General features: G+C 64.9%; 184 protein-coding genes, 1 tRNA gene and 2 riboswitches (2 of these 187 cut by a window edge). Of the genes, 95 read left to right on the top strand and 90 right to left on the bottom strand.

What is annotated here, in order from left to right; all coding sequences use genetic code 11:
- Both AC1RL5_RS01275 and AC1RL5_RS01270 read right to left on the bottom strand, forming a co-directional pair.
- Positions 1-642, bottom strand: the 5' portion of a protein-coding gene (locus AC1RL5_RS01275) for a polyamine ABC transporter substrate-binding protein (RefSeq protein ID WP_065364312.1). 447 nt of this gene lie to the left of the window's left edge; the window shows 642 of its 1,089 coding nt (coding positions 1-642); it begins with the start codon at positions 640-642; the stop codon falls past the left edge of the window.
- A 51-nt stretch (positions 643-693) separates the two neighbouring features.
- Complete coding sequence (locus tag AC1RL5_RS01270; RefSeq protein WP_492589025.1) at positions 694-1,995, bottom strand: NAD(P)/FAD-dependent oxidoreductase; 1,302 nt, start codon at positions 1,993-1,995, stop codon at positions 694-696.
- Between the two features lie 136 nt (positions 1,996-2,131).
- Here AC1RL5_RS01270 and AC1RL5_RS01265 point away from each other — a divergent pair, with 136 nt between their 5' ends.
- The 3 genes from AC1RL5_RS01265 to AC1RL5_RS01255 all read left to right on the top strand — a co-directional run bounded on the left by AC1RL5_RS01265 (position 2,132) and on the right by AC1RL5_RS01255 (position 6,173).
- A complete protein-coding gene (locus AC1RL5_RS01265; protein WP_011061871.1) occupies positions 2,132-3,106 on the top strand; it encodes a LysR substrate-binding domain-containing protein in 975 nt (324 codons plus the stop codon).
- A gap of 574 nt (positions 3,107-3,680) precedes the next feature.
- Entirely contained in the window at positions 3,681-4,832 is a 1,152-nt protein-coding gene (wecB, locus tag AC1RL5_RS01260) for a non-hydrolyzing UDP-N-acetylglucosamine 2-epimerase (RefSeq protein WP_041774311.1), read from the top strand.
- Between the two features lie 240 nt (positions 4,833-5,072).
- Positions 5,073-6,173 (top strand): GGDEF domain-containing protein, encoded by a 1,101-nt coding sequence (locus AC1RL5_RS01255; protein ID WP_011061873.1) that lies wholly within the window; start codon positions 5,073-5,075, stop codon positions 6,171-6,173.
- Positions 6,174-6,204: 31 nt separating this feature from the next.
- Here AC1RL5_RS01255 and AC1RL5_RS01250 read toward each other — a convergent pair whose 3' ends face one another.
- The 3 genes from AC1RL5_RS01250 to AC1RL5_RS01240 all read right to left on the bottom strand — a co-directional run bounded on the left by AC1RL5_RS01250 (position 6,205) and on the right by AC1RL5_RS01240 (position 9,458).
- Positions 6,205-7,767, bottom strand: a complete 1,563-nt coding sequence (locus AC1RL5_RS01250) for a TerC family protein (protein WP_011061874.1) — start codon at positions 7,765-7,767, stop codon at positions 6,205-6,207.
- Between the two features lie 356 nt (positions 7,768-8,123).
- Positions 8,124-8,501, bottom strand: a complete 378-nt coding sequence (locus AC1RL5_RS01245; protein WP_072450013.1) for a VOC family protein — start codon at positions 8,499-8,501, stop codon at positions 8,124-8,126.
- 75 nt (positions 8,502-8,576) lie between these two features.
- On the bottom strand, positions 8,577-9,458 hold the full coding sequence (locus tag AC1RL5_RS01240; protein ID WP_011061876.1) for a LysR family transcriptional regulator: 882 nt from the start codon (positions 9,456-9,458) through the stop codon (positions 8,577-8,579).
- Between the two features lie 104 nt (positions 9,459-9,562).
- Between AC1RL5_RS01240 and AC1RL5_RS01235 the strand changes: the two genes are divergently transcribed.
- The 18 genes from AC1RL5_RS01235 (at position 9,563) to AC1RL5_RS01150 (ending at position 35,680) form a co-directional block, all read left to right on the top strand.
- Positions 9,563-10,060, top strand: a complete 498-nt coding sequence (locus AC1RL5_RS01235) for a GlcG/HbpS family heme-binding protein (protein WP_207239358.1) — start codon at positions 9,563-9,565, stop codon at positions 10,058-10,060.
- Positions 10,057-11,598 carry an MFS transporter gene (locus AC1RL5_RS01230; RefSeq protein WP_011061878.1) on the top strand — a complete coding sequence of 514 codons (1,542 nt, stop codon included), beginning with the start codon at positions 10,057-10,059 and terminating at the stop codon, positions 11,596-11,598. Before AC1RL5_RS01235 ends, AC1RL5_RS01230 begins: the two co-directional genes overlap by 4 nt.
- A 152-nt stretch (positions 11,599-11,750) precedes the next feature.
- Positions 11,751-12,815: an NAD(P)/FAD-dependent oxidoreductase gene (locus tag AC1RL5_RS01225; RefSeq protein ID WP_492589026.1), complete on the top strand. Its 1,065-nt coding sequence runs from the start codon at positions 11,751-11,753 to the stop codon at positions 12,813-12,815.
- Between the two features lie 118 nt (positions 12,816-12,933).
- Positions 12,934-14,679 carry a ubiquinone-dependent pyruvate dehydrogenase gene (poxB, locus tag AC1RL5_RS01220; protein WP_072450010.1) on the top strand — a complete coding sequence of 582 codons (1,746 nt, stop codon included), beginning with the start codon at positions 12,934-12,936 and terminating at the stop codon, positions 14,677-14,679.
- Positions 14,680-15,194: 515 nt separating this feature from the next.
- Positions 15,195-16,808 (top strand): tryptophan 7-halogenase PrnA, encoded by a 1,614-nt coding sequence (gene prnA / locus AC1RL5_RS01215; RefSeq protein ID WP_207239360.1) that lies wholly within the window; start codon positions 15,195-15,197, stop codon positions 16,806-16,808.
- Positions 16,808-17,893 carry a monodechloroaminopyrrolnitrin synthase PrnB gene (gene prnB, locus AC1RL5_RS01210; RefSeq protein WP_492589027.1) on the top strand — a complete coding sequence of 362 codons (1,086 nt, stop codon included), beginning with the start codon at positions 16,808-16,810 and terminating at the stop codon, positions 17,891-17,893. The genes prnA and prnB overlap by 1 nt, the downstream gene beginning before the upstream one ends.
- A 42-nt stretch (positions 17,894-17,935) precedes the next feature.
- Positions 17,936-19,639: a monodechloroaminopyrrolnitrin halogenase PrnC gene (gene prnC / locus AC1RL5_RS01205; protein ID WP_011061883.1), complete on the top strand. Its 1,704-nt coding sequence runs from the start codon at positions 17,936-17,938 to the stop codon at positions 19,637-19,639.
- 24 nt (positions 19,640-19,663) lie between these two features.
- A complete protein-coding gene (gene prnD, locus AC1RL5_RS01200; RefSeq protein ID WP_019094365.1) occupies positions 19,664-20,755 on the top strand; it encodes an aminopyrrolnitrin oxygenase PrnD in 1,092 nt (363 codons plus the stop codon).
- A gap of 154 nt (positions 20,756-20,909) precedes the next feature.
- Positions 20,910-22,145, top strand: coding sequence for a cation:proton antiporter (locus AC1RL5_RS01195; RefSeq protein ID WP_019094363.1), 1,236 nt, complete (start codon positions 20,910-20,912; stop codon positions 22,143-22,145).
- A gap of 24 nt (positions 22,146-22,169) precedes the next feature.
- Complete coding sequence (locus AC1RL5_RS01190) at positions 22,170-22,730, top strand: flavin reductase family protein (RefSeq protein WP_053152433.1); 561 nt, start codon at positions 22,170-22,172, stop codon at positions 22,728-22,730.
- A gap of 434 nt (positions 22,731-23,164) precedes the next feature.
- Positions 23,165-23,683, top strand: coding sequence for a sigma-70 family RNA polymerase sigma factor (locus tag AC1RL5_RS01185; RefSeq protein ID WP_093403934.1), 519 nt, complete (start codon positions 23,165-23,167; stop codon positions 23,681-23,683).
- The gene (locus tag AC1RL5_RS01180) at positions 23,676-24,674 is read left to right on the top strand and encodes a FecR family protein (RefSeq protein ID WP_219737435.1); all 999 of its coding nucleotides are present in this window, start codon (positions 23,676-23,678) and stop codon (positions 24,672-24,674) included. The genes AC1RL5_RS01185 and AC1RL5_RS01180 overlap by 8 nt, the downstream gene beginning before the upstream one ends.
- A 119-nt stretch (positions 24,675-24,793) precedes the next feature.
- The gene (locus tag AC1RL5_RS01175) at positions 24,794-27,589 is read left to right on the top strand and encodes a TonB-dependent receptor (RefSeq protein ID WP_207239361.1); all 2,796 of its coding nucleotides are present in this window, start codon (positions 24,794-24,796) and stop codon (positions 27,587-27,589) included.
- Between the two features lies 1 nt (position 27,590).
- Entirely contained in the window at positions 27,591-28,691 is a 1,101-nt protein-coding gene (locus AC1RL5_RS01170; RefSeq protein WP_065364326.1) for a cytochrome-c peroxidase, read from the top strand.
- A 249-nt stretch (positions 28,692-28,940) separates the two neighbouring features.
- The gene (locus tag AC1RL5_RS01165; RefSeq protein WP_015636047.1) at positions 28,941-29,390 is read left to right on the top strand and encodes a PTS sugar transporter subunit IIA; all 450 of its coding nucleotides are present in this window, start codon (positions 28,941-28,943) and stop codon (positions 29,388-29,390) included.
- Positions 29,391-29,636: 246 nt separating this feature from the next.
- Positions 29,637-31,385, top strand: coding sequence for an efflux transporter outer membrane subunit (locus AC1RL5_RS01160; protein WP_143031402.1), 1,749 nt, complete (start codon positions 29,637-29,639; stop codon positions 31,383-31,385).
- Between the two features lie 96 nt (positions 31,386-31,481).
- Positions 31,482-32,594 carry an efflux RND transporter periplasmic adaptor subunit gene (locus tag AC1RL5_RS01155; protein WP_011061893.1) on the top strand — a complete coding sequence of 371 codons (1,113 nt, stop codon included), beginning with the start codon at positions 31,482-31,484 and terminating at the stop codon, positions 32,592-32,594.
- Positions 32,595-32,602: 8 nt separating this feature from the next.
- On the top strand, positions 32,603-35,680 hold the full coding sequence (locus AC1RL5_RS01150; protein ID WP_492589029.1) for an efflux RND transporter permease subunit: 3,078 nt from the start codon (positions 32,603-32,605) through the stop codon (positions 35,678-35,680).
- Between the two features lie 28 nt (positions 35,681-35,708).
- Here AC1RL5_RS01150 and AC1RL5_RS01145 read toward each other — a convergent pair whose 3' ends face one another.
- The 3 genes from AC1RL5_RS01145 to AC1RL5_RS01135 form a co-directional block, all read right to left on the bottom strand.
- A complete protein-coding gene (locus AC1RL5_RS01145) occupies positions 35,709-36,137 on the bottom strand; it encodes a TOBE domain-containing protein (RefSeq protein ID WP_015636050.1) in 429 nt (142 codons plus the stop codon).
- 119 nt (positions 36,138-36,256) lie between these two features.
- Complete coding sequence (locus AC1RL5_RS01140; protein WP_053152445.1) at positions 36,257-37,567, bottom strand: NtaA/DmoA family FMN-dependent monooxygenase; 1,311 nt, start codon at positions 37,565-37,567, stop codon at positions 36,257-36,259.
- A gap of 76 nt (positions 37,568-37,643) precedes the next feature.
- Complete coding sequence (locus AC1RL5_RS01135) at positions 37,644-39,737, bottom strand: TonB-dependent receptor (protein WP_092214704.1); 2,094 nt, start codon at positions 39,735-39,737, stop codon at positions 37,644-37,646.
- Positions 39,738-40,007: 270 nt separating this feature from the next.
- On the opposite strand from AC1RL5_RS01135, the gene AC1RL5_RS01130 reads away from it, so the two are divergent.
- A complete protein-coding gene (locus AC1RL5_RS01130) occupies positions 40,008-40,793 on the top strand; it encodes an IclR family transcriptional regulator (RefSeq protein ID WP_169893601.1) in 786 nt (261 codons plus the stop codon).
- Between the two features lie 9 nt (positions 40,794-40,802).
- On the opposite strand, the gene AC1RL5_RS01125 is transcribed toward AC1RL5_RS01130, so the two are convergent.
- Positions 40,803-41,594 carry an ABC transporter ATP-binding protein gene (locus AC1RL5_RS01125; RefSeq protein ID WP_011061899.1) on the bottom strand — a complete coding sequence of 264 codons (792 nt, stop codon included), beginning with the start codon at positions 41,592-41,594 and terminating at the stop codon, positions 40,803-40,805.
- Between the two features lie 147 nt (positions 41,595-41,741).
- On the opposite strand from AC1RL5_RS01125, the gene fepB reads away from it, so the two are divergent.
- Genes fepB through AC1RL5_RS01110 form a run of 3 tightly spaced genes read left to right on the top strand, consistent with a single transcriptional unit; the run spans position 41,742 to position 44,719 of the window.
- Positions 41,742-42,647, top strand: a complete 906-nt coding sequence (fepB, locus tag AC1RL5_RS01120) for a Fe2+-enterobactin ABC transporter substrate-binding protein (RefSeq protein WP_011061900.1) — start codon at positions 41,742-41,744, stop codon at positions 42,645-42,647.
- 3 nt (positions 42,648-42,650) lie between these two features.
- Positions 42,651-43,691: a FecCD family ABC transporter permease gene (locus AC1RL5_RS01115; protein ID WP_492589030.1), complete on the top strand. Its 1,041-nt coding sequence runs from the start codon at positions 42,651-42,653 to the stop codon at positions 43,689-43,691.
- Complete coding sequence (locus tag AC1RL5_RS01110; protein WP_492589031.1) at positions 43,688-44,719, top strand: FecCD family ABC transporter permease; 1,032 nt, start codon at positions 43,688-43,690, stop codon at positions 44,717-44,719. The genes AC1RL5_RS01115 and AC1RL5_RS01110 overlap by 4 nt, the downstream gene beginning before the upstream one ends.
- A 25-nt stretch (positions 44,720-44,744) precedes the next feature.
- On the opposite strand, the gene AC1RL5_RS01105 is transcribed toward AC1RL5_RS01110, so the two are convergent.
- From AC1RL5_RS01105 to AC1RL5_RS01090, 4 genes are all read right to left on the bottom strand, one after another.
- Positions 44,745-46,361, bottom strand: coding sequence for a serine hydrolase domain-containing protein (locus AC1RL5_RS01105; protein ID WP_093403959.1), 1,617 nt, complete (start codon positions 46,359-46,361; stop codon positions 44,745-44,747).
- A gap of 239 nt (positions 46,362-46,600) precedes the next feature.
- Positions 46,601-47,143, bottom strand: a complete 543-nt coding sequence (locus AC1RL5_RS01100; protein ID WP_072449982.1) for a TetR/AcrR family transcriptional regulator — start codon at positions 47,141-47,143, stop codon at positions 46,601-46,603.
- Complete coding sequence (locus AC1RL5_RS01095; RefSeq protein ID WP_072449978.1) at positions 47,136-47,684, bottom strand: dihydrofolate reductase family protein; 549 nt, start codon at positions 47,682-47,684, stop codon at positions 47,136-47,138. Before AC1RL5_RS01095 ends, AC1RL5_RS01100 begins: the two co-directional genes overlap by 8 nt.
- An 87-nt stretch (positions 47,685-47,771) precedes the next feature.
- Entirely contained in the window at positions 47,772-48,677 is a 906-nt protein-coding gene (locus tag AC1RL5_RS01090) for a LysR family transcriptional regulator (RefSeq protein ID WP_145711766.1), read from the bottom strand.
- Positions 48,678-48,770: 93 nt separating this feature from the next.
- Between AC1RL5_RS01090 and AC1RL5_RS01085 the strand changes: the two genes are divergently transcribed.
- On the top strand, positions 48,771-49,733 hold the full coding sequence (locus AC1RL5_RS01085) for an SDR family oxidoreductase (protein WP_072449975.1): 963 nt from the start codon (positions 48,771-48,773) through the stop codon (positions 49,731-49,733).
- Here the strand turns inward: AC1RL5_RS01085 and AC1RL5_RS01080 are convergent.
- Positions 49,715-52,732 (bottom strand): autotransporter outer membrane beta-barrel domain-containing protein, encoded by a 3,018-nt coding sequence (locus AC1RL5_RS01080; RefSeq protein WP_072449973.1) that lies wholly within the window; start codon positions 52,730-52,732, stop codon positions 49,715-49,717. The genes AC1RL5_RS01085 and AC1RL5_RS01080 overlap by 19 nt on opposite strands.
- 249 nt (positions 52,733-52,981) lie before the next feature.
- On the opposite strand from AC1RL5_RS01080, the gene AC1RL5_RS01075 reads away from it, so the two are divergent.
- The 4 genes from AC1RL5_RS01075 to AC1RL5_RS01060 are packed head-to-tail and all read left to right on the top strand — an operon-like array spanning position 52,982 to position 60,965.
- Positions 52,982-55,819 (top strand): ATP-binding protein, encoded by a 2,838-nt coding sequence (locus tag AC1RL5_RS01075; protein ID WP_492589032.1) that lies wholly within the window; start codon positions 52,982-52,984, stop codon positions 55,817-55,819.
- Positions 55,820-55,821: 2 nt separating this feature from the next.
- Positions 55,822-57,096 carry an EAL domain-containing response regulator gene (locus tag AC1RL5_RS01070; RefSeq protein WP_072449967.1) on the top strand — a complete coding sequence of 425 codons (1,275 nt, stop codon included), beginning with the start codon at positions 55,822-55,824 and terminating at the stop codon, positions 57,094-57,096.
- 5 nt (positions 57,097-57,101) lie between these two features.
- Positions 57,102-60,254 carry a hybrid sensor histidine kinase/response regulator gene (locus AC1RL5_RS01065; protein WP_258028824.1) on the top strand — a complete coding sequence of 1,051 codons (3,153 nt, stop codon included), beginning with the start codon at positions 57,102-57,104 and terminating at the stop codon, positions 60,252-60,254.
- A gap of 57 nt (positions 60,255-60,311) precedes the next feature.
- On the top strand, positions 60,312-60,965 hold the full coding sequence (locus AC1RL5_RS01060; RefSeq protein WP_072449965.1) for a response regulator: 654 nt from the start codon (positions 60,312-60,314) through the stop codon (positions 60,963-60,965).
- A gap of 172 nt (positions 60,966-61,137) precedes the next feature.
- On the opposite strand, the gene AC1RL5_RS01055 is transcribed toward AC1RL5_RS01060, so the two are convergent.
- Positions 61,138-61,635 carry an Lrp/AsnC family transcriptional regulator gene (locus AC1RL5_RS01055; protein WP_011061915.1) on the bottom strand — a complete coding sequence of 166 codons (498 nt, stop codon included), beginning with the start codon at positions 61,633-61,635 and terminating at the stop codon, positions 61,138-61,140.
- Positions 61,636-61,759: 124 nt separating this feature from the next.
- On the opposite strand from AC1RL5_RS01055, the gene AC1RL5_RS01050 reads away from it, so the two are divergent.
- From AC1RL5_RS01050 to AC1RL5_RS01035, 4 genes are all read left to right on the top strand, one after another.
- On the top strand, positions 61,760-62,788 hold the full coding sequence (locus AC1RL5_RS01050; protein ID WP_492589033.1) for a histone deacetylase family protein: 1,029 nt from the start codon (positions 61,760-61,762) through the stop codon (positions 62,786-62,788).
- 58 nt (positions 62,789-62,846) lie between these two features.
- Entirely contained in the window at positions 62,847-63,908 is a 1,062-nt protein-coding gene (gene ocd, locus AC1RL5_RS01045) for an ornithine cyclodeaminase (RefSeq protein WP_492589034.1), read from the top strand.
- Between the two features lie 158 nt (positions 63,909-64,066).
- Complete coding sequence (locus tag AC1RL5_RS01040) at positions 64,067-65,479, top strand: amino acid permease (RefSeq protein WP_072449959.1); 1,413 nt, start codon at positions 64,067-64,069, stop codon at positions 65,477-65,479.
- A gap of 117 nt (positions 65,480-65,596) precedes the next feature.
- Complete coding sequence (locus AC1RL5_RS01035; protein WP_065364338.1) at positions 65,597-66,757, top strand: hypothetical protein; 1,161 nt, start codon at positions 65,597-65,599, stop codon at positions 66,755-66,757.
- A 3-nt stretch (positions 66,758-66,760) separates the two neighbouring features.
- On the opposite strand, the gene AC1RL5_RS01030 is transcribed toward AC1RL5_RS01035, so the two are convergent.
- The 12 genes from AC1RL5_RS01030 to cobW all read right to left on the bottom strand — a co-directional run bounded on the left by AC1RL5_RS01030 (position 66,761) and on the right by cobW (position 82,792).
- Positions 66,761-67,936 carry an acetyl-CoA acetyltransferase gene (locus AC1RL5_RS01030; RefSeq protein ID WP_015636069.1) on the bottom strand — a complete coding sequence of 392 codons (1,176 nt, stop codon included), beginning with the start codon at positions 67,934-67,936 and terminating at the stop codon, positions 66,761-66,763.
- A gap of 109 nt (positions 67,937-68,045) precedes the next feature.
- Positions 68,046-68,558 carry a hypothetical protein gene (locus tag AC1RL5_RS01025; RefSeq protein WP_072449957.1) on the bottom strand — a complete coding sequence of 171 codons (513 nt, stop codon included), beginning with the start codon at positions 68,556-68,558 and terminating at the stop codon, positions 68,046-68,048.
- Between the two features lie 81 nt (positions 68,559-68,639).
- Complete coding sequence (locus tag AC1RL5_RS01020; RefSeq protein WP_053159283.1) at positions 68,640-69,614, bottom strand: cyclase family protein; 975 nt, start codon at positions 69,612-69,614, stop codon at positions 68,640-68,642.
- Between the two features lie 194 nt (positions 69,615-69,808).
- Positions 69,809-70,567, bottom strand: coding sequence for an SDR family oxidoreductase (locus AC1RL5_RS01015; protein ID WP_011061923.1), 759 nt, complete (start codon positions 70,565-70,567; stop codon positions 69,809-69,811).
- Between the two features lie 48 nt (positions 70,568-70,615).
- The gene (locus tag AC1RL5_RS01010; protein ID WP_093403975.1) at positions 70,616-72,064 is read right to left on the bottom strand and encodes an aldehyde dehydrogenase family protein; all 1,449 of its coding nucleotides are present in this window, start codon (positions 72,062-72,064) and stop codon (positions 70,616-70,618) included.
- A gap of 4 nt (positions 72,065-72,068) precedes the next feature.
- Positions 72,069-73,181 carry a tartrate dehydrogenase gene (locus AC1RL5_RS01005; protein WP_041118883.1) on the bottom strand — a complete coding sequence of 371 codons (1,113 nt, stop codon included), beginning with the start codon at positions 73,179-73,181 and terminating at the stop codon, positions 72,069-72,071.
- A 161-nt stretch (positions 73,182-73,342) separates the two neighbouring features.
- Entirely contained in the window at positions 73,343-74,245 is a 903-nt protein-coding gene (locus AC1RL5_RS01000) for a LysR family transcriptional regulator (protein WP_065364340.1), read from the bottom strand.
- Positions 74,246-74,329: 84 nt separating this feature from the next.
- On the bottom strand, positions 74,330-75,976 hold the full coding sequence (locus AC1RL5_RS00995; RefSeq protein ID WP_093403978.1) for a phospholipase D-like domain-containing protein: 1,647 nt from the start codon (positions 75,974-75,976) through the stop codon (positions 74,330-74,332).
- A gap of 182 nt (positions 75,977-76,158) precedes the next feature.
- A complete protein-coding gene (locus AC1RL5_RS00990) occupies positions 76,159-76,755 on the bottom strand; it encodes a vWA domain-containing protein (protein WP_077934426.1) in 597 nt (198 codons plus the stop codon).
- A gap of 53 nt (positions 76,756-76,808) precedes the next feature.
- The gene (locus AC1RL5_RS00985; protein ID WP_072449947.1) at positions 76,809-77,816 is read right to left on the bottom strand and encodes a magnesium chelatase ATPase subunit I; all 1,008 of its coding nucleotides are present in this window, start codon (positions 77,814-77,816) and stop codon (positions 76,809-76,811) included.
- Positions 77,817-77,944: 128 nt separating this feature from the next.
- Positions 77,945-81,718 carry a cobaltochelatase subunit CobN gene (gene cobN, locus AC1RL5_RS00980; protein WP_093403981.1) on the bottom strand — a complete coding sequence of 1,258 codons (3,774 nt, stop codon included), beginning with the start codon at positions 81,716-81,718 and terminating at the stop codon, positions 77,945-77,947.
- Positions 81,719-81,721: 3 nt separating this feature from the next.
- Complete coding sequence (gene cobW, locus AC1RL5_RS00975) at positions 81,722-82,792, bottom strand: cobalamin biosynthesis protein CobW (protein ID WP_492589035.1); 1,071 nt, start codon at positions 82,790-82,792, stop codon at positions 81,722-81,724.
- A 98-nt stretch (positions 82,793-82,890) separates the two neighbouring features.
- Positions 82,891-83,102: riboswitch (cobalamin riboswitch) on the bottom strand.
- Between the two features lie 141 nt (positions 83,103-83,243).
- Positions 83,244-83,469, top strand: a riboswitch (cobalamin riboswitch).
- A gap of 96 nt (positions 83,470-83,565) precedes the next feature.
- On the opposite strand from cobW, the gene AC1RL5_RS00970 reads away from it, so the two are divergent.
- From AC1RL5_RS00970 to cobM, 4 genes are all read left to right on the top strand, one after another.
- A complete protein-coding gene (locus AC1RL5_RS00970) occupies positions 83,566-83,754 on the top strand; it encodes a CbtB domain-containing protein (RefSeq protein ID WP_011061932.1) in 189 nt (62 codons plus the stop codon).
- A gap of 11 nt (positions 83,755-83,765) precedes the next feature.
- Positions 83,766-84,467 carry a CbtA family protein gene (locus AC1RL5_RS00965; protein WP_103289999.1) on the top strand — a complete coding sequence of 234 codons (702 nt, stop codon included), beginning with the start codon at positions 83,766-83,768 and terminating at the stop codon, positions 84,465-84,467.
- Positions 84,464-84,877, top strand: coding sequence for a cobalamin biosynthesis protein (locus AC1RL5_RS00960; protein ID WP_093403987.1), 414 nt, complete (start codon positions 84,464-84,466; stop codon positions 84,875-84,877). Before AC1RL5_RS00965 ends, AC1RL5_RS00960 begins: the two co-directional genes overlap by 4 nt.
- Before the next feature lie 82 nt (positions 84,878-84,959).
- Positions 84,960-85,706 (top strand): precorrin-4 C(11)-methyltransferase, encoded by a 747-nt coding sequence (gene cobM / locus AC1RL5_RS00955; RefSeq protein WP_093403989.1) that lies wholly within the window; start codon positions 84,960-84,962, stop codon positions 85,704-85,706.
- Between the two features lie 173 nt (positions 85,707-85,879).
- Here cobM and nfuA read toward each other — a convergent pair whose 3' ends face one another.
- Positions 85,880-86,464: a Fe-S biogenesis protein NfuA gene (nfuA, locus tag AC1RL5_RS00950; RefSeq protein ID WP_011061936.1), complete on the bottom strand. Its 585-nt coding sequence runs from the start codon at positions 86,462-86,464 to the stop codon at positions 85,880-85,882.
- A 142-nt stretch (positions 86,465-86,606) separates the two neighbouring features.
- The gene (locus AC1RL5_RS00945) at positions 86,607-88,898 is read right to left on the bottom strand and encodes a fatty acid cis/trans isomerase (RefSeq protein WP_123577981.1); all 2,292 of its coding nucleotides are present in this window, start codon (positions 88,896-88,898) and stop codon (positions 86,607-86,609) included.
- A gap of 154 nt (positions 88,899-89,052) precedes the next feature.
- On the opposite strand from AC1RL5_RS00945, the gene metH reads away from it, so the two are divergent.
- Positions 89,053-92,763 carry a methionine synthase gene (gene metH / locus AC1RL5_RS00940; RefSeq protein WP_072449944.1) on the top strand — a complete coding sequence of 1,237 codons (3,711 nt, stop codon included), beginning with the start codon at positions 89,053-89,055 and terminating at the stop codon, positions 92,761-92,763.
- 139 nt (positions 92,764-92,902) lie between these two features.
- The gene (locus tag AC1RL5_RS00935) at positions 92,903-93,124 is read left to right on the top strand and encodes a DUF2970 domain-containing protein (RefSeq protein ID WP_015636084.1); all 222 of its coding nucleotides are present in this window, start codon (positions 92,903-92,905) and stop codon (positions 93,122-93,124) included.
- Positions 93,125-93,131: 7 nt separating this feature from the next.
- Here the strand turns inward: AC1RL5_RS00935 and AC1RL5_RS00930 are convergent, their stop codons facing one another.
- Positions 93,132-94,217 (bottom strand): ABC transporter substrate-binding protein, encoded by a 1,086-nt coding sequence (locus AC1RL5_RS00930; RefSeq protein ID WP_072449943.1) that lies wholly within the window; start codon positions 94,215-94,217, stop codon positions 93,132-93,134.
- 596 nt (positions 94,218-94,813) lie between these two features.
- On the opposite strand from AC1RL5_RS00930, the gene AC1RL5_RS00925 reads away from it, so the two are divergent.
- Together AC1RL5_RS00925 and AC1RL5_RS00920 are read left to right on the top strand one after the other, a co-directional pair.
- On the top strand, positions 94,814-96,472 hold the full coding sequence (locus AC1RL5_RS00925; protein WP_072449942.1) for a nitrite/sulfite reductase: 1,659 nt from the start codon (positions 94,814-94,816) through the stop codon (positions 96,470-96,472).
- Complete coding sequence (locus AC1RL5_RS00920; RefSeq protein ID WP_072449941.1) at positions 96,456-96,950, top strand: DUF934 domain-containing protein; 495 nt, start codon at positions 96,456-96,458, stop codon at positions 96,948-96,950. The genes AC1RL5_RS00925 and AC1RL5_RS00920 overlap by 17 nt, the downstream gene beginning before the upstream one ends.
- 295 nt (positions 96,951-97,245) lie before the next feature.
- Here AC1RL5_RS00920 and sohB read toward each other — a convergent pair whose 3' ends face one another.
- Positions 97,246-98,280: a protease SohB gene (gene sohB, locus AC1RL5_RS00915; RefSeq protein ID WP_019094331.1), complete on the bottom strand. Its 1,035-nt coding sequence runs from the start codon at positions 98,278-98,280 to the stop codon at positions 97,246-97,248.
- Between the two features lie 203 nt (positions 98,281-98,483).
- Here sohB and AC1RL5_RS00910 point away from each other — a divergent pair, with 203 nt between their 5' ends.
- The 3 genes from AC1RL5_RS00910 (at position 98,484) to AC1RL5_RS00900 (ending at position 101,540) form a co-directional block, all read left to right on the top strand.
- Positions 98,484-99,194, top strand: coding sequence for a histidine phosphatase family protein (locus AC1RL5_RS00910; RefSeq protein WP_019094330.1), 711 nt, complete (start codon positions 98,484-98,486; stop codon positions 99,192-99,194).
- Positions 99,195-99,245: 51 nt separating this feature from the next.
- Positions 99,246-99,560, top strand: a complete 315-nt coding sequence (locus AC1RL5_RS00905; protein WP_011061945.1) for an SCP2 sterol-binding domain-containing protein — start codon at positions 99,246-99,248, stop codon at positions 99,558-99,560.
- A gap of 261 nt (positions 99,561-99,821) precedes the next feature.
- Positions 99,822-101,540 (top strand): hydrogenase maturation protein, encoded by a 1,719-nt coding sequence (locus AC1RL5_RS00900; protein ID WP_492589036.1) that lies wholly within the window; start codon positions 99,822-99,824, stop codon positions 101,538-101,540.
- Positions 101,541-101,590: 50 nt separating this feature from the next.
- Here the strand turns inward: AC1RL5_RS00900 and AC1RL5_RS00895 are convergent, their stop codons facing one another.
- Entirely contained in the window at positions 101,591-104,224 is a 2,634-nt protein-coding gene (locus AC1RL5_RS00895) for an MGH1-like glycoside hydrolase domain-containing protein (RefSeq protein WP_492589037.1), read from the bottom strand.
- Between the two features lie 200 nt (positions 104,225-104,424).
- Here AC1RL5_RS00895 and AC1RL5_RS00890 point away from each other — a divergent pair, with 200 nt between their 5' ends.
- The 12 genes from AC1RL5_RS00890 to AC1RL5_RS00835 all read left to right on the top strand — a co-directional run bounded on the left by AC1RL5_RS00890 (position 104,425) and on the right by AC1RL5_RS00835 (position 117,832).
- Positions 104,425-104,697, top strand: a complete 273-nt coding sequence (locus AC1RL5_RS00890; protein ID WP_181003051.1) for a hypothetical protein — start codon at positions 104,425-104,427, stop codon at positions 104,695-104,697.
- A gap of 384 nt (positions 104,698-105,081) precedes the next feature.
- Positions 105,082-105,849: a FadR/GntR family transcriptional regulator gene (locus AC1RL5_RS00885; RefSeq protein WP_093403998.1), complete on the top strand. Its 768-nt coding sequence runs from the start codon at positions 105,082-105,084 to the stop codon at positions 105,847-105,849.
- 105 nt (positions 105,850-105,954) lie between these two features.
- A complete protein-coding gene (locus tag AC1RL5_RS00880; protein WP_015636094.1) occupies positions 105,955-107,157 on the top strand; it encodes an ABC transporter substrate-binding protein in 1,203 nt (400 codons plus the stop codon).
- Positions 107,158-107,227: 70 nt separating this feature from the next.
- Positions 107,228-108,088 (top strand): branched-chain amino acid ABC transporter permease, encoded by an 861-nt coding sequence (locus AC1RL5_RS00875; protein WP_072449935.1) that lies wholly within the window; start codon positions 107,228-107,230, stop codon positions 108,086-108,088.
- Between the two features lie 2 nt (positions 108,089-108,090).
- Positions 108,091-109,101 (top strand): branched-chain amino acid ABC transporter permease, encoded by a 1,011-nt coding sequence (locus tag AC1RL5_RS00870; RefSeq protein ID WP_093404000.1) that lies wholly within the window; start codon positions 108,091-108,093, stop codon positions 109,099-109,101.
- Positions 109,098-109,859, top strand: a complete 762-nt coding sequence (locus tag AC1RL5_RS00865; RefSeq protein WP_492589038.1) for an ABC transporter ATP-binding protein — start codon at positions 109,098-109,100, stop codon at positions 109,857-109,859. Before AC1RL5_RS00870 ends, AC1RL5_RS00865 begins: the two co-directional genes overlap by 4 nt.
- Entirely contained in the window at positions 109,859-110,554 is a 696-nt protein-coding gene (locus tag AC1RL5_RS00860; protein WP_123577984.1) for an ABC transporter ATP-binding protein, read from the top strand. The genes AC1RL5_RS00865 and AC1RL5_RS00860 overlap by 1 nt, the downstream gene beginning before the upstream one ends.
- 13 nt (positions 110,555-110,567) lie before the next feature.
- Positions 110,568-111,848, top strand: a complete 1,281-nt coding sequence (locus AC1RL5_RS00855; protein ID WP_145711727.1) for a Zn-dependent hydrolase — start codon at positions 110,568-110,570, stop codon at positions 111,846-111,848.
- The gene (locus tag AC1RL5_RS00850) at positions 111,845-113,257 is read left to right on the top strand and encodes an amidase (protein ID WP_145711724.1); all 1,413 of its coding nucleotides are present in this window, start codon (positions 111,845-111,847) and stop codon (positions 113,255-113,257) included. Before AC1RL5_RS00855 ends, AC1RL5_RS00850 begins: the two co-directional genes overlap by 4 nt.
- Positions 113,258-113,525: 268 nt before the next feature.
- Positions 113,526-114,920: an amidase gene (locus AC1RL5_RS00845; protein WP_492589039.1), complete on the top strand. Its 1,395-nt coding sequence runs from the start codon at positions 113,526-113,528 to the stop codon at positions 114,918-114,920.
- Positions 114,921-115,007: 87 nt separating this feature from the next.
- Positions 115,008-116,357 carry a citrate-proton symporter gene (locus AC1RL5_RS00840; protein WP_072449931.1) on the top strand — a complete coding sequence of 450 codons (1,350 nt, stop codon included), beginning with the start codon at positions 115,008-115,010 and terminating at the stop codon, positions 116,355-116,357.
- 116 nt (positions 116,358-116,473) lie between these two features.
- Positions 116,474-117,832 (top strand): OprD family outer membrane porin, encoded by a 1,359-nt coding sequence (locus AC1RL5_RS00835; protein WP_093404010.1) that lies wholly within the window; start codon positions 116,474-116,476, stop codon positions 117,830-117,832.
- Positions 117,833-117,927: 95 nt separating this feature from the next.
- Here AC1RL5_RS00835 and AC1RL5_RS00830 read toward each other — a convergent pair whose 3' ends face one another.
- Positions 117,928-118,830 carry a LysR family transcriptional regulator gene (locus AC1RL5_RS00830; RefSeq protein ID WP_015636103.1) on the bottom strand — a complete coding sequence of 301 codons (903 nt, stop codon included), beginning with the start codon at positions 118,828-118,830 and terminating at the stop codon, positions 117,928-117,930.
- A 201-nt stretch (positions 118,831-119,031) separates the two neighbouring features.
- Between AC1RL5_RS00830 and AC1RL5_RS00825 the strand changes: the two genes are divergently transcribed.
- Positions 119,032-119,505, top strand: coding sequence for a hypothetical protein (locus tag AC1RL5_RS00825; RefSeq protein WP_015636104.1), 474 nt, complete (start codon positions 119,032-119,034; stop codon positions 119,503-119,505).
- 12 nt (positions 119,506-119,517) lie between these two features.
- On the opposite strand, the gene AC1RL5_RS00820 is transcribed toward AC1RL5_RS00825, so the two are convergent.
- From AC1RL5_RS00820 to AC1RL5_RS00805, 4 genes are all read right to left on the bottom strand, one after another.
- Positions 119,518-120,663 (bottom strand): EAL domain-containing protein, encoded by a 1,146-nt coding sequence (locus tag AC1RL5_RS00820; RefSeq protein ID WP_492589040.1) that lies wholly within the window; start codon positions 120,661-120,663, stop codon positions 119,518-119,520.
- Positions 120,664-120,945: 282 nt separating this feature from the next.
- The gene (bsrA, locus tag AC1RL5_RS00815; protein ID WP_103408252.1) at positions 120,946-121,857 is read right to left on the bottom strand and encodes a LysR family transcriptional regulator BsrA; all 912 of its coding nucleotides are present in this window, start codon (positions 121,855-121,857) and stop codon (positions 120,946-120,948) included.
- Positions 121,858-121,942: 85 nt separating this feature from the next.
- Positions 121,943-122,422 (bottom strand): hypothetical protein, encoded by a 480-nt coding sequence (locus tag AC1RL5_RS00810; protein ID WP_227454146.1) that lies wholly within the window; start codon positions 122,420-122,422, stop codon positions 121,943-121,945.
- On the bottom strand, positions 122,419-133,518 hold the full coding sequence (locus tag AC1RL5_RS00805) for a two-partner secretion domain-containing protein (protein WP_492589041.1): 11,100 nt from the start codon (positions 133,516-133,518) through the stop codon (positions 122,419-122,421). The genes AC1RL5_RS00810 and AC1RL5_RS00805 overlap by 4 nt, the downstream gene beginning before the upstream one ends.
- A gap of 355 nt (positions 133,519-133,873) precedes the next feature.
- On the opposite strand from AC1RL5_RS00805, the gene AC1RL5_RS00800 reads away from it, so the two are divergent.
- Both AC1RL5_RS00800 and AC1RL5_RS00795 read left to right on the top strand, forming a co-directional pair.
- Positions 133,874-135,049, top strand: coding sequence for an SRPBCC family protein (locus AC1RL5_RS00800; protein ID WP_072449926.1), 1,176 nt, complete (start codon positions 133,874-133,876; stop codon positions 135,047-135,049).
- A 25-nt stretch (positions 135,050-135,074) separates the two neighbouring features.
- Complete coding sequence (locus AC1RL5_RS00795) at positions 135,075-136,178, top strand: SMP-30/gluconolactonase/LRE family protein (RefSeq protein WP_072449925.1); 1,104 nt, start codon at positions 135,075-135,077, stop codon at positions 136,176-136,178.
- A gap of 129 nt (positions 136,179-136,307) precedes the next feature.
- On the opposite strand, the gene AC1RL5_RS00790 is transcribed toward AC1RL5_RS00795, so the two are convergent.
- The 12 genes from AC1RL5_RS00790 to AC1RL5_RS00735 all read right to left on the bottom strand — a co-directional run bounded on the left by AC1RL5_RS00790 (position 136,308) and on the right by AC1RL5_RS00735 (position 151,202).
- The gene (locus tag AC1RL5_RS00790; RefSeq protein WP_015636110.1) at positions 136,308-136,541 is read right to left on the bottom strand and encodes a DUF465 domain-containing protein; all 234 of its coding nucleotides are present in this window, start codon (positions 136,539-136,541) and stop codon (positions 136,308-136,310) included.
- A gap of 135 nt (positions 136,542-136,676) precedes the next feature.
- The gene (locus AC1RL5_RS00785; RefSeq protein ID WP_492589042.1) at positions 136,677-139,343 is read right to left on the bottom strand and encodes an ATP-binding cassette domain-containing protein; all 2,667 of its coding nucleotides are present in this window, start codon (positions 139,341-139,343) and stop codon (positions 136,677-136,679) included.
- A gap of 141 nt (positions 139,344-139,484) precedes the next feature.
- The gene (locus AC1RL5_RS00780; RefSeq protein ID WP_011061967.1) at positions 139,485-139,751 is read right to left on the bottom strand and encodes a DUF1652 domain-containing protein; all 267 of its coding nucleotides are present in this window, start codon (positions 139,749-139,751) and stop codon (positions 139,485-139,487) included.
- Positions 139,752-139,959: 208 nt separating this feature from the next.
- Positions 139,960-142,071, bottom strand: coding sequence for a hybrid sensor histidine kinase/response regulator (locus AC1RL5_RS00775; RefSeq protein WP_123577991.1), 2,112 nt, complete (start codon positions 142,069-142,071; stop codon positions 139,960-139,962).
- Between the two features lie 249 nt (positions 142,072-142,320).
- A complete protein-coding gene (locus AC1RL5_RS00770; RefSeq protein ID WP_169893267.1) occupies positions 142,321-142,971 on the bottom strand; it encodes a DUF799 domain-containing protein in 651 nt (216 codons plus the stop codon).
- A gap of 5 nt (positions 142,972-142,976) precedes the next feature.
- Positions 142,977-143,348, bottom strand: coding sequence for a DUF4810 domain-containing protein (locus AC1RL5_RS00765; protein ID WP_492589043.1), 372 nt, complete (start codon positions 143,346-143,348; stop codon positions 142,977-142,979).
- Between the two features lie 29 nt (positions 143,349-143,377).
- On the bottom strand, positions 143,378-144,037 hold the full coding sequence (locus tag AC1RL5_RS00760) for a CsgG/HfaB family protein (protein ID WP_015636114.1): 660 nt from the start codon (positions 144,035-144,037) through the stop codon (positions 143,378-143,380).
- A 450-nt stretch (positions 144,038-144,487) separates the two neighbouring features.
- Positions 144,488-147,592, bottom strand: a complete 3,105-nt coding sequence (locus AC1RL5_RS00755) for an error-prone DNA polymerase (RefSeq protein ID WP_492589044.1) — start codon at positions 147,590-147,592, stop codon at positions 144,488-144,490.
- On the bottom strand, positions 147,589-149,004 hold the full coding sequence (locus AC1RL5_RS00750) for a Y-family DNA polymerase (protein ID WP_072449921.1): 1,416 nt from the start codon (positions 149,002-149,004) through the stop codon (positions 147,589-147,591). Before AC1RL5_RS00750 ends, AC1RL5_RS00755 begins: the two co-directional genes overlap by 4 nt.
- Before the next feature lie 7 nt (positions 149,005-149,011).
- Positions 149,012-149,629 (bottom strand): translesion DNA synthesis-associated protein ImuA, encoded by a 618-nt coding sequence (gene imuA / locus AC1RL5_RS00745; RefSeq protein ID WP_011061974.1) that lies wholly within the window; start codon positions 149,627-149,629, stop codon positions 149,012-149,014.
- A complete protein-coding gene (gene lexA, locus AC1RL5_RS00740) occupies positions 149,629-150,246 on the bottom strand; it encodes a transcriptional repressor LexA (protein ID WP_072449920.1) in 618 nt (205 codons plus the stop codon). The genes imuA and lexA overlap by 1 nt, the downstream gene beginning before the upstream one ends.
- A 38-nt stretch (positions 150,247-150,284) precedes the next feature.
- The gene (locus AC1RL5_RS00735; protein WP_041118939.1) at positions 150,285-151,202 is read right to left on the bottom strand and encodes a LysR family transcriptional regulator; all 918 of its coding nucleotides are present in this window, start codon (positions 151,200-151,202) and stop codon (positions 150,285-150,287) included.
- Positions 151,203-151,305: 103 nt separating this feature from the next.
- Here AC1RL5_RS00735 and AC1RL5_RS00730 point away from each other — a divergent pair, with 103 nt between their 5' ends.
- Together AC1RL5_RS00730 and AC1RL5_RS00725 are read left to right on the top strand one after the other, a co-directional pair.
- Complete coding sequence (locus AC1RL5_RS00730; RefSeq protein WP_072449919.1) at positions 151,306-153,048, top strand: amidohydrolase; 1,743 nt, start codon at positions 151,306-151,308, stop codon at positions 153,046-153,048.
- A gap of 101 nt (positions 153,049-153,149) precedes the next feature.
- Entirely contained in the window at positions 153,150-153,887 is a 738-nt protein-coding gene (locus AC1RL5_RS00725) for a TorF family putative porin (RefSeq protein WP_019093757.1), read from the top strand.
- Between the two features lie 70 nt (positions 153,888-153,957).
- Here the strand turns inward: AC1RL5_RS00725 and AC1RL5_RS00720 are convergent, their stop codons facing one another.
- The 3 genes from AC1RL5_RS00720 to AC1RL5_RS00710 all read right to left on the bottom strand — a co-directional run bounded on the left by AC1RL5_RS00720 (position 153,958) and on the right by AC1RL5_RS00710 (position 157,159).
- On the bottom strand, positions 153,958-154,926 hold the full coding sequence (locus AC1RL5_RS00720; protein ID WP_492589123.1) for a Gfo/Idh/MocA family protein: 969 nt from the start codon (positions 154,924-154,926) through the stop codon (positions 153,958-153,960).
- Between the two features lie 17 nt (positions 154,927-154,943).
- A complete protein-coding gene (locus AC1RL5_RS00715) occupies positions 154,944-155,831 on the bottom strand; it encodes a Dyp-type peroxidase (RefSeq protein ID WP_072449917.1) in 888 nt (295 codons plus the stop codon).
- Between the two features lie 290 nt (positions 155,832-156,121).
- A complete protein-coding gene (locus AC1RL5_RS00710; RefSeq protein WP_011061981.1) occupies positions 156,122-157,159 on the bottom strand; it encodes an AraC family transcriptional regulator in 1,038 nt (345 codons plus the stop codon).
- A 260-nt stretch (positions 157,160-157,419) separates the two neighbouring features.
- Between AC1RL5_RS00710 and AC1RL5_RS00705 the strand changes: the two genes are divergently transcribed.
- Entirely contained in the window at positions 157,420-158,364 is a 945-nt protein-coding gene (locus tag AC1RL5_RS00705) for a SphA family protein (protein WP_072449915.1), read from the top strand.
- Positions 158,365-158,590: 226 nt separating this feature from the next.
- Here AC1RL5_RS00705 and AC1RL5_RS00700 read toward each other — a convergent pair whose 3' ends face one another.
- From AC1RL5_RS00700 to AC1RL5_RS00665, 8 genes are all read right to left on the bottom strand, one after another.
- Positions 158,591-159,796, bottom strand: coding sequence for a DSD1 family PLP-dependent enzyme (locus tag AC1RL5_RS00700; protein ID WP_492589124.1), 1,206 nt, complete (start codon positions 159,794-159,796; stop codon positions 158,591-158,593).
- Between the two features lie 85 nt (positions 159,797-159,881).
- Entirely contained in the window at positions 159,882-161,210 is a 1,329-nt protein-coding gene (locus tag AC1RL5_RS00695) for a D-arabinono-1,4-lactone oxidase (protein ID WP_492589125.1), read from the bottom strand.
- An 86-nt stretch (positions 161,211-161,296) separates the two neighbouring features.
- Positions 161,297-161,704 carry a c-type cytochrome gene (locus AC1RL5_RS00690; protein WP_258028925.1) on the bottom strand — a complete coding sequence of 136 codons (408 nt, stop codon included), beginning with the start codon at positions 161,702-161,704 and terminating at the stop codon, positions 161,297-161,299.
- A gap of 197 nt (positions 161,705-161,901) precedes the next feature.
- Positions 161,902-162,723 carry an energy transducer TonB gene (locus AC1RL5_RS00685; RefSeq protein WP_103407998.1) on the bottom strand — a complete coding sequence of 274 codons (822 nt, stop codon included), beginning with the start codon at positions 162,721-162,723 and terminating at the stop codon, positions 161,902-161,904.
- Complete coding sequence (gene tolR, locus AC1RL5_RS00680; RefSeq protein WP_103407999.1) at positions 162,720-163,166, bottom strand: protein TolR; 447 nt, start codon at positions 163,164-163,166, stop codon at positions 162,720-162,722. Before tolR ends, AC1RL5_RS00685 begins: the two co-directional genes overlap by 4 nt.
- Positions 163,167-163,182: 16 nt before the next feature.
- Positions 163,183-163,893: a protein TolQ gene (gene tolQ, locus AC1RL5_RS00675; RefSeq protein WP_011061988.1), complete on the bottom strand. Its 711-nt coding sequence runs from the start codon at positions 163,891-163,893 to the stop codon at positions 163,183-163,185.
- A gap of 81 nt (positions 163,894-163,974) precedes the next feature.
- A complete protein-coding gene (locus tag AC1RL5_RS00670; protein WP_492589046.1) occupies positions 163,975-165,897 on the bottom strand; it encodes a phytase in 1,923 nt (640 codons plus the stop codon).
- Between the two features lie 39 nt (positions 165,898-165,936).
- Complete coding sequence (locus AC1RL5_RS00665) at positions 165,937-168,459, bottom strand: TonB-dependent receptor (protein ID WP_401260326.1); 2,523 nt, start codon at positions 168,457-168,459, stop codon at positions 165,937-165,939.
- A gap of 562 nt (positions 168,460-169,021) precedes the next feature.
- On the opposite strand from AC1RL5_RS00665, the gene AC1RL5_RS00660 reads away from it, so the two are divergent.
- The 4 genes from AC1RL5_RS00660 (at position 169,022) to AC1RL5_RS00645 (ending at position 173,943) form a co-directional block, all read left to right on the top strand.
- Positions 169,022-169,936: a GGDEF domain-containing protein gene (locus AC1RL5_RS00660; RefSeq protein WP_011061991.1), complete on the top strand. Its 915-nt coding sequence runs from the start codon at positions 169,022-169,024 to the stop codon at positions 169,934-169,936.
- Between the two features lie 9 nt (positions 169,937-169,945).
- Entirely contained in the window at positions 169,946-170,983 is a 1,038-nt protein-coding gene (locus AC1RL5_RS00655; protein ID WP_093409914.1) for an AraC family transcriptional regulator, read from the top strand.
- Positions 170,984-171,166: 183 nt separating this feature from the next.
- A complete protein-coding gene (locus tag AC1RL5_RS00650) occupies positions 171,167-172,792 on the top strand; it encodes an NADP-dependent glyceraldehyde-3-phosphate dehydrogenase (protein ID WP_492589047.1) in 1,626 nt (541 codons plus the stop codon).
- Between the two features lie 107 nt (positions 172,793-172,899).
- Entirely contained in the window at positions 172,900-173,943 is a 1,044-nt protein-coding gene (locus AC1RL5_RS00645; RefSeq protein ID WP_065363310.1) for an FUSC family protein, read from the top strand.
- Here AC1RL5_RS00645 and AC1RL5_RS00640 read toward each other — a convergent pair.
- A complete protein-coding gene (locus AC1RL5_RS00640) occupies positions 173,940-175,145 on the bottom strand; it encodes a molybdopterin molybdotransferase MoeA (protein WP_492589048.1) in 1,206 nt (401 codons plus the stop codon). The genes AC1RL5_RS00645 and AC1RL5_RS00640 overlap by 4 nt on opposite strands.
- Positions 175,142-175,681 carry a molybdenum cofactor biosynthesis protein B gene (gene moaB, locus AC1RL5_RS00635; RefSeq protein WP_053159346.1) on the bottom strand — a complete coding sequence of 180 codons (540 nt, stop codon included), beginning with the start codon at positions 175,679-175,681 and terminating at the stop codon, positions 175,142-175,144. Before moaB ends, AC1RL5_RS00640 begins: the two co-directional genes overlap by 4 nt.
- A 225-nt stretch (positions 175,682-175,906) precedes the next feature.
- On the opposite strand from moaB, the gene mobA reads away from it, so the two are divergent.
- The 3 genes from mobA to fdhD all read left to right on the top strand — a co-directional run bounded on the left by mobA (position 175,907) and on the right by fdhD (position 178,407).
- Positions 175,907-176,521, top strand: a complete 615-nt coding sequence (gene mobA, locus AC1RL5_RS00630; RefSeq protein WP_176707089.1) for a molybdenum cofactor guanylyltransferase MobA — start codon at positions 175,907-175,909, stop codon at positions 176,519-176,521.
- A gap of 109 nt (positions 176,522-176,630) precedes the next feature.
- A complete protein-coding gene (locus tag AC1RL5_RS00625; RefSeq protein WP_011061998.1) occupies positions 176,631-177,521 on the top strand; it encodes a LysR family transcriptional regulator in 891 nt (296 codons plus the stop codon).
- Positions 177,522-177,579: 58 nt separating this feature from the next.
- Complete coding sequence (gene fdhD / locus AC1RL5_RS00620) at positions 177,580-178,407, top strand: formate dehydrogenase accessory sulfurtransferase FdhD (protein ID WP_123578003.1); 828 nt, start codon at positions 177,580-177,582, stop codon at positions 178,405-178,407.
- A gap of 72 nt (positions 178,408-178,479) precedes the next feature.
- Here fdhD and moaE read toward each other — a convergent pair whose 3' ends face one another.
- Genes moaE through moaA form a run of 5 tightly spaced genes read right to left on the bottom strand, consistent with a single transcriptional unit; the run spans position 178,480 to position 181,641 of the window.
- The gene (gene moaE / locus AC1RL5_RS00615) at positions 178,480-178,938 is read right to left on the bottom strand and encodes a molybdopterin synthase catalytic subunit MoaE (protein ID WP_123578004.1); all 459 of its coding nucleotides are present in this window, start codon (positions 178,936-178,938) and stop codon (positions 178,480-178,482) included.
- A gap of 2 nt (positions 178,939-178,940) precedes the next feature.
- On the bottom strand, positions 178,941-179,192 hold the full coding sequence (gene moaD, locus AC1RL5_RS00610) for a molybdopterin converting factor subunit 1 (protein WP_011062001.1): 252 nt from the start codon (positions 179,190-179,192) through the stop codon (positions 178,941-178,943).
- Complete coding sequence (moaC, locus tag AC1RL5_RS00605; protein ID WP_036996513.1) at positions 179,189-179,671, bottom strand: cyclic pyranopterin monophosphate synthase MoaC; 483 nt, start codon at positions 179,669-179,671, stop codon at positions 179,189-179,191. The genes moaD and moaC overlap by 4 nt, the downstream gene beginning before the upstream one ends.
- Before the next feature lie 26 nt (positions 179,672-179,697).
- Entirely contained in the window at positions 179,698-180,597 is a 900-nt protein-coding gene (locus tag AC1RL5_RS00600) for a bestrophin family protein (RefSeq protein WP_072449906.1), read from the bottom strand.
- Between the two features lie 45 nt (positions 180,598-180,642).
- Positions 180,643-181,641 carry a GTP 3',8-cyclase MoaA gene (moaA, locus tag AC1RL5_RS00595; RefSeq protein ID WP_041118959.1) on the bottom strand — a complete coding sequence of 333 codons (999 nt, stop codon included), beginning with the start codon at positions 181,639-181,641 and terminating at the stop codon, positions 180,643-180,645.
- 456 nt (positions 181,642-182,097) lie between these two features.
- Here moaA and AC1RL5_RS00590 point away from each other — a divergent pair, with 456 nt between their 5' ends.
- The 5 genes from AC1RL5_RS00590 to AC1RL5_RS00570 all read left to right on the top strand — a co-directional run bounded on the left by AC1RL5_RS00590 (position 182,098) and on the right by AC1RL5_RS00570 (position 187,271).
- Positions 182,098-184,422: an FdhF/YdeP family oxidoreductase gene (locus AC1RL5_RS00590; protein ID WP_492589050.1), complete on the top strand. Its 2,325-nt coding sequence runs from the start codon at positions 182,098-182,100 to the stop codon at positions 184,420-184,422.
- A 128-nt stretch (positions 184,423-184,550) separates the two neighbouring features.
- The gene (locus AC1RL5_RS00585) at positions 184,551-185,972 is read left to right on the top strand and encodes a cytochrome ubiquinol oxidase subunit I (RefSeq protein ID WP_093409911.1); all 1,422 of its coding nucleotides are present in this window, start codon (positions 184,551-184,553) and stop codon (positions 185,970-185,972) included.
- 16 nt (positions 185,973-185,988) lie between these two features.
- The gene (gene cydB / locus AC1RL5_RS00580) at positions 185,989-187,005 is read left to right on the top strand and encodes a cytochrome d ubiquinol oxidase subunit II (RefSeq protein ID WP_011062007.1); all 1,017 of its coding nucleotides are present in this window, start codon (positions 185,989-185,991) and stop codon (positions 187,003-187,005) included.
- On the top strand, positions 186,992-187,123 hold the full coding sequence (locus tag AC1RL5_RS00575) for a hypothetical protein (protein WP_015636146.1): 132 nt from the start codon (positions 186,992-186,994) through the stop codon (positions 187,121-187,123). Before cydB ends, AC1RL5_RS00575 begins: the two co-directional genes overlap by 14 nt.
- Positions 187,116-187,271: a DUF2474 domain-containing protein gene (locus tag AC1RL5_RS00570; protein WP_093409902.1), complete on the top strand. Its 156-nt coding sequence runs from the start codon at positions 187,116-187,118 to the stop codon at positions 187,269-187,271. The genes AC1RL5_RS00575 and AC1RL5_RS00570 overlap by 8 nt, the downstream gene beginning before the upstream one ends.
- Before the next feature lie 58 nt (positions 187,272-187,329).
- Here AC1RL5_RS00570 and AC1RL5_RS00565 read toward each other — a convergent pair whose 3' ends face one another.
- From AC1RL5_RS00565 to AC1RL5_RS00555, 3 genes are all read right to left on the bottom strand, one after another.
- Entirely contained in the window at positions 187,330-188,304 is a 975-nt protein-coding gene (locus tag AC1RL5_RS00565; RefSeq protein WP_015636148.1) for a Dyp-type peroxidase, read from the bottom strand.
- A 318-nt stretch (positions 188,305-188,622) separates the two neighbouring features.
- The gene (locus AC1RL5_RS00560; RefSeq protein ID WP_492589051.1) at positions 188,623-190,896 is read right to left on the bottom strand and encodes an FdhF/YdeP family oxidoreductase; all 2,274 of its coding nucleotides are present in this window, start codon (positions 190,894-190,896) and stop codon (positions 188,623-188,625) included.
- 251 nt (positions 190,897-191,147) lie between these two features.
- Entirely contained in the window at positions 191,148-192,041 is an 894-nt protein-coding gene (locus AC1RL5_RS00555) for a DMT family transporter (RefSeq protein ID WP_072449901.1), read from the bottom strand.
- Between the two features lie 132 nt (positions 192,042-192,173).
- Between AC1RL5_RS00555 and AC1RL5_RS00550 the strand changes: the two genes are divergently transcribed.
- From AC1RL5_RS00550 to AC1RL5_RS00470, 17 genes are all read left to right on the top strand, one after another.
- Entirely contained in the window at positions 192,174-192,611 is a 438-nt protein-coding gene (locus tag AC1RL5_RS00550; protein ID WP_011062012.1) for an Lrp/AsnC family transcriptional regulator, read from the top strand.
- Between the two features lie 304 nt (positions 192,612-192,915).
- Positions 192,916-193,557: a response regulator gene (locus AC1RL5_RS00545; protein WP_072449900.1), complete on the top strand. Its 642-nt coding sequence runs from the start codon at positions 192,916-192,918 to the stop codon at positions 193,555-193,557.
- A 35-nt stretch (positions 193,558-193,592) separates the two neighbouring features.
- Positions 193,593-197,249: an ATP-binding protein gene (locus tag AC1RL5_RS00540; protein ID WP_093409890.1), complete on the top strand. Its 3,657-nt coding sequence runs from the start codon at positions 193,593-193,595 to the stop codon at positions 197,247-197,249.
- A gap of 123 nt (positions 197,250-197,372) precedes the next feature.
- Positions 197,373-198,902 (top strand): N-acetylglucosamine-binding protein GbpA, encoded by a 1,530-nt coding sequence (gbpA, locus tag AC1RL5_RS00535; RefSeq protein ID WP_072449898.1) that lies wholly within the window; start codon positions 197,373-197,375, stop codon positions 198,900-198,902.
- Between the two features lie 309 nt (positions 198,903-199,211).
- Positions 199,212-200,732 carry an N-acetylglucosamine-binding protein GbpA gene (gene gbpA / locus AC1RL5_RS00530; protein ID WP_492589052.1) on the top strand — a complete coding sequence of 507 codons (1,521 nt, stop codon included), beginning with the start codon at positions 199,212-199,214 and terminating at the stop codon, positions 200,730-200,732.
- Between the two features lie 66 nt (positions 200,733-200,798).
- Complete coding sequence (locus AC1RL5_RS00525) at positions 200,799-201,305, top strand: cytochrome b (protein ID WP_072449896.1); 507 nt, start codon at positions 200,799-200,801, stop codon at positions 201,303-201,305.
- Positions 201,302-201,835, top strand: a complete 534-nt coding sequence (locus AC1RL5_RS00520) for a type II secretion system protein N (RefSeq protein ID WP_065363300.1) — start codon at positions 201,302-201,304, stop codon at positions 201,833-201,835. Before AC1RL5_RS00525 ends, AC1RL5_RS00520 begins: the two co-directional genes overlap by 4 nt.
- A 14-nt stretch (positions 201,836-201,849) precedes the next feature.
- The gene (gspD, locus tag AC1RL5_RS00515; protein ID WP_065364685.1) at positions 201,850-203,769 is read left to right on the top strand and encodes a type II secretion system secretin GspD; all 1,920 of its coding nucleotides are present in this window, start codon (positions 201,850-201,852) and stop codon (positions 203,767-203,769) included.
- Entirely contained in the window at positions 203,766-205,259 is a 1,494-nt protein-coding gene (gspE, locus tag AC1RL5_RS00510) for a type II secretion system ATPase GspE (protein WP_492589053.1), read from the top strand. Before gspD ends, gspE begins: the two co-directional genes overlap by 4 nt.
- Positions 205,260-205,261: 2 nt before the next feature.
- Positions 205,262-206,479, top strand: coding sequence for a type II secretion system inner membrane protein GspF (gene gspF, locus AC1RL5_RS00505; protein WP_072449894.1), 1,218 nt, complete (start codon positions 205,262-205,264; stop codon positions 206,477-206,479).
- A gap of 17 nt (positions 206,480-206,496) precedes the next feature.
- Positions 206,497-206,931 carry a type II secretion system major pseudopilin GspG gene (gene gspG, locus AC1RL5_RS00500; RefSeq protein ID WP_072450556.1) on the top strand — a complete coding sequence of 145 codons (435 nt, stop codon included), beginning with the start codon at positions 206,497-206,499 and terminating at the stop codon, positions 206,929-206,931.
- A gap of 3 nt (positions 206,932-206,934) precedes the next feature.
- Positions 206,935-207,429 (top strand): type II secretion system minor pseudopilin GspH, encoded by a 495-nt coding sequence (gspH, locus tag AC1RL5_RS00495; protein ID WP_123578008.1) that lies wholly within the window; start codon positions 206,935-206,937, stop codon positions 207,427-207,429.
- A complete protein-coding gene (gene gspI / locus AC1RL5_RS00490; protein ID WP_065363296.1) occupies positions 207,404-207,799 on the top strand; it encodes a type II secretion system minor pseudopilin GspI in 396 nt (131 codons plus the stop codon). Before gspH ends, gspI begins: the two co-directional genes overlap by 26 nt.
- Entirely contained in the window at positions 207,796-208,440 is a 645-nt protein-coding gene (gene gspJ, locus AC1RL5_RS00485; protein ID WP_065363295.1) for a type II secretion system minor pseudopilin GspJ, read from the top strand. Before gspI ends, gspJ begins: the two co-directional genes overlap by 4 nt.
- Positions 208,433-209,317, top strand: a complete 885-nt coding sequence (gspK, locus tag AC1RL5_RS00480) for a type II secretion system minor pseudopilin GspK (RefSeq protein ID WP_072449892.1) — start codon at positions 208,433-208,435, stop codon at positions 209,315-209,317. Before gspJ ends, gspK begins: the two co-directional genes overlap by 8 nt.
- Positions 209,318-209,323: 6 nt before the next feature.
- The gene (gene gspL, locus AC1RL5_RS00475) at positions 209,324-210,463 is read left to right on the top strand and encodes a type II secretion system protein GspL (RefSeq protein ID WP_123578009.1); all 1,140 of its coding nucleotides are present in this window, start codon (positions 209,324-209,326) and stop codon (positions 210,461-210,463) included.
- Positions 210,464-210,466: 3 nt separating this feature from the next.
- Complete coding sequence (locus AC1RL5_RS00470; protein ID WP_072449890.1) at positions 210,467-210,967, top strand: type II secretion system protein M; 501 nt, start codon at positions 210,467-210,469, stop codon at positions 210,965-210,967.
- 77 nt (positions 210,968-211,044) lie between these two features.
- Here AC1RL5_RS00470 and AC1RL5_RS00465 read toward each other — a convergent pair whose 3' ends face one another.
- Positions 211,045-211,716, bottom strand: coding sequence for a Bax inhibitor-1/YccA family protein (locus AC1RL5_RS00465; protein WP_011062013.1), 672 nt, complete (start codon positions 211,714-211,716; stop codon positions 211,045-211,047).
- A gap of 123 nt (positions 211,717-211,839) precedes the next feature.
- Between AC1RL5_RS00465 and AC1RL5_RS00460 the strand changes: the two genes are divergently transcribed.
- Positions 211,840-211,927 (top strand) — tRNA-Ser (locus tag AC1RL5_RS00460).
- A gap of 218 nt (positions 211,928-212,145) precedes the next feature.
- On the opposite strand, the gene AC1RL5_RS00455 is transcribed toward AC1RL5_RS00460, so the two are convergent.
- Positions 212,146-212,439, bottom strand: a complete 294-nt coding sequence (locus AC1RL5_RS00455) for a hypothetical protein (protein ID WP_041752365.1) — start codon at positions 212,437-212,439, stop codon at positions 212,146-212,148.
- A gap of 113 nt (positions 212,440-212,552) precedes the next feature.
- On the opposite strand from AC1RL5_RS00455, the gene AC1RL5_RS00450 reads away from it, so the two are divergent.
- Positions 212,553-213,236, top strand: a complete 684-nt coding sequence (locus tag AC1RL5_RS00450; RefSeq protein WP_492589054.1) for an SOS response-associated peptidase family protein — start codon at positions 212,553-212,555, stop codon at positions 213,234-213,236.
- 3 nt (positions 213,237-213,239) lie between these two features.
- Entirely contained in the window at positions 213,240-213,767 is a 528-nt protein-coding gene (locus AC1RL5_RS00445) for a hypothetical protein (RefSeq protein ID WP_146043141.1), read from the top strand.
- A gap of 72 nt (positions 213,768-213,839) precedes the next feature.
- Here AC1RL5_RS00445 and AC1RL5_RS00440 read toward each other — a convergent pair whose 3' ends face one another.
- The 18 genes from AC1RL5_RS00440 to AC1RL5_RS00355 form a co-directional block, all read right to left on the bottom strand.
- Entirely contained in the window at positions 213,840-214,334 is a 495-nt protein-coding gene (locus tag AC1RL5_RS00440; protein WP_492589056.1) for a DUF2514 family protein, read from the bottom strand.
- Positions 214,331-214,978, bottom strand: coding sequence for a glycoside hydrolase family 19 protein (locus AC1RL5_RS00435; protein WP_492589057.1), 648 nt, complete (start codon positions 214,976-214,978; stop codon positions 214,331-214,333). Before AC1RL5_RS00435 ends, AC1RL5_RS00440 begins: the two co-directional genes overlap by 4 nt.
- 58 nt (positions 214,979-215,036) lie before the next feature.
- Positions 215,037-215,861, bottom strand: coding sequence for a hypothetical protein (locus tag AC1RL5_RS00430; RefSeq protein ID WP_492589058.1), 825 nt, complete (start codon positions 215,859-215,861; stop codon positions 215,037-215,039).
- Positions 215,861-216,151 (bottom strand): hypothetical protein, encoded by a 291-nt coding sequence (locus tag AC1RL5_RS00425; protein ID WP_492589059.1) that lies wholly within the window; start codon positions 216,149-216,151, stop codon positions 215,861-215,863. The genes AC1RL5_RS00430 and AC1RL5_RS00425 overlap by 1 nt, the downstream gene beginning before the upstream one ends.
- Positions 216,148-219,240 carry a TipJ family phage tail tip protein gene (locus AC1RL5_RS00420; protein WP_492589060.1) on the bottom strand — a complete coding sequence of 1,031 codons (3,093 nt, stop codon included), beginning with the start codon at positions 219,238-219,240 and terminating at the stop codon, positions 216,148-216,150. The genes AC1RL5_RS00425 and AC1RL5_RS00420 overlap by 4 nt, the downstream gene beginning before the upstream one ends.
- 57 nt (positions 219,241-219,297) lie before the next feature.
- Complete coding sequence (locus tag AC1RL5_RS00415) at positions 219,298-219,870, bottom strand: tail assembly protein (RefSeq protein WP_492589061.1); 573 nt, start codon at positions 219,868-219,870, stop codon at positions 219,298-219,300.
- 52 nt (positions 219,871-219,922) lie between these two features.
- On the bottom strand, positions 219,923-220,297 hold the full coding sequence (locus tag AC1RL5_RS00410) for a hypothetical protein (protein WP_492589062.1): 375 nt from the start codon (positions 220,295-220,297) through the stop codon (positions 219,923-219,925).
- Positions 220,294-221,193 (bottom strand): hypothetical protein, encoded by a 900-nt coding sequence (locus AC1RL5_RS00405; protein WP_492589063.1) that lies wholly within the window; start codon positions 221,191-221,193, stop codon positions 220,294-220,296. The genes AC1RL5_RS00410 and AC1RL5_RS00405 overlap by 4 nt, the downstream gene beginning before the upstream one ends.
- Positions 221,194-221,441: 248 nt before the next feature.
- On the bottom strand, positions 221,442-221,888 hold the full coding sequence (locus AC1RL5_RS00400; RefSeq protein ID WP_125062885.1) for a hypothetical protein: 447 nt from the start codon (positions 221,886-221,888) through the stop codon (positions 221,442-221,444).
- Between the two features lie 78 nt (positions 221,889-221,966).
- Positions 221,967-222,758 carry a C40 family peptidase gene (locus AC1RL5_RS00395; protein WP_492589064.1) on the bottom strand — a complete coding sequence of 264 codons (792 nt, stop codon included), beginning with the start codon at positions 222,756-222,758 and terminating at the stop codon, positions 221,967-221,969.
- A 2-nt stretch (positions 222,759-222,760) separates the two neighbouring features.
- Positions 222,761-223,444 (bottom strand): phage minor tail protein L, encoded by a 684-nt coding sequence (locus tag AC1RL5_RS00390; RefSeq protein WP_492589065.1) that lies wholly within the window; start codon positions 223,442-223,444, stop codon positions 222,761-222,763.
- Between the two features lie 420 nt (positions 223,445-223,864).
- A complete protein-coding gene (locus AC1RL5_RS00385) occupies positions 223,865-225,085 on the bottom strand; it encodes a hypothetical protein (RefSeq protein WP_492589067.1) in 1,221 nt (406 codons plus the stop codon).
- A complete protein-coding gene (locus AC1RL5_RS00380; RefSeq protein ID WP_103407604.1) occupies positions 225,082-225,420 on the bottom strand; it encodes a phage tail protein in 339 nt (112 codons plus the stop codon). Before AC1RL5_RS00380 ends, AC1RL5_RS00385 begins: the two co-directional genes overlap by 4 nt.
- Positions 225,421-225,465: 45 nt before the next feature.
- Complete coding sequence (locus AC1RL5_RS00375; RefSeq protein WP_492589068.1) at positions 225,466-228,690, bottom strand: phage tail tape measure protein; 3,225 nt, start codon at positions 228,688-228,690, stop codon at positions 225,466-225,468.
- The gene (locus AC1RL5_RS00370) at positions 228,687-228,935 is read right to left on the bottom strand and encodes a DUF1799 domain-containing protein (protein WP_103407628.1); all 249 of its coding nucleotides are present in this window, start codon (positions 228,933-228,935) and stop codon (positions 228,687-228,689) included. Before AC1RL5_RS00370 ends, AC1RL5_RS00375 begins: the two co-directional genes overlap by 4 nt.
- A gap of 65 nt (positions 228,936-229,000) precedes the next feature.
- Positions 229,001-229,381, bottom strand: coding sequence for a phage tail assembly chaperone (locus tag AC1RL5_RS00365; protein WP_011062036.1), 381 nt, complete (start codon positions 229,379-229,381; stop codon positions 229,001-229,003).
- A gap of 3 nt (positions 229,382-229,384) precedes the next feature.
- Positions 229,385-230,038 (bottom strand): phage tail protein, encoded by a 654-nt coding sequence (locus AC1RL5_RS00360; protein WP_492589069.1) that lies wholly within the window; start codon positions 230,036-230,038, stop codon positions 229,385-229,387.
- 402 nt (positions 230,039-230,440) lie between these two features.
- Positions 230,441-230,686 carry the 3' portion of a phage tail terminator-like protein gene (locus AC1RL5_RS00355; RefSeq protein ID WP_492589070.1) on the bottom strand. Its footprint extends 171 nt past the window's final position, so only the last 246 of its 417 coding nucleotides appear in the window; the start codon falls outside the window, past its right edge; it ends in the stop codon at positions 230,441-230,443.

The raw sequence follows: 230,686 nt of genomic DNA, 5'->3' as shown, positions 1-230,686 counted from the left end.
GAGGATCGAGGGGCGAATCGCCTGCAGCGCCGCTTCGGCCTTTTTCAGGTCCGCCGGCTGTTCACTGTGGGGGTCCAGGCCCAGGGCATTGAGGGTGATGGGCACCATCTGTGTCGGGTTGTCGAGAAAGGCCACGCCGCACTGCTTGAGCTTCTGGATGTTCTCCGGCTTGAACAGCAGTTGCCAGGACTGGGTGACATCGGTGTCGCCGAAGATCGCCTTGATCTTGTCGACGTTGTAGCCGATGCCCACGGTCACCCACATATAGGGAATGCCGTACCTATTGCCCGGGTCGCTGGTTTCCAGCAGCTTCATCAGCTTGGGATCGAGGTTGTTCCAGTTGGGCAGCTTGCTGCGATCCAGGGGCTGGATCGCCCCGGCCTGGATCAGCCGCGGCAGAAAGTGGTTGGACGGGCTGGCCAGGTCATAGCCGCTGCCGCCGGTCATCAGCTTGGCCTCGGTGGTCTCGTTGCTGTCGATCACGTCGTAGGTGGTCTGGATTCCGGTGCGCTGGGTGAACTGGGCCAGGGTGTCCGGAGCGATATAGCCGCTCCAGTTGGCGATGCTCACGGTCTCGGCCGCCTGGACGCTTGCGGCGCACAAGGCCAGGGATAACAGTGCCGTAGTGGTGCGATTGATCATGTTGCCGCCCTCTGTGCTCTTATTATTGCGGCGTTTCATTCGCCGCGACGGTTAACGTTCGTGTCGCGCGCGCTGCACTTCCCAGCCCATGCGCAAGCTTGCTCCAATGTCGAAAAACGGTCGGGGTGGCAGGTAGCCGGGCCGGGCCTGGGACAGCACGTCACGCAGCAGCGAGGAGTCGCAACCGGCGGCCATTTCCACCAGCAGCCGGCCCCACAGGGTGCCCCGCGCCACCCCCGAGCCGTTGCAGCCGGCCACCGCGTGCAGGCCTTCGGCGACCCGGCTGAAGTACGGCTCGCCGGAACGGGTGCCGCTCAGGTGCCCGGTCCAGGTGTATTGCAGGTCGGTATCGGTAATGCCGGGAAAGCGCTTTTGCAGGCCCCGCAGGTGTTCCTGGCGGCGCACCGCCAACTGCGCCGGGCCGAGATCGCGCTGGCGATACTCGACGGTGTTGCGCATCAGCAGGCGGCGCCCGGGCAACAGGCGCACCGTGGCCGCCCCGGGCAAGGTGGAGAGCACGCCCCAGCCCTGCTCATCCAGCAGCCGCTGCCAGTGATCTTCCTGCAGGGGCCGGGTGATGCTGGCGCTCAGTTCCAGGGGGAAGGTGCGACTGTGCCGGACACCGAGCCGGGGCAGGAAGGCACCGACACAGGCCAGCACCTGGGGCGCCTGGATCTCGCCCTCCCCGGTCACCGCCCGCCAGCCCCGGCCCGGCAGAGGCTGCAGGTCCTGCACCGGGCTGTTCTCGAACACCTCCACCCGCTCCGGCAGGCGCTCCAGCAGGCCCTTGACGTATTTGGCCGGCTGCAGCAGCGCGTTGCCACCGGCGCAGTGGATGGCCCGCTGGTAGAAGCCGCTGCCCAGGCGCTGCTGCAAGGCCGCGCCTTCCAGGTACTGGGCCCGGGCGCCCGCGGCATTCAGGGTAGCGACTCGGGCGCCGCTGTCCTGCAAGTGCTGCCCCTGGTGCACGGCGAAGTGATAGCCGCCAGCATCGAACTCGCACTCGATGCCCAACTCGTCAATGCGCCGGCGCACCTCTTCACCGGCAGCGATGCCGATGCCGCAGGCAAGCTGATAGGCCGAGTGGCCGGGCCGGCCCAGCAACTCATCGGCGCCGGGCAATTCATGGCTGACCACAAACCCCGAGTTGCGCGCCGAAGCCCCCTGGGCAGCCCGCTGGCGATCCAGCAGGACGATGCGTTGCTGTGGCAACATCCGCGCCAGGGCATGGGCCGCCGAGAGGCCGGTGATGCCACCGCCAATGATCAGCCAGTCGGCTTTCTGTAGGCCCTTGAGGGTTGGCCGCTGGGAAGCCTGCCCTGCCAGGGCGATCCAGCCACATACATTGTTCAAAGCCTGTCACTCCTGCACAATCCATGCGCCCGGAGCATTCAACAGAACACTCAACCCGGCGCCACATGCCTACAATCTATGGATATGACGGCTTTATTTCGAACGTTATTAATTCATCCATCTATTCGGAAAACGCATGGATAACCCTCTTCGACTGCCCTCGTTGCAGGCCCTGCAGACCCTGGTCAGCGTGGCCCAGACCCACAGCTTCACCGAGTCCGCGGCGCGCCTGCACCTGACCCAGAGCGCGGTGAGCCGGCAGATCCAGCAACTGGAGGAGCACTATGGGGTCAGCCTGTTCGAGCGCAGCAGCCGAAGGGTCTCGCTGACCGAACAGGGGCGCGATGTCTGCACGGTGGCCACTCAAGTCCTGAGGTCCCTCGGCTCCCTGCAGGAACGCCTGGCCCCGGCGCCCCTGGACCGGCCGTTTCGCATCCGCATCTTTGTCTCCCTGGCGGTGCGCTGGTTGCTGCCGCGGCTCAGCGGTTTCTACGCCGCCAACCCCGGGCTGTGCCTGTCGATCGAGACCGTGGGCGGGGCCACGGTAGACCCCGGCGGCGATTGCGACGCCTATGTGCTGTACCTGCCGGAAGGCCTGGACGAGCGGCCGCTGACCCCGCTGTTCGACGAATACCTGGTACCGGTGTGTGCCCCAACGCTCAGTGACGGGCAATTGCCGCCGCGCTCCCTGGAGGAACTGGCCGGGCACGCGCTGATCCACGGTTCTACCAGCCGCCAGGAATGGACCGCCTGGCTGCAGGCCCAGGACGACCAGACGCCCCACAGTTACAAGCATCTGCTGTTCAACCTCGACGACCTGGCCCTGGACGCCGCGGCCCGGGGGCTGGGGGTGGCCATGACGGACCTGATCCTGGCCCAGGACTCGATTGCCCGGGGCAGCCTGCTGATCCCCTTTGGCCAGGCGCTCAAGACCGGCGGGGTCTATGCCCTGTGGCTACGCGACAGCGGCGCCGCGCATCCGGCCTGCGAAACTGTATTGAACTGGTTCCAGGCTCAGGCAGCCGAACGGGATCTGCCCGCGGCACAAGGCCTGGCTGGGACGATTGCAGCAGCCCTGGGCACGCCTGGACGGCAGTCGATCCCAGGCTGAATGACTGGACCAGGCCCTGCTGCTCATGGGCCTGGGCAAACAACATTGAAGGGCCGATGAACACTGCCCGGGAAAGCTCGAGCGCCGCCGGCGCTCAGCTGTAGAGCGTCACCATTGCCCAGGCAAAACACGCCAGCACCAGGGCCATCCCCACTACATACACCGCTAAAGCACGACCCACAGCATCACTCCACGAACCAGGCAGACATCAACACACTCACTCTCGGGGTGAGTCATGGCGCGCATTCTAGCAGCGCGCGACGTCATTTTGACACGAACCTCTAAGCCTGATTAAAAGCCTCCCGACAAATGGTATTGGCGTCAATTTAATGGCTTAAGTCAGCCTGATTCTTCTTACCGGGTAGCCGAACTGCGAAACATCATCTTGCATTGCGCCCAGTGTTTTCTTCCCGCCAAGAAACCTGCTGCCTCCGGGATCAATGCAAGCCCCCTTTTCCCGCTAAACCGCGAACCTGAGCGCTATCAGCGCCTGCACTCCTGGTTGGACAAGAGTGATCCTGACTGCTTTGATCTCAACGCCAGGTCCGGTTTTCACAATCCCAGGGAGGGGTCCATGTCGTTCAAGGTCATGATGGTTTTCGGTACACGTCCTGAGGCGATCAAGATGGCACCACTGGCTCGGGTTCTAAGGCACTGGCCAGGTATCGAGCTGCACATCTGTTCCACCGGCCAGCATCGGGAAATGCTCAAACAGGTACTCGACGCCTTTGAGCTCGAGGTCGATGTGGACCTGCAAGTGATGACCCAGGGCCAGACCCTCAACGGCTTGTCGCAGCAACTGCTGATCCATCTGGACACCAGCTACGAGCGTCTGCAACCGGACATCGTGCTGGTCCATGGCGACACCACCACCAGTTTTATCGCCGCCCTCGCCGCCTTCAACCGGCAGTTGCCCATCGGCCACGTCGAGGCCGGCCTGCGCACTGGCAACCTCCAGGCACCCTGGCCCGAAGAAGCCAACCGGCGCCTGACCGGGGTCATCGCCGACCTGCACTTCACCCCGACCGCCAGGTCCGCAACCAACCTGCTGCGGGAAAACGTGCCCGCTGAAAACATCGAAGTCACCGGCAACACGGTGATCGACGCGCTACTGTGGATGCGCAACCGGCAGAAGCACACCCACTGGCGCCCCGCGGCCAACTCGCCCCTGGCGGTGCTCGACGACAGCCGGCGCATGGTGCTGATCACCGGCCACCGCCGGGAGAACTTCGGTGACGGTTTCCGCGATATCTGCGAAGCCCTGGCAACCCTGGCCGAGCGCTACCCGGACGTGCAGTTCGTGTATCCGGTACACCTCAACCCCCAGGTACAGAACGCGGTGTACGGCCTGCTCTCGAACAAGCCGAACATCTACCTGGTAGCACCCCAGGACTATCAGCATTTTGTCTGGCTGATGGGACGTTCGCACTTCATCCTCAGCGACTCCGGCGGTGTCCAGGAAGAGGCCCCGGCCATCGGCAAGCCCTTGCTGGTGCTGCGCGAGGTCACCGAACGGCCGTCGGTGCTGGAAGGCGGCACCGTGCTGCTGGTGGGCACCGATCGCGAGCGCATCGTGCACCACGCCAGCGAACTGCTGGACGATGCACAGCTGCATGCCCGCATGAGCCGCGTGCACAGCCCCTACGGTGACGGCCGCGCCAGCGAACACATCGCCCGCCGCCTGTGCTCCTGGCTGGAGGCCCAAGCCCCCCGTACTCCGGCATGAGCCCGGGCAGCCCCCGCGGTCCGCAGTCGCAAAACGTCCAGTTGGCCATATGGCTCCACACTCTGTGCGAGAACTGGAAGCTACCGGTTACTGGCAGGTACCTGCCAATTGAACTGGACGACCTACACTTTCAAGCAGCGGATCGTCGCGCCCCCTCCAACACCAGCGCGGTGTTCTCCCTGCGCTATCGCCCCTGGGGCAAGCCGCTGCAGGATCATCAGCTCACATCCAAGGCCCGCGATGTTCAGAACCCTTGAAGAACAAGTGTTCAAACAGGCCGCTCCGGCGGCCCTGAAGCTTGAATTCGCGCAACATGATTTCGAACGCCTGCGCAGTTTCTGCGTCCTGATCTACACCGCCAGCATCCTGATCTGGCTGATCTTCGACCTGATCGTCAGCTTTCCCGGGCAGCAGGGCTTCACCGCCTATTCGATGGTCTTTCTGAGCATTCTGTCCTTCACCACCATCATCCTCGGCTTCACCCGCCAGGGCCGGCACTTCCAGTGGGTCAACCTGCTGTTCGTGCTGACCATCACCATCGGCGTACGCCTGGTGATCGAGGGGCTGCCCATCGACCAGCGCCCGGTCTGGCTGATTCTCGGCGCGTCGAGCATGCTCTACGGCGCCTCGGTGATGCCTCTGCGACGCTGGTCGTTCGTCAGCGCGATCTTCATCACTTGGCTGGTGCTCAATCCGTTCTGGCGCACCAGCACCACCCTGCAGGAACTCAAGGGGCTGCTGGTGCTGGTGTACGCGCTGTTTCTCAGCGCATTGACCCTCTACAGCTTCATCACCCTGCGCCGGGCCCGGCTGCACAACTACATCATGTCCAAGTTGCTGCTGGACCAGGCCTACCTCGACACCCTCACCGAGATCCCCAACCGCCGCTCGTTCATGGCCCGCGCCGGCCAGCGCCTGCAGGCTCTGCCCCGGGAGCACGACCATTACCTGGCGATGGTCGACATCGACAACTTCAAGAAGGTCAACGATGTGTACGGGCATGACATCGGCGACGAAGTGCTCAAGCGCATCGCCGCCGATATCAAGGGAGTGATGAGGGATTTCGACTATGCCCGCCTGGGCGGCGAGGAGTTCGCCATCTACCTGGCCGACGTGCCCCGCGCGGATGTGGAGGCGCTGGCCACGCGACTGTGCCAGGTGGTGCGCGACCAGCCGACCCGGCACCCGGTGACCATCAGCATGGGCCTGGCCCGGGTCGAGCCTGGCGAAACCCTGAACCAGGCCCTGATCAAGGCCGACCAGGCGCTGTACGAATCCAAGCACGGCGGCAAGGATCGCTATACCTTCCATCCAGCCGCCAGGCCCGCACCACCCACGTAGGAGCTGGCTTGCCAGCGAAGAGGCCCCAGTGTCAGTCCACGCTCCTGCGCGACAGCAGCACCTGGGTTACCCGGCGCTCCTCCACTGCCCTGACCTGCAGGCTCCAGCCCGCCCACTCCACCCGATCGCCCTTGACCGGCAGGCGGTCCAGCAGGCTCATCACCAGACCGGCCAGGGTCTGGTAGTCCTCGGTGGGTTCTGCGCCGAAGCCGGTCCGCTGGCGTACCTGAGGCAGGTTCAGCGCACCATTGACCAGGAACCCGCCCTCTTCTTCGATCACATCCGGGCCTTCGATCTCGCTGGCATCCGGCAGCTCGCCGGCAATGGATTCGAGAATGTCGGTCATGGTCAGGATGCCCATGAAGTCACCGAATTCGTTGATCACAAAGGCAATGTGGGTGGACGCCTGGCGCATCTGTTCCAGGGCGTTGAGGATCGAAAAGCTGTCCAGCAGGTTGATGGTCTTGCGCGCCAGATGCTCAAGGTTCGGCTCGCTGCCCGCCAGGTACTCCTTGAGCAGTTCCTTCTTGTGCACGAAGCCCAAAGGCTCATCCACCGCGCCATCGCGAATCAGCGGCAGGCGCGAGTACGAAGAATGCATCAGCTTGGTACGAATACTCTCCGGGCTGTCCGTAAGGTCGATGCAGTCGACCTCGGCACGCACCGTCATCAGGCTGCGGATCGGCCGCTCCGCCAGTTGCAGCACACCACTGATCATCACCCGCTCACGGCGGTCGAACAGCTCGCTGCTGGGGGCCTCATCAGTTTCCAGCAAGTCGGCAATTTCCTCGCCCACTTCTTCCGCCGCCAGCCTGCGCCCACCCAGCAGGCGCATCACCGCATAGGCCGTGCGCTCGCGCATCGGCCGCAGGCCCTGCATGGATTTCTTGCGCCGGGCCCGGGCGATCTGGTTGAACACCTCGATCAGGATCGAGAAGCCGATGGCCGCATACAGGTAGCCCTTGGGAATATGGAAACCCAAGCCTTCGGCGGTCAGGCTGAAGCCGATCATCATCAAGAAGCCCAGGCACAGCATGATCACCGTCGGGTGCGCGTTGACAAAGCGGGTCAGCGGCTTGCTGGCGACGATCATCACGCCGATGGACACCACCACCGCGATCATCATCACCGACAGGTGCTCGACCATGCCCACCGCGGTGATCACCGCGTCCAGGGAGAACACCGCATCGAGCACCACGATCTGCGCCACGATCGGCCAGAACAAGGCGTAAGTGGTACTGCCGGCGCGCTGGCTGACATGGCCCTCCAGGCGCTCATGCAACTCCATGGTGGCCTTGAACAGCAGGAACACACCACCGAACAGCATGATCAGGTCACGCCCCGAGAAGCTGTGCTCGAAGACCTCGAACAGCGGCTGGGTCAGGGTCACCATCCACGAGATGCTGGCCAGCAGGCCCAGGCGCATCAACAACGCCAGGGACAGGCCGATGATCCGTGCACGGTCGCGCTGCTCGGGCGGCAGCTTGTCCGCGAGGATGGCGATAAACACCAGGTTGTCGATGCCCAGCACCAGCTCCAGGACGATCAGGGTCAAAAGGCCAAGCCAGGCCGTGGGGTCTGCGATCCATTCCATAACGACGACTCAAGTGCTCCGGAAAATTCAAACGGCCAGGCGCGACGCAGCGCCAAGGTGCAGGGGCTGCAAAACCTCGGGTACGGGCGGATAAAGGCAGGAAGTGGCAAGTGCCAGGCAAGTGCAACCGGGAGAATGGCTGCCTGAGCGTCTGGGGCTCAGGGCCGCCGGATGGCGCGAGAAGTCATGGGGCAAAGCGAGGAAAGAGCGCCGACTGGGGGGCTCCGAGAGCGTGTTCATGCAAGTCCTGAAGGAAAAAACGGACTTGGAGATTACAGGGAGGGCAAGGCGATTCCCCAGCGGGAAATCATTACAAGATTTTATCCGGCCCGCGTCTCTGACGCAGGCCGGCACCGCTACAACTGCTCGGAAATCTCGATCAGGTTCAGGTCCGGGTCCCGCAGGTACACCGAACGGATCGGGCCGGTGGCGCCGGTGCGCGGCACCGGCCCTTCGATGATCGGCCAGTTGGCCCGTTGCAGATGGGCAATCACCTGTTCCAGGGGCACGCTGGCGATGAAGCACAAATCCAGCGCCCCCGGCACCGGCAGGTGGGCCTTGGGCTCGAACTCCTGGCCGCGCACATGCAGGTTGATCTTCTGGTTGCCGTACTTGAAGGCCTTGCGCCCGCCGGCAAAGGTTTCCAGTTGCATGCCCAGCACGCGGACGTAGAAATCCTCGGCGGCAATCGGGTCGATGGTGGTCAGTACCAGGTGGTCAAGGTGGTCGATCATCGAAGACGCAGCTCCTGAAGCGAAAGGAATGGCCCGGGGATTATGCGACCCGGGCCATCGCTTGAACATGCCCCATCAGGCTTTGCCGCGGTACTCGCGCCGTACCTGCTCGATGTAGCGCACCACCGCCGGTGCCTGCTCGAAACGCCGGTGGATCAGCGACAGCCAGGACGTCGCCGAGCTGCCGCCAATCGGCCGGTACAGCACATGGGGCAGGCTGATGTGGCCCACCACCGACTCCGGCACCACTGCCACGCCCTGCCCCAGGGACACCAGGGCCAGTACCGCCACCAGGCCGCCGGGCTGGGGGCCCAGCTTGGGGGCGTAGGCACCCTGGGCCGCCACCTGCAAGGTGCCGCTGATCTGCTCCGGAAGAATGAAGGTTTCATTGAGCAGGTGTTCGGAGGCGATCTGCGGCAGGCGGCACAGCCAGGATTCATCGGACAGCGCCAGGACAAAGCCCTCGGCGTCCAGGCGAATGGCCTCGACCCCTTCCGGCAATGTCATGGGCGAGCGAATGTAGCCCACGTCCAGGCGACCATCGGCAATCCGCGCCGGCAGCGTCGCCATCGGGCACTCCCGCACGTTGAGGCTGACGTCCGGGCAGTCGCGGCCAAAGCCCTGCACCTGTTTCTGCAACAGCCCGCAATACACCGCCGAGGCCACATAGCCCAGTTCGATATGGCCGATCTCGCCGCGCCCGGCACGCTGGGCATTGCGCTGGGCAAACTCGAACTGGCGCACCGTGGCCTCGGCTTCCAGCAGCAGGGTGGCGCCGGCCTCGGTCAGGCTGACCTCGCGTTGCTGGCGCAGGAACAGCCGGGTGCCAAGGGTGTTCTCCATGTCCTGGATCTGCCGGCTCAGGGTGGGCGGGGCAATCCCCAATTGCTCGGCGGCGCGGGTGAAATTGCGCTGCCGGGCCACCGCCAGGAAGTAGCGAAAGTGACGAATTTCCATGATGGGCATTAGCTCAAAGGTAATGAACTGGTCGCCAGCAGCTAACGAAGACCACGAAAGGCCGGGATAAGCTGAGCGAACCTTCACAGTAGAGAGCCTCTGCCATGCGCGTCAAACCCCTGTTTCTGGCAATGATCACCTGCTGCGTGCTGCAGACTGCGGCAGCCGAGGACAGCCGCCCCGTCGTTGCCCACAAGGCAATCCTTACCCTGGACAACGCCCAGCGCCTGCTCAGGGCCGCCCAGCAAACCGCCCAGGCCAAGGGCTGGCCCTGCGCCGTGGCAATCGTCGACGACGGCGGCTGGCCGATACTGGGCGCGCGCATGGACGGCGCCCCGGTGGTGGCCGGAGTCGAGCTGGCCCAGGGCAAGGCACGCACCTCGGCGCTGTTCAAGCGGCCTTCCGGGGATCTGGAAAACGCCGTCAATGGCGGCCGCCCCGCGGCCCTCAGCGCCGGCCTGGTGATGATGAAAGGCGCCCAGCCGATCATCGTCGACGGCCAGGTGGTCGGCGCCATCGGGGTCAGTGCCGACACCCCGGCCCACGACGATGAAATCGCCCTGGCCGCCCTCGCCACCCTCAGTCGGCAGGCCACGCAATGAACCGCTCCGTCAACCCGCGCCTGACCCTGCTCACCGCCTCCGGGGTCTGTTCGCTGATCGTTCTGGACACCAACATCGTCGCCGTGGCGCTGCCGAGCATCGCCCGTGACCTGGGGGCCAACTTCGCCGATATCGAGTGGGTGGTCAGCGCCTACATGCTGGCCTTCGCCGCCCTGCTGCTGCCCGCCGGCAGCCTGGCCGACCGCTTCGGCCGCAAGCGCACCCTGCTCTGCGGCCTGGGCCTGTTCATCCTCGCCTCCCTGGGCTGCGGCGCGGCGCCCAACGCCCTGCTGCTGGACATCGCCCGGGCGCTCAAGGGGGTGGGCGCGGCGCTGCTGCTGACCTCGGCCCTGGCCTCCATCGGCCATACCTTCCACGACGAAGTGGAGCGGGCCAAGGCCTGGGCCTTCTGGGGCGCCTGCATGGGCATGGCCATGACTGCCGCGCCCACGGTCGGCGGGCTGATCACCGAGTACTTCGGCTGGCGCTGGATCTTCTACTTCAACCTGCCGGTGGGTGCGCTGCTGCTGTGGAGTGTGCTGCGCAACGTGCCGGAATCCCGCGATACCCAGGCGGCGCGCCTCGACCCCTGGGGCAGCCTGGCCTTCAGCGCCAGCCTGCTGTGCCTGATCTGGGGCCTGATCGAGGCCAACCGCATCGGCTGGAGCCATCCGGCCACCACCACCCGCCTGCTGGCAGGCGTGGCGCTGCTGGGGCTGTTCGTGCTGATCGAGCGGCTGCAAAGCCGGCCCATGGTGGACCTGCAACTGTTCCGCCACCCGCGCTTCATCGGCGCCCTGCTGGGCATGTTCGCCTACGCCGGCTGTGCCCAGGTGATGATGACGCTGCTGCCCTTCTACCTGCAGAACGGCCTGGGCTTCTCGGCCATCGCCTCGGGCCTGGGCATGCTGCCCTTCGCCCTGACCATGCTCATCTGCCCGCGGATCGGCGCACGCCTGGCCGGGCGCTATGCGCCGGCCACGCTGATGGCCGCAGGGCTGACCCTGGTGGGCTGCGGCAACCTGCTCAGCGCCTGGGCGGTACACGCCGGGGGCTACCTGAACTTCGCCCTGGCAATCGCCGTGACCGGCGCCGGGGCCGGCTTGCTCAATGGCGACACGCAGAAAAACATCATGGCCTGCGTGCCCCGGGAGCGCACCGGCATGGCCTCGGGCATGAGCACCACCATGCGCTTCAGCGCCATCATGCTGGCCATCGGGGTGTTCGGTGCGCTGCTGGCCAGCCATACCCAGCAGCTCTTGCAGGGCAGCCTGCACGCCGTGCCCGGGCACTGGCTGGAGCAGGCACCGGAGATTGCCTCACGGGTGGTGGCCGGGGACATGCAGGGCGCGATGGCCGGCTTGCCGCCCGATGCACGGGCCTTGGTCGAGCCCCTGGCCCGGCAGGCCTTTGTCGGTGGTTTCGGCCTGGTGCTGACGGTGGCCGGGATGCTCGCCCTGCTCGGCGCCCTGGTGGTGGGCCGGCTGATGCGCAACCCGCTGCCCCAGGCGTCGGGGCTGACGCTGAAGCTGCAATAGCCCAGGCACTGCACAAACCGCTGCCGCGCCTGCGGCAGCGGTCCTGGCCCGCCCGCTTGCAATTTCACAACACTCGTTCAATTGCTGGGGCAATCCGCCACGGTTAAGGTGCGCCCTTCGCAACGCGCCATTAAATGGATAACGAGGTGAGCGTGAGGCCTTCAAGCGTGATCGTGGTGGGCGCCGGGATTGTCGGCGCCGCCATTGCCTACCACCTGGCCCGCCAGGGCGCGCAGGTGACCGTGCTGGAACAGGACAGCCCGGGCTCGGGCGTCACCCGCCATTCCTTTGCCTGGATCAACCCCCACGGCGAGTTCCCGGCAGCCGCCCGCGCCCTGCGGGCCCAGGCGCTGGCAGACTACCGCCGCCTGCAGCACGAACTGCCGGCCTTGCAGATCCGCTGGTCCGGCGCGCTGACCTACGGCGCGGCCGACCAGCAAGCGCCAGATACCGACGAGCCAACCGCCGAGACCTCGACCCAGTGGCTGGACCGGGCCGGGGTTGGCCAACTGGAACCCCACCTGCAAGTGCTGCCGGAGCGTGCCCGCTATGCACCCGGCGAAGGCAGCCTGGACCCGGTGGCCGCCACCCGCACCCTGCTCGATGCGGCCTGCACCCACGGCGCCCGGATGTTCGACCAGACCCGGGTACTTGGCTTGCGGGTCGAAGGCCAGCGGGTACTCGGAGTAAACACCGCCGCCGGGCTCCACCGTGCCGACCAGGTGCTGCTCGCCAGCGGCTGCGCCACCCCGGCCCTGCTCGCGCCCCTGGGTATTCAGTTGCCGGTGCAGGCCTCGCCGTCGATCCTGATCCGCATCAATGCGCCACCGGGCCTGGTCAAGACCCTAGTCTCCAACAGCCAATTGGAAATCCGCGAAGCGGCGGACGGCAGCCTGCTGCTGGCCGAGGACTATATCGATGCCCAGGGTCCACAGGGGCCCGAGGCCATCGCGCAACAGGCCCTGGCCAGCATCCGCCAGCTGTTCCGTGGCGCCCAGGCCATCACCTTGCGCAGCGTGGAAGTCGGCCAGCGGCCGATGCCCGGGGACCAACTGCCGATCATCGGCCCCAGCACCCGCTACCAGGGCCTGTACCTGGCGGTGATGCACGCCGGCGTGACCCTGGCCCCCACGGTGGCACGCCTGATCTGCCAGGAACTGCTGCACGGGCAAACCTGCGCCGAACTGGCCGCCTGCCGACCGGCACGCTTCGCCTGAACACCAGCCCCTGTCGCCACACCACGGCAGGGCCTGCAAGATTTCACGGAATCATCCGCCCTCGCCTGTTGTCCTCTTTTGATTGCACGACTTCTTAAGCGGACCGCAGGAGCTCTTCATGGCGAACATCACCATCGCCCAGCAACTGGCAACCACCCTTGAACAGGCCGGGGTCAAGCGTATCTGGGGGCTGACCGGCGACAGCCTCAACGGCCTCACCGACGCTCTGCACAGCATGCAGACCATCGAGTGGATGCATGTGCGCCACGAAGAGGTGGCCGCCTTTGCCGCCGGCGCCGAAGCCGCCACCACCGGGCAACTGGCGGTGTGCGCCGGCAGCTGCGGGCCGGGCAACCTGCACCTGATCAATGGCCTGTTCGACTGTCACCGCAACCATGTGCCGGTACTGGCCATCGCCGCACAGATCCCCTCCTCGGAGATCGGCCTCGACTATTTTCAGGAAACCCACCCTCAGGAGCTGTTCAAGGAGTGCAGCCACTTCGTCGAACTGGTGAGCAACCCGGCGCAGATGCCCGAGGTGCTCCACCGGGCCATGCGCAGCGCGATCCTCAACCGCGGCGTGGCAGTGGTGGTGATCCCCGGCGACGTGGCCCTGCAACAGGTGCCCGCCGCCAGCAAGCCATGGCCGGCCCTGCACGCACCGCGCACCCTGCCCGCCCCGCACGACCTGGACAAGCTGGTGGAACTGCTGAGCCAGAGCAAGGCCGTGACCCTGCTCTGCGGCAGCGGCTGCGCCGGTGCCCACGATCAGGTGGTGGCCCTGGCCGATGCCCTCGGTGCACCGGTGGTGCACGCGCTGCGCGGCAAGGAGCACGTGGAGTGGGACAACCCCTTCGACGTCGGCATGACCGGCCTGATCGGCTTCAGCTCCGGCTACCACGCCATGCTCAACTGCGACACCCTGGTGATGCTCGGCACCGACTTTCCCTATCGCCAGTTCTACCCCAGCGACGCCTGCGTCATACAGATCGACCGCAACCCCCAGGCCCTGGGCCGGCGAGTGCCACTGGACCTGGGGATCGCCGCCGACGTCGGCGAAACCCTCGCCGCACTGCTGCCGCGCCTGCCCTATAAGGGCGACCGCCGCTTTCTCGAAGAATCCCTCAAGCACTACGCCAAGGCGCGCCAGGGCCTGGACGACCTGGCCCAGCCCTCGCCCGCTGGCCGGCCGATCCACCCGCAGTACCTGACCCGGCTGCTCAGCGAACTGGCAGACCAAGACGCCATCTTCACTGCCGACGTCGGCACCCCCACGGTGTGGGCCGCGCGCTACCTGAAAATGAACGGCCAGCGGCGCCTGCTGGGCTCTTTCAACCACGGCTCCATGGCCAACGCCATGCCCCAGGCCATGGGCGCCCAGGCCGCCTTCCCCCAGCGCCAGGTGATCTCGCTGTCCGGCGATGGCGGCTTCAGCATGCTGATGGGCGACTTCATCTCCCTGGCCCAGCTCAAGCTGCCGGTGAAGATCGTGGTCTACGACAACGCCTCCCTGGGTTTTGTCGCCATGGAAATGAAATCCGCCGGCTACCTGGACACCGGCACCGACCTGCACAACCCGGACTTTGCCGCCATGGCCAACGCCATGGGCATTCTCGGCCTGCGGGTGGAAAACTCCGAAGAACTGGAAGGCGCCCTGCGCACCGCCCTGGCCCATGACGGCCCGGTGCTGGTGGACGTGGTCACCGCCACCCAGGAACTGGCCATGCCGCCGGCCATCAAGCTGGAACAGGCCAAGGGCTTCAGCCTGTACATGCTCAAGGCGGTGATGAGCGGGCGTGGCGACGAGGTGATCGAACTGGCCAGGACCAATTGGCTCAAGGACAGTTGGTTCAAGATCACCTAGAAAGGCTCTACCCCCGGGCATGCCATCGCAGCCTCTAATGCACCCACATTAGAGGCCTGTGTCCATGAAAAGGGTGGCAGTAGCATCCATCGAGGGTGGCGTTGGGAAAACCACCTCCCCGCCTCGCTTCTCATCCATCAAGACGTTTCGACTGCACGCCAACGGATTGGCCGTAAGCACAAGCGGGACAAGAAAACCGTCGCGTTCCTTCAGTGATCCGATCATTTTTGAGCGGCTCGCCTCTCTCAAGATCGGTGGCGGATGAAGGCATGCCCAAACTTCAGCCCCTCCCTCAGCGGCCGACTGATCAGGCGCAAAAAACCTACGCAATATTTTCCTTTAGACCAAATGCCTTTGCTTTTTTGAATGCTAATTCGGAAACGGAAGGTGCATCGCTTTTCCGGCAGGCTAGAGTCTAAAACCGACAAGCACATTGATGTGCCTCTTGCACGGATGCACAGAGACTGGCGGCCTTCCCCTCCTCACAGACAGCCCGCCTCGAAACAGGGAGTGTTATGAACAAGCCAATCAAGAATATCGTCATCGTGGGCGGCGGCACCGCGGGCTGGATGGCCGCTTCGTACCTCGTCCGGGCGCTCCAACAGCAGGTAAACATCACGCTCATCGAGTCTGCGGCGATCCCCCGGATCGGCGTGGGCGAGGCGACCATCCCGAGTTTGCAGAAGGTGTTCTTCGACTTCCTCGGGATACCGGAGCGGGAGTGGATGCCCCAAGTGAACGGCGCCTTCAAGGCCGCGATCAAGTTCGTGAACTGGAGAAAATCTCCCGACCCATCGCGCGAAGATTACTTCTACCATTTGTTCGGCAGCGTGCCGAACTGCGACGGCGTGCCGCTTACCCACTACTGGCTGCGCAAGCGCGAACAGGGCTTCCAGCAGCCGATGGCGTACGCGTGCTATCCGCAGCCCGGGGCCCTCGACGGCAAGCTGGCACCCTGCCTGGCCGACGGCACCCGCCAGATGTCCCACGCGTGGCACTTCGACGCGCACCTGGTGGCCGACTTCTTGAAGCGCTGGGCCGTCGAGCGCGGGGTGAATCGCGTGGTCGACGAGGTCGTGGAGGTTCAACTGAACGACCGCGGCTACATCTCCACCCTGTTAACCAAGGAAGGGCGGACGCTGGAGGCGGACCTGTTCATCGATTGCTCCGGCATGCGGGGGCTCCTGATCAATCAGGCCCTGAAGGAACCCTTCATCGACATGTCCGACTACCTGCTGTGCGACAGCGCGGTCGCCAGCGCCGTGCCCAACGACGACGCGCGCGAGGGGGTCGAGCCTTACACCTCCGCGATTGCCATGAACTCGGGATGGACCTGGAAGATTCCGATGCTGGGCCGGTTCGGCAGCGGCTACGTCTTCTCGAGCAAGTTCACCTCGCGCGACCAGGCCACCGCCGACTTCCTCCAACTCTGGGGCCTCTCGGACAATCAGCCGCTCAACCAGATCAAGTTCCGGGTCGGGCGCAACAAGCGGGCGTGGGTCAACAACTGCGTCTCGATCGGGCTGTCGTCGTGCTTTCTGGAGCCCCTGGAATCGACGGGAATCTACTTCATCTACGCGGCGCTTTACCAACTCGTGAAGCACTTCCCAGACACCTCGTTCGACCCGCGGTTGCGCGACGCATTCAACGCCGAGATCGTCTACATGTTCGACGACTGCCGGGACTTCGTCCAGGCGCACTATTTCACTACGTCGCGCGAAGACACGCCGTTCTGGCTAGCGAACCGGCACGAACTGCGGCTCTCGGACGCCATCCAGGAGAAGGTTGAGCGCTACAAGGCCGGGCTGCCACTGACCACCACCTCGTTCGACGATTCCACGTACTACGAGACCTTCGACTACGAATTCAAGAACTTCTGGTTGAACGGCAACTACTACTGCATCTTTGCCGGCCTGGGCATGCTGCCCGACCGGTCGCTGCCGCTCCTGCAGCACCGACCGGAGTCGATCCAGAAGGCCGAGGCGATGTTCGCCAGCATCCGGCGCGAAGCCGAGCGCCTGCGCACGAGCCTGCCGACGAACTACGACTACCTGCGGTCACTGCGTGACGGCGCGCAGCTGTCGCGCAACCAGCACGGGCCGACGCTCGCGGCTCAGGAACGCCAGTAGTGGAACGCACCTTGAACCGGGTATCCGCATTCGCGGCCACGCACGCTGCCGTGGCGGCCTGCGATCCGCTACAGGCGCGCGCGCTGGTTCTGCAGCTGCCGGCCCTGAACCGTGACAAGGACGTGCCCGGCATCGTCGGCCTGCTGCGCGAGTTCCTCCCGGTGCGCGGCGTGCCCTCCAGCTGGGGCTTCGTCGAAGCCGCCGCCGCGATGCGGGACATCGGTTTCTTCCTGGGGTCGCTCAAGCGGCACGGACATGAGCCCGTGGACCTGGTGCCTGGGCTTGAACGGGTGCTGCTCGACCTGGCACGGGTGACCGACTTGCCGCCGCGCGAGACACTCCTGCATGTGACGGTCTGGAACCCGGCGGCGGCCGATGCGCAGCGGAGCTACACCGGGCTGCCCGACGAAGCGCACCTGCTCGAGAGCGTGCGCATTTCGATGGCGGCCCTCGAGGCGGCCATCGCGTTGACCGTCGAGCTGTCCGATGTATCCCTGCGCTCGCCCGCGTTCGCGCAAGGGTGCGATGAGCTGGAAGCCTACCTGCAGAAAATGGTCGAATCGATCGTCTACGCGTATCGCTTCATCTCGCCCCAGGTCTTCTACGATGAGCTGCGCCCCTTCTACGAACCGATTCGAGTCGGGGGCCAGAGCTACCTCGGCCCCGGTGCCGTAGAAATGCCCCTCTTCGTGCTGGAGCACGTCCTGTGGGGCTCGCAATCGGACGACCCAGCTTATCGAGAATTCAAAGAGACGTACCTGCCCTACGTGCTTCCCGCGTACAGGGCGGTCTACGCTCGGTTCTCCACAAAGCCGGCGCTCATCGACCGCGCGCTCGACGAGGCGCGAGCGGCGGGTACGCAGGGCGAGCACGTCCGGGCTGGGCTGACGGCCCTCGAGCGGGTCTTCAAGGTCCTGCTGCGCTTCCGGGCGCCTCACCTCAAATTGGCGGAGCGGGCATACGAAGCCGGGCGCAGCGGCCCCACAACCGGCAGCGGGGGCTACGCGCCCAGCATGCTCGGCGATCTACTCACGCTCACCTGTGCCGCGCGGTCCCGCATCCGCGCCGCGCTCGATGAATCCTGATGCGCGCGACCCAGTGTTATCTCACAAGGAGAGTTTGCCCCCATGACTCAGAAGAGCCCCGCGAACGGACACGATAGCAACCACTTCGACGTAATCATCCTCGGTTCGGGCATGTCCGGTACCCAGATGGGGGCCATCCTGGCCAAACAACAGTTTCGCGTGCTGATCATCGAGCAGTCGTCGCACCCGCGGTTCACGATCGGCGAATCGTCGATCCCCGAAACGTCTCTCATGAACCGCATCATCGCTGATCGCTACGACATTCCGGAGCTCGGCCACATCACCTCGTTCTACTCGACGCAGCGTTACGTTTCGTCGAGCACGGGCATCAAGCGCAACTTCGGCTTCGTGTTCCACAAACCTGGCCAGGAGCACGACCCGAAGGAGTTCACCCAGTGCGTCATTCCCGAGCTGCCGTGGGGGCCGGAGAGCCATTATTACCGGCAGGACGTCGACGCCTATCTGTTGCAAGCGGCCATCAAATATGGCTGCACGGTCCGCCAGAAGACGAGCGTGACCGAATATCACGCGGACAAGGACGGCGTCGCGGTGACCACCGCCGAGGGCGAGCGGTTCACCGGCCGGTACATGATCGACTGCGGAGGCCCCGGCGCGCCGCTGGCGACCAAGTTCGGGCTCCGCGAAGAACCGTGTCGCTTCAAGACGCACTCGCGCAGCCTCTACACGCACATGCTCGGGGTCAAGCCGTTCGACGACATCTTCAAGGTCAAGGGGCAGCGCTGGCGCTGGCACGAAGGAACCCTGCACCACATGTTCACCGGCGGCTGGCTCTGGGTGATTCCGTTCAACAACCACCCGCGCTCGACCAATAACCTGGTGAGCGTCGGCCTGCAGCTCGACCCGCGTGTCTACCCGAAAACCGACATTCCCGCGCAGCAGGAATTCGACGAGTTCCTCGCGCGGTTCCCGAGCATCGGCGCTCAGTTCCGGGACGCCGTGCCGGTGCGCGACTGGGTCAAGACCGACCGCCTGCAGTTCTCGTCGAACGCCTGCGTCGGCGACCGCTACTGCCTGATGCTGCACGCGAACGGGTTCATCGACCCGCTCTTCTCCCGGGGGCTCGAGAACACCGCGGTGACCATCCACGCGCTCGCGGCGCGCCTCATCAAGGCGCTACGCGACGACGACTTCTCCCCCGAGCGCTTCGAGTACATCGAGCGCCTGCAGCAAAAGCTTTTGGACCACAACGACGACTTCGTCAGCTGCTGCTACACGGCGTTCTCGGACTTCCGCCTATGGGACGCGTTCCACCGGCTGTGGGCGGTCGGCACTATCCTCGGGCAGTTCCGGCTGGTGCAAGCCCACGCGAGGTTTCGCGCGTCGCGCGACGAGGGCGACCTCGATCACCTCGACAACGACCCGCCGTACCTCGGGTACCTGTGCGCGGACATGGAGCAGTACTACCAGTTGTTCAACGACGCCAAAGCCGAGGTCGAGGCCGTGAGCGCCGGGCACAAGTCGGCCGAGGAGGCCGCGTTGCGGATTCACGCCCTCATCGACGAACGAGACTTCGCCAAGCCGATGTTCGGCTTCGGGTACTGCATCACCGGGGACAAGCCGCAGCTCAACAACTCGAAGTACAGCCTGATACCGGCGATGAAGCTGATGTACTGGACGCAAACCCGCGCGCCGGCAGAGGTGAAGAAGTACTTCGACTACAACCCGATGTTCGCGCTGCTCAAGGCGTACATCACCACCCGCATCGGCTTGGCTCTGAAGAAGTAGTCGGCCAAGGACGGCACACACGCGATGAACAACATTCAATTGGATCAAGCGAGCGTCAAGAAGCATCCCCCGGGGGCGTACGACGCGACCACACGCGTGGCCGCGAGCTGGTACGTCGCGATGCGCTCGAACGACCTCAGGGACAAGCCGAAGGAGTTGACGCTCTTTGGCCGTCCGTACGTGGCGTGGCGCGCAGCGACGGGGCAGGCCGTGGTGATGGACCGCCACTGCTCGCACCTGGGCGCGAACCTGGCTGACGGGCGGATCAAGGACGGGTGCATCCAGTGCCCGTTTCACCACTGGCGCTACGACGAGCAAGGCAAGTGCGTTCACATCCCCGGACACAGCGAGGTGGTGCGCCAGCTCGAGCCGGTGCCACGCGCGGCGCGCCAGCCGACGTTGGTCACCACCGAGCGATACGGCTACGTGTGGGTCTGGTACGGCTCCCCGCAGCCGCTGCACCCGCTGCCCGAAATCACCGCAGCCGACGTCGACAACGGCGACTTCATGCACCTGCACTTCGCGTTCGAGACGACGACGGCGGTCTTGCGGATCGTCGAGAACTTCTACGACGCACAGCACGCGACCCCCGTGCACGCGCTTCCGATCTCGGCCTTCGAGCTCAAGCTCTTCGACGACTGGAGCCGGTGGCCGGAGGTTGAGTCGCTGGCCCGGGCGGGCGCCTGGTTCGGTGCCGGGATCGACTTCCACGTGAACCGCTATTTCGGCCCCCTCGGCATGCTGTCGCGCGCGCTCGGCCTGAACATGTCGCAGATGAACCTGCACTTCGATGGCTACCCCGGCGGGTGCGTCATGACCGTTGCCCTGGACGCAGACGTCAAATACAAACTGCTCCAGTGTGTGACACCGGTGAGCGACGGCAAGAACATCATGCACATGCTCATCTCGATCAAGAAGGTGGGCGGCGTCCTGCGCCGTGCGACCGACTTCGTGCTGTTCGGGCTGCAGACCAGACAGGCAGCGGGGTACGACGTCAAAATCTGGAACGGGATGAAGCCCGACGGCGGCGGCGCGTACAGCAAGTACGACAAGCTCGTGCTCAAGTACCGTGCGTTCTACCGCGGCTGGGTCGACCGTGTCGCGAGTGAGCAGTAATGCGTGAGGCCGAGCCGGTAGCGGCCGCGTCGCGCTGCCCGGCGCTTGCGAACCTTTCGAGCTGCGTCACGGAGATCACGGCGTACGGCGCGGCGGGCCCGCTTGGGCTCGCGGCCACCCGCTTGGTGTCGGTGTCGCTCTTTGCGAGGTATCCATGACCATCTGGCTGTTGCAACTCGTGCTGGTGATCGCGCTCTGCAACCTCTGCGGCCGCCTTGCCGAACGGCTCGGCCAGTGCGCGGTGGTCGGCGAGATCGCGGCCGGCCTGCTGTTGGGGCCTTCGCTGTTCGGCGTGATCGCACCGAGTTTCTACGACCTGTTGTTCGGCCCACGTACGCTGTCAGCCATGGCGCAAGTCGGCGAAGTCGGCCTGATACTGCTGATGTTTCAGATCGGTCTGCATATGGAGTTGAGCGAGACGCTGCGCGGCAAGCGCTGGCGCATACCTGTCGCGATCGCGGCGGGCGGGCTCATCGCGCCGGCCGCGATCGGCATGATCGTCGCCATCGTCTCGAAAGATACGCTCGCCAGCGACGTGCCGGCGCTGCCCTACATACTCTTTTGCGGTGTCGCGCTTGCGGTATCAGCGGTGCCGGTGATGGCGCGCATCATCGACGACCTGGCGCTCGGCGCCATGGTCGGCGCACGGCACGCAATGTCTGCCGCGATGCTGACGGATGCGCTCGGCTGGATGCTGCTGGCAACGATTGCCTCGCTATCGAGCGGGCCTGGCTGGGCATTTGCGCACATGCTCGTCAGCCTGCTCGTGTACCTGGTGCTATGCGCGCTCCTGGTGCGCTTCGTGGTGCGACCGGTGCTTGCGCGGCTCGCCTCGACTGCGCATGCGACGCGCGACCGCTTGGCCGTGTTGCTCTGCTTTGTAATAGCCTCGGCACTCGCGACGTCGCTGATCGGATTCCATAGTGCATTTGGCGCACTTGCGGCGGCGCTGTTCGTGCGGCGCGTGCCCGGCGTCGCGAAGGAGTGGCGCGATAACGTCGAAGGTTTCGTCAAGCTTGTACTGATGCCGGTGTTCTTCGCGTGTGCGGGGCTGCATGCGTCGGTCGGCACGATCGACGACGCGGCATCCTGGATGTGGTGCGGGGTATTCCTCGTGGGCGGATTCATCGGCAAGTTCGGCGGCAGCTATCTGGGCGCGCGTGGCACAGGGCTGGCGCCGCACGATGCGATGCTGGTGAGCTCGTTGATGAATACGCGCGGGTTGATGGAGCTGATCGTCCTGTCAATCGGCCTGCAAATGCAGATTCTTCCGCCAAAGGTCTACACGATCCTCGTTGTGTTCGCACTGGTGACGACGGCGCTGACCGCACCGCTGGTTCGATTCACGCTGCGCATGCAAACCCGCGCAATGAGCCAACAGGCCGCCTGAGCCAGCTTGAGGGGAGAGCTCACCATGAATGCTGCCACCGAAACCAAAGTTCACGATTTGCTCGATGCCGAGGGCCGCGATGTCCGCGATGCCCGTGAACTGCGCAACGTGCTGGGGCAGTTTGCTACCGGTGTGACCGTGATCACCACCCGCACCGCTGACGGCCGCAACGTCGGCGTGACGGCCAACTCGTTCTCCTCACTGTCGCTGTCACCGGCGCTGGTGCTCTGGAGCCTGGCACGCACGGCACCGAGCCTGAAGGCCTTTTGCTCGGCGAGCCACTTCGCCATCAACGTACTGGGCGCGCACCAGCACCACCTGTCGGAGCAGTTCGCACGGGCAGCAGCCGACAAGTTCGCCGGTGTAGCTCATTCCTATGGCAAGGCGGGAGCCCCGGTGCTGGACGATGTGGTGGCAGTGCTGGTGTGCCGCAACGTCACCCAGTACGAGGGCGGTGACCACCTGATCTTCATTGGCGAGATCGAACAATACCGCTACAGCGGCGCAGAACCGCTGGTCTTCCATGCAGGCCAGTACCGGGGTCTAGGGAGCAATAGAGCAGAAAGCGTCCTCAAGCACGAATAGCCCGGCTCATGTGATCTTTTGCCGGGAAGGGTCACTGATCCAGGTGCCCCTGGATGTGGTAGCAGCTCGACCTCAGTGGCTCGCTCGCAGCGCCCCAGCGAACAACCAGCCCGACCGGCCAAGCGCCCGCGACAGCTGTTTGTAGTTTCCCTCCTCCTCCTCCTCCTCCTCCTCCTCCTCCTCCTCCTCCTCCTCCTCCTCCTCCTCTGAAGTCGATCCGTCACCCACGCCAGGACATGAATAATCACTATTGGGTTTGTGCCCAATGAGAAAGCCCTTGTAGTACGTTTTTTTCGAATGCCTTAGGCCCTTGAAGCCTGGCCATCCCAGCGCGAGGCTTACCCAGGCGCTGCTGATTGAGGCTCACAAAATGCATTTGATAATCATTTGCAATCAAGGATAGAATCCCGCCCCCTCGTCTGATCCCGCCTTGAATGATCGCCGCCGTGTCTTATCTCAGCGATAAACTCGAGCTCTACCTTTCCCACCGTACCGCGCTGGTCGACTATTCGGCGCCCATTGTCGGTTGTCGGGCTCAAGCCGAAGAAGTGGTCCAGGAGGCCTGGCTGCGCTTCTGCGGCCAGGCCGATAGCGCCGCCCAGCCGAGCAACCCGGTGGGCTACCTGTACCGCATCGTGCGCAACCTGTCCTTTGACCTGCTACGGCGCTCGACCCTGGAAAATCGTCATCCCGATGGCGCCGATCTGCTGAACGAGCTGCCCTCGAGTACGCCATCACCGGAGCATCAGGTGCTGCACAGCGACCAGTTGCGCCTGCTGCAAGATGCGCTGGCACTGCTGCCGGAGCGCACGCGCCGGGCCTTCCACATGCACCGCCTGCAACACCTGACCTTCCAGGAAATTGCCGCTGAGCTGAAGATCTCCTCCAGCTTGGCGCACCAGCTGGTGCGTGACGCACTGACCCACTGTGCGGAGCACCTGGCCGATGACTGATACCCCCTTGCCTCAACCTGTATCCGGTTCACTGAAGGACGACCCCGTGTGGCAGGCGGCGATGGATTGGCTGCTGCAATGCCACGCGGCGCCGGATGACGCCTTGCTGCAACAGGCCCATGCGCGCTGGCTGGCCGCTGATGAGCGCCATGCTGTCGCCTGGCGCAAGGCCGAGAAAGTCTGGTTGCTCAGTGGCGGCCTGGCGCCGCTGGAACCACCCGTGCCCCAGCCTTTGCCCACCCCGCTCCGGGCTCGGCGCAACAGGCCGCGGCGGGCACTGAAGGCGCTTGCACTGGCGGCCTGCCTGCTGTTGCTGGCCGGGCCGACACCACCGACCGCCCATACCAGCCCAGCCGGCGAGCACCGACAAGTGCTCTTGAGTGACGGCAGCCGTATTGAACTGGGCAGCGACAGCGCTATCCGAGTGGACTTCGAACCTAGTACGCGGGCGGTCACCCTGCTCAGGGGGCAGGCGTTCTTCGAGGTCAGCCACGATGCCTCGCGCCCGTTCACGGTGCAAGCTGCGGACGTCAAGGTCAGGGTCATAGGGACCGCGTTCGACGTGGACCTCAGCCGCACCGCCGTGGTGGTAGCCGTACAGAGCGGCGCTGTCCAGGTTCGCGATGGGCGCGGCGAACTCGCGGTGCCGGCCCTGGGCCCGGGCGATAGCCTTCGCCTTGGCCTGGACCAGGGCCCGCCGCAGCGCGGTCGGCTATTGCCTGGCCAGGTTGCCCCCTGGCGCCAGTGGCAATTGCTGGTCAATGACCGGCCACTCTCCGAAGTGGTTGAAGCGCTGCAGGACTATTACCCCGGTGTACTGCTATTGACGGACCCTGCTCTGGGCGAGCGGCGCATCACCGCTTCGCTGAACCTGCGCTCGCCAGTCAGCGCGCTGCAACTGGCGATCGCTCCGTTGGGCGGGCATCTGCGGCAATGGGGCCCCTACCTCACGCTGATCCGCAAAGAGCCGCAAGTGCCGGCAAAACAATAAATTTCAAAATTTTCTGGAAGTTCTCGATCGCCGTTCGTTTATTGCCCCGCTGAGTTAATCATAATTATTCTCATTAGCATGTGCGTATTGTTCGCACTGAACGGGGAGTTCACCAGAGCATGTCCATTTTCCCCCAACAGGGACTACAGGGTTGCCGACGCAGTGCGCGGCTGTTGTGGCTGTCAGTGGGGCTGGCGGTGTCCCTGCCGGCCTTGGCCAGTGACCATCGGACACGGCATAGCATCGACATCGCACGCCAGCCGTTAAGCACGGCGCTAATGGCGCTGGCACAGCAGACCGGCCTGCAGATCAGCGTCGAGAGCCAACTGCTGCTCAACCTGAACGCTCCGGCGGTGCAGGGCGAACTGAGCGCCGAGCAGGCGCTGGCGAAACTGCTCAAGGGCAGCCAGCTGGAGTGGATCTACATCGGTGACGACGCGCTGATGGTGCAACGGGCGACTCGCCCGCGTACCGACCCGGTCCGCCTGGGCAATACCAAGGTGCCTGGCGAGTTGTCGCTGCCCCAGGGTGAAACCCGAGTGGACCGCGCGACGATCGAAGCAATGCCGGCGGGCAATGGCGACATCACCAGCCTGTTGCGCAGCCATCCCAACGTGCAGTTCGACGACGCTCAGCTGAGCAGCAAGACCCCTGGCGAAATCGGCCCGGCCAACATCAGCATCAACGGGGCGCAGTTCTACCAGAATGCCTTCCTGGTCGATGGCATCAACATGAACAATGACATCGATCCGGCCGAATACCGGGTGCAATTGCTGGACGCGGTACCGGGGCGCAGCCAGGGCCTGGCACTGGACACCGACCTGCTGGAGAACATCACGGTCCTGGACAGCAACGTGCCAGCGGCCTATGGCGGCTTCAACGGTGGCGTCATCGATGCACAGACCCGTGCACCGACCCAGGCGCTGCACGGCAAATTCTCGGTGCAGACCACCCGTTCCGCCTGGACCCAATATCACGTCGACGAAAGCGAAGAACAGCGCATGGAAAACTCGGGCTCTCCCGACGAGCAGCCCAAGTTCGACAAGGTCACCGTTCGTGGCACGCTGCAGGGCCACCTGACCGACAATTTCGGCCTGCTTGGCAGCTTCAGCCAGAAGCGCTCGACCATCCCCCTGGGTTTCTACTCCTACAACAATGTCGAGGAGATGGGCTTTCACGAGGAGAAGCAGCAACGGCGCATCGACAACTACTTCCTCAAGTCGGTATGGAAAGCCAGCGATCAACTCACTGTTGAGACCAGCGTGACCCATGCCCCCGAGGAGAGTCACTACTTCCGTGCCAACGTGGCCAACTCGGGTTATGACAACAAGGCCGGCGGCACCCAAGTGAACCTGCGCACCGTCTGGGATGGCGACCTGGCGCGCGTCGAACAGAACCTGGCGTGGAGCGGCCAGGAACAGAGCCGCCAATCGGACTCTGCCGACTACTGGACCTGGCGCAAGTCGGCCACCAAGGACTGGGGCATCGGCAACAAGGCCACCTCCAATACCCTTGAAGGCGGTTGGGGTGATATCGAGCAGCAGCAGCGTACCTGGCAGTACAAGCTCAATGCCGACTGGCGCAGCGTCGACTGGCTGGGCATGACTCACCGCCCGCAGACCGGCCTGGAGTTCTCCCGCCAGTACGTGCGCTACGAGCGCCTGACCGACAGCAGCACCTATGTCTCCCCCGCGGCCACCACTACCTGCACCAACGGCGCCGGGGTTACCGACAGCGTCGCCTGCAACATCGGCCAGACCCTGAACGGCTGGGCGGGCCAGTACATGAAAAGCCGTACCCGCTATGCCACTGGCGAATTCGACTTCACCACCACCTCCTGGGGCAGCTGGCTACAGGACGAGATCACCCTCGGCCAACTGACCTTGCGCCCGGGCGTGCGCGTGGACAGCGACGACTACATGGACAAGACCACCTGGGCGCCGCGCTTCTCCCTGGAATATGACCTGTTCGGTGACCGCACCACCTTGCTCAATGCCGGCGTCAACCGTTACTACGGGCGCAGCGTCAGCAGCTGGCAGCTGCAGGACGGGCGCAACCGCCTGCGCTTCAACGAAACCCGCGACAGCCTGGACAAACCCTGGGTGGTCAAATCCAACGCGGCCAACCAGGTGCGCTTCAATCAGCTGGACATCCCCTACGACGACGAGCTGATGCTGGGCGTGGTGCAGCAATGGGCCGGGGTCGAATATGCCCTCAAGTATGTCAATCGCAAGGGACGCGACCAGGTGGTTCAGGTGTCCGGCAAGACCTTGGGCGAGCCCTCCACGGACCCGACGCTGGCGAGCAACTACACCACCTACACCAACGACGGCAAGAGCGAGACCGACACCTACACCCTGACGGTGACACCGTTGCAGCGCTGGACACTGCTGGGCACCCAGACCGGCGGGCAACTGGCGCTCAACTGGACCGACAGCAAGGCCTCCGCACCGACCTACGTCGCCGCCGAGAACCTGTACTACCAGAACAGCGTCATCCAGTACCAGGGCAGCTTCATCAATTATGACGACCGCCCGGCCAGCAACTTCAACCGGCCCTGGACGGCCCGCCTGACGACCATCACCGAGATCCCCCAGGCCAATCTGCAGTGGAGCAACTTCTGGCGCTACCGCGCCGGCTACAAGCGCATTGGCGACACGGGGCGCAATGTGGATTACATGGGCACCTCGGTGGATGTCTGGGAGGAACAGAAATTCCAGGCGGCTCTGACCTGGGACACGCGCCTGGGCTGGCGTATTCCCACCGCCAGGGACCAGAACGTGTTCATCAATGTCGACGTGTTCAACGTGCTCGACAAGAAGTCGGTCAATGCCAACCAGACGGTCAACAGCAACTCGGTCTCGACCTATGAGGTGGGCCGCCAGTACTGGCTCGAAGTCGGATACGCGTTCTGAAATGCGCCGGTCCCTGAAGAGCCTGCAGGTCATGCTCGGCATGGTGCTGGTGATTGGCCCGCAGCACGTGCTGGCCTGCGCCACGAGCGAACCGTCTTGCCTGCGCGAGTTGTACAGCCGGCCCCCCGCGCAGTGGCCGGCGCCGCAGGTGGATGCCGGCGTGGCCTGGCAAGAGCTGGGCCCCTTGCCCGAGCGGGCGCCGTCCCCGGCGTACAACCCCTACACGCAGCAGAAGGCCGATCTGGGCCGCCGGCTGTTCTTCGACCCGCGCCTGTCGCGTTCGGGGCAGATTGCCTGCGCCTCCTGCCATGAACCGGACCTGGGGTTCGCCGATGGGCGTCGGGTTTCGTTCGGGCATGACCGTGCCGCGGGCCGGCGCAATGCACCGAGCCTGGTGGCCAGCGGCCTGGCCAAGAAGCTGTTCTGGGACGGGCGCGCCGACAGCCTGGAGATGCAGGCCCTGATGCCGGTCGTCGACCCCAAGGAAATGGCCTTCAGTGTCGCGGAACTGGTGGCCCGGCTGCGTGACACCACGGACTACCCGGCACAGTTCGCCCAGGTATTTCCCGGACAGGCGCTGGGTGCCGAGCAGGTGGCGGCGGCATTGGCGACTTATCAGCGTGGCCTGCTGCGGGTTGCCCAACGCACCCCCTTCGAGCGTTTTCTACGGGGGCAGGCGAAGGCGCTCAGCGACCAGCAATTGCAGGGACTGCACCTGTTTCGCACCAAGGCACGCTGCATGAACTGCCACTTCGGCCCGGGGATGCAGGACGACCGCTTCCACAATGCAGGCCTGACCTTCTATGGGCGCCTGCGCGAAGACCTCGGGCGCTATGAAGTCACCGGGCTGGCGCAGGATGTCGGGCGCATGCGCACACCTTCACTGCGGCTGGTGAGCCATACCGGCCCCTGGTTTCACAACGGGCTGGCCAGCAGCCTCGATCAGGTGCTGTTGTTCTACAACGCAGGCATGCCCAGGCCCGTACCCAAGGAGGGGCAGCTGCAAGACCCGCTGTTTCCCGTGACGTCGGCGCAATTGAAGGTATTGGAGCTGGACCGGACCGAACTGAAGGCACTGAAGGCTTTCCTGGAGGCCCTATGAGAGGTTGGCCGCGGCGGCTGCACATCGGTGTGCCCACACAGGGCCAGCGCCAGGGACTTGATCACCTCCTGCCCGCTGCGGATACCGCTGTCGAGCCAGACTTCGAGGCGCTGGGCAACAGGTGCCTGGCGGCGGGCCGGCGGCTGGCGATCTAAAGAGTTCGTAAAGACTGCCCGCCCGCCCCTCCCGGCACCTGGCAAATGCGCTTCAATAGCCTGCAAGCCAAGCCTGAAGCTCCCGGAGAAGCCCATGAGCAAAGTCGCCCGCTATCTGCAGGTCGAAGACATCCTCCTGGCGGTCAATGTCACGAACAAGCAGCGCCTGTTCGAGCAGGTCGGCCAGCACCTGCAAGAGACCCGGCAACTGCCGGCGGATTGGGTGGCCGCCAGCCTGTGGCGCCGGGAGCTGGCCGCCAGTACCGCCATCGGTGAAGGGGTGGCGGTGCCCCACGCGCGGCTCGCCGAGCTCGATCGCATTCATGCGCTGTACCTGCGGCCGCAGACCGCCATGGCCTTTGCCGCCCCGGACCAGCAGCCGGTCAGCGATATCCTGGTGCTGCTGGTGCCCGCTCCCGCCGATCAGCAGCACCTGGACCTGCTGGCCGACACCGCCCGGCTGTTTACCAACCCGCGGTTTCGCCAGGCCCTGCTGCGCTGTACTGCACCGATGCAGGTCAAACAGCTGTTCGATCACTGGTAGCTTGACCCAGACACCTGCTCCAGCACGCAATACCCATTTGCCGCTCCCCCGCGGCAAATGGGATAGCCCAAGCCCCACCGATCACCTTCCGGCACAAGATTTCATCTATTGGCGGTTAGCCGGCTCATCCATTAACGTTCATTACACTTCGCGCAGCCCAGCGCTTGAGGGGGTGCCTGCCCTGCCGCCGCGCCGCTCTCCATATTCCCGTTGAACTCACTCACTGATTGCTCAATTAGAGAGAATATGAACAAGCCACAGCTGCTGCCTGTAGCCACTGGCGGCCGGTGTCCTCACAGGGACGAAGGTACCGGTCGAAAATCCTCTGGGCACCTGTCTCTTCTGTCGCTTGCCCGCTCGTCCCTGAACCTGATCTGCATCGCAGCCCTCGCCAGCTGCGCCGTGGGGCCGGATTTCAGCCGCCCGGAACTGAGCCGGGACGCCGGCTACAGCGCCACGCCCCTGCCGCCCGGCACCGTCACGGCGGGGGTCGCCGCCGGTGGCGCGGCGCAGCGACTGGTGAACGGCATGGACATTCCCGGGCAGTGGTGGAGGCTGTTCCGCTCGCCGCAACTCGATGCCCTGGTGCAGGAAGCGCTGCAGGCCAACCCGGATATCGACGCCGCCCAGGCCGCGCTGCGCCAGGCCAATGAACTGCTGTACGCCGAACAGGCGTCGCTGTTTCCCTCCCTCAGCGCCTCGGCCTCGAAAACCCGCGAGAAGGTGTCCGCCGCCAGCGCCCTGGGCTCCAGCGGCGGTGCGGCAGCGGCCGGGGGCTCTGCGGCGCAGATCTTCACGGTCAACTCGGCGTCCCTGAGTGTGTCCTACGCCCCCGACGTGTTTGGCGGCACCCGCCGGCAGATCGAGGCCAGCGGTGCCCAGGCCGACTACCAGCGCTACCAGCTGGAGGCGACCTACCTGACCCTGACCGCCAACCTGGTGAACACCGCCATCAGCCTGGCCTCGATCCGTGACCAGATCGCCGCCACCGAAACCGTGATTCGCCTGCAGAGCGACCAGCTCGACCTGCTGCAGGCCCAGCGTCGACTGGGTGCCATCGGCGACAGCGATCTGCTGACCCAGCAAGCGACCCTGGCCCAGACCCGCGCCACCCTGCCGCCCTTGCAGAAACAGCTGGCCCAGGCCCGCAACCAGTTGCAGGCCTACCTGGGTCGCTTCCCCAGCCAGGACCGTGGCGAACACTTCCAGCTGGCCTCCCTGCACCTGCCCGAGGAACTGCCCCTGAGCCTGCCTTCGGCCATCGTCGAGCAGCGGCCCGACGTGCGTTCCGCCGAGGCCCAGTTGCATCAGGCCAGCGCCGATATCGGCGTGGCCATCGCCAACCAGTTGCCGCAGTTCAGCATTACCGGTTCCCTGGGCTCCACGGCGCTGGCGGGCACCAAACTGTTTTCCTCCGGCACCGGGGTCTGGAGCCTGGCCGGCTCCATCGCCCAGCCGTTGTTCGACGCCGGCGCCCTGGAGCATCGCAAGCGCGCCGCGGTGGCCGCCTATGACCAGGCCGCAGCGCGCTATCGCGGCACGGTGATCACCGCCTTCCAGGACGTAGCCAATGCCCTGCGTGCCCTGCAGGCCGACGCCGAGGCCCTGCAACAACAAGTGCTGGCCGAGACCGCCGCGCGCCAGAGCCTGGACCTGGCCCAGGCCCAGTACCGCCTGGGCGCGGTGGGCTACCTGAACCTGCTGACTGCGCAGCAGACCTACCAGAACGCGATTGTCAGCCGGGTGCGGGCCCAGGCCGCCCGCTATAGCGACACCACGGCGCTGTTCCAGGCCCTGGGGGGCGGCTGGTGGCAGCGCCAGGATGTCGACCCCGACAGCCTCGGCAGCCCCGATCGTTTCGGCTGGCCGTCGCTCAAGGAGATGTACCCGCCGCCCGCGGCCCAGCACCGCGAACAGGCTCAAGCCGGCCAGCCGGGCCGGCTCCAGGGGCCGGCAGCCGCCGCGCCGTCCACTCGACCTGCACCCTTGCCTTAAGTGAGATCCGCCATGGCCGATGTCCACTCCAGCCCCTCCCCTGCGCACCCCGGCACGGTCCCCCAGGCGCCGCGCAAGCGCCGGCTGCTGCGGCCGATGCTGATCATGCTCGGCGTGGTGCTGCTGATCGTCGCGGTGATCGGCGGGGTCAAGTTCGCGCAGATCTCCAAGCTGATCGCCCAGGCCAAGGTGCCCCTGCCGCCCGCGGTGGTTACCGCCATCAAGGCCCAGTACGAAGAGTGGCAGCCCAGCGTCTCCGCGGTGGGCTCGATGAAGACCGTGCGCGGGGTGGACGTGACCACCGAGGTCGGCGGCATCGTGCGTAGCATCGGCTTCAAGCCCGGCCAGGAAGTAGCCGCCGGCGACCTGCTGGTGCAGTTGAATGCCGACTCCGACATCGCCCAGTTGCATTCCCTGGAAGCCACCGCGGCCCTGGCCGGCACGGTGCTCAAGCGCGACCGGGCGCAACTGAAGGTGAGCGCGGTGTCCCAGGCCCTGGTCGAGGCCGACGAAGCCGACCTCAAGGCCAAACTGGCCGCTGCCGAACAGCAGCGCGCGCTGGTGGCGAAGAAGAGCATCCGCGCGCCCTTTGCCGGGCGCATCGGCATCACCGCGGTCAACCCCGGGCAATACCTCAACCCGGGGGACAAGATCGCCAACCTGCAGACCTTCGACCCGATCTACATCGACTTCAACGTGCCCCAGGCCCAGGTGCAGCAGGTGGCCCTGGGCCAGAGCGTCACGGTCAGCGCCGACGGCCTGCCCAAACAGACGTTCACCGGCCGGGTCAGCTCCATCGACACCCAGTTCGACCCCAACACCCGCAACGTCACAGTGGAAGCCACCATCGACAACCCCAAGCGCAGCCTGGTGCCCGGCATGTTCGCCCGGGCCGTGGTGGCCTCCGGCGGCACCCAGCGTTACCTGACCCTGCCCCAGACCGCGGTCACCTATAACCCCTACGGCACCACGGTGTTCATCGCCAGCCAGAAGAACAACGACCAGGGCGACGCAGTGCTCACCGCGCAGCAGACCTTCATCGAAACCGGCCCCAACCGTGGCGACCAGGTGGCGGTGCTGTCAGGGGTCAAGGAAGGCGACCTGGTGATCACCAGCGGCCAGATGAAACTCAAGAACGGCTCGCCGGTGAAAGTCGACAACAGCCACGCGCCGCGCAACGATCCTTCGCCGACGCCGCAAGAGCACTAGGGCCCGCCATGAACTTCACCGATACCTTTATCAAGCGTCCGGTCTGGGCCGTGGTGGTCTCGCTGTTCATCCTGATCCTGGGCCTGCGCTCGATCTTCGAGCTGCCGGTGAACCAGTGGCCGCGCACGGAAAACACCGTGGTCACCATCAGCACCTATTACTACGGGGCCGACGCCGCCACCGTGGCCGGTTTCATTACCCAGCCCCTGGAGGCCGCCATCGCCCAGGCCCAGGGCATCGACTATCTGTCGTCCACCAGCATCACCGGGCTCTCCACCATTACCGCGACCCTGCGCCTGAACTACGACTCCAGCAAGGCGCTGACCGAGATCAACACCCAGGTCAACTCGGTGAAGAACCAGTTGCCGGCCCAGTCCCAGGAACCGGTGCTGACGGTAGCGGTGGGCCAGACCACCGACGCCATGTACCTGGGGTTCTACAGCGACACCCTGGCCACCAACAACATCACCGACTACCTGGTGCGGGTGGTCAAGCCCAAGCTCGATTCCCTGGAAGGCGTGCAGACCGCAGAGATCCTCGGCGGCCGCCAGTTCGCCCTGCGGGCCTGGCTCGACCCGGACAAGCTGGCGGCCCACAACGTCACCGCCCAGGACGTGGCCACGGCCCTGGGCAACAACAACTACCTGTCCGCCGTGGGCTCCACCAAGGGGCAGATGATCACCGTGGACCTCACCGCCGGCACCGACCTGCACACGGTGGACGAATTCAAGCGCCTGGTGGTCAAGCACAACGGCGACGCCCTGGTGTACCTGGAGGACTTGGGCAACGTCACCCTGGGGGCGGAAAACTACGACAGCAGCGTGGCTTTCTCCGGCAAGCGCTCGGTGTTCATCGGCATCAAGGCAGCGCCCACCGCCAACATCCTCAACGTCGCCGACAACGTGCGCAAAGCCTTCCCCGAACTGCAATCGCAACTGCCGGCCGGGGTGCGCGGCGAGATCGTCTACGACTCCACGGCCTTCATCAACACCTCGATCTTCGAGGTGGTGAAGACCCTGGTGGAAGCCATGATCATCGTCTCGGTGGTGATCTACCTGTTCCTCGGCTCGTTCCGTGCGGTGATCGTGCCGCTGGTGGCGATCCCGCTGTCGCTGGTGGGCACCTTCTTCGTCATGTACCTGCTGGGTTATTCCATCAACCTGCTGACCCTGCTGGCCCTGGTGCTGGCCATCGGTCTTGTGGTGGACGACGCCATCATCGTGGTGGAAAACGTCGACCGGCATATCAAGGAGCAAGGCCGCGGCGTACTGGAGGCGGCGCTGCTGGCGGCCCGCGAGCTGGGCGGCCCGATCATCGCCATGACCGTGGTGCTGATCGCCGCCTACGTGCCCATCGGCCTGCGCAGCGGCCTGACCGGGGCGCTGTTCAAGGAGTTCTGTTTTTCCCTGGCCGGCGCAGTGACGGTGTCGGCGGTGATCGCCCTGACCCTGTCGCCAATGATGACCTCGCGGCTGTTCAAGAGCGGCCAGGAGGAAGGCCGGTTCGCCAAGCGCCTGGACCGCTACTTTGACTGGCTGCGGGGGCACTACCACCGGGTGCTGGCGGCCGGGCTGGATAGCTGGCCGGTGCTGGTGACCTTCGGCTTCCTGCTGTTCGTGCTGGTGGCCGCCAGTGGCCTGACCGCCAAGAGCGAGCTGTCGCCCACCGAGGACCAGGGCCTGGTGTTCATGCAGATCAAGGGCGCGCCCACCGCCTCGCCGCAGCAGATGGAGTGGATTGCCGACCAGGCGTTCCAGATCGCCAACAAGGAGCCCGAGTACCTGCAGATGTTCCAGCTCACCGGCCTGCCCTCGCTGAACCAGGGCCTGGGCGGGGTGCTGCTCAAGTCCTGGGAGGATCGTGACCGCTCCCAGGCGCAGTTGATCCTCGACCTGCAACAGAAGTGGAACCAGGTGCCCGGCGCCACTATCGCCGCCTTCCCCCTGCCCTCGCTGCCCGGCGCCCAGGGCCTGCCGGTGCAGTTCGTGATCAGCACCACCGAGTCGGTGGCCAACCTCAACGAGGTGGCCCAGGCGGTACTGGCCGAGGCCACCAAGCAGCAGCTGTTCTGGTTTTCCGACCTGGACCTCAAGCTCGACAAGCCCCAGGCCAAGCTGGTGGTGGACCGGGAAAAGATCGCCGCCCTGGGCATGACCCAGGCCGACGTCGGCGCCGCGCTCTCGGCGGCCCTGGGGGGCAACTATGTGAACTACTTTTCCACCGCCGGGCGCTCCTACAAGGTGATCCCCCAGGTGCTGCAGGTGGACCGGCTGAACCCCGAACAGATCCTCGACTACTACATCCGTACCCCGTCGGGGGCGATGATTGCAGCGCGCACCGTGGCCCATATCGAAACCTCCACCGAGCCTGAGTCGGTCAACCACTTCCAGCAGCTCAACTCGGCGACCCTGTCCGGGGTCAGCGGCGTGTCCCAGGGCGAGTTGCTGGCCCGGCTCAAGGGCATTCTGGAACAGGTGGCGCCGTCCGGTTACTCCAGCGACTACGCCGGCGAATCACGGCAGTTCATCCAGGAATCGGGGGGGTTCGTCGGCCTGCTGCTGTTCTCGATCCTGATCGTCTACCTGGCCCTGGCGTTCCAGTTCGAGAGCTACCGCGACCCGGTGGTGATCCTGTTCTCGGTGCCGCCGGCGCTGTTCGGCGCCCTGGCCTTCATCACCATGGGGTTCGCCTCGATCAACGTCTACACCCAGGTCGGGCTGGTGACGCTGCTGGGGCTGATCACCAAGCACGGGATCCTCATCGTGCAGTTCGCCAACCAATTGCAGCGCGCCGGACACAATAAGCGCGAAGCCATCGAAGAAGCCGCCGCGGTGCGCCTGCGGCCGATCCTGATGACCACCGCGGCCATGGTCCTGGGGGTGGTGCCGCTGGTCTGGGCTTCCGGCGCCGGCGCGGCGGGCCGCCACGACATGGGCCTGGTGATCTTTGCCGGGCTGTCCATCGGCACCCTGCTGACCCTGTTCATGGTGCCGGCCATGTACCTGTTCATTGGCAGTACGCACTCTGCCGCAAGCATCGAGAACCCGGGGGCGCAGGCGGATGCCGGAGCTTCCGACAGCGCCTGAACCCCTGCTCGATCGAAACCGCCGGGTATCAGGCCGGCACGCCCAGGATGATGTGGGACGCCTTGATCACCGCCGTGGCGCTGACGCCCGGGGCCAGGCCCAGTTCGGTCACCGCATCGCGGGTGACGATGGAATACACCTGGCTGCCGCCGCTGAGCTCCAGCACCACTTCGGCGTTGACCGCACCATCGGTGACGCTGATCACCTTGCCCTGCAGGCAGTTGCGAGCGGACAGGCGGATGCCCTCGGCATCGGTCATGAGCATCACCCAGGGTGCCTTGACCAGGGCCAGGGCCTCTGTGCCCGGGGCAATGCCCAGGCTACGCAGGCTTTGCAGGGTCACCACCGCCACCAGTTGCTCGCCGCCCTCCAGGGACAGCACCACCTCGGCGTTGACCGAACCCTCTTCCACCTGGCTGACCCGGCCTTTGAACACGTTGCGTGCACTGACTTTCATGTTGCATTCCTTTTATTGACTGCGGGGTTAGGATCGCCCGGCATGATCCGGGCGCACGTTGTGGAGAAACAACCATAGCGCCCGCCACTCAAAGCCGGATATTTCTCGCAGGCCCCGGGTCAATCCTGCTCTTGCAGGTGTTCGATAAAGGTCGTGCCGCTATAGCGCTCGCGAAACAGCCCCGCCTCCACCAGCATCGGTATCACCTGTTCCAGGAAAATGTGCATCGAACGAATCGAGCCCCCCGGCGCGGCGATAAAGCCGTCCATGGCGCCGGCCTCGGCCCATTCCACGATCTGTGCAAATGCATCTTCGGCGGTGCCTATCACTTGCCAGTGGGCCGCGCAAATCACTTCCGGGCGCAGCAGCAGTTCGTCCAGGCGCAGGGTTTCGCGCTCGATCAACCGCCGCAGCAGGTTGGTGTGGGTACGGCTGCCGGGGTTGTGCACCGGGGCCGGCAGGTCGGCGGCGCTCACCGGGCGGTCCAGGGGCCAGTCGCTTAAATCGAGGCCGATCATCTGCTGGATCGAGGCGAACTTGCGCGCGTTGTCCGGGCGCCCGTGGGTTTGCATGAACAGCTCGCGGGCCTGTTCCCGGGTCGGCGCCAGGTACAGGCTCAGGCCCGGCAGCAGGCGGATGTCCTCGGGGCGGCGGCCGTGGCGCCGGGCCCGTTGCGAGAGGTCGCGACGCAGTTCCAGGGCCGCATCCTTGTCCGGGGTCGGGGCGAACACCAGGTCGGCCACCGAGGCGGCAAAGTCGCGACCGGTGTCCGAGGCGCCGGCCTGGACCAGGGGAATCCGTGCCTTGCCGAACGCCGGCAGGTTGAGCGGGCCGCGCACCCGGAAGTGCTCGCCGGCATGGTCCACCGGGTGCACCTGGCTGCGATCGGCGTAACGGCCGTTCTCCCGGTCCAGTAGCAGCGCCTGGTTGGGGTAGCTGGCCCACAGGTCGTGCACCAGGCGGGTGAACTCTGCCGCCCGGGCATAGCGCTCATCCGCGCCGGGCATGGCCTCCAGGCCGAAGTTCTCGTGGCCCTGCAAGGCGGTGACGATGTTCCAGCCGGCGCGGCCGTTGCTCACCCAATGCAGCGACTGCAACTGGCGCGCCACCACATAGGGCGGGAAGAAGGTGGTGGAAACGGTGGACACCAGGCCGATGCGGGACGTCTCCCGGGCGATGCACGCCAGCAGCACCGTGGGATCGAGGCTGGCGAAACCCGAGCCGCTTTCCAGGCCGTCCATGTTCAGGCAACTGACGTCGGGGCGGAACACGAAATCCAGGTGCGCGGCCTCGGAACGCTTGGCGATGTCCACGGCGAAGTCGGCGCTGTAGATGCCTTCGATATTGCTGTCGGGCTGGCGCCAGGCATCGCCACTGAGCCAGGTGGGGGCCAGGGACATGCCGATATGCAGGCGTTTGCGGTTACTCATCTGTTGCCAATCTCCTGTGTACGAATGAACGCCGGCAGCGCCTCGGAGGGCGGCCGGCGACGGGTTCCCGGGGGCCTCAGAACGCCCCTTTGACGCCGATGCCCAGGGTCCGTGGCTGGGTCATGCTGGCCTCGATGCCGCCGATGCCGCGGTTCTGCTGCATGTAGGTGGGCGAGCGGTCGTCGAAGACGTTCTTGACGTAGCCGTAGAGCTGCACCTGGTCGTTGAAGCGGTAGCTCATGCGCGCATCGGTCAGGGTGTAGGGCTTGATCGAATAGGCCGAGGTGTTGGCGGTATCCGAGTAGTAGCCGTCCAGGTAGCGCACCTGGGCATTGAGGTTCAGGCGCTCGGTGATGTCCCAGCTGGGGCCGAAGCTCAGGGTGTAGCCCGGCGAGCGGGCAAACTCGTTGTGGGCGTAGTCGGCGTTGCTGGAAATCTTGTCGATGCGGGTGCGCAAGGTACCGGCGCTGGCCTTGAGCCGCAGGTTGTCCAGCAGGCGATAGTCCAGATCCAGCTCCAGGCCATAGGCGTGGGCCTTCTCGGCGTTGATGGTGTAGGACTGTGCCACCCCCGGGGAAATCACCACCGGGATGTTGTACTGGGCGTCCTTGAAATCCATGTAGAACAGGTTGGTGTTGATCAGCAGGCGGTCGTCGAGAAAGCTCGCGCGGCTGAACAGCTCATAGTTCCAGATCGACTCTTCCTTGAAATAGGCCCATTGCCGGGTCGTCAGGTTCAGCGACACACCGCCCGGGTTGTAGCCCCGGCTGACCAGGCCACCGACGGTCCAGTGCGGGGTGGCGGCGTAGGCCAGGGAAACCTTGGGCAGCACGGTGGAGAAGGTCTTGTCGTAGTTCAGCGCGCCGGGAGCCAGCACCGAGTTGCCCGTGCGCTCGATGTGGTCCTGCTGGTAGCGCAGGCCGGTGCTCAGGGTCCACAGGTCGGTGAGCCGGTAGTTGAGCTCGCCGAAGATCCCCAGGTTGGTCTTGGTGTCGTCGAAGGCCGAACGCCCCCGCAGGTTGAGGGTTTCGTCGGTGCGGGTGCGGGCGTAGTAGATCCCGCCCATGCCACTGAGCAGGTCCTCTTTCTCACCGAAGGTCAGGCGCGACTCGTTGGAGGCGTTCTTCTGGTGGATGTCGGCATCGCCCTCGCCCGCCGCCCCGGTCACCCGGTGCACCGACGACAGCGAATACTGCGCCTGGTTGAACAGCTTGAGGCCATTACCCAGCTCATAGGAGACGTCGAGGATGCTGGTGTTGGTGTCCTGTTCCCAGGACGGCATGGTGGTGGAGCTGTGCTCCAGCTTGTGGAACGGCGCCGAGGCGGCTTCCTGGGTCGGGCGGTTGCTGTCGTTGTGGGCGAAGGTGAACTGGCTTTCCAGCCCTGGAATGTCGGTGGGCAACCACAGCAGCTTGGCCCGGGCATTGAGGTTGCGAAAATCCTGGTCGGTCTTGCCGCCCTGGAACTTCGGGTTGTCGTAGTCGATGAAGGTGTCGCGGGCCGAATAGTCCACTGCCAGGCGCCCGGCAAAGTCCTGGGCCAGGGGCCCGGACACCGCCACCGAACTGCGCCGCGAGTGGTAGCTGCCGATCTCCGCCTGGTAGGCCGCCTCGGGGGTGAAGGTCGGGTTCTTGGTGTTGACGATGATCGCCCCGGCAATCGCATTGGCGCCCTGGGAGGTGGTCTGCGGGCCGCGGAACACCTCGATGCTGTCCAGGTCCCAGACCGAGGTCGCGCCGAAGAACATCTCGTTGTAGTTCAGGTAGTGGCCGTCCAGGTTGATGGTGGCCCGCGGCACCGTACCGCCCCAGAACACGTTCTGCCCGTTGTTCGGGCCCTGGGTGTCCTGGCCGCGGATGATCGGCGCGCCCACCGAATCGGTGTAGATCACGTTGGGGCTGCCGTTGATGACCTCCGACACCGACGCATCGCCGGTCTTGTTCTGGTCGATATCGCGGTCGGTGATGATCGACACCGAGGAGGCGGTGTCCTTCAGCTCGCGGTCGAGTTTCTCACCGGTGACCACCAGCGATTCCAGGGCCAGGCTGGCTTTCCCTGGCTTGTCCGGCTGCCTGCTGTCCTCGGCCATCAGCGGCGGGCTCGCCAGCAGGGTGGACAAGGTGAGAACGCCAATACCGTGACTGAATGTGCGGTGCGTAAGGGCCATCAAAACTTCCTTCCAAATGAGAATGATCCTCTTTCACGATTAGGCTATCACGCTGCCATGACATTCCTCAATACGGAATACATTCTGCAAATTGGAATGATCTACACTTTTGGCCCGGGCGCATTCCCCCGTCCCAGGCAGGCGGTGGAACCGGTATCATGGCCGCCGCTAGCGCCAGCGCCGCGCAGGCCGTAGCCTGCGTACCCCACGCGGCCAGACATTGGTGAGGAGACCCAGCCGTTGAACAGTTCGCAGCCCCCGTTGGACGAGACCCTGGATGCACCGCCGGAAAAACGTTCCGGGGTGATCCAGTCGGTGTCGATCGCCGCGCGTTTTCTCAACACCCTGGCCAATGCCGAGGGCGAGTTGGCCCTGGGGGAAGTGGCCAGGCGCACCGGCACGGGTGGCTCCACCGCCCACCGCTACCTGCAAAGCCTGGTCAAGGAAGGGCTGGCCAAGCAGGACCCGCTCAGTGGCCTGTACGACCTGGGCCCGGCAGCCCTGAGCATCGGCATTGGCGCGCTCAAGCGCATCGATGCGGTGGACATCGCCGCCCAGCGCATGAAAGCCCTGGCCCAGCGGCATGCCGCCAGCGGGGGCGTGGCGATCTGGACCGACCGCGGGCCGACCCTGGTGCGCTGGTACCGCAGCGCCTATTTCTCCATCAACCCCCTGGCCCTGGGGGACATCCTGCCCATCGACAACACCGCCTGCGGCCTGGTGTTCCAGGCCTTTCTGCCCAAGGCCGTGATCGACGCGGCGCGCAAGCAGCAGCCGGCGCATTTTCGCGGCACCCCGCCCAGTGCCGCGGTGCTCGACGAGGTGCGACGCCGGCATTGGGCCGAACTCACCAGCCACCTGCTGTCCAACGTCACCGGGCAGGCCGCGCCGGTATTCGACGCCCAGCAGGAGATCGTCTGCGTGATGACCACGGTCACTGACCTGGGGCAATTGCAGGCCCCGCAAGACCGCGATGCGCTGTTCCATGAAGCGGCCCAGGTCAACCAGGCCACCGGTGGCCAGCGCGTGCCCCAGGAAGCGTTGCCGGCGCGCCCCTGAGCCGTGGCTTCAGGCCGGGTCGATCCGGCCCTTGGGCACCATCAACGGCGTGCCGCTGACCGGATCGCGGATGATCACCGAGGCCAGGCCGAACACCTGCTCCACCAGGGCCTCGGTGAAGATCGCCGCCGGCGCGCCCTGGGCGACGATGGCGCCGTCGCGCAGGGCGATCAGGTGGCTGGCATAGCGGCAGGCCTGGTTCAAGTCATGCAGCACCGCGACGATGGTCCGGCCCTGGCGGTTGAGCTCGGCCAAAAGCTCCAGCAGCTCGATCTGATGGACGATATCCAGGTAGGTGGTGGGCTCGTCCAGCAGCAGGATCGGCGTTTCCTGGGCCAGCACCATGGCGATCCAAACCCGCTGGCGCTGGCCGCCGGACAACTCGTCCAGCAAGCGTTCGGCCAGCGCCTCGACCCGGGTCGCGGCCATCGCCCCGCGCACCGCCTGCTCATCCTCCTTCGACCACTGGCGCAGCAACGACTGGTGCGGATAGCGCCCGCGCGCCACCAGTTCGGCAACGCTGATGCCATCCGGCGCCATGGCGCTTTGCGGCAGCAGGCCCAGGCGCCGGGCCACTTCCCGGGCCGGCAGTTGGCGGATGTCCTTGCCATCGAGCACCACCCGCCCTTCAGCCGGTGCCAGTAGCCGGGACAACGCCGCCAGCAAGGTGGATTTGCCACAGGCGTTGGGCCCGACAATGACCGTGAACGAGCCGTCGGGAATGCTCAGGGACAGGCCCTGGGAAATGATTCGCGCGTCGTGGCGCAAGGTCACGGCATCGGCGTGCAAACGGTGAGTCATGGCGGGGTTTTCCTTGGGAGACAAGCGCTTGCAGTATTGCAATTGCGGAATGGATTCTACAATATGGAACGCATTGCATGAGAAGCATTATCATATGGTTCTGCTGTTCAGGCCCCTGCGCCCCACCCTTTACCGTCCGATGGATCGATGATGAACCCACGCCTTTGCGCCCGGCTGCTCAGTGCAGCGGTCCTGGCCCTGAGCTGCCAGCTGGCCCTCGGGGCAAGCACCACCCCCACCCGCATCGTCTCCACCAGCCCCAGCGTCACCGGGATCCTGCTGGCCATGGATGCGCCGCTGGTGGCCAGCGCCGCCACCACCCCCAGCCGCCTCACCGATGAGCGCGGGTTCTTTTCCCAGTGGGCAGAAGTGGCCAGGCAGCGCGGCGTGGCGGTGCTGTACCGCAACCTGCAATTCGATATCGAAGCGGTGATCGCCGCTGACCCGGACCTGCTGGTGGTGTCCGCCACCGGCGCCGACAGCGTGGTCGCACACCGCAGCGAGCTGCAGGCCCAGGGCCTGGAGACCCTGGTGGTGGACTACTCGAACCAGAGCTGGCAAGACATCGCCACCGCCCTGGGCCAGCGCACCGGCCTGGAGCAACAGGCCCGGGCGGCGATCCAGCGCTTCGACCAGTACACCGCGCAAACCGCCGCCCGCATCACCCCGCCCCCGGGGCCGGTGAGCGTGGTGGGCTACAACATTGCCGGCAGCTATTCCATCGGCCGCCTGAACAGCCCCCAGGCCCGGCTGCTCGGCGCTCTTGGCTTCAAGGTCGCGGAGCTGCCCGAGGCGCTGGCGGGCAAGGTCACCCGAGCGTCGGACTTCCAGTTCATCTCCCGGGAAAACCTGCCGGCGGCGATCACCGGTGACAGCGTGTTCCTGCTCAGCGCCACCGACGGCGACGTGCAGGCGTTCCTCGCCGACCCGGTGCTGGCCAACCTGCCAGCGGTGATCAACCGGCGGGTGTATGCCCTGGGCCCGAGTTCGTTTCGCATCGACTATTACTCGGGACGGCAGATGATCGATGCCGTCGCCGCGCACTTTCGCTAAGCCATGAACCTCGTTGCCCAGCCCCTGGCCCGACCGCTGTCGCGCCCTCACCACCGCACCTGGGGCCTGCTGGCCGGGCTGCTGCTGTTGCTGGTGCTGGCCCTGCTGAGCCTGGCCATCGGCTCCCGGACGATCCCCCTGAGCGTGACCTGGCAAGCGTTGCAGGCACCCGACCTGCACAACGACCAGCACCTGATCCTGCGTGAACTGCGCCTGCCCCGGACCCTGATCGCCCTGCTGGCCGGCCTCGCCCTGGGGGTGGCCGGCGCGGTGATGCAGGCGGTGACTCGCAACCCGCTGGCCGAACCGGGCCTGTTGGGCATCAATGCCGGCGCCGCCGTGGCGGTGATCGGCGGCGTGGCGCTGCTGCACTTGACCAGCCTGGCCGAGTACCTGTGGCTGGCGTTCGGCGGCGCCGGGCTGGCGGGAGTGGTGGTGTTCCTGCTGGGGCAGGCCCATGAGACCGGGACCAACCCGGTGCGCCTGGTGCTGGCCGGCGCCGGACTGTCAGTGATGCTGACTTCACTGACCGGGATCATCGTGCTCAACAGCCCGCCCGAGGTCTTCGATCACTTTCGCCACTGGGCCGCGGGCTCGCTGTCCGGCAGCGGCTTCGCCCTGCTGCAGGTTCCGGCCCTGGCCATCGCGCTGGGCCTGGGCCTGGCCCTGGGGATCGCCGCCCAGCTCAACGCCCTGGCCCTGGGCCAGGACCTGGGGCGCGCCCTGGGAGTGAACCTGCGCCTGACCTGGCTACTGGCCTGCCTGGCGGTGATGCTGCTGGCCGGTGCCGCCACCGCCGTGGCCGGGCCGATCGGTTTTGTCGGGCTGGTGGCGCCCCATCTGGCGCGGATGCTGGTGGGCACCGACTACCGCTGGATCCTGCCCTACTCGGCGCTGCTGGCCGCCGGCCTGCTGCTGGGGGCCGACGTGCTCGGCCGGGTGGTGGCAGCGCCGGAAGAAATCGCCGCCGGCATCATCACCCTGCTGCTGGGTGGGCCGTGCTTCATCGTACTGGTCAGGCGCTTTCGCCTGAGCCGCCTGTGAAGGGGCTCAAGGCCCTGCGCCTGGGCTCTCTCTCGCTGCGCTGGCAACCGCGCACGGCCCTGGTCTGCGCCGTGCTGCTGGTGGCGATGCTGCTGCTCTGGGCGCTGCTGTTGGATACCGGCAGCCTGTCACTGGGCCCGGAACAGGTGCTGGCCAACCTGCTGGGCCAGGGCCAGGACCCCACCGCCCAGCGGGTGCTGCAACGCGTGCGCCTGCCCCGGGCCCTGACCGCGACCCTGGTGGGCGCGGCACTGGGCATGGCCGGGGCGATCTTCCAGTCGATCTCGCGCAATGCCCTGGGCTCGCCGGACGTGATCGGCTTCACCACCGGCGCCGCCAGTGGCGCCATCGTGCAGATCATGCTGTTCGATGCCGGCCCCCTGGCCACGTCCCTGGCGGCAGTGGCGGCCGGCCTGGGCACCGCCCTGCTGGTGTTGCTGCTGGCGCGAAACGGCCACAGCAGCGGGGGTTATCGCCTGGTGCTGGTGGGCATCGGCGTGGGCGCCAGCCTGTCCGGCCTGAACAGCATCCTGCTGGTCAGCGGTAACCTCGACCAGGCGATGTTCGCCCAACTGTGGCTGGCCGGCTCGCTGAACACCCGCACCTGGTCCCATGTACTGCCGGCGGCCCTGGGCCTGCTGCTGATCGCCCCGATCGCCCTGTACCACGCCCGGCGCATCAACCTGCTGGAAATGGGCGACGCCACCGCCAGCCAACTGGGGGTCGCGGTGGAGCGCACCCGATTGATCATGGTCCTGGCCGCCGTCGGCCTCACTGCCATCGCCACCGCCGCTGCCGGGCCCATCGCCTTTATCGCCCTGGCCGGCCCGCAACTGGCCCGGCGCCTGACCCGCAGCGCCGAAGTGCCGCTGGGGTCGGGCGCGCTGATGGGCGCGGTATTGCTCCTGGCCGCAGACCTGCTGAGCCAGCGCCTGGCGTTCCACGCCAACCTGCCCATCGGCCTGATGACCGGCCTGCTGGGAGGCTTCTACCTGTTGTGGTTGCTGGGTCGCAGCCGGCGGGTTTGAGGGCTCCACAATTGGGGCCGGGACACTACTGCGCCACCTTGCGAAACCTCAAGTGGCGCGCCACGCTGCTGGTCAGCACCGCGCCTTGCTCGGCAAAGCTGAGCACCCCCAGTTCCCCGGCGCTGAAACGCTCAGCGGTCAGGGGCTGCATCGGGTAGGTGTACAGGCCGATGCGTACATAAAGCTTGCCTTGCCGGGCATGGACCTTGAGCTGTCCGGGGCTGGTTTCTAGGGTATAGAGGCCGACGTAGGGGCGGATATCATCGGGCTTCCAGGGCGGGGCCAGGGCATAGGTCGAGGCCGGGTTGTTGAGCGCGATCCGCCCTCCCGAGGTCGCCGCGAGGTAGATCGGGGTGCCGTCGTTGTCCGCCACCAGCACCTCATCGCTCTGCCGGGTCAGCGGCAGGACGTCGGGGAAGGTTTCCAGGCTCCAACCCTTGCCGCTGCGCCGCAGCTGCAACTGATGGCCGCCATCGTCCAGGTAGGTGCCGGCCACCAGCGTTTTCAGCGAGGCCTTGGGCAGCGCCCGGATGCTCGGGGGTGGCGGCGGAATGTCCGCTTCCCCGGACGGCGCCGGCGAGCCCAGCAGGGTATCGAGCAACTGGCGGCCGCGCTCCGAGGCGCGGCCGTCATCGCTGTTGCACAGCACCACCGTGGCCACATCGAGCTTGGGGTACCAGGCCACGTCGGTGTTGAAACCGGCCCAGCCGCCGCTGTGGGACAGCTCTTGCAGCCCGCGATAGCTGCGGTTGGCAAGGCCCATGCCGTAATAGCCGGGATCACCGTCGTTCAGGGGCTCGGTCTGGCGCATGTTCTCCACCAGCGCCTTGCCCCCGACCCGCCCGGTGGACAGGTTGCGCAACCACCGCATCAGGTCCACCACATTGCTGTGCACCTGGCCGTCGCCGGTCTGCTCCCAGCGCGCATCCACCGCCACCTGGGCCTTGCCCTGCCCGCCCGGTTCATAGCCCCGGGCCAGGTTCGGCAACTGCACCGGGTACTGATCGACGATGCTTGAGTGATCCATGCCCAGGGGCAAAAAGATGTTCGCCCGGGAGTAGTGTTTCAGCGACAGGCCGCTGGCTCGCTCGACGATGCTCGACAGCAGGACGTAGCCGCTGTTGCTGTAGCTGAATTCGCTGCCGGGCGGGAACATCAGGCTGTTCTGGCGCACCAGCAGGTCCAGGGCCTGTTGCTGGGTAAAGCGCTGGCTCAGGGGAATCCCCGCCAGTTCGGCCAGCAGCATGTAGTCCTGCAGCCCTGAGGTGTGGTGCAACAGGTGACGGATCCTGATGCCCTGGGCATAGGCCGGCAGCTCCGGCAGAAAGCGCCGCACCGGGTCCTCCAGGCTCAAGCGCCCCTGGGCTTGCAGTTGGAGGATGGCAAAGCCGGTGAACTGCTTGGACACCGACGCCAGGTTGAACAGGGTATCGGCCTGGATCGCCGCTCCGGTGGCCAGGTCGGCGGCGCCATAGCCTGCGCTCCAGATCACTTTGCCGCCGCGCATCACCCCGGCGGCGCAGCCGGGCTGGTCGGCCGAAATATCCTCGAACACCTTGGAAAATGGCGCTGGTCCATCGGCACGAACCAGAGAGGCCGCCCCCAGGGTCGAGATCAGCACGGCGGTCAACAGTCTACGCATGGGGTTCTCCAGTCACGTCGGTCCTTGGCGCTCCGGCGGAGCAGGCGCCAGTATCCCCAGCAGCGGTGTTGGAATCTGTCGTGGGTCGGTGATTTTCTGTGAACAAAGGTGCAGGGATGTAATGAACGCCCGGGCCGAGAGGATTGCCCTGGAATGGGCAAAGGCCAGGTGTCGGACCGCAAGGAATGGCCAGCCCGGCGCTTTGCCGCGATGCTCGCCGGCGCCCTGTAGCAAGCCGCTTAGCGCAGCAAGCGGCGCAGCCCCGCTTCGAAAGCGCCCTCCAGCGCCTGCGCGCCCTCCCCGGCCAGGGCCAGCGCCAGGGCGTGGCCGTGACTGTAGTCCACCAGCAGGTCGAACAGCGCCGGGTCTGCATCGAAGGCCCGTACTTCCTCGCGCAAGCGCTGGCTGAAGGTGGCCAGGGAGCCGCCGAACAGCTGCGGGTCACCGAGGACGCACAGGGTCAGCGCCGGATGGCGGCGGACCCGGGCCATGTACTCCCCCAACAGCGCCTGGATTCTTGCCTCGGGTGGCAACTGCGCTGCCGGCTCGGCCAGCGGCTCGGCGTGCACCCGCTCCACCAGCAGGCGCATCAGGTTGCGCTGGTCGCCCACGTGGTAGGCCACCGACATCGGGGTAATCCCCAGCTGCCGCGCCAGGGCCCGGCCACCGAACCCCTGGGGCCCCAGCTCTTCCAGCAGCTCCAGGCCCACGTCGAGGACCTGGTCCAGGCTCAGTTCACGCCCTGCGGCAGGGCGGCCGCTGCGCTTGGGCCGATCAGTCATGGACGGCGCCTCGTTCCACCCGGTAGCGGGTGCTCACCAGCCCATCCGGATACCACCGGGAATCGACGCAGCGCAGGTGCAGGTCCCGGGGCAGTGCGCCGAACAGGGGGCGGCCCGTGCCCAGCAGCACCGGCACCCGGGTCAGGGTCATTTCATCGATCAGCCCGGCCAGGAGAAAGGCTTGAATCAGGGTGCCGCCATCGATGTAGGCGGTTCTCCAGCCCTCGGCCCGCAACTGCGCCACCAGCTCCACCGGTTGCAGCGCGCTGATGCGTACTTTGCCCTCCAGGCGCTGCGGCACGTCCTGCGTGCTGAGGGTGCGGCTGAGCACCACCACCGGCTTGTCGAAAGGCCAGGGGGTGAAACCCAGCACGCTGTCGTAGGTAGCACGGCCCATGACAATTCCGTCCACCGACGCCATGAAGGCGCCGTAGCCGTAGTCCTCGCCGGACTCGCCACTGGGCAGCCAGTCGATGGCACCGTCGTTGCGGGCGATGAAACCATCGACCGAGGTGGCGATGAATACCTTGCCGAATGCCATGGGCGTTGCCTCCTGGGGGCTTAAACATACAGTGTATGATAAACCGCTGCCGGGGCCACCTGGCAACCCTTGCCGATACCCTGGCGGTCAACCGCCCCCGGCATAGGCCGTCAGCCCCTGCACCAGCGCGGCGAAGGTCACCGCGCAGCGCGGGCTGTTGCGCAGGTCTTCATGCATCGCCACCCAGGCTTCCAGGCTCGGTGCGAACTGCTCCGCCAGGACCCGCACCAGGCGTGGATCAGCTTCGGCCAGGCGTACCTGGCAGGCACCAATGCCAAACCCCGCACGCAATGCCGCCAACTGCGCCAGGTCACTGTCACTGCGCCAGGCAAAGGCGCCCCGGGCCAGCATCGGGTACTGCTGTTGCAGGCGGCGGATAAACGCGGTTTCACGGTCGAAGCCGATCAGGGCGTGCCCGGCCAACTGCTCCAGCGAGAGCGGCGTGCCCTGCTGCTGCAGATAGTCCCGGTGGGCATGCAGGCCCAGTTCGATGTCGGCGACCCGGCGCACCAGCAGCGCTTCCTGGGTCGGGCGGAACATCCGCACGGCAATATCGGCCTGGCGTTGCAGCAGGTCGTCGGCACGGTTGGACAGCACCAGCTCCACCACCAACTGCGGATGCTGCTGGCGCAAGGTGGCGAGAATCGGCGGCAACACCTCCACCCCGATGATTTCGCTGGCCGAGATCCGCACACTGCCCTGCACCCCGGCGCCATGGCTGCTGGCCACCCGGCGCAAGGCCGCCTCCCCCGCCGCCAGCTGCAGCAGGTAGGGCTTGAGCTCCAGCGCCGCTTCCGTGGCGGCGAATCCGTCGAAGGAACGGGTGAACAGCTTCAGGCCCAGGGCCGCTTCCAACTGGTCGATATGCCGGCCCACCGTGGGCTGGGTCAAACCCATGGCACGGCCGGCGGCAGACAGGGAGCCACTGTCCAGCACTGCGAGAAAGGTGCGGTACCAGTCCCAGTGGGGGGGAGTATCCGTGGGGCTATGCATTTTTTTTATAGAAACCATCGAAGTCTGGGTAATTTCCATTTAGCCGAGGAACTCGCACTCTGCAAGCTCTGTTCATCCACGAGGAACCCCGTCATGCCCCAAGTCGCCTTGTTCGGCGCCGTCGGCGCCATTGGCCAGAGCATTGCCCGGACCCTGCGCAGCCAGGGCCAGCCCTACCGCGTGGTGGGCCGCAGCCAGAGCAGCCTGCTAAAGGCCTATGGCGCCGACCCGTTGGCCGAGCCGGTCACCTGGGACCCCGCCCAGCCCGCCTCGGTCGAGGCTGCCGCAGCCGGCATCGACACCCTGGTCTATCTGGTGGGGGTGGACTATTGGCGCTTCGAACTGCACCCGCAACTGATGCGCCAGACCCTGGACGGCGCCATCGCCGCCGGGGTGCGCCGGATCCTGCTGATCGGCACCGTCTATCCCTACGGCATGGCTCGCAGCAACCCGGTGGCGGAGCAGCATCCGCGCCAGCCCAACAGCTTCAAGGGCCGCATGCGCAAGGCCCAGGAAGACCTGCTATGGAAGGCCCATGCCGCCGGCAAGATCCAGGCCACGGTGCTGCGCCTGCCGGACTTCTACGGGCCCGGGGTCGATAAAAGCCTGCTGCACGGCGCGTTCCAGGCCGCGGTCCAGGGCGGCACGGCGAACCTGGTAGGCCCCCTGGACCGGCCCCATGAGTTTGTCTTCGTTCCCGACGTGGGGCCGGTGGTCTGCCGCTTGATCCAGCAGCCCGAGGCCTTCGGCAAGACCTGGCACCTGGGCGGCGCCGGGGTCACCAGCCAGCGCGAGCTGCTGGAGCTGATCCGGCAGCACGGCGGTGCCCGCTTCAAGCAGCGGGTGATCGGCAAGCCCCTGCTGCGCCTGCTGGGGCTGTTCGACCCGCTGCTGCGCGAGATGGTGGAGATGCATTACCTGATCAGCTCGCCACTGATCCTCGACGACTCGGCCCTGCAAGCTCTGATCGGGCCGATCGCCAAGACGTCCTATACCGAAGGGGTGCGCCAGACGCTCGCGGCGAGCGCCAGTGCCCCTCAGAACGTGAAGCGGTAACCGAGGTTGGCGGCCCAGGGCCGGTCGATGTTCGAGCCTTCGCTGGTCTCGACCTCGGCATACACCTGATGCTGGCGGCTCAGCTCACCGGTCACGCCAACCCCGGCATACCAGCCACCGCCGTTGCCATCGGGACGGCTGGCGATGCCGTTGGTGCGGACCTTGTTCTGCGCCGACAGATCCTCGACCCAGCCAGCCTTGAGGTAGGGCTGCAAGCGTGTGCCATCTTCCAGCTGCAGGTTGCGTCCAGCCCGGGCACCGGTGCGGATCTGGGTCGACAGCCCATCGCCGGGCTGCACCTGCAAGCCGTTGTCCAGGCGGTAGTTGTCGGAGCGGGCATAGAGCATGGAAACCTGCGCCTGGGGCTCGACGAACCAGCGGTTGCCCAGATCGATCTGCTTGCCGGCTTCCACCGACAGGCCCGCGCCCTTGCTGCGTGAATGCCCGGAGACCTTGGCGCCGTCGGTGCCCCATACATCCAGGCGGGTGGACCAGCGGTTCAGGGTCAGCAAGGTGTCGGTGTACCAGCCCGAGTCATCCAGATAAGTGGCATAGCCGCCCAGGTGGTAGCTGTCGAGCTTGCCGCTGCCCTCGCCCTTGAAGTTGCGGTCGGTCTGGCTGTAGCCGGCCAGCGCGCCAAGCACCAGGGTGCCACCGGCGGTGTCGAGCCGGGTGTCCATGCCCAGTTGCGTGCCCTGCACCTGTTGGGAAAACGTCCGGCCGACGCCGTTGTCCAGGGATTGCTGCTGGCCGAAACCACGGATCCACAGACCCTGGCGATCGGCCCCCTGGCGCAGGTCGCCGAGGCGCTGTACCAGGGTCGCCCGCTCGGCATCCCAGGTGGCCCGCAAGGTGGCGATGGCGCTGCTGTTGACCGCCGCGCTGGCGCCGGTGGAAAGGTTGTCCGGCCCCGGCGCCGGCTGGGTACGGCCGACGTTCACCAGGTTCCAGTTGCCCTGGGCATCGGCCGCAAGACCGTAGCGATAGGTCCCCGCATCCACCACCCCGTCGCGGTTGGCCAGGCTGAACGAACCCGCGCCGCCGGCGCTTTGCACCAGGGTCAGGCTCTGGCCCTCGGCCCCCGGCTCGCTGCCGGAGTTGCGCACCAGGATGTCGTTGTTGCCGGTGACCTGGCCACCGACGATCAACCGGTCACCCTGCTGCCGGCCCAGGTCGGTGTTCATGATGTAGTGGCCGTCGCCTTCGAGGTCGCCACTGACCTGCAACTGCTTGAAGGCCCCCGCCAGGCCGGGATCGGCGAACTCCACCACGCCGTTGTTGGCCAGGCGGGTGAGCTGGGAGTCGCCGCGCAGGGTCCAGACGCTGCTGTCGTCCAGGCTCAGTTGGGTATCACGGCTGCCGCCCTTGATCGCCCCGTCCAGGCTGGAGTGGTCGGCCAGGGACAGTTGCAGGCTGCCGCCGTCCACCAGCACATCACCGAACAGGTTCGAGCGCACGGCGTCCAGTTGCACCGCACCGGCCAGCACCCCGTCGGAGCGGTCGGTGATCCACAGCGCGGTGCCTTGCTCGCCACCGCTGCGGCCCACCAGGCTACTGTCGGTAAAGCGCGTGGTCAGGCCACCGCCGTTGACCAGGATGCCGGCGCCGTCTTCAGCCTGGATATGGCTGGACGTGACCTCCACATCGTTCACCACCCCGGCGCCGGTGGCGAAACTGACGATGCCATGGGCGTTGCTGCCGTTGGTGACCACGGTCGAGCCCTGGAAGCGGGTCGTGGCGTTGTTGCTGATGGCCAGGCCGTGAGCCTGCTCGCCGGCGGTCTGCACATCGCTGTCCTGCAGCTCCACGCTGGCACCGCGGCCCGAGGCGAACAGACCATAGCCCTGGTCGCCGTGGGTGACGATGCCGCTGTTGCTCAGGCTGATGCTCGCCCCCCCCATGCGTGCCAGTGCCCCCACGGAGCCCCGGCCGCTGGTTTCGATCAGCACGCGACTGACGTTGAACACCGCACCGGGGCTGTTTGTGGTGTCTGGCGAGGCGTACAGGGCATGGGAATTGTCGCCAAGGGTACTGATGGAACCGCCGTCCATGGTGAACACGCCGCCACGGTTGTCGATGGCCACCGCACTCTGGCCACGGGTTTGCAGAATGCTGTCCTTGACGTCCACCCGAGTGTTGCTGCCCGGCATCCAGATCGCCAAACCATAGTTGCCCAGGGTGGTGATCTGCACGTTGTCCAGGTCGGCGCTGGCCTGCTTGGCGTTGACGTTGATGCCGTAACCGCTCTGCGAGGTGATCTGGCTGTGGCTGACCACCGCCGTGCCGCCCGGTTTCTGATACAGGCTGCTCAAGGTGATGCCGTCGCCCTTGGCAGTGATGCTGCCGTTGCGAAAGGTCAGGGCGGCGCTGGTCACACCAATGCCACGACTGTTCTTGGCGGTGATGTCGACGCCATCGGCGCTGAGGGAGGAGCCGACCCCTTCCACGGCCACCGCGCCAACTAAGCCGCTGGACTGGATGCTGACACGCTGCAGCTCGATGGCCGCTCCATCGGCGACGCGGACCGCATTGACCGAGCCGGTCGAAGTGGCGGTCAGGGTCAAGTCCGAGGCCTGGATGCTGGAGCCCTTGCCGGAGGCGAACAAGACATCGGCCTGGTTGCCCGAGGTGGTGATGGAACCGCCGGCCACCTGCACCTGGCCGCCGGCGCTGGCCACCACACCGCGGCTCTGGTTACCGCTGGTGGTGATCTGCACATCGTTCAGGGTCAACTGGCTGCCGGCGCCAGTGACCTGGGCCCCGGTGGCGAGATCCGAGCCACCGGTACTGATGGTCACGCCGCTCAGTTCGACCTTGCCACCGGCGTCCACCTGCACGCCCACCACCGCGCTGTTGGTGCTTTCCGCCGTGGCCCGGATATCGTAGCCCTGGCCCTGCAACTGGTTCTGAGCGCCGCTGACCCGCACCGCCGGCCCACGGCCGGTGTAATCGACAGACGCATCATCCAGGGTCAGGGATTCACCTTCGGGCGAGGACAAGTCGATTTTTTCATAATCAGCAGCGGTTGCAGACTGAGCAACAAGCGTCATCAACGACAGCGCGGAGCTGACCGCGAGACTTGTCGTTTTCTTAACCAGAACCATAACTTTCAAACCTTTGCGTTAGAGCACAATAGGGCCGAAAGCCTGAAGTCAATAGGCGAACTAAAAAATGAGAATCTTCTTAAAGCCTCTGGCATTAAGAATATTCTGAAGAGGGATATAGATAGTTCTCCTTACTATGGGCCGATGCATAAAAAAGCCCACTTCCCTGCATTTGCCAGCCACTTCTCCGGGTCCTATATCCCGGTGGTCCTGCTGCGCCTTTTCATGTACAGCCTGCTGTCCTGCATCCTGATCATTGCCGGTTTCGTGATTCACTGGTCACTTAATGAAACCCTTTCCAACTACCGCCGGCAAATGAACGCAGCGGCATTTAACGCACAACAATTCTTCAATCAACGGGAAAGCCTGTTGAAGGCCATTTCTTCTTCGGCCGTGCGTACTAGCGACGACCACCTTAGTTCAACGTCGCGCAACTTTCTGGTAAGTAACGAACAACTGCGAGTACTGCCCTTCGGCAGTACTCCCTCCAGGCGCTGGGCCCTGGTCCTGACTGCCCGCGACCTGATGGAAGTGGGCAGCACGCAAAGCCAGCTGCTGTACCTGCTGCCGGAACAGGGCCTGGTCAGCACTCTCTACGAGCCAGCGGCCACCGACACCGGCCAGCCCCCCAGCAGGGCCGTGGACGCGCCCTGGCTGCGCCAGCTCGACCAGCGTGCGGTGCAGGACCTGCTGGCCCGACACCCCGAGGCCCGGACCCTGTGGTACTGGGCCAGCATCGACGGCAACAAGCAGGTGTACCTGTTGCGCCCAGTGGACGATCAGAACGCGTGCGAGGGCTGGCTGGGCCTGGAGCTCACCGAGATCGACCTGGCCCTGGACCCCATGGGCCTGCACCAGGGCAAATACCTGCTGTATGACGCCGACGGCGCACTGGTGCTGCACAGCGCCAACTGGCAAGTGCCCGGCAGCCTGTCGCGCCTGCAGGCCGACGAGGACTCCTTCGGCCTGCACCGCCTGGGCGGGCTGCCCGACTACATCGTGCTCAATAAATCCGTGGGCAACGCCGGCTGGCGCCTGGTGTACTACGCACCGGTCAGCCAACTGCTGCGCGACAGCCGTGGCCCGCTGTACACCACCCTGCTGGTGACCCTGCTTCTATTCGCGGTGATCTTTCTCGGCGCGCGCTACATCCGCCTGCGCCTGGTGGAACCCGCAGTGCGCCACTACAGCGCCCTGGCAGACAGCGTGTCCCTCAACCGGCGCTTCATCGAGGTGGCTCCGGTGGGCCTGTGCCTGATGCGGCGCGACAACGGCCGGCTGATCCTGTGCAATGAATCCGGGCGCCGCTGGCTCGCCTCGGTGCCCGGCCTGCGCGAGCGCATCCTCGGCGAGCCGCCTGCCCGGGTGCATGCCATCGAACATGCCCTGGACGACGGCACCTTCATCCAGCTGACCTGCGCGCCCACCGGCTACAACGGCGTGGCGGCGGTGCTGTGCTGCATCAGCGACGTGACCGACTTCAAGGTGGCCGAGCAGTCGCTGCTGCAGGCCAAGCAGCTGTCGGACCAGGCCAACTGCGAGAAGACCCTGTTCCTCAGCACCCTGAGCCACGAGATCCGCACGCCCATGTACGGCATCCTCGGCTCCTTGGAAATGCTCCGCACCACCGCCCTCAGCGCCCAGCAGGGCGATTACCTGGAAGCTACCCAGCAAGCATCCTCGGTGCTGATGCGAACCATCAACGACACCCTCGACATGTCACTGATCGAGTCCGGCCGCCTGAGCCTCACCAGCGCCCCCTTCTCCCCGGTGCGGCTGGTGGAAGAAGTGGCCTTCAGTTACTCGGCCCGGGCCCGCAGCAAGGGCCTGCGCCTGTACGTGACCCTGGACCCGAATGTCGCCGAGCGAGTGGTGGGCGACGGCGAACGCATTCGCCAGATCCTCAACAACCTGGTGAGCAACGCCATCAAGTTCACCGAGTCCGGCCACGTGGTGCTGCGCCTGCATGCCGAGGCGGACCCGGGCCAGACGCCCCGCCTGCGCTTTCAGGTGGTGGACAGCGGCCCGGGAATCGCCCCGGAGTTCCAGGCCAACCTGTTCGAACCCTATTACCGGGTGCCCAGCTGGCTGGGCCAGAAGGCCTCGGGCACCGGCTTGGGCCTGGCCATCTGCCATCGGCTGGCGACGATGATGCAGGGCCAGTTGAGCGCCATCAGTGAACCGGGCCTGGGCTCCAGCTTCAGTTTCAGCCTGGCCCTGGAGCCCAGCACCGCCGCCCCGGCGCCGGACCTGCCGCGCTTGGGGGTGACCCCGGTGTATGTGCGCGGGGATATCCAGGAAGTGAATCTCAACCTCTGCCACTGGTTGCGTCGCTGGGGCGCCCTGGCCATTCCCTATGTGGCCGAACGTGACCCGCCAACCCGCAAGGCGGTGCTGGTGGAAGCCTTTCTTGGCCCCTCGCGGCCAGTGGCCTGGAGCGGCCCGCGGGTGCTCATGCACGCACCCGGCATGGGCCCGCCGCAGCGCCAGGCCGGCGACAGCTGGGTGGCCCGCACCTTCAGCCTCGACAGCCTGCGCAACGCCGTGGCCCAGGCCCAGTCCGGCATCGTCGCCGAACGGTGCTTCGCCTCTCCCGAAGCCCTGGCCCCGAGCCTGGACCTCAAGCTGCTGGCGGTGGACGACAGCCCCCTGTCGCTGCAGGTGATCTTTCAGCAGGGCCGCTACCTGGGCAACCGGATGGTGGCCTGCGCCAGCGCCGTCGATGCCTTGAAACGCACCGACCTGCTGTCCTTCGACGGCGTGCTGACCGACTTGCAGATGGAACACATGGACGGTCTGTCGTTTGCCCGCACCCTGCGCGAGCGAGGGTATTGCGGCCCCATCATCGGTATCACCGGTGAGCTCTCCCCGGCGCTGCGCAGCCACTGCGAGTCGGCCGGAATCCGTCATTTGCTGATCAAGCCGGTACCCCTGGACGCCTTGAGCGAGGTACTGCAATCCATCAAGAGGAAAGTCATTTGAGCATGCTCAAGCCCCTGCGAGTCCTGATACTGGACGACCATCCGATCCACTGCCTGCAGGCCCGGCACCTGTTGCAGGCGGCCGGGTTCGGCCGGGTGGACAGCGCCCTGGATGCGCGCCAGGCCCTGGCCATGCTGCACCGGCAGGTCTACGACCTGGTGCTGGTGGACCTGCACATGCCGGAAATGGATGGGGTGCAGTTCATCCATGCCCTGACCGGTGTCGACCAGGTGCCGATCCTGGCCATCGTCTCGTCCTGCTCGCGGCGGTTGATGAACAGCGTCAGCCTGATGGCCAAGGAGAAGGGCCTGGCGGTACTCGGCACCTTCCCCAAGCCCCTGGAAGCGATCCACGTCGAGCAGATCAGCGCCATCATCGGCAACAGCCAGGGCTCGGTGCCGGCAGCCCGGCCCGAGCATGAGGCAGTGTTCGACCGCCAGGTCCTGGAGCGGGCCATCGAACGCCGCGAGCTCAAGGCCCGGTTCCAGCCCCGGCGCTCGCTGAGCACTGGCCGGATCGTCGGCGCCGAAGCCCTGGTGCGCTGGAACAGTCCGTCCTTCGGACTGCTGATGCCGGATTCGTTCCTCGCCTCCATCAGCCGCTGCCAGCTGGACCATGCGCTGTTGCTGCTGATGCTCGACGACGCCCTCCAGGCGCAAAAGCACTGGCAACGCCTGGGCCATCGCCTCAGCGTATCGGTGAACCTGCCCACCGGGCTGCTGGACGACCCCTGCCTGCCCGACCAATTGCAGCAGATCACCCTCGCTGCGGGGTTGGCCACCAGCGATATCTGCTTCGAGCTGCTGGAAACCGAGCGGCCACTGTCCCCCGGGCAGTATCATATGGGCGCCAGCCGCCTGCGCCTCAAAGGCTTCGGCCTGGCACAGGACGACTTCGGCATGGGCTACAGTTCCATGTACAGCCTGATCTCCACGCCCTTTACCGAGATGAAGATCGACCGCCACTTCGTGCATGGTGCCGCAGCCGACGATGCCCGCGCCGCAGCCCTGGTGGCGGCGGTGCAACTGGGCCGGCAACTGGGCCTGGAAGTGGTGGCCGAGGGCGTGGAATCGGCCCGTGACCTGGAGTTTCTGCGCCAGATTGGCTGCGACAGTGCCCAGGGGTATCTTATTTCCGCCGCATTGGAGCTGGACGCCTTCACACAACTGCTGGGATGCACCGTTACTCCACCCTTTTCGTCACCTACCCGGCCCGCCTCCTCTCTCCCATGCCAGACATCCCGCTACGCCGCATCGCGAAAAACGTCCGACGATTGAATCTCGTGCTGTTCCTCATTCTGCCGTTGCTGCTGGTCATGGGCGGCGCGCTGTTCTGGGGCGGCCAGCGGATCATCCGCCAGGAACAGGAACGGATTGCCGTGGATTTCCAACTGCTGACCCGCTACATGAGCGAGCAGGAAGCCCTGCTCCAACGGCTGGCCGGCCAGAAGCGCCTGCAATACAAGGACGCGGACCAGGATCCGGCGCAGCTCTTCCACCTCATGGAGCAACAGGAGGCGGCGGGCGCGACCCTGTTCCAGGGCAACCTCTCCTCAGTGGAAACCCCCTTCACCCTGGTCTGCCAGGACCTGGCCCAATGCCCCCACCAGAGCGCCGCAGCAGCCGGCCTGGGGCGCTACCTGGCCGATCTCTACTCCAGCTTCTGGGTACGCTCGAGCTTTCCCGCTTCGGCCCTGCTGGTGGTGGACGCCGGTGCCGGCAGTAGCTTTACCGTGCCCACCATCGGCAGCCGCTGGCCGCGGCTGACCACCCCCCTGGTCCTGGCAGGCCTGCATGCGGTGCGCGCCAGCGCTACCAGCAGCGACAGCGACGCGATCCGCTGGATCCGCCTCAAGGACTTTCCCCAGCACATGATCGCCTTCACCGCCCTGCACAACCTTGCCCCCGGCAGCGGCCTGCAGAGTTCCGGCACCTACGCTGCCTGCCTCACCTACAGGGACCGCATCAACGTCTTCACCACGCCGCAGCGGCGGCACTTCTACGACAAGTTCTGGCTGCAGGGCCGGCCCGACGGCCTGCTGCTGGGGGATGAACCGGCGCCCCTGGCGCTGCACGAGGGGGCCAACGTACGCAGCGACGGCCTGCTGTTCCGGATCAACGACGCCAGTGGCCACTGGAGCGGTTACTACCTGTTGAGCTACCGCACCCTGTTCCTCGGCCACTCCTGGTCCCTGGCGGCGATCTTCCTGCTGCTGTTGCTCAGCCCCCTGGCCGCCAGGGTCTATGCGCGCTGGTACCAGCGCCGGGTCATAGCGCCGGCGCAACAGGCTCACGCCGAGCTGGTGGAAAACCATCAGTTCAGCCGCACCCTGCTGGAGACCACACCAGTGGCGCTGTGCGTACTCAGCCGCGATGACCGGCGGATCGTCTTCGCCAACAACCTGGCCCTCAAATGGTTCGCCACCCAGGTCGGCCAGAGCCTGGACGCCAGCGGTCTGGACCCGGCATTGCTGGAGCGCATCGTGCGCGCCCGGGAACCGGGGGAGATCGAAAACTTCCAGAGCTTCGACGGACGCTCGTTCTACATCGCCTTCGCCCCCACCCGCTACCGCAACCAGGACGTGCTGATCTGCGCCTTTGCCGACCTCAGTGCGCGGGCCCAGATGGAGCAGCAACTGACCCAGGCGAAACAGGCGGCCGACAAGGCCAACGGCGCCAAGTCGGTGTTCCTTGCCACCATGAGCCACGAGATCCGCACGCCACTGTACGGGGTGCTCGGCTCCCTGGAACTGATGGGCCTGACCGACCTGGATCGCGAACAGCGCCAGTTGCTCGAACGCATCCAGGTGTCTTCCGGGCTGCTGCTGCAGATCATCAGCGACATTCTCGACATCACCCGCATCGAGTCCGGCCAGTTGTCCCTGGAGGATCAGCTGTTCGATCCCAGGGCCCTGATCCAGCGCTGCACCGCAAGCTTTGTCGACAGTGCCCGGAACAAGGGCCTGCTGCTGTTTTCCTGGATCGATCCAGAACTGCCTCCAGCGCTGCTCGGCGACCCGGGACGGATCAGCCAGATCCTCACCAACCTGATCAGCAACGCGGTCAAGTTCACCCACTCTGGCCAGGTGATAGTGCGCGCCCGGGCCAAGCCCGGCAGCCAGGGACGGGTGCTGTTAGCGCTGCAGGTGGCGGACACCGGTATCGGTATCGGCAAGGATGAACAGCAGCAGCTGTTCATCCCCTTCTATCAGATCGACGCCCACTCCCACACGGTGCATGGCGCGGGGCTGGGCCTGTCGATCTGCGCCAAGCTGGCGGCGCTGATGGGCAGCCAGATCCACCTCACCAGCGAGCTGGGCCTGGGCAGCAGTTTCTCCATGCAGCTGGAACTGCCGGTGGCCAGCGACCCCGACGCCAAGCGCCAGCCCGACCTGGGCGGCGCGCAGATCTACGTGCAAAGCCCGCACCACGAACTCACCGACAACCTCTGCCAGTGGCTGCAGAAGTGGCACGCCCAGGCCACCCCGGTGGATGCTACGGCCCCGCTTCCCCAGGGCCAGGGCGTTCTCCTGCGACTGTTCGATGACCGCCTCGAAGCGTCCGAGGCCCTGCCCCCCGGGCTGCTGCGCATCGACCTGGGCGGCCCGCAACGCACCCCCGGTGCGGGCCTGGCCGAGGCCGGCGACTACTATGCTATCGGCCGCTTGCTGGAACGCACCCTGGGCGGCGCGCCCGATGCTCCTGCCGAACCGGAACTGCCGGCCCGGGACATAGCCACTCTGGCTCCCCTGGGCCTGAACGTGCTGGTGGCCGAGGACAACCCGATCAACCAGGCGACCCTGAGCCATCAGCTGCAGCAACTGGGCTGCCGCAATACCCTGGCCGCCGATGGCGCGGAAGCCCTGGACCTGTGGCGCATCGGCGACTACGACCTGCTATTGACCGACGTCAACATGCCGCACATGAACGGCTACGAACTCACCTGCATCCTGCGCGCCGCCGGGGACGACCGGCCGATCATCGGCATCACCGCCAATGCCATGTGCGACGAAGAAGCCCGCTGCCAGGCCTGCGGGATGGACGCCTGGCTGGTCAAGCCAGTGCCGTTGCAGACCCTGCGGGCCAGCTTGGCACGGCTCACCAGCCTCGCCCCTGAGCCGCACGCCGAGCCTGCAGCCGCGCCTGGCAGCACGCCAGTTGATGGCCTGCCGCCGAACCTGCGGGAGCTGTTTGCCCGTACCATGGGCCAGGACGTGGAACACTTGCGCCAGGCCCTGGACGCTGAGGATTACGAACGCATCTTCCAGTTGCTGCACCGGGTGCGCGGGTCTCTGGCGGTGGCTGGCCAGGAAGCGCTGATCCTGCAGGTCCACGACTTGGGGCAGAGCTTGCGCCAGAGCGGTTTGACGGCTACCACGCGCGCGCATAGCCTGATGCTGCTGCACGCCTTGCAAGACATCAGCCAGCTCGAATGAACGCTCCTAGTACCCGCATTTCTACGCATTCCCTTTTGAAAATGGATCGTGTCCACCATGAAAAAAATACGCGTTGCCCTGGCCGACGATCATCCCCTGGTGCTCGCTGCCGTCAGCGACCTGTTGAAAAAGACCCGCCAGTACGAGGTGGTGGCGGCTGTCACCACCCCCAGTGCCTTGGTCCAGCAACTCTCGGATGACCCGCGGATCGATGTGGTCATCACCGACTACTTCATGGAGGGCGACCCGACCTTCGGCGATGGCATACGCCTGGTGACCTACCTGATCCGGCACTTCCCCAGGGTCCAGGTGCTGGTGCTGACCATGATGTCCAACCCGATGATCGTGGCCGCGCTGTATGACATCGGCGTGCGCTCGGTACTGCCCAAGCGCCATGACATGAGCGAGCTGCTCAGCGCCCTTGAGAGCGTCCGCCAGGGGCGCATCCACCATCCGCCGAGCCTGGTGCAGAACGAGCTCAACAGCAGTCCGCTGCGCTCCATGGCCGACGGCCTGAGCAGCCTTACGCCCAAGGAATACGAAGTGCTGCGGCATTTCGTGCGCGGCGAATCAATGATGCAGATCGCCGCCAACCTCAAGCGCAGCGTGAAGACCGTCAGTGCGCAGAAGATCTCGGCGATCCGCAAGCTCAACCTGGACAGCGACCAGGCCCTGGTCGCCTTCTGCCTGGAATCCGGCGAATTTCAGTAGGCCCTGGGGCCGGGGCGGCGCCGCAGCCAGGCGCTGCTGCTTCTGCATCCATGGCCTGCTCAACACTGCTGTTGCCTGCCTCGCTGGAACGCGAGCGCACGACCGCGCCGAAAGTACCTGCAGGGCAATCATTGAATAGCCCGGCACAAAAAATCGGAAATCTGATGCCGCCCTACCTGGGTAGCGGCTGGGGAATCGCCAGGCGGCTGGTGGCCTTGACCTCGCGCAGCGCCAGGCTGGACTGGATCGAGGCAATGCCCGGCTGGCGCCTGAGCACGTGCTCGACAAAGTCGCTGTAGCTGTCCAGGTCACGGGCCAGCACCTGCAGCAGGTAGTCGGCGTCGCCGGTGATCTTGTGGCAGGCCTGGACCTCGGGCAGGCGCATGATCACCGTCTCGAAATCGTCCGGGGTCTGGTCGGAGTGAGTGGCGAACCGCACATGGACGAAGGCCAGGATGTCCAGCCCCAGCAGGCGCCGGTCGAGGTTGGCCTGGTAGTCCCTGATCACCCCCTCCTCCTCCAGGCGCTTGCGCCGCCGCCAGCAGGGGGTAAGGCTCAGGGACAGGCGCTCGCTGAGCTCGGCGTTGGAAATGCTCGCGTCCTGCTGCAACAGCGCAAGAATCGCCAGGTCGGTGTCGTCGAGGTTAACGCTGCGAGTCGTTTTTTTCACAATCAGCCACCAACGGGAAAAATATTACCCAAAACTCTAATTGCACCCGAACAAAAAGCAAAGAATTCGCATCCATGCCGGAACAAACTATTTGCACCGGACAATAACAATGGATGCGTTCAGCATGCTTACCGTCTTCAGCGAATCCCACCGCCTGCACCATGGCACCGAATTGAAGGATGGCGTGCTCAAGCCCTCCTTCGAGCAACCCAGCCGCGCCGACACGGTGCGAGACCGGGTGCGCCACGTGGGGCTTGGCGAGATCATCGGCCCGCGGCGCTTCGACCGCGCCTGCTACGTGGCCGCCCACAGCGAACGTTACGTCAGCTTCCTGGAAAACGCCTGGAGCGAATGGACCGCCACCGGCCGCAGCCACGACGCCCTGCCCCTGGTGTGGCCGGTGCGCGACCTGGCCAACCAGCAGGTGCCCGAATTCATCGACGGCAAGCTGGGTTTCTTCGCCATGGACGCCGGCTCGCCGATCACCGCCACCACCTGGGATGCGGTGCGCACCAGCGCCGATATCGCCCTCACCGCCCTGGCCCTGATCGATGAAGGCCAGGACAGCGCCTTCGCCCTGTGCCGCCCGCCGGGGCATCACGCCGCACGGGAATACATGGGCGGCTACTGCTACCTGAACAACGCCGCCATCGCCGCGCAGCACGCCATCACCCGGGGCGCCAGGCGGGTGGCGGTGCTGGACGTAGACTTCCACCACGGCAACGGCACCCAGAACATTTTCTATGACCGTGGCGACGTGCTCTTCGTCTCGCTGCACGGCGACCCGGCCGTGTCCTACCCCTACTTCTCGGGCCATGCCAGCGAGCGCGGCAGCGGGGCCGGCGAAGGCTGCAACCTGAACCTGCCCCTGCCGAAGAACACCACCTGGCAGCACTACCGCCAAGCGCTGGAGCTGGCCTGCAAACAGTTGCGGGCCTTCGCTCCCGAACTGCTGGTGGTGTCCCTGGGCGTGGACACGTTCAAGGACGACCCCATCAGCCACTTCCTCCTGGAAAGCGAAGACTTTCTCGGCATGGGCCAGATCATCGCCTCGGTGGGCACGCCCACCCTGTTCGTGATGGAAGGCGGCTACATGGTGGATGAGATCGGCATCAATGCGGTCAATGTGCTGCACGGCCATGCCAACCTCTAGCGCGCGCCAGGCGCGCTCCCCCGCAGTGTTCAACGTTCCGACCGAGAGGGAAATCACCATGACCTTGTTTATCGATGTGGATCAGGCAGCGGCGCTGTACAAGCGCCTGGGTGTCGCCAGGGCGATCCGTGAAATGGCCGGTTATATCCAGGCCGACTACCTGCGCTGGCAAGCCTTCGAAAAGTCCCCGCGCACCGCCAACCACTCGCCCACCGGAGTCATCGAACTGATGCCCGCCGACGATGGCCAGCAGTACGCCTTCAAGTACGTCAACGGCCACCCTGGCAATCCGGCCCGGCAGTTGCTCACGGTCATGGCCTTCGGCGTGCTGGCCGAGGTGGACAGCGGCTACCCGGTGCTGCTCAGCGAACTGACCCTGACCACCGCGGTACGCACCGCCGCCACCTCGGCCCTGGTGGCCCGTGCCCTGGCGCGCCCGGACAGCCGAACCATGGCGCTGATCGGCAATGGCGCCCAGAGCGAGTTCCAGGCCATCGCCTTCCACGACATGCTCGGCATCGACGAGCTGCGGATCTTCGACATCGACCCGGCCGCCTCCCGCAAGCTCAAGCACAACCTGCAAGCCTGGCCGGGCCTGAAGGTGCGCATCGCCGAGTCGGTGGCCGATGCGGTCAAGGGCGCCGACATCGTCACCACGGTGACCGCGGACAAGGCCTACGCCACCATCCTCACCCCGGAGCTGATCGAGCCCGGCATGCACCTCAATGCGGTGGGCGGTGACTGCCCGGGCAAGACCGAGCTGCACGCAGAGATCCTGCGCAAAGCCCGGGTGATCGTCGAGTTCGAGCCGCAAACGCGCATCGAGGGTGATATCCAGCAGTTGCCGGCGGACTTTGCGGTGACCGAATACTTCCGCATCGCCCAGGGCCTGGAACCGGGCCGCGAGCATGCCCGGCAGGTCACGGTGTTCGACTCGGTGGGCTTTGCCCTGGAGGACTTCTCGTCCCTGCGCTACCTGCACGACCAGGCGCGCGAACACGGTATTGGCGAGCGGATCCAACTGGTGCCGACCCCGGCCAACATCAAGGACCTGTACCAACTGATCGGCCAGGGCCCCGACGCCGCCACAGGCGCCCCGCGCCGCCTGGCCAGCGGCTGAGGCAATACCCCAGGCCGCTGCACGGGAAAACGCCCCGAGCCCCTGTGCAGCGGCCCAACCCGAACCGGTTGCGCCACCCCAACCTACAACCACAGCGCGCAGCCCCAACCACCCTGCACTGCCAAAACTCGACAACTATAAAATCAAGAGGTTTTGTGATGACTCCAGATACCCTCGGGGCCCCTGCGCGCCCTGTGCTGCAACGCACCCTGCATAACCGTCATATCCAGCTCATGGCCATGGGCGGCGCCATCGGCACCGGGCTGTTCATGGGCTCGGGCAAGATCATCGCCATGTCCGGCACTTCGATCATCCTGATCTACATGATCATCGGCCTGTTCGTGTACCTGGTGATGCGCGCCATGGGCGAGCTGCTGCTGTCGAACCTGCAGTTCAAGAGCTTCGCCGACTTTGCCGGCGCCTACCTGGGGCCGCGCGCGGCGTTTTTTCTCGGCTGGTCCTACTGGCTGAGCTGGAGCGTGGCGGTGGTGGGCGACGCCGTGGTGGTGGGCGGTTTCTTCCAGTACTGGTTCCCCGGGGTGCCGGCCTGGATGCCCGCGATCAGCATGATGCTGACGCTGTTCGCCCTCAACGTGCTCACGGTGCGGCTGTTCGGCGAAGTGGAGTTCTGGTTCGCCATCATCAAGATCATCGCCGTGGTCACCCTGATCGGCGTCAGCCTGGTGCTGATCGCCAGTTCGTTCGTCTCGCCCTCGGGCGTGACCGCCTCGCTGGGCCACCTGCTGGACCGGCAAGCGGCCTTTCCCCACGGCCTGCTGGGCTTCTTCGCCGGGTTCCAGATGGCGATCTTCTCCTTCGCCGGCACCGAGCTGATCGGCACCGCCGCCGCGGAAACCCGCGACCCTCACAGCACCCTGCCCAAGGCCATCAATGCCATACCGCTGCGGATCATCCTGTTCTACGTGCTGGCCCTGGCCTGCATCATCGCCGTGACCTCCTGGCAGCAGGTGTCGCCGAACAAGAGCCCGTTCGTCGAGCTGTTCCTGATTGCCGGCTTCCCGGCGGCGGCGGGCATCGTCAACTTCGTGGTGCTGACCTCCGCCGCTTCCTCGGCCAACAGCGGCGTGTTCTCGGCCAGCCGCATGCTCTTCGGCCTCGCCGACCAGGGCAATGCGCCGCGCCTGTTCAAGCGCCTGTCGAGCCAGAGCGTGCCGGTCATCAGCCTGAGCTTCACCACCCTGCTGATGCTGCTGGGGGTGTTGCTGCTGTACGTGGTTCCCGAGGTGATGACCGCCTTCACCCTGGTGTCCACGGTGTCGGCGATCCTGGTGATCTTCACCTGGTCGACCATCCTCGCGTCCTACATCGCCTACCGCAAAAAGCACCCACAACTGCACGCCCGCTCGCGCTACAAGATGCCCGGCGGCGTGCCCATGGCCTGGTTTGCCCTGGCCTTCCTGCTGTTTGTCCTGTGCCTGCTGGCCCTGCGCCCGGACACCCGCCTGGCGCTGTGCGTGATGCCGGCGTGGTTTATCTGGCTGGGAATCGCCTATCGCCTGACGGCGGGGCGCAAGGGGCGAGGTCATGGCCGTGCGGCATACCCGCGCTGAAGCGCAACAGTGCCAGGGATGGCACTCCCGGCTGCGGCTCAAAACGTAAAAACATCGACACACCCCCTACGGTCTTGGTCTACTCGCGCGCCATCAACGTAGCCAGGGAGTGCTCACATGCAAGTCGCAGGCCCCACCTTTGAAGAGGTGTTAAGGAAGAATTTCAAGCGCGTGCTGACCTATTGGAGCCAGATCGGCACGGTCATGGGCTTGAGCGCCGTTGGGTTGGGGTTGATCAGCCTATACATGTACACCCGGGCGATTGGCCGCACCGACCTGTTCATGGCTTCGATCGATGCAAAGTCGGCGCTGATGATCTGGCTGGTCATAGTGCTGGTGCTCATGAGCGCGTTTCTGTTTCTGCTGACCGTCACCACTCTGCTGTTCTGGCTGTCCGCCAGCCTGTTTCACAGAACCCCGGGGCGCCTGAAGGATGTAGTGGTGTGGCTGACACTTCCGTTCCTGGTGGGGTTCCTGGGATATGTCGTTGTCATTTACTACACCTCAGGCTGGCTGCCGGTAGGGCAATCCCTGCTTGGGCTGCTAGTGCTGTTTCTGCTCAGTTGCTGGGGGGTACTGTCACGCCCGGCGTTCAAAAAGGTAATTGAGGAAAACCTGACACCCACCAGGGACAAAATGGACTTTCTGCTTGTGTTGCTGACCTGCCTGCTTGGCACGCTCTGCGCAGCGCTGTTCCCCAGCCTGGTGACACTCAATGCCTATGTGAGTGAAGTGAGCAGCGACTCCCCGCACTATGTGGCGGCATTGAATCTGCTGATCCTGATCCTTACGTTGCTACCGGTCGTGATTTTCTACCACAAGGCCGGAAGCCTCAATAAACGCATCCTGTATTCGATATTGTCGGTGGCACTGTTTGCCCTGGCGTTTCTGTTTGTACTGCCTGGGGCCATGAGCAAGGTCACCTACAAGGCCGCAGGAGGGCTGGATGTACGCCAGGACGAAATCGAACGCTTCGTCCTGCTGGACGATCTTGAACTGCATGACCTGGACCCGCTGATGTGGAATACCCGCCTGACCTCGCAGCGCCACCTGGAGGTCCAGGGTTTTCAGCTGTTCTCTTTCGGTGAAACGCTGTTGATCTGTCCCAAGGGGCTACGCAACTTGCGGCTCAACCAGATGCACACCTATACCCGCCACTGCATCAAGACCCGCAACAGCTCAGTGACCCGTAAACCGCCAGGACCGCTGTACATCTCTCAACCGGCCTGTGCCAGCCTGGCGCCCCCTGCGACATGCTGGAAGCCGCAGGGTTCCTGACGCTTACACCCTGACGGCCTGCAACACCGAGGCGTAGTTGGCCACCGCCATGCCGCCCATGTTGAACAGCAGGCCGAACTCCGGCGAGCGCGCGGCGAGGCCAATGGGCTCGCCGGTCAACTGGCGAAAGCCCAGGGCATGCATCGACACACCGGTGGCGCCCACCGGATGCCCCTTGGCCTTGAGCCCGCCGGAGAGGTTCACCGGCAGGCGTCCGTCGGCATTCACCCAGCCTTCGTCCAGGGCTCGATGGCCTTCGCCCTTGGGCGCCAGGCCCATGGCTTCATAGATCAGCAGTTCGGCGATGGTGAAGCAGTCGTGGACTTCGGCGAACGCCAGGTCGTCCAGGCCCAGGCCGGCCTCGTGCAAGGCGCCCTGGATCGCCAGTTGCGGGCCTTCGAAGGCCAGCACGTCGCGGCGCGCCATGGGCAGGAAGTCGTTCACCTGGCTCAGGGCGCGGATCGCCACTTCACGGCGGAACTCCCGGGCCCGGCGCGGCGACGCGAGGAGGATCGCCGCCGCGCCGTCGCTGATCAGCGAACAGTCGGTCAGGCGCAGGGGCTCGGCGATCAGCGGGTTGCCGGGCGAAACGCTGTTGCAGTGGGCAAAATCCATGGCCCGATGCATCTGCGCCAGGGGGTTGGCCATGGCGTTGGCGTGGTTCTTCACGGCAATCGCCGCCATGGCAGCCAGGGGGCTCTGGTAGCGCTCGGTGTAGCGCTGGGCCACTTGGCCGAACAGTTGGGCAAAGCTCAGGCCGGCCTCTTGCGGGTCGTTCTGGTAGCCGGCCCCGGCCAGGGCCCGGGTGACCTCGGCGGTGCTGTTGCCGGTCATCTTTTCCGCCCCCACCACCAGCACCAGTTCGGCGGCGCCGCTGCGGATCGCGTTGATCCCGGCCTGGATCGCCGCCGAGCCGGAGGCACAAGCGTTTTCGCAGCGGGTGGCCGGCTTGAAGCGCAACTGCGGGTCGGCCTGGAGCATCAGGGACGCGGGAAAACCATCAGGCACCAGCCCGGAGTTGAACTGGCCGAGAAACAGCGCATCGATCGCCCCGGCGTCAATGGCGGCGTCCACCAGCACGTCGCGGGTGACCTGGACAATCAGGTCTTCCAGGCTGCCATCGAGGCGGCCAAAGCGGGTGTGGGCCGCCGCGACGATGCAAACGGATTCATGGTTCATGGGGGTTCTCCTGTACTGAAGGCGGGTGGTCCCGGCCAGCGGCCCGCATACGCAAGGGTTCTCGGCCGGGGTGACTGCCCATCAGTGTAGGTAGTGTTGCGCCAGGTGCTCAGGTCAGCGCGGCCTGGGCATCCAGGCGCAGCAGCTGCAAGGGTTCCAGAGTGGAGCCCTGCAAAGATTCCCCGGCATACAGCGCCTCGTTGGCCATGGCCATTTCAGCGCTGCGGCCAGCCACCATTTCGTAGGTCTTGCGCGGCAGGACCTCGCTCCAGCCGTTTTCAAAGGTGTTGTAGGCCAGGGTCAGCGCGGCGGTGAAATAGTGCTGGCCGGCCACTGGAACCCGGACCTCCTCACCCTTCTCATCCAGGGCGATGAAGTGGTTGGGCAGGTGTTTCACCCCCAGGCGCTTGAGCACGATCCAGGCCAGGGCCGATGGCACGAAGGCGTTGAGTTTTTCCGCGGCGATGGCCGAGTAGCCACGCGCCTGCAGCAGTTGGACGATGTCGTCCTCGCTGGCCTCGGGGTGGTCGGCCATCAACCCCAGGGTATCGAGCACGCCCTGATGGGCATTGGCGTGATCCAGGCAGCAGCTGCAGTCCGGCGAATGTGAATCGTCATGCATGATCGGTCGATGATCCCTATCGGTCTTGGTGAGGGGGCGCAGGATAAACCCTGCGCCTGCCTCGCCACCAGCAAACAGCGGTTACTTGATGACGATGGGGTTCACCGGCGCTCCGCTGCCGCCGACGATCTTCAGCGGCGCGGCGGTGTAGAGGAAGGTCCACTGGCCATCGGCGGCGCAATCCTCGGCCAGTTCTTCAAGCAGCACGATCTCGGTGAAGGCGATCCCCAGGTTGCGCATCAGCGCGCAATGCAGGGGAATCTGCACCCCGGACACCGGGTCGGTGATCACCTCGTTGGCGATGGTGTCGGTGACCAGATTGGGGATCTCCATCTGGTTGAACCAGTCCACCAGTTCCCGGCTGTAGGTCAGCCCGGGTTCCACCAGGTCCTTGAAGAACTCGGTCTTGCCGTACTCGTAGAAGGCGCCCATGGAACCGGTGCGGATGATGAGGATGTCGCGCTTCTCGATGGCCACGCCCTGGGCCTGGGCAGCGGCCAGCAGGTCCAGATGGTTGAAGGTCTCGCCGCGCCCCAGGTACTTCTTGCCGCGGTGCCGGGCCATGTCGATCAGCACCGCACGGCCCACCACGCCGCGCTCGGCAATCGGCAACACACTGGCCTTGGCCATGCCGCCGACAGTGCTGCTGGCGTCGTAGCCGTTCCACAGCTGGTTGTCGTACCAGGCATGGCCCAGGGCGTCGTACTGGGTCGAGCCCTGCAGCTGCATGAAGATCACGTCGTCGCAGTACTCGGCACCACCGGTCATGGAGGGCTGCTTGCCGGCCTGATAGTGGCTGCGGTCCAGGGTATTGAAACGCATCGACGGGTTGCGTGCCGGCCACATCGGGTCGCCGCCGGGATGGCCGATCTGCACTTGCAGGGTGAAGGTCTTGCCCTGGCGCACGGCGGCCACGCCCCGCAGTACCTCGGCCTGTTGCAGGTAGTTGAGGGCACCGACTTCGTCGTCCGGGCCCCACTTGCCCCAGTTCTTTGGCAGGCCTTCAAGCAGTTGCCGGGTATTGGGGTGGTTCTTGTCGTTCTCGATCCCACACATGTCGAATGCACTCCATTGATTGGGTTGAAACGGGCGAAAATGCTCGCGTGGCCTTGCCTGGCGATCAACCGTCAAGCCCCGGCGCCCCTCTGGAACCTTGCGGCCCTGTGGGCCGTTCGCAGCCTGCGGCAGCGGCTACACGAAGCCCGGATCACACGCGCCGGGGGCTCTGGCCTGGAGGGTTTTACAGATCATCAGACGCAACGTCCACCATCCACTTCCAGACAGGTGCCGGTGATGAAGGCCGCCTCGTCAGAGGCCAGGTACAGGCAGGCGTTGGCCACATCCTGGGGGGTGGAGAAGCGCCCCAGGGGAATGGTGGCCATGAACTTCTGGCGGTTTTCCGGGGTGTCCGGCACCCCCATGAATTCACTGAGCAGGGCCGTGGCGCCCACCACCGGGTTGACGCAGTTGACGCGGATGTTGTCCGGCCCCAGCTCGGCGGCCATGGTCTTGCTCATCACCACCACCGCGCCCTTGCTGCCGTTGTACCAGACCAGCCCCGGACGCGGCCGGATCGCCGCCGTGGAGGCGATGTTGATGAACACCCCGCCACCCTGGCCACGAAAATGCGGCACGAAGTGCTTGGCGCTGAGGAAAATGCTTTTGACGTTGACCGCGAACACCCGGTCGAACTCGGCCTCGTCCACTTCCAGCATCGGCCGGTTGCGGTGGGTGGTGCCGGCGTTGTTGACCACGATGTCCAGGCCGCCGTATTGCTCCAGGGTGTTGCGCAGCAGCGCGGCAACGCTGGCGTCCTGGGCCACGTTGACCTCGATGAAGTGGGCCTGGCCGCCGGCATCGCGGATTTCCTGCGCCACCCGCTGGCCGCCCGTGGCGTTCATGTCGGCGATTACGACCCGGGCGCCCTGCTGGGCGAAGGTCTTGGCGATGCCTTCACCAAAGCCGGAACCGGCGCCGGTGACGATGGCAGTTTTATGGGCTAGACGCATGCTAGTGACTCCTTTTTTTGTTGTTATTGGCCGCCGTAGTGGCGGCCCTCAGTCGTGACGAATGGCGATGGTCTTCAAGGCGGTAAAGCCCAGCAGCGCCTCGAAGCCCTTCTCGCGGCCATAACCACTGGCCTTGACCCCGCCGAAGGGCAGTTCGACGCCGCCACCGGCGCCGTAGTTGTTGATGAACACCTGGCCACAGCGCAGCTTGTGGGCCATGCGCAACTGACGCGCGCCGTCCCGGGTCCAGACCCCGGCCACCAGGCCGAAGGCGCTGTCGTTGGCCAGGCGGATGGCGTCGGCCTCGTCCTCGAAGGGCATCACCGCCAGCACCGGGCCGAACACTTCCTCCCGGGCCAGGCGACTGTCTGGCGGCACATCGCGAAACAGCACCGCTTCGTGGAAGTAGCCGCCGCTGCCGGCCTCGGCCACCACCTGCCCACGGGCCGCCACCGGGATGCCGGCGGCCTCGGCCTCGCGGACGAACTCCCGGACCTGGCGCAGCTGTTTCTGGTTGATCAGCGGGCCCATGTCCAGGTCCAGCTCCGAGGGCCCGGCACGCAGTTGGCCAAAGCACTGGGCCAGGCGTTCCAGCAGCGGTTCATACAGGCTGCGCTGCACCAGCAGGCGGCTGCCGGCGGAACAGGTCTGGCCGCAGTTCTGCACGATGGCGTTGATCAGCACGGGCAGCGCCCGCTCCACATCGGCATCGGCGAAGACGATCTGCGGCGACTTGCCGCCCAGCTCCAGGGTTACCGGGCAATGCCGTTCGGCCGCCGCCTTGGCCACCAGGGCGCCGGTGCCGGTGGAGCCGGTGAACGAGATATGCGCGACGCCAGGATGGGCGCACAACGCGGCACCGGCTTCGTGGCCATAGCCGCTGACCACATTCAGGCTGCCCGCCGGGAAGCCGACCTGGGCCGCCAGCTCCGCCAGCCGCAGCAGCGACAGGCTGGCGTCCTCGGCGGGCTTGACCACGCAGGCATTGCCCGCCGCCAAAGCGGCGCCGACGCTGCGGCCGAAGATCTGCATCGGGTAGTTCCAGGGAATGATGTGCCCGGTAACGCCATGGGGCTCGCGCACCGTGAGCACGGTGTAGCCGGCCTGATAGGGCAAGGTCTCGCCGTGGAGCTTGTCGGCGGCCCCGGCGTAGTACTCGAAATAGCGCGCCAGGGCGGTGGCGTCGGCGCGGGCCACCTTGAGTGCCTTGCCGGTGTCCCGGGCTTCGATCTGCGCCAGCTCTTCGTGGTGCTCCAGCACTGCATGACTCAAGCGCGCCAGCAGACGCCCGCGCTCCAGGGCCGAGAGGCTGCCCCAGGGGCCGTCGAAATTGTCCCCCAGGGCCCGTTGCGCGGCCTGCACCGCCAGGTCGATATCGTCGGCGGTGCCCCGGGCGATCCGCGCGTAGCTGATGCCGGTGCTGGGGTCCTGCACCGGAATGTCTTCGGCCCAGGATGAGGCTTGCCATTGGTTGTCGATGTAGTGTTCGAGGGTCATCTGTTCAGCTCCTGTTTCCAGCCAGACACTCGGCAATCGCCCGCCCCACTTCCACGGTACTGGCAGTGCCGCCCATTTCCCGGGTGCGCGGCCCTTCGGCGAGCACCGTCTCGATGCTTTCGACAATCGCCGCAGCGGCCCGCTGGTAAAGTTCATCGCCCTGCCCCAGGTGTTCGATCATCAGGGCCGCCGACCAGATCTGGCCGATGGGGTTGGCCACGCCGAGACCGGCGATATCCGGCGCCGAACCATGCACCGGCTCGAACAGCGAGGGGTACAGGCGCTCCGGGTTGAGGTTGGCCGAGGGCGCAATGCCGATTGTGCCGGTGCAGGCCGGGCCCAGGTCGGAGAGGATGTCGCCGAACAGGTTGGAGGCCACCACCACGTCGAACCAGTCCGGGTGCTGGACGAAGTGCGCGCAGAGAATGTCGATGTGGAACTTGCGGGTCGCGACCTGAGGGTAGGCCTGGGCCAGCGCCTCCACCCGTTCGTCCCAGAACGGCATGGTGATGGCGATGCCGTTGGACTTGGTGGCCGCCACCAGGTTGCGCCGGGGCCGGCGGCTGGCGAGTTCGAAGGCGTAGTTCACCACCCGGTCCACACCATGGCGGGAAAACACCGACTCCTGCAGGGCAATCTCCCGCGGGGTGCCCTCCCACATGCGCCCGCCGACGCTGGAATACTCGCCCTCGGTGTTTTCCCGCACCACGATGAAATCGATGTCCCCCGGCGCCCGCCCGGCCAGCGGGCACGGCACCCCGGGCATCAGCCGCACCGGGCGGATGTTCACGTACTGGTCGAACTGGCGGCGGATCTTCAGCAGCGAATCCCAGACCGCAATATGGTCGGGCACGATGTCCGGCGCGCCCACGGCGCCGAAGAAGATCGCCTCGTGGCCACCGATCTGCTGCGCCCAGTCGTCGGGCATCATGCTGCCATGGGCCTGGTAGTGCTCGCTGCACCAGTTGAAATGATCGAATTGCAAGGCGATGCCGAAGCGCCGGCTGACGGCTTCCAGCACACGCAGGCCTTCGGGGACCACTTCGCGGCCGATGCCATCACCGGCGATCACCGCGATGCGATGGGGAGGTTTTACAGCGGGATTGATCCTGGACAAGCCGTCTCTCCTGGTCTGACGTGTTGTTGTTATGGAGGCAGGTCAAGCGCACGGGCGAGCCCATTCTGGCCACAGCGCGGGGCCAGTGGGAATTGCTCATTATGGAAACCGCCTTCGCAAAATTCGAAGGCACGCGGGAAGAGTCCTGCCATGACCGGCGGCTAGCCCGCGGCTGCCGCGGCCTGCTCGCAACCGGCCAGGTAGTCGAACAGCTCGCGGCTGGCCAGGGACGGCTGTTCCTGGCGCCGGCAGAGGTACATCTGGCGGTCGGCCCAGGGGTCGTCGATTTCGATAAAACGCAAGGCCATCTCCTTGCGAAAGATCTGCACCGCACCCTGGGGCAGCACCCCCACGCCCTGCCCTGCGGCGATCAGCCGGCACACGGCCTCGAAGCTGCGCACCTGCACCCGCAGGCGCAAGGGCATGCTCACCGCCGCGGCCGCCTCGCTGATCAGGGGAGTGATCGCGGCGTTGTCCTCCAGGCCGACGAAGTCATAGCCCAACAGGTCCTGAAAGCGCGCGCGGCTCATCTTGAACGGGTGGTCCTGGGGCACGATCAGGCACAACCGGTCGCGGCAATAAGGGATGAAATGCAGGTCCTGGCCCCGTGGCCGGGTGGTGACGATGCCCACATCGGCCACGCCGTCACGCACCGCCAGGAGGATCTCGCGGCTGCGCTCCTCGCGGATGTCCACGCGAATGCCCGGGTGCAGGTCGCTCCACTGGGTCAATTGCCGGGGCAGTTCCTGGCTCATGGCCGAACTGTTGGCGTACAGGCTGACCCGGCCGGTGGCGCCCTTGGCGAAGTCGGCCAGGTCGGCGTGCATCACATCCACCGCCCGCAACAGCGAGCGGGCGTGCTCGGCCAGGGCCTGCCCCGCCGCCGTCGGCAATACCCCGGTGGAGGTGCGGGTCAGCAGCGCCACCTTGAAATGCTGTTCCAGGAGCGACAGGCGCCGGCTCGCGGCGGACAGCGACAGGTGCGACTGCTCGGCGGCCCGGGACAGGTTGCCCAGGGTCAGGGCCTTGAGAAACAGCTCGATGGAGGTCAGGTCCGGGGCCATGGCAGGGTCCTTGTGCGCGGTCCGTGAAAACTACCCAGTCGGGCGCGCCCTGTCCAACCTTGTGGCGGCTGCTCGCAGCCCCGGTCAGCGCCCGGAAAAACGCAGCCGCGACAGCTGGCGCAGATCCCCTTCCAGGTAGTAGGCGTTGCTCCAGCTGTCGTCCACCGCCAGGGGCTGGACCTGCTTGAGGGCCAGTTGCCTGGCGAAGTAGCGGAAGCGGTAGTGTTCGTAGAACCGCAGCAGCTCCAGGCCGTAGCGGTCCGCCAGGTCGGTGTCGCCGCGGATGATCAGGAAGTTCTCGTCATTGCTCTGGCTCGCGCCGACGCTGAGGTTGTGACTGCCGCTGATGATCACCGGCGCCTCGCTGGTGAAGTCGGTGACGATGGCCTTGGTGTGCACCAGCAGGTTGCCCTTCTGGCCTTTGAGCCCCTCCTTGAGCCAGCCCTCCAGGCCATTGTTGAGCAAGGCGGTGGCGGCGAACTCGGCCGTGCGGTCGGCGTGAAAACCGGTGATGCGGCTGGCGGTGTTCTGCAGGCCGTAGCGCAGCACATCGTCGTGGGGCTGACCGAGCAAGGCATCGAGAATGCTGTCGGGCAAGGCGAAGGCGGTGACGAACAGCAGGTCGCGGCGGGCGCCGTTGATGATATCGACGAACTCCGCGAGGTCGCCCTGGCCGCTGCGCGGGGAAAACCCGGCGAACAGCGGCGCCTGCGGCTGCATGGGGTTGTTCCGGGTCAGCCACGTGCGCGTGGCGCCGACATCCGCCGGCGTCGCCCAGACCTGCTCGAACACCTCCAGGTAGCGCGTGGCGATGTCCACGTGGTCGAGGCTGTGCAACACGTTGGCCTGACGGTAGACACCATTGGCGGTGAAGTTGGTGCTGCCGCACAGCACCGACTGGGGCTGGCGCTGGCCGTTGGCGCCGAGGCGACCGAGGACGATGAACTTGTCGTGGAAGATCGCGTGGGTCACCCGCCCGCGCTTATTGGCCTCGGGCAGGTGCTGCAGGCTGGCCTGGTTCATCGTGGTGTCGGCATCGCCGGGGGCGGCGTGGTACAGCACCCGCACCTGTACGCCGCGGTCGAAGGCCGCGTTGACGGCATCGATGATCGCCTGCAACTGGTACTCGTAGATGGCGATGTCCAGGCTCCAGCTGGCGTCCGTGGCGCGCTGAATGAACCCCAGCAGCGCCTCCAGCAGGCCGTTTTCCAGCCACTGGCGGGGCGCGTCCGGCCATTTTTCGATGGGCAGGTTCTTGTTGGCGCTGAGCAACGCATCGAGTTCGGGAAACTTGCGCGAGAACGCCTGGCTGGCAGCCACCGCACGGTTGAAGATCACCCGCTGGCCAGGAGGCTGGCCGTTGTCGGCAGTGATGCTCAACTGCAGGGACTCGCCCAGTTGCGGCGCGTCCGGGCTGCCATAGGCCAGGTGCACCCGGTAGTTGAGGGTGGCGCCGGGGTTGACTGCGTAGTCGGCCCAGCGGAATTTCTGCAGGGGCGCCTGATCGCTGGGGGTGGCGTTGTATTGGGGGAAGGTATGGGCCTTGCCGGGGAAGGTCAGGCTGTTGAACAGAAACAGCCAGGGCTTGCTGCCGGTCTGTTTTTCGATGGCAAAACCCAACAGGCCCTGGCGCCGCGACGCATCCAGGTCCATGGCCAGCAGCACCCCGTTGGTTCCGGCATAGGCCTTGACCCGGAAATCGTCCTTGTCGTTACGCACCAGTACCCGCATGAAGTCACTCCTGTGAAAGACAGCGCAAAGCCTAGCTGCTTCCCGCCCCGGCATGCCAAGGCAAAACCCTGTAGCAGCCGGCTTGCCGGCGAAGAGGCCCTTGAAGACTTGCACTGCCAGGCCGGACGCTTTCGCTGGCAAGCCAGCTCCTACGGGGGATGTGCGGTGTGTCGGGGAGGTAGTCAGTCGATATGCTGGTAGACAGCGTTGAGCCGAGTCGCCAGTTCGCGGGCGCGGCCCAGGCGGATCGGGCCTCGTTCGATGTCGAGCAGCAAGGTCGGGCAGTTCAGGGGCCTGGGCGGTGGCAGGTTCTTCAGCCGGCCATCGGTGATCAGCAGCACGCGCTGCTGCTCCGCCGGCAGGCGCCGTTGGCGTTGTTCCAGCCACTGGGCCGCTTCGTTCAGGGCTTGGGGCAAGGGCGTGCCGCCGCCGGCACCCAGGCCGTCGAGCCAGTGCCGCAGGTCCCTGGAGGCCTTCAGGCCCTGGACCTGCCAGCTCGGCGCACGGCCGCTGGCAGTGAGCAGGGCCAGGCGTGCACGCTGGCGGTAGGCGTCGTCGAACAGTTGCGCCAGCAGGCCCTTGGCATCGCTCAGGGCGCTGTGCCGGCGGGTCGAGGCCGACGCGTCGACTATCACCAGCCACAGCTCATGGGGCGAGCGGCTGCGCAAGCGAAACAGCAGGTCTGCACGCAACCGTGGACGGCCTTTGAGCAAGGTGCCGGGCCAGTTGACCGAACCGGCGCTGGCCTCGCGGCTTTTGCCTTGCCGGCCGTGATCCAGGTGCCCCGCCCGGGGCTTGGCATCCGCCCCCCGGTCAGTGCGGGGGCGGATGCCTAGGGCTTTTTTGGCCAGCTGGGCACTTCACGACGGGCGCCGGTGGGCAGGGCCTGGGCCGGCATTTCGCCCCATTGGCCCTGGCCTTCGCTGGGGTTGGCGTTGGCTGACGCCGGTGCCTGGGGGCGTTGCCCGGACTGTGGCGCGCTGGGCGGTGTCTCCCGCCGCCGGTGGCGCAAGGCGAACTCGGCCACGGCGTCGATATCCTCCTCGGCAATCGCCGGGGCGCCACGCCAGGCGGCATGGGCGCGGGCCGCGCGCAGCCAGACCAGGTCGGCGCGCAGGCCGTCCACGGCAGCAGCAAAGCAGCGCTCGGTAATCAGCGCCAGGGCCTGGTCGTCCAGCGGGATGCTGGCCAGCGCGGCCCGCGCCCGCTGGCAGCGCTCGCGCAATGCCGCCTGGGGTTCGGCCCACTGGGCACAGAAGCCCTGGGGATCGCTATCGAAATCCAGGCGGCGGCGGATGATCTGCCCGCGCTCCTGAGGCGCGGGCTGGCCGCTGAGGGCGACGTTGAGGCCGAAGCGGTCCAGCAGTTGCGGGCGCAGTTCGCCCTCTTCCGGGTTCATGGTGCCAATCAGCACGAACTTCGCCGAATGGCGATGGGAAATGCCGTCGCGCTCGATCAGGTTGGTGCCGCTGGCGGCCACGTCCAGCAGCAGGTCCACCAGGTGATCGGGCAGCAGGTTGACTTCATCGACGTAGAGCACGCCGCCGTCGGCCTTGGCCAGCACCCCCGGAGAAAACTGCGCCCGGCCCTGGCCCAGGGCGGCGTCCAGGTCCAGGGTGCCCACCAGACGCTCTTCGGTGGCGCCCAGGGGCAAGGTGACGAACTGCCCGCTGGCCAGGAGGTCCGCCAGGCCCCGGGCCAGGGTCGACTTGGCCATGCCCCGTGGGCCTTCGATCAGCACACCGCCGATCTTCGGGTCGATGGCGGTCAGGCACAGGGCCAGTTTCAGTGCTTCGGCGCCGACCACGGCGGACAGTGGGAAATGTGGGGTGTCGCTCATGTCAGGGTCTCGCTTGGGTCGGGGGGTGTCCCACAGGACGCTTTCGCGAGCAAGCTCGCTCCTACAACGGCAATGCCAGCCCTGTAGGAGCGAGCTTGCTGGCGATCGAGTGCGCAGCACTCGCCGCCTCAGGAATCTTCTTCTATATCCAGCAGCAGGTTTTCCAGGGCTTCACGATAATCGCCGGGCTCTTGCCACAGGCCACGCTGCTGAGCTTCCAGCAGGCGCTCGGTCATGTCCCGCAGGGCGTGGGGATTATGCTGGCGGACGAACTCGCGGGTCGAGCCATCGAGCAGATAGGCATCGGCCAGCAAGGCGTACTGGTGATCGTCGATCAGCTCGGTGGTGGCGTCGAAGGCGAACAGGTTGTCCAGGGTCGCGGCCATTTCAAAGGCGCCCTTGTAGCCATGGCGCTTGACCCCTTCGATCCACTTCGGGTTGGCCGCGCGGGAACGGATCACCCGATTCAGTTCTTCCTTGAGCGTGCGGATCTTCGGCAGGTCCGGCTGGCTGTGGTCGCCGTGGTAGCTGGCGGCCTTGGCGCCGCTGAGGCTTTCCACCGCCGCCAGCATGCCGCCCTGGAACTGGTAGTAGTCGTTGGAATCGAGCAGGTCGTGCTCGCGGTTGTCCTGATTCTGCAGCACCGCCTGCACTTGACTCAGGCGGGAGGCGAACTGCTCGCGGGCGGCAGTGCCTTCGTCGCTGCCACCATAGGCGTAGCCGCCCCAGTTCAGGTAGACCTCGGCCAGGTCTTCGCGGCTCTGCCACAGGCGGCCGTCGATGGCGCCCTGGACCCCGGCGCCATAGGCCCCCGGCTTGGCGCCGAAGATCCGCCAGCCGGCCTGGCGCGCGGCGGCGTCGGCATCCAGCCCCGACGCCTCCAGGGCCGCGCGCTCGGCACGCACCCTGGCCGCCAGCGGGTTCAAGTCCTCGGGTTCATCGAGAGCCGCTACCGCCTGCACCGCCGCATCGAACAGGCGGATCAGGTTGGCGAAGGCATCGCGGAAGAACCCGGAAACCCGCAGGGTCACATCGACCCGCGGCCGGTCCAGCAGGCTCAGGGGCAGGATCTCGAAGTCATCGACCCGCTGGCTGCCGGTGGCCCACACCGGGCGTACCCCCATCAGGGCCATGGCCTGGGCGATGTCATCACCGCCGGTGCGCATGGTGGCGGTGCCCCAGACCGACAGGCCCAATTGCAGCAGGTGGTCGCCGTGATCCTGCAAGTGGCGTTCGAGAATCAGGTTGGCCGACTGGAAACCGATGCGCCAGGCGGTGGTGGTGGGCAGGTTGCGCACGTCCACCGAGTAGAAGTTGCGCCCGGTGGGCAGCACGTCCAGGCGCCCGCGGCTAGGCGCGCCACTAGGGCCGGCAGGCACGAAACGCCCGTTCAGGGCGTCCAGCAGGCCGCGCATTTCCTCCGGGCCACAGGCGTCCAGACGCGGTGCTACCACCTCGCGCAGGCCGTCGATGATGCTCTGCACCGGCTCCCAGCCGGGTTCGTCCAGCTGTGGGACGGGCCCTTGCAGCGCCGCTTCGATCAACCCGGCGGCGTAGAGCTCCAGGCGCTCGCGAACGTCACCGGCGGTGCGCCACAGCGCCTCGCTCAACTGTTGCAGCACGGGCGGGCGGCGCCCGGTCCAGGGCTCGGACAGGGCACAGTCCAGGGGGTCGAAGCCCAGGCCGAAAGCCTTGGCCAGGGCCCGTAGCAGGCTGGCATGCGCGCCCTTGCCGTCGCCCCGGGGAATGCGTAGCAGGGCCAGCAGGGTGTCGATGCGCAAGCGCCCCTCGGGGGACTCGCCGAACAGGTGCAGGCCATCGCGGATCTGCGATTCCTTGAGGTCGCACAGGTAGGTGTCCAGGCGCGGCAGCCAGAGCGCGGCGTCGGCGTCGCTGTCGAGCTGTTCGCCCAGTTGCAGCTCGCGGTCGATATGGGTCTCGCGCACCAGTTTGAGGATGTCCCGCTGCAGCTCCCGGGCCCGGCGCGGGTCCAGCAACTGGGCTTCGTAGTATTCGTCCGCCAGCAGTTCCAGGTTGCGCAGCGGGCCATAGGTCTCGGCGCGGGTCAGGGGCGGCATCAGGTGATCGATGATCACCGCCTGGGTGCGGCGCTTGGCCTGGGCGCCCTCCCCCGGGTCGTTGACGATAAAGGGGTAGATGTTCGGCAACGGCCCCAGCAGCGCATCCGGCCAGCATTGCTCGGAAAGCCCCACGCCCTTGCCCGGTAGCCATTCCAGGTTACCGTGCTTGCCGACATGGATCAGCGCGTGGGCGCCGTAGGCCTGGCGCAGCCAGAAGTAGAACGCCAGGTAGCCATGGGGCGGCACCAGGTCCGGGTCGTGGTAGACCGCGCTGGGGTCCACCTGGTAACCCCGGGCCGGCTGGATACCGACGAAGGTCAGGCCAAAGCGCAGGCCGGCGATCATCATCCGCCCGTCGCGGCACATCGGGTCTTGCTGCGGTGTGCCCCAGCGCGCCAGCACCGCTTGGCGGTTGGCTTCGGGCAGGGCCTGGAACAGCGTCAGGTAGTCGGCCATGGCCAGGCTTTGCTGGCAGGGGCGCTGGTCCAGGCTGTCCAGGTCGTTGCTGACCCCGCCCAGCAACTGCTGGATCAACTCGGTGCCGCTGGCGGGCAGTTCGGCCGGCAGCGGATAGCCTTCGGCGTGCAGTGCCTTGAGGATGTTCAGCGCCGCTGCCGGGGTGTCCAGGCCCACGCCGTTGCCGATGCGCCCGTCCCGGGTCGGGTAGTTGGCCAGTACCAGGGCCACGCGCTTGTGGCCGTTGTCCAGGCGCCCCAGTTCGACCCAGCGCCGGGCCAGTTCGGCGACGAAATCCATGCGTTCGGGCTGGCCGCGATAGCAGACCACGTCCGACTGGCTGCGCTCGCTGCGCCAGGCCAGGTCCTTGAAGCTGATGGGCCGGCTGATGATGCGCCCGTCCAATTCCGGCAAGGCGATGTGCATGGCCAGGTCCCGCGGCCCCAGGCCTTGCTCACTGTCACGCCAGCCCGGTTCGTTGTCCTGGGCGCAGATCGCCTGGATCACCGGGATATTGCGGCGGAACGGCCGCAGGTGCGGGGCTTCGGGGCTGGACTGGGCAAAGCCGGTGGTATTGAGGATCACCCCGGCCGCGGTTTCATCCAGCCAGTCTTCCACCTGGCTCAGGCAGCCGGGCTCCTTGAGGCTGGCCACCGCTATCGGCAAGGGGTTGAGGCCCGCCGCCAGCAAGCGCTGGCAGAACAGGTCGATAAATCCGGTGTTGGCCGCCTGCAGGTGGGAGCGGTAGAACAGCAGCGCCGCCACGGCTTGCCCCGGCTGCCAGTCGGCCTGCCAGTCACTGAGGGCAGCCTGGCTTTTGTGCGGGTGGTAGATCGCCGTGCGTGGCAGGGCCTGCGGTTCGCTCCAGGGGTAGTCGCGCCCCAACAGGCCGCTGGCCAGGCAGCGGTAGAAATTCAGCGCGTTGTCGCGCCCGCCCTGGCGCAAAAACTGCCACAGGCGGTCGCGTTCGCCGGCAGCCACCGTGCTCAAGTCGCTGAGTTCCGGGTCCGGGCGGTCGTCCCCCGGCACCAGGATCAACTGCACCCCGCGCCTGGACAGCTCCACCAACTGCTCGACGCCGTAGCGCCAGTAGGCGATGCCACCGTGCAGGGAAATCAGGATGACCTTGGCGTGGCGCAGCACCTGGTCCACATACAGATCCACCGAGGCGTGGTTCTGCACCTGCATCGGATTGGCCAGGCGAAAGCTGGGGTAGTCCTCGGGCAATTGCTCGGCGGCGTCCGCCAGCAGCGCCAGGCTGGAATCGCCGCTGCACAGGATCACCAGCTCGGCGGGGGTTTGTCCCAGGTCGGCAATGTTGTCATCCGACACGAAACCGCCGGGCTGGGTCCTGAGCAGGTGCATGGCTTAGACGCTGAGGGCGGCGCGCAGTTGCGCTTCGAGCTGGGCGGCGTCCAGTTCCTGGCCGATCAGCACCAGACGCGTGGTACGGGCCTCGTCGGCGCCCCACTTGCGGTCGAAGTGCTTGTCGAAGCGCGTGCCCACGCCCTGGATCAGCAAACGCATCGGCTTGTTGGGGATCGCGGCAAAACCCTTGACCCGCAGGATGCCGTGCTTGACCACCAGTTGGGTCAGGGCGTCCAGCAGCAGGCTTTCGTCGGCCTGGGGCAGCTCGATGGAGATGGAATCGAAGGCGTCGTGATCGTGGTCGTCGTGATCGTCATCGCCGTCATGGTGATGGTCGTGGTGGCTGTGGCGGCCGTCGATGTGTTCCTCGGAACCGGCACCCAGGCCCAGCAGCACATCCAGGGGCAGGCGACCGCTGCTGGCTTCGATGACCTTGACCGCCGACGGCAGCTCCTCGGCCACTTCCAGGCGCACCTTGGCCAGGTCTTCGGGGCTGATCAGGTCGGTCTTGTTGAGGATCACCAGGTCGGCGCTGGACAGCTGGTCGGCGAACAGCTCATGCAGCGGCGATTCGTGGTCCAGGTTGGGGTCGAGCTTGCGCTGGGCGTCCACTTGATCGGGGAAGGCGGCGAAGGTGCCGGCGGCCACGGCCGGGCTGTCGACCACGGTGATCACCGCATCGACGGTGCAGGCACTGCGGATTTCCGGCCACTGGAAGGCCTGGACCAGAGGCTTGGGCAGCGCCAGGCCGGAGGTCTCGATGAGGATGTGGTCCAGGTCGCCACGGCGCGCCACCAGTTCGCGCATCACCGGGAAGAACTCCTCCTGCACGGTGCAGCACAGGCAACCGTTGGCCAGCTCGTAGACTCGGCCGCTGGCCTCTTCCTCGGTGCAGCCGATGGCGCATTGCTTGAGGATTTCGCCGTCGATGCCCAGCTCGCCGAATTCGTTGACGATCACCGCAATGCGCCGGCCCTGGGCATTGTCCAGCATGTGCCGCAACAGGGTGGTTTTGCCCGAGCCGAGGAAGCCGGTGACGATGGTGACGGGAAGTTTGGCCAGTGTTTTCATCGGATGCCCTTTGGCAAAAGGAGGCGGGCAAACGGGACGAGAACCACAACGCCGGGCGCGCGGAGATTTCGCCACCGGATCACCCCGCCCGGTTGTAGTGAGAATCTTGGATCGAGGCAGGTCTCCTGGCTGAGGGCTTGCCAGTCGTCGGACCGGCGATTGCTGCGCCTTCCCACCGGCGTCGTCGACGCCCATGCAGTGGCCTTGCAGCAATCGAACCCTTCACAGTTGCGGGGGCAGCCGCGGCATCGACCGCGTTCCCTTCTTAGCTTCGACCCGTGGCCGAAGAACCTCGAAAGCGCAAGGCTACGCAGAGCCAGGGGGACGGTCAATCGACAATGCGCCCGTAGCAGCCGGCTTGCCGGCGAAAGAGCCATTGAACCTTGCACCAGCGCGGCGCACACCTGCGCAGCGGTCACGGCAATTGACGCCCCTGCCCCGCCCATGATCTCCTACACACCTTGTTACGGGTGCCCTTTACAGGGTGAAACGGGAAACCGGTGAATCACGTGCTTAACTAAAAAGCCGTGGCCAGTCCGGTGCTGCCCCCGCAACGGTAAGCGAGCGAAGTGTCAGATCCACTGTGCCAAGGCATGGGAAGGCGACACTTGCCGGTACGGCATGACACAGCCCTGCCCCTCGCAAGCCCGGAGACCGGCCCGCAACACTTACATAACAACCCGCGGTGGGCGGGCGCTGTTGCAAACCCTGCGTGGCCATCACGCGGGGTTTTCCTGCGCCTCTACCCCGCTGACACTCCAGAGGGAAGCGCCATGTCGATCATCAGCAGCACCAGCCACTCCGCCAGCACGACCTCCACCCTGAGCCAGCGCCTGGTGGCCGCCATCGGCGCCTCGATCCTCGGCGCGTGCCTGGTGTACTTCGCCGGCTTCTCCCACATCGAGGCGGTGCACAACGCGGCCCACGACACCCGCCACAGCGCCGCCTTCCCTTGCCATTGAGACCTGCCGACATGATCAAGCGTATCGCGCAAACCGCAGGTTTCACCGGCCTCTTGGCCGCCCTGCTGCTGACCCTGCTGCAAAGCTTCTGGGTCGCCCCGCTGATCCTGCAGGCGGAAACCTATGAAAAGGCCCCCGCGGCCGAAGTCCATGAGCACGCCGAAGGCGCCATGGCCGCCCACAGCCACGATGCCGAAGCCTGGGAGCCGGAAGACGGTTGGCAGCGCGTGCTGTCCACCACCGGAGGCAACCTGGTGGTGGCCGTGGGCTTCGCCCTGATGCTGGCCGGCCTCTACACCCTGCGCGCGCCGAACCGCACGTCCCAGGGCCTGCTCTGGGGCCTGGCCGGCTATGCCACCTTCTGCCTGGCGCCGACCCTGGGCCTGCCGCCGGAACTGCCGGGCACCGCCGCAGCCGACCTGGCACAGCGGCAGATCTGGTGGGTCGGCACCGCCGCCTCCACCGCTGTGGGCATTGCCCTGATCGTGTTCGCCCGCAACTGGCTGCTGAAGGTCCTGGGCGCGGCCATCATCGCCGTACCCCACGTGATCGGCGCGCCGCAGCCGGAAGTGCATTCGATGCTGGCCCCGGAAGAACTGGAAGCGCAATTCAAGATCGCCTCGCAACTGACCAATGCGGCCTTCTGGCTGGCCCTCGGGCTGATCAGCGCCTGGTTGTTCCGGCGCAAGAGCGCGGGCCAGTACTCGGCATGATCGAAGTGAGCGCAGCGCCGACCCTGGTGGTCGGCCTGGGCTGCCAGAAAGGCTGCCCGGTGACCACGCTGCGCGCCTTGCTCGACCAGGTCCTGGCGGCGCACCAGTGGCAGGCCCGGCAGGTCCTGGCCCTGGCCAGCATCGACCTCAAGCGCAACGAACCCGGCCTGCTGCAACTGGCGGAGCAACTGCAACTGCCGCTGACCTGTTTCAGCAGCGGCCAGCTCGCCCCCTTTGCCCTGCGCCTGAGCCACCGTTCACAGATCGCCTTCGAACGTACCGGCTGCTACGGCGTGGCCGAAAGTGCTGCCCTGGCCCTGGCCGAACAGCTGTCACCCGGCCCGGCCACACTGCTTGTTCCCCGGCAAAAATACGCCCAGGCCACCCTGGCATTGGTCGCCGCCCGGTAGAATCCCCGATAATCCCCACCTTCGATCATGAGCAATCTTCATCTGAAGCACGGCTCCCGACCTTTTTTCACAGGACACAGCCATGACTGTCTATTTCATCGGCGCCGGCCCCGGCGACCCGGAACTGATCACCGTCAAGGGCCAGCGCCTGATCCATCGTTGCCCGGTGATCATCTACGCCGGCTCCCTGGTCCCCCAGGCAGTGCTCGACGGGCACCGCGCGGAGCGGGTGATCAATAGCGCCGAACTGCACCTGGAGCAGATCATCGAGGCCATCAAGCAGGCCCATGCCCGGGGCCAGGACGTGGCCCGGGTACATTCCGGCGACCCGAGCCTGTATGGCGCCATCGGCGAGCAGATCCGCTGCCTGCGGGAGCTGGGCATCCCCTTCGAGATCATCCCCGGGGTCACCGCCACCGCCGCCTGCGCTGCCCTGCTGGGGGCCGAACTGACCCTGCCGGACGTCTCCCAGAGCGTGATTCTTACCCGCTACGCGGACAAGACCGCGATGCCTGCCGGCGAGGATTTCGCCAGCCTGGCGGCCCACGGCGCCACCATGGCCATTCACCTGGGGGTCAATAACCTGCCGAAGATCGTTGCCGAGTTGCTGCCCCACTACGGCGCAGACTGCCCGATTGCAGTGGTGCACCGCGCCACCTGGCCGGATCAGGACTGGGCCCTGGGAACCCTGGCGGACATCGTCGACCAGGTGGCGGCCAAGGGTTTTCGGCGCACGGCACTGATCCTGGTGGGCCGGGTGCTGGCCACGGATGCATTCAGCGAATCGTCGCTGTACCGCGCCGGGCACGCCCACCTCTACCGCCCTTGACCCCCTTTGCGGGAGCTGGCTTGCCAGCGAAGGCGATCTGGGAATTGGTGCAAGGCTCTAGGGCCCTTTCGCCGGCAAGCCGGCTCCTACGGAGGCTTTTGGGGGGAGCTGGCTTGGGGGCATAAAAAAACGGCGCTCACGGGGCGCCGTTTTTTCAAGTCGCAGCGAACGCCTTAGTAGTAGGCGTTTTCTTTCTGCGTGTGGTCGGTGACGTCACGTACGCCCTTGAGCTCCGGAATGCGCTCGAGCAGGGTGCGCTCGATGCCTTCCTTCAAGGTCACGTCGGCCTGGCCGCAGCCCTGGCAACCGCCGCCGAACTGCAACACGGCAATGCCGTCCTCGACCACGTCGATCAGGCTGACCTGGCCGCCGTGGCTGGCCAGCCCCGGGTTGATCTCGGTTTGCAGGTAGTAGTTGATGCGCTCGTTGACCGGGCTGTCGGCATTGACCATCGGCACCTTGGCGTTGGGCGCCTTGATGGTCAGCTGGCCGCCCATGCGGTCGGTGGCGTAGTCGACCACCGCATCATCGAGGAAACCTTCGCTGAAGGCGTCGATGTAGGCGGTGAAGCTTTTCAGGCCCAGGGCCTTGTCTTCGGGTTTCTCTTCGCCCGGCTTGCAATAGGCGATGCAGGTCTCGGCGTACTGAGTCCCTGGCTGGGTGATGAAGATGCGGATGCCAATCCCCGGGGTGTTCTGCTTGGATAGCAGATCAGCCAGATAATCGTGGGCGGCGTCGGTAATGGTTATGGCGCTCATGGTGGTTCCTCGCAGACGTGGGCGCAGTTTACGCCAATCCAAGCCGCTGACAAAGTCCTAGTATTTTTGTCGGGATAGACTTTGGTATAGAGCGTCCCCGGGCCGCGCCAAGGCGCAGTCCGGGGGCGATGACAGCTCTATGTCAGAGGTTTTCGTAACGGTTCATGTCCAGGACCCCGGCTTCCACCGGGTCGGTTTCCTGCAGGTAGCGGGTCTGGTCATGGAAGTACTGCCAGAACTGCGGATGGCTGCGGCGGATGCCCCAGCGCTCGACGATCTTCTCGAAGCTGGCGGCGTCCCGGGCCGCCTGCATGGCGTCGACGAACTCCGGCACTTGCCCGGCCGGTACGTTGAACATGAAGTTCGGATAGCTGCTGAGTATCCCCGGGAATATGGTCAGGGTGTCCAGCCCCGGCTGGTAGCGCAGCGACTCGCCGAGCATGAAGGCCACGTTGCTGTGGGCGCGGTTGCGCAGCATGCTGTAGAACTCGCGCTTGCCGCTGGTGGTCTGGACACGCAGCAAGGTCGCCTCCGGCAACTGCTCGATGACCTTGAGGCCCGCCGCCGGGCGCGATGCCAGGCGGCTCAGGGCCTGCTCGGCATCCTGCAGCGCCGGGTCGATGTTCGGGCGTGAGCAGTAGGCGCTGTCACAGCGGTTGATCGGATCCGGCTTGGCGTTGAGGTCGCCATAGCGGGCCAGCAGTTGGTTGGCGAAGTCCTTTTTCGGGTCCTTGAGGTCGAGCTTCAGCGCGCTGCGCTTGTCGTCGTCGATGGACTCGTAATCCAGCCACATCTTGAACTTGCCGCTGTTCTGGTACCAATCGTCGAGGAAATCCTCGCGGGTGCCGGCGGGCATCAGGCGCAGGAAGTTCTGCTCCGCGCCATTGCGGATCAGGTCGAAGTACAACCGGGTCTGGGCCTGGTGGGAGACGTTGCCGAACACGTCGAAGTTCACCGCCAATTGATAGTAGGTGCGCTCCAGCAGCGGGTAGTCGAACAGCCACATCGTCTGTGGCACTTCGCCGATCAGGCCCTTGGTCACCGAGGCGCTGTCGAAGTGGCGGAAGATGCTCAGCAGCGCGTTGTCGTTGCCGGCCCACAGGGTCGACCAGCTGGGCGCCGGCGAATCGGCATAGGAATCGCGGCGCAGGGCCTCGTACTCGTTGCGCTTGTCGCGATAGGCCAGCCACAGGCTGAGCACGCTGCCCACGTCGTCGTTCTGCCCGGGCATGGCCAGCAACGGCGTGGCCTGGCCGCGATAGGCCGGGTCGGTGATGTACAGGTCATGTTCGGGGGCCTGGAACAGCGCCCAGAAGTTGTCGCGGATCACGTCGGTGGCGATCTGCCCGCGGCACACCGGGCCACGGATAAAGGTGCGCACGAAGTATTCGGCGTTATCCAGCATGAACTGGTAGCGGGCCTTGGCCGGAATCGCCTCGAAGGTCTCGAACGGATTGGCCCGGCGCGCCGGCCCGTAGCCCGGCAGGGCCGTGACCTGCCAGTCGCCGCTGTAGAACAGGGTCTTGACCCGGGCCATCTTCGCCGCGCTCAGCGGGTAGGTGATATGGGTCTTGTGCACGATCACCCCTTGCACCGGCCACAGGCGGTAGTACACCTGGGTGCCCGGGTCGTCGTTGGGGCGACGGGTGTTGATCAGGTCGATGGGCTGGCCACTGGGGGTACGGGAACGCACCCACTGGAAGAAATGCCCCGGCTCGCCGCCTTCAAAATAGAGATGGGCGAGGAACAAGTGTTCGTAGAGCCAGCGCGCCACCAGGCTCTCGCGGGCGCCAGGGGCGTTGAGCAGGTTTTCCCACTGAGCCACTTGCAGGCTTTCCCGGGCACTGGGGGCCAGGCCTTGCTCGTCGATGGGCGCGCCCGAGGCCAGCCAGCGTTGCAGGGTCAGGTATTGCTGATCGGTCAGGCCGGTGACCGCCAGGGGCATGCCTTCCTTGGGGTGAGCCCCGGCATAGGCGTCGAACTCCGCCGGCTGCGGGCACATGTTCTCGCGGCTCAGGCCCAGGGCGATCTCGCTGGGCAACTTGGCGTTGGGTTGCAGCGGGGTGCGATGGCCCAGTTCCAGCATGCGGGCCATCAGCGCCGCCTGGCTGCCTTGGGCGTCAAGCACCGAATAGAAGCCCTTCTGCTGCCAGGCACGCTGGCCGGTGGCGTCATAGAACAGCCGCGTAGGCGCTTGGGCCTTGCTGCGCTCGCCGTCGTACACCGGAATCTTCGAAGCACCGCGGCTGGCCCCTTCACCACTGCCCAGGTTGAGCTGACAGGCGGAGTCGTAACAGGCATGACAGGCCACGCATTTCTCGGTAAAGATCGGCTGGATGTCGCGGGTATAGGAAATCGCCGGCGCCGGACCTTGTGCCAGGCACACTGAACTCAGAAGCAGCAGCGCGCTGCTGACGATAAAACGAAACGGCATGTCCCTGGTCCCGAAAGAAAAAAACGCCGCGATTCTACCGGTCTCACCCCTCGACCAACATGAACGATATTCATGCAAAAACCACGCATGCCGCAAAACCATGCAGGTTTGCTATGATCGCCGCCCTTCGCAATGGCCTTACCAGGTAGTTCTCATGTCTGATCGCAGTGCTCGCCTCCACGCCCTCCAGCAAGCCCTCAAAGAGCGCATTCTGATTCTCGATGGCGGCATGGGCACCATGATCCAGAGCTACAAGCTCGAAGAGCATGACTACCGTGGCAAGCGCTTCGCCGACTGGCCCAGCGACGTCAAGGGCAACAACGACCTGTTGGTGCTGACCCGCCCGGACGTGATCGGCGCCATCGAAAAAGCCTACCTGGATGCCGGTGCCGACATCCTCGAGACCAATACCTTCAACGCCACCCAAGTGTCCCAGGCCGACTACGGCATGGAAGAACTGGTCTACGAATTGAACGTAGAAGGCGCCCGCCTGGCGCGCAAGGTGGCGGACGCGAAAACCCTCGAGACCCCGGACAAGCCACGTTTCGTCGCTGGCGTCCTGGGCCCGACCAGCCGCACCTGCTCGCTGTCGCCGGACGTCAACAACCCCGGCTACCGCAACGTCACCTTCGATGAACTGGTGGAAAACTACACCGAGGCCACCAAGGGCCTGATCGAAGGCGGTGCCGACCTGATCCTGATCGAGACCATCTTCGACACCTTGAACGCCAAGGCCGCGATCTTCGCCGTGCAGGGCGTGTTCGAGGAGTTGGGCTTCGAACTGCCGATCATGATTTCCGGGACCATCACCGATGCTTCCGGGCGCACCCTCTCCGGCCAGACCACCGAAGCCTTCTGGAACTCCGTGGCCCACGCCAAGCCGATCTCGGTGGGCCTGAACTGCGCCCTGGGCGCCAGCGAGCTGCGCCCCTATCTGGAAGAGCTGTCGAACAAGGCCAGCACCCACGTCTCGGCGCACCCCAACGCCGGCCTGCCGAACGAGTTCGGCGAGTACGACGAGTTGCCGGAACAAACCGCCAAGGTCATCGAAGAGTTCGCCCAGAGCGGCTTCCTCAACATCGTCGGCGGCTGCTGCGGCACCACCCCGGGGCATATCGGCGCCATCGCCAAGGCCGTGGCCGGTTATGCCCCGCGACAGATCCCGGACATCCCCAAGGCCTGCCGCCTGTCGGGCCTGGAGCCCTTCACCATCGATCGCAACTCGCTGTTCGTGAACGTCGGCGAGCGCACCAACATCACCGGCTCGGCCAAGTTCGCCCGGCTGATCCGCGAGGACAACTACACCGAGGCCCTGGAGGTCGCCCTGCAGCAGGTGGAGGCCGGCGCCCAGGTGATCGACATCAACATGGACGAGGGGATGCTGGATTCGAAGAAGGCCATGGTCACCTTCCTCAATCTGATTGCCGGGGAGCCGGACATCTCCCGCGTGCCGATCATGATCGACTCCTCCAAGTGGGAAGTGATCGAAGCCGGCCTCAAGTGCATCCAGGGCAAGGGCATCGTCAACTCCATCAGCATGAAGGAAGGCGTCGAGCAGTTCATTCACCACGCCAAGCTGTGCAAGCGCTACGGCGCCGCCGTGGTGGTGATGGCCTTCGACGAGGTCGGCCAGGCCGATACCGAGGCGCGCAAGAAGGAAATCTGCAAGCGCTCCTACGACATCCTGGTCAATGAAGTGGGCTTCCCGCCGGAAGACATCATCTTCGACCCGAACATCTTCGCCGTGGCCACCGGCATCGAGGAACACAACAACTACGCCGTTGATTTCATCAACGCCTGCGCCTATATCCGCGACGAGCTGCCCTATGCCCTGAGCTCCGGCGGTGTGTCCAACGTGTCGTTCTCGTTCCGCGGCAACAACCCGGTGCGCGAGGCGATCCACTCGGTGTTCCTGCTGTACGCGATCCGCAACGGCCTGACCATGGGCATCGTCAACGCCGGCCAGCTGGAGATCTACGACCAGATCCCGCAACAGCTGCGCGACGCCGTGGAAGACGTGGTGCTCAACCGCACGCCCAACGGCACCGACGCGCTGCTGGCCATCGCCGACCAGTTCAAGGGCGACGGTAGCGTCAAGGAAGCGGAAACCGAGGAATGGCGTAGCTGGGAAGTCAACAAGCGCCTGGAACACGCGCTGGTCAAGGGCATCACCACCCATATCGTCGAAGACACAGAAGAGTCGCGCCAGAGCTTCAGCCGCCCGATCGAGGTGATCGAAGGCCCGCTGATGTCCGGCATGAACGTGGTCGGCGACCTGTTCGGCGCCGGCAAGATGTTCCTGCCCCAGGTGGTTAAATCCGCCCGGGTCATGAAACAGGCGGTGGCCCACCTGATTCCCTTCATCGAGTTGGAAAAAGGCGACAAGCCGGAAGCCAAGGGCAAGATCCTCATGGCCACGGTCAAGGGCGACGTGCACGACATCGGCAAGAACATCGTCGGCGTGGTCCTGGGCTGCAACGGCTACGACATCGTCGACCTCGGGGTGATGGTGCCGGCGGAGAAGATCCTGCAGGTGGCCAAGGAGCACAAGTGCGACATCATCGGCCTGTCCGGGCTGATCACCCCGTCCCTGGACGAGATGGTCCACGTCGCCCGCGAGATGCAGCGCCAGGATTTCCACCTGCCGCTGATGATCGGTGGCGCCACCACCTCCAAGGCCCACACCGCGGTGAAGATCGAGCCTAAATACAGTAATGACGCGGTGGTCTACGTCACCGACGCCTCGCGCGCGGTGGGCGTGGCCACCCAGCTGCTGTCCAAGGAGCTCAAGGCCGGCTTCGTACAGAAGACCCGCGAGGAATACGTGGAAGTGCGCGAGCGCACCGCCAACCGCAGCGCCCGCACCGAGCGCCTGAGCTACCCGGCGGCCATCGCCAAGAAGCCGCAGTTCGACTGGAGCAGCTACCAGCCGGTCAAACCGACCTTCACCGGCGCCCGGGTGCTGGACAACATCGACCTCAAGGTGCTGGCCGAATACATCGACTGGACGCCGTTCTTCATCTCCTGGGACCTGGCCGGCAAGTTCCCGCGCATCCTCGAAGACGAAGTGGTGGGCGAAGCTGCCACCGCGCTGTACAAGGACGCCCGGGAAATGCTCGACAAGCTGATCAACGAAAAGCTGATCAGCGCCCGCGCCGTGTTCGGCTTCTGGCCGGCCAACCAGGTGCAGGACGACGACCTGGAAGTCTACGGCGATGACGGCCAGCCCCTGGCGCGCCTGCACCACCTGCGCCAGCAGATCATCAAGACCGATGGCAAGCCGAACTTCTCCCTGGCCGACTTCGTGGCGCCCAAGGACAGCGGCGTCACCGACTACGTCGGCGGCTTCATCACCACCGCCGGAATCGGCGCCGAAGAAGTGGCCAAGGCCTACCAGGATGCCGGCGACGACTACAACTCGATCATGGTCAAGGCGCTGGCCGACCGCCTGGCCGAGGCCTGCGCCGAGTGGCTGCACCAGCAGGTGCGCAAGGAGTACTGGGGTTATGCCAAGGACGAACAACTGGACAACGAGGCGCTGATCAAGGAGCAGTACAGCGGTATCCGCCCTGCCCCGGGCTACCCGGCCTGCCCGGACCACACCGAGAAGAGCACTCTGTTCGCCCTGCTCGACCCCGAGGCCAGCGAAGGCCGTGCCGGCCGTAGCGGCGTGTTCCTTACCGAGCACTTCGCCATGTTCCCGGCGGCCGCCGTCAGCGGCTGGTACTTCGCTCACCCGCAGGCGCAGTACTTCGCCGTGGGCAAGATCGACCAGGACCAGGTCCAGAGCTACACCGAACGCAAGGGCCAGGACCTGGCCGTGAGCGAACGCTGGCTGGCACCCAACCTGGGCTACGACAACTGACCCAGGTTGTGCAGGAGCCGGTTTGCCGGCGAAGGCGGTCCCCGGGGCTTCTTCGCTGGCAAGCCCATTCCTGCAGCCGCCCGCCACCCCGGGCGGCATTGTCTATGCTCTGTTGACACCCAACCGTGTCGAGGGATTTATGGACGATCCAAGCAAGGACAATCAGCCTCCGACCTTCCTGCAGATGCTGCAAAGCGTGCTGGCCGCCGCTTTCGGCGTACAGAGCGGGAAGAACCGCGCCCGCGACTTCAGCCACGGCAAGCCCAGCCACTTCATCGTGCTGGGCATTCTGTTCACCACCCTGTTTGTTCTGGTGCTGCTGGGCATCGCCAACCTGGCGATGCACCTGGCGGGGGTCTGAAGCGGCGTCAGCGCAGCAACAGCTGCAAACCGAAGGGATAGCGGTAGCTGTCCGGCTTGCCTTGGGCGGACAGCCCGCGAAAATCGACCCTGGTGCCCACCTGATCCCCCAGGCGCAGCAACTCCCGGGCCTGGGCCGGGGTCAATGCCTGGAACAGCGACAGCTGCCAATCCGGCCCGCCCAGGCGCCGGGCGTCCAGCCCCAGGGCATCATCGTGCAACACCACCAGGGCCCAGCCACCCAGGGTAAAGTGCCCCGCCTCCAGCACCGACAACTTGCCGTCGATCAGGGCCTGCAAGGCCTCGGGCGAACTGTTGACTCCACTGAACAGCAGATCCGCTCCCGGCTTGCGGCCCAGTTCTCGGGCCGCTTGCATGGCCCCCAGGGCCATTTCGTCATTGGCCGACCAGACCAATTGGGTTTTCGGGTAGCGCTTGAGCAACTGTTGCGCCTGGCGGTAGGCGCGCTCCCGGTTCCATTCGCCATAGACCAACTGACGCAAATGCACCTGCGGATGTTCGGCCAGGGCCCGGCGCAAGCCGCGCTCGCGCAACTGCGCCGCAGGTGTGACCTTGAGCCCGGAAAATGCCAGGAGTTCGATGCCGTGCCCTGCCGGGACCGGCCCAAGCTTGTGCAGCAGCTCCTTGAGCATGCGGTAGCCGGCTTCCTCATCGTCGCCCACCATGCTGCCGATCCAGTCCGAATAGTTCTGCCGGCTCTGCCCGATCAGTTCCCGCTGGTCCAGGGTCAAAGGGCTGTTGACGATAAACAGCTTGATCCCGGAGCCCTGGGACAGACGCAGGATCTGCGGAGCCACGTACTGTTCGTTCACCAGCATCAGGTAATCGGGTTTGTCGCGGCCCTGGAACAGCTCCCGGGCCTGCTGCAGAGTGTTCTGCGGATCGCGCTCGGCATAGAGGATGCGCAGGTCAAGCCCCAGGTCCCGGGCCGCGGCCTGCATGAATTGCGAATAACTGACCCAGAAGGTCTCCGTGGAATTGCCGGGATTGAGAAACACCACCGATGTGGCATGAGCGACCGCCCAGAACGGCAGACTCAGGCACAACAGCCACTTGCACAGACGCTTGAACATTACGAGAAGAGCCCCAGAATTTCGCCCAGGCAGTATAACTGGCAAAGTGCTGGCCAACGGCGGCAAATTGTCATGATTGTCCGACAATTCAGGCTCTTTTTTATCGCTCGACTACTGGTGACTGACCCAGAACACGGCCGTACCCACGACCAGTATGATCAGAAAGAGAATGGCCCAAGCATCAACGCTACTGTCACTTTTCCTTACTTTGGTTGGATGGCTCATAGCATCGCCTCTAGTAGATTTTGTCGGTGACTGCTCAAAGACACGTCCACAGTTAAGACCAGGATTGCCCCTACCACAAATGGGGTTACTCTCACGCCCCTACCGTTAGTCGTTTTGGTTCTGTGCATATACTCAAACATCACTTTTGCGCATAACCGCAAACTGGTATCGTTCGGCGGCTCCGTTGGGAGTGCGCGGCCGTGCGCGCAGATTTGCTTACATGGGTGGCGTGAAGCGTGAACGAAGGCAAGACGAGGTGAGACCGGCGAAAACCGCGCTGGACGCCAGTCCGAGCAGCGTACCGAAGCCGTTCACCGCAGTATTTGCCAAGTGCGCTTGAGCGCCGCCTGTAGCCTGAGAACTGGACCTATATGTACGTATACGACGAGTACGATCAGCGGATCATCGAGGACCGCGTCAAGCAGTTCCGTGATCAGACCCGACGCTATCTGGCAGGCGAGCTGAGCGAAGAAGAATTCCGCCCCCTGCGCCTGCAGAATGGCCTTTATATCCAACGTTTTGCCCCGATGCTGCGGGTCGCCGTGCCTTACGGCCAACTGACCTCGCGCCAAGCGCGGATGATGGCCAAGATTGCCCGCGACTACGACAAGGGCTACGCGCACATCAGTACCCGGCAGAACGTGCAGTTCAACTGGCCGGCCCTGGAAGACATCCCGGACATCCTCGCCGAACTGGCCACCGTGCAGATGCACGCGATCCAGACCAGCGGCAACTGCCTGCGCAACGTCACCACCGACCAGTTCGCCGGTGTTGCCGCCGACGAGCTGATCGACCCACGCCCCTGGTGCGAGATCGTCCGCCAGTGGACTACCTTCCACCCGGAATTTGCCTACCTGCCGCGCAAGTTCAAGATCGCCATCAACGGCTCGACCTCTGACCGCGCGGCCATCGAAGTCCATGACATCGGCCTTGAGCCTGTGTACAACGCCGCCGGTGAGCTGGGCTTCCGCGTGCTGGTGGGTGGCGGCCTGGGCCGTACCCCGGTGGTCGGTGCCTTCATCAACGAGTTCCTGCCGTGGCAGGACCTGCTGAGCTACCTCGACGCCATCCTGCGGGTCTACAACCGCTACGGCCGGCGTGACAACAAGTACAAGGCGCGGATCAAGATCCTGGTCAAGGCCCTGACCCCTGAAGTGTTCGCCGAGAAGGTCGAGGCCGAGATGGCCCACCTGCGCGGCGGCCAGACCACCCTGACCGATGCCGAAGTGCATCGCGTGGCCAAGCACTTCGTCGACCCGGACTACAAGACCCTGAGCAACCAGGACACCGAACTGGCCGCCCTGGACCAGCAGCACCCGGGCTTTGCCCGCTGGCGCACGCGCAACACCCTGGCCCACAAGAAGCCGGGCTACGTGGCCGTGACCCTGTCGCTCAAGCCCACCGGCGTAGCGCCGGGAGACGTTACCGACAAGCAGTTCGACGCCATCGCCGACCTGGCCGACCGTTACAGTTTCGGCCAGCTGCGCACCTCCCACGAGCAGAACATCATTCTCGCCGACGTCGAGCAGAGCCAACTGTTCACCCTGTGGGGCGAGTTGCGGGAGAACGGCTTCGCCACGCCGAACATCGGCCTCTTGACCGACATTATCTGCTGCCCGGGCGGCGACTTCTGCTCCCTGGCCAACGCCAAGTCGATCCCGATCGCCGAATCCATCCAGCGCCGTTTCGACGACCTGGACTACCTGTTCGACATCGGCGAACTGGACCTGAACATCTCCGGTTGCATGAACGCCTGCGGCCACCACCACGTGGGCCATATCGGCATCCTCGGGGTGGACAAGAAAGGCGAGGAGTTCTACCAAGTGTCCCTGGGTGGCAGCGCCAGCCGCGACGCCAGCCTGGGCAAGATCCTCGGCCCGTCCTTCGCCCAGGACGACATGCCCGACGTGATCTCGAAGCTGATCGATGTGTACGTGGAACAACGTACCGAAGACGAACGCTTCATCGACACCTATCAACGTATTGGCATCGACCTCTTCAAGGAGCGCGTCTATGCAGCGAATCATTAAGAACAACGAGGTCATCGACGAAACCTGGCACCTGCTGCCCAAGGACGCGACCCTCGACGGCATTTCCAACTGCGACGACCTGATCGTGCCACTGGCCCTGTGGCGCGAGCATGCTCACGCCCTCAAGGCTCGCGACGGCGGCCTGGGCGTGTGGCTGGATGCTGACGAAGAAGCCGAAGAGATCGGTGACGACGTCCAGCATTTTCAGGTGATTGCCCTGAACTTCCCGGCCTTCACCGATGGCCGCAACTACTCCAACGCCCGTTTGCTGCGTGACCGCTACGGCTACAAGGGCGAGTTGCGAGCGATAGGCGACGTGTTGCGCGACCAGCTGTTCTACCTGCACCGCTGCGGCTTCGACGCCTATGCACTGCGGGCCGACAAGGACCCCTACGAAGCCCTGGAAAGCCTCAAGGACTTCTCGGTGACCTACCAGGCCGCCACCGACGAACCGCTACCGCTGTTCCGTCGCCGCTAAGCCCTGGCGCCAACAAAAAGCCCTGAACCGGGAAACCGGTTCAGGGCTTTTTTGTGCAGACCTACCACTCTCACCGTAGGAGCCGGCTTGCCGGCGAAGAGGCCCTCGGGCCTTGTGCAAAGCCTGCGACCGCCTTCGCTGGCAAGCCAGCTCCTACAGCAGACGCCCGCAAACGACGCACTCCCTGTAGGAGCCGGCTTGCCGGCGAAGAGGCCCTCGGGCCTTGTGCAAAGCTTGCAACCGCCTTCGCTGGCAAGCCAGCTCCTACAAAGCCAGCGCCTACAAGGCCGGGGGGTTACCAGAAGCGCTGTTGGGTCAGGCGGCTCCACCAGGTCAGCAGCACGCGGTCGATGGAGCCGCTGGCCGCCAGCCCTACCCGCTCTTGCAGGCTCTTGCGCTCGGCATAGTGCAAGTGGAAGACCTCGGCACTCTTGGCCTTGTCCGCCAGGTATTCGTCACTGGTCTGCAACTCGTCCACCAGCAGTTTTTCCTGCGCCGCCACGCCCAGCCAGACTTCACCAGTGGCCACTTCATCAATGGCCAGTTGCGGGCGATAGCGGGAAACGAAGTTCTTGAACAGTTGATGGGTGACGTCCAGGTCTTCCTGGAATTTTTCCCGGCCCTTCTCGGTATTTTCGCCAAACACCGTCAAGGTGCGCTTGTACTCACCAGCGGTCAGCACTTCGAAATCGATGTCGTGCTTCTTCAGCAGGCGGTTGACGTTGGGCAACTGGGCCACCACGCCAATGGAACCGAGGATGGCGAACGGCGCGCTGATAATCTTTTCACCGATGCAGGCCATCATGTAGCCGCCGCTGGCCGCTACCTTGTCGATGCACACCGTCAGCGGTACGCCAGCCTGGCGGATACGCGCCAGCTGCGACGAAGCCAGCCCGTAGCTGTGGACCATGCCGCCACCGCTCTCCAGGCGCAGCACCACTTCATCCTTGGGCGTTGCCAGGCTCAGCAGGGCAGTGATTTCATGGCGCAGCCCTTCGGTGGCCGAAGCCTTGATGTCGCCATTGAAGTCCAGCACGAAGACCCGGGGCTTGGCCTCGGCCGGCTGTTTCTTGTGCTTCTTCTGGCTCTTTTCGCTCTTGCTCTTGGCCTTGCGCAGGGCCTTGAGCTGATCCTTGTCCAGCAGGCTCTGCTCCAGGCGCTCGCGCAGTTCCTTGTAGAAATCATTCAGCTTGCTGACCTGCAACTGCCCCACACCCTTGCGCCGCCCTTTGCTGCGCAGCGCAGCGGCGGTGATCAGCACCACCAGGATGGCGACCACCAGGGTCACGGTCTTGGCCAGGAAACTGGCGTATTCGGCGATAAACTCCACAGGGACTCCTCAAACATGGACCGCTGCCAACGAGCGGCGTAATGGGCTAAAGCATACCGGCGCGACTGGTCGGCCACCAGTCGGGAAACCTTGTGTAACCAAGCTCCAACAATCATTTCAAACAAGCGTATGTTTTTTCATTGACAGCTCACCGGCATCCTCATAACCTCGCAAAACTTTCAACGTACCGGGATGACGCGGACGTGGGCAGCATCTACTTGATTCGACATGGCCAGGCCTCCTTCGGTGCAGACGACTACGACGTGCTGTCGGCTACCGGCGTGCGCCAGGCGGCGGTGCTCGGTGAACACCTGGCAGCGCTGGGCATCGGTTTCGATCGCTGCCTATCCGGCGATCTGCGGCGCCAGCAGCACACCGCCCAGGCCGCTCTGGAACAGATGAGCGCCGCAGGCTTTGACAGCCCGGCCCTGGAAATAGATTCCGCCTTCAACGAATTCGATGCCGACGCCATCATCCGCGCCCTGCTGCCCGACCTGCTGCCCCAGGAACCCGAAGCCCTGAACATCCTGCGCAACGCCGCGCAGAACCGCGGTGAGTTCCAGCGCATCTTCGCCCTGATCATCCAGCGCTGGCTGGCCGGCACCTACGACCCACCTGGCCTGGAAAGCTGGCTGGGTTTTGTCGAACGGGTCCAGGGCGGCCTGCAACGGATTCTCGAAGCAGCCAACAACCAGCAGAAGATCGCCGTGTTCACCTCCGGCGGCACCATCACCGCCCTGCTCCACCTGATTACCCGGATGCCCGCCCAGCAGGCTTTCGAACTGAATTGGCAAATCGTCAACACCTCGCTCAACCAGCTGAAGTTCCGCGGTCGCGAGGTGTCCCTGGCTTCCTTCAACGGTCATGCCCATCTGCAACTGTTGAAGGCCCCGGAGCTCATCACCTTCCGTTGAGCCCGGCTTACTGTGACCCTTGCTGTAACCACCCCATAAAAGGATCGAACCATGACCTCCGTAGCTGACGCCGTACAAGCCATGCAAGCCAAGTTCAACCCAGCTGCCGCTGCCGGCCTGGACCTGGTTTTCGGTTTCCGCATCGATGACTCCAAGCACTTCTCGCTGGTCGTCAAGGACAGCACCTGCGAACTCAAGGAAGGCGAGAACCCGGACGCCCAGGTCACCCTGGTGATGGACGGCGAAACCCTGGACGGCATCGTCAGCGGCGAGACCGACGGCATGCAAGCCTTCATGGGCGGCAAGCTGCGCGCCGAAGGCGACATGATGCTGGCCATGAAACTGAGCGAGCTGTTCCCAGCCTAAGACCGCGCAAGGTCCGGCTGTACCCGAATCCCGCCCCTGTGGCGGGATTCGTCGTTTCTGGCTGCCGCAACCGCTCTGGCCCGTGCCTTTGCCCTGAATCAATACCGCTGGGCGGCTGGCATTTCAGGCGAGACGCTTGATTGATCTCGGTCAGTTCCCACCCCGCAACGCCCCTCTACTCTTGCGCCTTCCATCGCGGCCAGGGACGGCTCAGCCGGAGCCACCTGCCATACCGCCATCACTCACGGAAGAGTCTGCATTATGCGATCACTGAAGATCATCCTGCTGTCTACCGCCTTCAACGGCCTGACCCAACGCGCCTGGCTCGACCTGCGCCAGGCCGGCCACCGCCCTAGCGTGGTGCTGTTCACCAGCGAAGAAGAGGTCTGCCGGCAGATCGAAGAGGCCGAGGCCGACCTAGTGATCTGCCCGTTCCTCAAGGACCGGGTCCCCCAGCAACTGTGGAGCCATCCCAAGCGCCCGGTGGTGATCATCCACCCGGGTATCGTCGGCGACCGCGGGGCCAGCGCCCTGGACTGGGCCATCAGCAAGGAACTCAAGCGCTGGGGCGTCACCGCGTTGCAGGCGGTGGAAGAAATGGACGCCGGGCCGATCTGGTCGACCCACGAATTCAACCTGCCCGCCGGGCTGCGCAAGTCCGAGCTGTACAACGGCCTGGTGAGCGACGCGGCGATTCACTGTATCCGCGACGTGGTGGAGAAATTCCGCAACGGCTACATCCCCCAGCCCCTGGACTACGACAAACCCTCGGTCCTCGGGCGCCTGCAACCGAACATGAAGCAATCCGACCGCATCTTCAGCTGGCACGACAGCGCCCAGTTCATCAAGCGCAGCATCGATGCCGCCGACGGTCAGCCCGGCGTCCTGGCCAGCCTCGCCGGCGGCCAGTACTACGTGTACGACGCCCACCTGGATTCGCGCACCGGCATGCCCGGGCAACTGCTGGCGGTGCACGACGACGCAGTACTGGTGGCCTGTGGCGATCACAGCCTGTGGATCGGCTCCCTGCGCCAGAAGCCCCAGCCTGGCGAAGAAACCTTCAAGCGCCCCGCCCGCCACGTGCTCGGCGAGCGCCTGGCCGATGTCCCGGTGCTGGACTGGTCGGTGGCCAACAGCCCGTTCAGCACCGAGGCCTACCAACCTATCCGCTACCGCGAAACGGGCAAGGTCGGCGAACTGACCTTCGAGTTCTACAACGGCGCCATGAGCACCGAACAGTGCCAACGCCTGGTCAGCGCCCTGCGCTGGGCCAAGGCTCGGGACACCCAGGTGCTGCTGGTGCGTGGCGGCCGCGGTGCCTTCAGCAACGGCGTGCACCTCAACGTGATCCAGGCCGCCGAAGTACCGGGCCTGGAAGCCTGGGCCAATATCCAGGCCATCGACGACGTCTGCCTGGAACTGCTCACCGCCCGCCAACTGGTGGTCAGTGGCCTGACCGGCAATGCCGGCGCTGGCGGCCTGATGCTGGCCCTGGCCGCGGACGTGGTCCTGGCCCGCGCCGACACCGTGTACAACCCCCACTACAAGAGCATGGGCCTGTACGGCTCCGAGTACTGGACCTACAGCCTGCCCCGCGCCGTCGGCCAGCCCATGGCCAAGCAACTGACCGAAGCCTGCCTGCCCATCAGCGCCCTCCAGGCCCTGCAGATGGGCATGGTGCAGGAGATCGGCCCACGCTGCCCGGACGAGTTCGGCCTGTGGCTGCTGCAACGGGCCAACGGCGTTCTCAACGACCCGCGCTACCAGCACCTGCGCCAGCGCAAGCTGGATGCCGACCCGCAACTGATGCAGCACTGCCGCAACGCTGAACTGGAAGAGATGCACATGGACATGGTGCAGAACCGCAAGGGCTTCGCCGAGAAATGCAGCAACTTCGTCTACAAGCGCAAGACCTGCTGCACCCCGGAGCGGCTGATCGAAGCCTGGGCCAAACCCCAGGACATCGCCCTGGTGGGTTGATCCACGATCGATGCACGATCCATCACCGCCCGGCTAAGCACCGGGCGGTTTCATTTTCCCGGCTGCAACAGCAACGCCACCAGCGCCGTCCAGCCGGTCTGGTGGCTAGCCCCCAGGCCGCGCCCGGTTTCGCCATGGAAGTATTCATGGAATAGCACCAGCTCGCGGTCCTCGGCATCCACCTGCAACTGCGGGTAACCGCTCATGGACGGCCTGCGCCCGTCCTCGTCCAGTAGAAACAGTCGCGTCAGGCGCTGGCTCAAGCCGTCGGCCACTTCCTCCAGGGACGCCAGATACCCGGAGCCCCGCGGGTACTCCACCGAGAAGTTGACGTCGTAATAGCGGTGAAACTCGCGCAGCGACTCGATCAGCATGTAGTTGATCGGCATCCACAGCGGCCCGCGCCAGTTGGAATTGCCACCATACAGCCGTGAATCGGACTCCGCCGGCACATAGCGGGCGCAGAGCTGCTTGCCGTCCACCTGCATGGCGAACGGCTGCTCGAAGGCCTTGGACAGGGAGCGAATGCCGTAGGCAGACAAGAACTCGCTTTCGTCGAGCATGCGCTTGAGCAGGTCCTTGGTGCGTTCGCCGCGCAACAGCGCCAGGAGCATGCGGTTGCCCTTGCCCGGCTCGTACCAGCGCGAGACCAGGCTCGCCAGGTCCGGCCGGTGGTGCAAAAAGCCCAGCAGGCGCTGGGCCAGCCCCGGAAGGTTTTCGTGCTCATGCTGCTCCAGCACCTGCACCGCGAACAGCGGCATCAGGCCGACGATGGAGCGCAGGCGCAGGGGTTCGTTCTGCCCATCAGGGCGGTGCAGCACATCGTAGAAGAACTGGTCCTGTTCGTCCCACAGCCCCTCGGCGCTTTCATCCACGCGGTTGATGGCCCCGGCGATATACAGGAAGTGTTCGAAGAACTTCACCGCGATGTCCACGTACACGCTATTGCGCTTGGCCAGTTCCAGGGCGATGCGCATCAGGTCCAGGGCGTAGGCCGCGACCCAGGCCGTGCCATCGGCCTGATCCAGGGTGAATCCATCAGGCAACGGCGCGGAACGATCGAACAGGGCGATATTGTCCAGGCCGAGGAAGCCGCCCTGGAACAGGTTGCGGCCTTCTGCGTCCTTGCGGTTGACCCACCAGGAAAAATTCAGCAGCAGCTTGTGGAATATGCGTTCGAGAAAATCCAGGTCACCGACGCCAGTCAGGGACTTTTCCTGCTGGTAGACCCGCCAGCAGGCCCAGGCGTGCACCGGCGGATTGGCGTCGTCAAAACGCCACTCGTACGCGGGCAACTGGCCGTTGGGATGCATGAAGCGATCCTTCACCAGCAGCAATAACTGCTGCTTGGCAAAGCCGGGATCGATCAGGGCAAAGGCTACCGCCTGGAAACCCAAGTCCCAGGAGGCATACCAGGGGTACTCCCAGGTGTCGGGCATGGAGACGATGTCGCAGTTGGACAGGTGCCGCCAATGGGTGTTGCGCAGATGCTCGCGTTCACTAGGGGGCACCGGCTGGCCGGGATCACCATCAAGCCACTGGTTGACGTCGAAGTAGTACAGCTGCTTGGACCACAGCAACCCCGCCTGGGCCTGGCGCTGGACATTGCGCGCGTCGCTACTGGCGATGCCTTGCTGCAACGCCCCGTAGAACTCATCGGCCTCGCGCCGGCGCTGCTCGAACAGGCGGCGGGCGCTGACCGGTTCGCTACCAGCCGGGGCAAAGCGCAGGAACAGGCGCTTGCTCTCGCCGCCCGCCAGATCCAGGACGAAGTGCGCCGCCACCCGGGTGCCGCCATCGAAACTCACCGCACTGGCCTGTCCATCCACCAGGTAGTCGTTGAAACCGTCCTTGAACGGCCCGGGTGACGCCAGCCCGTCCAGCTTGGGGAAATTGCTGTCGTTGTTGCAGAACAGCCACTGGCAGGGCTCGGCCCCCCAGGCGGTGATCTGCCGCTCGGGCAGTTGCCCATGCCGCGCCAGCACCTTGTCGCCCTCCAGGCGCAGGCTCGGCCGCGGTGCGTCGCCGCCCCAGCTCCAGGTGTTGCGCGCCCAGACCTGGGGCAGCACCCGCAGCCGCGCCGGCTGGTGGAAACGGTTGTGCACGGTGATGTGCATGAAAATGTCATCGGCCGTGTGCTTGGCGTATTCCACCGTCACGTCGAAGTAGCGGTTGTCCTCGAAGACCCCGGTATCGAGGATCTCGTACTCGGTGTCGCTCAGGCCGCGACGGGCGTTTTCCGCCACCAGGTCGGCATAGGGGAAAGCCGCCTGGGGGTACTTGTAGAGCATGCGCATATAGGCATGGCTGGGCACGCCGTCGAGGTAGAAGTACAGCTCCTTGACGTCCTCGCCGTGGTTGCCCTCGGCATTGTTCAGGCCGAACAGGCGCTCCTTGAGAATGCTGTCGTGTTCATTCCACAGCGCCAGCCCCAGGCACCAGTGCTGGGCCTTGTCGGAGAACCCGGCCAGCCCGTCCTCGCCCCAGCGGTAGGCACGGCTGCGGGCATGTTCGTGGGGGAAGTAGCTCCAGGCATCGCCATAGGCGCTGTAGTCCTCGCGCACCGTGCCCCACTGCCGTTCACTCAGGTACGGCCCCCACTGGCGCCAGAGCTCGGCGTCGCTGCCCTGCAGGCGCCGGCCTTCAACCGTATCGAGGATGCTGCTGGTGGATTTTGCCGGCATGGGGGAGTGTCCTTGGCCATGGAGGTGACTTGCAGTGTAGGAGCAGCCCGTCTCGCTGCCCCGTGACAAATGTTTCACGTTGCGAAGACCTGAGGCCGCGAAAACAGCGCGAAAAGCCTGTGGCAGAGACCGCGCGGTTAAATTTTCCGTCCCTGGCTCGTTATAATCGGCAACCCTTTTATGGCCACGCGGATTCGATGATGTTCAGTTGCAAAGCGTTTTTCCCGGCCCTGTTACTGATGGCCACCTGTTCGGCCCAGGCCGCAGGCCTGGACCTGAGCTACCCGCAACCGCCGTTGCCGGCCACCGCCCAGGCCCCGGCGCCAGAGAGCGACACGCCGAAGCTCAAGTTGCAGTTCAAGCCGGCTATCAGCTACGAGCACAATTGCAGCGGCCAATGCACCTACGAAACCAATATCGACCAGTTGCACGACCGCGAAACCCGCCACAGCGCAAGCGTCGGCTTCGACTGAGCCCGGCCATTAAACCTGCGGCACGCTTGATCCACACTCGCGCTCCTGAGCAGGAAGTCCTGCCCTGCCGGCGAAGAGGCCCGCAGCCTTGTGCAGGCCTTGCGACCGCCTTCGCTGCCAAGCCAGCTCCTACACATGCGTCCAGCATCGCGCAAAATTCCGTAGAAGCCGGCTTGCCGGCGAAGAGGCCCCGAGGCCTTGTGCAAACCTTGAAGCCAGCTCCTGCGGGTTTCGTGAGGGTTGGACGGGGGTGGAAGCCGCTCGGTTGTCCAGCTACGACCCCTCAACACCAAAAACGACACCCCACTCCCTTAGGCGGTTGACGCGCCGCCCTCATCTCTATTTATTACTATTTATCCGCATTAATACGATAAATAGCCGCCCATGCTGAAACGCCCCGTTCGCCGCAAACGCCAGAAGCTTTCCGACGTGATTGTCGAGTCGGTGAAGCGTTCCATCGTCACCGATGCCCTGCGCCCCGGGGATCGCCTGCCCACCGAGAAGGAGTTGATGGAAAGCTTCCAATGCTCCAAGGGCTCGGCCCGGGAGGCGCTCAAGGCGCTGGAGGTGGAAGGCCTGGTCAACACCCGCACCGGGCCCAACGGCGGCGCTTACCTGAACCAGGCCGGCACCGAGCCGGCCAGCCGCGCGCTGCGCAACTACCTGCACTTCCAGCACATGGACGGCGAGCAGGTCTATCAGCTGCGCAAGGTGATCGAGGTGGAGCTGGCGGTGTCGGTGATCGGGCGCCTGAGCGAGGCTGATTTTCAGGCGCTGCAGGACAACATCGACTTCTGCAGCCACCCCGAGGACAGCGAGGCCGGCCAGCGCGAGCAGCGCATCGCCGAGCTGGAGTTCCACAACCTGCTGGGGCGGGCCTGCCCCAACCCGCTACTGAGTTTCATGGCGCAGTTTCTCAACGATCTGCTGCGCGACCTGGTGGTGCTGAAGAAGGCCTACAAGCCCAAGCGCAAGCAGTTCGACGCCGCCAACCTGGATTACCACAAACGCTTGCTGCTGGCCTTGCGCGCCGAAGATGAAAGCGCAGTGCGCCAGTTGATGCACGAACACATGTGCGACGCCGAGCACCACATGACCGCCCTGGAAGGCGAAGTCACCCAGCACTTCCTGCTGGAGTTCGACCACCACTGATCGCGAGCACAGTCCACCGCTTTGCCAATAACAAGCCTGAACACAGGCTGCTACGTCGATTCGCCATTGCCACTCCTGCCAATAACTAAACCAGGGAGTTACCCCATGCAGCGTCGTACGTTGTTGAAAGCCGGTCTGGCCGTTAGCGGTGCCCTCAGCCTCGGGCTGGGGGTGCGCAACGCCTTTGCCGCCGAACCCTTTACCTTTTACGGTTTGAAGTCGATGTCCGGCGCCTTTGCCAGCTACGGCAAGTTCGCCGACATGGGCTCACGACTGGCGGTGGAGCAGTACCCGACCCTGCTGGGGCGACCGCTGCACTACAAGGTGATCGACACCGAGGGCAACGCCGGCAAGGCGGTGCGCCGGGTCCAGGAGGCGATTGCCCAGGACGGCGCGCGGTTCTTCCAGGGCTGCACCCTGTCGTCTTCGGCGCTGGCGGTGGCCAAGGAGGTGGGCAAGGTCGGCGGGGTGTTCATGACCCCGGTGGGCGCCGATGAGGTCACCGGCAAGGACTGCAATGCCTCGACCTTTCGCTGGTCGGTGCCCACCTACGGCGCCATCCGCGAAACCATGGTGCCGCTGATCAAGTTGCTGCCCGAGGCCAAGCGCTGGTACACCATCACCCCGCAATACGTGTTCGGCGAAGCCCTGCTGGAAGGGGCGAAGCAGGTCTGTGCCGAACACGGCATCGAGCACATCGGCAACAGCTACCATTCCTTGCAGGAGCAGGAGTTCTCCGGCTACCTGACCAATGCCATCGCCGCCCGCCCTGATGTGCTGGTGCTGTTGAACTTCGGCAGCCAGTCATCCAACGCCCTGCGCCAGGCGGTGAACTTCGGCATCAAGGAACGCATGAAGGTGCTGCTGGTATGGTCCGCCGGGCTCGACCAGTTCCAGGAGCTGGGCAGCGACGTCTTGGAAGGCGTCTACCTCGGCGCGCAGTACTGGCATCAGGTGGACACCCCGCTCAATCGCGAACTGGTGAAGCTGACCCAGGCCAAATACGGCATCAACCCCACCTACCCGCTGGCCGCCGACTACATCGGCAGCAAGATCATCCTCGACACCATTGCCGCCACCGGCAGCTTTGACGGCGCTACCGTGGCCAAGGCCATGCAGGGCCTGACCTACCAGGGCCCCACCGGCGAGGAGAGCATCCGCGCCGGCGACCATCAGGTGATCAAGGATTACTACCTGCTGGTGGGCAAGGCCGCCGCCACGATGCGCGACAAGGACGACCTGGCCGAAGTGCTCAGCGCCGGTCGCTCGTTCCCGGATGTCAGCGCCACCGGCTGCGCCCTGGCCTGACGCTCGACACTTCTATCGCTGGCTACAGGCAGCGGGCTCCGTCCAAGGGCTCCCTGCCGAGGGTTCCTGCATGCTTAATTTGTACCTGTTCCAGATCCTCAACGGCCTCGGGCTGGGGATGATCTACTTCCTGATCGCGGTGGGCCTGACGATCATTTTCGGCCTGCTGAACTTCGTCAACTTCGCCCATGGCGCGTTCTTCGTGCTCGGCGCCTACATCTGCTACACCGCCGTCAGCCTGACCGGCAACTTCTGGCTGGCCCTGGTGCTCGCGCCCCTGGTGGTGGCGGCCCTGGCCTGGATCATCGAGCGCCTGTTGATCCAGCGCATCTACCACTTGCCGCACATGTTCCAGATCCTGGTGACCCTGGGCATCGCGCTGATCATCCAGGAAGCCAGCGTGATGATCTGGGGCCCGGTGGGCAAGGCCGTGGCGGTGCCGGAACTGCTGCGCGGGGTGCTGGTGATCGGCGACTTCGTCTACCCCTACTACCGCCTGTTCCTGATCCTGTTCTCGGCCCTGGTGGGGCTGGGCCTGTGGCTGCTGCTGGAGTGCACGCGCTTCGGTGCCCTGGTGCGGGCCGGCAGTGAAAGCACCGAGACCGTGTCGCTGCTGGGCACCAATATCTTTCGCCTGTTTTCCATGACCTTCGCCCTCGGCGTGGCCCTGGCCGGGATCGCCGGGGTGCTGTTCGCGCCCTTGCGCGGCGCCCAGCCCTTTGTCGGCCCGGAGATTCTCGGGGTGGCCTTCGTGGTGGTGGTGATTGGCGGCATGGGCTCGTTCGGCGGCGCCCTGGTGGGCGGCCTGCTGGTGGGGGTGGTGCAAAGCCTGATGACCAGCCTCTGGCCCCAGGGCGCCAGCCTGATGATCTACGGCGCCATGGCGGCAGTCATTCTGGTGCGTCCTTACGGCCTGTTCGGGAGAGCATGATCATGAGCGAGAAAAACCCCCTGCCCTTTGCCAAGACTCAATCGCGCGGCCTGCTGTGGCTGGTGATCGCGGTGCTGATCGGCCTGCCTCTGGTGCTGCCGTCGGCGACCCTGGCCAGCGAGATCCTGATCTTCGCCCTCGCCGCACTGGCCTGTAACCTGCTGCTGGGCTACACCGGGCTGCTGTCGTTCGGCCAGGGCATCTTCTTCGGCGCCGGTGCCTACTGCGCCGCCCTGTTGATGATCCATCTGCAGCTGGGGCTGTTCAGTGCCCTGCTCGGCGCGGCGCTGGTGGGAGCCTTGCTGGCACTGCTGGTGGGCGCCCTGGCGATCCGCCGCACCGGCATCTACTTCGTCATGCTGACCCTGGCCTTCAGCCAGATGGCCTACTTCATCGCCTACACCCTCAGCGACTGGACCGGCGGCGACAACGGCCTGCTCAGCGTGCCGCGCCCGGAGATCCGCATCGGTGACACGGTGCTGCTGTCCCTGGCCGACGCCCACTATTTCTACGGCTTTGTCGCGGTGCTGTTCCTGCTGATCTTCATCGGTGCCCGGCGGGTGATCGCCTCGCCGTTCGGCAGCACCCTGATGGCCATCCGCGAGAACGAAACCCGCGCCGCCGCCATCGGCTACGACACCCGGCATTTCAAGATCCTGGTGTTCATGCTCTCCGGCGCAGTCACCGGGATTGCCGGGGCGCTGTACGCCATGCTCCTGCACTTCGTGCCGCTGTCGAACATCGACCTGGCGATGTCGGAAAACATCCTGATCATGACCATCGTCGGCGGCACCGGCTCGCTGTTCGGTTCCCTGCTCGGCGCCGGCGCCATCGTGCTGCTGGGCGAGTTCCTCTCCGAGCTGTGGCCACGCTGGCTGATTCTGCTGGGGGTGATCCTGATCCTGGTGGTGGTGTTCATGCGTGGCGGTTTGTGGGGCGGCTTGTCGAGCCTGGCGGAACGCCTCAAAGGTTCACGCAAGACGGCCTTGCTGGCCGAGGAGAAACGCTCATGAGCAAGCCTTCGCAGTACCTGCTGGAAACCCAGAACCTGGAGCTGGCCTACGGTGCCTTCCACGCGGTCAACGGGGTCAACCTCAAGGTCGAGGCCGGCACCATCCACACCATCATCGGCCCCAACGGCGCCGGCAAGACCAGCCTGTTCCACTGCCTGACCGGCGAACGCCAGGCCACCGCCGGGGCCATCCGTTTCAACGGCAAGAACATCATCAAGAAACCCGCCCATGGCCGGGTCGGCCTGGGCATGGCGCGTTCCTTCCAGCTCACCAGCCTGTTCCAGAACCTCAGCGTGCGGGAGAACCTGCGCCTGGCCGCGCAGGGCCGCGACGGCCTGGGGGCCCTGAACTTCTGGCGCCACGTGGACAGCCGCCGCGAGCACCTGGAGGTGGCCGACCAGGTGCTGGAGCGCCTGCAACTCACGGCCCGGGCCCAGACCCTGGCTGGCGAGCTGTCCCACGGCCAGCAACGGGTGCTGGAAGTGGGCATGTCGATCTGTTCGAAACCGCAATTGCTGATGCTCGACGAGCCCACCTCGGGCATGGGCATCGACGACATTCCGATCATGACCCAACTGATCAGCGACCTGGGCCGCGACCACACGGTGCTGCTGATCGAACACAACATGAGCATCGTCATGTCCATCAGCCAGCGCATCACCGTGATGAGCCACGGCCAGATCCTGGTCGAGGGCACGCCGGATGTGGTGCGCGCCGATGAGCGTGTGCGTGTCGCCTACCTGGGAGAAGCCGCCTGATGCTGACCGTCGAGAACATCCATTCCTACTACGACAAGAGCCACGTGCTCGAAGGTGTCTCGCTCAAGGTGGAGGCCGGTGAACTGGTGACCCTGCTGGGGCGCAACGGCGCGGGCAAGACCACCACCTTGCGCAGCATCCTGGGGATCATCTGCCCGCGCCAGGGCCAGATCCACTTCAACGGCCAGCAACTGGTGGGCCAGAAGATCTTCGAGATCGCCCGCCAGGGCCTGGCCCTGGTGCCGGAACACCGGGGCATCTTTCGCCTGCTCAGCGTCGAGGAAAACCTGCGCATCGCCCAACGCAAGAGCAGCCGCTGGCAACTGGACGACATCTACCGAATGTTTCCGCGGCTCAAGGAACGCCGCAAGAACGCCGGCCACGCCCTGTCCGGCGGCGAACAGCAGATGCTGGCCATCGCCCGTGCCCTGCTCAATGACCCCAAGCTGCTGATCCTCGACGAACCCACCGAGGGCCTGGCGCCGGTGATCGTCGACGAGCTGGTGAAGATCCTGCGCACCCTCAAGGAAGGCGGCCTGCCGGTGCTGCTGGTGGAACAGAACCTGATGGTCTGCGACAAGCTCGCCGACCGTCACTACGTGCTCGAACAGGGCCGCGTGGTCTACCAGGGCAGCGCCGCCGAATTTCGCGCCGACCCGACCATCAAGAACCGCTACCTGGCCCTGAGCGCCTGACGGGAGAAATGCCATGAACAGTCGACTGGACCCACTGCAGTCCTTGCAAAGCAATGCCCCGCTGATCAACCGCGAGCGCCTCTGGCAGTCCTTGATGGACCTGGCCCGACTGGGCGCCACCGCCAAGGGCGGCGTGTGCCGCCTGGCCCTCACCGACCTCGACCGCCAGGCCCGGGACCTGTTCGTGCGCTGGTGCGAAGAGGCCGGCTGCAGCGTCAGCGTGGATGGCATCGGCAATATCTTCGCCCGCCGCGCCGGGCGTGACCCGAACCGAGCACCGGTGATGACCGGCAGCCATATCGACACCCAGCCCACCGGCGGCAAGTTCGACGGTTGCTACGGGGTGATGGCCGGGCTGGAGGTGATCCGCACCCTGAACGACCTGGGCCTGGAAACCCAGGCGCCGATCGAAGTGGTGGTCTGGACCAACGAGGAAGGCTCGCGCTTCCCGCCGTGCATGATGGGTTCGGGGGTGTTCGCCGGCAAGTTCGACCTCGCCGAGACCCTGGCCAAGCAGGATGAACAGGGCCTGTCGGTGGGCGCCGAGCTGCAGCGCATCGGCTATGCCGGTCCGCGTGCGGTACTCGGCCACCCGGTGGGCGCCTATTTCGAAGCGCATATCGAGCAAGGGCCGGTGCTGGAAGACCGCCAGACCACCATTGGCGTGGTCATGGGTTGCCTGGGCCAGAAGTGGTTCGACCTGACCCTGAGCGGGGTCGAGGCCCACGCTGGGCCGACGCCGATGCACCTGCGCAAGGACGCCCTGGTGGGCGCGGCGCAAGTGGTCAGCGCGGTCAATCGCATCGCCCATGCCCATCAGCCCCATGCCTGCGGTACCGTGGGCTGCCTGAGCCTGCACCCGGGCTCGCGCAACGTGATTCCCGGGCAGGTGCAGATGACCCTCGACCTGCGCCACCTGCACGCCGACCGGTTGCAAGCCATGGTCGATGAAGTGCGCCAGGTGATCGAAGACAGCTGCCGCCAGCACGGCCTGAGCTTCGAGCTGACCGCCACCGCCGATTTCCCGCCGCTGGACTTCGACCCCGCCTGCGTGGCCGCCGTGCGCCAGGGCGCCGAGCACCTGGGGCTGAGCCATATGGACATCGTCAGCGGCGCCGGGCATGACGCGATCTTCATCGCCGAGCTGGGCCCGGCAGGGATGATCTTCGTGCCCTGCGAGGGCGGCATCAGCCACAACGAAATTGAAAACGCCGCGCCCCAGGACCTGGCCGACGGCTGCGCAGTCCTGCTGCGGGCCATGGTCAATGCCGCTCAAGGAGCTCAATCGCTATGAAGCAAGCCACTGACATCGCCGCCCTGAGCGGCGTCGAACTGCTGCGTCATTACCGTGACAAGCGCCTGTCACCGGTGGAGGTCACCGAGGATGCCCTGGCGCGTATCGAGCGCTTCAATCCGCTGGTCAACGCCTATTGCCATATCGACCACCAAGGGGCCCTGGACGCGGCACGGGCCTCCGAACAGCGCTGGCTCAAGGGCCAGCCCTGCGGCGCCCTGGACGGCTTGCCGGCGTCGATCAAGGACCTGACCCTGACCCGTGGCATGCCCACCCGCAAGGGCTCGAAAACCACTGCGGCCGCCGGCCCCTGGGAAGTCGACGCGCCCTTCTCCGGCTTCATGCGCGCGGCCGGCGCGGTGCTGCTGGGCAAGACCACCACCCCGGAATTCGGCTGGAAAGGCGTGACCGACAACCCGTTGTACGGCATCACCCGCAACCCCTGGGACACCCGCCTGACGGCCGGCGGTTCCTCCGGCGGCGCAGCGGCGGCGGCCTCGCTGAACCTCGGCGTGTTGCACCAGGGCAGCGATGCCGGCGGATCGATCCGCATTCCCTGCGCCTTCACCGGCACCTTCGGCATCAAGCCGACCTTCGGCTACGTGCCGCAGTGGCCGGCCAGCGCGATGAACATCCTCTCGCACCTGGGGCCGATGACCCGCAGCGTCGATGACGCCGTGCTGATGCTGCAGACCGTGGCCCGTCCGGATGCCCGTGACGGCCTGCTCGGCGCACCGCGCAGCACGCCCTGGTTACCGGAAAATGCCAGCCTCAAGGGCCTGCGCATCGCCTACAGCCCGGACTTCGGCTACGTCAAGGTCGACCCGCAAGTGGCGCGAGTGGTGGCCCGGGCGGTGGAGCGCCTGGCGCAACTGGGGGCACAGATCGAGCAGGTCGATCCCGGTTTCAGTGATCCCCTGGAGCTGTTCAATACCCTGTGGTTCTCCGGAGCGGCGCGCCTGACCGCAGCCCTCAGCCCCGCCCAGCGCGCCTTGCTGGACCCGGGCCTGCTGCGCATCGCCGAACAGGGCGAAGGCATCAGCCTCAGCGACTACAGCGCCGCCCTGGAGGCGCGCGCCGCCCTGGTGGCCCACATGGCCGCCTTCCATGAGCGCTACGACCTGCTGCTCTCGCCCATGCTGCCCCTGACTGCGTTCGCCGCCGGACACAACGTCCCACCGGGCTCGGGCCTGGGGGAATGGATGGAATGGACGCCCTTCAGCTACCCCTTCAACCTGACCCAGCAACCGGCGGCTTCACTGCCCTGCGGCTTTGCCGACGACGGCCTGCCCGTGGGCCTGCACGTAGTGGGCGCACGCTTTGCCGACGAGCAAGTGCTGCGCTTGTGCCGGGCCTATGAGCAAGCGTTCCCCTGCCCCCACCCCCAAGCCCCCGTCCTGCGACACTGACCCGCACAAAATCCCGTGGGAGCCGGCTTGCCGGCGAAGAGGCCCGCGAGCCTTGGGCAAACCCTGAGGCCGCCTTCGCGGGCAAGCCCGCTCCTACAGAACGTCTCGATTGGTGGGGCTGTATTCAATCAGGCCGAGGGACACGCCGCTGCAGTGCTCACAAAAACGCAACACCAGGCTGCGTCCTTTGTGATGGTTGGGCTAGGGTGGAAGCGATACAGTCGGGCCATCAGCAACCCGACTGACGCCCGACACAAGGATGCGTTCGATGACTGATTTGCACGATCTATCCACCTCACAACTGCTGGCGCAATTCGCCAGCCGCCAGCTCTCACCCCTGGACTATCACGAGCATCTGCTGGCCCATATCGGGCGCTGGGAGCCGCATATCCGGGCGCTCTACGCCTTCGATCCGGAGCAGGTGCGCCTGCAGGCCCGGGCCGCCACCGAGCGCTGGAACAAGGGCGCGCCCAACGGCCCGCTGGACGGGATTCCAGTGACGATCAAGGAACTGATCGCCACCCAAGGCACGCCGATTCCGCTGGGCAGCGCGGCCACCACGCTGAAGCCGGCGTTGCAGGATGCACCGCCCGCAGCGCGGATGCGTGAGGCTGGGGCGATCATCCTGGCCAAGACCACGGTGCCGGATTTCGGCATGTTGTCCTCTGGGTTGTCGAGCTTCCACGGCATTACCCGCAACCCCTGGAACACCGCCTGCAATACCGGCGGCTCCAGTTCCGGTGCCGCGGCCGCAGCGGCCGCCGGTTATGGACCGCTGCACATCGGCACCGACATCGGCGGCTCGGTGCGCCTGCCGGCCGCCTGGTGCGCTCTGGTGGGGTTCAAGCCGACCCTGGGGCGGATTCCCATCGACCCGTATTACACCGGACGCTGCGCCGGGCCCATGACCCGCAGCGTCGATGACGCGGTGCTGATGATGCGCTACCTGGCCAGACCCGATGCCCGGGACGCCACCAGCCTGCCGCCCTTGACCGGCGAGTGGAGCGATGCGCCGGTGTCGGTCAACGGCTTGAAGATCGGCCTGATGCTGGAACCCGGCGCGGGGCTGCAACCGGAAGGTTTTGTCTGCGCCGCAGTGGAACAGGCTGCGCGGCTGTTCGAGAGCCACGGCGCCCAGGTCCGTACCCTGGCGCCGATCATGGACCGCGCGCAACTGGACGGCCTGGACCGCTTCTGGCGTGCTCGACAATGGACGGAACTCTCGGCCCTGGGCGCCGAGCAGTTTGCCAAGGTGCTGCCCTATATCCGCGACTGGGCGGCGCCGGGGGCCGACCTGTCCGGGGTCGAGGCGGTGCAGGGCTTCAACCAGACCTTCGAGATGCGCCGGCGTGCCGCCCAGGTGTTCAGCGAGTTCGACCTGGTGTTGTCACCCACCAACCAGATCAACCATTTTCCCGCCCAGTGGCCGTCACCGAGCAATGATCCGCAGCAGCCGTTCGAGCACATCGTCTTCACCCTGCCCTGGAACATGGGCGAACAACCGGCGCTGTCGATCAACTGCGGTTTCGCCGCCGATGGCATGCCCATCGGCCTGCAGATGATCGCCCCGCGCTTTGCCGATCAATGGCTGCTGCAAGTGGCCAAGACTTATGAGAGCTGGCGCGGAGCGATCCACAGCTGGCCGAACCCGCCGTCCCACTGACACACCGAAACTGCCACCTTCACCCCAGCCCCGGGCCTTGCCGCCCGGGGCCTGGGCAACCTATGAATAAAAATTCGAGGGGCCAGTATGCACAGCCAAGCGTCCAATCCATCCGCCACACCCGAGCCCGAAACGCCCAACGCGGCGGGAGGCAAGCGCAGCGTATTCGCGGTGATCCTCGGCAACGCCGTGGAGTTCTTCGATTTCGGGGTCTACGCCACCTTTGCGGTGATGATCGGCCACACCTTCTTTCCCTCCGACAGCGCCTTTGTCAGCCTGATGTTGTCGGTCACCGCCTTCGGAGTGGGTTTTATCGTGCGGCCCCTGGGGGCGGTGCTGATCGGCGCCTACGCCGACCGCGTCGGACGCAAGCCGGCGATGCTCCTGACCCTGGTGATGATGGCCGTGGGCACCGGCAGCATCGCCATCCTGCCCAGCTACGAAAGCATCGGCATCGCCGCACCGATCCTGCTGGTGCTCACTCGGCTGATCCAGGGCCTGGCCTGGGGTGGCGAGGCCGGCCCCGCCACCACCTACATCCTCGAAGCCGCGCCAGCCCACAAGCGCGGCACCTACGCCTGCTGGCAGGTGGTGGCCCAGGGCGTGGCCGCCATGGCCGCCGGCACCGTGGGCTACACCCTGACCCAGGTGCTGTCCCCCGAGGACCTCAACACCTGGGGCTGGCGCGTGCCCTTCGTGTTCGGCCTCTTGGTACTGCCAATCGGCATCTACATCCGCCGCAACCTGGCGGAAACCTTCCATGGCCAGGGCGAAGAAGCCAGCACCGGCAGCCTGGTGCGCCAGGTGTTCGGCGAGCATCGCCGGGCACTGGTGCTGGGGCTGCTGATTCTGTCGGGCAGCACCATCACCCAGTACTTCATCAACTACATGACCACCTTCGCCCTCACAGAACTGAAACTGCCCACCAGCATCTCCATGCTCTCGACCCTGGTGGCCGGCGCGGCCATGGCGGTGTGCGCGATTGCCGGCGGCATGCTCTGCGACCGTTTCGGCCGCCGCACCATCCTCATGGCGCCGCGGGTGGTGCTGTTGCTGGTGCTGTTCCCGGCGTTGCAATTGATGACCGAGCACCCCAGCCCGACGACCTTCCTGCTGACCCTGGCGGTGCTCTCCGGGCTGCACGGCATGAGCGGCGCGGCGCTGATCGTGCTGCTGGTGGAGAGTTTCCCCAAGGCGGTGCGCTCCACCGGTTTCTCCATCGTCTACGCCTTTGGCGTGGCGGCTTTCGGCGGTACGGCGCAGATCATCATCACCTGGCTGATCGGCACCACCGGCAACCCGATGTCGCCAGTGGGCTACCTGCTGGTGGCCAACCTGGTGTGCCTGACCGCCGCCTGGTTCGCCAAGGAAACCCGCCCACAAACACCCGGACGCAGCACCCCCGGCCAACGGCTCGCAGAAGCCCGCGCCCGCTGAGCATTCGCCTCACTGCCCAAAACCCTTTTCCGGCACCGCGTCTTTCTCTACCCTGCCGGCCGCGCATGACCGCGGTCGGGCGGTGGTTCGACGCCTTTGATTTGTGGGGAAGCGACATGAAACAGCTCGTACTTTGCCTCCTGGCCATCAGCGCCAGCAGCCCCCTGCTGGCCCAGGACAACCCGCGCCCAAGCCAGCAGGCCCAGGCCCCGGGCTTTATCGAAGGCAGCAGCCTGGACCTCAACCTGCGCCATTACTACTCCAACCAGCACACCCAACGCGACACCTACCTGACGATCAAGAAACCCGATGGCAACCAGCGCACCCGGGTGCGGGAAACCTGGGTACAGACCGGCATGCTCAAGTACAGCTCCGGCTATACCCAGGGGCTGATCGGCATTGGGGTAGACGCCGGCCTGTTCAGCGCAGTGAACCTGGAGCGCGGCCACGGCCGGGTGGCCAATGGCGGCGACCGGGTGCTGGTGGACAGCGACGGCGACGCCCTGCCCACCTGGAGCCGCCTGGGCATCGGCGATGTGCGCTTGCGCCTGTCCAACACCGAGCTCAAGGCCGGGCGCCTGATGACCGACAACCCGGTGCTGCGCTACAAGGACAACCGCGCCCTGCCCTCCAGCTTCCAGGGCGTGGGCCTGTACAGCAACGAAACCGACTGGCTGTCGCTGCAGGCCGGCAGCTTCGACCGGGCCATCCCGCGCACCGGCACCGGCAGCGAACGCCTGACCACCACCTTCGGCAACCGCGCCTACAGCGGCGAGCGCATCAGCTACCTGGGGGCGACGGTCAAGCCCGGCCTGGGCCTGGAAGGCAGCCTTTATGCCTCGCGCTTCGAGAACATGTGGGACCAGTACTACCTGGGCCTGACCCACCGCGCCGGAGACAAAAGCCGGCTGGCGCTGAAGACCGCGTTCAACTACTACCACACCCGGGACCAGGGCCAGCAGCGCCTGGGCTACATCGACAACGACGCCTTCAGTCTGGCGCTGACCGGCAGCCATCAGGCCCACAGCCTGACCCTGGCCTGGCAGCAAGTGTTCGGCAACGAGTACTTCGACTACGTCTGGGAATCCACCGGCAACTACATGGCCAACTCCCTGTACTCGGACTACAACGGCCCCAATGAAAAGTCCTGGCAGTTGCGCTACGACCTGGATCTTGCCGCCTACGGCGTGCCGGGGCTGAGCGCCAGCCTGTGGCACGCCAAGGGCTGGGGCATCGACGGCACCCAGTACAACGGTGATCGCGATGGCCGCAACCGCGGCTACAACGTGCGCGGCCTGGACGGCGCCAAGCACAACGAAAACGGCCTGATGCTGGCGTATGTGGTGCAGTCCGGGCGGCTCAAGGATGCGGTGCTGCGCACCATCGTCTACAACCACCGCGCCAGCGGTGGGCAGATCGATGGCAGCTACGACGAATTCCGCCTGGTGGGGAATTTCCCGTTCAACCTGTTCTGACCCCATCACCCTCCCCCGTAGGAGCCGGCTTGCCGGCGAAGAGGTCCGTAAGCCGTGCAGCGCTCTTGGAAACGCTTTCGCGGGCAAGCCCACTCCTACGCCAGGCTATGGCGTTGCATCGCCCGGACAAGCATTTCCTGGCACCTGAGGGTCGCCACCGACAAGGGCCGGTTGCGCACCACGCACAGGTCCACCCGGATCCGCTCCAGGTATTGGTCGTCGATCGGCACGGCCACCAGCCCATCCCCCAGGTCCCGGGCCTCGGCATCCACCTGGGGCAGGATCAGCACTGCCGCACGTTGGCGGGCCAGGCTTTTCTGCACCTCCAGGGAGCTGGTGGTGAATACCGGAAGGATGTTCACTCCGCGCTTTTTTGCCGCGCCCTCCAGGGCCTGGCGCACGCCGTAGGCCGAGTCGGGAATCGCCAGGGGCTGGCCCTCCAGATCCTGCAGGCGAATGCTCGGGCACTGGGCAAACGGGTGCTCGGCGCTGACCAGCACCCGGTGCCACAGTTGGCAGTGGGCGGTCACCTCCACTTCGGCCCGTTCCGGCAGGTAGAACGCCAGGCCCAGGTCGGCCTCGCCACTGCACAGGGCATCCAGAGTGGCGCCGGCACTGGCGATGACGATGTTGAAGGTGACTTTCGGATGGGCCCGGTTGAACGCCGCCAGCACCGGCGCCAGCACGCTGGAAACGATACTTTCCGACACATGGATGCTGACGTTACCCGCTACCTGGCTCTGCCGGCTGGCGATCACATCGCGCACCTGGTCGAAGCCGCGCAAGGTGGAGGTGACCTGCTCGGCCAGGCATTCACCTTCCACGGTCAGGCGAATGCCCCGGGGCCCGCGCTCGATCAGCGCGGTGCCGAAGAAGTGCTCCAGTTGCTCGATCTGCCGGCTGACTGCGGTGGGGGTCACGTACAGGCGCTCCGCCGCCTGACGCAGGGAGGCGCACCGGGCCACCTCGTGGAAGTAACGCAACGCTCGTAATTGCATGGCCGCGGGCCCCATCGTTGAACTGAGCCATGAGGCAGGCAATTACTGCGCCAGCCGCAGCGCTCCGGAACCGTTCAACACGCGGTTTTCACACAAAAGATTGATCTGAACGATGCCCCTGCCTACCCTGCCAGGGCGCCGATGCCTCATTCGGCAAGAACCCTCCCCGCCCCCCCTTGCCGTCTGCTTCCAAGGATTTCCATGAGCACTCTGCCCCGCACCGCACCACTTGCCGCAACCCTCACCGCCCTGGCGCTGCTTGGCGCCTGCTCCAGCGTGACCCGGGAGATCAACCCGGAGCCCACCATCACTTCCGCCGGCATCCTGGCCTTTCGCGATATCTGCCTGAAGTCCGCGCCGTCCTTCGCCGGCGCCGAGACCGCCGCGCGCAACCATGGCATCAGTGACCTGACCGATGCCGGCTTCGCCAAGATGGGCATGAACGAGGACCAAAGCCTGGGTGTGCAGATACAGGCCAACAAGGAATGCGCGATCACCACCCCGACCCAGAACGACAGCTCGCTGACCCAGCAATTTCTCAGCGTGGCCGGCAAGTTCTCCAGTACCCCGGTGGCCCAGAGCGTACCGAGCAAGATCACCCTCAACGGGCAGACCTTCATCCTCATGCACGACCGTCGTGGCGGTGAAGCTTATGTGATGCTCAAGACGCAATGACCGCACTGCATCCTAGCTCTGGCTGAGCTGTCGCTGCGGCGGCCGGCTCAACGTCAGGACCCGGACCAGGGCGGCCGCATTCATCGGTTTGTGAAACAGAAAGCCCTGGGCCGCATCGACACCCAGGCGCTGCAGGTGCGCACGTTGCTTTTCGGTCTCGATGCCTTCGGCCACCAGCTCCAGGTTCAGCGCACCGGCCATCCCCACGATGGCCTCGATGATCCGGGTTTCCTTGGGCCCCGTAGCGTTGGCGACAAATCCGGAGTCCAGCTTGAGCTGGCCAAAGGGAATGTCCGCCAGGCGCATGATCGAGGAATGCCCGGTGCCAAAATCATCCAGGGACAGACGCACGCCACTGTGCACCAGCACACTGATGTTCTCGATGCACTGCATGCTCAGGACCAGAGCCTGGCGCTCGGTGATCTCCAGGGTCACCTGGCGCGTGGGCACCTGCGCCTCGTCGATCTGTTGCAACACCTGCAGGGCGAATTGCGGATCGCTCAGCTGGCTGGCCTCAATGTTGTAGGAGAACATCAGGGCATCGCCGCTGGCGTGGCCCTGCAACTGCCGCTGCAGCGCCAGGCCCTGCTGCAACAGGCAATCGAACAACTGGCGATGGCCCTGCGGGCTGTCGAACAGATCGAGAAAGAACTGCGGCCCCAGCACCCCCTTGTGAGGATGCTGCCAACGGGCCAGGACTTCGATGCCGGTGATGCGCCGGGTCTTGATACAGACCTGGGGCTGGAAGTACGGGACGATCTGCTGCTGTTCCAGCGCCATGGAGACATCCAGCTGCGCCACCCAGTCATTACTGGCGGGTCGCGGCCGGCCTGCCGCCTGGGTAGTGCCGCGGGAGTGACTGCGCACCGTGCGCTTGACGGTCAGCGCCTTGAGCAGCAAGGCGCTGATCTGCACCGTATCCAGATCGCTGTAACTGCCGACGCAGTACTTGCCGGAACGCATGCGAAAGTTCGCCAGCCCCCAACGGATCGGCGCTTGCAGTGCCTCGCATTCCATCATCGAGAAAAACCCGTAGTGCTCGCAGAGCCTGCGCAGGTAGGGGATGGCGTTCAGGGAGTGCAGTGAGTCGCAGATCACCAGGTCCAGTTCATCCAGGGCGGGCGGGAACTGAACCCCGTCGCAGTCATCGCTGATCACTTGTACTCGAGCAAAACCGCAAGACGCGAAAATTCTTGAAAAATGTCGAACTCGAAAAGCGTTCGAACACAACAACAGTACGCTCAGCGTCGACATCACCGCGGCTCCGGATAAAAAACCATGCTAGCCAAATTGAACTCAACTGAGTTCAAGACACTTCGCCAATGGCAGTAGGAAATTTCTGATACCTAGCATTTTCTCAAGAAATTCCGGGACCAGAGCTGGTCGGCCGAGGCCCGGCTTCTCCTGGACAGCGCCCCGTTTACCAGGAGTGCATGGCGACTACGGAGCACTGGCAATGGCCGCAATCTCCCTGCGCAACCATTGCAGGCCTGGCGCCTGTTGCTGCTGGCGATGCCAGATCAGGCTGACCTGCACCGGCGCCGCCAGCAGCGGCAGGCTGGCAATGCGGATCGGCAGCAAGGCGCAGAAATGCTCCGCCAGGTAGCGTGGCACGGTGCCCAGCAGGTCGGACTGGGCAACGATCAGCGGAATGCTCAGGTAGTTGGGCACGAACACCTGCACCTGGCGCTGGACCTTGGCCGAGCCGAGAACGATTTCCAGGGGCGAGCCGCGCCCACCCCGATCGGGAATCGCCACGTGCTGGCAAGCCTGGTAGGCCTCCAGGCTCAGTTCCGGGGCAAAGGCCGGATGGTCGCGACGGCCGATCACCACCAGTTGCTCCTCCAGCAGCGGCTGGTAGCACAGGTCCGGGCTGTCGAAATACAGGTAGTCCACTGCCAGGTCGAGCATCCCGGCACCGAGCCAGGCGGCGCTGGCGTCGGCGCTGTCGCTGCGCACCGCCAGCCGGACCCCGGGCGCTACCTGCTGCAGGCGTCGGGAAAGGGCCGGCAGCAGGCGCGCCTGGGCGTAATCGTTCATCGACAAGGTGAACAGTTGCTGGGCCGCCGCCGGCTCGAACGCCGCAGCAGGATCGAGGCCCTGCTGCAACAGGTGCAGGGCCTGGCGCACGGCCACATGCAGGCTCAGGGCCCGGGAGGTGGGTTGCATGCCGCGGGCGGTGCGAATGAACAGCGGCTCGTCCAGGTGCCGGCGCAGGCGCGCCAGGGCATTGCTCACCGCCGGTTGGCTGAGGTTCAGGCGTACCGCGGCCCGGGACAGGTTCTGCTCCTGCATCAAGGCGTCGAACACCCGCAACAGGTTGAGGTCCAGGCGCTGCACATTGAGCTTCATGAATAATGCCCATCGAAATTATCCAGGGGCTGGATAATTCGCGGCGCCAGCCCCGGCTGTCAATAACGGCAGCCGGAGCAAGGGGTCAGTCAGCAACCCCTGGACCAGCATTGCTCTCGGGCAGGAAAAGGCGCGCCGCCAGCCAGCAGGTCAGGCAGGCAGCCACGAATAGCACCAGCATCTCCACCTGGTAGTCGGCGAACTGTGCCTTCTTCACGCCATGGACCACCAGGGCGATGAAGATCAGCGCCCATAGGCTGGCCACGCTTGCGCCCACCAGGGCCAGCACCGCACAGGCGCGCGGGCTGTGGTAGACCTTCATCAGCGTCACCCCCAGGGCGAAGACCAGGAACGGCAGCAGAAACGCCACCTGGGCCACCAGCGGTGCAAGCACCGGCATCAGCAGCAACTCGCCCCCCCGCACCTCCCCCAGCAATCGCGGGTTGCTGGCCAGGTGGGCCAGCAGCGTGACGAACTTGAAGGCGCCGAACACCAGCCCCAACACCAGCGGGCAGAAGAAAAACGCCATGAACACCCGGCGGCGCGGGTAAGCCGCCGCACTCATGGCGCACAGCCCTGGCTCTTGGAGTAGCCCAGCAATTTGCAGCCAAACTCCACCCGGGACTTGTAATCCAGAATATCCACGCCGCCATCCATTCCTTTTCGATCACCGATCATTATCTCGGGCATGATCGACGTATCGGTCACCAGCCCGGAAAGCCAGGTGAATGCACTCCGGTCGCCCATGTACTGCTCATGAATCGGCTGCAGGATAGTCTGTTCGCCTTTCAATTGCTTGATGTCCCAGGCGACCGGATCGCTGGTGGCCTTGTTGTAGAGGTTCTTGAAGTTCTCGAAGCCACCGGTGATCAGCGCATCCCCGGCTGCCTTGCGCCAGTCATAGACCGGCGCCATCAGCCGGCCGACACCAAAGGTTATGTACGAGAGGTTATCGTCGGCTCCCAGGCCGGTCCAACCGGCCCTGGACACCTCTTCCGCCCCACCGAACCACTTGGCACCAATCCCCATGTTCTGCTCGTAGACATGGCTGGCACCAAAGAAATTGGCCCGGTTGTCGATGGTGTTCAAGTAGGTCACCAGGCGCCCGGCAGCCCCTTCGGTGTTGTAGAGATAGTCGAAGGTGTTCTTCGAGGAACGGGTCACATCCTTGTTCATGATGTTCCAGGCATCCTTCATGGCCACGTACTTGATCGAGGCATTGACCGCCGCGCGGCAACTGTCGCTGGTCGGCGCCTTGTCGCAGAGGCTGCGCATTTCCGAGTCCAGCCACTCGCTGAGTTTCTCGGCCTTGGCCACCGCAGCCTTCTTCTGCTCATCGGTAGAGCAGGTACGTCCCGACAGGCAGTTGCCCACCTCATCGAAGGCCTGGTGCGTCAGGTAGTTGTACTGAGTGCCATTGGCCGCCACCGCCGAGGCGATGCTCATGTCACCACCGGACGCCGACGCGCCGAGTACACCGACAATCTGCGACAGCGCCATCAGGTTGGCCTGGGCCTGGATGTACTCCGGCGAACCGGGGATCAGGTTGTCCGGCAGCAGCTTGTCCCCCAGCACCCCCACCAGCAACTCGTTGGCACCACCGGCGATGGCGCCGGTGCGAAAATCACCGCCCATGGCTTCAGACAGCAGGCCGCCGAGCCCGGCATGCAGGGCGATTTTCGCCAGGCCGCCCTCGGTCAGGCCCAGGTCGCCGATCTTGCCGGCACCATAGGCCCCGCCAATGCTCGCCGCGGTGCCGGCAGCGGCGCTGGCCAGGTTGTCCTTGAAGCTGCCGCCATAGACTGCGGTCTTGATCAGGGCATCGGCCGTGACCTTGACCGCCACGGTCTGCAGGCTCTTGGCATCCAGGCCCATGGCGCTCGGGTTGTAGTTCAACCCCTGGGCCACTCCGGCGGTGGCTGCGGCCACTGTGTAGCCCTTGATGCTCTCCTTGGAGGTCACGTCCTTGAGGACCTTGCCCAGGTTGCCGCGGTTGTCGATGGTGCTGACCGTGGCCTTGGTGGCCACACTGACCGACACTGCCTGGAGCATGGTGTTCATCCCGGCCATCATCGGCCCCATCACCGCCGACAAGGCGATGGCGATGATCAACTGCGCCGCCGGGCCCAGGCCCGAGTTGTTGTACTTGAAGGACTCGTGGATCTCCTTGACCTGGCGCCAGTCCACATCGCCACGGGCCTCGGCCTGTTTCAGCCAGGCCAGTTGCGGGTCGGCCTGGACCATGGCATCGATCGCCTGGCTGACGCTCTTCTGGTCAATGTGCTTGATGTCGATCTTCAAGCCTTCCACGGCCTTGATGGTCAGGCTGCCGCCCGCCACCAGGCTGCTCTGGCGCAGGGTTTCATCGGTGTTGCCGCGGCCTTTGGAGGAGTTCCAGAAGGCGTTGTTGTTGCTCTTGGTATGGCTTTCGTCGTGCAGGTCCTTGACCCCTTCGAAGGTGATCGCGCCGCCACTGTCCAGGGTCAGGTCCTTGGCGCTTTCCAGCTTGGCCACCTGGTACTTCTGGTCGCCGCCGCTCTTGAGGGTCAGGTCGCCACCAGTCGTGATCTCGCTGCCGATGTTGGTGACCTGGGTCACCTCGTCACGGCGGGTCTTCTTGGTGCCCCAGCTGCCTTTCTTCTTCATGTCGTACAGCGAGTAGTCGCTGTCCTGGGCCGCCAGCAGTTCCAGGTTGTCACCGGCCACCAGGTAGGCTTCGTTGCCGGCGCTGATACGGCTGGAGATCAGGCTCAGGTCCTTGCCGGCACTGAGGACCACATCGGCGCCGGCGGTCAGCGAGGTGCCGACCTGGCTGACATGGTCTTCCTGGCGGGTGACCTTCTTGGTCTTGGAGTAGCTGTGCTGTTCATCCGCCGCCGAGGCCAGGGTCAGGTCACCCGCCGCGTCCATGGCAATGTTGCGCTTGGCCTCGATCTGGCTGGCGACCGCCGTCAGGTCGCGTCCGGCGCTGACCGCCAGATCCCTTCCGACGCTGACGCTTGAACCGTGCTGGGTGATGCTTTCGTTGAGGTAGCGGTCGCGGGTGAGCTTGTCGTGCTCCTGGGCCGATACCAGGTTGACGTCGCGCGCAGCGATCAGGGTCGTGTCGCCGCCACTGCTCAGCACCCCGCCGATGTTATTGATATCGCGACCGGCACCGACATTCAGGTCGTTGCGGGCCTCGATCCGCCCGGCGTTGTCGGCGTAGTCCAGGCGCTGGGTGGTGGAGCCCGGGTTGCTCTGGAAGGTGGTGATGCTGCGCTCGTTGATCACGTCCCCGGCCAGGGCGCGGACCGTCACGTCACGCCCGGCGATAATACCGCCGGACTGGTTGACCACGTTGTCCCCGGCCAGCAGGTTCAGGCGATTGCCCGCCTCGATCAGGCCACCGTTGATCAGGTCAGTCCCCGCCGTGGCACTGAGGTTCTCACTGGCACGCAAGGTCCCGGAGTTGACCAGGTCCTTGCCGGCGATCAGGGTCACGTCGCGGCCCTGGACCAGCGCGCCATTGGGCGCCAGACGGTTGTTGGCGTTGGCCAGGTACAGCACTGGCACCAGCACCTTCTCGCCGTTCACCTCCTGCTCTTCGAGCCAGACGATGTCGTGGGTCAGGGCCGCCACCTGCTGGGAGGTCAGGGTCACGCCCACTGCCAGGTTGAGCGAGTCCTTGCTGGCGATGGCGTTGTTCATCAGGTACTTGAACATGCCCTCATCGCTGTTCTGGCCATCGAGGAAACGCTGGCCGGTACGGGCCGTGACCGCTTGCTGGATCAGGCGCTGCTCGTAAAAACCATCACCCAGGCGCTTGGCGCTCTGGTCCGGGTCGTAGCCCAGTTTCGACAGCAGATAGTCCGAACCCATGAACTGCTTGAGGTCGGTGAGCAGCGGGTTGGTCTCGATCAGGTACTTGTGCGGATTGCTGCGCACACTGCTGTCCGGCAGGCCCTGGACGCGGTTGACGCTCTGGTTGCCAGCACTGCCCGTGGGCAGCAGCACGCCCCCCGGCGAATCCCCGGCCACGGCGTTCACCTGCACCGTCGCTGCGCGGCCATCGATGCCCGTGGCCTGGTGATCAACCAGGTTCAGGTCGCGAGCGCCCAGGGCCACTTGCGGCAGCGGCCGGTTGCTCAGTTCCCGGGGCTGGACCGGCTCCGGACCGGCCTGGCGAGTGCTCAGTTCCAGGCTGGCGCCGCCCATGCTCCAGCTCTGCGCCGGGGCCGAGGGCTGCGCTGCGCCGCCCTGGCCGCTCAGGCGGAACAGGCCGTTCTGCCCGGATGGCAGGCTGAAGTTGGGCAGGCTCAGGGGGTTGACCTGCTGCTGCGCCAGGTCCGGCGGTAGCTGGGAGTGGAGCACTACCATCAGCGGCTTGCTGGAGGCGCCCACCGCCGTGTCGCGGGTGCTACCGCCCACGGCGATGGCATTCTTGACCACGCTGATATTGCTGATGTCGTTGGCTGCCGTGAGCCGGGCCTTGCCACCGGCCTGGATGATGGCCGGCGCCGCCGAAGAGCTCAGGGTCGAGGTCTCTACCGGCCGGTCGATGCCATAGAAGATCCCCGGGTTGAACTTGGCCACCAGGGCGGCGAAGTCCTCCTGGTTGAAGGCACTGCCCTGCGGGTGCGCCCGGTCATAGGCCTGCACGTCACGGGCCAGCTGGAAGAACAGCCCGCGATTGATCTTGACCCCGGCGCCGACTTCATAGCCGGAAGAACCGGACGCCACCAGGGAGGCCTGGTTGGTGATGGTGCCGCTGGTGATGCTCAGGTCATTGCCTGCCGACACGGTGCTGTAGCGGTTGAGGAAGCTGGTGCTGTTGACCGTCAGGTTGCCCCCCGCGTTCAGGGTCGACTGCGGCGAGTCGCTGGTCACCACGCCTTCCACCGTCCGGTAGATAAACACCGGCCCCCGGACCCAACTGGCGCCACCGCCGCAGTGCTGGACGCAGCGGATGGTCATGCGGCCATCGGTGATCTGCTGGCTGGCTTCGTATTTTTCCCGGTCGTTGACCAGATCCAGTGCAGCGATATTGATATCGCCGCCACTCTGGATGTTGCCGGAGATGTTTCTCAGGTTTTGGGCCGAGGTGCCTGCCGCCATGCCGGCCACGGTCAGGCCGCCCAGGCTGTAGAACTCGCCATAGCTGTTGGTCAGGGTATTGACGTTGAAGCCGGCGTTCTGGCCGCTGAATACGAAACCGTGGTCGTTGACCAGGGTCGGGGTGACCAGGTTCAGGCCCTGGGCGCCGCCCAGGGTGCCGGTGTTGAGCACGCCGCCGGCATTCACCGAGAGTCCGGCGTTGGAGGTCAGGCGCCCGGCGTTGTTCAGTTGCCCGGCGACCGTGACCTGGGTACCGCCGCCACCGGCGATGCTGCCCGCGGCGCCAAGGTTGAGCTGGGCCGCGCCAAAGCCAAGGGTGCCCAGGCTGGATACCCGGCCATTACCGGAATAGGTGCCGCCGATCTGCAGGTCCAGGCTGCCATCGCTGGCCAGCAGCCCGTCGTTGTTCCAATTGCCGCCCCGGGCCTGCAAGTGCTGGCTGGCCAGCAACTGGCCAGCGGCGGTCTGGCTGAAGTGGTTGACGTCGAGGTTCAGGCGCCCGGCCTGGATCACGCTACTGTTGGTCCAGCTGTCGGCGGTCAGCGTCAGCCCGCCCCGGGTGACCAGGCTGCCGCCGGCATTGATCACGTTGCCGGTGGCGATATCGAAGTTGCCTTCGCCCAGGTGCAGCAGGCTGCCACCCTGATTGAGGAAACCCGACGCCGCCAGGGTCAGGTCGGTGTTGGCGGATTCCAGCAGGCCGTTGCGGTTGTCGAACAGCCCGCCGATCTGCAGGTCGGTCTTGCCGCCAGGGGCCAGGGCCCGCAGTTTGCCGCCCTGGTTGTCCAGGCTGGCGCCGCGCAGCGCCAGGCTCTCGCGGCTTTCAATCAGGCCGCCCTGGTTGACCAGGGAACCGTTGAAATCCAGGTCGATGTGCTGGCCGTTGATCTGCCCGGTGCTGTTGTCGAGCTGATTGCCGCTGGCCTTGACCCGCCCGCTGGCATACAGCCCGCCCTGGCTGTTATCCACCCCGGCGCTGCCGGCATTGAGCAGCAAGTCGCCACCCTTGGCCGCCATGCGTCCGGCGCCGTTGTCGAAACCGGCCAGGGCTTGCAGATCCAGGCGCTGGGCCTCGGCCTGGCCGCCTTGGTTGTTCAGCACCCCCGACATTCGGGCCTGGAACAGCCCCTTGAGGCTGGACAGCACACCCGCGCGGTTATCCAGGCTGGCGCCTTGAATGTCCAGGTCACCATCCTCGGCAATCAGCTTGCCGCCCTGGTTATCGATGCCCCCGGTCACTGCCAGGGTCTGGGCCTTGGCGCTCTGGATCGCGCCCTTGGCATTGTTCAGGCTGCCGGCGCTCAGGCTCAGGCCGGCGTCGCGGCTGTAGATCAGGCCGTCATTCTGGTTGCGCACCTCACCACTGACGTTGACCTGCAGCGCACCGTTGGCGGCCAGGGTGCCGCGGTTACTGTTGTCCAGGCTGTTGCTGAACAGAGTCATCAGGTTCTGGCTGACCAACTGCCCGTCCTGGTTGTCGATGCGGCTGGAACGCTTGAGCAGCAACGGGCCGCTGGCGGCCAGCTTGCCCTGGGTGTTGACCAGGGCACCCAGAAGATCGAGGGTCACCGCGCCTTCACCGCGCAGGTTGCCACCCTGGTTGTTCAGGCTATTGCCGGTGAAGTTCAGGCCGCCCACGGCGCTGAGTCGGCCGCCCTGGTTGTCCAGGTCGCCGGCGCCGATGTCGAGGCTGGCGCTGCTTTCAATCAGCCCGCCCCGGGCGTTGTTCAAACCTCCACTGCCAAGGATCAGTTGCTGCTCGCCCTTGCTGGTGACGATGCCCTTGTCGCTGTTGTCCAGGCTCGCGGCCTTGAGGGTCAGCTGACCCTGGCTGGCCAGCCCGCCTTGCGCACTGTTGAGCAAGGCGCCGCTGAGGTCGATATTCAGATCCCCCAGCAGGCTCGACAAGGTACCTTGCTGGCGGTTGTCCAGGCTGCCGCCGCTGACCTTGAGCCCCTGCCAGCCGGATATCAGGCCCTGCTGGTTGCCCAGGTTCACGGCCTCGACCCCAAGCTGCTGGTGGCTGATCAGCTTGCCGCCACTGTTGTCCAGGCTGCGCCCGGCCAGGTTGAAGCCCTGGGTGCTGGAGATTTCCCCGGCCTGGTTCTGCAGGTCCCGCAGCCCGGCAATGCTCAGCACGCCCTGGGTGTTGATCAGGCCCTGGCGGTTGTCCAGGTCCGAGCCTTGGGCCCCCAGGTCGATGCCCACACGGGTGCCGCCGAGCAGGCGCCCACCCTGGTTGTCCAGGCCGTTGGCGCTGATCTGCAGCGGCCCGGCGGCCTGGATCAGGCCCTGGTTGCGCAAAGGGCCAGTGACCCGCAGGTCCAGTTCGCTGTCGCTGAGCAGCGAGCCGCTGTGGTCCAGGCTAGCGGCATCGATCTGCAACGCGGCGGCGGCGATCTTGCCCTTGAGCGCGGTCAGCGCGCCCTCGATGCGCAAGGTCAGGGCCTGGTTGCTGAGCAACTGCCCGGCGCTGTTGTCCAGGCTGCGGGCGGCCAGTTCGAAAGCCTGCTGGCTGGAGATTTCCCCCTGACGGTTATCCACCGCGCCGAGGTTGCTCAGCAGTAGCACACCTGGGGCATTGATCAGGCCGCCCTGGTTGTTCAGGGTGCCATGGTTCAGGTCCAGGCTCAGGCGGCTCTTGCTGAACAGCTTGCCGCCCTGCTGCTGCAACCCGGTGACCGAGGCCGTCAGGGCCTTGGCGCTGCCGATGCTGCCCTGCTCGTTGTTGACCTGGGCAGCGTTCAGGCTCAGTTCATCACCGCTGTTGAGGTTGCCGCCCTGGCTGTTGTCCAGCGCTCCGGTAGTGAGTGACAGCCGGCCCTTGGCGCTGATGATGCCCTGCTGCTGGTTGTCCAGCCGGGCACTGGCCAGGGTCAGGCCCGCGTCGCTCAACAACTTGCCGCCCTGGTTGCTCAGGGCCTGCCCGGCGCTGACCTGCAAGGCACCACCACTGGACAGGCTGCCCCGGTCGTTGTTCAGGTTGCGGGCCTGGATCGCCAGGCGGCCTTCGCTGCTGATCCGGCCTTTGCGGTTGTCGAGGTCTTCACCCAGCTCCAGGTCCAGGCGCTGGGCCCCCACCAGTTGCCCGCCCCGGTTGTCCAGGCCGATGCCGCTGAGGCTCAGGCCCTGGTCCGCGGAAATCAGGCCCAGGTTCTGGTTGAGCACCCGGGCCACCTTCAGGGTCAGGTCACCACTGGCCAGCAGGCGGCCCTGGTCGCTGTTGTCCAGGCGCTCGCCGCTCAGGTCGATCTGCCGGCTCGACACTTCACCGCCGCGGTTATCCAGTTGCCCGACCTGCAGGTCCAGGGCGCGGGTGGCGCCCACCAGCCCCTCCTGGCGGTTGTCCAGGCTGGCGGCCTTGAGGGTCATCTGCCCTTCGGCCAGCAGTATTGCGCCCTGGTTGTCGGCGTGCCCGCTGACCTGCAGTTGGCTGTCGCCACGGCTGTGCAACTGGCCGTCGCGGTTGTCCAGACTGGCGCTGCGGCTGTCGATGGCTGCAGCCGAGATCAGCCCCTTGACGTTGGCCAGGGCCTGCTCGATGCGCAGGGTCAGGGCCTGATTGCTCAGGAGCTTGCCGGCACCGTTGTCCAGTTCCCGGGCGTTGAGGCTGAAGGCCTTGGCCCCGGAGATTTCACCGCTGCGGTTGTCCACCCGGTCGAGGTTGCGCAACAACAGCTGCCCCGGGGTGTGCAGGTTGCCGCCCTGGTTGTCCAGCAGGCCATGGTTCAGGTCCAAGGTCAGGTCGGCGTTGCTGAACAGCTCGCCGCCCTGCTGCTGCAGACCAGTGATGCTGGCATTGAGGGCCTGGTCGCTGCCGATCCGGCCCTGGTTGTTGGTCAGTTGGGCAGTGGTCAGGGTCAACTGCCCGGCACTGGTCAGGCTGCCGCCCTGGCTGTTGTCGAAAGCGCCGGTGCCCAGGCGGGCATCGGCCTTGGCGCTGATCACGCCCTTGTCGCTGTTGTTCAGGCTGGTGCTGTCCAGGGTCAGCCCCTGCTCGGCGACGATCGAGCCGCCCTGGTTGAGCAGCGCCCCGCGGCTGTCGAGGCTCAGGGCCCGGGCACCGGTCAGGCGTCCGCCGCGGTTGTCCAGGCTGCCAACCTTGAGGGTCAGCAGGTCTTCGCCGCTGATCAGGCCGCGCTGGTTGTCCAGGGCTGCGCTCAGGGTCAGCAGCAACGGCTTCTGGCTCACCAGCTGGCCGCCGCTGTTGTCCAGGCTGTCGCCACTCAGGGTCAGCCCTTGCTTGCTGAACAACAGCCCCTGGTTCTGGTTGATGACCCGGGCCACCTGGAGCAGCAGGCGCTGGTCCGCCAGGACCTTGCCGCCATCACTGTTGTTCAGCCCCTGGCCGTTGACCTGCACTTCCCCCTGGCCCGACAGTGCACCACCACGGTTATCCACCTCGACGACGTCCAGGGTCAGGGCCTTGAGGGAGGCCACCAGGCCCTGGTCCCGGTTATCCAGGGACTGGCCCTGCAGATGCAGAGCGCCTTCGGCCACCAGCTCGCCGCCATGCTGGGCAAGGCTGTCCACCTGGGCATGGAGTTCGCCTTTGCTGGCGATGCGGCCAGCGTGGTTGAGCACCTCGCCGCTGTTCAGCGTCAGGGTTGAAGTGGCGCTGAGCAGGCCACCGCTGTTGTCCAGGCGGTTGCCTTCGACGGTGACGGCGGTCCGGCTTTCCAGGCGGCCCTTGTCGCGGTTATCCACGTCACGACTGTGCAGGCCCAGGGCCTGATCGGCACGTATCACCCCACCGCGGTTGTCCGCACTCTCGCCGCGCACCACCAGGGTGTCGCTGCCGGAAATCCTGCCCTTGCGGTTGTCCAGTTGCCCGGCCTGTACTTCCATGGCCTGGTTAGCCTGAATCAAGCCCCTGTCCTGGTTGTCGAGACGCCCGGCGACCTGGACCTCCAGGCGCTTCTCGCTGCGCAGGTTACCGGCCTTGCTGTTGTCCAGGGATGCGGCCTGCACCTTCAGCAAGCGCTCCGCCCCCAGGGCACCGCCACGGTTGTCGATGGCCCCGCTGGCGTTGATATCCAGGGTTTCACCGGCCATCACCAGCCCGGCGACGTTGTCCAGCGCCGCCAGTTGCAGGCGAACCCGGCTCAGGCTGCTGAGCTCACCGTGGCGATTGCCCAGGTGGCCGATCTCGGCCTTGAGTTGGCCGTCGCTGGTGATCAGGGCGTTGTGGTTCAGCACCTGGGTGGCCTGCAGCACCAGGCTGTCGCTGCTCAGGACCCGGCCCTGGTTCTGGTTGTCCAGAGTGCCGGCGCTGACCTTCACCTGATGCTGGCCACTAAGGGTGCCGCCCCGGTTGTCCAGGGTCTGGGCCGTGTTCAGGGTCAGGTCGCGGCTGGCGACAATGCTCTTGCCGCGGTTGTCGAGATCCCGGGCGTTGAGGCTGATATCGCCGTTGGCGTTGCGAGAGTTATCGGCATTGACCCCGGCTTCGATGATGCCCTGGTTGCTCAGTTGGCCACCGCTGTCCAGCTGGATGCTGTCGCGGGCGGCGAGGGTTTTCTGGCTGCTCAGGTCGCCCCGGGTCTGTACCTTGAGTTCGCTGCCGGCGTAGACCGCGCCCTGGGCCTCCAGGCTGCCGGCCTTGATCGCCACCGCGCCCTTCTCGGCAGTGGCGTCCGCCATGCGCAACTGGCCGTTGGCATCCAGTTGGATATCACCGCCACTGGCGATCAGCTTGCCGTCGAGCTTCACCCCCACCCCGGCCTCGGTGCCCACCAGCTTGATCGCTCCGGCATACATGCCGCCCAGGGCTGATGAGTCGATGGCCAGTTGCGGTGCATCCGCCGGGTTGGCGGTGCGGGCCGTGGCGTTCAAGGTCTTGGCGTCGACGTCGTTGGCCCCGGCGATCACCGCCAGGTGCCGGGCCTGGATCTCGGCGTTGATCTTGGCGCTGCGGGTGATGATTTCGAACTGGTCGATATTGCTCGCGTTGAGGCCCGCACCCTCGATGGCGACGCTGCCCTGGTCCACCTGGTAACGCTGGACCTGGCCGTTCTCGATCACCGGCTTGCCGGTGGTCAGGGTGGCCTTGGGGGTGTTGATGAAGCCGCAGCCGTTGCAGCTCACGCCATAGGGGTTGGCGACAATGACATGGGCCGACTGCCCGGCCACTTCGGTGTAGCCCTTGAGCTGGCTGGGGCTGCCGCCGTTGACCTCGTTGAGGATCACATTGGCCGCGCGGCCACCCAGGTTGGAGTTGCCGAGAATGATCCCGCCCAGTTGGGTTTCCTGGGTGCGGCCGGTGGCGTTGTTGAGGATCACGCCCTGCTGGCCGACGTTGTAGTCGCTGAACTTGTTGTGCGACAGGCCGCTGCCATTGGGCGTGGCAATGTTGACGATGGGCACGCCATTGCCGGCCTGTCCCAGTGTTGTGCCGCTGCCGTTGACCACGATGCCGTCGGCCATCGCCACCAGCGGCTGCCAGAACATCATGTTGGCCAGGACGAACGCCAGGCTGCGCTTGGACAAGCCGCAGAACGAATCACGGGATTGCAGGACAGCAGAGGGTTGCTGGGCCAGGAAGGTGAAGTGGCGAACGTCCATGTCAGTCTCTTAGCAATGCAGGAGCACAAGCCCCTGGAGCCTTCATCCTGAAGGCCCATGGCGAGGAAAAATTGATTTCGGCAAGCAGGGTCGAACTGGCAGCCCCTCGATGCCTGACAGGCAAAACGGAACCAGAAAGGAGCAGAGTGCGAGCAGAAATGATATCAATTCAATATCAAAATATTAAATAGCCACTATTCTGGCGTCAATCTTTCATTCGCCTCGCTGTCGTTTCCTAGAGCTTTATCCGGGCATTTTCAGCCTGATGAATAATCCTCATTCCCACTATCCATTGGCTGGATAATTACCCGCCGGCTACGCTGCAGCCCATAAAAACAACAACGGGAATCGGGCCGTGCGAGAAACCACCCAGCACTTTCGTCAGCAATACCGAGCGGCGGTCAGTCCGCGCTACAACCCCTGGCTGCATGGCGGCTTTGTCCTGGCCTATGGCCTGCTGTGCATCGGCCTGCTATGCAGCACCCTGAGCCAGGTGCAGCCCCTGGAATGGCTGGCGGTGCCGGTGGCGCTGCTGTTCTTCAACCTGTGCATCTACGTGGTGCACCGCTGGCTGGGGCATCACAAGCAGCGCTTCGCGCGGATGTTCTATGCCCGCCATACCGGCGACCACCACAGCTTCTTCGCCCCCGGGCTGATGGCCTATGAAGGCTACCGGGACTGGCGGGTGATTCTGTTTCCGGCCTGGCTGATCGTGGTGCACAGCCTGCTCTTCGCCCTGCCCCTGTGGGCGCTGCTGCGCCTGTGGAATGGCAACGTGGCGGCGCTGTTCGCCAGTTGCACCCTGCTCGGCTACCTGGCCTACGAGGTGTTCCATGCCTGCGAGCACCTGCCCGCCAATCACCCCCTGGCGCGCCTGCCCTGGGTGCGGCAGATGCGCCGCCTGCACGAACTGCATCACCGCCGCGAGCTGATGCAGGAGCGCAACTTCAATATTGTCCTGCCGCTGATGGACTGGCTGTTCGGTACCCTGCACTGGCAACCGCAAGAGCCGCCAGCCGTCAGTTCCTCCCCTGACGAGGCCACGCCCATGACCCGCATGCAGCACCAGGTCGACATCCCCCGCAGCGCCGCCAGCACCCTGGCCTATGCCGCCAGCTCGCGGCTCTGGCCACAGTGGCACCCCTCCTCGCTCAAGGTCGAGGGCGACGAAGGCCCGCTGTTCGCCGGGCAAGGCTTCGAGGAAGACATCCATGCCGGCGGGCGCAGCGGCCACCTGAGCTGGACGGTCGAGGAGTACCTGCCTGGGCACCGCTGGCGTGCCAGTGCCCGGGGCGATCACGGCCTGCACCTGCAGGTGACCTACGAATGCCAGCCCCTGGGGGCGCAGCACACACGCTTCGTGCGGACCCTGGAGTACGGCTTTGACGACCTGCTGATGCGCCTGGGCAATCAGCTGTTATTCAAGCGACGGATAGAACGGGAATCCGCCGCCTCATTGCTGGCATTGTGCGAGATGGCCCAGCAAGCTATCCCGCTGCCCGCCACCGAGGCCCCCGGCCGCCCGTCCTGAGGCCGCCCCCGACAGGAGTCATTGCATGAATCAGATTGCCCCCCGCCGCTTCAGCGGCCTGCGGATTGTCCTGCTGGTGCTGCTGGCCGTCCTGGCCTTCCTGCTGCTGATGCCGACCAGGGTCCAGCCGGTGGCCTGGAACCCGGCGCCGGCGCCGTCCCTGAGCCAGGGGCCGTTTGCCGAGAACCAGAAGCTCAAGGCCGTGCAGCCGGTGGGCGCCCGGGACATCGACGGCCCCGAAGCCCTGCTGCTGGAACACGAACAACTGCTCAGCGGCCTGCATGACGGCCGGGTGATCCAGAGCAGCCTCGACGGCAGTGCGCTCAAGGTGCTGGTCAATACCGGCGGCCGGCCCCTGGGCCTGGCCCGGCACCCGGACGGGCGCCTGATCATCGCCGATGCCATCAAGGGCCTGCTGGCCCTGGACAGCGAGGGCCAGTTGCAGACCCTGAGCACCGAGGCCAACGGCCTGAAGTTCGGCTTTACCGATGATGTGGCGGTAGATGCCGCAGGGCGCTACGCCTACTTCAGCGACGCCACCAGCCGCTGGGGCTATGGCCATGACGGCGAAGCGGTGATCGAGCACGGCGCCGATGGCCGCCTGCTGCGCTACGACTTCCAGAGCGGCACCACCGAGGTGCTGCTGGACCGCCTGGAGTTCGCCAACGGCATTGCCCTGGGGCCGGACGAGGCCTATGTGCTGGTCAATGAAACCGGCGCCTACCGCATCAGCCGCTACTGGCTCAAGGGTGACAAGGCCGGCAGCCACGACCTGTTCATCGACAACCTGCCGGGGCTGCCGGACAACCTGAGCTTCAATGGCGCCGGGCGTTTCTGGGTGGCCCTGTACGCACCGCGCAACCCGTTGCTCGACGCCACCGCGCCCTACCCCTTCGTGCGCAAGATGCTGGTGCGGGCAATGACGGTATTGCCCAAGCCGGTGGAGAAGCGCGGCTTCGTGCTGGGCCTGGATACCCAGGGCCGGGTGATCGCCAACCTGCAGGATGGCAGCAGCGGCAACTACTCGCCGATCACCACGGTGCGCGAATATGGCGATGCCTTGTACCTGGGGTCGCTGACGGCCAGGCACATGGCCCGGTTGTCGTTGAAGGAGGCGCTGGCGCCTTGAGGGTGGGTGCGTTGCAACTTGGGGTGGGACAGCCCGGCGGGCGTCTGGGCGGCTATGCCGCCCAGCGGGAGCAAGCTCCCTCGCCACAACAAGCGCCTTGCTACTGCGAGCGTCTTTGCTACAGGGGGGTCAGGAACCGGCGGTGAGTTTCCCGGCGATCTCATCCTTGATCAGCAGGCGTTTTTCCTTGAGTTTCTTCAGTTCGTCGTCTGCGGCAGCGGCAGCTTCGGCCTTGAGCACCTGATCGTCGATGCTGGTGTATTTGTCGAACAGCGCATTCAGGTGGGGGTCACTGGCCCGACGCTGCTGAATGTCTTCTTTACTACAGCTCAGGTCCTGGTAAAGGTCGTGGGTCACCGGCATGGAACACCTCCGTGGTTGATCGGCAGCAAGGGCGTCATCACGCCCCCGCCGGTTATCAGAATGGCCTCGCCGGACCGGGTCTGTCGACCGCCAATCAGACCAGCGGTAACCGTTCGTCGCCACTTTTGCCCTGGATCAACGTCCGCCCAGCGCTTGGGCAAGAAAGGGCGCGGTGCGGCTAGTGCGCTGCTTTGCCACCTGGTGCGGGGCGCCGCAGGCCACCAGGGTGCCGCCCTGGTCGCCGGCACCAGGGCCGATGTCGATCACCCAGTCGGCCTGGGCCACCACGCGCATTTCGTGCTCCACCACCACCAGGCTGTGCCCGGCCGCCACCAGTTTGTCCAGTTGCTCCAGCAGACGGTCCACATCCCGTGGGTGCAGGCCGGTGGTGGGCTCGTCCAGCACGTACAGGGTGGCGCCCCGGGCAGTGCGCTGCAGCTCGGTGGCCAGCTTGATGCGCTGCGCCTCACCGCCGGAGAGCTCGGTGGCCGGCTGGCCCAGGCGCAGGTAATCCAGGCCGATGTCGCGCAGCACTTCCAGGGCACGGCGGACGCCCGGTTGTTCGGCAAACACCGGCAAGGCCTGCTCGACACTCAATTGCAGCACCTGAGCGATGTTCAGGCCCTGCCAGGTCACGGCCAGGGTCTGGGGGTTGTAGCGCGTGCCATGGCAGGTCGGGCACGGGGCGAACACGCTGGGCATGAACAGCAGCTCGACGCTGACAAAGCCCTCGCCCTCGCAGGCCGGGCAACGGCCCTTGGCCACGTTGAAGGAAAACTGCCCGGCGTCGAAGCCCCGCTCCCGGGCCTCGTCGGTGGCGGCGAACAGCTTGCGCACCTGATCGAACAGCCCGGTGTAGGTCGCGAGATTGGAACGCGGGGTACGACCGATGGGTTTCTGGTCCACCTGTACCAGGCGCTTGATCTGCTCCATGCCGGCCACCACCCGCCCGCCGCTGCTGACCGGTGCGTCGTCCGCCAGGTCCAGCTCCGGCGCCTCATCGCTGGCCGAAGCCTTGCCCAGGTGCGCGCCCACCAGTTCCAGCAGGGCCTGGCTCACCAGGCTCGACTTGCCGGAACCGGAAACCCCGGTCACCGCGGTAAAGCAGCCCAGGGGAAACTCGGCGTCCAGCTCCTTGAGGTTGTTGCGGCTGATACCTTCCAGCCGCAGCCAGCCCCGGGGCGGGCGCGGGGTACGCCGGGCCGGGGCCTGCTCGGGAAACAGGTAGGCGCGGGTCTGGGACTGCGCCACCTCGGCCAAGCCGGCCGGCGGGCCGCTGTACAGCACCTGGCCGCCACGCTCTCCCGCCGCCGGGCCCACGTCCACCAGCCAGTCGGCACGGCGCATGGTCTGCACATCGTGCTCCACCACGAACAGCGAGTTGCCGGCGGCCTTGAGCCGCTGCAAGGCCTCGAACAGTGCCTCGGCATCCGCCGGGTGCAGGCCTGCCGAGGGCTCGTCCAGCACATAGATCACCCCGAACAGCTGCGAGCCCAGCTGGGTCGCCAGGCGCAGGCGCTGCAACTCACCGGAAGACAGGCTCGGCGTGCTGCGCTCCAGGGCCAGGTAGCCCAGCCCGAGGTCGGTCAGGGTGCTGACCCGCTCCAGCAGGTCCTGGGCGATGCGCTGGGCGGCCAGGCGCTTTTCCAGGGACAGGTTCGGCGTATGCCGCACATCCGGCGCGCCGCGATGCTCCGGGGCGCCCTGGGCATGGCGCTGCTGACGCGCGGCACGGGTCTGGGCGTGGCTCAGAACCGGATCATCGGCGGGCGCCTGCTCCAGGTAATCTGCCGCCGCCACCGGCCGCAGCACCTCGGCCAGTTGCAGCAGCGGCAGGCGCGCCAGCTCGCCGATATCCAGCCCGGCAAAGGTCACCGCCAGGGCCTCGCGCTTGAGCCGCTTGCCCTCGCACAGCGGGCACGGGCTGCCGCGCATGAATTGCGACACACGCTTTTTCATCAGCGCGCTCTGGGTGTGGGTGAAGGTGTGCAGCACATAGCGCCTGGCGCCGCTGAAGGTGCCCATGTAGCTGGGTTCCTGCTTGCGCTTGAGGGCCTCGCGGGTCTGTTCCGGGGTCAGCCCGGCGTACACCGGTACTGTGGGGGTTTCTTCGGTGAAGAGGATCCAGTCACGCTGCTTTTTCGGCAGTTGCTGCCAGGGGATGTCGACGTCGTAGCCCAGGGTCACCAGGATGTCCCGCAGGTTCTGTCCCTGCCAGGCCAGGGGCCAGGAGGCCACGGCGCGCTGGCGGATGGTCAGCGAAGGGTCGGGAACCATGCTCGCTTCGTCGACCTCATAGACCCGCCCCAGGCCATGGCATTCCGGGCAGGCGCCCTGGGGCGTGTTCGGCGAAAAGTCCTCGGCATACAGCATCGGCTGCCCCGGCGGGTAGCTACCGGCCCGGGAATAGAGCATGCGCACCAGGCTCGACAAGGTGGTCACGCTGCCCACCGAAGAGCGCGTGCTGGGAGTACCGCGCTGCTGTTGCAGGGCCACCGCCGGCGGCAGGCCGTCGATGCGGTCGACATCCGGCACCCCCACCTGGTCAATCAGGCGCCGGGCATAGGGCGCCACCGATTCGAAGTAGCGACGCTGGGCCTCGGCATACAGGGTGGAGAACGCCAGGGACGACTTGCCCGAGCCCGACACCCCACTGAACACCACCAGCGCATCCCGGGGAATGTCCACGTCGACATTCTTCAGATTGTGCTCGCGGGCGCCGCGCACCCGGACAAAACCGCTGGCTGGAAAGGACGAAGGGCTCGCCTGGGAAGCATCGGAGGGGCTACGGGAAGCAGTCATGAACCAGCCTTATGTCGAGAACCGCGAACAGTCGAAGCGCGATCATCACACAAGGTCCGAGGCCCGAGGCAAGCCCCGCGGAAGATCGACGCGCGTACCCGGGGTTCGAGCCTCGCCCCCGGCGCAATGTTCCCTGGCGCTTCAGCGACCGTGCTGGCGGCGGGCTTGCTGCTCGGTGCTCAGGCGGGTGTGCTGGAGGTCGTAGCGCAACTCGGCAATCAGCTCCGACAGCGCCCGGGAGCTGGTCAGGCCGCGGGTGGCGATGCCGGTGACCAACAGGTCGACGCGCCCGCTGGCGGGGTCGCAGATGCGCACAGTCATGGCCCCGTCGTGGCCGACGGTGCACTGGCAATGCAGGGGCAGGAAGCTGGTTTCAACGATTCTGCGCAGTTCAAGGGTGGAGATCACGGCGGAGCATCCAAAAAAGGTTGAGAAGAAAAACCGCGCAAGACGACGTTTGTTGTTATGGGATCAGGCGGTCGATGCCCCTGTCCTTGGTCAGCAGAAAAAACGTACAAGTTCATTCAACTTCATGCAGCGTAGAAGTTTGACGCCAGTTTGTCGTCGCTCCCTGGGGATTTTTATGCGCTGCTTCACACTTGGCGCCAGGCGCCGCTCAGGCCTCCAGCACCGAACGCACCATGGCGCTCAGGTCTGCAGGCCCATAGGGCTTGCTCAGCAGGTGGGTGTCGGGGCTGAGCTGGTGGTTGCGCGAAATCATGTCGCGGGTGTGCCCCGAGGTGAACAGCACCGCGATCGGCGGTGCCTGGGTCTTGGCCCAGGTGGCCAGGTCCGTGCTCTTGATCAGACCGGGCATCACCACGTCGGTGAAGATCAGATCGACCTTGAGCCCGTCCAGCAGCAGTTGCATGGCAGCGTCACCATTGCTCGCGGTGCGCACCCGGTAGCCCTCGTGTTCGAGCATTTCCACCGCGGCGCTGCGCACCTCGGCGTTGTCCTCCACCACCAGGATGCTTTCCTCGCCACCGCCCGCCCGCTGACCCGGGCGCGGCGCCTGCTGCAGCGTAGGTTCGGCACTGCGGGCAAAGTACATCTGCACCCGGGTGCCCTGCCCCGGGCTGCTGAAGATCTCGATATGGCCGCCGCTCTGCTTGACGAAACCGAACACCATGCTCAAGCCCAGGCCCGTGCCATGACCGTCGGCCTTGGTAGTGAAGAAGGGTTCGAAGGCCTGCTTGAGCACCTCGGCGGGCATGCCCGGGCCATCGTCAGCCACACTCAGGCACAGGTACTCGCCGGCAGCGATGCCCTTGCCGGCGCAGAAGCGCGAATCCAGCACCTGGTTCTCGGCGCTGATGAGGATCCGCCCCTCGCCGCCCAGGGCATCCCGGGCATTGATCGCCAGGTTGAGCACGGCGTTTTCCAACTGGTTGCGATCCACATGGATGCACCAGGGCTCGGCGGGCAATTGCACATCGATGCAAATGGTTTCGCCCAGGGCCCGCTGCAGCAACTCCCCCAGGCCCTCGTACAGGTGCCGCGGGTTGTAGCTGGCCGGTGACAGCGGCTGGCGCCGGGCAAAGGCCAGCAGTTGGTTCGACAGCTTGGCGCCGCGCTCCACCGCCGTCAGCGCGGCGGCTGTGCGCCGCTGCACATTGGCGTTGCCCGCTTCGTGGCGGGACAGCAGATGCAGGTTGCCGGCGATCACCTGCAGCAGGTTGTTGAAATCATGGGCCACGCCGCCGGTCAGGCCGCCAATGGCTTCGAGTTTCTGCACCTGGCGCAGTTGCTCCTCGGCGCTGAGCCGCGCGTTGACCTCCTCCAGCACCCGCTGCTCCAGGTTGCGGGTCAGTTGGCGCAGGGCTTCCTCGGCGATCTTGCGCTCCTGGATATCGATCAGCACCCCGGGGAAACGCAAGGCCTGGCCCGACTCGTCGAACTCGCAACGGCCGCAGGCCAGCACCCAGGTGTAGCTGCCGTCCTCGCGGCGCACCCGGTATTCGGCGTTGTAGGGCCCGCCCTGGGTCACGCTGTACTGGGCCAGTTCCTTGATGCGCGGCAGGTCATCGGGGTGGATGCGGCTTTCGGTGATATCGATCGGCAGGTTGTCCAGGGGCTGGTCCGCCGGGTAGGAAAAGGTCCGGGCAAATCGCTCGTCGCAAGACAGCACGTCGGCCTGGACGTCCCAGACGAAGGAGCCCAGCAACGCACCGGCATTCAGCGCCAGCTGCACGCGCTCGTTCTCCGCCCGGTAGGCGGCCTCCGCGGCCTGGCGGCGGCGCTCGGAAATCACATGGCCGGTGGTTTCCACGACAATGGCGATGACCCCGGCCGGAGCCTGGTCGTCCCCCGCCACCGGGCTGTAGTAGAGGTCCATCCAGACGTCTTCCGGCACCCCGTTGCGCAGCAGCACCAGTTCCTTGTTGTGATAGGACAGGGTGCCGCCGCTGAGGCAGGTGTTCACCACCCCGCGGTTGAACTCGGCGACCTCCGGCCAGCCCATCTCCACGGCGCAGCCCAGCAGGTAGGGATGGCGGCCGCCGGCGAACTCGGCATAGGCATCGTTGTAGATCATGTAGCCCAGGGGGCCCCAGAGCATCACCATCGGCAGCGGCGAGCCGAGCATCAGCTGCACTGTGCTGCACAGGCTGTGGCTCCAGTGCTGCAACGCCCCGAGGCTGGTGGCGGACCAGTCGAAGGCACGGATGCGCTCGGCCATCTCGCCCTTCCACCCCTGGCACCCGTGATGATCAGATAAGAACGGCATGAACGGACTCTACGAAAAACGTGGCACAGCGTGGGTTTTCAAGAGGCAGCAACGCAGCCTCCAGAGCCTTTGAGCACGGTGCACGCGGATGGTTTCACCAGGGCCGGGATCGGCTTCGCCACTGGTCGGCCATGCCGCCGGGCAACGCCCTTCGCGCGACTGAAAAAACAGAATAGGCGATGGCCCGGGTTCCAGGCGGACGCCGACAGGCGCCGCCTGAAAAAGAGCGGATTGCCCGCTCCCTGCCCCTCAGTCGGTGCCGTATTTCGGCGAACGCGGACCGTACAGCAAGCCGGTGCGTTGCCCGGCCGACAGCAGACGCTGGCTGGTGATGCCGGCAATCGGATGGCCGGCGTCGGTGCTGGTGTTGATGATCTGCTTCACCGCAGCGGTGATCAGCATGCCCACCAGGCCACCGTTGTTGCCGTTGTTGCCTTCCTCACTGGAGGCGCGGGCGCTGCCGGTCCACAACGTGGTGCCAGTCTTCAGGTCCACCAGGGTGGCGCTGGCGGTGACCACGGTGGCGCTGCTGATCAGCATGTAGCTGGTGCCGTATTCCTTGACCGTGATGTACAGGCCGGCGTCGGCGCCGAAGATCTCGTTGAGCTTGGCCGGCGCCAGGCCGTGGATGTCCGCCGGGTTGGTCAGGCCGTTATGGCGGAAGGTTTCATCCACCACCGCGATCGGCATCACGTAGTAACCGGCTTCGGCCAGGGGAAAGGTCACCTGGGACAGCATGCTGTAGGTGGCCTTGATGTCCGGCGATTCATTGAGCGGCGGCAGCACCAGGATCGACTTCGGCCGGGCCTGCTTGTAGGCCGAGTAGTCCACGCTCCTGGGCGCGGCGCAGCCCACCAGCAGGCTCACGGCCAACAGGCCCAGCAGGTTGCGCAGGGTCATCAGGCTCATTGGGCGGCTCCCTTCTTGGCGTTCTTGAGCAGGAAGTCCATGTACGAGGCGGATTCGGGGAACAACGCCTTCTCGGTATTGAACTGCTGCACCATCTGGTCATCCTTGCCCAGGCTCGCGTAGAGCATGCCCAGGTGGGCGTGGTAGCCCGGCGGCACGGCCTTGCCGGTGGACTTGATCTTCTGCAGGTCGCGCTCCAGGGCCTCGACCTGGGCCTCCCGGGCCTCCTCGCCCTTGAAGTACTCGTAGGTCTGGGTCTGGTAGGTTTCCCACTGGTACAGCGTCTTCGGCCCGCTGCAACCGGCCAGCAGCACACAGCCCAGCAAGGCGCCGGCCATCATTAGCCGCGCCATCATCGTCTTCGACATGCTTGCACTTCTCCCTGTCAGCTGTGTGATCAGCGGCCCGGTTTCCAGGCGCCGGCGTCGATGGCCTCGACCATGCGGTTGACCGCCTCGCGCATGGCCAGGTCGAGGACCTTGCCGTTGAGGGTCGAATCGTAGGCAGCGGTGCCGCCGAAGCCGATCACTTCACGGTTGGACAAGGCGTACTCGCCAGCGCCCTGGGTCGAATAGACCACTTCGGAGGTGCTGATGTTGACGATGTTCAACGCCACCTTGGCGTAGGCCACCTGGGTCTTGCCGCGGCCGAGGATGCCGAACAGCTGGTGGTCGCCGGTTTCCTTGCGACCGAACTCGGTGACATCGCCGGTGACCACGAAGTCCGCGCCCTTGAGCTTCTGCGCCTGGCCCTTGATGGCCGCTTCCTGCTGGATCTCGCCCATGTTGTCGCGGTCCAGCACGCTGAAGCGGTTGGTCTGCTGCAGGTGGGTGATGAGGATGGTCTTGGCCTGGCCGCCGAGGCGGTCGACGCCATCGGAGAAGATTCCGCGCATGTAGCTGGAGCGGTTGTCGAACTTGCCCACGGCCATCGGCACCCGGGCTCCGGTCCATACCTGGCTGGCGCTCTGGACCTTCTCCACCGGCAAGGCCCGGGAGCTTTCCGTGGCGCAACCGCTCATGCCCGCCAGCACCGCCAGTGCTACAGCGGACAACATCAACTTCGAGATCACTCTCACTCTATGTTCCTTCTTGAGTATCCATTTGGGTGCACTGTCTAGATGCACTTGCGCCCTGCCGCACGTCTGCGGCCCCAGTCTGTGCAGGCTCGAAAGTCGTCGGCCGAGCGTTCTGAAACTTGATGCAGGGGGCATCATCGGCGGCGATTATGCCAAAGCGCCATCAGTGCGAAAAGGAATAAAAAACCTTGGCGTCATTCTGTAACCATTGCCACAGACTCGGGGGATAGCAAAGCGGCAGGCCACTGCCGATCCGCGTTTCGTGTAGCCGCTGCCGCAGGCTCGGGCCGCGCTCGGACGAACGGCTTGGGCGGCATTGCGACGCAGCAGACGCGGCGGTCTTGAGGACGCCGGGGTTCCGGCGGGAGACCGCCAAGCAAGGCCCTGCGGGCCTTTTCGCAGCCTCGCCCGGGCTCGGCAGCGGCTACATCAGCGAAAGTCGCGGCTGCGTACGTGAATGCCATCCAGCAGCGGGCTCAGGTCACTCAGGCGCCCGGCAATCAGGTGGCGCACCTCGCCCTCGGTTTCCAGGGTGCCGTCGACCTTGAGCAACTGCGCGCCCACCAGCACCCGGCGCTGGCGCTCGGCCAGGTCGCGCCAGACCACCACATTGACGTTGCCGAACTCGTCTTCCAGGGTCACGAAGGTCACCCCGCTGGCGGTGCCCGGCCGCTGGCGCCCGGTGACCAGCCCGGCCACGCTCACCGAACGCCCGTGCTCCACCGCCAGCAAGTCGCGCGAGCTGCGGCAGCGCCGGGCCGCAAGCTGCGGGCGCAGCAGCGCCAGGGGGTGCGGCCCGAGGGTGGTACCCAGGCTGTGGTAATCCGCCTGCAGGTCTTCGCCGACACTGGGCCGGGGCAACGCTACCGGCGCTTCCTCCTGGCTCGGCAGGCCGGCGAACAGCCCCAGCTGTCTTTCCACCCCGGCCACTTCCCAGCGTGCCCAATAGCGATCCCCGGCCAGCGCCTGCAAGGCGCCGGCATCGGCCAGCAATTCCTGGGCGCGGACATCCAGGCGGGCCCGCTCGCCCAGGTCGGCGATATCGACAAAGGCCCGTTGCCGGCGGGCACGTTCGATGCGCCGGGCATCGTCCTCGCGAAAGCCCTTGATCATCCGCAGCCCCAGGCGCAGGGCCGGCTGCCCGGTGGGGGCATTTCCAGCGCGTGCAGGCTGGGCAGGAATCGGCTCCAGGCTGCAGTCCCAGTCACTGGCGCCCACATCCACCGCAAGAACCTGCAAACCATGGCGCCGGGCGTCCTGGAGGATCTGGTCGGGGCTGTAGAAGCCCATGGGCCAGCTGTTGATCAGGGCGCAGGCGAAGGCCGCCGGTTCGTGGCACTTGAGCCAGCAACTGGCGTAGGTCAGCAAGGCGAAACTGGCGGCATGGGATTCGGGAAAGCCGTAGCTGCCAAAGCCCTTGATCTGCTCGAAGATCTGCGCCGCGAACTCGTCGCTGTAGCCGTTCTTGCGCATGCCTTTGCGCAGCCGTTCGCGGTGCGGCTCCAGGCCACCGTGGCGCTTCCAGGCGGCCATGGAGCGGCGCAACTGATCGGCCTCGCCCGGGGTGTAGTCGGCGGCGACAATGGCGATCTGCATCACCTGTTCCTGAAACAGCGGCACTCCCAGGGTGCGCTTGAGCACGCCCTCCAGCTCCGGAGACGGATAGGTTTCCGGCTCCTGGCGGTTACGCCGGCGCAGGTAGGGATGGACCATGCCGCCCTGGATCGGCCCGGGCCGGACGATGGCCACCTCGATCACCAGGTCGTAGAAGTTCTGCGGCTTGAGCCGGGGCAGCATCGACATCTGCGCCCGGGATTCGATCTGGAACACGCCAATGGTGTCGGCGCGGCCGATCATTTCATAGGTGGCGGGGTCTTCAGGCGGAATCCTGGCGAGGCTGTAGCGCTGGCCGCGGTAGCCGTGGATCAGGTCGAAGCAACGGCGGATGGCGCTGAGCATGCCCAGGGCGAGGATATCCACCTTGAGCAGGCCGACCATGTCCAGGTCGTCCTTGTCCCACTGGATCACCGTACGCTCGGCCATCGTCGCGTTCTCCACCGGCACCAGGTGGTCCAGGGGCTGCTCGGAAATCACGAAACCGCCGGGGTGCTGGGACAGGTGCCGGGGAAAGCCGATCAACTGCCCGGTCAGGCTCAGGACCCGGCGCAGCACCGGGCTCTGGGGGTCGAACCCGGCCTCCTGCAGGCGCTCGACACTGGGCGGCGTATCACTCCAGTGGCCGCAGCAGTCGGCCAGGGCATTGACCTGATCCGGCGGCAGGCCCAGGGCCTTGGCCACATCCCGTACCGCCCCGGCACCGTGGTAGGTGCTGACCACCGCGGTCAGCGCTGCGCGATGCCGGCCATAGCGCTGGAACACATACTGCAGCACCTCTTCGCGGCGCTCGTGCTCGAAGTCGACGTCGATGTCCGGTGGCTCGTTGCGTTCGCGCGACAGGAAACGCTCGAACAGCAAGGTCGAGCGGTCCGGGTCGATCTCGGTGATGCCGAGGGCGAAACACACCACCGAGTTGGCCGCCGAGCCCCGGCCCTGGCAGAGGATGTGCTGGCGCCGGGCGAAGTCGACGATGTCGTGCACCGTGAGGAAATAACTCTCGTAGCCCAGGTCACAGATCAGCGTGAGCTCCTTGTCGATCTGCTTCAGCACCTCGGCCCGGGCACCAGCGGGCCAGCGGCGCACGATGCCGCGCTGGGTCAGCACCCGCAGCCAGGACCCGGCATCGTGGCCCTCGGGCACCAGCTCCCGGGGGTATTGGTAGCGCAGTTGGCCGAGGTCGAAAGCGCAGCGCCCGGCGATGGCCAGCGACTCGTCGAGCAGGGCCTGCGGGTACAGGCCTTGCAGCACTTCGACGGGCCGCAGGTGGCGCTCGCCGTTGGCGAACAGGCGTTGCCCGGCCTCGGCCACCGGCAGGTGATGGCGGATCGCGGTCATGGTGTCCTGCAGCGCCCGACGCCCGCGCACGTGCATGTGCACATCGCCACAGGCCACGGCTGGCAGCCCCAGTTGCCGGGCCAGGGCCAGTTGCTGTTGCAGGTGCCGGGCATCGTCCTGGCCGCAATGCAGCTCCAGCGCCAGCCACAGGCGCTGGGGGAACACCTGCTGCAACCAGCGGCCCTGGGCCAGCGGCTCGCCGGCGCCCGTCAGCCATAGGGCCAGCAGCCCCGGCAAGGGTTCGGCGAAGTCCTCGCGCAGCAGGCGATAGCTGCCCTTCTCGGCTCGGCGCCGGGCCCGGGTGATCAACCGGCACAGGCCCTGGTAACCCGCCAGGTCTTCCACCAGCAGCACCAGCCGCGGGCCGTCCTCGACCTGCATTTCACTGCCGACGATCAGCTTCAGGCCGCTGTCGCGAGAGGCCTGCCAGGCCCGGACAATCCCCGCCAGGGTGCACTCGTCGGTGATCGCCAGGGCCTGGTAGCCCAGGGCCTTGGCACGCTGGAACAATTCGGCGGCACTGGAGGCGCCGCGCTGGAAGCTGAAGTTGGACAGGCAGTGCAGCTCGGCGTAGGCGTTCATGCGAACCAGCCCTGCAACAGCAACGGCCCGGGCTCGCCCACCTGACGATAGGCCCAGCCTTGCTGGCCGGCGGCGGTTTCGATCAGGTAGTAGTCGCGGCGCACATCGGCACCGTCCCACCAGCCGGACTCGATCCGCTCCGGGCCCATGAGGATGCGCACCGAGCCCTCGCCCAGCACCCGGGGCTCGGTGAACAGCCAGCCGGGGCGGCGCAGCCCGGGGGTGGCCGGGCACGGGCGCGAATCGGTCTGCGCCTGCCAACTGCGCTCCGGGCGGTGATCGGCGCGATGCCCCAGGCCCTGCACCGCGTCATCCCCCAGGCGCGCCCGCAGGCGTTCGCGCAACTGCTCCCAGGGCAGGTTCTGCTGCGGGCGCTCGTCGAACAGCTCGCTGTGCCGGGGCACGAACAGCGGCAGGTCCTCGGCCACCAGCCGCAGGTTGCGCACCGGCGCCGGCACCTGGATCTGTTCCAGGCGCCCGCGGGCCAGTTCGAACAGCATCGCCGGGTCGCGCTCGGCGCTGAGCAGCCCCACCGGAATCAGGGTGTCGGCGCCTTCGGCGTGCTCCAGGTGCAGGGCAAAGCGCTGTACGCCACTGTCGCGACCACAGAGAAAGGCCGCCAGATCCGCGGTGAGCCGGCGCAGGGGAAACAGCAGCGCTTGATGGGACTGCACATCGAAATTCAGCTCGATGCGCAGGTCGAAGCGGTCCGGCGGCTGATAGAAGGCCAGCCCCAGCGGGCGCTCGCCGAGCAGGGTATCCAGGTGCTTGAGCAAGCTGCCGTCAAAACGCCGGGCCAGGCTGGGCCGGGGCAGCTCCCGCAGTTGCTGGAAGCTGCGCACCCCCATGCGCGACAGGGCCGTGGCCTGCTCCGGGGCCAGCCCCAGGCGCTCGATGGGCATGGCCCCCAGGGCCTGGGCCAGGGCCTCGCAGTCGGCCACCGCCAAGCCGTCATAGGCATTGGCCAGGACCCGGGCAGCCGCCGGATTGGGCGCGGCGACGATCCGGTGGCGAAAGCCCAGGGCCTGCAATTCACGGCGCAGGCGCGCTTCCAACTGCGGCCAGGGGCCGAACAGGCCCAGGCTGGATTCGATCTCCAGCACCAGGGTGCGCGGGTAGGCGACGCTGACCTGGGAGCTGAAGCCATAGGCCCAGGCCGCAAGAAACTGCTGCCAGTGCTCGATCTGCCGGGGGTCGTATTCGGCGCTGGCAAAGGCCTTGGTCAGGGCCTGGGCGGCGGTCAGCGATTGCCCGGGGCGCAGGCCCAGTTCGCGAGCGGCGGCGTTCACCGCCTGGATCACCCGGCGCTGCGGGGTGCCACTGAGCAGCGCCAGGGGCGCCTCGGGCTCGGCGCGCTGACGCAAGACTGCGTCCAGCGCCAATTGCGGGAACAGGATGCACACCCAACGCATGCCAACCTCAGTGCCCGGCGGGCCAGGCGATAGGCGCCGGATGGGCCAGCCCGCCCCGGCACTTGAGCACCCGCAACTGCCCGGGACGGCCTTGCACGGCAATTCGCAGGGCCGCCGGCGAGGGGTTGCGCGCCGTCTCCAGGGGGCGGTAGGCAAAAGCCAGGGTCTGGCCGCTTTCCGCCGCCACCTGCAGGCGCCGCAGGGCGCGATCGTCGGCTTGCTGCGGCCAGCACAGCACCGCGCCGCAACTGCCGGAACGCAGGCACTGCTCGGCGGCCCACAGGGCATCACGCTCCCCGGCCTGGATGATCGACAACTGGCGCACATCCACCCCGGCGTTCTGCCAGGCCTGGGGATAGGGCACGAACGGCGGCGCCACCAGCACGATGCGCTCCCCCGCCGCGCTCAGCCGCGCCAGGCTCGGCCACAGCAGTTGCAGCTCGCCCAGACCCTGGGCGGCAATGAGGATTTCGGTCAGTGCCGCTTCCGGCCAGCCGCCCGTGGGCAGCACCGCATCCAGGGCGGCATGGCCGGTGGGCTGCGGGCTGGCAGGCGCGGCGGCCGGGCGGCCTTTCCACACCCGCCCGGCATTGAACAGCGAATCCAGTGCGACCACGGCGCCCATCAGCCTTGCCTCACCAGACCGCAGAACACGCCTTCGATAAACAGTTCGTGGTCGGCCGTGACCTCGATCGGCTGGTAGGCCGGGTTGCGCGGCAACAGGCGAATGCCCTGCCCCTTGCGCTCGAAACGCTTGATGGTCACCTCACCGTCGAGGCGGGCGATCACGGTCTGGCCGTTGCGCACCTCACTGCTGCGGCGCACCGCCACCAGGTCGCCGTCGAGAATGCCGTCATCGATCATCGAATCGCCCTGGACCCGCAGCAGGTAATCCGGAGTGCGGGAGAACATCCCCGGGTCCAGCAGCAACTGGCCGTGTATGTCGGCATCGACGCCAATCGGCGCACCGGCGGCCACCCGCCCCAGCACCGGAATTTCCAGCAGCTCGGGGCGCCGTGGCTGGTTGAGCAGGCGAATGCCCCGGGCCTGATGCGGGTTGACCTCGATGAACCCGGCCTCGGTCAACGCCAGCACATGCTTGCGCGCCACGCTGCGCGAGGCGAAACCGAACGCCTGGCTGATTTCAGCAAGGCTCGGGGGCTGGCCGTGATCGGCGATGCGCTCGCGGATAAAGGTCAGGATGGCAGTGCGGCGGGGAGATAAAGTCGTCATGGAGTACATTTGTACTCCTCTCGGATTTATCTGACAAGAACCGCCAATCAGTCCAGGCCACGGCTGGCCAGGAAGCCGCTGACATAGTCGATGAATGCCTGCACCTTGGCGGTCGCTCGCCGGTGGCTGGGGTACACCGCGAGGATGTGCGGCCCGAAGCTGTCCGGGTCGATCGCGTAGTCGGCCATCACCCGCACCAGGCGCCCGTCGGCCAGGTACGGTGCGGCGCTCCACAGCGGCGTGTGCAGCAGGCCGCGCCCGGCCAGGGCATTGGCCAGCAGCAGGTCGTAATTGTCACTGCGCAGGCGTGGTGCCTGGGGCTGGGGCAGGCTCAGGCGCTGGCCGTCGCGCTCGACCCACCAGAACTCCCGGCTGAGCAAGGGGTGGCGATACAGCAGCCATTCATGTTCTTCGAGGGTCTGCGGGGTCACCGGCCGGCCCTTGCGCGCCAGGTAGGCCGGGCTGGCGCACAGGGCCAGGCGGTTGCTTCCGACCACCCGGGCAATCAGCCCCGGCAGGTCGTCATGGCCTTCGCGCAGGGCCAGGTCGTAGCCGCTTTCCAGCAGGTTGACGAACTCGTCGCACAGGTCCACTTGCAGATTGATCTGCGGGTACTGCTCAAGAAAACCGCCACACACCTGATCCAGGAATGCCTGGCCGTAGGCCAGCGGCGCAGTGATCTTGAGGTTGCCGCGCAGGCCATGCTGCAGCTGCTCCACCTCCTCGCCCACCTCTTCCAGCCGCTGCAGCACCTGGCGCGCGGTCTCCAGGTAGAGCCGGCCGATTTCGGTGAGCACGATGCGCCGGGTACTGCGCTCGAACAGGCGCGAACCCAGCTCGGCCTCCAGGTGGTTGACCGCCTTGGTCAGGGCCGAGGGGGTCTTGCCCAACTGCTCCGCCGCCCGGCTGAAACTGCCCAGCTGGGCGGTGACCACGAACATCTTCAAGGCATTCAACTTGTCCATGGTTTTTCCACCCAGGCAAAAATGTTTTTCGTGAAGCAGCCGTTCTGCCCGCTGCGGGCAGTCCCTAAGCTGGCGATCAGACGCAATAACAAGGAAATGTTCAATGAAAAGATTGACCCCCACGCTGTTACTGGCCGCCATGAGTTTTGCCTCGTTGGAAGCCATGGCCGCCGCCGACCTGGTGCTGCTCAACGGCCAGGTCTTCACCGCCGACCGCGCCCAGCCCAAGGTCCAGGCCCTGGCGGTGGAGAACGGCAAGGTCCTGCAAGCCGGCAGCGATGCGCAGATCAAGGCACTGATCGACAGCCACACCCGGGTCGTCGACCTGGGCGGCAAGACCCTGATGCCGGGCCTGATCGACACCCACTCCCACGCCATCTTCGGCGGCCTGGAAATGACCGGCGCCAACCTGCAGGACGAGGTGGTCAGCCTCGACGAACTGGAAAAACGCCTGCGCGCCTGGCGTGACGACGGCAGCGCCCGGCATGCCGACGTGCTCAGCATCGCCGGCATGAGCTCGGCCTACTGGGCCCAGGCCCAGGCCCTGGGCCAGCGCTTCAACCAGGGTGAATGGGCCAGCGTACCGGTGGTGTTCACCGGCAGCGACCACCATACCGCCTGGGCCAATGACTTCATGCTCCAGCGCGCCGGCATCGACGCCGCCCTGCTCAAGAGCTTGCCCGAGGCCGAGCGCGGCACCATCGGCCAACTGCCCGACGGCCGCCCCAACGGTTTCCTGGTGGACGCCGGCTGGGACCGGGTGGCCGCGAAAATGCCGGTGCCGGGGCCCGAGCAGATGCTGCGCGCCGCGCAGTCGGCCCTGCACTACAACAACAGCCTGGGAATTACCGCCTGGATGGACCCGGCCGCCAACGCCGCCCCAGGCGAAGCGGTGTTCGCCCTCAAGCCCACCGAGCACACCGTCGGCGTGCTGCCGGCCTACAAGGCCCTGGCCGAGAGCGGCGGGATGACCGCCCACGTCGCCGCCCTGCTGGTGGCCAACCCCCGCAGCCGGCCGGCCGACCTCGACACCCTGGACAAAGTGCGCCAGCAGTTCCAGGGCATTCCCAACCTGACCCTGCCGGGCATCAAGATCTTCGCCGACGGGGTGATCGAATACCCGGCGCAGAGCGCGGCGATGCTCGAGCCTTACAGCAACTCGCACAAACCCGGCGAACTGCTGATCGACCCGGCGCATTTTGGCGAACTGGTCAGCGCCATCGACCAGCGCGGCTGGCTGGTGCACATCCACGCCATCGGCGACCGTGCGGTGCGTGAGTCGCTGAACGGCATCGAGCAGGCGCGCAAGGATCGCCAGAGCGGCATCAGCCACTCCATCACCCACCTGCAGATGGTCAACCCCAAGGAGTTCGCCCGCTTCAAGCCGCTCAACGTGATTGCCTCGATGCAACTGCTCTGGGCCTCGGCCGACGACTACACCCTGGACATGATCAAGCCCTACGTCAGCGCCCTGGCGTTCCGCTACCAGTACCCGGCGCACTCGCTGCTCAAGCAGGGCGCGACCATCGCCGGCGCCAGCGACTGGCCGGTGTCGTCGCCCAACCCGTGGAACGCCATGGCCCAGGCCATCACCCGCCAGGGGCCACTGGGGGTGCTCAACGCCGACGAACGCCTGGACCGCGAAACCCTGTTCTATGCCTACACCCAGAATGCCGCGCGCACCCTGGGCCTGGAACAGCAGATCGGCTCGCTGACGGCCGGCAAGCAGGCCGACTTCATCGTCCTCGACCGCGACGTGTTTACCGTGGACGAAAAGGCCCTGCATGAAACCCAGGTGCTGCAGACCTGGTTCGCCGGCCGCGAGATCTACAGCCGCCCACTCTGACCCCGCGCCACCGTTGCACCGCCTGCCCCGCGCCCTGGTGACGCCGGGGTACGGCGCCGCCTTGCCCGCTCCCCCATAACAATCACAACAACGGGATACCCATGAAGACCCTCACCCTGCTCACCCTGGGCGCCGTGTGCCTGCTGCCGCAGGCCGGCCACGCCCTGCCCCTGACCGACGACCTGGCCGTGGAACTGGAGCTGACCCTGGCCAGCGACTACCGCACCCGCGGCATCTCCCAGACCCAGAACGACCCCGCGGCCCAGGCGGCCGTGACCCTGCTGCACAGCAGCGGCCTGTACCTGGGCACCTGGAGCTCCAACGTCGATTTCGGCGGTGGCCTGAAGACCCGCCAGGAAGTCGACTACTACGGCGGCTGGCTGTGGCAGGCCAGCGCAGACATCAGCCTGGACCTGGGCTACCTGAAGTACAGCTACCCCCGGGAAGCCCAGTTCAACCAGAGCGAGGTGTACGGCATCCTCAGCGTCTACGGGGTCAAGCTGGGGGCCTATTACTCCGACGATGCCCCCGGCATCGACAGCCAGCAGAGCACCCTGTACCGCTACCTTGGCTACGAGACCCGACTGCCCCTGGAGCTGGGGCTGCAACTGCGCTACGGCCAGATGGACTTCAAGGATCCGCGGCTGATCCGCGCCTCGGGCCAGGGCGAGGACAGCTACCACGAATGGGAAGCCAAACTGACCCGGGAAATGGCCGGGCTGGAACTGGGCCTGAGCTACATCGACACCGACCTGTCCCGCAGCCAGTGCACCAGCAACTACGGCTTCAGCGACCTGTGCGGAGCGACCTGGGTGGCCAGCATCAAGAAGACCTTCTGAGCGACAAGCCGCCCGCCCCCGTAGGAGCCGGCTTGCCGGCGAAGGGGCGCGAAAGGCATGCGCCCTGGGATCAGCCGCGCTGCAGGATGCGGTCCATCACCCGGTCGGTCTTCAGGGCTTCGCTGGCCAGGGCCGGGTGCCGGATCTGGCCGCGGATATGGGCGTTCATGCCCTGCACGTGATGCCACTGGATGTGCGCGGGGTTGTCGATGAACAGGTTCAGGGTCTCTTCGGCTTCAAGTTGCAGCGGATGCTCGTCGAACACGGAAAAAGTGATGCGCCCCTGGCTGCCGACGATTTCCACCCGGTCTACCCGGCGGTCGGCGACGAAGTTCCAGGCGCCGCTGCCCAACGCCCCACAGGCGAAGCGCCAACTGGCGCTGACCGCATCCTCGGCGGCATACAGCCCGGCCTGGCGGGTGCTGAAGCCGGCCACCTCGACGATATCGCCCAGCAGGTACTGGAACAGGTCCAGGCCATGGCTGGCCAAATCGGCGAAATAACCGCCGCCGGCCACTTGCGGGTCGGTCCGCCAGTTGACCGCGCCGTTGCGGTCGGCCTCGGAGGCAGCCTTGCTCAGGCTCCAGTGCAGGTGCCGGACCTCCCCGATGCGCCCATCCGCCAGCCATTGCCGCACCTGCGCAAAGCGCGGCAAGGAACGCCGGTAATAGGAGACGAACAGATGCAGCCCGGCCTGCTCGAAAGCCTGCTGCATGGCCAGGCTTTGCCCGGCATGCAGGGCCATGGGTTTTTCCACGCAGCAATGCTTGCCGGCGGCGGCCACTTGCAGGCTGTAGGCGTAATGGCTGTCGGGGGGCGTGGCGATGTACACCGCGTCCACCTCGGGGTCGTCGATCAGGGCCTGGGCATCGGTGTACCAGCGGGCAATGCCATGGCGCTGCGCATAGTCGCGCACCGCCTCGGCCCGGCGCCCCATCACCGCCACCAGCGCCGACCCCGGAACCTTGTAGAAGGCCGGGCCACTCTTGCGCTCGGTGACACTGCCGCAACCGATCATGCCCCAGCGCACGGTCTTCAGCGGCTCGGCCCCGGTGTTCATTTCGACGCTTGCAGCGCGCGCAGGTCGAGCTGGCCGTTGTGCAGCGGCGGGCACCAGTAGTAGCCCCCGGTGATCGGCCGGCTCATGCGGTACAGGCCGTCGGTGATGCCGTCTTCCAGGCCGCTCATGCGCCGCAGTTGGGCTTCGAAGGCGTTCAGGGTGTGGCCGAAGGCAAGGAACATCAGGCCACCCTTGTCACCTTCGATCCACGGCATCGAGCGGCGCACGAGAAAGGCTTCCGGGGCGAAGCTTTCCTGGGCGGTGCGCTTGACGTGTGCCGAGACCGGCGCGTCGTCCAGTTCTTCGTTGTCGCTCAGGCGCCGGCCCATGATGTGGTCGCGCTCTTGCTGGTGCATCGCGGCAAAGCCCTGGAAGTCGTGCTGCCACTGCTGGATCGCGGCAAAGCTGCCACCGCGCAGGCCGTCTTCGCCCTCGGCCAGTGCCGCGGCCACGGCGGCTTCGTCCTGAGGGTTTTCGGTGCCGTCTTCATAACCGGTGAGGTCGTGGCCGGTCTTGTGGCGGAAGGTCTCGTTCATGCCGACCAGGCGCAAGGCCGGGGCCAGGGAGGCCGCCAGCTCGTTGCTGCGGTGCAGCAGCTCGCCGCGATCATCACCGTGCAGCCAGACCCACAGCGCGTGCTGGGTCGAAGGGTTGTCCACGCCCACGCCGGTCAGCGCCGGGAACGCCTTGAGCCCTTGCACTCGCGCGCCCAGGGCCTTGACCAGCGACGCGCCAAAACCTGCCACCGCCGTTGCGCCATCCACCCGTGCCAGCAACTGGTCGAGGGCCTGGGGCAACGCCTCGATGGACTCAAGGGCAAAGAACAGGTGGCGGGCCTGGGACGGAACGGGTGCAGCGAGGATGCCGGGCTGGTAGTAACTCATGGGAACTCCTGAATAAAGGCGCAGGAGTTTACCGCCATGGGCTGCCGGCGTCAGCGTCGAAACGGGCAAGGCTTGTCGCCGCTTGCGCGGCAACGTTGCAAGGCCGTGGTGAAAAGGCCGGGCCGGGGTTGTGCGGCCGCTGCCGCAGGCTGAGAACGGCATGGGCGGCATTGCGACGCAGCAGACGCGGGGATCTTGAGGCCGCTCAAGGTTCGACGGGAGATCGCCAAGCAAGGTCCTGCGGGCCTTTGCGCAGCCTCGCGGGCTCGGCAGCGGCTACAGGGCGGCCTTCAATGCAGCGCCGCCTCTTCGCGAAAGGCGCTGGGGCTCAGCCCGGTCCAGCGCTTGAAGGCCCGGCGGAAGCTGCGCACGTCGCTGTAGCCGACCTCTTCGGTGATGCGTTCGATGGACAGCTCCGGGTTGCCCAAGAGGTTCAGGGTTCGCGCCTGGCGCACCCGTTCCAGCAGCGCCTCGAAGGTCAGGCCGTGTTCGGTCAGGCGCCGGCGCAGGGTGCGCCCGCTCATGTTCAAATCCCCCGCCACCTGCTCGATATGGCTGCCGGCCCGCAGGTCCCGGCTCAGGGCGCGCTCCACCGCCTGGATCAGGTCCATCTTCTGGTGCACCTGGGCGCTTTCCAGTTCCAGCAGCTTGAGCGCCTGGCGCAGCGCCACCGGATGATGGTTGGGCAGCGGCGCCTGCAACCAACGGGCCTCGATCACCATGCGCGCCTGCAGGCAGCCGAACTGCACGTGGGGGCCCAGCAACCGGGTATAGAGCTCGGCATAGGCCGGCGCGGCGTGCATGAACTCCACCCGCAGGGCCTGGAAATCCGCGCTGACCAGGGCCCGGCCATAGATCAGCAGGCTGGCGAAGAACTCTTCCGCGGCAAAGATCTGCACCTCGCCGTAGGGCAGGCGGCATTGCAGCTCGACAAAGAACTCTTCGCCCTGGCGCCCGACATCGGCGCTGACGATGGTGCCGGAGGTGTGCTGATGGCGGATGCCCAGCTCGAAGGCGTCCCCCAGGGTCCGGCACAACGACAGCGCATGCCCCAGCAGGCCCAGGGTGCCCAGCACGTTGCGGCTGCCGACCCAGAGCCCCAGGCCCTGCTGCGGCAATGCCGCCAGGGCACGTTCGATCATCGCCACCGCCTGGCGATAGGAGATGCGCAGGGTCGGGTCCTGCAGGTCGTCCAGGGTAAAGCCCAGGCCGCGACACAGGCGCTCGGCGCTGACGCCCTTGGCTTCGGCGACATCCGCCAGGGTCTGCAGCAGGAAAGGTGAAACCAGGGCCAACTGGTCGTGGGCATCGGCGGCTTTGATCTGCATGGGAGTGGGCTTCCGGGCCGCTTGAGCGGCTGTTTTTATTGTCGGTCAGGCACCGGTGCCAAGGCTTCACCGGCGGTTCAAGCATATCCCGTTGCCTGGGGTTTTACGGGGGAATGTAACAAAGCATTGCAAAGTGTCCGACAAAGTCCCCCTCCCTGTCCGCCAATACCCTGCCCCGCGCCCGGCCCAGGGCTTATTTCTATGGGGCGGGCGGCGTGCCTGCCGCCGCGCCCCCACTAACAATAAGAATGAGCCCTACCATGCACCCGACCCGCCTCACTCGCTCCCTGCACCTGGGCGTGGCCCTGGCCGCCTGCGCCAGCCTGAATGCCCAGGCCACCGAATCCGGGGTCGACAATATCGGCCCCGGCACCGACGGCTTCTACGTGCTGCCCCTGAGCCCCGACCAGCTCCCGGAGCACATGTTCGCCTTCAACCTCTACTACAACCATTACCAGGCCAGGAAGCTCGACATCAGCTCCTTTGGCGGCAAGGTCCAGGAGGTCAGGATCACCTCCGACGCGATCATCCCGCGCCTGGACTACCTGAGCCCGCTGCGGGTCCTGGGCGGGCGCCTGGGCGGCTACGTGGCCCAGCCCTACCTGCGCCAGCAGGTGTCGCTGTACGGCCAGAGCGACCGCCGCGAAAGCATGGGCGATACCACCTTCGCGCCGATCATCCTGTGGGACATGGGCCCCGACCTGACCCTGGGCGCGGCCTTGGAAGTGACCCTGCCCACCGGGCAGTACGATGCCGACCGGCTGGCCAACACCAGCAACAACTTCACCACCTACAAGCCGCTGTTTTCCATGACCTGGCTGCCCAGCGAGCGCACCGAGCTGTCGTTCAAGAGCACCTACAGCTTCAATCAGGAGAACCACGCCACCCACTACCGTTCCGGGCAGATCTTGCACTTCGACTATTCGGCCAGCTACCGCCTGACCGACGACCTGAGCCTGGGGCTCAACGGCTACTACCTGAAGCAGACCACCGACGACAAACAGAACGGCAAGACCGTGACCTTCATGGGCGAGGACGTGAGCGACGGGGTACGCGGGCAAGTGTTCGCCATCGGCCCGGCGCTGCACCTGCGCTTTCTCAGGTACGCCAGCGCCGAGATCCGCTGGGCCAAGGAGTTCGACGTGGAAAACCGCCCCGAGGGCGACATGCTCTGGGCCAAGCTGACCATTCCCTTTGCCCTGTGAAACCCGCGGCAGCCTGAAGCTGCTGCGGGCTCGGCGGGAGATCGCCAGGCAAGGCCCTGCGGGGCTTTGCGCAGCCTCGCCGGAGCTCGGCAGCGGCTACAGGCGGTTGCCGGGACGCGTTTCGTGTAGCCGCTGCCGCAGGCTGCGAACGGCCCGTAGGGACGCGGCGTTCTTAAGGCCGACAGCGCTCCGACGGAGGATCGCCAGGCAAGGGCTATACGTGGGATCAGTACACCGGCCAGCGTTCGACGATGCGCCCGCCGCGCAGGGCCAGCAGGTCGCCAAACTGCAGCAGTACCGCTTCGCTCTGCTGCGGGCGCAGGAAGACCTGGTCGTCCACTTGCAAGCCCACGGCGCGGGAGCCGTTGACCATCTCCTGGTTGGAGCTGCGACCGAACAGCTCGTTGCTCTGCAGACCCGCCGGCGATTCGAAATCCGCCAGCCAGTGGCCGCCATAGATGAAGAAGGTCTGGCGCTGGTTGCGGTCCCACCAGGAGAACAGCCGCGACTTGTCGTCCAGGGCCGGGATCCGCACCGGCCCGGTACTCTTGAGCACCGGGGTGGCGATAAAGGCGGCCGGCACGTGCTGCTCCAGGGACGCCAGGTCGTAGTGGCTGGGCTTGAGCAGTGCGGTGCCCACCGACACTTCGCTGCTCAGGGATTCCTGCTCGTGACGACGGTAGCTGGGGCTGCCGGCGGTATTGAGGGTCAGGCCGGCGTGCCACAGCGCCGGGTACTGCTGGCGGGTGAAGTCGACAAAACCGTTGTAGAGCGCCATGACCTGGTCGAACAGGCTTTGCGGCGAGCCCAGAATCCCCGGCACGCCCATGTCGACAAAGGGGTCGTAGCCCATGAACCCGGCAAACTCCAGGTGCCGGGGGTGGGCGCTGATCAGCGCCAGCATCTGCCCGAGCACGGCATGGTCCGCCACGCCGCCACGGTGCAGCCCCACATCCAGTTCGATGTTGATGCGCATCTGCGTGCCCAGGCCCTGGGCCAGCGCCAGGTACTGCTGCAGGCGTTCGGGGGTATCGAGCAGCCATTGCAGTTGCCGGCGCGGGTCGAACGGCCCCTTGAGCTGCTGGTAGAACAGCTCGACGGCGCGGATCGGCAGGGGCTTGCCCAAGAGGATATCGGCGTCGGCAAATACCTCGGCGTCGTGGTTGAGAAACGGCTGGTGGAAGGACATCAGGCGCCGGGTACCGGCGCGCTGGGCGATGTAGGCCAGGAGCCCGGGCGATGGCAGGGATTTTTCCACCAGGCGCAGGTGCTTGCCGCCGCGCTGCACCGACTGCATGACCACATCGATGTTGTGGTCCAGGCGATCCAGGTCGATCAGCATCACCGGTTGCATCGGCCCGTGGGCCTTGAGCTCGCGATTGAGCTCGGCGAAGTACGGGCTGTAGGGCTGGCCCCGGTCGCCGGGCCGCAGCCAGGCGCCGACACCGGCCAGCAAGACTCCGGCCCCCAGGGTGCCGGCCATGAAATGACGACGGTTCATTGTGCGCATCTCCTGTTCACGCCACACCCAGCACCGAGGCCAGGTGGGCGTTGATGAATTTGCCTTGCGGGTCCAGCGCCTGGCGCACCCTGGCGAAGGCTGCCCATTGCGGGTACAGCCCCTGCAGGGTGCGGGCATTGAGGCTGTGGTGCTTGCCCCAGTGCGGGCGCCCCTGGTACTTCCAGAAGATCGGCTCCACGGCGGCGAAGAAGTTGTGGTGGTCCATGCTGTAGTGCTGGTGCACCGAGATCGAACAGCTGTCGCGACCTTCGAACATGCTCAGGGGGATGTCGTCGGCCTTGACGTAGCGGTACTCGACGGGAAACCAGGTGCGCAGGTCCTTGTCGCGGATCAGCGCGAGGATTTCCCGCAGGCACGCCGGCCCCAGGTGCGCCGGCACCGAGTACTCCATTTCGTTGAAGCGCACGCTGCGCACGTTGGCGTAGATCTGGTAGGAATCCCCCACCCGCTCATCGAAGCGCGCCAGCCAGCGCAGGCTGTTGAGCAGGTGGCGGCGGGTCTCGGGGAAGTCGCTGACGTACTTGTCGAGGTTTTCGATCAGGTTGACGAACTCGTTGCCGCCCTCCTCGGCCGGATCGGTGGGCGGGGTCGGCGGCTCCGTGGTTTCGTTCAGGGCCACCGCCAGGGCGTAGTCGGAGTGGGTGACCACGAGCATTTCCCAGTGCTGGTTGTCGCGGGTCAGGTTGTCCATGTCCTCCAGCAGTTCCTCGGTCTTGCCGATCCACTGTTTTTCCCGCAGGCGATAGGCCTCGCGGTTCTGCAGGCGCACCCGGGTCGCCACCCCCAGCGCGCCGAGGGACACCCGGGCGGCGTGGAACACCTCGGCGTTGCGCCGGGGGTCGCAGTCCAGCACTTCGCCGCCGGCGGTCACCAGTTGCAGCCCGCAGACCCGGGACGAATAGGAACCGAAGCCGACCCCGGTGCCGTGGGTGGAAGTGGCAATCGCCCCGGCCAGGGTCTGGTAGTCGATATCCGCCATGTTCCACAGCGCCTGCCCCACCTCCTTGAGCGCCGGGCCCATCAGCGACATGGGCGTGCCGGCGGCGAATTCGGCTTGCAGGGTCTTGGGGTCGTGGTCCAGCAGGCCGTTGAAATAGGCCAGGGACAGCAAGGTGCCGTCGGTGGGCACCAGGGCGCTGAAGGAGTGCCCGGCACCCACCGGGCGGATCTTGCCCGGGGCCTGGCGGACCACCTGGCGCAGTTCATCCAGGTCCTTGGGCGCCAGCCGCGCCTGGGGCAGGCAGCTTTGCGCGCCGGACCAGTTGCGCCAGGGAATCAGCCGCGGGGCGCGGGCCAGTTCGGCCAGCAGCGGGTTGCTGCACAGCGCACTGAACGCGCCGAGGGCGCCGGCCCCTTGCAGCAGCCGGCGTCGGGAAAGGTGCATGACCATGAAGGGGGAACCTGTGCTTTTTATTGGAATGAGTGGCCGGACATGAAGCTGATCAGGGCCAGGAACTGCTCTTCGCTGCACTGCATGCACTGGCCCATGGGCGGCATGCCCTGGTAGCCGTTGATGCTGTGGTCCAGCAGGGTGTCGGCACCCTGGGCCAGGCGCGGCGTCCAGGCCTTGGCATCGCCGGCCAAAGGCGCGCCGGAGGCCGGGTTGGCATGGCACAGCTGGCAACTGCTGGCGTAGACCTGGGCCAGGGCCGGGTCGGCCGGGCTCTGGCGGGCGGCGTCCAGGCGCACGGCAGCAGGCGGTTCAGCCTCGCCGCAGGCGCTCAGCAGCAGACCCAGGGCCAGGCCCAGGGCGCTACGAATCGGTAGCCAAGAGTGGCGCCGCAACGGGCGCGAACAGGCGGGGGTGACAGTGGGCATCGGCGGTCCTCAGTGCGGCCAGGGCAAGGGGCCCGCCCCGGCGACAGCGGCGGACCACACCCGGCCACACTAAGACACCCGCGCCCCGGGGTTGAGGGCATTGGCGGCCAGCCAAGGGGACAGGCTCGGCCAGCCAGGGCGCGCACGGTCAGCCAGAGGCTGCCTGCATGGCAACGGGCCCATGCCTGCCCCGCGCCTTACTTGATCCGATAGTGGAAGGTGTTGCGCACCGCCGGCACCGTTACCGCCTGGCCGTCGATCAGCCGCGGCTGATAACGGAAAGTCGCCACCGCTGCCAGGGACGGGCGCATGAACAGGGGGTGGCAACCGTCGATGACCTTGGGGTTCTCCACCCGCCCCTGGGGGTTGACGCTGTATTCCACGGTGCAGTCGCCTTCCAGGTTCTTGTCCAGGGCCCGTTGCGGGTAGTCCGGGGCCTCCTTGCTCAGGGGCTGGTACTGGCGACTGTCGGCCGCCGCCTGGGCCGCCTGCTGGCGCGTGCGCTCGGCAGCCAGCCGCGACTGTTCGGCACGCTGGGCCTGCGCTTGTTCCTGGGCCACACGTTGCTCGGTATCGCGCTGGCGCTGCTCGGCCTCCAGGCGCTCGCGCTGCTGGCGCTGCTGCTCCTGCACCTGCTCACGTTTCTTGTCTTCCACCCGCTTGCGCGCCAGGGCCGCCTGCTCCAGCTTCTGCGCCTGTACCTGGGGGTCAACCCGGGGCCTGGCCGGCTCCGGCGCAGCCGCGGGCGGTGGCGTTGACGGTGGCGGTGGCGCCACCTCGGCCACCGCCGGCAGCGGTTCCGCGGGGGCGGCAGGCGGCGCCAGCATCACCAGTTGGGTGGTCAGTACCGGCGGCGTCTCGACCTGCGGCTTGTCCACCGACCCGCCCAGCACCAGCGCCACCAGCACTCCGGCGTGCAGGGCCAGGGCCAGGCTGGCCGCCAGGCTGTTGCGCCAGAAGCCGGACGCCTCGGGCCGCAGGGGCATCGCGGTGGGGTTGTGCATGATCATCGCCGTCATTGCGGGGCCTCGGTCACCAGCCCCAGGTTGTGTACCCCGCCCTGCTGCAACGCGGCCATGGCCGCCACCACGCTTGCATAGGCGGCGTCCTGGTCGGCGCGGATATACACCTGGGTGTCGCCGCGCCGGGCAATCACCTGGGCCACCTTGGCGCGCATCTGCTCAAGGTCCACAGCGCTGTCGGTGTGATTGCGGGTGTCCAGTTCACCGCCCAGGTTCCAGTAGTAGCCGCCACCGGCCTGCACCGACAGGGTGAGGATCTGCTGGCGGCTGTCGGTGGCCAGGGCTTCGCTGGCGACCTTGGGCAATTCGATCTTCACCCCCTGGGTGAGCATCGGCGCGGTGACCATGAAGATCACCAGCAGCACCAGCATCACGTCGATGTAGGGCACCACGTTCATTTCCGCCTTGGGTCCGTGCTTGCGTTGCGGCCGGGTCAACATCGGCTTGCTCCTTCTCTCAGGCGGCCACGGCCAGGTGGCTCGGGGTGCCCTGCAAGGTGCGATGCAGGCGTACTTGCAGTTCATTGCCAAAGGCGTAGTAGCGGGTCAGCAGGGTCTGGCTGCGGGCCGAAAAACGGTTGTAGGCAATCACCGCGGGAATGGCCGCGAACAGGCCGATGGCGGTGGCGATCAGCGCCTCGGCAATGCCCGGGGCTACGGTGGAAAGGGTCGCCTGCTGCACCTGGGACAGGCCGAGGAAGGAATTCATGATCCCCCACACGGTGCCGAACAGGCCGATATAGGGGCTTACCGAACCCACAGTGGCGAGAAACTGCAGGCCCTTTTCCAGGCGGGTTTCCTGCTCGCTGATGGCCACGTACAAGGCCCGTTCCACACCCTCCAGCACCCCTTCTCCGGCACCGCCGGGCTGGCCGCGCAGGTGGCTGAACTCCTGGTAGCCGGCGGCAAAGATCGGCTCCACGCCGCCTTCGGCGTCGCTGCCCTTGGCCACTTCGCGGTACAGCGGCAGCAGCTCGGGGGCGGCGCGAAAACGCTGGATGAAAGCCTGGAAGCGCTGCTCACGACCGCGCAGCACGGCGCCACGCTGGATGATCAGGTACCAGCTGAGCAAGGACGCCAGGAGCAAGGTCAGCATCACCGCCTTGACCAACAGGCTGGCATCGCTGATCAGCCCCCAGATGCTCATGTGTTCGAGTGTGGCCTGCATGGTGGAACTCCTTCTCGGGTGCCCGCCTGGGCTGGCGGGGCTATTCGATGACATTCAAATGACAAGGTGATGACCGCCGGCTCAGGGCAGCTTCAGGGCCTGGGTGACCTCGGCCCAGGGCACGAACTTGAAGTTCTGGGTCTGCTCGGGCATGCGCTTGCGCCCGTCCTGGACCACCAGCAGGCCCTGGCTCCAGGGCCCGCCGAGGTTGGCCGAGGTGACTTCCAGGCCATCGGTTTCCGAGGCGCCGTCGATCCCCGCGCGGGCGTTGAGGCTGACCCGGAAGGCGCCATGGGAAGCGAACGGCGGTTCGGCATCCAGCACCAGGTAGCTGTCGTTGCCCTGGCTGGAAATCACCAGGTAGTCGCGGGCGTTGCTCTGGTACAGGGCCAGGCCCTCGACATCGGCCTGCAACAGGCCGCCGACCTTGATCACGCTGTGCAGGGTCGCCGGCTGCTCGGGCCGGGCATCCACCGCCCACACGCCGACGTCCTCTTCCCCGAGGAACAGGCGCTGGCGCTGGTCATCGGCGACACAGCCCTCGGGCTGGCTGGCCACCTTGAACCGGCGCACCAGCTCGCCCTGGGCGGTACCGCCGGGGGCGCTCAGGCGGTACTGGACGAAGGTGCCGTCCTTGTCGTTGGCAATGGCGTAGATCTCGCCACTGGCCGGCTGGAACAGGCAGATACCGTAGATTTCCTTGAGCGGCGTGGGCACCTCCCCGGCCTCGCTCAGCTCGCCGCTGGCGCGGTCGATGGCGAACAGGCTGAGGCTGTTGCGGTCGCGGTTACTGGCCACGGCCAGGTCCACACGGCGCTCGCCGAGCTGGAAGTTGGGCCGCACGTCGACGTTGTTCAGGCGCCCCACTGCCAGCTCCTGCAACAGCTTGCCCTGCAGGTCGTAGGCCAGCAGGCCCTGCTTCTTGTTGGTGCCCAGCACCCGGCTCAGGGAGGGCTGCTGCGGGTGGACCCAGATCGCCGGGTCATCGGCGGCATCGCCCTGGCGCCCCACCGGCTCGCTCTGCGCCGCCGCCTGTACGGTGGGCAATACCGGCGGCAGGGCCAGCGAGGTGGCCTGCCAGTTCAACTGGCCCTGGTACAGGCGCCCATCCTCGTCATCGCGCAGCAAGACCTGCAGGCCTTTGTCGCTGGCGCGCAGGGCGATGTTTTCCGGTTCCTTGAGGCCGGCCAGGGGCAACGTGGCCTGGGCCACCCAGCCTTTTTCCTGCTGCTGGTAGAGATGCAGTTGCGCGGCCTTCGGGTCCAGGCCCAGCACCCCGCCCGGCACCAGGGCCATGGCCCCGGCGCTTTTCCTGATGTCGCCAAAGGGCGCGCGCAGGGCCACCGGCTGGCGCGCGGTGTCGGCTTCGGCATGGGCCGGGTAGGCCCACCAGCCGACATTCTGTTCATTGACCAGCAGTTGCTGGGCGGCGTCGTCCACCTGGCAGAACTTGGCCTCCGGCGGCAGGGGCAGGCCACGTACCCGCTGCGGCTCGGCGCTCAGTTGCGCGCCGTGGCCCACCAGCCACTGCTCGCCCTTGCCCTCCTCGCCCACCAGGAACAGGAACAGGTTGCTGGCCTCGTCGCGGTACAGGCACAGGCCGTTGACCGGGTAGTCCCGAGTAGGCAGGTACAGCGGCTGGCCCCAGGTGCGGCTGGCCGGGTCGAGGCTCACCAGCAGCGCCTGCTGGCGCTGGTTGTCGAGGCTGGCCACCAGCAGTTGGCCACCGGCGGCGCGGCTGTCCAGGCCGTTGAACGAGCCCTTGAAGCGGGCCAGCTGGCGGCCCTGTTCGTCCACCAGCAACAGGCCTTCGCGCTCGCTGGCCAGCAGCCGGTCGGCGCCTGTGCCGGCGGGCACGAAACCCAGGCCGGTAACGCCCGGGGTCTGCTCGGCCCAGGGCTTGAGGTTCAGGCCGGGCACGCTGGGGGCAGCCAGGGCGGCGCCACAGGTCAAGCCAATGCACAGGGCCAGCAGGCCATTTCTTGCGGTCGATACAGTGCTCATCACAATCCTTGGGTGTGCGGTCGGGCAAGGGCCCGTTGCTTAGAAATGGGTGAAGGTCAGGCCGAGCTTGTAGGTCGGGCCGTATTCCTCGTACTGGGCGTTGTAGGAGCGGTTGCCGGTGTAGACGAAGTACGGCTGGTCGGTGAGGTTCTGCGCCTCGAAGCTCAGTTGCAGGTTCTTGGTCAGGGAGTACTTGGCGCTGAAATCGACGAAGGTCTGGGCATCCACATGCAGGTCGTGGGCCTTGTCGCTGATGGAGGCCAGCTCATAGAGGTAGGCCGATTTGTAGTTGGCCGACAGGCGCAGGCTGAGCTTGTCGTCTTCCCAACCGAGCATCAGGTTGCCCACGGTGTCCGACTGGTTGGGCAGGTCGATGTCGCGCTTGCGGTTGACCCCGGCCTTCTGGTCGAAGCCCTCGATGCTCGCACTGGAGCGGCTGAAGGTGCTGTTGGCGCCCAGCAGCAGGCCGTTCCACGGCGCCGGCAGCCAGTCGAATTTCTGCGAATAGGCCAGTTCCAGGCCGTACAGCTTGGCGCTGTCGCCGTTGGCGAAGGTGTGCGCCTCGGAGAACCCGCTCCAGGCGCCGGTGCCGGCCAGGTCGGTGTTGTAGACGAAGTTCTGGATGTCCTTGTAGAACACGAAGGCCGAGACGCTGCCGGCACGGCCCATGTAGTGCTCGATGCCCAGGTCCAGGTTGCTCGACTCCAGGGGCTTGAGGTCGGGGTTGCCGAAGGTCGCCTCGTCGCCGTCGATGACAAAGCCCGGGGCCAGTTGGCCGAAGGTCGGGCGCACCACGCTCTTGGTCCAGGCCGCGCGGACCTGGGTGTTCTTGTCCAGCTGGTAGCGCGCATGCAGCCCCGGCAGCCAGTGCTGGTAGCGGCGTTGGGTGTCGGTGGCGGTGAAGGCGCCGTCGGTGACCCCGGTGCCCTTGGCCTCGAACTCGGTACCCTCGTAGCGCAGGCCGGCGATGAAGCGCCAGTCGTCGATGTCCAGGGTGTTCATGAAGTAGCCGGCGTTGATGTCTTCGCGGATCTTGAAGTCGTTGACCCGGGATTCTTCCTCGTCGTAGAAGGCCGCCTGATTCAGGCCGCCGATCAGTTGCTTGATGGCGCCGCCACTGATGCCCGGGCCGAAGCGGCCAAGGGAATAGTCCACGTTGCCCTTCTGGAACTGCCCGAGGTTGAGCTGCTGGTCGGTAAAGCCCAGGGTGTCGAAGTCCTTGTAGACCCAGGCTTCCAGGTCGTTGTCCTTGTTGCGCCGGCTGACTTTGCCGCCGAACTTGAACTGCGCGGCGTAGCCACTCAGGTCATAGTCCCGGGCCAGGTCCAGGCGCAGGTTCTTCTCGGTGTCGGTGGTGTTCTGCTTTTCCCAGTCGACCTTGTCCAGGGTGAAGTTGGCCGGGTCATAGAAACCGGCGCCGATCACCGGGCGCGGCTTGCCGTTGTCGTAGAAGCCGCTGTCGGAAAAATCGCTGTTGCCCTTGAAGGTGGCCCCGGCGATATGCGCCGGGCTGTCTTCGCTGGAGCGGCTGTAGCCGGTCTGGCCGCTGAGGGTCCACAGGCCCAGCTGGCGCTCGCCGCCGAACACGTAGGACTGGATCTCCTGGGTTTCCTCGCGCTGCTTGAGCTTGCGCGAGGCTTCGGCGTCGCCGCGCTCGCCGGCCGCCAGGGGGTCGGCGAACTCGATGCTGGTGGAGTTGCGGGTCTCGCTGTCCTTGTAGCGGCTGTACAGGGTGCGCAGGTAGTAGCTACTGCTGTCGTCGGGCTTGTAGTCGAAGTTCAGGCCGCCACCGGCGCGCTCGCGGCTGATGGCGTAGTCGCGCTGCTCGAATTCCTGCAGCTTGGCGCCTTGCTCGAAGTCCCAGGCGCCACCGGTCTCGACGTTGTCGGAACCGAAATCGCGCTTCTGCCAGCTCAGGGCCGCGGCCACGCCGAAATTGTCGACGCCGTCGCCGAGGCTGAAGCGGTTGCTCGCCGCGCCGGAGAATTTCGGGCTGGCCTGTCGCGTGTTCTGGTCGTAGCTGGCCTCGCTGCTGCCGGTGTAGAACAGGCCCTTGTGGTCGAAGGCCGAGAGGCTTTTCACATCCACGGTGCCGCCCAGGGAGTTGGCGTCCATGTCTGGGGTCAGGGTCTTGATCACTGACAGCGACTGCACCAGTTCCGAGGGCAGTACATCCAGGGCCACGGCTCGGCGGGCGCTTTCCGGCGAGGGCACCAGGGTGCCGTTGATGGTCACGCTGTTGAGGTCCGGGCCCAGGCCGCGGACGCTGACAAAGCGCCCTTCGCCCTGGTCGCGCTCGATGCTGATGCCCGGCAGGCGCTGCGCCGCCTCGGCGACGTTCTGGTCCGGCAATTGGGCCACGCCGTCGGCGTGCACCACGCTTTCGATGCTGTCCGAGCGCCGCTGCTCCTTGAGCGCCTGGTCGATGCTGGCGGCCTGGCCCACCACTTCCACATGCTCGGTGGCCGCAGGTTCCGCGGCGCTCAAGCGTTCACTGGCGATGGCCATGGCCAGCGCGGTCAAGGTAAAGCTGACAAGCCCGGGACTGCTGCGCTTGTACATGTTGGTCCTCCCCCAAGAGTCCGCTAACGCCGGGCAAGAGGCCCGGCAACTGGGAGGGCACGCTAGGGTCGGCGAATGACGGTTCTGTGACAGGCCTGGGCGGCAACGGGCCAAAACACCCCATTGCCCGGCTTTCGCCCCGGCAAATGAGCTGAATTGACCCCTATCCCCCGCCAGGCGCAGGTCTTGCGGGCCTCTTCGCCGGCAAGCCGGCTCCTACAGATCCGTGGTGCACCCGCCGCCCCGTAGGAGCGGGCTTGCCCGCGAAAGCCATCCCCCGCCAGGCGCAGGTCTTGCGGGCCTCTTCGCCGGCAAGCCGGCTCCTACAGATCCGTGGTGCACCCGCCGCCCCGTAGGAGCGGGCTTGCCCGCGAAAGCCATCCCCCGTCGGGCGCAGGCCTTGCGGGCCTCTTCGCCGGCAAGCCGGCTCCTGCGGGCCGAAAAAAAACGCATTCGCCGTGAGCTGATTCGACCTCACGCCGGGTTTCCCCGGCGTCACCCCACTGTCACAAACATCTGCTGTGCTGGCGCCCTCTCACTCCTGGCAAAAAGGATCGCGGCCATGTTCTCCGTGCTCAAACCCCACCGCTGGAAACTCGCCGCGCTGTTGCTGGCGGCCAATGCCGGGCTGCTGCTGCACCTGGCCTGCGGCAGCCTGAAATCGGTCAGCGAGTGGCAGTGGCTGGACATCATCGGCGAAGGCGGCTCGGCGCTCCTGGCCCTGGTCTGGCTCGGGCTGGTGCTCAAGAGCCGCCCCGCCGGGCGGGTCACCAACTACCTGGCCCTGGGCCTGAGCTGCATTTTCTTTTCCTGGTGGATCGACAGCCTCGACGAGTTCATCCGCCTGCCCGACAGCATCACCTGGGACCACTGGCTGGAGTCCGGGCCGATGCCCATCGGCATGATCCTGCTGACCATCGGCATCTACCACTGGCACCGCGAACAGCTGGCCATCAGCGCGCAGATGGAAAAGAAGGAGCGGCTGTTTCGCGAGCATCGCCAGTTCGACAAGCTCACGCCCCTGGCCGGCGCCGACTACCTCAAGCGCGAGCTGGCCAGCAGCCTGCAAGACAGCCGCCGCCAGCAGCAGCCGTTGTCGCTGCTGGCCCTGGACCTGGACCACTTCGCGGCGATCAACCAGGACTACGGCCATGCCGAAGGCGATGCGGTGCTGCAGGCCCTGAGCCATGTGCTGCTGCTCAACCTGCGGCGCCAGGACCTGCTGTGCCGGCTGGCCGGCGACCGCTTCGTGGTGCTGCTGCCCAACACCGGGGAAAGCCAGGCACGGCTGCTGGCCCTGGAGCTGCAACAGGCGGTGCAGGGCCTGGCACACAAGACCCGACAACACGGCGAGCGCCTGCACCTGGCGGCCAGCACTGCGGTGGTGATGGCCCTGGAGGAAACCCCGGAGGGGCTGCTCAAGCGCCTCAACCTGGCCCTGGCCCGGGCCAAGCAGCCCCTGGCAAAAACCGCCTGAGGCGCCGTCATGACCGTGAAGACCAGTTGGTACGAAGCCGATACGCGGTTTATCCCCGGGCACTATCAACCGGCGGCGCTGATCGACCTGGCGCTGTCCCGGGACATCGACAGCCACCGCCTGCTGCGCGGCACCGGGCTGTTCCACGAGGACATCCTGGCCGGCCAGACCCGCCTCAGCCCGCAGCAGTTCCTGGCGCTGATCGGCAACGGCCGGCGCCTGCTGGATGCCGACGACAGCAGTTTCCTGTTTGGCCAGCGCCTGCTGCCCGGGCACTACGGCGCCGCCAGCCATGCCCTGCGCCATGCGCAGAACCTGCACCAGGCCCTGGACGCCCTGGTGCAGCAGCAGGCGCTGCTCAGCCCCCTGGCCAGCCCGCGCCTGGTGCTGGACGAGCATCACGCCTACTGCTACTGGCTGGACAGCTGCGGCGCCGGCGAGCACTGGCGGTTCCTCCTGGAAGCCAGCATGACTTCACTGGTGGCCATGAGTCAGTGGCTGGCCGGCCAGCGCCTGCCCTGGGAATGCAGCTTCAGCCACAGCGAGCCGCGCTACGTCGAGCAGTACTGGGTGCACCTGGGGGAACAGACCCAGTTCCAGCGGCCCCTGGACCTGATGCGCATCCCCCGGCAATACCTGACCCGGCCCTGGCCCGGGGCCTCGGCCACCGCCGGCCAGGTGGCGCGCCTGGAGGCCGACGAGCACCTGCGCCAACTGGGGTTTGCCAGCAGTTTCCTCGACACCCTGTACCGCTACCTGAAAACCCAGGTACGCCACACCCCGAGCCTGGAGCAGGCGGCCCAGGATTTCGCCATGAGCCCGGCCACCCTCAAGCGCAAGCTGAGCAAGCACCACAGCGGCTACCAGCAACAGGTGGACCGGGTGCACAAGCACGTGGCGCTGTACCTGTACCAGATCAAGGGCTGGAGCAACGAGGCGGTGGCCGAGTACCTGAACTTCAATGACCCGGCCAACTTCCGCCGGTCATTCAAGCGCTGGACCGGCAGCACCCCGAGCTTGATCCGGCAGTTGCTGGGCAGCGGCTGAAACGTTTAATCTCGAACCACGACCGCTGACGCGCCGCGGGCCCGCACAGGGGCGCCGCGGGCCGTCGTGCTCGGGCGCCCGGTGGAAAAACCGCTAAAGCGCCGGGCCATTAAGGCGTATAAACCATGGAGCGATGCCGTCGCTGTCACCGCGCCGGAGCCATTTCCAACACGGGGTAGAGTCATGACCACAGCCAATCTATTGAGCCACCTGTTTCCTGCCGCCGCCGACATCCCCGAAGCCTTTCGCCTGCCCGACCCGGTGGAGCAGCGCGACTACCTGGTGGACGGTGAACTGCGCACCTGGAACGGCCCCCTGGCCCAGGTCCGCAGCCCGATCTACCTGAGCGGCGCCGACGGCGATACCCAGGTGATTCTCGGCAGCACCCCGCTGCTGGACGCCGACACCGCCCTCACCGCCCTGGACGCCGCAGTGCGCGCCTACGATCGCGGCCAGGGCGCCTGGCCAACGATGCGCGTGGCCGAACGCATCCAGCACGTGGAAGCCTTCCTGGCGCGCATGCGCGAGCAGCGCACGGCGGTGGTCAAGCTGCTGATGTGGGAAATCGGCAAGAACCTCAAGGACTCGGAGAAAGAGTTCGACCGCACCTGCGACTACATCGTCGACACCATCGGCGCGCTGAAGGAACTGGACCGGCGCTCCAGCCGCTTCGAACTGGAACAGGACACCCTCGGCCAGATCCGCCGCGTGCCCCTGGGCGTGGCCCTGTGCATGGGCCCCTACAACTACCCGCTGAACGAGACCTTCACCACCCTGATCCCGGCGCTGATCATGGGCAACACCGTGGTGTTCAAGCCGGCCAAGCTCGGCGTGCTGCTGATCCGCCCGCTGCTCGAAGCCTTCCGCGACAGCTTCCCGGCCGGGGTGATCAACGTCATCTACGGCAGCGGCCGCGAGACCGTCAGCGCGCTGATGGCCAGCGGCAAGATCGACATCTTTGCCTTCATCGGCACCAACAAGGCCGCCAGCGACCTGAAGAAACTCCACCCCAAGCCCCACCGCCTGCGCGCGGCCCTGGGCCTGGACGCGAAGAACCCGGGGATCGTGCTGCCCGATGCCGACCTGGACAACGCGGTCAGCGAAGCCCTCACCGGCTCGCTGTCGTTCAACGGTCAGCGCTGCACCGCGCTGAAGATCCTGTTCGTCCACGAAGCCGTGGTGGAACGCTTCATCGAGCAGTTCAACGCCAAGCTGCAAGGCCTCAAGCCGGGCATGCCCTGGGAACCGGGGGTGGCCCTGACGCCGCTGCCGGAGAACACCAAGGTCGACTACCTGCACGCCCTGGTGGCCGACGCCCAGGGCCACGGCGCCAAGGTGGTGAACGCCCACGGCGGCGAGGCCCGGGCTTCGTTCTTCTACCCGGCGCTGCTGTACCCGGTGACCCCGCAGATGCGCGTCTACCACGAGGAGCAGTTCGGCCCGGTGGTGCCCATCGTGCCCTACCGCGACCTGGACACCGTGATCGACTATGTCCTGGAATCGGACTTCGGCCAGCAACTGAGCCTGTTCGGCAGCGACCCGGCCGAGATCGGCCGGCTGGTGGACGCCTTCGCCAACCAGGTCGGGCGGATCAATATCAACGCCCAGTGCCAGCGCGGCCCGGACACCTTCCCCTTCAACGGCCGCAAGAACTCCGCCGAGGGCACGCTGTCGGTACATGACGCACTGCGCACCTTCTCGATCCGCACCCTGGTGGCTACCAAGTTCCAGGAGCGCAACAAGCAACTGATCAGCGACATCATCCGTAATCGCGAGTCGAGTTTCCTGACCACCGACTACATTTTCTGAGGGAGCCCCCGAGCGTTCGCCCTGGCGCGAACGCCCGGCCCCTGCCGCCAACCGGAGGAACCGATCTGGGCCCGTTCAAACACCTGCGGGGCATCACCCTGCCCCCCTTGCTGCGCCGCCTGCTGCGTCCCGTGCTCGACCCGTACCGGCGCTACCGTCACGCCCGGCTGATCCACGCGGTGCGGGTCGCCCTCGGCCTGATCGCCACCATCGTGCTGACCACCGGCCTCAACCTGCCCCACGGCGAATGGGCCTCGGTGACCATGCTGGTGGTGATCGGCGGCCTGCAGCATCACGGCAACATCGGCAAGAAGGCCGCGGAACGGGCCATCGGCACCCTGGTGGGCGCCGGGGTCGGGCTGGTGCTGGTGGTGCAGCAGGCCTACTTCGGCCACCCCTGGCTGACCTACCTGGGCATGTCGGTGGTGTGCGGCTACTTTTCCTATCACGCCATCGGCAAGGGCGGCTACACCGCGCTGCTGGCGGCGATCACCGTGTTCATCGTCGCCGGCCACGGTGACAACCAGGTCAGCGACGGCCTGTGGCGGGCGGTGGACATCCTCATCGGCATTGCCCTGGCCCTGGCGTTTTCCTTCGCCATTCCGCTGTATGCGGTGTACTCCTGGCGCTACAACCTGGCCAGCGCCCTGCGCGACTGCGCGCAGTTGTACGGGCGGATCATCAAGGGCCAGTCGGTGACCGACGACGAGCACCTCAAGCTCCTGGGCCGGGTCAACAGCGCCATGCTGCAACTGCGTTCGCTGATGCCTTCGGTGTCCAAGGAAGTACGGATTTCCATGACCGAGCTGGACGCCATCCAGCGCAACCTGCGCATGTGCATCAGCACCCTGGAGATCCTCGGCAACACCCGCCCCGATGCCAGCGACCCGCAGGCCATGGCGCAGATGCAACTGGCGCTCAAGGCCGAGCACCGGCAGATCCGCGTGCAACTGATCGGCATGGCCCGGGCCCTGCAATCGGGGGTCACCCAGCGCCTGGAGAAATCCGTGGAAGGCCACCCCGAAAACGCTCTGGAGGCCCCGGTGTATTCGGCCCTGGATGGTTACCGGCTGCTGACCCGGCAACTGGCCGCGACCCTCGGCGAGATGCACCAGCGCCTGGCCAAGAGCGCCCGGCACTGGAAGATCTAGAACAGCTCGCTGAAAGGAATGAAGGGCGCCCGATCCCCTGCCTGCAAGGTCCGGCCCTCGACGATTTCCACCAGGCCATCGGCCCAGGAAGCCCCCAGCAACACCCCGGAACTCTGGTTCGGATAAAGCACGGCGCGGCCGTTCTCCAGGCGCGCTCGCAGGTACTCGCGGCGCTTGCCGGCCTTGGGCCAAGCGAAGGCCACAGGCACCTCGACGCTCAGCGGCGCCACCTCCTGTACCCCCTGCAGCCGCAGCAGGTAGGCCCGGGCCAACAGGCCGAAGGTCACCAGTGCCGAGGCCGGGTTGCCCGGCAGGCCGATCACCGGCACCTGGCCGAAGTAACCCACGGTCAGGGGCTTGCCGGGCTTGATGGCGAGTTTCCAGAACAGCGGCCGGCCACTGTCCCTGAGCACCTGCCCGAGGCAGTCGGCATCCCCGGCGGAAACGCCGCCGGTGGTCAGGATCAGGTCCGCGCCATGCTGCAACTGCTCCAGCCTGAGGCGGGTGTGCTGCGGCCGGTCGGGCAGGATCCCGGCGTCGATCACCTCGCAGCCCAGGGCGTCCAGCCAGTGCCTGAGCAGGGTACGGTTGCTGTTGTAGATGCAGCCGGGGCGCATGGGCGTGCCCGGCTCCAGCAATTCATCGCCGGTGGACAGCAGCGCCACGCGCGGGCGGCGCACCACCTGCAACTCGGTGCAGCCCTGGGCGGCGGCCACCGCCAGTTCGAAGGGGCCGAGGCGCTTGCCGGCCTGCAGCAACACCTCGCCGGCTCGGTTCTCCTGGCCCTGGGGGCGAATGTTGTGCCCCGTTTTCAGGGCCTGGGTAAAACGCACCCGGCCGTCTTCCAGCAGCTCGACGTTCTCTTGCATCTCGACGCAGTCGGCGCCTTCGGGCACCGGGGCGCCGGTGAAGATCCGCGCACAGCTGCCCGGTTGCAGGGGCGCACCGGGCTGCCCGGCGAACACGGTCTGCGCTACCGGCAACGGTGCACCGTCCCAGTGCTGCAGGTTCAGGGCGTAGCCGTCCATGGCACTGTTGGGCCAGGGCGGCAGGTCCAGGGTCGCCACCAGGTCGGTGGCCAGCACCCGTTGCCGGGCCTGATCCACGGCCAGGGTTTCGCTCTCCGGCAGGCGCTGGGCGTCGGCCATGGCCAGCAGGCTGGCCAGTGCCTCTTCCACCGGCATCAGTGGGTTCTGGCTCATCCCCGGCTCTCGCAGGCCTGCACCGGCTTGAGGTGCGGCACGAAGTTGCATGGCCGGTGGCGGGCATCCAGCTGCTCGGCGAGGATGCCTTCCCAGGCGGTGCGGCAGGCCCCGGTGGAGCCCGGCAGGCAGCACACCAGGGTGCCATTGGCCAGCCCGGCCAGGGCCCGGCTCTGCACCGTGGAGGTGCCGATATCGAGAATCGAGATGGCGCGAAACAGCTCGCCGAAACCGTCGATGTGCTTGTCCAGCAGGCAGCCCACGGCTTCCGGGGTGCTGTCGCGGCCGGTAAAGCCGGTGCCACCGGTGATCAGCACCACCTGGATGCGCTCGTCGGCGATCCAGGCCGCCACCTGGGCGCGGATCTTGTACAGGTCATCCTTGAGCAGGTGGCGCTCGGCCAGGCTGTGGCCGGCCTCCAGCAGGCGGCTGACCAGCAGTTGCCCGGAGGTGTCAGTGGCATATTCCCGGGTATCGCTGACCGTCAGCACGGCAATGTTCAAGGGTACAAACAACGCATCCGACTTCACGCTCATGTCATTCTCCGACCGGCAGGCTAAAAATCATGAACCCAGGCTAAAGGCCCCCCGACGCGGCTGTCTAATCGTTCTGGCTGACCGGATTATCGATGCGCTCTATCATCCTGCCGGGCCCTGCCAGGGGCCGATAAAGCCCGTCAATCGGCCATTCAACACTTCCGATTGGACGTACCCGAAGGACAATGCCATCGTTTGCGCCACCTACTTGATATGCGTCCTGCCATGACCCCGACCCAGCCCGCCCCCGCCTGTTCCCTGCCCTGCTCGATCCTGCTGCTGGCCGGTGGCCGCGGCTCGCGCATGGGCGGCCAGGACAAGGGCCTGGTGGCCTGGCGCGGCCAGCCGCTGATTGCCCATGTGCAGGCGGTGGTGCGGCCCTTGAGCGATGACCTGATCATTTCCTGCAACCGCAACGCCGAGCGCTACCGGGCCTATGCCGACCGCTTGGTGGAGGATGGGCAGAAGGATTTCCCCGGGCCCCTGGCCGGAGTCCTGGCCGGCCTCGCGACGGCCCGCCACCCCTGGCTGCTGGTGCTGGCCTGCGATGCGCCGCAGATCGACGCGGCGCTGATCCAGGCCCTGCTGGATGCCCGCGGCAACGACGCCAGGCCGGTGATGGTGCAGCAGGCCGGGCAATGGCAACCCATGTTCAGCCTGATCCCCACGGCGCTGCTGGGCGACCTGCGCCAGGCCTGGGACAACGGCGAGCGCAGCCTGCTGCGGGCCCTGGCCGCCCATGGGCTGAGGCCCCTGCCCTGCGCCGCGGACGATCCGCGGCTGAGCAACTTCAATACCCCTGAACTACTGTCTGAAGCAGGCCCCAAGCCCCTGGCCTGAACACCGCCGGAGGTGCCCAAGGGCGCGACCGGGCAAGGCCCCAGGCCTTTTCATGGGCGCAACACCTGCGTTATTACTGAACCCGACTTTTCCCACAACAGGTGCCACCGTGGACATCAAGCAACTCAAGTTTCTGATCGCCCTGGAGCAGACCCGGCACTTTGGCCAGGCCGCCGCGCGCTGCCATATCACCCAGCCGACCCTGTCCATGCGCCTGCGCAATCTTGAGGATGAACTGGACCTGATCCTGGTCACCCGTGGCCAGCGCTTCGAAGGCTTCACCGAAGCCGGCGAGCGGGTGCTGGCCTGGGCCAAGACCCTGCTGGCAGCCCATGACGGGCTGTTCGCCGAAGCCGCTGCCTGCCGCGGGCAACTGGTGGGCAAGCTGCGCCTGGGGCTGGTACCGCTGAGCGGCTTCAACCCCATCAGCTACGTGCAACAGCTATCGTCGAGCTTCCCGGAACTGCAGTTCAGCCTGTCGTCCATGAGCTCCGACCGGATCATCGAGGACATCGGCAACAACCAGCTGGACCTGGGGGTCTGCTACCTGGACCACGTCAACCCCAACTACCTGGACTTCTTCGAAATCGGCGAGACCCGGGTCGGCCTGCTCTACGACACCCGGCACTTTCATTTCGAAGGCACCGAGATGAGCTGGGAGGACGCCGCCGAACTGCCGCTGGGCATGCTCAGCACCGGCATGCACTATCGCAAGTCCATCGACTTGAGCTTTCGCAGCCGCGGCCTGAACCCGCAGCCGATCCTGGAAAGTGACTCCACCTACCAGCTGTTCCAGGCGATCCACGAAGGCTTCTGCTGCTCGATCATGCCCCTGGACAGCGGCCTGGATTCGCCCATCGAGAACCTGGCCTTTATCCAACTGCCGGATGCCAGCGTGCTGGCGCCACTGGGGCTGGTGATGCGCAAGACCGAGCCGCGCTCGGCGATTGCCGAAAAGTGCTTCGCCGAAGCCAAGAAGCTGTTTGCGATCAAAGAGTGAATCAATGCCCCAGGGCCGCCCATGGCCCTGGGCAAATCGAATGCAACGAGGTGTGGTCATGGTTTGCCGGATCGAACAAACGGAGCAACAACCCGAGGCCAATGCGCCGGCGCCGGCGCCGCAGCGGGTGGCCTATCGCGAGTACAGCGCCGACGGCCCCATGGCCGAGGCGCCGCTGGCCGCCGAGATCGCCCTGGCGATCACCTACAACGGCCTGAGCCAGGCGGTGATGATGGTGTCTCCGGGCAACCTGGAAGACTTCATTCGCGGCTTCAGCATCACCAACGACATCGTCAATGACCTCGGCGAAATCTACGACATCCGCCTCAGCCACTTCCCCCAGGCCTGCCAGGCCGACGTGGAAATTTCCAGCCGGGCGTTCTGGGCCCTCAAGGACCATCGCCGGCAAATGGCCGGCACCAGCGGCTGCGGCCTGTGCGGAGTGGAGGCCCTGGAACAGGCGCTGCCGCAACTGCAGATCCTCGAACCCGCGGCCCTGCCACCTGCCGAACACCTGCAGGGCCTGCGCGAGCGCATCGAACAGGCCCAGCACATGGCCCGCAGCAGCGGTGCCCTGCACGCGGCGCTGTACTTCGACGAACGGGGCGAGGTGCGCCTGTGCCAGGAAGACATCGGCCGCCACAACGCCCTGGACAAGCTGATTGGCGCGCTGCTGCAGGCCGGGATCGATGGCAGCCAGGGCTTCACCGTGGTCACCAGCCGTTGCAGCCTGGAACTGATCCACAAGGCCGTGCGCGCCCGCCTCGGCACCCTGGTCAGCCTCTCGGCGCCGACTGCACTCACCGTGCAATGGGCCAACAAGCATCGCCTGAACCTGATCCACGTCCCCCACCGCAACGCCCCACGGATCTACAGCCCGGTGTAAATGCACCACGCCGGATGACATGCATCCGGCGTGGTTAGCCCCTTCCCTCAAGCCTCTGTCAGCGGCATAAGCTCAACGTTCTGCACCCCAACGTTCGGCCGCCTGCCGGTCGCTCTCGCGGCCGTCGATCCAGCGTTCGCCGGCCGGGGTGACTTCGCGTTTCCAGAACGGGGCGCGGGTCTTGAGGTAATCCATGATGAAGGCGCAAGCCTCGAAGGCCGCTTGGCGATGGGCGCTGGCCACCCCGACAAAGACGATGGGCTCACCCACCTGCAGCAACCCCACCCGGTGCACCAGGCTCACCCGGTTCAGCGGCCAGCGCGCCTGGGCCTGCTCCACGATGCGCTGCAGCGAGCGCTCGGTCATGCCCGGATAGTGTTCAAGAAACAGACTGTGCACCGCCTCCCCCAAGTTGAGATCGCGCACATAACCGATAAAGGTCACCACGCCGCCGACGCTGGCGTCGCCGGCCTGCAAGCCGGCATTCAACTGGTCGAGGCTCAACGCCTGGGTCTGCACCTGGATGCTCATGCTCAGCCTCCGGTCACTTGCGGAAAGAAGGCGATTTCATCGAAGTCCTCGATGGCCGCATCGAGCTTGCACAGTTCCTGGTTCAGCGCGCACATCAGGCTGTTCTCCCCCAGCACCTGCGCCCAGGTTTCACCCCGGGCCATCAGCCGCTGGCGCAGGTCCTCGACGGTGCGCAGGCTGGCATCCAGGGGCAGTTTCTCGCCACCGCAGCCCAGTTGCTCACGGTAGCGGGCAAAGTAGTTGACCAGAATCATCGGGCCTCTCCTGCGATAAAGGTGCCGGACTTGCCGCCCTGCTTCTTCAGCAGGTGCAGCCCTTCGATGACCATGGCGCGGTCCACCGCCTTGCACATGTCATAGATCGTCAGCGCCGCCACGCTGGCGGCGGTCATGGCTTCCAGCTCGACCCCGGTGGCGCCGTTGAGCCGGCAGCAACTGGTGATCTGCACCCGGTCCGGCGGCAGTGCCTGCAGTTCGATGTGGATCCCGGTGAGCAGCAACGGGTGGCACAGGGGGATCAGTTCGTGGGTCTTCTTTGCCGCCATGATCCCGGCGATGCGCGCCACGGCGAACACATCGCCCTTGGGATGGCCCTGGTCCTGGATCAGTTGCAGGGTGGCCGGGAGCATGCGCACCCAGGCCCGAGCCTGGGCCTCGCGCTCGGTAGCGGCCTTGCAGGTGACATCCACCATGCTGGCCCGGCCCTGGTCGTCCAGGTGAGTGAGTTCATTCATGTGCAACCTCGGATAACAACAGTGGATCAGCTCAGGACATAGTCCACCGGCTCCAGCGCCGGCGGCAGTTCGGTGGCCCCCAGGGCCTCGAGAATCTCGCGCTCGATGTTGCGCACGATGGCGCTCAGCGGCAGGTCGTTCTCGTCGTGGCCGAAGGGGTCTTCCAGCTCGTCGCCTATGGCGTCCAGGCCGAAGAAGGTGTAGCTGACGATGGCGGTGAAGATCGGCGTCAGCCAGCCCAGGGGCTCGGCCATGGCAAAGGGCAGGAGGATGCAGAACATGTAGCTGGTGCGGTGCAGCAGCAACGTGTAGGGAAACGGCAGCGGCGTGGCCTTGATCCGCTCGCAGGTGGATTGCGCGCCGGTGATGGCCGCCAGTTGATTGGCCAGCAGCAGGTAGCGCCATTCGCTGAGCCGCCCCGCCTGGGCCTGGTCCGAACACTGGCGCGCGATCTGGCGCAGCAGGCTGTCCGGCAGGTTGCTGGTGCTTGCCGGCGGCAACTGGCTGAGCCAGGTTTCGGCAGCGCTCAGTTCATCTTCGCGGCGCAGCCGGGCCTTGAGGGCATGGGCGAAACCGCACAGGTCGCGCAGGATCGCGCTGCGCGCCCGGGTGTCTTCAAGCACCTGGGTTTCGCGGATCATCGAGCGCACCTCGGTCACCACCGTGCCCAGGGACTTGCGCGCTTCGTACCAGCGGTCGTAGCAGGCGTTGTTGCGAAAGCTCATGAAGATCGACAGCGACAGGCCGAGCAAGGTGAACGGGGTGGCATTGACCTTGGAGAAATACGCCGGGTGCAAGGTCTCGATCAGCACGATGGCCGAGGCCAGCAGGGTCACCAGCAGGCTGCGCAGGGCGATGCGCTTGGCAATCGACCCTTTGAGGGAAATCAGCACGCTGATCAGGTTGGGTTTGGATCTGACGATCATCGGGGTAGAACCTTTGCACAATGAAAAGCCGTGATGAGCAGCGGTTCAGCCGCCGGTCATGTTCATGAAGCGCACCACCTGCACCTCGTCGTTGAGTTCGAAGTGATGGCTGTAGGGCTTGAGTTTCATCGCCTCGACTATGGCCCGCTGCAGGCGCCCGGTATCGCCGGGGTGAGCGCGCAGCACGGCCTTGAGGTCCACCGAGTGCTCGTTGCCCAGGCACAGCAGCAAGCGGCCTTCGACGGTCAGGCGCACGCGGTTGCAGGTGCCGCAGAAGTTGTGGCTGTGGGGCGAGATGAACCCCAGGCGGATGTGCGGCGCCTCGGCCAGGCGCCAGTAGCGCGACGGGCCCTGGGTCGACTCGGCGGACTCGATCAGGGTGTAGCGCTCGGCGATCCGCTCGCGAACCCGGGCACTGGAAAAGAACGCATCGCTGCGGCTGTGTTCGCTTATGGTGCCCAGGGGCATTTCCTCGATAAAGGAGATGTCCAGGCCGCGGTCGATGGCAAAGGCCACCAGTTCGTTGATCTGCCGGTCGTTGCGCCCCTTCATCACCACGCAGTTGAGCTTGGTGCGCTCAAAGCCGGCGGCAATCGCCGCGTCGATGCCGGCAACCACCTGGCCCAGCTCGCCGGTGCGGGTCAGCTGGCGAAACAGGGTCGGGTCCAGGCTGTCGAGGCTGATGTTCAGGCGCTTGACCCCGGCGTCGAACAGCGGCGCGGCCAGCTTGCCCAGTTGCGAGCCGTTAGTGGTCATGCACAGCTCCCGCAGCCCGGGCAGCCGGGCAATGTCCCGGCACAGCTGGACCACCCCGGGGCGGATCAGCGGCTCGCCGCCAGTGAGGCGGATCTTGCGGGTGCCCAGGGCCACGAAACGTTCGGCCAGCTGGTACAGCTCCTCCAGGGTAAGAATGCGTTGGCGCGGCAGGAACTGCATGTCCTCGGCCATGCAATACACACAGCGGAAATCGCAGCGGTCGGTCACCGACATGCGCAGATAGTCGACCCGCCGAGCGAAGCCATCGAGCAATACCTGATCTGACATCCGAGCCTCTTTCGACGGTGGGAATCCATCGCGATTAGTTGAAGTTCTTCCACACAAGCACATGCAGAAGGTGTTATTGGCGGCAAGATTAAAAGCCATTAAAAGCCCCGTCCAATCGCTATTAACAACTGGCTGATCAATACAATCTATCGCTCCTCAAATCGCTTCCAACAAAGACCGAAACAAACAACCATCTATTTGATATATATAGATTTTTAACGTTGATAGAGGCTTTCGATCAGCCGGTCATTAATTGCGATTAGACAGCGGCCACGGGTGACGAATAGGCTTTATTCGTGGCCCATATAACGAGCCCTGAAAGTTACTCCACGCCAATAAGCAATACCGAACTCAAACAAGTTCACAACAACCGCATTTAGCCTGTGCAGTCAAACAATCACTGACATCGATTCAATGTCGGCCGGTTGCCTGCGTGCGCTGTATTGGAGAAATATCATGAGCGAAGTTGATCGATACAAACCCTACAAGGGCGCCGCTGCCGGTTGGGGGGCGCTGATCGCAGTGACCAAGAACTGGCTGGGCAGCGAGAACGCCTTCAAGAACATCCGCGCCATGCTCAAGACCAACCAGAACGGCGGCTTCGACTGCCCCGGCTGCGCCTGGGGCGAGTCACCGGAAAACGGCATGGTCAAGTTCTGCGAGAACGGCGCCAAGGCGGTCAACTGGGAAGCCACCGGGCGCCTGGTGAACCCGGCCTTCTTCAACAAATACACGGTCTCGGCCCTGGCCGCGCAGAGCGACTACTGGCTCGAGTACCAGGGCCGCCTGACCCACCCCATGCGCTATGACGCCACCCAGGACCGCTATGTGGAAACCACCTGGGACGAAGCCTTCGAGCTGATTGCCAGCCACCTCAAGGGCCTGGACTCGCCGAACCAGGCGGAGTTCTACACCTCCGGCCGGGCCAGCAACGAGGCGGCCTACCTGTACCAACTGTTCGTGCGCGCCTATGGCACCAACAACTTCCCCGACTGCTCCAACATGTGCCACGAGGCCAGTGCCGTGGGTATGTTCGAAAGCGTCGGCGTGGGCAAGGGCACGGTGGTGTTCCATGACCTGGAACAGGCCGACGCGATCTTCGTCATCGGCCAGAACCCCGGCACCAACCACCCGCGGATGCTCGAGCCACTGCGCGAGGCGGTGAAACGCGGTGCCCAGGTGATCTGCTTCAACCCGCTCAAGGAACGTGGCCTGGAACGCTTCCAGCACCCCCAGCACCCGCTGGAGATGCTCACCAACGGCTCCGAGCCCACCTCCTCGGCCTACTTCCGCCCGGCCCTGGGCGGCGACATGGCGGCCTTTCGCGGCATCGCCAAGTTCCTCCTGCGCTGGGAGCGCGAGGCCCTGGCCAACAATGGCGAAGCGGTGTTCGACCGTGCCTTCATCGCCGAACACACCTCGGGCCTGGACAGCTACCTGGCCGAGGTCGATGCCACGTCCTGGAACCACATCGTCGAGCAGTCCGGCCTGAGCCTGGCCGACATCGAGCTGGCCGCGCGCATGTACCGCAAGGCCAAGCGCGCGATCATGTGCTGGGCCATGGGCCTGACCCAGCACACCCACTCGGTGCCGACCATCCAAGAAGTGATCAACGTGCTGTTGCTGCGGGGCAATATCGGCCGTCCCGGCGCCGGCCTGTCGCCGGTGCGCGGCCATAGCAACGTGCAGGGCGATCGCACCATGGGCATCAACGAACTGGCGCCCACCGAGCTGCTGGATGCCCTTGAGGCGCGCTTCGGCTTCAAGCCGCCCCGGGAGCACGGGCACAACACGGTGATGGCGATCTCGGCCATGGAACAGGGCCAGGCCAAGGTGTTCATCGGCCTGGGGGGCAACTTTGCCCAGGCCACCCCGGACACCCCGCGCACCCACGCGGCCCTGCGCAACTGCGAGCTAACCGTGCACATCGCCACCAAGCTCAACCGCAGCCACCTGGTGACCGGGCGCGAGGCGCTGATCCTGCCGTGCCTGGGCCGCACCGATATCGACATCCAGGCCAACGGCCCGCAAGGCATCACCGTGGAAGACACCTTCAGCATGGTGCATATCTCCCACGGCCAGCTCAAACCCAAGTCGCCGCACCTGCGTTCGGAACCGGCGATCATCGCCGGCATCGCCAACGCCACCCTGGGCCAGCACCCCATCGACTGGCTGTGGGCGATCGAAGACTACGGGCGCATCCGCGACCTGATCGCCGACACCATCCCCGGTTTTTCCGACTTCAACCTCAAGCTGCTCAACCCCGGCGGCTTCCACCTGGGCAACGACGCCAGCCAACGGCGCTGGAACACCGCCACCGGCAAGGCGCGGTTCATCCCCAGCGAACTGCCGGAACACCTGGTCAGCGCCGGGGTGCGCAAGCTCAAGGTCAAGCCCGACCTGATCCTGCAGACCATGCGCTCCCACGACCAGTACAACACCACCCTGTATGGCCTGGACGACCGCTATCGCGGGGTCTACGGCATGCGCGAGGTGCTGTTCGCCAACGAGGACGACATCCGCCGGCTGGGCTACGAGCCGGGGCAGAAGGTCGACATCGTGTCGCTGTGGGATGACGGCCGGGAACGCCGGGTCAGCGGTTTCACCCTGATCGCCTACGACATTCCCGCCGGCCAGTCGGCCGCCTACTACCCGGAGACCAACCCCCTGGTGCCCCTGGAAAGCTACGGCGACCGCACCTACACACCGACCTCCAAGTTCATCGCCATCCGCCTGGAGCCGGCGGCGGCCAGCAACCTGATCCAGTCCGTCGGCGTTTGACCCGGCCGGAGCGGCCAAGGCGCCGCTCCAGCCTGCCCCGCGCAGCCTTTTGCCGTACGCCGCGAACCCGGGTTCACGGCGGCCGGAAGGCGCCTGCGCGGGCCCCCAGCCATTACGAGGGTTTCGTCATGTTTCATCTACAGGCACTCGACCTGGCGCGCATCCAGTTCGCGTTCACGGTCTCGTTCCACATCATCTTTCCCGCCATCACCATCGGCCTGGCCAGTTTCCTGGCGGTACTCGAAGGCTTGTGGCTCAAGACCCACAACAGCACCTACAAGGACCTGTACCACTTCTGGTCGAAGATTTTCGCCGTCAACTTCGGCATGGGTGTGGTTTCCGGGCTGGTCATGGCCTACGAGTTCGGCACCAACTGGAGCCGCTTCTCGGACTTCGCCGGGAGTATCACCGGCCCTCTGCTGACCTATGAAGTGCTGACCGCGTTCTTCCTCGAAGCGGGCTTTCTCGGGGTCATGCTGTTCGGCTGGAACCGGGTGGGTCGCGGGCTGCACTTTTTCGCCACGGTGATGGTGGCCATCGGCACCCTGATCTCGACCTTCTGGATCCTCGCCTCCAACAGCTGGATGCAGACGCCCCAGGGCTTCTCCATCGTCGATGGGCGGATCATGCCCATGGACTGGCTGGCGATCGTCTTCAACCCGTCCTTCCCCTGGCGCCTGATGCACATGGCGATTGCCGCATTCGTCGCCACGGCGTTCTTCGTCGGATCGAGCGCCGCCTGGCACCTGCTGCGGGGCAACGACACGCCGCCGGTGCGCAAGATGCTGTCGATGGCGCTGTGGATGGCGCTGATCGTGGCACCGATCCAGGCGGTGGTCGGTGACGCCCATGGCCTGAACACCCTGGAGCACCAGCCGGCGAAGATCGCCGCCATCGAAGGCCACTGGGAAAACCACGGCAGCGAACCCTCGCCCCTGGTGCTGTTCGGCATTCCCAACATGGACGGCGAGAAAACCGACTACGCCGTGGAAGTGCCCTACCTGGGCAGCCTGATCCTGACCCACAGCCTGGATAAGCAGATCCCGGCGCTCAAGAGCTTCCCCAAGGAAGACCGGCCCAACTCGGCCATTGTGTTCTTCAGCTTCCGCATCATGGCCGGCCTGGGCATGTTGATGATCCTCACCGGGTTGCTGGGCCTGCTGCTGCGACGCAACGGCGCGCTGTACCGCAACCGCCTGTTCCTGCGCCTGGTGCTGTGGATGGGCCCCAGCGGCCTGATCGCCCTGCTGGCGGGCTGGATCACCACCGAAGTCGGGCGCCAGCCCTGGGTGGTGTACGGCCTGCTGCGCACCAGCGACGCCGCCTCCAACCACAGCGTGGCGCAACTGAGCATCTCCCTGGCGCTGTTCGTGGTGATCTACTTCTCGGTGTTCGCCGTGGGCATCGGCTACATGATGAAGCTGGTGCGCAAGGGCCCGCAGCCCCACCACGAGCATCCGCCCAGCACTGCGCCCGGCCAGGAGCCGACTCCGCGCCGGCCGCTGTCGGCCATCCCCGAGACCTTCGCCACCGGCGACCACCACCTCTGAAACAAGGGCAACCAACATGACGATTCAAGGCATAGACCTGTCATTGATCTGGGGCGTGATCATCGCCTTCGGGGTGATGATGTACGTGATCATGGACGGCTTCGACCTGGGGCTGGGGATCCTCTTTCCGCTGATCCCCGATGCCCGGGAGCGGGACGTGATGATGAACACCGTGGCCCCGGTGTGGGACGGTAACGAGACCTGGCTGATCCTCGGTGGCGCGGCGCTGTACGGCGCCTTTCCCCTGGCCTATTCGGTGATCCTGGAGGCCCTGTACCTGCCGCTGATCTTCATGCTCGCAGGGCTGATCTTCCGCGGCGTGGCCTTCGAGTTCCGCTTCAAGGCCAGCCCCGAGAAACGGCACATCTGGGATTGGGCGTTCATCGGCGGCTCACTGCTGGCGACCCTGTGCCAGGGCATCGTGATCGGCACCTATATCAGCGGCATCCCGGTGGTCGATCGGCAGTTCGCCGGCGGCACCCTGGACTGGCTGGCGCCCTTCCCGCTGTTCTGCGGCCTGGGGCTGATCGTGGCCTATGCGCTGCTGGGCAGCACCTGGCTGCTGGTCAAGACCGAAGGCATGCTGGAAGCGCGCATGCGCCACTACACCCGGCCCCTGGCGTTCGCGCTGACCGCGGTGGTGGCGGTGCTCTGCGTGTGGACCGCGCTGCTGCACCCGGAGATCGCCAACCGCTGGTTCAGCCATGCCCATATCGTGATCTTCGGTGCGCTGCTGGTGCTGGGGCTGGCGGCACTGTTCGGGCTCCTGGGCACTTTGCGCCAGCACCATTCCCACTGGCCGTTCGTGTTCACCCTGGTGCTGGTGTTCCTCGGCTACATCGGCCTGGCATTCAGCATCTGGCCGAACATAGTGCCGCCGTCCATCAGCCTGTGGGAGGCGGCTTCACCGCTGTCCAGCCAGCTGTTCATCCTGATCGGCACCCTGTTCATCCTGCCGGTCATCCTGATGTACACCTGCTGGAGCTACTACGTGTTCCGCGGCAAAGTGAGGATTGGCGATGGCTACCATTGATCGAGCAACACCCCTGCCCTGGCACAAGGCTGTGGCGCAACTGAGCCTGTTGTTCATCGGCGCACTGCTGATGCTCGCCTGCAGCGGCGCACTGATGCTGGAGCTGGCGCATGGATAGGCTATCGACGCGGCCGCCACGGCCGGCACCCACCTGGCAGCGGTTGCTGTGGATGGGGGGTATCTGGCTGGCCAGTGTGGTGGGCCTGGGGCTGGTGGCCGGCGTGTTGCGGCTGCTGATGCAAGCCGCCGGCATGCACAGCCACTGAGCAGGGGCGATAACGCCTGCAACCCCGGCCCGCAATAGCGGGCCGGTTTTTTTTGCGCCTACAGGCCGGTGGGCGCGCGCTCGGCCAGGTCTTCCAGCAGGTCGGCGGAGGGCACGAAGAACAGCCCGCCGGTGACCGCGGTGCTGAAGTCCAGCAGGCGATCGTAGTTGCCTGCAGGGCGGCCGACGAACATGTTCTCCAGCATCTGCTCCACCGGCCGTGGCGAGCGGGCGTAGCCGATGAAATAGGTGCCGAATTCCCCGGCGCCCGGGCGGCCGAACGGCATGTTGTCGCGCAGGATCTTCACCTCCTCGCCGTTCTCTTCCAGGGTGGTCAGGGAGCTGTGTGAGCAGCTGGGCTTCACTGCATCGTCGAGTTCGATATCCGACAGTTTGGTGCGGCCGATGATGCGTTCCTGGGCCTCCACCGTCAGTTCGTTCCAGGCGGTCATGTTGTGCAGGTACTTCTGCACCAGCACGTAGCTGCCATTGCAGAACTGCGGGTCCTCGTCCCCCACCAGGGTGAAATCCACCGCCTCGCGGCCTTCCGGGTTCTCGGTGCCGTCGACGAAGCCGACCATGCTGCGCATGTCGAAATAGCGGAAGCCCTGGACCTCGTCCACCACCTTGATCGAATCCCCCAAAGGCTTGAGCAACTGCGTGGCCAACTCGAAGCACAGGTCCATCTGTTCGGCACGGATGTGCAGCAGCAGGTCGCCGGGAGTCGATGGCGCGCGGCGCCCCTCCACGCCCACCTCGATGAACGGGTGCAGCGACGCCGGGCGCGGGCCGCCGAACAGGCGGTCCCAGGCGCTGGAGCCAAAACCGCAGACACAGGACAGATTGCCCCCCGGGACGCGCTTGCCCACCGAACGGGTCAAGGCGGCGATATCGGCGCACCAGTCGCGCACGGTTTGCGCGGCAGCGGCGCCGGGCGCCAGGGTGGCGACGATGAAGATCGCGCTACGGGTGATGGGATTGCAGATGGCTTGGGGCTCGGGCTTGCGCTCGGCCAGGGAGGACGGCTGGGTCATTATGGGTTCCACAGGCTGCGGTCGGAAAAATCACCGACAGGAAAATAGCAGATTGTGACCGTGGCAAGGGAGATTGCTCCCCCTGGAAGGCGCCGCCTTCCCATTCACCAAATCCCCGGGCCATCAAGCATCTCTGGCCTCGCACAGCGCACGACCCTGTAGCCGCTGCCGAGCCTGCGAGGCTGCGCAAAGGACCGCAGGGCCTTGCTTGGCGATCTACCGCCGGGCATCAGCGTTTTCCGGATCGCCGCGGCCGCTGCGCGACCGTGCGCAGCCTGCGGCAGCGGCTGCACGAGTCGCGAGGCGCTGTGGCTCCGTTCAAGCGGGGCTTGAGCGCAATACTCGCACCGGCACCGATTTGTAGGACGGTGTGCCGCTGTCCACGTCCAGGTAGTCCAGGGGCACCAGGCGGTTGGCTTCGGGGTAGTAGGCGCCCACCGTGCCATTGGCGATCTTGTATTCGATGGCGGTGATCTTCTCGTAGCGCAGCCGGCGCCCGCCGATCACCGTTTCGATGTCCACCAGGTCGCCATGGGCCAGGCCCCGGGCGGCCAGGTCCGCCGGGCTGATGAACAGTACGTCGCGGCGGCCGAACACCCCGCGATAGCGGTCGTCCAGGGCGTAGATGGTGGTGTTGTACTGGTCGTGGCTGCGCAGGGTGATCAGCCGCAGCACATCGGCGCCGTCCACTTCCTTGTCCTCATGCAGCCCGGGAAAGACGAAGAATTCGGCCTTGCCCGAGGGCGTCAGCCACTGCCGCTCGGCTGCCGCCAGGGGCATGCGGAAACCACCCGGTACGCGAATGCGGGCGTTGTAGTCGTCAAAGCCGGGCACGGTCTGTTCGATCAGGTCGCGGATCTTGTCGTAGTCGGCCACCAGCTCCAGCCAGGGCACGCGGCTGCCCGGCAGGGTGGCCCGGGCCATGCCGGCGACGATCGCCGGTTCCGACAGCAAAAACTCGGAGGCCGGCGCCAGCTTGCCGGCCGAGGCGTGCACCATGGACATCGAGTCTTCGACGGTGATCGCCTGACGCAGGCCGTCCTGCATATCCAGCTCGGTACGGCCCAGGCAGGGAAAGAGGAAGGTTTCCCGGGCCACCAGCAGGTGGCTGCGGTTGAGCTTGGTGGCGATGTGCACGCTCAGGTCCAGCTTGCCCATGGCCGGGAAGCACTGGCCCGGGTCCGGCAGGGCCACGGCAAAGTTGCCCCCCAGGCACAGCAGGGCCTTGGCGCTGCCGGCGATCATCGCCTGCATGGCTTGCACCGCATCGTGGCCGTGATGCGCCGGCGGGGTGAAGCCGAAGGTCTGCTGCAGCTTGTCGAGAAAGGCCGGGGAAGGCTTCTCGGTAATGCCCACGGTGCGATTGCCCTGCACGTTGGAGTGGCCGCGCAACGGGCAAATCCCCGCCCCCGGCTTGCCCAGGTTGCCCCGCAGCATCAGCAGGTCGCAGATCAGCCGGACATTGGCCGTGCCTTCGTTGTGCTGGGTGATGCCCATGCCGTAGGTGACGATGGTGGCGTTGGACTTGGCATAGGCCGCGGCGACCATTTCCAGGTCCGCCTGGTGCAGGCCGCTGGCCTGCTCGATGTCTGCCCAGGCGGTGGCACGCAGGTCCGCCGCCAGGGCCTCGAAGCCCTGGGTGTGCTCGGCGATGAATGCCTGGTCCAGGACTTGCCCCAGACTGTCCTCCAGGGCCAGCAGCGCCTTCATGATGCCCTTGATCGCCGCCGCGTCGCCGCCGGCCTTGACCTGGAAGTACGACGAGGCGATGCGGGTGGAGCCGTAGGTGGCCATCTCCACCATGTTCTGCGGGTCGGCGAAACGCTCCAGGGCGCGCTCGCGCAAAGGGTTGAAGACCATGATCGGCACCTTGCGCCGCGAAGCTTCATGCAGGGTGCCCATCATCCGCGGGTGGTTGGTGCCGGGGTTGTGGCCAATGGAGATGATCAGCTCGCAGAGGTCGAAGTCCTCCAGCGACACCGTGCCCTTGCCGATGCCAATGGACCGCGGCAGGCCGACGCTGGTGGGCTCGTGGCACATGTTCGAGCAGTCGGGAAAGTTGTTGCAGCCGTATTCCCGGGCGAACAGCTGGTACAGGTAGGCCGCTTCGTTGGACGCGCGGCCGGAGGTGTAGAACTCCACCTGCTCGGGTTGCAGGCTGCGCAGGATCTCGCCGATGCGGGCAAAGGCGTCCTGCCATGCCACAGGCTTGAAGGTGTCACTGGCGCGGTCGTAGACCAGGGGCTCGGTCAGGCGCCCGAGGTCTTCGAGTTCGTAGTCCGAACGCTGCAGCAATGAGGTCACCGGATGCTGGGCGAAGAACGCCGGGGTTACCCGCTTGTTGGTGGCCTCCCAGGTCACCGCCTTGGCGCCGTTTTCACAGAACTGGAAGGTCGACTTGTGCTCCTTGTCCGGCCAGGCGCAGCCCGGGCAGTCGAAGCCGTCGGGCTGGTTGGTGCGCATCAGGGTCAGCGGCGCCTTGAGGGTGTCCATCTGCTCGCGCACCGCGGTCGCAGTGGCCTTGAGCGCGCCCCAACCACCGGCGGGACCATCGTAGTTGCGGATTCCGGGAACCTTGCGTCGAGTACTCATGAGCGCTCCAGGGCCGGCCCGGCGCTGCACGACGCGAACCGGTGGTTGCGGGTGACCGAGGCGCGCCAGGGCAGGATGCCCAGGGGCCTGGATCGGGGGGCAAGCGCGCTGGAAAAGCCTCAGCGCAGGGTAAAATCTAGCCCTGCGGGTTGGCCTGTCAAGGCCAGGCGCCGACCGGTACAGGGCCCATGCCAGGGCCCCGGTCAGGCCCGGGGGAGCCTATTGCAGGCCCCCGCCAGAACCTGTAGCGCCTACTGCAAAACGCTGCGCCGGCGCTTGAGGGTCCAGCCCTGCTGCATGCCGGCCGCGGCCAGCAGGATCGCCCCCACGCCCACCCATTGCAGCAGCCCCAGGCGGTGCCCGAAGGCCACCCAGTCGACCAGGATCGCCGCAATCGGGTAGATGAACGACAAGGCGCCGGTCAGGGCCGTCGGCAGTTTCTGGATCGCCCCGTACAGCAGCACGTACATCACCCCGGTATGGAGAATGCCCAGGGTCAGCAGGCTGGCCCAGGCGCTGGCCTGCTGGGGTGGCGCGCCAAGGTTGGCCCAGGGCGCCAGCAACAGCACCCCGGTGCAGACCTGGATCAGGGCGATCAAGTGCGGCGGCGTGCCGCTCAGGCGCTTGATCAGCAGCGCGGCAAAGGCGTACAGGGCCGCCGCGCCCAGGGCCAGGGCAATGCCCAACAGGTAGTCGCCACCCTCCTCGCCCTGGCTGCCGTGGGCACTGACGATGGCCAGCATTCCGGCGAACGACAGGCCCAGCCAGAACAGCTTCTGCGGGGTGATCTTTTCTCCCAGGAACAACGCCCCGAGGGCCACCAGGATGAACGGCTGAACGTTGTACACCGCGGTGCCGATGGCGATCGAAGCCCGGGAGTAGGAGCCGAACAGCAGCACCCAGTTGCCGACAATGGCCACGCCACTGAGCACCGCGAGGATCAAGGTGCGCTTGCTCAGAATATTCTTACGCAAAAAGCCGAAAGCTCCACAAATCAGCAGCAAGGTCCCGGCGCCGAACAGGCACCGCCAGAACACCACATCCAGCACCGGTTGCCCGGACACCAGGACGAACCAGCCAATGGTTCCGGAAATCAGCATGGCAGCGGTCATTTCCAATGATCCGCGTCGGGTTTGTGCATCCATCATCAGGCTCCTTTGCAAGTGGGCAAATTATGCCCAGCCAGCAGAGCCCATCGCCAGATCAAAACCTGGGCTAGAATCGATTCAGACCTTTTTTATCAAGGCCAAAGAGCCCATTCACCTAACGAGATCGCCATGCTGGATGCCATCGACCAAACCCTGATCAGCGCCCTGATGCAAGACTCGCGACGCTCCCTCAAAGCTCTGGCGCAGATCAGCGGGCTGTCCGCCCCCAGCGTCTCGGAACGCTTGCGCCGGCTGGAAGAACGCGGCGTGATCAGCGCCTATACCCTGGAGATCGATCCCAGGTTTCTCGGTTACCAATTGCAGGCCATCGTCCGCATCCGCCCCTTGCCGGGCAAGTTGCAGGAGGTCGAACGGCAGATCCTCGCGATTGCCGAGTTCACCGAATGCGACAAGGTCACCGGCGACGACTGCTTCATTGCCCGTCTCCAGGTGCGCTCCATGGAACAGCTGGACAGCCTGCTGGACCACCTCAATCACTACGCCGAAACCAACACCGCGATTGTCAAGAAATCGCCGATCAAACGGCGCCTGCCGCCTCTGGAATGAGCCCCATCCCGAAAGCGCCTTCAGGATTGAAAAACGCCAGAAACGAGGCAGAAAAGCACCGCTGAGAGCCCGTTCTAGAGGCGTTTCACACTAAAAATAGGCTACGTATCCTACAGATTTACAGACATTTCTTAGCAAACATAAGACGATTCTTAAAAGCGCTTCAGCAGCTTTTTGACGTCAATTTCAGTGATACCCTGCGAAACCTCTGACTAGCCCACTAGCAAAATGCCTACTCCAACCAAAGGAAGCCGGTGCTTTGCTGGTTGCTCATGCCTGTCGAAAAAACGAGTAGCGAAAAACGATGTCGATCCGCGTCCAGATAGCCGATGACCATCCCCTGACCCTGATTGGGATACACACCCTGCTGGAGAACCGTGCCAACCTGGACGTGGTCGCCCAGGCCCACAGTGTTGAAGCCCTGCTGGAGAACCTGCAGCGTCACCCCTGCGACCTGCTGTTGACGGATCTGATGATGCCCGGCGGCGAGCAGGTGGACGGTATCCGCCTGATCCGCCGCTTGCGCACGCTGTACCCGCAGCTGGCGATCGTGGTGGTCACCATGCTCGACAACCCGGCGCTGATCAACAGCGTGCTCAAGCTGGGCATCCAGGGCCTGGTGAGCAAGCGCGGCCTGCTCAACGACCTGCCCAAGGCCGTGGCGGCCAGCCCGCGTGCGCCTTTCGTCTCCGCGTCGATCCAGCACCTGCTGGATTCCAGCGCCGCGTTGCACGGCAAGCCGTTGCTGCAACCGGAGCAACTCTCGGCCCGGGAAGTCGAAGTGCTACGCCTGTACGGCACCGGCATGAGCATCGGTGCCATTGCCCTGCATCTGTGCCGGAGCAAGCAGACCATCAGCACGCAAAAAAGCAGCGCCATGCGCAAGCTCGGCCTGGACACCTCTGCCAGCCTGTTCCTGTACATCCAGGAGCACGGCCTTTCCTGAGCTGCAAGCGCGGCACATCCCGGAGTCCCCCCTCTATGTATCTCTTTTCGCTTTCCTTCGTGCGCCGGAGGATGCAGCGCTTTTGCCTGCTGCTCATCCCGCTGGCCAGCCTGCCAACCCTGGCCACAGCCCACGCCGACAACCTGCCGCCAGCCGCCCGGGACAACAACCTGCCGCTGAACAGACTGTTGCAGCTGCGCGACAGCCTGCCGCGCAAGCGCCTCAAGGTGGCGCGGATCGTACCGCCGGATCGGCCCATGGAGAGCGCCGGCAATCAGGTCTTGAAGGCCATCTCCGACCAGTACCTGCAACTCATCGGCGAACAACTGGACCTGCACTTCGAAAACGTCGAGCTGCCTTCACCCCAGGCGGCGGTGGATGCGCTGCTGGAGCAGCGGATCGATCTGCTGCCAAGGGCCAGCGATTTTGAAGCAGCCAATCCGGAGCTGCGCCTGAGCCTGCCCTATTTGCGCAACCAGCCCATCATTGTCGGCCGCTCCAGTGACCGCAGCCTGCCCCTGGACCTGCGAGGCAAGCAGGTGCTGGTGCTAAAGAACTACCTGGACAGCAATCGGGTCCGCAAGGCCTACCCCCTGAGCATACTGCGCGAGGTCAGTACCACGGCGCTGGCCTTCGAGCAGTTGGCCCGGGGCGAAGCGGACGCCTTCATCGGCGACCAGTTCCGCTCCGACTTGTACCTCCAGGCACGTACGGACCTGGCTCTGCACAACAAGTTTTCCGCACAACTGCCCGACACCGGCTTCGCCTTCGCCGTGCGCCGCGATGAACTCACCCTGCTGACCCTGCTCAACCATGCGCTACAGAGCATTCCCGAGGCCCAGAAGCTCAAGCTCCAACAGCAGGCCAGCCACGGGCCGTTCCCCTATTCCCCGATCGACACGTTCATGCTCAGCCCCCAGGAACTGGGGTGGTTACAGGACCACGGGCAAATCAACTTGCTGGCCCATGAAGCGCCGCCGTACCTGTATCGCACCAGCGACGGGCGCTGGTCCGGTCGCAGCGTCGAGTTGCTGCAGACCCTCGCCGATGCCTTTCGCCTGGAACTGAACATCGAGTCGAGCCAGTCCCGGTCCCACGACCTGGAGCAACTGACCAGAGGCCACGTCGACCTGGCCACCCGCCCGCTGGCGATTGCCGACGGCTCCCGCGGGATACGTTTCAGCCAGCCCTATGTCACCCGCAACTGGGCCTTCATCATCCGCAACGGAGACAGTTCCCCCAGTTCCCTGGAGGCCATGGAGGGGCACACCCTTTCGCTGCCGCGCCAGCACCCGCTGCTTGAACACTTGCGCCTGCGCTATCCGCAGATCCAACTGATGCTTACCGACAACTTCCAACAGGCCCTTGACCTGGTGCGCCTGCGTCGGGCCGACGCGACCCTGGACAGCCCCGCTAGCGACCCGATGCAGCCTGGCCCAGGCCTGCAATACGGCCTGTCGATCAAGGCCACGCCCAGCCCCCACCAGTTCGCCGTGGCCCAAGGCTCCGGCGAGTTGCTGGGTATCCTCGACAAGCTGCTGGACTCGTTGTCCCGCGCACCGCTGAGTGATATCCAGGTGGTGGCCGAACGCCCCCGGGACAATTTCTGGGAATGGGCCGCAGACCAGGCCTGGCACGTCGGCGTCGGGGCTCTGGTGATCTTCGCCCTGTTCCTGGTGTGGAACTGGCGGCTGAAGATCCAGGTCAAGGAACGGATCTGCGCCCAGACCCGGCTGCAGGACAAGCTGGCATTCCAGTTCTCCCTGCTCAATGGTCTGCCGACGCCACTCTACGTCTGCGACCTGCATGGTCGCCTGAGCACCTGCAACCGCGCCTACGAGGAGTTCTTCAGCACCTCCCAGGAACAGGTGGAGGGCTGCCTGCCCACCGAACAACTGAACATGCCAGCGGAGTTCGCCCAGGTCCTGCAGGACGAGCACCAACAACTGCTGCACAACCACCGGCCGCGCTTTCTCGACACCAGCCTGGTGATCAAGGGTGAACAACATTACCTGTACCAATGGCTGGTCCCCTTCTACAGTGCCCGGGGCCTGCTACAGGGACTGCTCGGCGGCTGGCTGGACATCTCCGAGCGCAAACACCTGGAAATCAAGTTGCGCGAAGCCAAGCAGGTGGCACTCAAGGCCAGCGCGGCCAAGAGCGAATTCCTGGCGTCCATGAGCCACGAGCTGCGCACTCCGCTCAACGCTCTGGTGGGCCTGCTGGAGCTGGAAACCAGCAGCCGCACCTTGCCATCGCACAACCTGCGGGTGGCCCAACAATCGGCGACTTCGATGATCGACCTGATCGGCAACATCCTCGACCTGGACAAGATCGAGAGCGGCCTGATGCAGCTGGCGGCGCACCCTACCGCGCTGGAGCCGTTGCTGACCAACAGCCTCGGCCTGTTTGCCGCCCAGGCGCGGGAGAAAAACCTGCAACTGCACTTCGACTACCATGCCGACCGCCAGCGCCTGTACTGGGTCGACTCGCTGCGCGTGCAGCAGATCTTCCACAACCTGATCAGCAATGCACTGAAGTTCACCGACCAGGGCGGCATCCATGTCCGAGTCAGCGAAAGTGTCCTGCGCGAAGGCGTCAGCCTGCTGACCCTGAGCGTCAGCGATACCGGTATCGGTATTCCCCTGGCCTTGCAGCCACAGATCTTCGAACCCTATCGCCAGGCCAGCGCGCGCACCGCCCACCTCTATGGTGGCTCGGGGCTGGGCCTGAGCATCTGCAATCAGTTGACCCAGTTGATGGATGGGCATATCTGGCTGGAAAGCCAGCCCGGCCAGGGCTGCTGCGTGAGTGTGGAACTGCCCCTGAGCTGGCAATTGGCCCCCGGGCCAGTGGACGAGCCCCTGGTGCCTGACCAGCAGGAGGCCAAGGCCCTGCGAGTCCTGGTGGTGGACGATGTGTCGACCAACGGCCTGGTGCTGACTCTGCAACTGGGTCGCCTGGGGCATCAGGCAGAACATGTGTGCAGCGGCGAACAGGCCTTGCTGGCCCTGAGCGAATCCACCTACGACGTGCTGATCAGCGACTGCAACATGCCGGGCATGGATGGCTACGCCCTGGCTCGCACCGTGCGCCAGGATGAACGGCGCCTGGGGCTGCCCCAGCGGCTGATCATCGGCTACACCGCCAGTGCCCTGAGCAATGAAGCCACCCAGTGCTCCAACGCCGGGATGAACGACCTGATGATCAAGCCGGTAACCCTGGCACGCCTGCAGGAAGTCCTGAACAACTACGCGCCGGTCGAGGAAGAGCCTCGGGATATTCGCGCCTTCAGCCTCGACCACCTGGATGAAGCAGGCCGGAACAGTTCGATCCTGCGCCGGCGCATTCTCCTTGAGCTGACCAAAAACCTGCAGCAAGAGATCCAGCAGATACGCGACACCGACCTGGCCGCCATGACGGAGACCATCGGCGACCTGAGCCACCGCCTGACAGGCGTGGCCTGCCTGATCGATGCCAGCGAAATGGCCGCGGCCTGCCAGGCCCTGCGCCAGGTCAACGTGCACCAGCCACAGGCAGTCCGCCGTTGCCAGGCCGAGCTGTTGCACAGCATGGAGCGCATCTTCGAACAGGCCAAGGCCGACCTGGCGGCCCTGCGCCAGCCCCTCAGGCCCTGGTCCAGGGGCATTGCTCGCGCGCCGCTGACTGACTCTCGTACTTGTCCCATGTGAAGTGGCGCCCGCCCTTCCTACCCTTGCGCTTGCTTTCGGGGGGCGCAAGACAGGGGTGCCAGCTGCACATCCTTCCCCACGATCGCGTGTTGAATCCAATAATTCCCAACTAAGGATCAATCGATGATCACGTTGCACCGAGCCCGTTCATTCCTCAAGCTTCCGCTGGCCATGGCCATCGGCATGGCTGCGCTCGCGGCTCAACAAGCCAGCGCTCACGGTTATATCGAGAGCCCGAAATCCCGCGCCTTCATGTGCCATACCAATGGTGGCAAGCTCAACGCCAACTGCGGCGCCGTGACCTATGAGCCACAAAGCACCGAGTACATCGGCCGCCCGGGGGAAGGGTCCATCTCGCACTTCCCAAGCAGCGCCCAGGCCTGCACTGGGGACTTCACCAAGTGCGGCCCGGCCAACGGCACCATCCCTGCCGGCGGCCTGGCGCGTTTCTCGGAGCTCAACGAGCAGACCGCCACGCGCTGGAGCAAGAACACCATCAAGCCGGGCCCGCAGACCTTTACCTGGCACTACACGGCGGCCCACTCCACCCGCTACTGGCAGTTCTACATCACCAAGAAAAACTGGAACCCGAACCAGCCACTGACCCGTGATTCGTTCGAAAGCACACCTCTGCTGGACGAGCCATGGCCAGCCCTGAACGCCCCGACCGCGGCGGGCGGCAAGACCAGGCACACCGTGAACATCCCGTCCGACCGCAGCGGTTACCACGTGCTGCTGGCGACCTGGAAAGTCCACGACACCGACGCCACTTTCTATCAGGTGGTCGACCTGAACATCGACAATGGCGCCACCATTCCGTCGACCTGGACCACTGTCGGCGCAGTCCAGCCTGAAGCCTTGAGCATCGGCGACAAGGTCAAGACCCGGGTGTTCAATGCCCAGGGCGAACAGGCCGCCAAGCAGATCGTGCTGCAAATCAGCTCCGCCGAACTGGCCAAGGCCGACGTCTGGCCGCACGAACTGGCCAAGAAGGTCAACGCTGCCAAGCAGGGCTACCAGATGGGCCTGCTCAACGACAAGGACGAAGTGCTACCCAACTTCGGCAAGAACGACATCCTGGTCAAGAAAGGCAGCGACATCGTCAACGTGATGATCGACAAGGAGCAGGCTGCCAAGCCGGGCGAACTGTCCATCACTGGCATGCAGTCCGAATACACCCTCAAGGACGGCAAGGTCGACCTGCACTTCAACGCCATCGCCAAGGGCGGCGACTACACCGTAAAAGCCACGGTGTACAACGCCAAGGGTGAAAGCGTGGCGTTCCAACAGGCTCCGGCCGGCAATACCCCGCACTTCTCCATGACGCTGACCGGTCAGAGCGCCGGCAAATACGACCTGGTCGTGGTAGCCACGTCGAAGAAAGGCGAAGTGCTGCAGCAGACTGCCAGCTTCTCCCTGAAACAGGAGGAAAGCGGCGGTGGCGGTGAGGGAGGCGGCAAGTACGATCACGTCTTCCCCCAAGGCTTGAGCACCTACAAGGCCGGCACCCTGGTGCTGCAACCCAAGGACGGCAATACCTACAAGTGCAAGCCCTTCCCCTACAGCGGCTACTGCGTGCAGTGGAAGGCCGGAGCGACGCATTACGAGCCAGGTACCGGTAGTCACTGGACCATGGCCTGGGATCGCCAGTAACCATCATTGGTGAAGGTTTCACCTTGGAGCGTGGCATGTGAATGCCACGCTTTTTCTGCGTACAACGCACGCTCCGTACCAGTGCTGGCAAGCGCGCGAAAACGCCCGATAACGTCCGGCCCTTGCTGCCCAACAGTGCTGGCTGGCGACTCTCGTACTCGTCCCATGTCCCCTCCCAGCCCCTGCCGCGTAGCCTGTGATTGTTCCCACGGCAGCGCTGGCACGGATGCCAACCGCCCCCTCAGATCGGTCCCCAGTGGCGCCCCCGAGAACTCCTGCATTTCCTTCTATCTGCTCAAGGATCTAACAATGATCAAAGCCAACCGAGTTCGCTCGTTCCTCAAGCTGCCTCTGGTGCTGGCCATGAGCGTTGCCGGCGTTGCTGCTCAGCAAGCTTGCGCTCACGGCTACATCGAGAGCCCTAAATCCCGTGCCTACATGTGCAACGAGAAAGGCCTGAACCAGAACAGCAACTGCGCAGCGGTGGCTTACGAGCCACAGAGCACCGAGTACATCGGCCGCAAGTTCGAAGGCGGCTTCTCGCACTTCCCAAGCGCCGCCCAGGCCTGTACCGGTGACTTCACCAAGTGCGGCCCGGCCAACGGCACCATTCCTGCCGGCGGCCTGGATCGTTTCTCCGCGATCAACGAACAAAGCAGTACTCGCTGGACCAAAAATACCATCAAGCCAGGCCCGCAGACCTTCGCCTGGAAGTACGCCGCTCCCCACGCCACCCGCTACTGGCAGTTCTACATCACCAAGAAAGACTGGAACCCCAACCAGCCACTGACCCGTGATTCCTTCGAAAGCACCCCACTGCTGGATGAGCCATGGCCAGCCCTCAACGTTCCGGCGAAAGCTGGAGAGACCACCAAGCACACCGTGAACATTCCGTCCGACCGCAGCGGCTACCACGTCGTGCTGGCGACCTGGAAAGTCCACGACACCGACGCCACCTTCTATCAGGTGGTCGACCTGAACATCGACAACGGTACAGTCGTTCCTTCGGGCTGGACCACTGTCGGCCAGGTCAACCCGGAAGCCTTGAGCATCGGCGACAAGGTCAAGACCCGGGTGTTCAATGCCCGGGGCGAACAGGCCGCCAAGCAGATCGTGCTGCAAATCAGCTCCGCCGAACTGGCCAAGGCCGACGTCTGGCCTCACGAACTGGCCAAGAAGGTCAATGCTGCCAAGCAGGGCTACCAGATGGGCCTGCTCAACGACAAGGACGAAGTGCTACCCAACTTCGGCAAGAACGACATCCTGGTCAAGAAAGGCAGCGACATCGTCAACGTGATGATCGACAAGGAGCAGGCTGCCAAGCCGGGCGAACTGTCCATCACTGGCATGCAGTCCGAATACACCCTCAAGGACGGCAAGGTCGACCTGCACTTCAACGCCATCGCCAAGGGCGGCGACTACACAGTGAAAGCCACGGTGTTCAACGCCAGAGGTGAAAGCGTCCTGTTCCAGGAAGCTCCAGCCGGCAACAACCCGCATTTCAGCATGACCCTCACCGGTCAGGGCGCCGGTCAGTACGACCTGGTCGTGGTTGCTACTTCCAAGAAAGGCGAAGTGCTGCAACAGACCGCCAGCTTCGCCCTGAAAGCCGAAAACGGCGGCGGCGAGCCAGGCCAGTACGACCACGTGTTCCCGCAAAGCCTGAAGTCCTACAAGGCTGGCACAGTGGTGCTGCAGCCCAAAGATGGCAACACCTACAAGTGCAAGACCGGCCCTGTTGCCGGCTGGTGCACCATCTGGACCAGCAGTAACAACGCCTATGAACCAGGCGTAGGTTTCGCCTGGCAGCAGGCGTGGGACAAGAACTAAGCCACACCTTCGTTAACCCGAGCGTGGCGCTTGGCGCCACGCTTCCTTTTGCCAGTCATGCCCCCTATGTCTACTCGCAATTACTCCAGGCTTCATGTGCTGCTGCACTGGACCTTCGCCACCATCATCATCTGGGCGACGCTCAGTGGCTTCGGCAACGCCCTGCTCGACCTGCCCACCGTGATCGCCGACGGGATCAACTTCATCAACGTGTCGTTGACCTTCCTGCTGATTCCGCTGCTTGGCCTGCGAGTTGTGTGTGCCCTGGACCGCCAGGAACCGGCCTCCCCCCATCGGCTCGCCCGCCTGCTGGCCAAGGGCGGACACCTGGTGCTCTACCTCACGACCGGCCTGGTGCTGGCCACTGGCGTATTGATGATGGAACGCCCGATCAATGTCTTCGGCCTGCTGTCACTGCCCCAGCCGCTGCAGGAACCGCTGCTCACCACCTTCTTCAATAGGGTGCACAAGTACGCCTGCGTCGCGCTGGCGCTGCTGGTAGCCGGGCATGTGGCAGCGGTGGTGATCCATCACTGGCGCGGTGAAAAACTCCTGCGGCACATGAGCCTATGAACCTCCTGCGCCGATGCCCACGCGCCGTTCTACAGATCGGCGCGTTGTCGTTGCTGGTGACCTGGCTGGGCTGGCTCGCCTACAACAGCTTCCTGTTCGCCCAGCGTCTGGACGAGACCGTGCGCCCCGGCCCCCTGGCCGTCAGCGAACCGCCGCGCCTGCCGCCGAACAACGCGGCCATAGCCCAACTGTTCGGTGTGCTGCCCCAGGAAGCCACCGGCAACCTGCCAAGAGTGCCGCTGACGCTGCTGGCCAGCCTGGTGGAACGTCGCCCGGAACTGTCCAGGGCGCTGATTGAATCCCCTGAGGGCAGCCGTTTCTATGGCATTGGCGAGCCCCTTCCCGGAGGTGGCAGCCTGCGCGAAATCAGCACCCAACAGGTGCGCATACAACGCTTTGGCGAAGACCAGTCGCTGTCTCTGGCCCACCACTCGACTCCCCTGCTGATGCCGTTGCCCATGGCCCCCGAGATGCCTCAAAGCACTGCCGTGCGGGCAGAAACCCACAACCTCGTTCAACCCTCTTTGTGACCCCCCAAAACATCATGAAACGAACATTCATTGCAGGCTCCCTACTGGCCCTTAGCACCTTGATCGGCCCCGTCCAGGCCGCTGAAAAACCTCCCCAGGGACAACAGTGGACCTTGAACATGAAGGACGCAGAACTACGCGACCTGATCAACGAGGTCGGGCAGATCACCGGCAAGACCATGATCCTCGACCCGCGCCTGAACGGTAAGGTCACGGTCCAGTCCACCACCGCCATGGACCAGAAAGGCATTTACTCGCTGTTTCTCACCGCCTTGCGCAGCCAGGGCTACGTGGCCATGGACCAGGGCGACCGGGTGCTGATCCTGCCGGTAGCCGAGGCCAAGACCAAAGCCTATGCCCAACCCGACGAGGGCAGCGAAGAGTTCATCACCGAAGTCATCGAACTGCACAGCGTCAACGCCAGCGAAGTGGTCTCCGCCGTGCGCCCTCTGGTCGCCTCCGACGCCTACATGGCAGCTTCCACCACATCCAACTCATTGATCGTTTCCGACAGCGCCAACAACGTGCAACGCGTGCGCCAGGTAATCGGTGAACTGGATAACGCCGGCGGGCGTCAGTTCAACATTCTCCAGCTCAAGCATGCCTGGGCCAACGACGTGGCCAAGACCTTGAGCGAAAGCCTGACCGATAACAGCAGTGGCCAGAGCAGCGCCAAGGCTATCGGCGATTCGCGCAGCAACCGCCTGATCCTGGTCGGCCCGGCACCGATTCGCCAACAGATGCAGCGCCTGGCCCTGAGCCTCGACGTACCGAACAATGTCGGCGAGAACGCCCGAGTGCGACGCCTCAATCACAGCGATGCGAAGAAGCTCGAAGAACTGCTCAGCGGGATCGGCAAGCGCCTGGAAGCGGGAAGCCGCGGTGGCGACAATCAGAGACAGGAAAGCCCGGTGCTGGTGAGCGCCGACGAAAGCCAGAATGCCCTGGTGCTGATGGCCTCACCGGCACAACTGGCGACCTTCGAAAGCATCATCGACGAACTCGACCAGCCCCGCGCCCAGGTGCTGGTGGAAGCGGCCATCGTCGAAGTCAGTGGCGACATCAACCAGGCCCTCGGCGTGCAGTGGGCCGCAGGCCGGGGCAAATGGGGCGCCGTCAGCAACTTCAACAGCGCCGGCATGACTATCGGCACCCTGCTGGGCAACCTGGAGAGCGGCAAGAGCCCGACCCTCCCGGACGGAGCCGTGATAGGCATCGGCAGTAGCAACTTCGGCGCGCTGATCACCGCCCTGTCCAGCGATTCCAACAACAATCTGCTGTCCACCCCGAGCCTGCTGACCCTGGACAATGAGCAGGCGGAAATTCTCGTCGGCCAGAACGTGCCATTCCAGACTGGCTCCTACACCACCGACACCGCAGGGGCCAGCAACCCCTTCACCACCGTCGAGCGCAAGGACGTGGGGATCACCCTCAAGGTCACTCCGCATATCAATGAAGGCAACTTTCTGCGCCTTAAAGTCGAACAGGAAAGCTCCGAGCTGGCCGCGGCACCACCCGGCATCAGCACCAGCGATGTGATCACCAACAAGCGCTCGGTCAAGAGCACCATCCTGGCCAACGACGGGCAGATCATCGTGCTTGGCGGCCTGATCAAGGACAACATCAAGGTCCAGGTGAGCAAGGTGCCGTTGCTCGGTGATATCCCTTGGCTCGGCAAGCTGTTCAGCAGCAGCAAGGAGGTCAACGAGAAGACCAACCTGATGGTGTTCCTGCGTCCGACCCTGCTGCGCAATACGGCCAATGCCGACAAGCTGAGCACCCAGAAATACAACAACCTGCGCTCCCTGCGCACCCTGGATGGCAAGACCCGCGGCCAGCTGCCGCACAATCCGCATCAGTTGTTCGATGCCAACAGTGACGGCGACCAGGGCCTGATCGACATGCGTACCCAAGGGATTGCACCGCAGCCATGATCAGTCCCAACCCAAGCCCGCGCCTGGCGTTCGCCTATGCCCGCCGTCACGGCGTGGTCCTGGAGCACCAGGCCCAGGGCCCGGTGCTCTATTGCCGCGCCAATACCCCCTGGTCGGTGATCGCCGAGGTGCGCCGCTTCAACAGTGCGCCACTGCGCAGCGAAATCCTCGATGAACAGGCCTTCGCCCAGCGCATGGCTGCCCACTACCGCGACGGCCAGGACGGTGCCAAGCAAGTGGCCGACGGCCTGGGCGAACAGTTCGATGAAGAGTTCGACCTCTCCAGCCTCGCCGAGCAGTTGCCGAAAACCACTGACCTGATGGAGCAGGAAGACGACGCCCCGATCATTCGCCTGATCAACGCGATCCTCAGCGAAGCGGTCAAAAGCAAGGCCTCCGACGTGCACCTGGAGGCGTTCGAGGAACACCTTTCGGTACGCCTGCGGGTCGACGGCCTGCTGCGCGAAGTGCTGCGCCCGCGGCGTGAACTGGCAACCCTGCTGGTGTCACGGATCAAGGTCATGGCCAAGCTCGACATCGCCGAGAAACGCATCCCCCAGGACGGTCGCATTGCCTTGCGCATCGCCGGGCATGAAGTGGATGTCCGGGTCTCGACCCTGCCTTCCAGCCACGGCGAGCGGGTAGTGATGCGCCTGCTCGACAAACAGGCCGGGCGCCTGGACCTGGCGCACCTGGGCATGAACCCGGCGGTACGCCAGCGCCTGGAGACCGCCCTGCACAAACCCCACGGCATCCTCCTGGTGACCGGCCCCACCGGCTCCGGCAAGACCACCACGCTGTACGCCGGGCTGGCCAGCCTCAACAGCCTGGAGCGCAACATCCTGACTATCGAGGACCCGGTGGAGTACCACCTCACCGGTATTGGCCAGACCCAGGTCAACGCCAAGGTCGACATGACTTTCGCCCGTGGCTTGCGGGCCATCCTGCGCCAGGACCCGGACGTGGTGATGGTGGGTGAAATCCGCGACCGCGAGACCGCGGAAATCGCCGTGCAAGCTTCCCTCACCGGGCACCTGGTGCTCTCGACCCTGCACACCAACAGCGCCATCGGCGCGGTGACCCGCCTGGTGGACATGGGCATCGAGCCGTTCCTGCTTTGCACGTCGCTGCTGGGAGTACTGGCCCAGCGCCTGGTACGTCTTTTGTGTCCCGAATGCAAGGAGCCCCATGACGCCGATCCCGCCGCCTGCGAACGGTTGGGCGTGGGCCCCGATAGCGCGCCACAACTGTACCGGCCAGTGGGTTGCCCGAACTGCCAGCACTCGGGCTATCGCGGCCGCCGCGGGATCTACGAGCTGGTGCTGTTCGACGACGTCCTACGCCAGTTGATCCACATCGGCGCCGGAGAACATGAATTGCTCAGCCATGCCCGGCAACACAGCCCAAGCCTGTTCGACGATGGCCAGGTCATGGTGCTACAGGGGCTCACCAGCCTTGAAGAGTTGCTGCGGGTTACCCAGAGGGACTGAAGATGGCCGCCTACGAATACCTGGCCATGTGCGCCGCCGGCAAGAAATCCAACGGCGTACTGGAGGCCGACAGCCCGCGCCAGGCCCGCCAAATGCTGCGCGAACGCCAGCTGATCGCTCTGAAAATCACCACCAGCCAGGGCCATCGCAGCACCGTCCTGGGCGAGGTCAAGAGGGCTGGCGGCGGCCTCAGCAGCGCCGAGCTGGCCCTACTGACCCGGCAACTGGCAACCCTGGTGCAAGCCTCGCTGCCCCTGGAGGAAGTGCTCGCTGCCGTGGCCGCACAGTGCGAAAAACAGCGGGTAAAAAGCATGCTGCTGGCGCTTCGTGCTCGGGTCCTCGAAGGCTACAGCCTGGCCGTGGCCTTGGCCGCCTACCCCAAGGCCTTTCCCGACCTGTACCGGTCCACGGTGGCCGCCGGCGAACATTCAGGGCACCTGGACCAGGTGCTGATGAACCTCGCCGACTACACCGAAGCCAGCCAGGCCGCACGCCAGCAGATCCATCTGGCCATGCTCTATCCAAGCATTCTCATGGTGGCAGCCATCAGCATCGTCGGCTTCCTCCTGGGCTTCGTGGTGCCGGACGTGATCAAGGTATTCATCGACAGTGGCCAGGAGCTGCCGTTGCTGACCCGCGGGCTGATCGCCACCAGCGGCTTCCTGCGGGACTTCGGCCTGTTGCTGTTGATCCTGATCGGCGCCGCAGTGACGGCCCTGCGTATGCTCCTGAAGCAGCCGGCCAACCGTGAACGCTGGCATGCGCTGGTGCTGCGCCTGCCAATCATTGGCGGGCTGGTCAGGGCCAGCAACTGCACGCGCTTCGTCAGCACCCTGGCGATTCTCGGGCGCAGTGGCGTGCCGCTGCTGGACGCTCTGGCGATCGCCAGTGAGGTCGTTGCCAATCAGAAAATTCGTACCGGTCTGAAAGACATAGTCCGTGGCGTACGCGAAGGTATCAGCCTGACCCGAGCGCTTGAGCTCAACGGCAGTTTCCCTCCGATGATGCTGTACATGATCGCCAGCGGTGAACGCTCCGGTGAGCTGGACAGCATGCTCGAACGCGCATCCAAGCAGCAGGAAGCACAGCTGGCCAACCGCATCGCCCTGCTGGTGGGCCTGTTCGAGCCGGCCATGCTGGTGTTCATGGGCGCGTCCGTGCTGGTCATCGTCCTGGCGATCCTGATGCCGATCCTCAGCTTGAACCAACTGATCACCTGAATGTGGAATCCCCCAACGTGCACACACGAAACAAGCAACGCGGTTTTACCCTGATCGAAATCATGGTGGTGGTAGTCATTCTCGGCGTTCTCGCCGCCCTGGTAGTACCGCAGATCATGAGCCGCCCCGATCAGGCCAAGGCCACCGCCGCCCAGAGCGACATCCATGCCATTGCCATGGCCCTGGACATCTATCGCCTCGACAACCACCAGTACCCCAGCAGCCAGCAAGGCCTTCAGGCGCTGGTGAGCAAGCCCAGTGGCAGCCCGGCGGCCCGCAACTGGAACCCCGACGGTTACCTCAAGCGCCTGCCGGTCGATCCCTGGGGTAATGGCTACCAGTACCGGGTGCCCGGCACCAAGGGTGGCGCCTACGACCTGTTTTCCTTTGGCGCCGACGGCAAGCTCGGCGGCGAAGGCGTGAACAGCGATATTGGCAACTGGGAACAATAGACCGTGCAGCGCCACCGTACCCGGGGCTTCACCCTGCTTGAACTGCTGGTGGTAATTCTGCTGATCGCCCTGACCGCCGGCCTGGTCGGCATCGTACGCCCGGACTCCGGTGGCCGCCAGGCGCACCAGGAAGCACAGCGCCTACTGGGCCTGTTGCAGCTGCTGCGCCAGGAAGCGCTGCTCAACTACAGCGACTACGGCGTGCGAATCGAGCCCGACGGCTACTGGGTGCTGCGCCTGGACCAGCAGGGTCGCTGGATCGAGGACAAGGAATTTCGCACGCATGCATTACCCGCCAAATTGCGCCTGCGCCTGGACGTACCCGAGGCCGGCGCGGCCCTGGGTACCAGTGACAGTCGCACTGGCCTGCCGCAATTGCTGGTGCTTTCCAGCGATGAAACCAGCGCCTTCACCTTGTGGTTCGAATACCGCGACCAGGCACTGCTGAGCCTTTCCAGCGATGGCATACAGGATGCGCAAATTGAAACCCGGAACTGAACAGGGCTTTACCCTGCTGGAGGTCATGGTCGCTCTGGCGATCTTTGCCACCCTGTCGATCGCCCTGTTCAGTGCGGTGCAGCATGTGGCCATGAACAGCGCAAACCTCACCGAGCGCACCCAGGCGCTGTGGATCGCCGACAACCGCATGAATGAACTGCGCATCGGCCTGCGAGAGCCGCAGAGCCAACGCAGTGCGGAACAGATCGAGTTCGGCGGCCGCCTCTGGTGGCTGTTCAGTGATATCCAGAGCGCACCCGACAGCCGTCTGCTCAAGGTCCAGTTGCGCGTCTCCGTCGAAACCACCCAGCAACGCGCACGCCAGTACAGCCGTGCACAACTGCTTGGCTACATCGAGGCCCGGCCATGAACCAGCGCGGTTTTACCTTGCTCGAAGTGATCGTGGCCATGGCCATTTTCAGCCTGTTGGGCCTGGCCACCTATCAGATGCTCGACAGGGTGCTGCGCAGCGATCAGCGCATTGGCCTGCATGAGCAGCAATTGCGTCAACTGCAACGGGCCATGAGTGTGCTGGAGCGTGACCTGGTGCAAGCCCGTCGACACCCGCTGGCGGATGACCCCAGCCAAAGCCAGGCACTGATCAGCCAGCCTGACGGCATTCGCCTGGTACGCGGTGGCTGGCGCAACCCGCTGGAGTACCCGCGCAGCAACCTGCTACAAGTCAGCCACCGTTGGGAAGGCGGAAGCTGGGTACGCGACACCCTGTCCCTGTCCCAACCCCTGGCCGCCCCCGGGGCGGCACAGCCTCCACCCGCCCCCATCAGCCAGAACCAGCAACTGCTGGCTGGCGTGGAGCTGACTCGCCTGCGCTTTATCGATGCCCGCGGCCAGGCCCACGAACACTGGCCGGCAGGGACCGAAAGCCTGAGCCTGCCGGCGGCCCTGGAAATCGAACTGGATGCCCCCGGCTACCCACAGGTACGCCGGCTGATACTGCTGCCCGGCGGCCTCGATGCCCAGGAACCCGACGAGGCCGCTCTGCATGAATAACCTGGCCCGGCAACGAGGCGTGGCCCTGCTCAGCGTATTGCTGATCACCGCCCTGGTGACCATGGTGGTAAGCAATATGCTCGCCCGCCAGCGGCTCAACCTGCACGCCAGCAGCAACCTGATAGAACAACAGCAGCTCTGGCAACTGGCGCTGAGCGGTGAAGCCTGGGCCCGTCAACAATTGCTCGAAGACACTCGCAGCAAGGACGGCCTGCTGGTGACCCACCTGGGGCAGCACTGGGCGCAACCGGCGCCAGCGTTCAAGATCGGCGATGGACGCATTCATGTCCAACTGCAAGACCTCGGTGCCCGGCTCAACCTCAACAGCCTGCGCCAGCGCAGCGATCTGAACCTGCGTGCCCGCTACCAGCGCCTGCTGGCCTTGGAAGGCATCCGGGCCCACGACCCGGCACTCCTGGTCGGCCAGAACAACCGTGATGGCCTACCGCTGCCCTTGAGCGACCTCAGTGAACTGCGCCAACTGCCCGGGGTGGACAGCCAGACCCTGCAACAGCTTGAGCCGCTAGTGGGGGTATTCGGCAACAGCCCGATCAACGTCAACACCACCCGCGCCGAGGTCCTGGCCAGTGTTGAAGGCATCGACCTACCCACGGCTCGCATTCTGGTCAGTTCCCGTCCGGAAGGTGGCTATCCCGATATCACCCGTTTTCTTTCCAACCCGGTGCTCCAGGGCCGGGACATCAAACCTCAGGGGCTAGGCGTCAGCAGTCGGCAGTTCCGCGCCACCATCGATGTCGAACAGGGCCGGCAACGCCTGCGCCTGGTGAGCGACCTGCGAGTCATGGATAGGGAAAAGGTCCGGGTGCAGCAGCGCACGCTGATGCCCACTCCTCCTGAACAACCGAAGACCGAGTAGACCGACATGAGGCAGTGGCTTTATCTATCTCCCCGTGCCACCGGCAACATGCCTTGGCAATGCTTCTGGTGGCAGGCCGGTGGCCAGTTGCACCAGGGCGACCTGCAGCAGGCTGCGGCCGCGCTGGGCAACCAGCCCCTGAGCCTGCTGCTTCCCATGGAAATGGCCAGCCACCATCAGGTCAGCGTGCCCGCCCGCAGTGGACGCTGGCTGCGCCAGGCATTGCACAGCGCGCTGGAAGAACAACTGATCGATGAACTGGACAACCTGCACCTGGCCCACGGGCCACTCAAGGACAAACGCCATTGCGCGGTGTTGGCGGTCAATCGTCAGCACCTGAAGCAGTGCCTTGGACAACTGGCCGAACTGGGGTTGCAACCTTCGCATATTCATGTCGACGCCGATTGCCTGCCCCCAGACCAGCCCCGGGCCCTAACCTGGGACGGTCGCTGGCTGCTGGGAGGCAGCGCGCCGATGCGCCTGGCCCTGTACCCGTGCGAACTGGCGGACCTGGCCCCCCTGCTGCCGGCAGACTTGCACTGGCAGGGGCCGCAACCACCGGGCCTGGAAAGTTTCGACCAGCATCACTGGCAGGCCGATGAACGTCCCTGGGAATGCTTGAGCCAGGGTGCGCAGCAGGCCATCGACCTACGCCAGGGCGAATTCCTGCAGCGCCCCCGGCAAACGGCCCCCTGGCGCCTGGCCCTGCTCCTAGTGGTGGTGGCCGCAGGCTCCCACTTGCTGCAGAGCATGGGCCATCGCTGGTACCTGGAGCAGCAGAGCGAGCAGCTCCAGGCGCAGAACCAGGCGTTGTGGCAGGCCCATTCGGGTACTGAGGAGCCTGTGACCGACCTCGCCGCCCAGGTACACGCCAAGCAACAGCAAAAGGTCGAGAAAAGCTCCGGTAGCGCCCACAAACTGTCACTGCTGGCCGAGCAATGGAGCGCCAGTTACGGCGCCCTGGCCCAGGTACAGCGCCTCGATTACCAAAGCGGCGAAGGCTGGAACCTGCAGATCAGTGCACCAGCGTTCTCCGATCTTCAACAACTGCGCGAAGGCCTGATTGCCCAGGGCCTGGATGCCAGTACCGATTCTTCCGTCCGCGATGCCCGAGGGGTCAGCGCACGGTTGCAGATCAAGGAGTGAGGCATGGCCCTGCCGTTACTGAAAAAACCACTGTCCGCCCTGCTCCACCCCCCCCTGGGGCACTGGCATCGCCTGGCGAAACGCGAACAGCGAGCCCTGAAAGGGCTGACCCTATTCAGCGCCCTGACCGGCGCCTACCTTTTGCTCTGGCAGCCACAACAACAAGCCCTGCAGCTTGCCGAACAACGCTTTATCGAGGCCACACAATTGCAACGCCTGATACTCCAACTGCATGCCGGCAAACCTGCCAGCCCCGTCACGGCAATCTCGGCCGAGGCCCTGCCCGGCATGCTAGCCCGCTCCAGCAGCCAGGCCGGCATCAACCTGGAGCGCATGGACAACGAAGCGCTCGGTCGGGTCAGCCTGGCCCTGGAAGGCCCGCTCACCGGGGTGATCGCTTGGATTGATGAGCTTGAACAGAAACAGGTGGACGTGCTGGCGTTTTCCATCGAGGTCAACAAAGACGCGGTCGCCACCGCGCGAATGCAGGTACAGGCACGTTGAAAAACTGAACGCCCCAAGGAGTCCAGGACAAAAAAAGCCCGCCGAAGCGGGCTTTTTCAATGGCTCAGCACCTGTGATCAGTCATCGCGACCCATGATGCCGAACAGTTGCAGCAGGCTGACGAACAGGTTGTAGATCGATACATACAGGCTGATGGTGGCCATGATGTAGTTACGTTCGCCGCCGTGGATGATTGCGCTGGTCTGGAACAGGATGCACACCGAGGAGAACAGCACGAAGCCGGCGCTGATCGCCAGTTGCAGGCCGCTGATCTGGAAGAACAGGCTGGCCAGCACGGCGCCCATCAGGACGAAGAAACCGGCGGTGATGAAGCCGCCGAGGAAGCTCATGTCCTTGCGGGTGATCAGCACATAGGCCGACAGACCGCCGAATACCAGTGCCGTCATGGCAAAGGCCGAACTGACCACTTCGGCGCCGCCCTGCATGCCCAGGTAGCGGTTGAGAATCGGGCCGAGCAAAAAGCCCATGAAACCGGTCAAGGCGAAAGCCGACACCAGGCCCCAGGCCGAGTCACGGAGTTTGTTGGTGAGGAAGAACAGACCGTAGAAGCCGATCAGCACCACGAAGATGTTCGGATAACCGACACGCATCTGCTGTGCCACATAGGCCATCACCCCACTGAACGCGAGGGTCAGGGCCAGCAGGCCGTAAGTGTTGCGCAGGACGCGGCTAACCTCTAGCTGCTCGGCCTGCACGCCGTTGTTAACTGCGTAATCCTGTTCGCGCATGGCGACACTCCTGTTGGGGGAAACATTTAGTGGCATGGATGATAACAGAGGCTCTGTAACTCGCGACGCAGAGAGTTTGACAGTGTGTTTCATTCGGGTATTATGGCGCCCGCAATGCGATCTGGAGGTGTGGCCGAGTGGTTTAAGGCAGCGGTCTTGAAAACCGCCGACTGTAACAGGTCCTAGAGTTCGAATCTCTACGCCTCCGCCAAATCTCAACGAGAAAGCCCTGATTTTTCAGGGCTTTTTTGTGTCTGGCGTATTTTGCTCCCAGCCTCTCCTCACCGACCCAGCTCAAGCATTTTTGGACGCGTCCAAATACTTTGATCTTTTTGAGAGGCTTTCGCCTCAAACTACTGCAAGCGCAATATGCCGATGGCGCATACTGCTGTAGCCCTCCTCCGGCGTCCTGCCGAACGACCACATCCCCTATTCCACCCGACACCACCATGACTGCGCATACAAGGCGCCATCAACTTCCTCAACGCCATTGATGTTCATCCCGAGCTGAGCCATGCCATTGACCTTCGCATCGAGCAGCCGCGGGAACACGTCCGGCCCGGGATCGCTTTTGAATATCCAGGCCTGAACGCAAGGTCGTCCCAGCGCCTGGCTGTGGCTCTCCAGAATATGGATGTCTCCTTTGACAGGCTGGATCTTGCTGAGCCTTTCTGAAGGTATTGCTGCGCCACGCTCCCTGCGGCGAACGATAAGAAAATTCATGGGGGATCACGCCAAAAAGCTGTATATGCAAACAGTATTTCACCACTTAGCGTGCAATTGAGTTGATGCCGACAGACGGAGCTATGCTTTCTCCTCGGCAGGGAGAAACGTCTATGTGCGGACGACTTTCGCAATACCACGGCATTCATGACTTCGTCGCAGCCCTGAGCATGCCCGGGGCCCTGATCAATAACGTCGGTGATCAGCCCCTGGGGCGCTACAACGCAGCACCAACGATGCAGCTCGCCCTCTTCCACGTCGCCGAAGACAAACTACACGCCGACGCCGTGCGCTGGGGGTGGCGGCCGCACTGGGCCACGGACCGCGCGGCGCCGATCAATGCCCGCGTCGAGAAGGTCGCCCACGGGCCGTTCTTTCGGCAGATCTGGCCCCACCGAGCCATATGCCCAATCGACAACTGGTTCGAGTGGGTGGACGAAGGCGGCCCGAAGAAGCAGCCCTACCTGATCCGGCACCGGGACGGCTCGCCAATTCTCTGCGCTTCGATCGGACAGCTGCCTGGCCAGGACCGAAGCGAGCACAAAGGCTTTGTGATCATCACAGCGGATAGCGAAGGGGGAATGGTCGACATCCACGACCGCCGGCCTGTGGTCCTTGCACCAGACCTGGCCCGGGAATGGCTCGATCCGGCCACACCCAAGGAGAGTGCCGAACAAATGGTCCTGCACCAAAGCGAGAGGCCTGATGCGTTTGAGTGGTTTCCTGTTGAAAAGCTGGTCGGAAACGTAAAGAATCAAGGGGCTGATTTAATACGGATTATAAAAAACAGGGATTAAAAATTGCCAGCTGAAATTCAATACTTTCTGATAAATGCAGCCGCTGAAAAAGAATGGACAGACTATGCCTTCGGAATCTCATCAATTTTAATCGCAATAATTGCTTTATGCACATCAATATACCAATCAATTCTATCTAGAAATCACAACAAAATAACTGTAAGACCACATCTTGCAACTCACGTTGAGCAAGAAGAAGGGTTATTCAAAATGGAAATAAGAAATGATGGCGTGGGACCAGCCATTATAACCTCTGCCAAATTGCTATTCGAAGGCATTGAAGTTGAAGGAAAAGGTTCACAACTAATAGAAAATGCATTAAAGAAAGTTCCACACTGCAATATAGAATGCGTTGGATTTTTCACTCCTGTATTTGTTCTTCCACAAGGTGGAACTGTAGAGGTAGCCACAATATCTCACAGCAAAGACATTGAAAACCTCTCTGAACACCTAGAACAATATCTACAACTCGAAATTGAGTACCAAAGCGTATACGGCGAGAAATCCAGGCTTTCAACTCTAGATGACTAATTAAACATATTAGCCATATGTTTCAACTAAGGATTACACAGAACAGTCGGCTCCGAAGTTTACTTACCATTCTCACAATCCGTCATAAGCCTGCTCACACGTCACTCCCCTGCTCCGGCTTTGATCAGCAACTGCTGCCAGGTCTCCCGCTCGCTGGTCAGCGCGCTTGAGCAGGTCGGCAAGCACCAGGGCTGTGCGGGTTGCTGCCGCGCTTGCGGCGGCAGTGCAGGAATTGCTGCTGGCCGTACGCTTGAGGCGCTCGGTGAGATCGTCGATTGTCCGCTGCAGGCTCCCAGCAGCAGCGCGAGCGGTAACAGCATCAGCCATTGCATCATCGATTTTCCGTTGCCCATTTTGCACCGCCTTGTTGATTGAAGTTTGTCGGGCCTGCTCTTTGTCGCGCTCGGCTTTCTCGGCCAGACCCCAGGCCTGCTGGTCGCCGGCGTCCCGCGCATTCCAGCGCGCCTGCCACTCTGCGCTCTCGATCGACCGTCCGTGCTGATAGATCCCCCAGTAGGAAGCAAGCGCCAGCACCAACAGGCCGACACGTAACAGCCAGGCGCTCACGCCAGCACCTTCAAAGCCAGGTTGTAGAGTGCTTTCCGCTCCACGGCACCATTTGGCACCCGGCCTGGCTGTCCGGTGTTGATGACGCTGCCAATGTCCTGGATGCGACCGGCGTCGGCCATTTCGTTCAGACCATGGGTGGTCCACCACCACGCTGCCGATTGGGCGGCATGCTCAGGCTGTTCCAGCAGCTCTGGCTGCGCCTCCAGAGGCAGGCCCAGGCCGCTGGCGACAGCGCGGTAGTTGTTGCGTCCGGTGACCTGCAGCAGGCCGCGACCGCGGTAGCGGAAACCATCACCCGAGCTTTCCGGGCCATTGCCCATACGCCCGCCGTAAACAGCATTGCCGAAGCGCTCCGGCTTACCGCCCAGTTCATCCGCCCGCGGCACCAACGAACGCCACCGGCTGGCTACAGGAGAGGCCTGGCCGATCTGGCGGATGCGATCGGCGCGGTAGTTGAGATTTTCCACCAGCTTGCGCAACTGACCGGACTCATGACCGACCTGGGCCAGGAACGCGGCCTGGCGCACCCGGCTGTCGATCTTCCAGCGGGCCATAGCGCGGTTGAGCGCAGGAACAAAAACGCCCGCAACAGGGCGGGCGTTCGGGAGGATCTGCAGCAACTGCTGCTCGGTGATCGGCATTTATTTTTCTCCAGGCAATAAAAAACCCGCTCAGGGCGGGCGCATTCGGACGCTTCAGTTACAACTGTGGATTAAAGGGGTATGGGTATTCAGCAGTGTCTATGTACGAGCAAGAAGGCATGCGGTCTGAAAGCAGCGACATGAATCCCTGAGGGGTCGTGCTGTGAACGCCGGCGTAAGTAGTTTCCGGCGAGTTCCACATGCAGTGCACAATTGACCCTTGCTGGCCGTAGCATCCCTCATGAACAGCGCCTCTGAAGACAGTATCGCTGCCGAGCTGACTCACAAAGCCGCAGCCGCGGTCCCATGGAATATGCGCGGCATATGTCTTGCTTGGATTGAGGTTGACCGTGTAATTCACCCACAGGACGCCGCCGAGTGTCGAACCCGTGGGCTGAGGGATGAGCACTGCAACAGAACCACCGGAGAATGGCGTTTGCATTCCATTGGGAAATGTCACAGGGCCCGGAGGAGTCGAAGTGCCAATGACGTTCAACGGTCGCTGCAGACTATTGAACGTGAACCCTCCGCCCTCCTTTCGCGTCTTGAGCGCCGGCCCGGTAAAGATTGGCCGCATAATGTCGAAGCAGTAAACCTTAATGCCGCTGACTTGGCCGGCGAAGTAGAAAACTGTCTTGTTACCCTCCTTTGACTGAAACGGCTTGTTGCTTGCGCCAGTGACGAATACAAGCGGGCTGATTGCACCTTCAACTTCGAACTTGTAGATATTGTCGTAGAAGACACTCACTGCACCACTTGGCTGCAATCTGCTCCATGTACCCGCATATTCGACGGGTCCGCTCTTTATGAGACCGTAGATCGACTTCGACGTGTCATAGAGAACATTGCCGCTCTCGTCGCGGACTATTAGTGCGGTATTCATCAGTAGTACCCATAGAAAATTTCGCAGTTCATCGCAAAGCCGCCCGGTATCACGTACCCCCATTCGAGCCTGTTCTGCGTAATCGTGACGCCAGGCTTCTTGCCCGCTGTTCGCTGCGAGTCTTCCAGCGGCTGGATCACATAGAAGTAGGAACGGCCAGCCGGTAGCGAAATAGCTATCGCCCCGTCGCTGCGATCAGTGATGACCGAGCCAGCCCCCTGGCTCAGCTTTTTTGTCATCTTGGTTGTGATGTTGTTGTCTGCATCCCGAGTAATCAGCCCTGCCGTCATGTCGCGTCCACGCTCAGATCGATGGCTTTAACGCCATTCGGATGGAACACATACAGCCCTTTGTTATTGATCATGAGCCTTGCTCCTCCAGGGGTATTGCCCATCATCTGGAACGTTCCATCGGGGCGGAACGCCCAGCCAGAAACATCGGCCACATAGTTTTCCGACTGCAAGTTGCTGCCGATCTTGAGCATGTCGATTGAGCCGTTCTTGATGAACGCGGTGTCGATGTAGGCAGCATTGTTTTGAACAACAAACGGGTAATAAATCTCCGCAGCGTTCGGGTCGACAATTGCAAATCGGCTTGCGGCGATCAGCACCTGGCTGGTGATGATCCCTTCGTTGTTCTCCACGCCGACACCAATGCCGGCCAGGTATGGCTTGTTGTCGACCGTGAGCTGGGTCTTGATCGAGTACATGGCCGCGAGCTCGCTTTTCAGGGCCTCGACCTCAATCTGCGCACCGCCGCCCGATTCGATCTTTTCAACCAGGTGCTGGCTCAACTGCGTCTCGGTGATCTGGTCGTTCAGGTACTCAAGAATCACACCGGCATCGGCCGAGGACTGCCCCATCACCGGCCCGTAGAACGCTCCGACGTTACCGATGCGGTCCACCAGCCTGGCCCAGAAGAAGAACCGCACGCCGGCGGCCAGGCCCATGATGGTCAGGTCTGTTTGCGGATAGGCGTAGTCGCCGAACTTCGTAGCCGTGGCCACCTGATTGGTCTGGCTGTACCAGATTTCGGTTCGCTGCAGGTCCGCGGTGGTGATTCCGGCCGGGATGCCCCAGGCCAACTTTATACCGAACACGATCGACTCTGCGGTGAAGGACGACGGCACCGGCGGCGGCGTGGTCTTGCCGTTCAGCACAGTCTCGACTGAGGTCGCGAACACTGAGCCGATGTCGAGCGAGTTTATGGCCCGCACCTTGGCCACATACCGCCCCGCGTAGATTCCGCTCACATCGATGGACGTGGTGCCCGTGCGGCCGGCAAAGATCCAGTCACCGTCGTTCTTGCGCCAGTAAACCTCGTAGGCGATCGCCGCTTCTGGCTTATCCCACTCAATCGTCATGACGCTGACCGCGCTGCCCTGGTCGACAAAGTGGTCATTGCTCACCGTCACGTTTGCCGGCGGCCGCTGGACACTCGGCGGGATCACTGTCACCGGTGGCCGCTCGATGCGCGTGCCGTTGTCGATTGCGCCGTACTTGCTCGCGTTGTGGCGTACCGCGCTGATCGTGAACTTGATCTCCGAGTCTGAGAAGTCCTCAGCAACGGACATCACGCGAAACAGCTGGGTGGCCAGGGTTGTGGAGTCAATCGCCCACATTGAGTGCTGGGGTGGTAGATCGTCCAGGTTCTGGACCAGTACCACCTGCTGGACGTCAGACGGAAAGCCCGTGGTGTCGAACGTGATCCGGCCGTTGTCCCAGGTGATCCCCGTGCTGTCCCAGGTCAGCGGGTAACCCACCGACTTGATCTTCCGCGAGACAGCCGTGCCGGTAGGCATGATCACGGTAATCGTGTCACCCGGGTATGCCTTCACATCGGCATCCAGTATCAGGGTGTCGAGCGTGGACGAGCGCAGGCGCCCACCAATGCGCCGCCCTGCCCGATCGTTGTCAGCGATGCGGATAATCTGCCCAGGGCGTGCCAGGGTGCCGTCCAGGCCCACAGAGAACCCAACGCTTTCAGTTTCCAGGCGGTTGGTCAGCAGCGCCCACTTGCCGATGCGTTGCGCCTGGGCCTGGGAAGTGCAACCGGTGGCTGTGATCTCGGTCTGCTGGATGCCGTAGCGGGTGATCCCGGCCTGGTCGTCGACGTACTCGACTTTCTGCCGGTAGAAGTCGGCCGGGTCGTTCCAGCTGACCAGGGCCACGGTGTAGCGGGTCTTCTTCGCCGAGCCGAAATAGCCAAACTTGCCGTCGATCACGTTGGCGTTCGAGTAAGTGTAAACCGGGTCCTCGGGTATGTCGGCAATGGCCATGACCGAGCCGGCTGCCCAGTAGGACATGCCTCGAAAAGTCGTGGCCAGGTCCTGCAGCACGTCCAAGGCGTTGGAGCGGGTCTGCAGGAACAGATTGCAGGTGAACCGCGGCTCCATGCCGCCCTTCCCGTCCGGCACCATCTGATCGCAGTACTGGCCGATGCGGTACAGCTCCCAGCGGTCCACCTGGCCCTCGTTCAGCAGATGACCCAGGCCATAACGGAAGTGCAGCAGCAGGTCGTAGAAGATCCAGGCCGGGTTATCAGTCCAGGCTAACTTGAACGAACCATCCCAGATGCCGGAATACAGCCGGCTTTCCGGGTCGTAATTGCTCGGCACGCGAATAATGCGGCCGCGCAGGTCGAAGGACCGGGTGGGGATCGCTTGGAACTGCGAGGCATCGAACTGCAGGCCGACGACAGCGGAACCCGGGTAGCGCAGCTTGGCGTCGATGACCTCGGTGATCGCGTCGATGTTCGTCTTGTCCGCAATGGCGCCAGAGGTGCTGTTCGGCGTCAGGCGGGTAACGCGAATCTGCCAGTTACTACTCGCCGGCGGCAGGTCTACCCGATGGGAACGCTCGTACTTCGTCGAGGTCTTGCCGCTGAACGCCGAGGCCAGCACCTGCGCATAGGGCCCGCCGTCGGTGGAAACCTCGATCTTGTATTGCACGGTGTAGCCGTTGGTGTCGCCGTTACTCGTGTTGGTCTGGGCCAGGCGTGGGGTGGACAAGCGCACGCGCACAGCCGACAGCTGCAGGTTCTGCACAGCGCGAACCCAGGGCTGGCCATACTTCAGCTCAACACCCACCGCGATCTCGCTTTCGACCGCTGGAAAGCCCGGGATATGCAGCTGATCCTGGCTGCCTGTGCGGGCGTCCAGAGTGACACCGCTGAAGTTACGGGTGCCGTCGGCATTGGCCAGCGGAGTCTCGTCGAGATAGACCGAGCGCTCACCCGCGACCAGGCCCTGGATCTCGCCTTCGCTCACCAGGTCGAGGATCCGCGCATAGGCGGTGCTCTGCAGGCTATCGGGGGCCTCGACAGACGGCCGCGGCTTCGACTCGCCGCCTTTGGCGCCGGTGATGTTCTGGTTATTCATGGCTTTCCTTCAGGCGAAAAAAAACCCGCTCATGGCGGGCCTGGTGGCGGGCTCGATTTACATCTGGTCTTCGGAGTAGATCCCGGCGCTGATTACTGCGCTGCCGACAATCATCCGGCCATATAGAAGCGGTACAGGGTTGCCCTGGACGCTGGTGTTCACGGCGCCGTTGAAGCTGTAACTGGGTCGGTTATTGGGGCTGTCCTGGGTGCCCAATCCCTTTGCTTGGGGGCTGAGCATCTGGATCACACCGCCAGCGACCAAGGCAATACCTGCTGGGGCCAGCCCTTGAAATCCAGGAATGAACGAAGCAGCAATCAGAACCGCCCCCACGATCGTCTGCAAGAGGCCCGCGCGCTTCGATCCTGCAATGACCGGCACGATCCTGATCACGTCTCGCCCTGTTGGCTTCCCTAGGTCATCTTCGGAGACATTCTCCTTGCCATTGAAAATCGCATAGCGCAGTCCTTTGCTCGAGCTTTCGGCCATGCGTTTTTCAAAGCCAGGGAACTGCTTGAAATACCCCATGATGTCCCGCCAGCCTCCGCGGGTAATCATTCTGTGCCGACGGCCAAACAGCCTGGCCAAGGAGCCAGACAGCAGGACGATTTGCATCTTTTCAGTAGGCATATTTTCTCCAGACGTAAAAAAACCGCCCGTAGGCGGCTTGAGTATTCGGCGTTCACAAACACCTGTTCAACGAGGGGATGAGACCGCCCCGGCCAATCTGCGACCACGAAGCTCTCTGGTAGAGCTTAACGATGCTCCCCTTGCCCTGTTGAGCAAGCTCAATATTCAAAACATCATCGGTTTGGCCGGAGTCGGTTCCGGCAACAATCCGATACCCATTTTGGGTCTCGCTCATCACCGATGTGGGCCTGTAGTCTTGCCATGCGGGATACACACAGAGCCCTATTTCCTTGGGATTTTTCGTGGAAATGTGGGTGCTGACCGGATTTCCTGACATCAAATCAGACGGTGTCGAGCACCCCATCAGCAGTGCGACCATCACCACCAATGCATAGGTATGCCTCACGGCCACCTTACAGATAGTCATATCTTGGGGGTCTCCGGAACCAGTGGCGAAATAATTTCATCCGAAATAATGAAAGGATCGCCATAGCTATTTTTTTTGAATGTCAGGTATGAAGCCCGCTTTGTTGAGCGGCTAATAACTTTATCCCCATCATCTGGCCAAGATGGATAGATAGAGTCTGGATCCGGCTTCCCAAATACCGAATTAAGATACTTTAGACCTGCCAGATAGGAAGCCTTTGTACCAGGCGTAACTACTGCCATATAGAAAACATCATTATAGAAACACACATTGATTTTTTTTGTTATACCGGACCCAAAAACGCCTTCAACATCACTACCTGCATAGCATACGTCTAGTCCGTTAGACTTGGTTTTTTTCAGAGTGGTTTGAAGATCTGGATATGACTCACCAAGCTCGTACCCATACACCTTCACACTTGGAGAGCGATCTACAAGTATATCAAGTCCGCCCACAGAGAACTTGTACTGTAGCGCCCCATAACCTCTGACATCAACTTCCACAAATAGGTTCTTAGCCTTCGTAATGGTTCCAGCAAAAGCAACCACTCCAGAAGGGACTAAATGCATACCTTCAGTAGTTGAAAAATTCTCCTCGCTGACTTTTCCATCATCAAATTTCACGTTCACCTTGCAATAGGACTCGCCAATCGACGGACAACCTTCTGTCCTGCCTTTATTTATCGCTAGTACGACTCCCGGTCGCCCATCATTATTGTCGAGAACCATCAAAGTAACATTAGGGCCAACACCGGATATCGGCTTTTCCGTTTGGCTGAAGACAGAGGTAGTTTTACCGCGCATTTCATCTTTGATTTCTGACTTGCTCCACTCAGCTTGGGCTGATGCAGCCAGCCAGGGTGACAAAATGAATGCTGCAAAATACTTAATGGTCATTGGATCCCTCCCTTGAATGGAGTGGGACTCTACCATCGCATGAGAGAAGCACCAAAACCCCGCCGAGGCGAGGTGATGGTTTGGTGTAACTGAGGTTTAGCGCGTAACGTCGCCAGCAGTCACCGCAGCAATTCCGAATCAACCACCAAGCTTTCGCTTCAACTACGGTACCGTATTCGGCTAAGCACCAAGCGTCGTTTGAGAGCCACAAAAAAGAAAGGCACCCGAAGGTGCCCTCTTTGTACCGTTTACGGCTGGAATCGTGTGCCGCAGGCATGACACATCCAAGTGCGGCGCCACTCTTCCAATTTGTCGTACTGCGCGACGTTAAATTTCCAGTGGCGAACGAATCCAATCACACCGACGGTGATAAATATCGCGCCAATGAAAAACCTCGTCCAATCCACGCCCCAGAACGTGTTCATAAGCTTGAGGCCGTCGTACAAGATGATGGCGCCAACCCCCGTAAGGATGACGGGGCCAAGCAAGCGCTTACCTGGAGGTGGGCCGACGCTTGCCGCCAAATGGGTCTGGTGCCGACCTGTGGTTTCAACGGTCACGCTTGGTCCGAATCCGGACTGGGATTGCGCTTGGTGGGTTGTTTGTATATGAGAGGTGCCAGCAGCATGGATGACGGAAAGAAGCTGGACATTTTGGCCTTGGCAGTGCGGACAGCAGATGGCGTTGTTGCTCACCACGTAATCATTCCTTTGAAGGGCGGGAAAGCTTTATTCTAAGGTAAGGTTAACGTTCTTTGCACCTGATGATCAGCCTTATTTGAGCAGATCAGCTCCTGTTGTTTGTACGCACTTATACCGCCAGTAGCTCACCGTAACTTCTCGCCAATACCCGCCATAGTTGTCGCGTTTGCTATCCCTCCCATACAGGTGATGCAGGATCGACCCAGGCGCCGGGAAGTGTTGGGGCTCGGTCTTCAGCACGCCGTCAGCCAGATAGACCCCGGCATGGTTCGGCACCTTCGACCGGATCTGCATCAGCACGATGTCGCCGTGCTGCGGCGCACTGACTTGACTGAATCCGGCCGCGGGCAGGTTCTCCAGGTACAGGTTCCCGCCCTTCTCCCACCACCCGTCCTCCCGCTCGTACTGACCCAGGTCGATGCCCATTTCGCGGCAGTAGAAGTCGAGGATGATGCTCAGGCAGTCGTGCACGCCGTGGACGAACTTACGGCCGATCAGCGGGGCCTGGTAGCCCTCAGGCGTGAAGCTCACAAGCTCGCCTGGGCGCACCTGTTCGTCATCTCCCTTGCGGACCTCAAGGATGTGCCAGGGAAGCCCGGAGGCCTCGCAAGAGACGCGATCCGCCTCGCTGGGTGCTGCTGGGTGGTCTGGATGGCTATGCACGACCGCCAGCACCTGGCCGCGGTCCTCGGCAGCGGCGAAGTCCTCGGGCGCGAGGCGGAAATGCTCGCTGGGCGTAGAGGCCGTGTTGCGGCAGGGCACATAGACCTCCTTTCGCCCCTCACGAATCACCAGGCCGCAGCACTCACGCGGGTACTCAGCCAGCGCATGCCGCTCAATGGCGGCGCGGGTGGACTTGTTCATGGTCAGCTCCGAAGCAGGCCGGCGGCCGGGAATGAGCCGTAAGGCAGAGGATTGTTCTCGCCGAAGCGAAGCTTGCAGCTGCTCAGGCGCCCGCCGCATTTGTCCTTGGATGCGTCGGTAACGATGATGTCGTTCTCATCAGCCACGGGGCCGCCGTTGTAGCCGCAGTAGGGCCCGCGGTAACCGCCGCAGCTGAGCCACCAGCAGACGTTGGCCACGATCTGCCGGCGCGGCAGTTGCACCCCGGCGAAGTCTAAGGCTGAGGCCAGCTCGAACTGCACCGTTTCGTTGTTCTCGGCAGACTTGCGCTCGACATACCAGATGTCCGGCGGTAGCTCTTCGTCGGGGTCCGCCTCCGGCTGGCCGTCCAGGTACTTGCCCAAGGTCCGGTGCCGGATCAGCTTCGCCCCCACCAGGTCCTCGAAGTACAGCACCAATGCTGTGATGAACCCGCCGACGTTGCCGACGGACAGGGTCGGCATCGGCTGGGCGCCCTGCCCTGTCATCTCGAAGCCCTCGGCCTGGATCGGCCAGGGTGAGTACTCCTCGCCCTGCCAGTAGATCGATGACTGCTGTCGGTAGCCGTGAAAGCGGTACAGCTCGGCGCCCAGGGCGGTAGCGTCGAGCTCGAAAAGCTCCACCCACGCGCCAGGCTCCAGGGTCTGGATATCGGCCGTAATCGGCATGGTGTTTCCTCAGGCAAAAAAATCCCGCTCGATGGCGGGTGGTGGCAGTTCAGGCAGGGCGAATTGGGCGCTTAGTTATGTCTGGATAGTCGCCCTTTCCCTCTGCCCAATTCCGTACGGCGCCGCGATACTTCAGCCACTGCGCACGAAGCCCAGGCAGCAAGTCTTCTGGAGCGGCATTTGCCTCTGCCTCTTCGAGGGCGTCAAGTTGATCAGCAATTACAAGCAGCTCATCCTCTCGCCAGGCATCTTCAGCGCGCCGAAGCTTGCTAGGGCTTACTCCCCACCCCGGGAACAACCAGGGCTGGTCAGCGCTCTCTGGGTATTCCTCGCCGATGTTTATTAGGCTCTCATCCTCCGGAGTGAGAGACCCTTCCCAGACGCCGACATAAGCGCCGCTCACGGTCACATAAGCGCAATTCATCCCATAAACTCCAGGTAGATTTCCCAGTTTGCCGCCGTAAAAAACGTCGTAGTACCTGATGCTTTTTGCAGCATGATGAAGCTCCCCGTACCCATCCGGACGGTTGCCGTCGATGAGGTACAAACTACAGACAAACCAGTACTACCTCCGCTGTCAGTCCCCATGCTTGGATAAGGAAGTTTGTCGCCAACCGAGTAACCCAGCTCAGCCGCCTTGCAGCGTATCCACGTCTCAACAACAGCAACTTCCTTGCCCAGCCTATGCGACACAACGAACTGCCCACCGGCCACAAACTGCTGAGCTGTTGAGGTGTACCTTTTGGTCATCGGAGCGGTAGCTGTATCCTGCTTTGCAGCTAATGCCGCGCTTAGATCAACCTGACTGGATAGGGTGCCAGTGATACTTCCCCAGGTACTGCCGGTGGCCTGGGCGATCCAAGTCCCCAGACTGCTCAGTACACGCACTGCTGCGCCTGCTGGTGGAGCAGGGACAAGACCATTGGTGCCTGGAGTCGATGCTGTAGCCCCTGTCATGATTGCTGTGTAAAAGGATGCAAGCTGGCCGTCGAGCTTGTCAGAGTCCACTGCTTTCTCGTTCTTACCCAGCTTGGCGTTGAGCTGACCCTGTAACTTTGCAAAAGCCTGCAGCACCGTATCGGATGCAAGGATTGCCGTGTTGACCAACGATCCAAGACCGGCAAGGGTCACGGCTCTAACTCTGGCCGCCGTGAAGTATTGGTTTGTTGATCCTTCCGGGACTTGATCCGTAGAGCCCGGAGAGGACGGGATCAACACATACGCTGAGCCGCTCCACCGGTACTGACGAGTAGGATTCGTCGGGCTGTCGCCATCATTGATCGCAATGTAGATCTTCCCTGTCTCGCCAACTGCGGGGAAATCGACCCGCGCCGGAAACTCCAACACATCATCAACGAAGCTCGGCAACTGAGAAGCGGGCACAACACCACTGACCAGTTGAGCGACAGATATCCCGAGTGCAGCGCCTGGAACCGCGGCGTCAGCCTTCGATTTGGCAGCTTCTGCGGCGGCATGTGCCTCAGCAGCATCCAAAACGCCCTGCTCAGCTTTCTCCTGGGCTGCAGCCGTGCGGGTATCCAGCTCCGCGAAGTTGTCGTTGATGATCTGACCACCCGAACGCAGGTTCTGGCCATTTCCATCGTTGGGCGCCCCGCCGATGTTGATGGGATCGATGCTCATGGGTGGAATGCCTGTTCGAAGGTTGCGGTCAGGGTGTAGGCATCGCCCCCCATGGCCTTGGGTTGATACTCGGAACAGCGGTAGAGCATTTGCTCGCCCAGCGGGTCAGCCCAGAAAAACGGCGTTGCACCGGCATGCCGATCGAGGAACGCCATGATCTCCTTGATGCGCGCCTTCTGGCCTGTGAACGTCAGGGGCCAGGACTGCGAGCGGTTGTTGATTCCGTCCTGGGCACGCTGCTCGTAACCGTCGCCGAACTTGGCCGACTTGGTTCGAAACGCAATGGTGGCCGCCGGATCGTTGTTCGGCTTCCAGGTGAAGGTTTCAGTTGCCATATTTTCTCCAGGCATAAAAAAGCCCGCCGAAGCGGGCAACGCCAATCAACTACGCCCCCTGATGGCCATGTAGATCTGGCCTCCTGGCCGGAGGTCCTTAGCGATCTGCTCCTGGGCACCCTGCTTGGCGGACTTGGCATAGGCCTGAGCCAGAACCTGTCCGTCCGCCTCGCTTGCCCCGCCACTCCCTTCAGGGACATTGAAGGTCTGCTGAATCACGACTTGGTTGTTGCTCGAGGTTGAATCACCGCCCAACGCTCGAATACCCAACTGGCCGCCGGAGGTCCTGGCCAGCGGCACAATCGCCTCGGGGCCCGCCTCGCCCATCACTCCAGTCTGGCCGCCAGCCATCCCGAAGGCCGTTGGCTTGCTGACCACACTGTTCGTGAAGGCTCCGCCATTGGCGAACATCTGCACGCCGGCGCCCCAGGCGCCGCCGTTGGCCTGATAGCTGGAGAAGTCGACCCCGGTATACCCGGCCTGCGTTGAGCCGGCCGAAGCCGCCCCACCGCCGAAGTACGATGCGGCAGCAGAGGCAGCCATGCCGAACAACGAGCTGAGCGCCGAGGAGCTGGCCTGACGAACAGCGATCCTGGCCATATCTGCGAGGATCGACTTCGCGAAGTCAGCAAACGACAGCTTTCCGGTGTTCGCGAACTGCACGATCGCGTCTTCCATGGAGCCGAAGGCATTGGTGAACAGGCTCCTGGTCTGGCCGGCCACATCTCGCGCCGACTCCAAGTAGTTCTGCCAGGCTGAGGATGCTCCGTTGGTCCAATCGCCCTGCGCAGCCGTCATGTCGTCGTAGTTGCTGACTACGGTGTCGTGCAGCTTCTGCTGTGTGGCTTCCAGCGCCTGCAACTTCTGCGTGTACTCGTCGAGGCTCATGCCCCGGGAGCCATCGCCGTACTGGTTGGCCAGGTCCAGCTTCTGCTGGTTGATGCGGTCGTCGATCGCGTTCTGCTGGTTGGTCAGGTCGCGCTGGCGATCACCCTGGCCAAGGCCAGCGGCAGCACGCATGCCCTGCTCGCGCAGAGTATCGACTTGCTGCTGCAGGGCGCTGGTGTAGGTCTTGACCGCCAGTTCCTGCTTCTTCAGCCGGCCCTCTTCGTTCTTTGCCAACACGCTCAGCTCGGTGTCAGCGTCCCGCTGAGCCTTGACCATGGCGGCGCGGGCATCGGCGATCTTCTGGTCCAGCTGGATGCGCTGGGCGGCAGAGGTGCTGGCCTTGCCCTTGGCTGCCTCAAGTGCCGCAATTTCCGCCTCATAGGCCGCCGTGACCTCGTCCCGCTCATTGCCGATCATGGCCTCACGCTTGAGCAGGTAGTCGGCCTGGGACACCAGCCCCGCCTTCTGCGCCGCGTCCAGTTCCTTCTGGGCGTTTTTGTACTCGGACAGGATGGCGGTGAGGTTGTTTTTCGAGTTGTTGAAGGCCGTCAGGTCTACCGCGCCGGCGGCAGTCTTTGTGTCCTTGAACTTGTCGTTGATGTTCGCGATGTTCTTATCAACGACAGCCTTGTCCAGGCGCTTGTCGTTGGGGTCAGTCTTGCGAATGTCGTCGAGCCAGCGCTTGTACTCCTTTACTGCTTCCGTACGCTTCTGCTCGTTCGTCCATGACGACTTCGCCAATGCATCGACCTTCGCCATAGCGTCGACAGAGGCGCCCTGGGCCTTCGCTTGCTCTTTCTCCCACTTGGCAATGTCTTCCTCAGAAACTTTCTGGTCCTCCAGCATGTTGAGGCGATTCTGGTAGAAATCGACCATCACCTTCTTGTTCTGGAAAGCGCCAATATCTCCAGCTTGTGCCCTGGCCAGATTACGCCGAGCCTGCTCGATATCGCTGCCGATGTCCTGTCGGCCAACGTTCTTCAGGTTATCTGCAGCGCGGGCCACTGCGTTGTAGCCCTTCTCCCAGAAGCTCAGGTTCTCCAGGATTCGCGGCGTCCGCTCATTGATTGCATCAGCGTACTGCTCAGTTGCCAGCTTTACGGCCCCAGCATGATCGCCCTGCTCTTCCAGTGCGGCGATCTGCGAGTAAACCGAGGCCGTCAAGTAGTGATACTGATCGTTCAGCGCTGCAGAGGCCTTCACCGGGTCGTCGGCCAACTTGGAGAACTCGGCGACTGTCTCGCTCACCGCTTTGCCCGTAGCCTCCTGCATTGACACGGCTGCCTGGGTGATGCCTGTGAAGCTCTCGCTGGCAATCTTTCCGTTTTCGGCCAGCATTGCCAGCACCGCAGCCGCTTGCCCGGTAGTGCCAACCGTGGCACTGACCTGGCGCGCCATGTCGCCCAACTGCCCCGCACTCACGCCCGCATAGTTTCCGGTAAGGATCAGCGATTTGTTGTAAGCATCCTGCTCTTCGCTGCCCTTGTAATAGGCGTAGGCAAGAGCACCGATGGCGGCAGTGACAAGAGCAATAGGCGCCGCGAGCGCGAGGAGACTTGCAGCACTGGCCCCGGCTCCAGCGCCAAGCTGCGTAACTGCGCGAACACCACTCCCCCAATCCCCAGACTGCAAGGCGTTGGCCAGCTGCATGACGTTTTCTTGAGCCTGGCGGGTGCCGAGCTTCAGCTTGTCGAATGCGCCCTCTGTAGCAGTGATGCCAGCCCGATCCTTGCCTACCTTGGCCAGGGCCTCGCTGTAGCGGTCAGCGTTGATTGCACCAAGACGGAACGCCTCATGGGCGGCCTTTTCCTGCGCCTCCAGCTTGGCCAGCTTCACATTCAGGGGATCGATGCTGTTGACCGTGCGCTTCAGTGCCTCGATCTGCCGGTTCTCGGCGTCAATCAGGCGCTGCTTCTGCGCCGTCTCCTTGGCTTCGGCTTTCTCGATCTTGTCGAAGGATTTGCCGAGGCGCTCCTGATAGGCCTCTTGCTGTTCAATGGTGACCAGGCCACCCTTGCGGGCCCGCTCAAGCAGTCCTTCTGCCTGGACCAGCTTCTCCATGCTGTCGATGTTGCCGGTCATCGCCCTGTCGAGCTGGCTGATGATTGCGATTTCGCTGGCGGCGCTTGTCCCGGCCTTGCGGCTCGCGTCGACCTGGCGCTCCTTCGCACTGGTCGCTTTATCGATGCCCTGGGCGGCCTCCGCCTCCGCTTGGCTGATTTTCTTGCCGGTGTTGGCCAGGCCCTCCCCAGCCTTACCAAGGTCATCGACGGCCTTCTCTGCCCCTTCGGCCGCGTCGACCAGTTTATCCAGGTCATCGGCAGCCTTGACCGCCTGAGACGACTCAACCGCAATGCCAAGCGAAGCGAAGGTAGTGCTCATTTGTTGTCTCTCTGTTCAGCCATTACGGCCAGGGCCTCAGCCTCCATCTGCCGGATGTCACTGAAAATGCTTTGCCTGCATCCAGCCGGCACACCACACATTCGGATGACGCTCGGCAGGACGCCGTAGTCCAGACCGGTAGCGCCGCACGCGCCGACCCGCCACTGGGTACTCATCGCCTCAAAAACGGTGAAGGCCGGCCAGTTGTCTGGCCAGACCTCACAATCGCCCGTGAGATCACCCACCCGAAAGCCAAAAACCTTCAGTTCCTCAGCCAAAAGCTCTTGCTGATAGAGGGCGCGCGCGGCTCTTAGGAGTTTCCCAGGCGGGCCTGATTGAACGCTTCGGAATAGGCCGCCAATACCGCGCTGGGTATCGAGACAATCGAGGTGACCAGAATGCGTATATTCTGATCGTTGAACTCTTCTTCGAAGTCCCAGCCGGCCACCACAGCCTTCACCTGATCCACCTGCAGGTCGATCTGAGCTGCAGTGAAGGCTTTCAGGTCCATCTCGTCAGCCTTCAACCCCAGGGCCTTGTGGCGCTCGCCCCACTCAGCGTAGAGCTCGGCCAGGCCGGTCCGGTCCAGGTACTTGAACTCGAACCCAACCTTCACCGGTTCGCCGCCCAGCTGCGGGATCAGCACGTCGGCCCTGAAGGTTGGGTTCTGGATCAGCGAGAACTTGGCCATGGGTTACACCGAGGTCAGATAGCGGGTTGGCTCGGACTGCAGCGCCAGGTTGACGGTGCGGGTCAGTAGGTTGTTGCGCGATACCGCCGGCTGCTTGGAGAACGAGGTGTAGGCCCCGTACAGCAGCGTGTCATTGCCCGGGAGGTTGAGCCTTGCAGCCTGCACCTTCTTGCCCGCATCAGCCGACATCAGCACCGCGTTGAAGGGTTGAGCCGGATCATCTGCGATGGTCAGCACCATGCTCGCCGCGGACTTGTCGGTCGGAATCTGCTTGCCCTGGTCATCTTCCAGGAAGGTGACGTCGAGATAGTTCTGCTCGCCGCCGGAGAAAGCCAGGTCGGTGACCTGCGGAATCAGTACCCAGGTGAGGATCTTTTTCATGGTGCCTGCACCGTTGCCAGCCGGGAACAGCTGCGTATCGGTGGTATCGATCCCTTCCAGGGTGATCGCCGACTCTGTGGCTGCCTTCACTCGCACCACCTTGTTGTCCAGCCGGCTCCAGCCTGAGGTCAGCAACACGATATCGCCGACATCCAGATCAGCGTTCGCCACGGTGGCCACCGCCTCGGTGGCGTTGGTGATCGCAGTGACGGCCAGAGCGGTGGCGTAGGTCGCGGCGTGATGGAAGGTGCCGCCATTGGGAATTTTGTAGCCCATTGAGTGTTTCCTCTCTTCAGAAATGACAAAACCCGCGCAATGGCGGGTTTGTAGGGTTGCCCAAAGGGCGATTTATGGAGCAGAAGCGCTACTCAGGAAATCGACAGCCTTCGTACTCTTCAAGTGGCAGTCCAGACTTGGACCCAACGACAACGCCGGCCAGTCCACAGTGAGGGCAACAAGCATGCTTGTCTTCGTACCATCTCGTTATTTGAGCTGGAACAGACCACTGGCCGCAGGCGCTGCAGATGCATCTTTCACTTGCACTGATTTCCTCTCGATTGTTCCAGCCGTGGTTATCGGCTGACTCATCCAGCCACTGTAAGCGTGCTTTTGTTGCATCATCCATGGCGTAACCCTGATCACCCAATCTGAATGCACGCGATTTTAGCGCGATGACAATCAGTTGGTATCGGCGCGGTACTGGAAGGACACAGGCACGGTGTAAGTAGTGTCTCCCTGAATGCCTGGGCCCTGGTCTGGGGGTGTCATGGTGATCACCGTCAGGCCGGCCTTTTCGTTCCGCTCATACAGCGGAAACAGCGCGCTGATCTCGTCAGCCAGGCCGCCGGCCGGACCGCGGTACTTGCCCGATGGCACCACTACGCTGGCCTGGAAGACGCCGGTATACAGGCGGTGGTCGCCACC

It is taken from the genome of Pseudomonas sp. GW822-FHT06D10 (assembly GCF_058799535.1).
Note: the sequence above shows the minus strand (reverse complement) of the source record. Positions and strands in the feature narration are given on the sequence as shown.

Bases quoted from the DNA above. Each gene is read 5' to 3' on its own strand.
- AC1RL5_RS01265 (WP_011061871.1), top strand. From the start codon at position 2,132: ATGGATAACCCTCTTCGACTGCCCTCGTTGCAGGCCCTGCAGACCCTG.
- wecB (WP_041774311.1), top strand. From the start codon at position 3,681: ATGTCGTTCAAGGTCATGATGGTTTTCGGTACACGTCCTGAGGCGATC.
- AC1RL5_RS01255 (WP_011061873.1), top strand. From the start codon at position 5,073: ATGTTCAGAACCCTTGAAGAACAAGTGTTCAAACAGGCCGCTCCGGCG.
- AC1RL5_RS01250 (WP_011061874.1), bottom strand. From the start codon at position 7,767: ATGGAATGGATCGCAGACCCCACGGCCTGGCTTGGCCTTTTGACCCTG.
- AC1RL5_RS01245 (WP_072450013.1), bottom strand. From the start codon at position 8,501: ATGATCGACCACCTTGACCACCTGGTACTGACCACCATCGACCCGATT.
- AC1RL5_RS01240 (WP_011061876.1), bottom strand. From the start codon at position 9,458: ATGGAAATTCGTCACTTTCGCTACTTCCTGGCGGTGGCCCGGCAGCGC.
- AC1RL5_RS01235 (WP_207239358.1), top strand. From the start codon at position 9,563: ATGCGCGTCAAACCCCTGTTTCTGGCAATGATCACCTGCTGCGTGCTG.
- AC1RL5_RS01230 (WP_011061878.1), top strand. From the start codon at position 10,057: ATGAACCGCTCCGTCAACCCGCGCCTGACCCTGCTCACCGCCTCCGGG.
- poxB (WP_072450010.1), top strand. From the start codon at position 12,934: ATGGCGAACATCACCATCGCCCAGCAACTGGCAACCACCCTTGAACAG.
- prnA (WP_207239360.1), top strand. From the start codon at position 15,195: ATGAACAAGCCAATCAAGAATATCGTCATCGTGGGCGGCGGCACCGCG.
- prnC (WP_011061883.1), top strand. From the start codon at position 17,936: ATGACTCAGAAGAGCCCCGCGAACGGACACGATAGCAACCACTTCGAC.
- prnD (WP_019094365.1), top strand. From the start codon at position 19,664: ATGAACAACATTCAATTGGATCAAGCGAGCGTCAAGAAGCATCCCCCG.
- AC1RL5_RS01195 (WP_019094363.1), top strand. From the start codon at position 20,910: ATGACCATCTGGCTGTTGCAACTCGTGCTGGTGATCGCGCTCTGCAAC.
- AC1RL5_RS01190 (WP_053152433.1), top strand. From the start codon at position 22,170: ATGAATGCTGCCACCGAAACCAAAGTTCACGATTTGCTCGATGCCGAG.
- AC1RL5_RS01185 (WP_093403934.1), top strand. From the start codon at position 23,165: ATGATCGCCGCCGTGTCTTATCTCAGCGATAAACTCGAGCTCTACCTT.
- AC1RL5_RS01180 (WP_219737435.1), top strand. From the start codon at position 23,676: ATGACTGATACCCCCTTGCCTCAACCTGTATCCGGTTCACTGAAGGAC.
- AC1RL5_RS01175 (WP_207239361.1), top strand. From the start codon at position 24,794: ATGTCCATTTTCCCCCAACAGGGACTACAGGGTTGCCGACGCAGTGCG.
- AC1RL5_RS01170 (WP_065364326.1), top strand. From the start codon at position 27,591: ATGCGCCGGTCCCTGAAGAGCCTGCAGGTCATGCTCGGCATGGTGCTG.
- AC1RL5_RS01165 (WP_015636047.1), top strand. From the start codon at position 28,941: ATGAGCAAAGTCGCCCGCTATCTGCAGGTCGAAGACATCCTCCTGGCG.
- AC1RL5_RS01160 (WP_143031402.1), top strand. From the start codon at position 29,637: ATGAACAAGCCACAGCTGCTGCCTGTAGCCACTGGCGGCCGGTGTCCT.
- AC1RL5_RS01155 (WP_011061893.1), top strand. From the start codon at position 31,482: ATGCTGATCATGCTCGGCGTGGTGCTGCTGATCGTCGCGGTGATCGGC.
- AC1RL5_RS01150 (WP_492589029.1), top strand. From the start codon at position 32,603: ATGAACTTCACCGATACCTTTATCAAGCGTCCGGTCTGGGCCGTGGTG.
- AC1RL5_RS01145 (WP_015636050.1), bottom strand. From the start codon at position 36,137: ATGAAAGTCAGTGCACGCAACGTGTTCAAAGGCCGGGTCAGCCAGGTG.
- AC1RL5_RS01140 (WP_053152445.1), bottom strand. From the start codon at position 37,567: ATGAGTAACCGCAAACGCCTGCATATCGGCATGTCCCTGGCCCCCACC.
- AC1RL5_RS01125 (WP_011061899.1), bottom strand. From the start codon at position 41,594: ATGACTCACCGTTTGCACGCCGATGCCGTGACCTTGCGCCACGACGCG.
- fepB (WP_011061900.1), top strand. From the start codon at position 41,742: ATGATGAACCCACGCCTTTGCGCCCGGCTGCTCAGTGCAGCGGTCCTG.
- AC1RL5_RS01115 (WP_492589030.1), top strand. From the start codon at position 42,651: ATGAACCTCGTTGCCCAGCCCCTGGCCCGACCGCTGTCGCGCCCTCAC.
- AC1RL5_RS01105 (WP_093403959.1), bottom strand. From the start codon at position 46,361: ATGCGTAGACTGTTGACCGCCGTGCTGATCTCGACCCTGGGGGCGGCC.
- AC1RL5_RS01100 (WP_072449982.1), bottom strand. From the start codon at position 47,143: ATGACTGATCGGCCCAAGCGCAGCGGCCGCCCTGCCGCAGGGCGTGAA.
- AC1RL5_RS01095 (WP_072449978.1), bottom strand. From the start codon at position 47,684: ATGGCATTCGGCAAGGTATTCATCGCCACCTCGGTCGATGGTTTCATC.
- AC1RL5_RS01090 (WP_145711766.1), bottom strand. From the start codon at position 48,677: ATGCATAGCCCCACGGATACTCCCCCCCACTGGGACTGGTACCGCACC.
- AC1RL5_RS01085 (WP_072449975.1), top strand. From the start codon at position 48,771: ATGCCCCAAGTCGCCTTGTTCGGCGCCGTCGGCGCCATTGGCCAGAGC.
- AC1RL5_RS01075 (WP_492589032.1), top strand. From the start codon at position 52,982: ATGCATAAAAAAGCCCACTTCCCTGCATTTGCCAGCCACTTCTCCGGG.
- AC1RL5_RS01070 (WP_072449967.1), top strand. From the start codon at position 55,822: ATGCTCAAGCCCCTGCGAGTCCTGATACTGGACGACCATCCGATCCAC.
- AC1RL5_RS01060 (WP_072449965.1), top strand. From the start codon at position 60,312: ATGAAAAAAATACGCGTTGCCCTGGCCGACGATCATCCCCTGGTGCTC.
- AC1RL5_RS01050 (WP_492589033.1), top strand. From the start codon at position 61,760: ATGCTTACCGTCTTCAGCGAATCCCACCGCCTGCACCATGGCACCGAA.
- ocd (WP_492589034.1), top strand. From the start codon at position 62,847: ATGACCTTGTTTATCGATGTGGATCAGGCAGCGGCGCTGTACAAGCGC.
- AC1RL5_RS01040 (WP_072449959.1), top strand. From the start codon at position 64,067: ATGACTCCAGATACCCTCGGGGCCCCTGCGCGCCCTGTGCTGCAACGC.
- AC1RL5_RS01035 (WP_065364338.1), top strand. From the start codon at position 65,597: ATGCAAGTCGCAGGCCCCACCTTTGAAGAGGTGTTAAGGAAGAATTTC.
- AC1RL5_RS01030 (WP_015636069.1), bottom strand. From the start codon at position 67,936: ATGAACCATGAATCCGTTTGCATCGTCGCGGCGGCCCACACCCGCTTT.
- AC1RL5_RS01025 (WP_072449957.1), bottom strand. From the start codon at position 68,558: ATGCATGACGATTCACATTCGCCGGACTGCAGCTGCTGCCTGGATCAC.
- AC1RL5_RS01020 (WP_053159283.1), bottom strand. From the start codon at position 69,614: ATGTGTGGGATCGAGAACGACAAGAACCACCCCAATACCCGGCAACTG.
- AC1RL5_RS01015 (WP_011061923.1), bottom strand. From the start codon at position 70,567: ATGCGTCTAGCCCATAAAACTGCCATCGTCACCGGCGCCGGTTCCGGC.
- AC1RL5_RS01010 (WP_093403975.1), bottom strand. From the start codon at position 72,064: ATGACCCTCGAACACTACATCGACAACCAATGGCAAGCCTCATCCTGG.
- AC1RL5_RS01000 (WP_065364340.1), bottom strand. From the start codon at position 74,245: ATGGCCCCGGACCTGACCTCCATCGAGCTGTTTCTCAAGGCCCTGACC.
- AC1RL5_RS00995 (WP_093403978.1), bottom strand. From the start codon at position 75,976: ATGCGGGTACTGGTGCGTAACGACAAGGACGATTTCCGGGTCAAGGCC.
- AC1RL5_RS00985 (WP_072449947.1), bottom strand. From the start codon at position 77,816: ATGAGCGACACCCCACATTTCCCACTGTCCGCCGTGGTCGGCGCCGAA.
- cobN (WP_093403981.1), bottom strand. From the start codon at position 81,718: ATGCACCTGCTCAGGACCCAGCCCGGCGGTTTCGTGTCGGATGACAAC.
- cobW (WP_492589035.1), bottom strand. From the start codon at position 82,792: ATGAAAACACTGGCCAAACTTCCCGTCACCATCGTCACCGGCTTCCTC.
- AC1RL5_RS00970 (WP_011061932.1), top strand. From the start codon at position 83,566: ATGTCGATCATCAGCAGCACCAGCCACTCCGCCAGCACGACCTCCACC.
- AC1RL5_RS00965 (WP_103289999.1), top strand. From the start codon at position 83,766: ATGATCAAGCGTATCGCGCAAACCGCAGGTTTCACCGGCCTCTTGGCC.
- AC1RL5_RS00960 (WP_093403987.1), top strand. From the start codon at position 84,464: ATGATCGAAGTGAGCGCAGCGCCGACCCTGGTGGTCGGCCTGGGCTGC.
- cobM (WP_093403989.1), top strand. From the start codon at position 84,960: ATGACTGTCTATTTCATCGGCGCCGGCCCCGGCGACCCGGAACTGATC.
- nfuA (WP_011061936.1), bottom strand. From the start codon at position 86,464: ATGAGCGCCATAACCATTACCGACGCCGCCCACGATTATCTGGCTGAT.
- AC1RL5_RS00945 (WP_123577981.1), bottom strand. From the start codon at position 88,898: ATGCCGTTTCGTTTTATCGTCAGCAGCGCGCTGCTGCTTCTGAGTTCA.
- metH (WP_072449944.1), top strand. From the start codon at position 89,053: ATGTCTGATCGCAGTGCTCGCCTCCACGCCCTCCAGCAAGCCCTCAAA.
- AC1RL5_RS00935 (WP_015636084.1), top strand. From the start codon at position 92,903: ATGGACGATCCAAGCAAGGACAATCAGCCTCCGACCTTCCTGCAGATG.
- AC1RL5_RS00930 (WP_072449943.1), bottom strand. From the start codon at position 94,217: ATGTTCAAGCGTCTGTGCAAGTGGCTGTTGTGCCTGAGTCTGCCGTTC.
- AC1RL5_RS00925 (WP_072449942.1), top strand. From the start codon at position 94,814: ATGTACGTATACGACGAGTACGATCAGCGGATCATCGAGGACCGCGTC.
- AC1RL5_RS00920 (WP_072449941.1), top strand. From the start codon at position 96,456: ATGCAGCGAATCATTAAGAACAACGAGGTCATCGACGAAACCTGGCAC.
- AC1RL5_RS00905 (WP_011061945.1), top strand. From the start codon at position 99,246: ATGACCTCCGTAGCTGACGCCGTACAAGCCATGCAAGCCAAGTTCAAC.
- AC1RL5_RS00900 (WP_492589036.1), top strand. From the start codon at position 99,822: ATGCGATCACTGAAGATCATCCTGCTGTCTACCGCCTTCAACGGCCTG.
- AC1RL5_RS00895 (WP_492589037.1), bottom strand. From the start codon at position 104,224: ATGCCGGCAAAATCCACCAGCAGCATCCTCGATACGGTTGAAGGCCGG.
- AC1RL5_RS00890 (WP_181003051.1), top strand. From the start codon at position 104,425: ATGTTCAGTTGCAAAGCGTTTTTCCCGGCCCTGTTACTGATGGCCACC.
- AC1RL5_RS00885 (WP_093403998.1), top strand. From the start codon at position 105,082: ATGCTGAAACGCCCCGTTCGCCGCAAACGCCAGAAGCTTTCCGACGTG.
- AC1RL5_RS00880 (WP_015636094.1), top strand. From the start codon at position 105,955: ATGCAGCGTCGTACGTTGTTGAAAGCCGGTCTGGCCGTTAGCGGTGCC.
- AC1RL5_RS00875 (WP_072449935.1), top strand. From the start codon at position 107,228: ATGCTTAATTTGTACCTGTTCCAGATCCTCAACGGCCTCGGGCTGGGG.
- AC1RL5_RS00870 (WP_093404000.1), top strand. From the start codon at position 108,091: ATGAGCGAGAAAAACCCCCTGCCCTTTGCCAAGACTCAATCGCGCGGC.
- AC1RL5_RS00865 (WP_492589038.1), top strand. From the start codon at position 109,098: ATGAGCAAGCCTTCGCAGTACCTGCTGGAAACCCAGAACCTGGAGCTG.
- AC1RL5_RS00860 (WP_123577984.1), top strand. From the start codon at position 109,859: ATGCTGACCGTCGAGAACATCCATTCCTACTACGACAAGAGCCACGTG.
- AC1RL5_RS00855 (WP_145711727.1), top strand. From the start codon at position 110,568: ATGAACAGTCGACTGGACCCACTGCAGTCCTTGCAAAGCAATGCCCCG.
- AC1RL5_RS00850 (WP_145711724.1), top strand. From the start codon at position 111,845: ATGAAGCAAGCCACTGACATCGCCGCCCTGAGCGGCGTCGAACTGCTG.
- AC1RL5_RS00845 (WP_492589039.1), top strand. From the start codon at position 113,526: ATGACTGATTTGCACGATCTATCCACCTCACAACTGCTGGCGCAATTC.
- AC1RL5_RS00840 (WP_072449931.1), top strand. From the start codon at position 115,008: ATGCACAGCCAAGCGTCCAATCCATCCGCCACACCCGAGCCCGAAACG.
- AC1RL5_RS00835 (WP_093404010.1), top strand. From the start codon at position 116,474: ATGAAACAGCTCGTACTTTGCCTCCTGGCCATCAGCGCCAGCAGCCCC.
- AC1RL5_RS00830 (WP_015636103.1), bottom strand. From the start codon at position 118,830: ATGCAATTACGAGCGTTGCGTTACTTCCACGAGGTGGCCCGGTGCGCC.
- AC1RL5_RS00825 (WP_015636104.1), top strand. From the start codon at position 119,032: ATGAGCACTCTGCCCCGCACCGCACCACTTGCCGCAACCCTCACCGCC.
- bsrA (WP_103408252.1), bottom strand. From the start codon at position 121,857: ATGAAGCTCAATGTGCAGCGCCTGGACCTCAACCTGTTGCGGGTGTTC.
- AC1RL5_RS00810 (WP_227454146.1), bottom strand. From the start codon at position 122,422: ATGAGTGCGGCGGCTTACCCGCGCCGCCGGGTGTTCATGGCGTTTTTC.
- AC1RL5_RS00805 (WP_492589041.1), bottom strand. From the start codon at position 133,518: ATGGACGTTCGCCACTTCACCTTCCTGGCCCAGCAACCCTCTGCTGTC.
- AC1RL5_RS00795 (WP_072449925.1), top strand. From the start codon at position 135,075: ATGAATCAGATTGCCCCCCGCCGCTTCAGCGGCCTGCGGATTGTCCTG.
- AC1RL5_RS00790 (WP_015636110.1), bottom strand. From the start codon at position 136,541: ATGCCGGTGACCCACGACCTTTACCAGGACCTGAGCTGTAGTAAAGAA.
- AC1RL5_RS00785 (WP_492589042.1), bottom strand. From the start codon at position 139,343: ATGACTGCTTCCCGTAGCCCCTCCGATGCTTCCCAGGCGAGCCCTTCG.
- AC1RL5_RS00775 (WP_123577991.1), bottom strand. From the start codon at position 142,071: ATGCCGTTCTTATCTGATCATCACGGGTGCCAGGGGTGGAAGGGCGAG.
- AC1RL5_RS00770 (WP_169893267.1), bottom strand. From the start codon at position 142,971: ATGACCCTGCGCAACCTGCTGGGCCTGTTGGCCGTGAGCCTGCTGGTG.
- AC1RL5_RS00765 (WP_492589043.1), bottom strand. From the start codon at position 143,348: ATGTCGAAGACGATGATGGCGCGGCTAATGATGGCCGGCGCCTTGCTG.
- AC1RL5_RS00760 (WP_015636114.1), bottom strand. From the start codon at position 144,037: ATGTTGTCCGCTGTAGCACTGGCGGTGCTGGCGGGCATGAGCGGTTGC.
- AC1RL5_RS00755 (WP_492589044.1), bottom strand. From the start codon at position 147,592: ATGAACGCCTACGCCGAGCTGCACTGCCTGTCCAACTTCAGCTTCCAG.
- AC1RL5_RS00750 (WP_072449921.1), bottom strand. From the start codon at position 149,004: ATGCGTTGGGTGTGCATCCTGTTCCCGCAATTGGCGCTGGACGCAGTC.
- imuA (WP_011061974.1), bottom strand. From the start codon at position 149,629: ATGGGCGCCGTGGTCGCACTGGATTCGCTGTTCAATGCCGGGCGGGTG.
- lexA (WP_072449920.1), bottom strand. From the start codon at position 150,246: ATGTACTCCATGACGACTTTATCTCCCCGCCGCACTGCCATCCTGACC.
- AC1RL5_RS00735 (WP_041118939.1), bottom strand. From the start codon at position 151,202: ATGGACAAGTTGAATGCCTTGAAGATGTTCGTGGTCACCGCCCAGCTG.
- AC1RL5_RS00730 (WP_072449919.1), top strand. From the start codon at position 151,306: ATGAAAAGATTGACCCCCACGCTGTTACTGGCCGCCATGAGTTTTGCC.
- AC1RL5_RS00725 (WP_019093757.1), top strand. From the start codon at position 153,150: ATGAAGACCCTCACCCTGCTCACCCTGGGCGCCGTGTGCCTGCTGCCG.
- AC1RL5_RS00715 (WP_072449917.1), bottom strand. From the start codon at position 155,831: ATGAGTTACTACCAGCCCGGCATCCTCGCTGCACCCGTTCCGTCCCAG.
- AC1RL5_RS00710 (WP_011061981.1), bottom strand. From the start codon at position 157,159: ATGCAGATCAAAGCCGCCGATGCCCACGACCAGTTGGCCCTGGTTTCA.
- AC1RL5_RS00705 (WP_072449915.1), top strand. From the start codon at position 157,420: ATGCACCCGACCCGCCTCACTCGCTCCCTGCACCTGGGCGTGGCCCTG.
- AC1RL5_RS00690 (WP_258028925.1), bottom strand. From the start codon at position 161,704: ATGCCCACTGTCACCCCCGCCTGTTCGCGCCCGTTGCGGCGCCACTCT.
- AC1RL5_RS00685 (WP_103407998.1), bottom strand. From the start codon at position 162,723: ATGACGGCGATGATCATGCACAACCCCACCGCGATGCCCCTGCGGCCC.
- tolR (WP_103407999.1), bottom strand. From the start codon at position 163,166: ATGTTGACCCGGCCGCAACGCAAGCACGGACCCAAGGCGGAAATGAAC.
- tolQ (WP_011061988.1), bottom strand. From the start codon at position 163,893: ATGCAGGCCACACTCGAACACATGAGCATCTGGGGGCTGATCAGCGAT.
- AC1RL5_RS00670 (WP_492589046.1), bottom strand. From the start codon at position 165,897: ATGAGCACTGTATCGACCGCAAGAAATGGCCTGCTGGCCCTGTGCATT.
- AC1RL5_RS00665 (WP_401260326.1), bottom strand. From the start codon at position 168,459: ATGTACAAGCGCAGCAGTCCCGGGCTTGTCAGCTTTACCTTGACCGCG.
- AC1RL5_RS00660 (WP_011061991.1), top strand. From the start codon at position 169,022: ATGTTCTCCGTGCTCAAACCCCACCGCTGGAAACTCGCCGCGCTGTTG.
- AC1RL5_RS00655 (WP_093409914.1), top strand. From the start codon at position 169,946: ATGACCGTGAAGACCAGTTGGTACGAAGCCGATACGCGGTTTATCCCC.
- AC1RL5_RS00650 (WP_492589047.1), top strand. From the start codon at position 171,167: ATGACCACAGCCAATCTATTGAGCCACCTGTTTCCTGCCGCCGCCGAC.
- AC1RL5_RS00640 (WP_492589048.1), bottom strand. From the start codon at position 175,145: ATGAGCCAGAACCCACTGATGCCGGTGGAAGAGGCACTGGCCAGCCTG.
- moaB (WP_053159346.1), bottom strand. From the start codon at position 175,681: ATGAGCGTGAAGTCGGATGCGTTGTTTGTACCCTTGAACATTGCCGTG.
- mobA (WP_176707089.1), top strand. From the start codon at position 175,907: ATGACCCCGACCCAGCCCGCCCCCGCCTGTTCCCTGCCCTGCTCGATC.
- fdhD (WP_123578003.1), top strand. From the start codon at position 177,580: ATGGTTTGCCGGATCGAACAAACGGAGCAACAACCCGAGGCCAATGCG.
- moaE (WP_123578004.1), bottom strand. From the start codon at position 178,938: ATGAGCATCCAGGTGCAGACCCAGGCGTTGAGCCTCGACCAGTTGAAT.
- moaD (WP_011062001.1), bottom strand. From the start codon at position 179,192: ATGATTCTGGTCAACTACTTTGCCCGCTACCGTGAGCAACTGGGCTGC.
- moaC (WP_036996513.1), bottom strand. From the start codon at position 179,671: ATGAATGAACTCACTCACCTGGACGACCAGGGCCGGGCCAGCATGGTG.
- AC1RL5_RS00600 (WP_072449906.1), bottom strand. From the start codon at position 180,597: ATGATCGTCAGATCCAAACCCAACCTGATCAGCGTGCTGATTTCCCTC.
- moaA (WP_041118959.1), bottom strand. From the start codon at position 181,641: ATGTCAGATCAGGTATTGCTCGATGGCTTCGCTCGGCGGGTCGACTAT.
- AC1RL5_RS00590 (WP_492589050.1), top strand. From the start codon at position 182,098: ATGAGCGAAGTTGATCGATACAAACCCTACAAGGGCGCCGCTGCCGGT.
- AC1RL5_RS00585 (WP_093409911.1), top strand. From the start codon at position 184,551: ATGTTTCATCTACAGGCACTCGACCTGGCGCGCATCCAGTTCGCGTTC.
- cydB (WP_011062007.1), top strand. From the start codon at position 185,989: ATGACGATTCAAGGCATAGACCTGTCATTGATCTGGGGCGTGATCATC.
- AC1RL5_RS00575 (WP_015636146.1), top strand. From the start codon at position 186,992: ATGGCTACCATTGATCGAGCAACACCCCTGCCCTGGCACAAGGCTGTG.
- AC1RL5_RS00570 (WP_093409902.1), top strand. From the start codon at position 187,116: ATGGATAGGCTATCGACGCGGCCGCCACGGCCGGCACCCACCTGGCAG.
- AC1RL5_RS00565 (WP_015636148.1), bottom strand. From the start codon at position 188,304: ATGACCCAGCCGTCCTCCCTGGCCGAGCGCAAGCCCGAGCCCCAAGCC.
- AC1RL5_RS00560 (WP_492589051.1), bottom strand. From the start codon at position 190,896: ATGAGTACTCGACGCAAGGTTCCCGGAATCCGCAACTACGATGGTCCC.
- AC1RL5_RS00555 (WP_072449901.1), bottom strand. From the start codon at position 192,041: ATGGATGCACAAACCCGACGCGGATCATTGGAAATGACCGCTGCCATG.
- AC1RL5_RS00550 (WP_011062012.1), top strand. From the start codon at position 192,174: ATGCTGGATGCCATCGACCAAACCCTGATCAGCGCCCTGATGCAAGAC.
- AC1RL5_RS00545 (WP_072449900.1), top strand. From the start codon at position 192,916: ATGTCGATCCGCGTCCAGATAGCCGATGACCATCCCCTGACCCTGATT.
- AC1RL5_RS00540 (WP_093409890.1), top strand. From the start codon at position 193,593: ATGTATCTCTTTTCGCTTTCCTTCGTGCGCCGGAGGATGCAGCGCTTT.
- gbpA (WP_072449898.1), top strand. From the start codon at position 197,373: ATGATCACGTTGCACCGAGCCCGTTCATTCCTCAAGCTTCCGCTGGCC.
- gbpA (WP_492589052.1), top strand. From the start codon at position 199,212: ATGATCAAAGCCAACCGAGTTCGCTCGTTCCTCAAGCTGCCTCTGGTG.
- AC1RL5_RS00525 (WP_072449896.1), top strand. From the start codon at position 200,799: ATGTCTACTCGCAATTACTCCAGGCTTCATGTGCTGCTGCACTGGACC.
- AC1RL5_RS00520 (WP_065363300.1), top strand. From the start codon at position 201,302: ATGAACCTCCTGCGCCGATGCCCACGCGCCGTTCTACAGATCGGCGCG.
- gspD (WP_065364685.1), top strand. From the start codon at position 201,850: ATGAAACGAACATTCATTGCAGGCTCCCTACTGGCCCTTAGCACCTTG.
- gspE (WP_492589053.1), top strand. From the start codon at position 203,766: ATGATCAGTCCCAACCCAAGCCCGCGCCTGGCGTTCGCCTATGCCCGC.
- gspF (WP_072449894.1), top strand. From the start codon at position 205,262: ATGGCCGCCTACGAATACCTGGCCATGTGCGCCGCCGGCAAGAAATCC.
- gspI (WP_065363296.1), top strand. From the start codon at position 207,404: ATGCGCAAATTGAAACCCGGAACTGAACAGGGCTTTACCCTGCTGGAG.
- gspJ (WP_065363295.1), top strand. From the start codon at position 207,796: ATGAACCAGCGCGGTTTTACCTTGCTCGAAGTGATCGTGGCCATGGCC.
- gspK (WP_072449892.1), top strand. From the start codon at position 208,433: ATGAATAACCTGGCCCGGCAACGAGGCGTGGCCCTGCTCAGCGTATTG.
- gspL (WP_123578009.1), top strand. From the start codon at position 209,324: ATGAGGCAGTGGCTTTATCTATCTCCCCGTGCCACCGGCAACATGCCT.
- AC1RL5_RS00470 (WP_072449890.1), top strand. From the start codon at position 210,467: ATGGCCCTGCCGTTACTGAAAAAACCACTGTCCGCCCTGCTCCACCCC.
- AC1RL5_RS00465 (WP_011062013.1), bottom strand. From the start codon at position 211,716: ATGCGCGAACAGGATTACGCAGTTAACAACGGCGTGCAGGCCGAGCAG.
- AC1RL5_RS00455 (WP_041752365.1), bottom strand. From the start codon at position 212,439: ATGAATTTTCTTATCGTTCGCCGCAGGGAGCGTGGCGCAGCAATACCT.
- AC1RL5_RS00450 (WP_492589054.1), top strand. From the start codon at position 212,553: ATGTGCGGACGACTTTCGCAATACCACGGCATTCATGACTTCGTCGCA.
- AC1RL5_RS00435 (WP_492589057.1), bottom strand. From the start codon at position 214,978: ATGCCGATCACCGAGCAGCAGTTGCTGCAGATCCTCCCGAACGCCCGC.
- AC1RL5_RS00430 (WP_492589058.1), bottom strand. From the start codon at position 215,861: ATGAATACCGCACTAATAGTCCGCGACGAGAGCGGCAATGTTCTCTAT.
- AC1RL5_RS00425 (WP_492589059.1), bottom strand. From the start codon at position 216,151: ATGACGGCAGGGCTGATTACTCGGGATGCAGACAACAACATCACAACC.
- AC1RL5_RS00420 (WP_492589060.1), bottom strand. From the start codon at position 219,240: ATGAATAACCAGAACATCACCGGCGCCAAAGGCGGCGAGTCGAAGCCG.
- AC1RL5_RS00415 (WP_492589061.1), bottom strand. From the start codon at position 219,870: ATGCCTACTGAAAAGATGCAAATCGTCCTGCTGTCTGGCTCCTTGGCC.
- AC1RL5_RS00410 (WP_492589062.1), bottom strand. From the start codon at position 220,297: ATGACTATCTGTAAGGTGGCCGTGAGGCATACCTATGCATTGGTGGTG.
- AC1RL5_RS00405 (WP_492589063.1), bottom strand. From the start codon at position 221,193: ATGACCATTAAGTATTTTGCAGCATTCATTTTGTCACCCTGGCTGGCT.
- AC1RL5_RS00395 (WP_492589064.1), bottom strand. From the start codon at position 222,758: ATGAACAAGTCCACCCGCGCCGCCATTGAGCGGCATGCGCTGGCTGAG.
- AC1RL5_RS00390 (WP_492589065.1), bottom strand. From the start codon at position 223,444: ATGCCGATTACGGCCGATATCCAGACCCTGGAGCCTGGCGCGTGGGTG.
- AC1RL5_RS00385 (WP_492589067.1), bottom strand. From the start codon at position 225,085: ATGAGCATCGATCCCATCAACATCGGCGGGGCGCCCAACGATGGAAAT.
- AC1RL5_RS00380 (WP_103407604.1), bottom strand. From the start codon at position 225,420: ATGGCAACTGAAACCTTCACCTGGAAGCCGAACAACGATCCGGCGGCC.
- AC1RL5_RS00375 (WP_492589068.1), bottom strand. From the start codon at position 228,690: ATGAGCACTACCTTCGCTTCGCTTGGCATTGCGGTTGAGTCGTCTCAG.
- AC1RL5_RS00365 (WP_011062036.1), bottom strand. From the start codon at position 229,381: ATGGCCAAGTTCTCGCTGATCCAGAACCCAACCTTCAGGGCCGACGTG.
- AC1RL5_RS00360 (WP_492589069.1), bottom strand. From the start codon at position 230,038: ATGGGCTACAAAATTCCCAATGGCGGCACCTTCCATCACGCCGCGACC.